The 229,140-nt window shown below is 62.0% G+C and carries 215 protein-coding genes and 1 other RNA gene (2 of these 216 only partly in view); 130 read left to right on the forward strand and 86 right to left on the reverse strand.

Annotation, left to right across the window (positions count from 1 at the left end):
• Positions 1-5: the final stretch of a chorismate synthase gene (aroC, locus tag AB7951_RS05085; protein WP_120293301.1), read on the forward strand. It extends 1,081 nt beyond the left edge of the window; 5 of the gene's 1,086 nt are visible here — the last part of the coding sequence; its start codon lies beyond the left edge, outside the window; its stop codon occupies positions 3-5.
• 51 nt (positions 6-56) lie between these two features.
• The gene (locus tag AB7951_RS05090) at positions 57-1,247 is read left to right on the forward strand and encodes an adenylate/guanylate cyclase domain-containing protein (protein WP_175368409.1); all 1,191 of its coding nucleotides are present in this window, start codon (positions 57-59) and stop codon (positions 1,245-1,247) included.
• Positions 1,248-1,249: 2 nt separating this feature from the next.
• Here AB7951_RS05090 and AB7951_RS05095 read toward each other — a convergent pair whose 3' ends face one another.
• The 3 genes from AB7951_RS05095 to AB7951_RS05105 all read right to left on the reverse strand — a co-directional run bounded on the left by AB7951_RS05095 (position 1,250) and on the right by AB7951_RS05105 (position 3,772).
• On the reverse strand, positions 1,250-2,005 hold the full coding sequence (locus AB7951_RS05095) for a hypothetical protein (protein ID WP_120291939.1): 756 nt from the start codon (positions 2,003-2,005) through the stop codon (positions 1,250-1,252).
• Between the two features lie 90 nt (positions 2,006-2,095).
• Positions 2,096-2,407, reverse strand: coding sequence for an ATP-dependent Clp protease adapter ClpS (gene clpS / locus AB7951_RS05100; protein WP_120291842.1), 312 nt, complete (start codon positions 2,405-2,407; stop codon positions 2,096-2,098).
• Positions 2,408-2,455: 48 nt separating this feature from the next.
• A complete protein-coding gene (locus tag AB7951_RS05105) occupies positions 2,456-3,772 on the reverse strand; it encodes an SEL1-like repeat protein (protein ID WP_120291840.1) in 1,317 nt (438 codons plus the stop codon).
• Between the two features lie 220 nt (positions 3,773-3,992).
• Between AB7951_RS05105 and AB7951_RS05110 the strand changes: the two genes are divergently transcribed.
• A complete protein-coding gene (locus AB7951_RS05110; protein WP_092145074.1) occupies positions 3,993-4,838 on the forward strand; it encodes a DUF1194 domain-containing protein in 846 nt (281 codons plus the stop codon).
• Between the two features lie 6 nt (positions 4,839-4,844).
• On the opposite strand, the gene AB7951_RS05115 is transcribed toward AB7951_RS05110, so the two are convergent.
• From AB7951_RS05115 to AB7951_RS05125, 3 genes are all read right to left on the reverse strand, one after another.
• Complete coding sequence (locus tag AB7951_RS05115) at positions 4,845-6,164, reverse strand: cobyrinate a,c-diamide synthase (protein WP_120291838.1); 1,320 nt, start codon at positions 6,162-6,164, stop codon at positions 4,845-4,847.
• A gap of 64 nt (positions 6,165-6,228) precedes the next feature.
• The gene (locus AB7951_RS05120; RefSeq protein WP_120291836.1) at positions 6,229-7,773 is read right to left on the reverse strand and encodes an acyl-CoA synthetase; all 1,545 of its coding nucleotides are present in this window, start codon (positions 7,771-7,773) and stop codon (positions 6,229-6,231) included.
• Positions 7,774-7,984: 211 nt separating this feature from the next.
• Positions 7,985-9,157, reverse strand: a complete 1,173-nt coding sequence (locus tag AB7951_RS05125) for an acetyl-CoA C-acetyltransferase (protein WP_120291834.1) — start codon at positions 9,155-9,157, stop codon at positions 7,985-7,987.
• Positions 9,158-9,297: 140 nt separating this feature from the next.
• On the opposite strand from AB7951_RS05125, the gene AB7951_RS05130 reads away from it, so the two are divergent.
• The 8 genes from AB7951_RS05130 (at position 9,298) to AB7951_RS05165 (ending at position 18,514) form a co-directional block, all read left to right on the forward strand.
• On the forward strand, positions 9,298-9,963 hold the full coding sequence (locus tag AB7951_RS05130) for a TetR family transcriptional regulator (RefSeq protein ID WP_120291832.1): 666 nt from the start codon (positions 9,298-9,300) through the stop codon (positions 9,961-9,963).
• A 228-nt stretch (positions 9,964-10,191) separates the two neighbouring features.
• On the forward strand, positions 10,192-10,950 hold the full coding sequence (locus AB7951_RS05135; RefSeq protein ID WP_093756859.1) for an SDR family NAD(P)-dependent oxidoreductase: 759 nt from the start codon (positions 10,192-10,194) through the stop codon (positions 10,948-10,950).
• A 203-nt stretch (positions 10,951-11,153) separates the two neighbouring features.
• Complete coding sequence (locus AB7951_RS05140) at positions 11,154-11,960, forward strand: enoyl-CoA hydratase-related protein (protein ID WP_120291830.1); 807 nt, start codon at positions 11,154-11,156, stop codon at positions 11,958-11,960.
• 78 nt (positions 11,961-12,038) lie between these two features.
• Positions 12,039-13,913: an AMP-binding protein gene (locus AB7951_RS05145; protein ID WP_120291828.1), complete on the forward strand. Its 1,875-nt coding sequence runs from the start codon at positions 12,039-12,041 to the stop codon at positions 13,911-13,913.
• A gap of 32 nt (positions 13,914-13,945) precedes the next feature.
• The gene (locus AB7951_RS05150; protein WP_120291826.1) at positions 13,946-15,073 is read left to right on the forward strand and encodes an acyl-CoA dehydrogenase family protein; all 1,128 of its coding nucleotides are present in this window, start codon (positions 13,946-13,948) and stop codon (positions 15,071-15,073) included.
• A gap of 12 nt (positions 15,074-15,085) precedes the next feature.
• Positions 15,086-16,330: an acyl-CoA dehydrogenase gene (locus AB7951_RS05155; RefSeq protein ID WP_120291824.1), complete on the forward strand. Its 1,245-nt coding sequence runs from the start codon at positions 15,086-15,088 to the stop codon at positions 16,328-16,330.
• Positions 16,331-16,450: 120 nt separating this feature from the next.
• On the forward strand, positions 16,451-17,692 hold the full coding sequence (locus AB7951_RS05160; protein WP_120291822.1) for an acyl-CoA dehydrogenase: 1,242 nt from the start codon (positions 16,451-16,453) through the stop codon (positions 17,690-17,692).
• A gap of 144 nt (positions 17,693-17,836) precedes the next feature.
• On the forward strand, positions 17,837-18,514 hold the full coding sequence (locus AB7951_RS05165) for a nitroreductase (protein WP_120291820.1): 678 nt from the start codon (positions 17,837-17,839) through the stop codon (positions 18,512-18,514).
• 223 nt (positions 18,515-18,737) lie between these two features.
• Here AB7951_RS05165 and AB7951_RS05170 read toward each other — a convergent pair whose 3' ends face one another.
• A complete protein-coding gene (locus AB7951_RS05170) occupies positions 18,738-19,544 on the reverse strand; it encodes an enoyl-CoA hydratase/isomerase family protein (RefSeq protein WP_120291937.1) in 807 nt (268 codons plus the stop codon).
• A gap of 200 nt (positions 19,545-19,744) precedes the next feature.
• Between AB7951_RS05170 and AB7951_RS05175 the strand changes: the two genes are divergently transcribed.
• From AB7951_RS05175 to AB7951_RS05190, 4 genes are all read left to right on the forward strand, one after another.
• A complete protein-coding gene (locus AB7951_RS05175) occupies positions 19,745-20,404 on the forward strand; it encodes a Crp/Fnr family transcriptional regulator (RefSeq protein WP_089265467.1) in 660 nt (219 codons plus the stop codon).
• Positions 20,405-20,419: 15 nt separating this feature from the next.
• Positions 20,420-21,265 (forward strand): DUF6537 domain-containing protein, encoded by an 846-nt coding sequence (locus AB7951_RS05180; RefSeq protein WP_120291818.1) that lies wholly within the window; start codon positions 20,420-20,422, stop codon positions 21,263-21,265.
• 170 nt (positions 21,266-21,435) lie between these two features.
• A complete protein-coding gene (locus AB7951_RS05185; RefSeq protein ID WP_120291935.1) occupies positions 21,436-21,840 on the forward strand; it encodes a DUF3307 domain-containing protein in 405 nt (134 codons plus the stop codon).
• A gap of 156 nt (positions 21,841-21,996) precedes the next feature.
• On the forward strand, positions 21,997-22,413 hold the full coding sequence (locus AB7951_RS05190) for a hypothetical protein (RefSeq protein ID WP_068735003.1): 417 nt from the start codon (positions 21,997-21,999) through the stop codon (positions 22,411-22,413).
• 11 nt (positions 22,414-22,424) lie between these two features.
• On the opposite strand, the gene AB7951_RS05195 is transcribed toward AB7951_RS05190, so the two are convergent.
• Entirely contained in the window at positions 22,425-22,754 is a 330-nt protein-coding gene (locus AB7951_RS05195) for a YkgJ family cysteine cluster protein (RefSeq protein ID WP_120291816.1), read from the reverse strand.
• A gap of 60 nt (positions 22,755-22,814) precedes the next feature.
• Positions 22,815-23,513, reverse strand: coding sequence for a helix-turn-helix transcriptional regulator (locus AB7951_RS05200; RefSeq protein WP_089265463.1), 699 nt, complete (start codon positions 23,511-23,513; stop codon positions 22,815-22,817).
• Positions 23,514-23,617: 104 nt separating this feature from the next.
• On the opposite strand from AB7951_RS05200, the gene AB7951_RS05205 reads away from it, so the two are divergent.
• Both AB7951_RS05205 and AB7951_RS05210 read left to right on the forward strand, forming a co-directional pair.
• Positions 23,618-23,821 (forward strand): hypothetical protein, encoded by a 204-nt coding sequence (locus AB7951_RS05205; RefSeq protein ID WP_120291814.1) that lies wholly within the window; start codon positions 23,618-23,620, stop codon positions 23,819-23,821.
• A gap of 58 nt (positions 23,822-23,879) precedes the next feature.
• Entirely contained in the window at positions 23,880-24,605 is a 726-nt protein-coding gene (locus AB7951_RS05210) for a glutathione S-transferase family protein (RefSeq protein ID WP_093756850.1), read from the forward strand.
• Positions 24,606-24,618: 13 nt separating this feature from the next.
• Here the strand turns inward: AB7951_RS05210 and AB7951_RS05215 are convergent, their stop codons facing one another.
• Positions 24,619-25,245 carry a pyridoxamine 5'-phosphate oxidase family protein gene (locus AB7951_RS05215; protein WP_120291812.1) on the reverse strand — a complete coding sequence of 209 codons (627 nt, stop codon included), beginning with the start codon at positions 25,243-25,245 and terminating at the stop codon, positions 24,619-24,621.
• 123 nt (positions 25,246-25,368) lie between these two features.
• Between AB7951_RS05215 and AB7951_RS05220 the strand changes: the two genes are divergently transcribed.
• Positions 25,369-26,268, forward strand: coding sequence for a LysR family transcriptional regulator (locus AB7951_RS05220; protein WP_120291810.1), 900 nt, complete (start codon positions 25,369-25,371; stop codon positions 26,266-26,268).
• 6 nt (positions 26,269-26,274) lie between these two features.
• Here the strand turns inward: AB7951_RS05220 and AB7951_RS05225 are convergent, their stop codons facing one another.
• Complete coding sequence (locus tag AB7951_RS05225; RefSeq protein WP_120291808.1) at positions 26,275-26,694, reverse strand: PaaI family thioesterase; 420 nt, start codon at positions 26,692-26,694, stop codon at positions 26,275-26,277.
• Positions 26,695-26,809: 115 nt separating this feature from the next.
• Positions 26,810-27,982, reverse strand: coding sequence for a 4-hydroxybenzoate 3-monooxygenase (gene pobA / locus AB7951_RS05230; protein ID WP_120291806.1), 1,173 nt, complete (start codon positions 27,980-27,982; stop codon positions 26,810-26,812).
• A gap of 206 nt (positions 27,983-28,188) precedes the next feature.
• Between pobA and AB7951_RS05235 the strand changes: the two genes are divergently transcribed.
• The 10 genes from AB7951_RS05235 to AB7951_RS05280 all read left to right on the forward strand — a co-directional run bounded on the left by AB7951_RS05235 (position 28,189) and on the right by AB7951_RS05280 (position 39,120).
• A complete protein-coding gene (locus AB7951_RS05235) occupies positions 28,189-29,211 on the forward strand; it encodes a TRAP transporter substrate-binding protein (protein ID WP_089265456.1) in 1,023 nt (340 codons plus the stop codon).
• A gap of 265 nt (positions 29,212-29,476) precedes the next feature.
• Positions 29,477-29,971, forward strand: coding sequence for a TRAP transporter small permease (locus AB7951_RS05240; protein ID WP_231081064.1), 495 nt, complete (start codon positions 29,477-29,479; stop codon positions 29,969-29,971).
• Positions 29,972-29,976: 5 nt separating this feature from the next.
• On the forward strand, positions 29,977-31,287 hold the full coding sequence (locus AB7951_RS05245) for a TRAP transporter large permease (RefSeq protein WP_089265454.1): 1,311 nt from the start codon (positions 29,977-29,979) through the stop codon (positions 31,285-31,287).
• 4 nt (positions 31,288-31,291) lie between these two features.
• On the forward strand, positions 31,292-31,756 hold the full coding sequence (locus AB7951_RS05250; protein ID WP_441255708.1) for a DUF3237 family protein: 465 nt from the start codon (positions 31,292-31,294) through the stop codon (positions 31,754-31,756).
• Positions 31,757-31,850: 94 nt separating this feature from the next.
• Positions 31,851-32,786, forward strand: coding sequence for a cyclase family protein (locus AB7951_RS05255; protein WP_120291802.1), 936 nt, complete (start codon positions 31,851-31,853; stop codon positions 32,784-32,786).
• A 164-nt stretch (positions 32,787-32,950) separates the two neighbouring features.
• On the forward strand, positions 32,951-33,742 hold the full coding sequence (locus AB7951_RS05260; RefSeq protein ID WP_120291800.1) for a crotonase/enoyl-CoA hydratase family protein: 792 nt from the start codon (positions 32,951-32,953) through the stop codon (positions 33,740-33,742).
• 65 nt (positions 33,743-33,807) lie between these two features.
• Entirely contained in the window at positions 33,808-35,691 is a 1,884-nt protein-coding gene (locus tag AB7951_RS05265; RefSeq protein WP_120291798.1) for a feruloyl-CoA synthase, read from the forward strand.
• Positions 35,692-35,739: 48 nt separating this feature from the next.
• Positions 35,740-36,501 (forward strand): SDR family NAD(P)-dependent oxidoreductase, encoded by a 762-nt coding sequence (locus tag AB7951_RS05270; protein ID WP_120291796.1) that lies wholly within the window; start codon positions 35,740-35,742, stop codon positions 36,499-36,501.
• A 129-nt stretch (positions 36,502-36,630) separates the two neighbouring features.
• Positions 36,631-37,779 carry an ABC transporter substrate-binding protein gene (locus AB7951_RS05275; RefSeq protein WP_120291794.1) on the forward strand — a complete coding sequence of 383 codons (1,149 nt, stop codon included), beginning with the start codon at positions 36,631-36,633 and terminating at the stop codon, positions 37,777-37,779.
• 192 nt (positions 37,780-37,971) lie between these two features.
• Entirely contained in the window at positions 37,972-39,120 is a 1,149-nt protein-coding gene (locus AB7951_RS05280) for an ABC transporter substrate-binding protein (protein WP_441255709.1), read from the forward strand.
• 65 nt (positions 39,121-39,185) lie between these two features.
• Here AB7951_RS05280 and AB7951_RS05285 read toward each other — a convergent pair whose 3' ends face one another.
• Genes AB7951_RS05285 through AB7951_RS05295 form a run of 3 tightly spaced genes read right to left on the reverse strand, consistent with a single transcriptional unit; the run spans position 39,186 to position 42,735 of the window.
• Positions 39,186-39,917, reverse strand: coding sequence for an ABC transporter ATP-binding protein (locus AB7951_RS05285; protein WP_120291790.1), 732 nt, complete (start codon positions 39,915-39,917; stop codon positions 39,186-39,188).
• Complete coding sequence (locus AB7951_RS05290; RefSeq protein WP_120291788.1) at positions 39,914-41,689, reverse strand: branched-chain amino acid ABC transporter ATP-binding protein/permease; 1,776 nt, start codon at positions 41,687-41,689, stop codon at positions 39,914-39,916. Before AB7951_RS05290 ends, AB7951_RS05285 begins: the two co-directional genes overlap by 4 nt.
• Before the next feature lie 5 nt (positions 41,690-41,694).
• Complete coding sequence (locus AB7951_RS05295) at positions 41,695-42,735, reverse strand: branched-chain amino acid ABC transporter permease (protein WP_199712108.1); 1,041 nt, start codon at positions 42,733-42,735, stop codon at positions 41,695-41,697.
• A gap of 185 nt (positions 42,736-42,920) precedes the next feature.
• Here AB7951_RS05295 and AB7951_RS05300 point away from each other — a divergent pair, with 185 nt between their 5' ends.
• Positions 42,921-43,427, forward strand: a complete 507-nt coding sequence (locus AB7951_RS05300) for a MarR family winged helix-turn-helix transcriptional regulator (protein WP_120291784.1) — start codon at positions 42,921-42,923, stop codon at positions 43,425-43,427.
• A 164-nt stretch (positions 43,428-43,591) separates the two neighbouring features.
• Here the strand turns inward: AB7951_RS05300 and AB7951_RS05305 are convergent, their stop codons facing one another.
• The 8 genes from AB7951_RS05305 to AB7951_RS05340 form a co-directional block, all read right to left on the reverse strand.
• Positions 43,592-44,872: a glycerate kinase type-2 family protein gene (locus AB7951_RS05305; RefSeq protein ID WP_120291782.1), complete on the reverse strand. Its 1,281-nt coding sequence runs from the start codon at positions 44,870-44,872 to the stop codon at positions 43,592-43,594.
• A 229-nt stretch (positions 44,873-45,101) separates the two neighbouring features.
• On the reverse strand, positions 45,102-46,343 hold the full coding sequence (locus AB7951_RS05310; protein WP_120291780.1) for an ABC transporter substrate-binding protein: 1,242 nt from the start codon (positions 46,341-46,343) through the stop codon (positions 45,102-45,104).
• Between the two features lie 182 nt (positions 46,344-46,525).
• The gene (locus AB7951_RS05315) at positions 46,526-47,767 is read right to left on the reverse strand and encodes an ABC transporter substrate-binding protein (RefSeq protein ID WP_441255710.1); all 1,242 of its coding nucleotides are present in this window, start codon (positions 47,765-47,767) and stop codon (positions 46,526-46,528) included.
• A gap of 176 nt (positions 47,768-47,943) precedes the next feature.
• Entirely contained in the window at positions 47,944-49,179 is a 1,236-nt protein-coding gene (locus tag AB7951_RS05320) for an ABC transporter substrate-binding protein (protein ID WP_120291776.1), read from the reverse strand.
• 156 nt (positions 49,180-49,335) lie between these two features.
• Positions 49,336-50,571 carry an ABC transporter substrate-binding protein gene (locus AB7951_RS05325; protein WP_120291773.1) on the reverse strand — a complete coding sequence of 412 codons (1,236 nt, stop codon included), beginning with the start codon at positions 50,569-50,571 and terminating at the stop codon, positions 49,336-49,338.
• Between the two features lie 159 nt (positions 50,572-50,730).
• On the reverse strand, positions 50,731-51,954 hold the full coding sequence (locus AB7951_RS05330; RefSeq protein ID WP_120291771.1) for an ABC transporter substrate-binding protein: 1,224 nt from the start codon (positions 51,952-51,954) through the stop codon (positions 50,731-50,733).
• Between the two features lie 231 nt (positions 51,955-52,185).
• Positions 52,186-52,734: a sigma-70 family RNA polymerase sigma factor gene (locus tag AB7951_RS05335; protein WP_068735058.1), complete on the reverse strand. Its 549-nt coding sequence runs from the start codon at positions 52,732-52,734 to the stop codon at positions 52,186-52,188.
• Positions 52,734-52,931, reverse strand: coding sequence for a NepR family anti-sigma factor (locus AB7951_RS05340; protein WP_120291769.1), 198 nt, complete (start codon positions 52,929-52,931; stop codon positions 52,734-52,736). Before AB7951_RS05340 ends, AB7951_RS05335 begins: the two co-directional genes overlap by 1 nt.
• Positions 52,932-53,168: 237 nt before the next feature.
• Between AB7951_RS05340 and AB7951_RS05345 the strand changes: the two genes are divergently transcribed.
• The 5 genes from AB7951_RS05345 (at position 53,169) to AB7951_RS05365 (ending at position 58,170) form a co-directional block, all read left to right on the forward strand.
• On the forward strand, positions 53,169-53,969 hold the full coding sequence (locus AB7951_RS05345) for a response regulator (protein WP_068735059.1): 801 nt from the start codon (positions 53,169-53,171) through the stop codon (positions 53,967-53,969).
• Positions 53,970-54,284: 315 nt separating this feature from the next.
• On the forward strand, positions 54,285-55,115 hold the full coding sequence (locus AB7951_RS05350) for an ABC transporter ATP-binding protein (protein WP_120291931.1): 831 nt from the start codon (positions 54,285-54,287) through the stop codon (positions 55,113-55,115).
• A 13-nt stretch (positions 55,116-55,128) separates the two neighbouring features.
• A complete protein-coding gene (locus AB7951_RS05355) occupies positions 55,129-56,031 on the forward strand; it encodes an ABC transporter permease (RefSeq protein ID WP_439062751.1) in 903 nt (300 codons plus the stop codon).
• Positions 56,028-57,158: an ABC transporter permease gene (locus AB7951_RS05360; RefSeq protein WP_439062746.1), complete on the forward strand. Its 1,131-nt coding sequence runs from the start codon at positions 56,028-56,030 to the stop codon at positions 57,156-57,158. The genes AB7951_RS05355 and AB7951_RS05360 overlap by 4 nt, the downstream gene beginning before the upstream one ends.
• Before the next feature lie 31 nt (positions 57,159-57,189).
• On the forward strand, positions 57,190-58,170 hold the full coding sequence (locus AB7951_RS05365) for an ABC transporter substrate-binding protein (protein ID WP_120291765.1): 981 nt from the start codon (positions 57,190-57,192) through the stop codon (positions 58,168-58,170).
• Positions 58,171-58,179: 9 nt separating this feature from the next.
• Here AB7951_RS05365 and AB7951_RS05370 read toward each other — a convergent pair whose 3' ends face one another.
• Positions 58,180-59,091: a LysR family transcriptional regulator gene (locus AB7951_RS05370; protein ID WP_120291763.1), complete on the reverse strand. Its 912-nt coding sequence runs from the start codon at positions 59,089-59,091 to the stop codon at positions 58,180-58,182.
• Positions 59,092-59,293: 202 nt separating this feature from the next.
• Between AB7951_RS05370 and AB7951_RS05375 the strand changes: the two genes are divergently transcribed.
• The 4 genes from AB7951_RS05375 (at position 59,294) to AB7951_RS05390 (ending at position 62,985) form a co-directional block, all read left to right on the forward strand.
• Positions 59,294-60,628: an acyclic terpene utilization AtuA family protein gene (locus AB7951_RS05375; protein WP_120291927.1), complete on the forward strand. Its 1,335-nt coding sequence runs from the start codon at positions 59,294-59,296 to the stop codon at positions 60,626-60,628.
• Between the two features lie 2 nt (positions 60,629-60,630).
• A complete protein-coding gene (locus AB7951_RS05380; protein WP_120291761.1) occupies positions 60,631-60,960 on the forward strand; it encodes an AtuA-related protein in 330 nt (109 codons plus the stop codon).
• Positions 60,961-61,022: 62 nt separating this feature from the next.
• Positions 61,023-62,249 carry an ABC transporter substrate-binding protein gene (locus AB7951_RS05385; protein ID WP_089265434.1) on the forward strand — a complete coding sequence of 409 codons (1,227 nt, stop codon included), beginning with the start codon at positions 61,023-61,025 and terminating at the stop codon, positions 62,247-62,249.
• A 376-nt stretch (positions 62,250-62,625) separates the two neighbouring features.
• Positions 62,626-62,985 carry a hypothetical protein gene (locus AB7951_RS05390; protein WP_147421711.1) on the forward strand — a complete coding sequence of 120 codons (360 nt, stop codon included), beginning with the start codon at positions 62,626-62,628 and terminating at the stop codon, positions 62,983-62,985.
• A gap of 21 nt (positions 62,986-63,006) precedes the next feature.
• Here the strand turns inward: AB7951_RS05390 and AB7951_RS05395 are convergent, their stop codons facing one another.
• The 3 genes from AB7951_RS05395 to AB7951_RS05405 all read right to left on the reverse strand — a co-directional run bounded on the left by AB7951_RS05395 (position 63,007) and on the right by AB7951_RS05405 (position 65,135).
• The gene (locus tag AB7951_RS05395; protein ID WP_120291755.1) at positions 63,007-63,486 is read right to left on the reverse strand and encodes a phage holin family protein; all 480 of its coding nucleotides are present in this window, start codon (positions 63,484-63,486) and stop codon (positions 63,007-63,009) included.
• A 92-nt stretch (positions 63,487-63,578) separates the two neighbouring features.
• Positions 63,579-63,950 (reverse strand): DUF883 family protein, encoded by a 372-nt coding sequence (locus tag AB7951_RS05400; protein ID WP_120291753.1) that lies wholly within the window; start codon positions 63,948-63,950, stop codon positions 63,579-63,581.
• A gap of 75 nt (positions 63,951-64,025) precedes the next feature.
• Positions 64,026-65,135: an AI-2E family transporter gene (locus AB7951_RS05405; RefSeq protein WP_120291925.1), complete on the reverse strand. Its 1,110-nt coding sequence runs from the start codon at positions 65,133-65,135 to the stop codon at positions 64,026-64,028.
• Positions 65,136-65,370: 235 nt separating this feature from the next.
• On the opposite strand from AB7951_RS05405, the gene AB7951_RS05410 reads away from it, so the two are divergent.
• Both AB7951_RS05410 and AB7951_RS05415 read left to right on the forward strand, forming a co-directional pair.
• Positions 65,371-66,162, forward strand: a complete 792-nt coding sequence (locus tag AB7951_RS05410) for a L,D-transpeptidase (RefSeq protein ID WP_120291751.1) — start codon at positions 65,371-65,373, stop codon at positions 66,160-66,162.
• A 39-nt stretch (positions 66,163-66,201) separates the two neighbouring features.
• The gene (locus tag AB7951_RS05415; RefSeq protein WP_120291749.1) at positions 66,202-66,834 is read left to right on the forward strand and encodes a DUF2865 domain-containing protein; all 633 of its coding nucleotides are present in this window, start codon (positions 66,202-66,204) and stop codon (positions 66,832-66,834) included.
• A gap of 24 nt (positions 66,835-66,858) precedes the next feature.
• Here the strand turns inward: AB7951_RS05415 and AB7951_RS05420 are convergent, their stop codons facing one another.
• Complete coding sequence (locus AB7951_RS05420) at positions 66,859-68,952, reverse strand: methyl-accepting chemotaxis protein (protein WP_120291747.1); 2,094 nt, start codon at positions 68,950-68,952, stop codon at positions 66,859-66,861.
• Between the two features lie 206 nt (positions 68,953-69,158).
• Positions 69,159-71,252, reverse strand: a complete 2,094-nt coding sequence (locus AB7951_RS05425; RefSeq protein WP_120291923.1) for a methyl-accepting chemotaxis protein — start codon at positions 71,250-71,252, stop codon at positions 69,159-69,161.
• Positions 71,253-71,624: 372 nt separating this feature from the next.
• Here AB7951_RS05425 and AB7951_RS05430 point away from each other — a divergent pair, with 372 nt between their 5' ends.
• Positions 71,625-71,780: a Thivi_2564 family membrane protein gene (locus AB7951_RS05430; protein WP_086937086.1), complete on the forward strand. Its 156-nt coding sequence runs from the start codon at positions 71,625-71,627 to the stop codon at positions 71,778-71,780.
• Positions 71,781-71,903: 123 nt separating this feature from the next.
• Here the strand turns inward: AB7951_RS05430 and AB7951_RS05435 are convergent, their stop codons facing one another.
• From AB7951_RS05435 to cysP, 4 genes are all read right to left on the reverse strand, one after another.
• Entirely contained in the window at positions 71,904-74,063 is a 2,160-nt protein-coding gene (locus AB7951_RS05435; protein WP_120291745.1) for a malate synthase G, read from the reverse strand.
• Between the two features lie 131 nt (positions 74,064-74,194).
• Complete coding sequence (gene cysW / locus AB7951_RS05440) at positions 74,195-75,082, reverse strand: sulfate ABC transporter permease subunit CysW (RefSeq protein WP_093756819.1); 888 nt, start codon at positions 75,080-75,082, stop codon at positions 74,195-74,197.
• Positions 75,082-75,909, reverse strand: a complete 828-nt coding sequence (gene cysT / locus AB7951_RS05445; RefSeq protein WP_120291743.1) for a sulfate ABC transporter permease subunit CysT — start codon at positions 75,907-75,909, stop codon at positions 75,082-75,084. Before cysT (AB7951_RS05445) ends, cysW (AB7951_RS05440) begins: the two co-directional genes overlap by 1 nt.
• A gap of 225 nt (positions 75,910-76,134) precedes the next feature.
• Complete coding sequence (cysP, locus tag AB7951_RS05450; RefSeq protein ID WP_068735095.1) at positions 76,135-77,136, reverse strand: thiosulfate ABC transporter substrate-binding protein CysP; 1,002 nt, start codon at positions 77,134-77,136, stop codon at positions 76,135-76,137.
• A 303-nt stretch (positions 77,137-77,439) separates the two neighbouring features.
• On the opposite strand from cysP, the gene cysG reads away from it, so the two are divergent.
• From cysG to AB7951_RS05505, 11 genes are all read left to right on the forward strand, one after another.
• Complete coding sequence (cysG, locus tag AB7951_RS05455; RefSeq protein WP_120291741.1) at positions 77,440-78,876, forward strand: siroheme synthase CysG; 1,437 nt, start codon at positions 77,440-77,442, stop codon at positions 78,874-78,876.
• Positions 78,873-79,187, forward strand: a complete 315-nt coding sequence (locus tag AB7951_RS05460) for a DUF2849 domain-containing protein (protein WP_089265421.1) — start codon at positions 78,873-78,875, stop codon at positions 79,185-79,187. The genes cysG and AB7951_RS05460 overlap by 4 nt, the downstream gene beginning before the upstream one ends.
• Before the next feature lie 12 nt (positions 79,188-79,199).
• The gene (locus tag AB7951_RS05465) at positions 79,200-80,855 is read left to right on the forward strand and encodes a nitrite/sulfite reductase (RefSeq protein WP_120291739.1); all 1,656 of its coding nucleotides are present in this window, start codon (positions 79,200-79,202) and stop codon (positions 80,853-80,855) included.
• On the forward strand, positions 80,842-81,354 hold the full coding sequence (locus AB7951_RS05470; protein WP_120291737.1) for a DUF934 domain-containing protein: 513 nt from the start codon (positions 80,842-80,844) through the stop codon (positions 81,352-81,354). The genes AB7951_RS05465 and AB7951_RS05470 overlap by 14 nt, the downstream gene beginning before the upstream one ends.
• Before the next feature lie 207 nt (positions 81,355-81,561).
• Entirely contained in the window at positions 81,562-82,551 is a 990-nt protein-coding gene (locus tag AB7951_RS05475; protein WP_089265721.1) for a sulfate ABC transporter substrate-binding protein, read from the forward strand.
• A 66-nt stretch (positions 82,552-82,617) separates the two neighbouring features.
• Positions 82,618-83,454, forward strand: coding sequence for a sulfate ABC transporter permease subunit CysT (cysT, locus tag AB7951_RS05480; RefSeq protein ID WP_089265418.1), 837 nt, complete (start codon positions 82,618-82,620; stop codon positions 83,452-83,454).
• Between the two features lie 6 nt (positions 83,455-83,460).
• Positions 83,461-84,354, forward strand: a complete 894-nt coding sequence (gene cysW / locus AB7951_RS05485; RefSeq protein ID WP_089265417.1) for a sulfate ABC transporter permease subunit CysW — start codon at positions 83,461-83,463, stop codon at positions 84,352-84,354.
• Entirely contained in the window at positions 84,344-85,384 is a 1,041-nt protein-coding gene (locus AB7951_RS05490) for a sulfate/molybdate ABC transporter ATP-binding protein (RefSeq protein ID WP_089265416.1), read from the forward strand. The genes cysW (AB7951_RS05485) and AB7951_RS05490 overlap by 11 nt, the downstream gene beginning before the upstream one ends.
• An 84-nt stretch (positions 85,385-85,468) precedes the next feature.
• On the forward strand, positions 85,469-85,978 hold the full coding sequence (locus AB7951_RS05495) for a CAP domain-containing protein (RefSeq protein ID WP_093756814.1): 510 nt from the start codon (positions 85,469-85,471) through the stop codon (positions 85,976-85,978).
• Positions 85,979-86,087: 109 nt separating this feature from the next.
• Positions 86,088-87,284 (forward strand): DUF3734 domain-containing protein, encoded by a 1,197-nt coding sequence (locus tag AB7951_RS05500; RefSeq protein WP_093756813.1) that lies wholly within the window; start codon positions 86,088-86,090, stop codon positions 87,282-87,284.
• Positions 87,284-88,072: a 3-hydroxybutyrate dehydrogenase gene (locus tag AB7951_RS05505; protein ID WP_093756812.1), complete on the forward strand. Its 789-nt coding sequence runs from the start codon at positions 87,284-87,286 to the stop codon at positions 88,070-88,072. The genes AB7951_RS05500 and AB7951_RS05505 overlap by 1 nt, the downstream gene beginning before the upstream one ends.
• A 41-nt stretch (positions 88,073-88,113) precedes the next feature.
• On the opposite strand, the gene AB7951_RS05510 is transcribed toward AB7951_RS05505, so the two are convergent.
• Together AB7951_RS05510 and AB7951_RS05515 are read right to left on the reverse strand one after the other, a co-directional pair.
• Positions 88,114-89,481 carry a flippase gene (locus tag AB7951_RS05510; RefSeq protein WP_120291733.1) on the reverse strand — a complete coding sequence of 456 codons (1,368 nt, stop codon included), beginning with the start codon at positions 89,479-89,481 and terminating at the stop codon, positions 88,114-88,116.
• A 123-nt stretch (positions 89,482-89,604) separates the two neighbouring features.
• Positions 89,605-90,432 carry a protein-disulfide reductase DsbD domain-containing protein gene (locus AB7951_RS05515; RefSeq protein ID WP_089265411.1) on the reverse strand — a complete coding sequence of 276 codons (828 nt, stop codon included), beginning with the start codon at positions 90,430-90,432 and terminating at the stop codon, positions 89,605-89,607.
• A 154-nt stretch (positions 90,433-90,586) separates the two neighbouring features.
• On the opposite strand from AB7951_RS05515, the gene AB7951_RS05520 reads away from it, so the two are divergent.
• Complete coding sequence (locus AB7951_RS05520; protein ID WP_068735119.1) at positions 90,587-91,225, forward strand: YqgE/AlgH family protein; 639 nt, start codon at positions 90,587-90,589, stop codon at positions 91,223-91,225.
• Between the two features lie 38 nt (positions 91,226-91,263).
• Here the strand turns inward: AB7951_RS05520 and AB7951_RS05525 are convergent, their stop codons facing one another.
• Together AB7951_RS05525 and AB7951_RS05530 are read right to left on the reverse strand one after the other, a co-directional pair.
• Positions 91,264-94,140 (reverse strand): EAL domain-containing protein, encoded by a 2,877-nt coding sequence (locus AB7951_RS05525; protein WP_170849563.1) that lies wholly within the window; start codon positions 94,138-94,140, stop codon positions 91,264-91,266.
• Positions 94,141-94,263: 123 nt separating this feature from the next.
• A complete protein-coding gene (locus AB7951_RS05530) occupies positions 94,264-95,259 on the reverse strand; it encodes a zinc-binding dehydrogenase (protein ID WP_441255711.1) in 996 nt (331 codons plus the stop codon).
• A gap of 109 nt (positions 95,260-95,368) precedes the next feature.
• Here AB7951_RS05530 and AB7951_RS05535 point away from each other — a divergent pair, with 109 nt between their 5' ends.
• The 4 genes from AB7951_RS05535 (at position 95,369) to AB7951_RS05550 (ending at position 98,977) form a co-directional block, all read left to right on the forward strand.
• On the forward strand, positions 95,369-95,560 hold the full coding sequence (locus AB7951_RS05535; RefSeq protein WP_116662608.1) for a DUF1192 domain-containing protein: 192 nt from the start codon (positions 95,369-95,371) through the stop codon (positions 95,558-95,560).
• A 573-nt stretch (positions 95,561-96,133) separates the two neighbouring features.
• The gene (gene rcdA, locus AB7951_RS05540; protein WP_068735127.1) at positions 96,134-96,646 is read left to right on the forward strand and encodes a protease adaptor protein RcdA; all 513 of its coding nucleotides are present in this window, start codon (positions 96,134-96,136) and stop codon (positions 96,644-96,646) included.
• Positions 96,647-96,733: 87 nt separating this feature from the next.
• Positions 96,734-97,819 carry an acyltransferase family protein gene (locus AB7951_RS05545; RefSeq protein WP_120291729.1) on the forward strand — a complete coding sequence of 362 codons (1,086 nt, stop codon included), beginning with the start codon at positions 96,734-96,736 and terminating at the stop codon, positions 97,817-97,819.
• A 324-nt stretch (positions 97,820-98,143) separates the two neighbouring features.
• A complete protein-coding gene (locus AB7951_RS05550; RefSeq protein WP_439062743.1) occupies positions 98,144-98,977 on the forward strand; it encodes a MipA/OmpV family protein in 834 nt (277 codons plus the stop codon).
• Between the two features lie 50 nt (positions 98,978-99,027).
• Here the strand turns inward: AB7951_RS05550 and AB7951_RS05555 are convergent, their stop codons facing one another.
• Positions 99,028-99,651, reverse strand: a complete 624-nt coding sequence (locus AB7951_RS05555) for a TetR/AcrR family transcriptional regulator (RefSeq protein ID WP_120291725.1) — start codon at positions 99,649-99,651, stop codon at positions 99,028-99,030.
• A gap of 178 nt (positions 99,652-99,829) precedes the next feature.
• Positions 99,830-100,060, reverse strand: a complete 231-nt coding sequence (rpmE, locus tag AB7951_RS05560) for a 50S ribosomal protein L31 (RefSeq protein ID WP_089265403.1) — start codon at positions 100,058-100,060, stop codon at positions 99,830-99,832.
• A 192-nt stretch (positions 100,061-100,252) separates the two neighbouring features.
• Between rpmE and AB7951_RS05565 the strand changes: the two genes are divergently transcribed.
• Positions 100,253-102,115 (forward strand): ABC transporter ATP-binding protein/permease, encoded by a 1,863-nt coding sequence (locus tag AB7951_RS05565; protein WP_439062742.1) that lies wholly within the window; start codon positions 100,253-100,255, stop codon positions 102,113-102,115.
• A gap of 21 nt (positions 102,116-102,136) precedes the next feature.
• Here the strand turns inward: AB7951_RS05565 and AB7951_RS05570 are convergent, their stop codons facing one another.
• Genes AB7951_RS05570 through AB7951_RS05580 form a run of 3 tightly spaced genes read right to left on the reverse strand, consistent with a single transcriptional unit; the run spans position 102,137 to position 104,633 of the window.
• Positions 102,137-102,583 (reverse strand): GNAT family N-acetyltransferase, encoded by a 447-nt coding sequence (locus AB7951_RS05570; RefSeq protein ID WP_120291721.1) that lies wholly within the window; start codon positions 102,581-102,583, stop codon positions 102,137-102,139.
• A 4-nt stretch (positions 102,584-102,587) separates the two neighbouring features.
• Positions 102,588-103,619, reverse strand: a complete 1,032-nt coding sequence (locus AB7951_RS05575; RefSeq protein WP_441255712.1) for a peptidoglycan -binding protein — start codon at positions 103,617-103,619, stop codon at positions 102,588-102,590.
• A 3-nt stretch (positions 103,620-103,622) separates the two neighbouring features.
• A complete protein-coding gene (locus tag AB7951_RS05580; protein WP_089265399.1) occupies positions 103,623-104,633 on the reverse strand; it encodes a flagellar motor protein MotA in 1,011 nt (336 codons plus the stop codon).
• 639 nt (positions 104,634-105,272) lie between these two features.
• Here AB7951_RS05580 and AB7951_RS05585 point away from each other — a divergent pair.
• Both AB7951_RS05585 and AB7951_RS05590 read left to right on the forward strand, forming a co-directional pair.
• Entirely contained in the window at positions 105,273-106,487 is a 1,215-nt protein-coding gene (locus AB7951_RS05585; RefSeq protein WP_089265398.1) for an efflux RND transporter periplasmic adaptor subunit, read from the forward strand.
• A gap of 10 nt (positions 106,488-106,497) precedes the next feature.
• Positions 106,498-109,656 (forward strand): multidrug efflux RND transporter permease subunit, encoded by a 3,159-nt coding sequence (locus tag AB7951_RS05590; protein WP_120291719.1) that lies wholly within the window; start codon positions 106,498-106,500, stop codon positions 109,654-109,656.
• Positions 109,657-109,722: 66 nt separating this feature from the next.
• Here AB7951_RS05590 and AB7951_RS05595 read toward each other — a convergent pair whose 3' ends face one another.
• From AB7951_RS05595 to tkt, 9 genes are all read right to left on the reverse strand, one after another.
• Entirely contained in the window at positions 109,723-110,514 is a 792-nt protein-coding gene (locus AB7951_RS05595) for an inositol monophosphatase family protein (protein WP_120291717.1), read from the reverse strand.
• A 102-nt stretch (positions 110,515-110,616) separates the two neighbouring features.
• Entirely contained in the window at positions 110,617-111,687 is a 1,071-nt protein-coding gene (locus tag AB7951_RS05600) for a tetratricopeptide repeat protein (protein ID WP_120291715.1), read from the reverse strand.
• A 7-nt stretch (positions 111,688-111,694) separates the two neighbouring features.
• On the reverse strand, positions 111,695-112,378 hold the full coding sequence (locus AB7951_RS05605; protein WP_120291713.1) for a thiamine phosphate synthase: 684 nt from the start codon (positions 112,376-112,378) through the stop codon (positions 111,695-111,697).
• A gap of 2 nt (positions 112,379-112,380) precedes the next feature.
• Complete coding sequence (locus AB7951_RS05610; RefSeq protein WP_120291711.1) at positions 112,381-113,406, reverse strand: class I fructose-bisphosphate aldolase; 1,026 nt, start codon at positions 113,404-113,406, stop codon at positions 112,381-112,383.
• Positions 113,407-113,572: 166 nt separating this feature from the next.
• Positions 113,573-114,640 carry a class II fructose-bisphosphate aldolase gene (fba, locus tag AB7951_RS05615; protein WP_093756799.1) on the reverse strand — a complete coding sequence of 356 codons (1,068 nt, stop codon included), beginning with the start codon at positions 114,638-114,640 and terminating at the stop codon, positions 113,573-113,575.
• Between the two features lie 180 nt (positions 114,641-114,820).
• Positions 114,821-115,054, reverse strand: a complete 234-nt coding sequence (locus tag AB7951_RS05620) for a hypothetical protein (RefSeq protein ID WP_120291709.1) — start codon at positions 115,052-115,054, stop codon at positions 114,821-114,823.
• A gap of 86 nt (positions 115,055-115,140) precedes the next feature.
• Positions 115,141-116,334, reverse strand: coding sequence for a phosphoglycerate kinase (locus AB7951_RS05625; RefSeq protein WP_120291707.1), 1,194 nt, complete (start codon positions 116,332-116,334; stop codon positions 115,141-115,143).
• A 117-nt stretch (positions 116,335-116,451) separates the two neighbouring features.
• On the reverse strand, positions 116,452-117,462 hold the full coding sequence (gene gap, locus AB7951_RS05630; protein ID WP_092144873.1) for a type I glyceraldehyde-3-phosphate dehydrogenase: 1,011 nt from the start codon (positions 117,460-117,462) through the stop codon (positions 116,452-116,454).
• A gap of 128 nt (positions 117,463-117,590) precedes the next feature.
• Complete coding sequence (gene tkt, locus AB7951_RS05635; RefSeq protein WP_120291705.1) at positions 117,591-119,576, reverse strand: transketolase; 1,986 nt, start codon at positions 119,574-119,576, stop codon at positions 117,591-117,593.
• A gap of 308 nt (positions 119,577-119,884) precedes the next feature.
• Between tkt and AB7951_RS05640 the strand changes: the two genes are divergently transcribed.
• The 5 genes from AB7951_RS05640 to AB7951_RS05660 all read left to right on the forward strand — a co-directional run bounded on the left by AB7951_RS05640 (position 119,885) and on the right by AB7951_RS05660 (position 122,369).
• Positions 119,885-120,214: a DUF4164 domain-containing protein gene (locus AB7951_RS05640; RefSeq protein ID WP_120291703.1), complete on the forward strand. Its 330-nt coding sequence runs from the start codon at positions 119,885-119,887 to the stop codon at positions 120,212-120,214.
• Positions 120,215-120,220: 6 nt separating this feature from the next.
• Entirely contained in the window at positions 120,221-120,604 is a 384-nt protein-coding gene (locus tag AB7951_RS05645) for a cell division protein ZapA (protein WP_120291701.1), read from the forward strand.
• 61 nt (positions 120,605-120,665) lie between these two features.
• Positions 120,666-120,825: non-coding RNA, 6S RNA (ssrS, locus tag AB7951_RS05650), on the forward strand.
• A gap of 130 nt (positions 120,826-120,955) precedes the next feature.
• Positions 120,956-121,543 (forward strand): 5-formyltetrahydrofolate cyclo-ligase, encoded by a 588-nt coding sequence (locus AB7951_RS05655; RefSeq protein ID WP_120291921.1) that lies wholly within the window; start codon positions 120,956-120,958, stop codon positions 121,541-121,543.
• Position 121,544: 1 nt separating this feature from the next.
• On the forward strand, positions 121,545-122,369 hold the full coding sequence (locus AB7951_RS05660; protein ID WP_120291699.1) for a TIGR00282 family metallophosphoesterase: 825 nt from the start codon (positions 121,545-121,547) through the stop codon (positions 122,367-122,369).
• Positions 122,370-122,375: 6 nt separating this feature from the next.
• On the opposite strand, the gene AB7951_RS05665 is transcribed toward AB7951_RS05660, so the two are convergent.
• The 5 genes from AB7951_RS05665 to AB7951_RS05685 all read right to left on the reverse strand — a co-directional run bounded on the left by AB7951_RS05665 (position 122,376) and on the right by AB7951_RS05685 (position 129,921).
• Positions 122,376-123,722 (reverse strand): c-type cytochrome, encoded by a 1,347-nt coding sequence (locus AB7951_RS05665; protein WP_120291697.1) that lies wholly within the window; start codon positions 123,720-123,722, stop codon positions 122,376-122,378.
• A complete protein-coding gene (locus AB7951_RS05670) occupies positions 123,719-125,923 on the reverse strand; it encodes a xanthine dehydrogenase family protein molybdopterin-binding subunit (RefSeq protein WP_439062740.1) in 2,205 nt (734 codons plus the stop codon). Before AB7951_RS05670 ends, AB7951_RS05665 begins: the two co-directional genes overlap by 4 nt.
• 9 nt (positions 125,924-125,932) lie before the next feature.
• Complete coding sequence (locus AB7951_RS05675; RefSeq protein WP_199712107.1) at positions 125,933-126,394, reverse strand: (2Fe-2S)-binding protein; 462 nt, start codon at positions 126,392-126,394, stop codon at positions 125,933-125,935.
• Positions 126,395-126,689: 295 nt separating this feature from the next.
• Positions 126,690-127,616 (reverse strand): polyphosphate kinase 2, encoded by a 927-nt coding sequence (gene ppk2, locus AB7951_RS05680; RefSeq protein WP_092144861.1) that lies wholly within the window; start codon positions 127,614-127,616, stop codon positions 126,690-126,692.
• A gap of 604 nt (positions 127,617-128,220) precedes the next feature.
• Complete coding sequence (locus AB7951_RS05685) at positions 128,221-129,921, reverse strand: methyl-accepting chemotaxis protein (RefSeq protein WP_439066958.1); 1,701 nt, start codon at positions 129,919-129,921, stop codon at positions 128,221-128,223.
• A 62-nt stretch (positions 129,922-129,983) separates the two neighbouring features.
• Between AB7951_RS05685 and AB7951_RS05690 the strand changes: the two genes are divergently transcribed.
• The 7 genes from AB7951_RS05690 to AB7951_RS05720 all read left to right on the forward strand — a co-directional run bounded on the left by AB7951_RS05690 (position 129,984) and on the right by AB7951_RS05720 (position 134,091).
• The gene (locus AB7951_RS05690; RefSeq protein WP_158596842.1) at positions 129,984-130,130 is read left to right on the forward strand and encodes a hypothetical protein; all 147 of its coding nucleotides are present in this window, start codon (positions 129,984-129,986) and stop codon (positions 130,128-130,130) included.
• 27 nt (positions 130,131-130,157) lie between these two features.
• Positions 130,158-130,904 (forward strand): YebC/PmpR family DNA-binding transcriptional regulator, encoded by a 747-nt coding sequence (locus tag AB7951_RS05695; RefSeq protein WP_089265380.1) that lies wholly within the window; start codon positions 130,158-130,160, stop codon positions 130,902-130,904.
• A gap of 85 nt (positions 130,905-130,989) precedes the next feature.
• Positions 130,990-131,517 (forward strand): crossover junction endodeoxyribonuclease RuvC, encoded by a 528-nt coding sequence (ruvC, locus tag AB7951_RS05700; protein ID WP_089265379.1) that lies wholly within the window; start codon positions 130,990-130,992, stop codon positions 131,515-131,517.
• Positions 131,514-132,131 (forward strand): Holliday junction branch migration protein RuvA, encoded by a 618-nt coding sequence (gene ruvA, locus AB7951_RS05705; RefSeq protein ID WP_089265378.1) that lies wholly within the window; start codon positions 131,514-131,516, stop codon positions 132,129-132,131. The genes ruvC and ruvA overlap by 4 nt, the downstream gene beginning before the upstream one ends.
• On the forward strand, positions 132,128-132,628 hold the full coding sequence (locus tag AB7951_RS05710; RefSeq protein ID WP_068735190.1) for a hypothetical protein: 501 nt from the start codon (positions 132,128-132,130) through the stop codon (positions 132,626-132,628). Before ruvA ends, AB7951_RS05710 begins: the two co-directional genes overlap by 4 nt.
• A complete protein-coding gene (gene ruvB / locus AB7951_RS05715; RefSeq protein WP_120291686.1) occupies positions 132,625-133,674 on the forward strand; it encodes a Holliday junction branch migration DNA helicase RuvB in 1,050 nt (349 codons plus the stop codon). The genes AB7951_RS05710 and ruvB overlap by 4 nt, the downstream gene beginning before the upstream one ends.
• A 6-nt stretch (positions 133,675-133,680) precedes the next feature.
• A complete protein-coding gene (locus tag AB7951_RS05720) occupies positions 133,681-134,091 on the forward strand; it encodes an NUDIX hydrolase (protein WP_120291684.1) in 411 nt (136 codons plus the stop codon).
• 121 nt (positions 134,092-134,212) lie between these two features.
• Here AB7951_RS05720 and rocD read toward each other — a convergent pair whose 3' ends face one another.
• Positions 134,213-135,430, reverse strand: coding sequence for an ornithine--oxo-acid transaminase (rocD, locus tag AB7951_RS05725; RefSeq protein WP_120291682.1), 1,218 nt, complete (start codon positions 135,428-135,430; stop codon positions 134,213-134,215).
• A gap of 137 nt (positions 135,431-135,567) precedes the next feature.
• Between rocD and AB7951_RS05730 the strand changes: the two genes are divergently transcribed.
• The 3 genes from AB7951_RS05730 to AB7951_RS05740 all read left to right on the forward strand — a co-directional run bounded on the left by AB7951_RS05730 (position 135,568) and on the right by AB7951_RS05740 (position 139,512).
• Positions 135,568-138,351, forward strand: coding sequence for a UPF0182 family protein (locus AB7951_RS05730; protein WP_120291680.1), 2,784 nt, complete (start codon positions 135,568-135,570; stop codon positions 138,349-138,351).
• A gap of 165 nt (positions 138,352-138,516) precedes the next feature.
• Positions 138,517-138,963, forward strand: coding sequence for a tol-pal system-associated acyl-CoA thioesterase (gene ybgC / locus AB7951_RS05735; RefSeq protein ID WP_120291678.1), 447 nt, complete (start codon positions 138,517-138,519; stop codon positions 138,961-138,963).
• A gap of 81 nt (positions 138,964-139,044) precedes the next feature.
• Positions 139,045-139,512, forward strand: a complete 468-nt coding sequence (locus AB7951_RS05740) for a nuclear transport factor 2 family protein (RefSeq protein ID WP_093756782.1) — start codon at positions 139,045-139,047, stop codon at positions 139,510-139,512.
• Here the strand turns inward: AB7951_RS05740 and phnF are convergent, their stop codons facing one another.
• Positions 139,513-140,247: a phosphonate metabolism transcriptional regulator PhnF gene (gene phnF / locus AB7951_RS05745; RefSeq protein WP_120291917.1), complete on the reverse strand. Its 735-nt coding sequence runs from the start codon at positions 140,245-140,247 to the stop codon at positions 139,513-139,515. It lies immediately after the preceding gene.
• A gap of 125 nt (positions 140,248-140,372) precedes the next feature.
• On the opposite strand from phnF, the gene phnG reads away from it, so the two are divergent.
• The 10 genes from phnG to AB7951_RS05795 all read left to right on the forward strand — a co-directional run bounded on the left by phnG (position 140,373) and on the right by AB7951_RS05795 (position 147,895).
• Complete coding sequence (gene phnG, locus AB7951_RS05750; protein ID WP_120291676.1) at positions 140,373-140,834, forward strand: phosphonate C-P lyase system protein PhnG; 462 nt, start codon at positions 140,373-140,375, stop codon at positions 140,832-140,834.
• A 2-nt stretch (positions 140,835-140,836) separates the two neighbouring features.
• A complete protein-coding gene (gene phnH / locus AB7951_RS05755) occupies positions 140,837-141,445 on the forward strand; it encodes a phosphonate C-P lyase system protein PhnH (RefSeq protein WP_120291674.1) in 609 nt (202 codons plus the stop codon).
• A 2-nt stretch (positions 141,446-141,447) separates the two neighbouring features.
• The gene (locus tag AB7951_RS05760) at positions 141,448-142,554 is read left to right on the forward strand and encodes a carbon-phosphorus lyase complex subunit PhnI (protein ID WP_441255713.1); all 1,107 of its coding nucleotides are present in this window, start codon (positions 141,448-141,450) and stop codon (positions 142,552-142,554) included.
• Positions 142,551-143,435, forward strand: a complete 885-nt coding sequence (locus AB7951_RS05765) for an alpha-D-ribose 1-methylphosphonate 5-phosphate C-P-lyase PhnJ (RefSeq protein WP_120291670.1) — start codon at positions 142,551-142,553, stop codon at positions 143,433-143,435. Before AB7951_RS05760 ends, AB7951_RS05765 begins: the two co-directional genes overlap by 4 nt.
• Entirely contained in the window at positions 143,428-144,252 is an 825-nt protein-coding gene (gene phnK / locus AB7951_RS05770) for a phosphonate C-P lyase system protein PhnK (RefSeq protein WP_120291668.1), read from the forward strand. Before AB7951_RS05765 ends, phnK begins: the two co-directional genes overlap by 8 nt.
• Positions 144,253-144,259: 7 nt before the next feature.
• Entirely contained in the window at positions 144,260-144,958 is a 699-nt protein-coding gene (gene phnL, locus AB7951_RS05775; RefSeq protein ID WP_120291666.1) for a phosphonate C-P lyase system protein PhnL, read from the forward strand.
• An 11-nt stretch (positions 144,959-144,969) separates the two neighbouring features.
• Positions 144,970-146,124, forward strand: coding sequence for an alpha-D-ribose 1-methylphosphonate 5-triphosphate diphosphatase (locus tag AB7951_RS05780; RefSeq protein WP_120291664.1), 1,155 nt, complete (start codon positions 144,970-144,972; stop codon positions 146,122-146,124).
• Positions 146,121-146,699 carry a phosphonate metabolism protein/1,5-bisphosphokinase (PRPP-forming) PhnN gene (phnN, locus tag AB7951_RS05785; RefSeq protein ID WP_120291662.1) on the forward strand — a complete coding sequence of 193 codons (579 nt, stop codon included), beginning with the start codon at positions 146,121-146,123 and terminating at the stop codon, positions 146,697-146,699. The genes AB7951_RS05780 and phnN overlap by 4 nt, the downstream gene beginning before the upstream one ends.
• Positions 146,700-146,722: 23 nt before the next feature.
• Complete coding sequence (locus AB7951_RS05790) at positions 146,723-147,343, forward strand: pyridoxamine 5'-phosphate oxidase family protein (protein WP_093756773.1); 621 nt, start codon at positions 146,723-146,725, stop codon at positions 147,341-147,343.
• Between the two features lie 252 nt (positions 147,344-147,595).
• Positions 147,596-147,895, forward strand: coding sequence for an HU family DNA-binding protein (locus AB7951_RS05795; protein WP_068735221.1), 300 nt, complete (start codon positions 147,596-147,598; stop codon positions 147,893-147,895).
• A 277-nt stretch (positions 147,896-148,172) separates the two neighbouring features.
• On the opposite strand, the gene AB7951_RS05800 is transcribed toward AB7951_RS05795, so the two are convergent.
• The 3 genes from AB7951_RS05800 to AB7951_RS05810 all read right to left on the reverse strand — a co-directional run bounded on the left by AB7951_RS05800 (position 148,173) and on the right by AB7951_RS05810 (position 150,687).
• A complete protein-coding gene (locus tag AB7951_RS05800; RefSeq protein ID WP_089265362.1) occupies positions 148,173-148,520 on the reverse strand; it encodes a 5-carboxymethyl-2-hydroxymuconate Delta-isomerase in 348 nt (115 codons plus the stop codon).
• Positions 148,521-148,664: 144 nt separating this feature from the next.
• On the reverse strand, positions 148,665-149,450 hold the full coding sequence (locus AB7951_RS05805; protein ID WP_120291660.1) for an IclR family transcriptional regulator domain-containing protein: 786 nt from the start codon (positions 149,448-149,450) through the stop codon (positions 148,665-148,667).
• Between the two features lie 16 nt (positions 149,451-149,466).
• Positions 149,467-150,687 (reverse strand): FAD-dependent oxidoreductase, encoded by a 1,221-nt coding sequence (locus AB7951_RS05810; protein ID WP_120291658.1) that lies wholly within the window; start codon positions 150,685-150,687, stop codon positions 149,467-149,469.
• A gap of 243 nt (positions 150,688-150,930) precedes the next feature.
• Between AB7951_RS05810 and AB7951_RS05815 the strand changes: the two genes are divergently transcribed.
• From AB7951_RS05815 to AB7951_RS05855, 9 genes are all read left to right on the forward strand, one after another.
• Positions 150,931-152,631: an amidohydrolase gene (locus tag AB7951_RS05815; protein WP_120291656.1), complete on the forward strand. Its 1,701-nt coding sequence runs from the start codon at positions 150,931-150,933 to the stop codon at positions 152,629-152,631.
• 36 nt (positions 152,632-152,667) lie between these two features.
• On the forward strand, positions 152,668-154,035 hold the full coding sequence (locus tag AB7951_RS05820; RefSeq protein WP_120291654.1) for an aromatic ring-hydroxylating dioxygenase subunit alpha: 1,368 nt from the start codon (positions 152,668-152,670) through the stop codon (positions 154,033-154,035).
• 31 nt (positions 154,036-154,066) lie between these two features.
• Positions 154,067-155,503 (forward strand): glutamine synthetase family protein, encoded by a 1,437-nt coding sequence (locus AB7951_RS05825; RefSeq protein ID WP_120291652.1) that lies wholly within the window; start codon positions 154,067-154,069, stop codon positions 155,501-155,503.
• Between the two features lie 108 nt (positions 155,504-155,611).
• On the forward strand, positions 155,612-156,787 hold the full coding sequence (locus tag AB7951_RS05830; RefSeq protein WP_120291650.1) for an ABC transporter substrate-binding protein: 1,176 nt from the start codon (positions 155,612-155,614) through the stop codon (positions 156,785-156,787).
• Between the two features lie 175 nt (positions 156,788-156,962).
• The gene (locus tag AB7951_RS05835; RefSeq protein ID WP_120291648.1) at positions 156,963-158,597 is read left to right on the forward strand and encodes an amidohydrolase; all 1,635 of its coding nucleotides are present in this window, start codon (positions 156,963-156,965) and stop codon (positions 158,595-158,597) included.
• Positions 158,598-158,605: 8 nt separating this feature from the next.
• Complete coding sequence (locus AB7951_RS05840; RefSeq protein WP_120291915.1) at positions 158,606-159,475, forward strand: branched-chain amino acid ABC transporter permease; 870 nt, start codon at positions 158,606-158,608, stop codon at positions 159,473-159,475.
• Complete coding sequence (locus AB7951_RS05845) at positions 159,472-160,473, forward strand: branched-chain amino acid ABC transporter permease (protein WP_120291646.1); 1,002 nt, start codon at positions 159,472-159,474, stop codon at positions 160,471-160,473. The genes AB7951_RS05840 and AB7951_RS05845 overlap by 4 nt, the downstream gene beginning before the upstream one ends.
• On the forward strand, positions 160,470-161,234 hold the full coding sequence (locus AB7951_RS05850) for an ABC transporter ATP-binding protein (RefSeq protein WP_439061833.1): 765 nt from the start codon (positions 160,470-160,472) through the stop codon (positions 161,232-161,234). The genes AB7951_RS05845 and AB7951_RS05850 overlap by 4 nt, the downstream gene beginning before the upstream one ends.
• Positions 161,215-161,928: an ABC transporter ATP-binding protein gene (locus AB7951_RS05855; protein WP_089265716.1), complete on the forward strand. Its 714-nt coding sequence runs from the start codon at positions 161,215-161,217 to the stop codon at positions 161,926-161,928. The genes AB7951_RS05850 and AB7951_RS05855 overlap by 20 nt, the downstream gene beginning before the upstream one ends.
• 28 nt (positions 161,929-161,956) lie before the next feature.
• Here the strand turns inward: AB7951_RS05855 and AB7951_RS05860 are convergent, their stop codons facing one another.
• Positions 161,957-162,130, reverse strand: coding sequence for a DUF1328 domain-containing protein (locus tag AB7951_RS05860; RefSeq protein WP_089265352.1), 174 nt, complete (start codon positions 162,128-162,130; stop codon positions 161,957-161,959).
• Between the two features lie 354 nt (positions 162,131-162,484).
• Here AB7951_RS05860 and AB7951_RS05865 point away from each other — a divergent pair, with 354 nt between their 5' ends.
• The 5 genes from AB7951_RS05865 to AB7951_RS05885 all read left to right on the forward strand — a co-directional run bounded on the left by AB7951_RS05865 (position 162,485) and on the right by AB7951_RS05885 (position 169,757).
• On the forward strand, positions 162,485-164,797 hold the full coding sequence (locus tag AB7951_RS05865) for a polysaccharide biosynthesis tyrosine autokinase (RefSeq protein ID WP_120291642.1): 2,313 nt from the start codon (positions 162,485-162,487) through the stop codon (positions 164,795-164,797).
• Positions 164,797-165,951, forward strand: coding sequence for a glycosyltransferase family 4 protein (locus tag AB7951_RS05870; RefSeq protein WP_199712106.1), 1,155 nt, complete (start codon positions 164,797-164,799; stop codon positions 165,949-165,951). The genes AB7951_RS05865 and AB7951_RS05870 overlap by 1 nt, the downstream gene beginning before the upstream one ends.
• Before the next feature lie 70 nt (positions 165,952-166,021).
• Positions 166,022-167,521, forward strand: coding sequence for a lipid II flippase MurJ (locus AB7951_RS05875; RefSeq protein ID WP_120291638.1), 1,500 nt, complete (start codon positions 166,022-166,024; stop codon positions 167,519-167,521).
• Positions 167,522-167,575: 54 nt separating this feature from the next.
• Positions 167,576-168,598 (forward strand): polysaccharide deacetylase family protein, encoded by a 1,023-nt coding sequence (locus tag AB7951_RS05880; RefSeq protein ID WP_120291636.1) that lies wholly within the window; start codon positions 167,576-167,578, stop codon positions 168,596-168,598.
• Positions 168,591-169,757 (forward strand): glycosyltransferase family 4 protein, encoded by a 1,167-nt coding sequence (locus AB7951_RS05885; protein ID WP_120291634.1) that lies wholly within the window; start codon positions 168,591-168,593, stop codon positions 169,755-169,757. The genes AB7951_RS05880 and AB7951_RS05885 overlap by 8 nt, the downstream gene beginning before the upstream one ends.
• Before the next feature lie 15 nt (positions 169,758-169,772).
• On the opposite strand, the gene AB7951_RS05890 is transcribed toward AB7951_RS05885, so the two are convergent.
• Both AB7951_RS05890 and AB7951_RS05895 read right to left on the reverse strand, forming a co-directional pair.
• Complete coding sequence (locus AB7951_RS05890; RefSeq protein WP_120291632.1) at positions 169,773-170,951, reverse strand: glycosyltransferase family 4 protein; 1,179 nt, start codon at positions 170,949-170,951, stop codon at positions 169,773-169,775.
• 452 nt (positions 170,952-171,403) lie between these two features.
• A complete protein-coding gene (locus AB7951_RS05895) occupies positions 171,404-172,327 on the reverse strand; it encodes a helix-turn-helix domain-containing protein (RefSeq protein WP_120291630.1) in 924 nt (307 codons plus the stop codon).
• A 149-nt stretch (positions 172,328-172,476) separates the two neighbouring features.
• On the opposite strand from AB7951_RS05895, the gene AB7951_RS05900 reads away from it, so the two are divergent.
• The 6 genes from AB7951_RS05900 to AB7951_RS05925 are packed head-to-tail and all read left to right on the forward strand — an operon-like array spanning position 172,477 to position 178,487.
• Positions 172,477-173,703: an amino acid ABC transporter substrate-binding protein gene (locus AB7951_RS05900; RefSeq protein ID WP_120291628.1), complete on the forward strand. Its 1,227-nt coding sequence runs from the start codon at positions 172,477-172,479 to the stop codon at positions 173,701-173,703.
• A 30-nt stretch (positions 173,704-173,733) separates the two neighbouring features.
• Positions 173,734-174,603, forward strand: coding sequence for a branched-chain amino acid ABC transporter permease (locus tag AB7951_RS05905; RefSeq protein WP_092144790.1), 870 nt, complete (start codon positions 173,734-173,736; stop codon positions 174,601-174,603).
• Positions 174,600-175,547, forward strand: a complete 948-nt coding sequence (locus AB7951_RS05910; RefSeq protein ID WP_120291626.1) for a branched-chain amino acid ABC transporter permease — start codon at positions 174,600-174,602, stop codon at positions 175,545-175,547. Before AB7951_RS05905 ends, AB7951_RS05910 begins: the two co-directional genes overlap by 4 nt.
• Complete coding sequence (locus AB7951_RS05915; protein ID WP_120291624.1) at positions 175,544-176,287, forward strand: ABC transporter ATP-binding protein; 744 nt, start codon at positions 175,544-175,546, stop codon at positions 176,285-176,287. The genes AB7951_RS05910 and AB7951_RS05915 overlap by 4 nt, the downstream gene beginning before the upstream one ends.
• Entirely contained in the window at positions 176,280-177,002 is a 723-nt protein-coding gene (locus AB7951_RS05920) for an ABC transporter ATP-binding protein (RefSeq protein ID WP_120291622.1), read from the forward strand. The genes AB7951_RS05915 and AB7951_RS05920 overlap by 8 nt, the downstream gene beginning before the upstream one ends.
• 33 nt (positions 177,003-177,035) lie before the next feature.
• Entirely contained in the window at positions 177,036-178,487 is a 1,452-nt protein-coding gene (locus AB7951_RS05925) for an aldehyde dehydrogenase (protein ID WP_120291620.1), read from the forward strand.
• 22 nt (positions 178,488-178,509) lie between these two features.
• Here the strand turns inward: AB7951_RS05925 and AB7951_RS05930 are convergent, their stop codons facing one another.
• Positions 178,510-179,316: an IclR family transcriptional regulator gene (locus AB7951_RS05930; protein ID WP_158596840.1), complete on the reverse strand. Its 807-nt coding sequence runs from the start codon at positions 179,314-179,316 to the stop codon at positions 178,510-178,512.
• Positions 179,317-179,457: 141 nt separating this feature from the next.
• Between AB7951_RS05930 and AB7951_RS05935 the strand changes: the two genes are divergently transcribed.
• The 7 genes from AB7951_RS05935 to AB7951_RS05965 are packed head-to-tail and all read left to right on the forward strand — an operon-like array spanning position 179,458 to position 186,839.
• Positions 179,458-180,336: an FAD binding domain-containing protein gene (locus tag AB7951_RS05935; RefSeq protein ID WP_120291616.1), complete on the forward strand. Its 879-nt coding sequence runs from the start codon at positions 179,458-179,460 to the stop codon at positions 180,334-180,336.
• Positions 180,333-180,830 carry a 2Fe-2S iron-sulfur cluster-binding protein gene (locus AB7951_RS05940; protein ID WP_441255714.1) on the forward strand — a complete coding sequence of 166 codons (498 nt, stop codon included), beginning with the start codon at positions 180,333-180,335 and terminating at the stop codon, positions 180,828-180,830. Before AB7951_RS05935 ends, AB7951_RS05940 begins: the two co-directional genes overlap by 4 nt.
• A complete protein-coding gene (locus AB7951_RS05945; protein WP_439061832.1) occupies positions 180,827-183,121 on the forward strand; it encodes a xanthine dehydrogenase family protein molybdopterin-binding subunit in 2,295 nt (764 codons plus the stop codon). Before AB7951_RS05940 ends, AB7951_RS05945 begins: the two co-directional genes overlap by 4 nt.
• A 9-nt stretch (positions 183,122-183,130) precedes the next feature.
• On the forward strand, positions 183,131-184,135 hold the full coding sequence (locus tag AB7951_RS05950) for an amidohydrolase family protein (protein WP_158596838.1): 1,005 nt from the start codon (positions 183,131-183,133) through the stop codon (positions 184,133-184,135).
• Positions 184,136-184,187: 52 nt separating this feature from the next.
• Positions 184,188-185,216 (forward strand): ABC transporter substrate-binding protein, encoded by a 1,029-nt coding sequence (locus AB7951_RS05955; RefSeq protein ID WP_120291610.1) that lies wholly within the window; start codon positions 184,188-184,190, stop codon positions 185,214-185,216.
• Positions 185,217-185,250: 34 nt separating this feature from the next.
• Complete coding sequence (locus AB7951_RS05960) at positions 185,251-186,069, forward strand: ABC transporter ATP-binding protein (RefSeq protein WP_120291911.1); 819 nt, start codon at positions 185,251-185,253, stop codon at positions 186,067-186,069.
• The gene (locus AB7951_RS05965; protein ID WP_120291608.1) at positions 186,066-186,839 is read left to right on the forward strand and encodes an ABC transporter permease; all 774 of its coding nucleotides are present in this window, start codon (positions 186,066-186,068) and stop codon (positions 186,837-186,839) included. Before AB7951_RS05960 ends, AB7951_RS05965 begins: the two co-directional genes overlap by 4 nt.
• A 93-nt stretch (positions 186,840-186,932) precedes the next feature.
• On the opposite strand, the gene AB7951_RS05970 is transcribed toward AB7951_RS05965, so the two are convergent.
• The 7 genes from AB7951_RS05970 to hemP all read right to left on the reverse strand — a co-directional run bounded on the left by AB7951_RS05970 (position 186,933) and on the right by hemP (position 193,355).
• Entirely contained in the window at positions 186,933-188,306 is a 1,374-nt protein-coding gene (locus AB7951_RS05970) for an FAD/NAD(P)-binding protein (protein WP_120291606.1), read from the reverse strand.
• Positions 188,307-188,342: 36 nt separating this feature from the next.
• Positions 188,343-189,632, reverse strand: coding sequence for an amidohydrolase family protein (locus AB7951_RS05975; protein WP_120291604.1), 1,290 nt, complete (start codon positions 189,630-189,632; stop codon positions 188,343-188,345).
• Positions 189,633-189,747: 115 nt separating this feature from the next.
• A complete protein-coding gene (locus AB7951_RS05980) occupies positions 189,748-190,113 on the reverse strand; it encodes a response regulator (protein ID WP_089265330.1) in 366 nt (121 codons plus the stop codon).
• Between the two features lie 144 nt (positions 190,114-190,257).
• A complete protein-coding gene (locus tag AB7951_RS05985) occupies positions 190,258-191,079 on the reverse strand; it encodes a heme ABC transporter ATP-binding protein (RefSeq protein WP_120291909.1) in 822 nt (273 codons plus the stop codon).
• A gap of 5 nt (positions 191,080-191,084) precedes the next feature.
• Positions 191,085-192,182, reverse strand: a complete 1,098-nt coding sequence (locus AB7951_RS05990; RefSeq protein ID WP_093756741.1) for a FecCD family ABC transporter permease — start codon at positions 192,180-192,182, stop codon at positions 191,085-191,087.
• A 1-nt stretch (position 192,183) separates the two neighbouring features.
• Positions 192,184-193,164 (reverse strand): ABC transporter substrate-binding protein, encoded by a 981-nt coding sequence (locus AB7951_RS05995; protein WP_441255715.1) that lies wholly within the window; start codon positions 193,162-193,164, stop codon positions 192,184-192,186.
• The gene (gene hemP / locus AB7951_RS06000) at positions 193,161-193,355 is read right to left on the reverse strand and encodes a hemin uptake protein HemP (protein WP_068735289.1); all 195 of its coding nucleotides are present in this window, start codon (positions 193,353-193,355) and stop codon (positions 193,161-193,163) included. The genes AB7951_RS05995 and hemP overlap by 4 nt, the downstream gene beginning before the upstream one ends.
• Before the next feature lie 255 nt (positions 193,356-193,610).
• Here hemP and AB7951_RS06005 point away from each other — a divergent pair, with 255 nt between their 5' ends.
• The 3 genes from AB7951_RS06005 to hutX all read left to right on the forward strand — a co-directional run bounded on the left by AB7951_RS06005 (position 193,611) and on the right by hutX (position 196,983).
• A complete protein-coding gene (locus AB7951_RS06005) occupies positions 193,611-195,992 on the forward strand; it encodes a TonB-dependent hemoglobin/transferrin/lactoferrin family receptor (protein ID WP_199712104.1) in 2,382 nt (793 codons plus the stop codon).
• 98 nt (positions 195,993-196,090) lie between these two features.
• On the forward strand, positions 196,091-196,429 hold the full coding sequence (locus tag AB7951_RS06010) for an antibiotic biosynthesis monooxygenase family protein (RefSeq protein WP_068735293.1): 339 nt from the start codon (positions 196,091-196,093) through the stop codon (positions 196,427-196,429).
• 47 nt (positions 196,430-196,476) lie between these two features.
• Positions 196,477-196,983, forward strand: coding sequence for a heme utilization cystosolic carrier protein HutX (gene hutX, locus AB7951_RS06015; RefSeq protein WP_120291600.1), 507 nt, complete (start codon positions 196,477-196,479; stop codon positions 196,981-196,983).
• A 5-nt stretch (positions 196,984-196,988) separates the two neighbouring features.
• Here the strand turns inward: hutX and AB7951_RS06020 are convergent, their stop codons facing one another.
• Entirely contained in the window at positions 196,989-197,894 is a 906-nt protein-coding gene (locus tag AB7951_RS06020; RefSeq protein ID WP_120291598.1) for a LysR family transcriptional regulator, read from the reverse strand.
• Between the two features lie 238 nt (positions 197,895-198,132).
• Here AB7951_RS06020 and AB7951_RS06025 point away from each other — a divergent pair, with 238 nt between their 5' ends.
• The 6 genes from AB7951_RS06025 to cnbZ all read left to right on the forward strand — a co-directional run bounded on the left by AB7951_RS06025 (position 198,133) and on the right by cnbZ (position 203,423).
• Entirely contained in the window at positions 198,133-199,269 is a 1,137-nt protein-coding gene (locus AB7951_RS06025) for an amino acid ABC transporter substrate-binding protein (RefSeq protein ID WP_246297833.1), read from the forward strand.
• Positions 199,270-199,349: 80 nt separating this feature from the next.
• Positions 199,350-200,216, forward strand: coding sequence for a branched-chain amino acid ABC transporter permease (locus tag AB7951_RS06030; RefSeq protein ID WP_089265322.1), 867 nt, complete (start codon positions 199,350-199,352; stop codon positions 200,214-200,216).
• Entirely contained in the window at positions 200,213-201,163 is a 951-nt protein-coding gene (locus AB7951_RS06035) for a branched-chain amino acid ABC transporter permease (protein ID WP_120291594.1), read from the forward strand. The genes AB7951_RS06030 and AB7951_RS06035 overlap by 4 nt, the downstream gene beginning before the upstream one ends.
• The gene (locus AB7951_RS06040; protein WP_120291592.1) at positions 201,156-201,917 is read left to right on the forward strand and encodes an ABC transporter ATP-binding protein; all 762 of its coding nucleotides are present in this window, start codon (positions 201,156-201,158) and stop codon (positions 201,915-201,917) included. Before AB7951_RS06035 ends, AB7951_RS06040 begins: the two co-directional genes overlap by 8 nt.
• A gap of 7 nt (positions 201,918-201,924) precedes the next feature.
• Positions 201,925-202,641 (forward strand): branched-chain amino acid ABC transporter ATP-binding protein, encoded by a 717-nt coding sequence (locus AB7951_RS06045; protein WP_120291905.1) that lies wholly within the window; start codon positions 201,925-201,927, stop codon positions 202,639-202,641.
• A gap of 26 nt (positions 202,642-202,667) precedes the next feature.
• On the forward strand, positions 202,668-203,423 hold the full coding sequence (cnbZ, locus tag AB7951_RS06050) for a 2-amino-5-chloromuconate deaminase CnbZ (RefSeq protein WP_120291590.1): 756 nt from the start codon (positions 202,668-202,670) through the stop codon (positions 203,421-203,423).
• A 5-nt stretch (positions 203,424-203,428) separates the two neighbouring features.
• Here cnbZ and AB7951_RS06055 read toward each other — a convergent pair whose 3' ends face one another.
• The 6 genes from AB7951_RS06055 to AB7951_RS06080 form a co-directional block, all read right to left on the reverse strand.
• The gene (locus AB7951_RS06055; RefSeq protein WP_120291588.1) at positions 203,429-205,642 is read right to left on the reverse strand and encodes a SulP family inorganic anion transporter; all 2,214 of its coding nucleotides are present in this window, start codon (positions 205,640-205,642) and stop codon (positions 203,429-203,431) included.
• A 130-nt stretch (positions 205,643-205,772) separates the two neighbouring features.
• Positions 205,773-207,194, reverse strand: coding sequence for a glycogen synthase GlgA (glgA, locus tag AB7951_RS06060; protein ID WP_120291586.1), 1,422 nt, complete (start codon positions 207,192-207,194; stop codon positions 205,773-205,775).
• Between the two features lie 198 nt (positions 207,195-207,392).
• Positions 207,393-208,784 carry an MFS transporter gene (locus AB7951_RS06065; RefSeq protein WP_120291584.1) on the reverse strand — a complete coding sequence of 464 codons (1,392 nt, stop codon included), beginning with the start codon at positions 208,782-208,784 and terminating at the stop codon, positions 207,393-207,395.
• Between the two features lie 183 nt (positions 208,785-208,967).
• A complete protein-coding gene (locus tag AB7951_RS06070; RefSeq protein ID WP_439061830.1) occupies positions 208,968-210,374 on the reverse strand; it encodes an MATE family efflux transporter in 1,407 nt (468 codons plus the stop codon).
• Positions 210,371-210,874: a helix-turn-helix transcriptional regulator gene (locus tag AB7951_RS06075; protein ID WP_120291582.1), complete on the reverse strand. Its 504-nt coding sequence runs from the start codon at positions 210,872-210,874 to the stop codon at positions 210,371-210,373. The genes AB7951_RS06070 and AB7951_RS06075 overlap by 4 nt, the downstream gene beginning before the upstream one ends.
• A gap of 199 nt (positions 210,875-211,073) precedes the next feature.
• The gene (locus tag AB7951_RS06080; protein WP_120291580.1) at positions 211,074-212,636 is read right to left on the reverse strand and encodes an AMP-binding protein; all 1,563 of its coding nucleotides are present in this window, start codon (positions 212,634-212,636) and stop codon (positions 211,074-211,076) included.
• Between the two features lie 188 nt (positions 212,637-212,824).
• Between AB7951_RS06080 and AB7951_RS06085 the strand changes: the two genes are divergently transcribed.
• The 3 genes from AB7951_RS06085 to AB7951_RS06095 are packed head-to-tail and all read left to right on the forward strand — an operon-like array spanning position 212,825 to position 214,836.
• Complete coding sequence (locus AB7951_RS06085) at positions 212,825-213,433, forward strand: LemA family protein (protein WP_089265314.1); 609 nt, start codon at positions 212,825-212,827, stop codon at positions 213,431-213,433.
• A gap of 24 nt (positions 213,434-213,457) precedes the next feature.
• Positions 213,458-214,339 carry a TPM domain-containing protein gene (locus tag AB7951_RS06090; RefSeq protein ID WP_120291578.1) on the forward strand — a complete coding sequence of 294 codons (882 nt, stop codon included), beginning with the start codon at positions 213,458-213,460 and terminating at the stop codon, positions 214,337-214,339.
• Positions 214,339-214,836 (forward strand): TPM domain-containing protein, encoded by a 498-nt coding sequence (locus AB7951_RS06095; protein ID WP_120291576.1) that lies wholly within the window; start codon positions 214,339-214,341, stop codon positions 214,834-214,836. The genes AB7951_RS06090 and AB7951_RS06095 overlap by 1 nt, the downstream gene beginning before the upstream one ends.
• Positions 214,837-214,958: 122 nt before the next feature.
• Here the strand turns inward: AB7951_RS06095 and AB7951_RS06100 are convergent, their stop codons facing one another.
• On the reverse strand, positions 214,959-215,570 hold the full coding sequence (locus AB7951_RS06100; protein ID WP_120291900.1) for a glutathione S-transferase family protein: 612 nt from the start codon (positions 215,568-215,570) through the stop codon (positions 214,959-214,961).
• Positions 215,571-215,744: 174 nt separating this feature from the next.
• Here AB7951_RS06100 and AB7951_RS06105 point away from each other — a divergent pair, with 174 nt between their 5' ends.
• From AB7951_RS06105 to AB7951_RS06115, 3 genes are all read left to right on the forward strand, one after another.
• Positions 215,745-216,713, forward strand: a complete 969-nt coding sequence (locus tag AB7951_RS06105) for a hypothetical protein (protein WP_147421709.1) — start codon at positions 215,745-215,747, stop codon at positions 216,711-216,713.
• A gap of 94 nt (positions 216,714-216,807) precedes the next feature.
• Positions 216,808-218,322: a hypothetical protein gene (locus AB7951_RS06110; protein ID WP_120291572.1), complete on the forward strand. Its 1,515-nt coding sequence runs from the start codon at positions 216,808-216,810 to the stop codon at positions 218,320-218,322.
• A gap of 12 nt (positions 218,323-218,334) precedes the next feature.
• Positions 218,335-218,493 carry a hypothetical protein gene (locus tag AB7951_RS06115; protein ID WP_199712103.1) on the forward strand — a complete coding sequence of 53 codons (159 nt, stop codon included), beginning with the start codon at positions 218,335-218,337 and terminating at the stop codon, positions 218,491-218,493.
• A 71-nt stretch (positions 218,494-218,564) separates the two neighbouring features.
• Here the strand turns inward: AB7951_RS06115 and AB7951_RS06120 are convergent, their stop codons facing one another.
• From AB7951_RS06120 to putA, 3 genes are all read right to left on the reverse strand, one after another.
• Positions 218,565-219,131, reverse strand: a complete 567-nt coding sequence (locus AB7951_RS06120) for a fasciclin domain-containing protein (RefSeq protein ID WP_120291570.1) — start codon at positions 219,129-219,131, stop codon at positions 218,565-218,567.
• A gap of 218 nt (positions 219,132-219,349) precedes the next feature.
• A complete protein-coding gene (locus AB7951_RS06125) occupies positions 219,350-220,555 on the reverse strand; it encodes a CoA transferase (RefSeq protein ID WP_120291568.1) in 1,206 nt (401 codons plus the stop codon).
• A 278-nt stretch (positions 220,556-220,833) separates the two neighbouring features.
• Complete coding sequence (gene putA / locus AB7951_RS06130; protein ID WP_120291566.1) at positions 220,834-223,836, reverse strand: bifunctional proline dehydrogenase/L-glutamate gamma-semialdehyde dehydrogenase PutA; 3,003 nt, start codon at positions 223,834-223,836, stop codon at positions 220,834-220,836.
• Between the two features lie 112 nt (positions 223,837-223,948).
• Here putA and AB7951_RS06135 point away from each other — a divergent pair, with 112 nt between their 5' ends.
• The gene (locus AB7951_RS06135) at positions 223,949-224,413 is read left to right on the forward strand and encodes an Lrp/AsnC ligand binding domain-containing protein (RefSeq protein WP_068734214.1); all 465 of its coding nucleotides are present in this window, start codon (positions 223,949-223,951) and stop codon (positions 224,411-224,413) included.
• Between the two features lie 140 nt (positions 224,414-224,553).
• Entirely contained in the window at positions 224,554-225,162 is a 609-nt protein-coding gene (locus AB7951_RS06140) for a hypothetical protein (RefSeq protein WP_439062678.1), read from the forward strand.
• Positions 225,163-225,442: 280 nt separating this feature from the next.
• On the opposite strand, the gene AB7951_RS06145 is transcribed toward AB7951_RS06140, so the two are convergent.
• The 3 genes from AB7951_RS06145 to AB7951_RS06155 form a co-directional block, all read right to left on the reverse strand.
• On the reverse strand, positions 225,443-225,643 hold the full coding sequence (locus AB7951_RS06145; protein ID WP_068734210.1) for a cold-shock protein: 201 nt from the start codon (positions 225,641-225,643) through the stop codon (positions 225,443-225,445).
• Positions 225,644-225,965: 322 nt separating this feature from the next.
• On the reverse strand, positions 225,966-226,211 hold the full coding sequence (locus AB7951_RS06150; RefSeq protein ID WP_068734241.1) for a hypothetical protein: 246 nt from the start codon (positions 226,209-226,211) through the stop codon (positions 225,966-225,968).
• A gap of 166 nt (positions 226,212-226,377) precedes the next feature.
• Positions 226,378-228,138, reverse strand: a complete 1,761-nt coding sequence (locus AB7951_RS06155) for an adenylate/guanylate cyclase domain-containing protein (RefSeq protein ID WP_120291564.1) — start codon at positions 228,136-228,138, stop codon at positions 226,378-226,380.
• A gap of 119 nt (positions 228,139-228,257) precedes the next feature.
• On the opposite strand from AB7951_RS06155, the gene AB7951_RS06160 reads away from it, so the two are divergent.
• Positions 228,258-229,140, forward strand: the 5' portion of a protein-coding gene (locus tag AB7951_RS06160) for a glycosyltransferase family 39 protein (protein WP_120291562.1). The gene runs 716 nt beyond the window's last position; 883 of the gene's 1,599 nt are visible here — the first part of the coding sequence; the start codon lies at positions 228,258-228,260; the stop codon falls past the right edge of the window.

The following is a 229,140-nucleotide window of genomic DNA, read 5'->3' on the forward strand; positions in this document are numbered from 1 at the left end:
GCTAGAGTAAGTGACTGACCGAAGCCCGCGTTCGCGCGAGTTTGAAAGTGCCAGCCGTGTTGCCCGACAAGCTCAGAGAGATCATCGACTGGCTCAGTGACGGTGCGCGATCCGCGCCGACGCCATCGCGCATGATGGCGGAATGTTGCGAACGGCTTGTCGCTGCGGGGCTGCCGCTATACCGCGTCGGCATCTTCATCCGCACCCTGCACCCGGAAATCTTCGGCAGAAATTTCATCTGGCGTCCGGAGACCGGGGTGGTCCTCAGCTCGGTTGATTTCGACATTCAGGAGGCGCCTGAATTCCTCAGCAGTCCGCTTGCGCTGGTCTTCCGTGAAGGTGTCGAGGTTCGCAGCCGACTTCATGAGCCATCAACCACACCCTTTCCTTTTTTCGACGATATGCGCGCCGAAGGCGTTACCGACTACATCGCGATCCCGCTCACCTTCGTCGACAACATGCTCCACGCATCAAGCTGGACCACGAAGCAGCCTGGCGGTTTTACGGACGAGCAGCTTGCTGCCTTGAAAACGGTGCTGCCGACATTGGCGCGGTTGATCGAGGTCATCGGCATACGACGAGTGACGGTGACACTGCTCGATACCTATGTGGGCAATCGCGCTGGCGGACGTATTCTCGGTGGTCAGATCCGACGGGGCCACACCGAGACCATGCGCGCAGCGATCTGGTTGTCGGATCTGCGCGGCTTTACGGCGCTGTCGGATCGATTGCCGCCGGAAAGCGTCGTCGAGATTCTCAACCTTTACTTCGATTGTCAGGTGCCTGCGATCCTCAAGCATGGCGGCGAAGTGCTCAAATTCATGGGCGATGGCCTGCTGGCCGTGTTTCCCATTGCTGAGGATGATACGGATCGTTCGATGGTTTGCGGTCATGCGCTGGAGGCCGCGCGTGAAGCCAGCGCTGCCGTTGAAGCGCTGCGCTGGTCGGATGCGGCAGGTGCCGAAGAGCGCTTTCGCTTCGGTCTGGCACTGCATGTCGGCAAGGTACTTTACGGCAATATCGGCGGCGGCAACCGGCTCGACTTCACCTGTATCGGCCCGGCGGTGAACCTCGCCGCACGTCTGGAGAAGATCGCGGGCAGGCTGCATCGTACAGTGGTCGCGTCGACCGCTTTTGCTGGTGCGACAGACGCCGACTGGGCCGATCTCGGTGAATTTCCCATCGCTGGCTTCGCCAAGGCCGAGCAGGTCTATGGATTGGGCGATGAAACCGCGGTCGCCGGCTGAGGTCAGTCGCCGCGCAGATGGGATTGCTTGAGGGCCGCGGTCAGGATCATCAGGGTCACCCAAAGCCGCAGCATCGCGAAGCTGAAGATAAAGACGAAGAAGATCAGGTTTCGGATGAAGGTGTTCGTCGTTGGCGCCTGCCCGTAGATCGCAATCGCGTTGCGAACGAGACCCTGGACAAAACCGAGGCCGAAATAGGCGGCGGTCAGGACCAGAAGGCCCACGCCGAGCCACGCGCGTCGCCTGGCGAATTCACGGCAAGCCGCGAAGAAACGAACCCTGTTGTCATGGCGTTCGACGCCGACGATCATCAGCAAGATCAGCGTGGCGATGGAGGCATTCCAGATCTTTCCGGCCGCTGTCGGCTGATCGAACGCCATGCCATCGATGCCGCCCATGAAGTTCAGGTCCAGCGGCGAGATTCCGAGCAATACAGAGATCATGCTTGCTACAAGCATCAGCGCGCCGATACGCGCCAGAATGCGCAGCGATAGTCGGAATTCATCCTCGAACGTCATCGCTCCGAGATGGGTCTCGCCGTCGGCAAGCTCGATCGACCGCCGTGCGGTCACCAGAAACGCGAGAAGAACGGCAACCGTGGCGACGAAGATGGCCGGCAAGGCGATAACGCCACCGCTGAACGCGATCACGCGCATTCCCGCTGCCAGCACGAGCCAAGGCAGGCATTCGATGAAGCGCAAAGGCCCGAACGACAATTCCGGCCGGGATACATATTGCTTGCGGAGTGCAATCGACATCTGGCGAGCTTGCCACATGCCGCCCAACCTCGGATTGAGCCGATCGTTAAATTTTTATCGTCTTGGTGGCCAAAGCAGAAGCGCCACGTCCTATTCTTCCGGCTCGGTCGTGAACAGAAGCGGATAGCCCTTGGCGCGGCCGGCGTCTGTCGCGCGGGTCGCCTTGGTCTCGGCGACGTCACGGGTGAATACGGCGACGACGCAGACGCCGCGTTGATGCGCCGTCATCATTACCTTGGCGGCTTGATCCTCGGACATGCGAAATTCCGCCTTCAACACCCGCACGACGAACTCCCGCGGCGTGAAGTCATCATTGACCAGGATAACCTTGTACAATTTCGGCCGCTCGACCTTCGGCTTGGTCTTAGTCTTGGTCTGCGGGGCGGTGACACTCTCGGGCATGCACACTCATCCGGACGATCGCGCTCTGTGGCGGCGACGCGACGATGATCACTCGGCCGGGCAATCCTTGAGGCGTTGCACGGCATCCTGATCGCCGCGCTGCACGGCCATTGGTTTCAGTTTACAGGCTCCGGGGACGTCGCGAAACTGCGGGTTCTGCGATAGTTTGAGATCGACCAATGCGGCAAGTGCGTCAGGCTCGCCAAGTTCCGCAGCCTGAATTGCCTCATACAGAACGATGTTGAGCGAAGAGATCTGAACCTGCGGATGGCCGGCCAGCAACCGCAGGGCCTTTAGCCGGGAGTCGTAATCCCAAACCCCGGCAGTGATCAGCAAGTCGATCCCCTTTGGCACGTCGCGTGGCACCAGCTTTCCATCGAGATAAAGCTCGCTGAGCAGGCCGCTCGCGCTCGCTTGATGGCGCTGGCTTTGCAAGATCGATAGCGCGCGCTTCGGATCGGCCGGGCCGCCTTCGCCATCGAGCAGCATCTGCGCCAGCTCGGTATCGCCTCCCAGATGATCGCGCGCAGCCTCTTCAAATAGTTTGCGGGCGCGCTCGGGATCGTTGGGATGGGTGGCTTCAGCCAGCGCCGCCTTGGCGCCAAACGAGCCGCCTTGGGCGAGACGTTCGAGTAAATCCCGGCCGGCGGTCTGCTCGCTGGGCTGCGGGGATCGCGCGAGAAGCCGGGCAAGCCTAATCTGCTGGTCCGCACGGGTGACGTTCTCCGGCAGCGGCAACCGAAGCGCGCGCTCGGTCCAGTATCGTTCGGCCGAGGGATCCCGCTTTACGATGCCGCCACGACCATAGAGGATGGCGAGCCTGTATACCGCTGACGGGTTGTCCAGTTCGGCTGCCTTGATCAGCGCGCGCTGTGCCTCGTCGCGCGCAATCAGTTGTGGGCGATCAAGATGATAGTCCCATGAATTGTGCGACTCATAGATTGCGTAATTTGCCTCGCTATCGTTCCGGGCTGCGGCCTCGCGCAACAGTGCGACCGCCTCGGCGCGCCGTTCATGCGGCAGCGATTGAGCGAAGGCCACCTTGTTGCGGACATCGTCCGGAGCTGCAGCGAATGCTTCGCTGCAGGCGGCCTGGCGCGTCCGGTAACGCAGCTTCTCTTGTTGCTCGGAGAGGTATTCGGTGGCGTTCCGCGAAAGACGGCGGCATTCGTCGGCTGCGTTTGCGCCGAACGGCCGAATAGGTTCGTCCTGTTCGGCAGCCCCTGTCTTGCGCTGTTCGGCGGGTGCTGAAACGAACAAAGCGATCGCTGCGCCGATGCAAGCGAGCAGTACGGCCCACACGATTGCGTGCCGCGCTGCGGGCTGGCGGCCACCGTTCATCGGCGCGTTCAAGGCGGCGCTCATCTCGGCCCATTCCGGTCGGCAATGGTGGATGTGGCGTTGGCGACATCCTGCGCTAGCTTTGTCGCGCGAGCGCGCAAACTGTTCAAATCCGGGGCAGGCGCCCGTTAGCTCTGCCGCAGCGGCATCGCCGCCATGACCGGATTGTGAACATGCCTGCAGGTTCCTGCTTTGCGGCTCGTCATTTGCATGTCACCATTCGATTCTCAACGGGAGGGCCGCTATGCGCTGGTGTGTCTCGATTGGAGCGGTACTCGTCGCGGGAGCGATGGCTGGCGGCGACGTCGCGAGCATGGCTGCGACAGGCCCGAAAGCGCAGTTTGCCCAGAGCAAGCAGGACCCCGTGGTCGATGTCGAACTGGTGCTGGCGGTCGACGTTTCCTATTCGATGGATATGGACGAGCTGGCGATCCAGCGCGAAGGCTATGCCCAGGCCATCGTTTCCAAGGAATTCCTTACCGCGCTCAAGAGTGGCCCGACAGGCAAGATTGCAGTCACTTATTTCGAATGGGCGGCATCGTCAGACCAGAAGCTGATTATTCCCTGGCGTGTTATCGACGGTCCTGAATCTGCCGACGCGGTGGCATCCGAAATCATGAAGACGCCGATCCGCCGGGCATCGCGGACCTCAATCTCGGGCGCGATCTATTATGCCATGCCGCTGTTCGATGAAAATGCGCTGCACGGCCTGCGCCGCGTCATCGATATTTCGGGCGATGGGCCGAACAACAATGGAGGACCGGTGACGGTCGCGCGCGACGAGGCAGTCGCGAAAGGCATCGTCATCAACGGCCTGCCGATCATGGCCAAGGAACTGTCCTATTCGACCATGGATATCGAAAATCTCGATCTCTATTACGAGGACTGCGTGATCGGCGGCGCGGGCTCCTTCGTGGTGCCGATCAAGGAGCGCGACAAGTTCAAGGAAGCGATCCGCACCAAACTGGTGTTAGAAGTCGCAGGATTGATGCCCGAGCCGCGCGCGATTCCTGTCGCCAACACGACGAAGGAGCCCCGCGTCAACTGCCTGATCGGCGAGAAGATCTGGCAGGATCGCTGGGGGCGTTAGTTCCCGTTAGCCATCGACCCGCGCAATCGCGTGGAAAAACGTGCCGGTGACATGGCCGCGCCGTCCGCCGCGTTCTGCCATGGGTTCGGCCTGCGCGTTGCGGAGATCGACCAGCGGGTCGTCGCTGCCCGGATCAATCAGTGACGCATAGTGAAATTCATGGCCGCGGATGAGCGATCCCTTTGGTCCGATCGGACTGTCGGATAGCAATCGCGCCTCGCGATAGCCGAGATGCAAGCGCCGCTTGTGGAAACTCGTCGTGTGGCTGAGCAGCCCCGTCATCTCATGCCGGTTGCCGTCGGCATCCTCCAGGCCTTCACCGAGCACCATATAGCCGCCGCACTCGCCATGGACCGAACGTGTCTGTGCGAAGCGCACCAGCCCGTCGCGGAATTTTTGCGCCGAGGCAAGCGTTGCCACGTGAAGTTCGGGATAGCCGCCTGGCAACCAGCATGCATCGCAATTATCCGGCGGAGCTTTATTGGCCAGCGGTGAGAAACGGACGACCTCCGCGCCGGCATTGCGCCAGCCGTCAATCAGGTGCGGATAGATGAAGGTGAAGGCAGCATCAGCGGCCAATGCAATGCGCTGACCCGGCGGCGGTAAGGCCGGCGCGGCATTGCGGGCCGGCTGTCCGTCGATCGGCGCAGCCAGCGCGATGATGGTATCGAGATTGAGGTGCTTCTCCGCCATGTCGGCGAGTACGTCCATCCGCGTGGCAAGGTCGCCATGTTCGCCAGCCTGGATCAGGCCGAGATGCCGTTCCGGCAGCGCCAGCGTCGCGTCGCGCGGGATGGCACCGACAACGGGAATGCCGAGGGGCGTGATGGCGTCCGTGATAAGGCGGCGGTGGCGATCGCTACCGACGCGGTTCAGGATCACGCCGGCGACGTGCACGTCAGGACGATGACTGGCAAAGCCGCGCACCATAGCGGCGGCGGATTGCGATTGCGCGGTCACGTCGAGCACCAGCAGCACCGGTAGATTGAAGCGCGCGGCGATACTGGCGCTGCTACCGTCGCGGTCGGCGACGCCGGGCACACCGTCGAACAGGCCCATAACGCCTTCGACCACCAGCAGATCGGCGGCTTCGGTGGTGCCAGCCATCAGCGCCTGCAGCAGCGAGGGCGGCATGGTCCAGCTATCGAGATTGATGCAGGGCGCGCCGGTGGCGATCGCATGAAAGGCAGGATCGATATAATCGGGCCCGGCCTTGGCCGCGCGCAGTACCATGCCGCGCCGCGCCAGTGCGGCGAGCAGGCCGAGCGTGACCGTGGTCTTGCCCGCGCCGGATCGCGCTGCGGAGACCAGCAGGCCGGCGGTCATGATGGATGAACTTGCGACATCGCGGCGGATTACCGCGGCGACTGCGATGCCGCAAGGGCGAGGTCTAGGCCGACGCCTTTTCGCTCTTCGGCCAGTACTTGTCCCGCAAATGGCGCTTCACCAGTTTGCCGGTCGGCGTGCGTGGCAGTTCGGCCTCGAAGTCGATGCTCTTGGGGCATTTGATCGGGGACAGATGCTTGCGGCAGTACAAGATCAATTCGGCCTCCAGCGCCTTGCCGGCGCGGCTCATGTCGTGCGGCTGCACCACGGCCTTGACCTCTTCGCCCATCTCCTCGTTCGGCACGCCGAACACCGCGACGTCGGCGATATCCGGATGGGTGATGAGGACGTCTTCGGTCTCCTGCGGGTAGATGTTTACACCGCCGGAAATGATCATGTAGGACTTGCGGTCGGTGAGGTATAGGAAGCCTTCGTCATCGAGATAGCCGACATCGCCGAGGGTGGACCAGCCGCGCGCGTTATAGGCGCGCTTCGTCTTCTCGGGATCGTTGTGATAGCTGAACTGCGGCGTGTCGGCGAAATACACCGTGCCGATTTCGCCGGTCGGCGCTTCTTGGTCTTCTTCATTGACGATCTTGACGCTACCGACCACAGCCTTGCCGACGGTGCCGCGATGCGACAGCCACTGCTGCGAGTTCGACACGGTGACGCCGTTGCCTTCGGAGCCGGCGTAATATTCGATCAGGATCGGTCCCCACCAGTCGATCATCCGTGCCTTGACGTCGACGGGGCAGGGGGCTGCGGCATGGATCGCGCCGTTCAATGAAGAGACGTCGTATTTCAAACGGACTTCATCAGGCAATTTCAGCATGCGGACAAACATGGTTGGCACAAGCTGCGACTGGGTGATCTTGTGCTTTTCGACAAGCTTGAGGAATTCCTCGGCGTCGAAATGCTCCATGATCACCGACGTGCCGCCGAGCGTGATCGCCATCATGTTAAAACGTAACGGAGCCGCGTGATACAGCGGCGCCGGTGACAGATAGATCGAGTCCGATGTCATGCCGCACATGTTCGCGCAGAGCAGCTTCAGGAACGGATTCGGCACGTCGATCGGATTGTTCTCCGAGGCGCGCTTGATGCCCTTGGGACGGCCCGTCGTGCCCGACGAATACAGCATGTCGTAGCCGGCAACCTCGTCGGCAATCGGCGTGGCGGGCTGAGCGGCGAGGGTGGTATTCCAGTCGCGGAAACCGGGGCGCGAACCGTCGACGATATAGAACATCGGCTCCACCGTGTTGGTGATCAGCGGTGCAACCACATCGGCGCATTTCTCGGAGGTGATGACGACGCGCGCGCCGCAGTCTTTCACGATATAGGCGATTTCGTCTTGCGTCAGGTAGCGGCTGATGGCCGTGTAATAGAGCCCGCTGCGCTGTGCGGCCCAGCAGATCTCCATGAAGTCGAGCCGGTTCTCCATCAGTAGCGCAACATGATCGCCGGCCTTGAGTCCCAGCGAGCGAAACAACTGCGCGCCGCGGTTGGAGCGTTCGTCGAGTTCGCGATAGGTGAGCGCCTGACCTGAACCGGCCATGCGGTAGGCAATCTTGTCGGGACTGGTCTTCGCGTGAATCGACGGATGCGTCATGGAGAATTCCTTGGTGTTTCCTCGAAGACCGGCGGATTTTTCCGCTCGTGGTGTGGTTTGGTAGGCTCTCTCAGTTGTCATCCCCGCGAAGGCGGGGATCCATAACCTCCTTCAGTTGAGATGGCACGCGGCGGCCTCCGCGTTCTTGCTATCTCGATCGAGAGTATGGGTCCCCGCCTTCGCGGGGACGACACCATTGTTGTCGGAGTGCTTACAACCGCTCCACGATCGTCACATTGGCCATGCCGCCGCCTTCGCACATGGTCTGCAGCCCGTAGCGCTTCTTGTTCTGCTGGAGCGCATGGACCAGCGTGGTCATCAGCTTGGTACCGGAGCCGCCGAGCGGATGGCCGAGCGCGATGGCGCCGCCATTGACGTTGAGGCGCTTCGGGTCGGCGCCGGTGGCCTTCAGCCAGGCCGTCGGAATCGAGGCGAAGGCTTCGTTGACTTCGAACAGGTCGATGTCGTCGATCTTCATTCCGGCCTTTTCGAGCGCGCGCTTGGTGGCGGGCAGGGGCGCTTCCAGCATGATCACGGGATCGCCGCCCATCATGGTCATGTGGTGGATGCGCGCCAGCGGCTTGATGCCGAGTTGCTTGAGGCCCTTCTCGTTGACAACCATCACGCCCGACGCACCATCGCAGATCTGGCTGGCGGATGCTGCGGTGAGCTTGCCGTTCTCGGCGATCAGCTTGACGCCCCTGATGCCGTCGAGCGTGGCGTCGAAGCGGATGCCCTCGTCGATGTGATGGGTGTCCGTGGTGCCATCGGCGCGGGTGATCTGCAGCGGGATGATTTCGTCCTTGAAGCGGCCGGCTTCGGTTGCTGCGATGGCGCGCTGATGGCTCTCGAAGGCGTATGTGTCGAGGTCATCCTTCGACAGTCCGTATTTCTCGGCGACCATTTCGGCGCCGGTGAACTGGCTAAACTGGATATTGGGATAGCGCGCTTCCATGCCGGGGCTCTTGTAGTGGCCCATGCCGGCCTTGGACGCGAGAATGCTTGGCGAGCCCATCGGCACGCGGGTCATGCTCTCGACGCCGGCGGCGATCACGATGTCCATGGAGCCAGCCATCACGGCCTGGGCGGCGAAATGCAATGCCTGCTGGGACGATCCGCACTGGCGGTCGATGGAGGTGCCCGGCACGCTTTCCGGCAGCTTGGAGGCCAGCACCGCGTTGCGCGCGACGTTCACAGCCTGCTCACCGCCCTGGCCAACGCAGCCCATGATGACATCTTCAACCGAGGCGGGATCGGCGCCGGTGCGCTCCACCAATGCGTTCAAGACCGAGGCGGCGAGATCGGCCGGATGCCAGCCGGCTAGACGCCCGCCTTTGCGGCCACCAGCGGTGCGTGCAGCGGCGACGATATAGGCCTCAGCCATGCGTGATCTCCCTTTTTGCCTTGTTTGGCGGCGTTTTTCGTGGCGTTGAATGCGCGGGATTTAAGTGTCCGCGGAGAGTTTAGTCAATCGGTCAATTAACTCTTGAGTGCGGCCGATTGTTCGTATTATCTGCGCTCCGAATGGCACCGACTTTGAACCCCAGCACCTCTGTGAAAACCGCCGCTGCCCGTAATCCGACGGCCGACAAGCTGTTGCTCGCGGCGAGCGAGCTGATGATTGCCAGCAACTCCATCGAGGTGTCGCTGAGCGAGATTGCGCAGCAGTCCGGGGTCAATGCGGCGCTGGTGAAATATCATTTCGGCAACAAGGACGGCCTGCTGCTGGCGCTGCTTGCGCGCGACGCCGCCACCGAGATGACCAATCTGGAATATCTGCTGGCGCAGCCGATCTCGGCCACCGCAAAACTGCGGCTGCACATCGCCGGCATCATCAAGGCCTATTACCAGTTTCCCTACATGAACCGGCTGATCCACTACTTGCTGCATGAGAGCAGCAACGAGGCAGCCGATGAAGTATCGAAGTTCTTCGTGGGGCCGCTGCTCGGCTTCCATCGCCGACTGCTGGCAGAAGGGCTCGACTCCGGCGAATTTCGCAAGGTCGATCCGGTGCTGTTCTACACCAGTTTGATCGGCGCCTGCGACAACCTGTTCTTCAGCCGTCATGCCATGTCGCGCGCCATTGGCGTCGGCCCGGTGACCGATGAAGTCTGCCGCGACTACGTCGCCCATATGGAAGCGATGCTGCTCGGCGGGATCCTCACAAACAAGAAGGCCGCCAAGGCCTGACATCACGAGCTCAGAAGAAACGGCCCAAGGAAAACTGCCAAGAAAATTCAAAAATGTCGGGAAACGCCCAAGGAACTAAATTCAAGAACCAACAATAAGAAACGCCCAAGGACCAGTTCCAAGAACAACAACCAAGAAAACGCCCAAGGACCACTTCTTCTTTTTCTTCTTCGTCGCGACTCAAGAATTCAAGAAACGATCAGAAACGCCCAAGGAAAGGCATTATCGATGCAGTTGAAAGACGTAGCCGTATTCATCACCGGCGGTGGCTCGGGCCTCGGTGCCGCGACCGCACGCGCGATGGCCGCCAAGGGCGCCAAGGTCGCCGTGTTCGACCGCGCGCAGGACAATGCCGAGAAGGTCGCTGCCGAAGTGAAGGGCGTTGCTACCGTCGGCGATGTCACCAGCGAGAGTGACGTGAAGGCGGCGCTCGCCAAGGCAGCGGCTGCGCATGGTACCGCGCGCGTACTGATGAACTGCGCCGGTATCGGCGGTTCGCAGCGCATCGTCGGCAAGCAGGGCGTCTATCCGCTTGAGAAGTTCACCAATGTCATCATGGTGAACTTGATCGGTACCTTCAACTGCCTGCGCCTGTTCGCCGAGCAGCTCGCCACCGCCGAACCGATCGGCGAGGAGCGCGGCGTCATCATCAACACCGCCAGCGTCGCGGCCTATGAAGGCCAGATCGGCCAGATCGCCTACTCCGCCTCGAAGGGGGGCGTTGTCGGCCTCACGCTGCCGGCTGCCCGCGATCTCGCCTCCAGCAAGATCCGCGTCAACACCATCGCGCCGGGCCTGTTCCTGACGCCGCTGCTGATGGGCCTCAACGAGGAAGCCCGCGCCAGCCTCGGCGCGCAGGTGCCGCATCCGGCCCGCCTCGGCGACGCCTCGGAATACGGCAACCTTGCGGTCCACATCGTCGAGAACCCGATGCTGAACGGCGAAACCATCCGCCTCGACGGTGCCATCCGTATGGCGCCGCGGTAGTACTTGTCTTCCCCTCTCCCCCAGCGCGGCGTAGCCGCGCGCCGGGGGAGAGGGTGCCTGAGCAAGCGAAGGCGGGAGAGGGCTCGTTGTGGCACCCCTCTCGTGAGTTTGTTTCTAACTCCTGCGCTGCCCTCTCCCGCAAGGGGAGAGGGCGCGGCAATGAGCGTCGGCAAGGCGCCAACGAGTGAAACGGGAGAGCGCGTGTGTCTAATCCACTGCTGATCGAACACGACGATGGCGTGGACCGGGTGACGCTTAATCGTCCGGACAGTCTCAACGCGCTCGATCCTGCTCTGATCGACGCACTAAACGACTATTTCGAAAGCCTGCAGCGCAATCGCAAGACACGCGTGGTCGTCCTCAAGGGTGCCGGCGCCAATTTCTGCGCCGGGCTCGATCTCAAACACGCAATGGCCGTGCGCTCCGGGCAGAATGCGCCGCGCACCGTCACCGAGTCGCTCGATTCCCAGCGCCGCATCGCGGATATCGTGATGCTGATGCGCCGCTGTCCGCAGCCGATCATCGCGCTGGTGCAGGGTGCTGCCGCCGGTGGCGGTTTCGCGCTGGCGCTCGCCGCAGATATCCGCATCGCCGCCAAGTCAGCGCGCATGAACTGCGCCTTCATCAAGCTCGGCCTCGGCGGCTGCGATATCGGCTCAAGCTATTTCCTGCCGCGTCTCGTCGGTGTCTCCGTCGCCTCTGAACTGATCCTCACCGGCCGCTTCATCCATGCCGATCGCGCGCTGGCTGTTGGGTTGGTGTCGGAAGTTGTCGACGACGGTCAACTCGAAGCCGCCGCTGCGCCCTATGTCGATGTGATGATGACCGCGTCGCCGGTAGGGCTGCGGCTGTCGAAGGAATGCATCAACATGTCCGTCGATGCCGGCTCGATCGAGGCCGTCATCGCCATGGAAGATCGCAATCAGGTGCTGTGCAGCCGCTCGGAAGATTTCGAGGAAGGCATTCGCGCATTCATCGAGAAACGAAAGCCGGTTTACGTCACACGTTGAAGCGTGATCTCACGCAACGAATACAAGGTCCGACAAACGAGACCATGGTTCGACAAGAACGGTTTTGGGAGAAACCACATGAACGCCCAGGCTGCCGCGGTGCTGACAAAGCCCGCCTTCCGCAAGATCCACTGGATGGAGCGCGACATCGATGTCGAGCGCCGGCCGGACGGCGTCATCGTCATGAAGTCGCTGATACCGTTGATGCCCTATGAGACGCATCTGCCGGCGTCTCTGGCGAAGTGGGCCAAGGAGCGTCCCGATCACACCTGGCTGGCCCAGCGCGCCGGCGATGACCGGCAATGGCGTCGGCTCAGCTATGGCGAGGCGAAGCGGACCGCCGATGCGCTGACCCAGGCGCTACTCGACATGAAGCTCGCGGCCGATGGACCGGTTGCGATCCTTTCGGGCAATTCCATCGAGCATGCACTAATGACCATGGCGGCGATGCAGGCGCGGCATCCGGCAGCGCCGGTGTCGCCGGCCTATTCGCTGATGAGCCAGGATCACGCCAAGCTCAAATATCTGTTCGACCTGATCAAGCCTGTCGCGGTCATGGTGCAGGACGGGCCGACCTTCCAGAAGGCGCTGGATGCGCTCGATCTCACCGACATCAAGATCATCCATGTGGCGCGCCCGCCGACGGGGATCGCCAGCACCGCCTATGCCGACATGGTCGCGACCATGGTTACGCCCACGGTCGACGCATCGCTCGCCCAGATCATGCCCGATACGGTAGGCAAGCTGCTGTTCACCTCGGGCTCCACCGGCATGCCCAAGGCGGTCATCAACACGCAGCGGATGATGACGGCGAATGCCGCGATGATGATGCAGACGCGCCCGCGCGATCCGAACGCGCAGCCGCCGGTCTATCTCGACTGGATGCCGTGGAATCACACCATGGGCGGCAACGCTTTGTTCAACCCGCTGCTGATCGATGGCGGCACGCTCTATATCGACGATGGCCGTCCAATGCCGGGCATGATCGACGAGACATTGCGGAATCTGCGCGAAATCTCGCCGACCTATTACGCCAATGTTCCCGCCGGCTATGCGGCCATCGCCAGCGCGATGGAGAAAGACGATGCGCTGGCGCGCTCGTTCTTCAAGAACCTGAATCTGATGGCCTATGGCGGCGCGCGTCTCCCTGACGATCTTTATGACCGCATGCAGGCGCTGGCCGTGCGCGCCACGGGCGAGCGCATCGTGTTCTACACCGGCTGGGGCTGCACCGAGACGTCGCCGACCTCGACCGGCACCTATTGGGACACCGAGCGCGTCGGCCTGATCGGTCTGCCGTTCCCCGGCGTCGAGCTGAAGATGGTGCCGGTGGATTCGAAATACGAATTGCGGCTGCGCGGCGTCAACGTAATGCCGGGCTACTATCGCCAGCCGGACCTCACCAAAGCGGCCTTCGACGAGGAAGGCTTCTACAAGATCGGCGACGCTGGCATTTTCGTCGACGACAATGACCCCGTGCAGGGCCTGATCTTCTCCGGCCGCGTGGTGGAGGACTTCAAGCTGACGACCGGCACCTTCGTGCATGTCGGCTCGTTGCGCACCGATGTGATCGCGGCGGCGACGCCGGTGGTGCAGGATGCGCTGATCACGGGACAGGATCGCCCCTATATCGGCGTGCTCGCCTGGCCCAACCTGCCGGCCTGCCGAATCATGATCGGCGAGCCCGAGGCGACATTTGCCGATGTGGTGAAACATCCCGCGGTGCTGGCCTGTTTGAAGAAGGGGCTGCAGGCACATAATGCGTCGTGCGAAGGCGCCAGCAGCCGGCGCATTGCGCGCGCGATGTTCATGGTCGAGCCGGCGTCCATCGACGGCAACGAACTCACCGACAAGGGCTACATCAACCAGCGCGCCGGCCTCGAACGCCGCGCGGTACTGGTCGCCCAGCTTTACGCCGAGCACCCCGGCGAAGACGTCATCATCCTCAACTAGACTTTCCATCGATCAGAACAGAGTACACCGCCATGAACTTCGATTTCTCCGACGACCAGAAGCAGCTCCGCGACGAGGCCCGGCGTTTTCTCACCGAGAAGTGCCCGCCGAAGGCTGTGCGCGCTGTGATCGACGGCAAGGCGCCCTATGATCGCGAGCTCTGGAAGGGCTTGGCTGACATGGGCTTCCTCGGCGTCGCCGTCCCGGAAGCCTTTGGCGGCTCGGGTGCCGGTCATCTCGAACTTTGCGTAATCGCCGAGGAAATGGGCCGTGCGCTGGCGCCGGTGCCGTTCTCGTCCACGGTTTATCTCGCCGCCGAAGCGCTGTTGCTCGCCGGCTCCGATGCGCAGAAGCAGAAGTGGCTACCGGCGATTGCACAGGGCAATGCCATCGGCACGCTGGCGCTGTTCGAAGGTTCCGGTAATCCGTCGCCAAAGGCGATCAAGCTCACCGCGGCTAACGGCGTGCTCAACGGCACCAAGAAGCCGGTGGCCGATGGTGCCATCGCTGACTTCGCGATCGTCGCCGCGCGCACTGGCTCGACCGGTCGCGACAGCGACATCGCGCTGTTTCTGGTCGATCTCACCAGCGAAGGCGTCGAGGCGAAGGCGCTGACCTCCATCGATCCGTCGCGCAACCAGGCCGAGATTACCTTCAAGAACGTCAAGGCCGAGCTGCTCGGCGTTGCCAACGAAGGCTGGAGCATTCTCTCGCAGGTGCTTGATCGTGCCGCCGTGCTGATCGGCTTCGAACAGGTCGGCGGTTCCGACCGTGCGCTGGAAATGGGCCGCGACTACGCGCTGGATCGTATCGCCTTCGGTCGCCAGATCGGTTCGTTCCAGGCCGTGAAACACATGCTCGCCGACATGTATGTCTCGGCGACGCTGGCGCGTTCGAATTGCTATTACGGCGCATGGGCGCTTTCGACCAACGCTTCCGAACTGCCGGAAGCCGCCGCTGCAGCACGCATCAGCGCGACGCAGGCGTTCCAGCACTGCTCCAAGAACAACATCCAGGTTCATGGCGGCATGGGCTTCACCTGGGAGTTCGACTGCCACCTCTACTACCGCCGCTCCAACGCGGTGGCGGTCGGGCTCGGCTCACTGTCTTACTGGGAAGACCAGTTGATCGAGCGCATGCGCCAGAAGAATGCGGCGTAAGGATCAATCGAGATGAATTTCGATGACACCCCGCAGGAGGCCGCGTTTCGCGCCGAGGCGAAAGCCTGGATCGCGGCCAATGCGCCGAAGCAATATGAAGACGAGCTGAAAAAGGCCGCGCTCGGCCGCATTCAGCTCAAGAGTGCGAATATTCTGGAAGTCGCGAAAGCCTGGCAGAAGAAGAAGGCCGATGCCGGCTGGGCCGTACCGCACTGGCCGAAGGACTATGGCGGTCGCGGCGCATCGCCCATCGAGCGGGTGATCTGGCAGCAGGAAGAGGGCGTGTTCGGCAAGCTCGGCGCGCTCTTCATCATCGGCCACGGCATGTGCGGCCCGACCATGATGGCCTATGCCGCCGAGGAGCATAAACGGCAGTATCTGCCGCCGCTGGCCTCTGGCGAGAAGATCTGGTGCCAGTTGTTCTCCGAACCCGCCGGCGGATCCGACGTCGCGGGTCTGCGCACCCGTGCGGAAAAGGACGGCGACGACTGGGTCATCAACGGCCAGAAGATCTGGACCTCCGGCGCGCATTACTCGGATTATGGCATCCTGATCACCCGCACCGACCCGACTGTGCCGAAGCACAAGGGCCTCACCATGTTCTTCCTGGACATGAAGAGCCCGGGCGTGGAGGTGAAGCCGATCAAGCAGGCCAACGGGCAGGCCGAGTTCAACGAGGTGTATTTCACCGACGTACGGATACCCGATGCGCAGCGCCTCGGCGCTGTGGGCGACGGCTGGAACGTGTCGCTGACCACGCTGATGAACGAGCGCATGGCGATCGGCGCCAATGTCGCCACCGGCTTCCCGGAACTGTTTGAGTTCTGCAGCAGCCTGATGCTCGACGACGGTCCTGCGATCGACAATCCCGCGGTGCGCTCCAGGCTCGCCAACTGGGCGGTGCGCGCCAGCGGCCTCCGCTACACCAGCTTCCGCGCCATCTCGGCGCTATCGCGCGGTGAACGTCCGGGTCCGGAAAACTCCATCGGTAAGCTCGTTGCCGGCGCCATGCTGCAGGATGTCGCGACCTATGCGCTCGATCTGCAGGGCGCGGCCGGCGTGCTCAACGGGCCGGAGGACGCGGAGGTCGCCGGCAAGTTCCAGGCGATGCTGCTGCGCTCGCCCGCCACGCGCGTCGAAGGCGGCACTGACGAGATCCTGCGCAACATCATCGCCGAGCGCGTGCTCGGATTGCCGGGCGACATCCGCGTCGACAAGGACGTGCCATTCAACAAGATCCCGACCAAGGGACGATAAGTCAGCCTGTAGGATGGGTAGAGCGCAGCGAAACCCATCAATGTCCGCGCAAGCCCATCGATGGGTTTGGCAAGGGCTCTACCCATCCTACGCTTTCTTTTCTCATTAAGGACGACTGCCATGAATTTCGATGACGCGCCGCAGGAAGCCGAATTCCGCGCCGTCGCGCGCAAGTGGATCGATGCCAACGCGCCCAAGGAGCTGGAGGCCGAGCTGACCAAGCCGTCGGCCAAGCGAGCCTCTGAGAAGCGCGACGCGATGCTCGATGTCGCCAAGGCGTGGCAGAAGAAGAAGGCCGATGCCGGCTGGGCCTGTCTGCATTGGCCGAAGGAATATGGCGGCCGCGGCTCGACGCCGATCGAGCGCGTGATCTGGCAACAGGAAGAGGGCGTCTATGACAAGCTCGCGCGGCCCTTCGCCATCGGGCAGGGCATGTGCGGCCCAACCGTGATGGCCTACGCTTCCGAAGACCAGAAGCGCAAATATCTGCCGCCACTGGCCTCCGGCGAGAAGGTCTGGTGTCAGCTGTTCTCCGAACCCGCCGGTGGCTCCGACGTCGCTGGCCTTCGCACCCGCGCGGAGAAGGATGGTGACGACTGGATCGTCAACGGCCAGAAGATCTGGACCTCCGGCGCGCATTACTCTGATTATGGCATCCTGATCACTCGCACCGACCCGAATGTGCCCAAGCACAAGGGTCTCACCATGTTCTTCCTGGACATGAAGAGCGAAGGCGTCGAGGTGAAGCCGATCAAGCAGGCCAATGGCATGCAGGAATTCAACGAGGTGTTCTTCACCGATGTGCGGATTCCGGATGCGCAGCGGCTCGGCGCCGTCGGTGACGGCTGGAACGTGTCGCTGACCACGCTGATGAACGAGCGCATGTCGATCGGCTCCCGCGTCGCCACGGGTTTCCCGGAATTGTTCGAGTTCTGCAGCAACCTGATGCTGGAAGACGGCCTCGCCATTGACGATCCCAATGTGCGCTCGAAACTCGCGAGCTGGGCGGTGAAGAATTCCGGTCTGAAATACACCAGCTATCGCTCGATCTCGGCGCTGTCGAAGGGCGAGCGACCGGGTCCGGAAAATTCCATCGGCAAGCTGGTCTCCGGCATGATGATGCAGGACATCGCGATGTTCGCCGCCGATCTGCAGGGCGCTTCCGGCGCGCTGGTCGGCGCCGATGCGGAAGCAGCCGGCGAATTCCAGGCGACGATCCTCGGCTCGCCATCGATGCGTATCGCCGGCGGCACCGACGAGATCCTGCGCAATATCATCGCCGAGCGCGTGCTGGGTCTGCCCGGTGATATCCGCGTCGACAAGGACGTGCCGTTCAACAAGGTCCCGACCAAGGGACGGTGATATCTCTGCCCTCATCCTGAGGAGCGTGCCACTTGGCACGCGTCTCGAAGGATGGCAACAAACTCAAGAGCCAAGCCAGCTCATGGTTCGAGACGGCGCCAATTGGCGCCTCCTCACCATGAGGGACCGAGCCAGGATGTTTCCATGACTGACGCCATCTCCACTCTCGAAACCCTTCTCGCCGGCCGCTACTCCTGCCGGGCCTACAAGACCGAGCAGGTGCCGCGCGCCATCATCGACCGCATTCTCAATGCCGCGCAGAAGACCGCGTCGTGGTGCAACAGCCAGCCGTGGCAGGTCACGATCACGTCGGGTGAAGCCACCAAGAAGTTTCGCGATGTGCTCTATCCTGTCGCGGCCGCGGGCACGCCGAATTCGGGCGACTTCCCGTTTCCGCGCGAATATCGCGGGGTCTATCTGGACCGCCGCCGCGAAAGCGGCTTCCAGCTCTACAATACGCTGGGCATCGCGCGCGGCGACAAGACGGCCTATGCCGAGCAGGCGCTGCAGAACTTCAACTTCTTCGGCGCGCCGCATGTGGCGATCATCACGTCGGATGAAGCGCTCGGCGTCTATGGCGCCGTGGACTGCGGCGGCTATGTAAACAATTTCATGCTGGCTGCGCAGGCGCTCGGCCTCGCGACCGTGCCGCAGGCGGCGTTGGCGTTTCACTCGGCCGTGGTGCGCCAGCATTTCGGCATGAGCGACGACCGCCGCGTCGTTTGCGGCATCTCGTTCGGCTATCCGGATCGCGAGCACAAGGTCAACAGCTACCGAACCAACCGCGCGCAGTTGGGCGACGTCGCGACGTTTGTGGAGTGATCCTAGCGGTCATTCCGGGGCGCGGGGGGGGGGGGGGGGGGGGGGGGGGGGGGGGGGGGGGGGGGGGGGGGGGGGGGCGGGGGGGGGGGGGGGGCGGGGGGGGGGGGGGGGGGGGGGGCCCCCCCCCCCCCCCCCGCCCCGGAATCTCGATATGCTCTATCACCGCAAGATTCCGGATTCGCGCGAGCAAGTGCTCGCTCGCCCCGCAATGACACGTAAATGACTAAAACCGCGGTGCCCGTTTCTCCGCGAACGCCTTCGTGCCTTCCTTGATCTCATCGCCCCGCATGCTGTCCCGCGCGCGCTGATCGGCGGCAGCCTCGTCCAGTTCACCGCGGGCGAATTCGTTGATCGCCTGCTTCATGCCGCGCATGGCGATCGGGGCGTTGCCGGCCAGAATCATGGCGAGCTTGTCGACTTCCTCGTCCAGCGCCTCGGTTGGCACCATGGCGGTGAGGTAGCCGATCCGCAGCAGTTCGCTGGCTTCCAGCTTCTGCGCCGTGAGAAACAATCGCTTGGCGTTGTCGACCCCGAGCCGGCTCACATAGCGTTTGATGCCGCCCTTGTAATAATGCAGCCCGAGCCGGGCGGCCGGCATGAACATCTCGCAGGTGTCGACGCCGATGCGGAAGTCGCAGGCCAGTGCCAGGTCGGTGGAGCCGCCATAGACGCCGCCATTGAGCCGGCAGATCGTCGGGAGCGCCAGGTCCTCCAGCCGGTTTGCCACGGACTCAAAGGCCGATCCGGACGAACCTTCGGCCACGGGCTTGGGCGCGCTGGCAGCCCGTTCGGAGATCGCATTGAGATCGAAGCCGGCGCTGAAAGCGCGGCCGGTGCCGGTGAGCACTAGCACCCGGACGGCGCGATTCGCCTCTACGCGATCGAACAGCTGTACCAAGATGTCCAGGTCGAGCTGGGACAGCCGGTTCAGCTTCTGGGGGCGGTTCAGGCGGATGGTGGCGCGGGGGCCGTCGATGGTCAGAATGGGGGGCGAGGACTGGTCAGATGCGGTTTCCGTCGTTTCCGACATGTTGTTCTCCTTTGGGATGCGAGCGACGGTGCCCGCACCGGCGGATCGCGTCAATCTGCGCACGACTCCGTGATTTTTGCGGGTCGCAACACGGGCTATTTTAACCAGATGGGCTATATTGCGGCTGCAAAGGCCCGGTCATTCGCGCTTCATAGTCGCGGAGGACGGTGCGGTCGTTCCTGGAAACCCGGTTTGCTCCCATGGATATGTCCTATCTCCATCACTTTGGCAGCGCCGCCGCCACGATCTTCGTGGTCGCGACCGCCACGATGCGGACGATGATTCCGCTGCGGGTGTTTGGCATCATGGCCAATGTCCTGCTAATCGCGATCTCGATCCCGACCCACAACTATCCGACCATGGCATTGCATGCGGTACTGCTGCCGCTCAACATCTACCGCCTGCGCCAGATGCTGCAATTGGTCCAGGATGTGAAAAAGTCGGTGAACTCGGACCTGTCGATGGAATGGCTGAAGCCGTTCATGACCAAGCGTCCCTGTAAGGCCGGTGAGGTGTTGTTTTACAAGGACGAGAAGGCCGAAGACATGTTCTACATCGTCAGTGGCCGTTATCGTCTCGTCGAATCCGGGATCGAATTGCCGGTCGGCGCCATTGTCGGTGAACTCGGCATGCTGTCGCCCTTGAACGAACGCACCCAGACGCTGGAATGTATCGAGCCCGGCATGGTGCTCAGCGTCAGCTACAGCCAGGTCGAAGAGCTCTACGTGCAGAATCCGGAATTCGGTTTCTTCTTCCTGCGTCTCGCCAGCGCGCGATTGTTCGAGAATATCGACAAGCTGGAAGCGCGTCTGATGAAGCAGGACGCGCCCGCATTGCCCATGGCGCCGCAGCACGCATAAGCATCAGGACGTCCCGTGGCAGGTTTCATCAACGTCATCCGCTCCACGCTCGCCGAGCTGGCGAACAGGAGCGAACCTGTAGCGCCGGTTTTGCCGGTGGGGCTGCCGGCTGCGGTGCGTCCTGTGGCGGAAGATGGCGTGGCCCTGTTGATCAACTATCAGAGCGCAGTCTACGCGCAGCTCTACAGCGACCGGCTGCGTCGCTTTGTCGGACGGCGCAACGTCAGCGACGAACTGTTTAGCGAGATTGCGCGGCTGCTCACGATGCGCATGAGCTATCACGATCCGATCCGCATCGCGCAGCTCAAGCTGCAGGAACCCGTGATGCCCGGCCGGCCGCCCGTCGTCGACAGGCGGCGTTTTCGCCTCGACGAGTTGGTGTCGGCATTGCCGGAGATCGTCGGCGATCCCCTGATGTGGGCGCTCGAGCGCATCTATTGTGCGCATCGCACGGTGCCGATCCGTTTCAGCAAGGCGAGCATCTGGGGCATCAAGCGCCTTGAGTTCGAATCCTGGCTGCGACGTTGGCGCCTGTTGTCGACGCGTTATGAAACCGAGCGCGTCTGGGTCGAACGCTGGCTGCACATGATTGATCGGGCACTGACCAAGCAGCCGGACGCGGCAATGGCCATCGTGCAGACGGCAACCATGATCGAAGGTTACGGCACGGGCTATCGGCAGGGCATGGCCGCCTGGCATCAGATCATCGACGGACTAGCCAAGCCGGCTTTCGATGGGACGCTGGTTATCACCGACCTGGCGGATGCGATCACGCGTGCCCGTGCGGTGCCGCGCGATCCGAAAGGTGACCAATTACGCAAGGCGATCGGCGAGCTCCGGGCGCATGCCGTTCTGAACTAGCGAGAAAGTGGAGCGTGCGCAGTGTTTTCCCGTCCAGGCTGGCTCTGCAGGAAGCGGTGGGTTTTCGGTTCCGCGGCGTGCATTCCCGGTTTCGGAGTGTCATAAATAGGGCGAGTGATCGGGCCGGCTAAGCGGGCCAGCCTGTCGTGACCGGTAAGAGGGACGTCAGCTTGTTGTTTCCTGCAATGTCGTCGTCGATTGCTCTGGGCGGGCTCGTCGGGTGGATGCTGATCCTCACCGTCAAGCACGTGATAGCTGATTTCCTGCTGCAGAATGCCTGGATGGCAATGGGTAAGGACCAGCGAACCGGATGGGCGCTGCCGCTGCTGGTTCATTGCGCGATCCATGGCGTCCTCACGACATTGTTTGTGGCCGTCTTGCAGCCGAAGCTCTGGTTCCTCGGACTGGTCGATTTCGCGATCCACATCACTATCGATCGCGCCAAAGGACTCTGCGTGTCGCATTTCGGCGTCACGCAGGGCCATCGCTGGTTCTGGTGGCTGATCGGCATCGATCAGGCGCTGCATCACCTGACCGACTTCTTCCTGGCCATCTTCATCGTCGCCAACAGCTGATGCGCGTTTGAACGCATCGAGTTCCAATGTGGCGGTAGCAGGGCACGGCTGCCACATTTCAAACTGTTACTCAAGAGTCGCACGCTGCCATTAAGGCTGTTGGTTAACCCTGCGTTAGGAAATTCAACCGCATCCTCATTAACGAGGAGAAACCCCATGCGGTCCAGCCGTCAAGCTTTTGAGAACGATTTTTGCCCCGTCGAGGAAGATCTGCTCGGTGCAATGTATCGTGCAAATGAAAATGGCCTGCCCCATCTCGTGGCCAGCGTTTCATCCGATGTCCGCGCGATGCTGGCTCTGTTCTGCTATCGCCGCAGTCATCTTCACGCTTTGGCAATTTCGATCGCATCGAGCTGCAGCGAGCGTGAGCTGATCGAATTCGGTGGCCGCGTTGGTTCCACGCTCTACGCGCTGTCACACGACACGGCCGTGGCGCGTCCTTCGGTGTCGGCCTATCACAACCGCAAGGCCATCACGCTGTCGACCAAGCCGCTCTCGACGCTGGCGCCGATGGATGATGATCTCGACGACGAGCTGGATGACAAGGAATTCGCTCACGCCGTCACGGCGTAAGCTGACATCAACTACTCTGCGGCTGCCAGAATTGGCAGCCCGTGCCGGTGCCGCGCCATGGCGCATTCGGGATCGCCAGGCATGCAGGTTCGGCACACGTCCGGTCTAACAGCGTAAATCCCACAGGCTGTGGCCTCTCCAACCTTACCGTTCAACGCGCTGCAGCGGTCTCCGTCGCAGCGCATTCCCGATTCGCGGTCGTTGACATATTTGGCCGGGATCAGATCGAGATCGGCATCGTCCTCGATGGTGAAACGCGGCCAGTTGCTGGAATACGAACAGCACGCACCACAGGCCTGGCACGGGCTGGCGTCGCTGATCGTGGTGGCATCGCTTGTCATGCCGCGGTTTATCCCGATCGGACCGGTTTCGCCAGCCGTGCAGATGCAGGCTCGGCTGTTTCAGGTATCCTGTGGCCGCTCCCAGCTCAGCGTCTTGCGCCATTTGCTGCGCAGCGTTTCGCGTCGCTCCGGATACTTCTCATCGAGAAAATGCGCCTCGATCGCGCGGTCGGTTCGAAAACTGCGGAAATCCTTGCGAAGCTCGCACCACGCCGCCAGCAGCCGCACGGCTTCCAGATAACCCACCGCGATCGGCCAGACGATGCGCTCGCTATCGCGACCGGCTTCGTCCCGGTAAAGCAGTCGGACCTTCTTGCCCGCATGAATATGCGCGCGCATCTGCACCATATCCATGCTGTCGGCGGTGCCGCGGAAATGCGGCCGTGCGCGGCTCGCGGGCTCCAACACGAAGGGGCGCAAGCGCTCCGGTACGGTGTCCGCGATCTTCGCGATGAGATCCTGTGCCGCCTTGGCCAATGCCGGATCGGCGTGCCCCATCACCCATTGTGCGCCGAGCACGGCGGCTTCGATCTCGTCGGGCGTCAGCATCAACGGCGGCATGTCGAAGCCGCGTTCGAGGATATAGCCCATGCCGGCTTCGCCGCGGATCGGGACGCGCTGTGCCATCAGCGTCGCGATGTCGCGATAGATCGTGCGCTTGGACGTTTCCAGTTCGGCGGCAATGGCATCCGCCGTCAACGGCTTCCGCGTGCGCCGGAGTACCTGGATGATCTGAAACAGGCGGTCTGCGCGTCTCATCGTCGTCTCTCTGTCCGTGTTGGTCCGCTGTCGATGCTGACAGCATGTTGGCAGCAGGGGGCAGTCATACAGGACCCAGGTTCAAACGAACGAAGGATTCTGCAATGACCGCTTTCGATAGCCTCGAGGCATTTTCGCATGATGACCGGCTCTGGCGCATCCGGGCATGGCTGCTGGAACGCGCCATTCTCGTCCTGTCGGGCGACCTCCGCTGGGCTCTGATCGGGCTCGGCTGGCGCATGGTCTCCACCGCGGCGGTCCAGGCGCGCGCTTGGGTCGCCGGCGTCACCCGGCGTGACGGCTGCTGACACCACGGTGGCAGCAGCGACTGCCTAGTCTCTTGTCCTTGCCACTTGGAGAAACCACATGATCGTCCTTCACGGCGCAGGTGCAGGCTTTGGCCTGCCGGAAATCAGCCCTTTCGTTACCAAGACGGAAGTCCAGCTCAAGATGGCCGGCTTGCCCTATGAGAAGCAACCGGCACGGCCGCAGGATTCGCCGAAAGGGCAAATGCCCTATATCGATGACGGCGCTGAGTGCATTGCCGACTCCACGTTTATCCGCGCCTATATCGAACGCAAATATGACGTCGATTTCGATAGGGGTCTCGATCTCGCCCAGCGCGCTCAGGCCTGGGCGATCGAGCGGATGATCGAGCATCACCTCTACTGGTCGCTGGTCGGCGTTCGCTGGGTCGATGCCGATAATTTCGCTAAGGGACCATCGCATTTCTTCGACGGCATTCCCGAAGCGCAGCGCGACGAGATTCGTGCATCCGCCCGCAAATCTGTCATTCAGAACCATCTGGCGAACGGCCTCGGCCGGCATCCTGCCGATGAGGCGCTACAACTCGCGGATCGTTCGCTGATGGCGCTATCGGTGCTGCTGGCCGGAAAGTCTCACTTGATGAGCAACCGCCCGGCCGGCGTCGATGCGACCGCATTCGGCGTTCTGGCCGGGATCATGTCGCCGTTGTTTCCGTCGCCCCTGCAGCGTCAGTTGCACCGCTACGGCAACCTCGTCACCTATGTGGATCGGATGATGGCAGAGTATTATCCCGAACACGTCTGGCAGTGCAGCGTCGCTGCCTGACGCTGGGTCGCCTTCAATGCGGCGACGCTGCCCCCTTCAGCGTCGCCAGTTCTGCTTCCAACTCCGCAATCCGCGCATCGCGCGCTGCCAGTACTGCTGCAACATCGGCGGCATCGAATTTCTGCGGGATATGCTGCGGGCAATTGGTGTCCCACGCGGCGATCGTGAACAGGATCACCTGTTCCGGCTTGGCACGATAACCTTGCGGCATTAGCGACGCCAGCAGCGCCGGATCGTCCTCGACCACCCGCGCGGTGCCCCAGAGCTTGACGCGTCGGCGATGTGCATAATCCATGATGAAGATGTTGGCCTTGGGATTCTCGGCGAGATTGCCCTGGGTGATGTATTGCCGATTGCCGCTATAGTCCGCAAAGGCCAGCGTCTGCTTGTCGAGGATCTTCACGAAGCCCTTCGGCCCGCCGCGATGTTGCATGTAAGGCTGACCGTCAGCGCTGGCGGTAGCCAGAAAGAAGCTGTTCGCCTCGGCGAGAAACGCTGCGAGATTGTCGTCGACCTCGGTGCGCCAGCCGCCGTTTTCCTCGACATGCGCATAGCCGGAACGCGACCCCTTGCGGGTCTGGATCGCCTTGACGGTCGGCGTGAAGGCAATGTCGCTGGAATAGGTGTGGATGTCTGACATGACTTACTCCCTGATTGGAGCTTGGGACGGGATGCGTTCCCGCCGCTCCAAGTTGGCTATTTCCTCGCACAAGAACAATCATCGGAATTGACACTTCATTATTGCTGGATATGAAATGGTTCGATGGATCGCATCGAAGCCATGACCGTCTTCGTCGCCGTGGCGGACCTGCAGGGGTTCGCGCCCGCGGCCCGCAAGCTCGGACTCTCCGCGTCGGCGGTCACCCGCATGGTGGCGGCGCTGGAGGAGCGCCTTGGCGCCCGCCTGCTGCAGCGGACCACGCGCTCGGTGATGCTGACGGATGTCGGCGCGCGCTATCTGCAACGAGCGCGCCAGATTCTCGCGGATATCGAGGAGGCCGAGGGCTCCGCGCAGGCCGAACGCGCTAGGCCGAGCGGGCGTCTGGTCGTCTCGGCGCCAGTCGGCTTCGGGCGGCTGCATGTGACGCCGCTGATCTCGGCCTATCTGCAGCGCTATCCCGATGTCTCGGGTGAATTGCGGCTGACCGATCGCATGGTCGGTCTGGTCGAGGACGGCATCGATGTCGCGGTGCGGATCGGCGATCTCGCCGATTCCAGCCTCGTGGCGCGCAACCTCGGCACCATGTCGCGCATCGTGGTGGCGTCGCCGGATTATCTGGCGCAGCGCGGCCAGCCGACGGTACCGGAGGATATCGCAAGGCACGACACGATCCAGTTCGGTTCGATCGCGTCAGCGCCGGAATGGCGCTTCGTGCGTGATGGTCGGGATGTTCGCATCACGCATACGCCGCGTTTCACCACCGATGTCGCCGATGCCGCCATCTGGCACGCCGAGCACGGTGGCGGCCTGACTCGCGTGCTGGCCTATCAGGCCGCGGAAGGGCTGGCGGCGGGACGGCTGAAGCGCGTGCTGACGAAGTTCGAGCCGCCGGTGGTGCCGATCCACATCGTCTATCCGACGTCGCGGTTGCTATCGGCTAAAGTGCGCGTCTTCATCGACCTCGCCGCCGAAACCTGCCAGTGGGATTTCAGCAAGCGATAGCTTTCGCTACACTTTTGGTGGGGCCACGCTGAACGTGCCATTCGCTCGGGCGCAAGGCTCGCCATCCGCTGATATCAGCGCCTGCGCAAAGCAGAGACGCTTGCCGGTCTTGATGACCTCGGTGTCGATCTGCAGCCATTGCCCGATCTGCGCGGAGCCGAGAAAATCGGCGGAGAGATTGACGGTGAGCAACCGTGTGCCGCCGCCGAGTACATGTCCGCAACTTAGGCCCATCGCATTGTCGGCCAGCGCCGTGATCAGCCCGCCATGCGCCATGCCGCGCGAATTGGTATGCGCTTCGGCGATGCGGAGACCGAGGATGACATTAGTCTCCGTCACCTTTGAATAGATCGGTTCCCACGGCGTGGTGAGGGGGCTCTTGCGATAGTGTGGCGCGAAGCCGTGGGGGATAGCGGTGTCGGTCATGGCGCATCCATCTGGATTGTTTGCGCCATAGGAGCGAAAGCACAAGCAAAGGACAGACCAACAAAGTTTTAAACGGCTTTATCCGGCCGTTTAAAACAACGCGGCGTCTACGATCCTAATACGGCAGTCCCACATAATTTTCCGCCAGCGACGCTGTCGCGACATCCGAATGTACGACATAATCCAGCTCGGCCTGCTGCAGCTTGGTGCCGAAGCCGTCATTGTCGGGGAAGCGATGCATCATCGAGGTCATCCACCACGAGAAACGCACCGCTTTCCACACGCGCTTCAGCGCGATGGCCGAATAGAAGTCGAGGCCGCTCGACGATTTCTCATCGTAGAATTCGCGTAGCGCCATCGACAGGTAATGGACGTCGGAGGCCGCGAGGTTGAGCCCCTTGGCGCCGGTCGGCGGCACGATGTGGGCGGCGTCGCCGGCCAAAAAGAGCCTTCCGAAGCGCATCGGTTCCGCGACAAAACTACGCAGCGGCGCGATACTCTTCTCCAGCGATGGGCCGGTGATGAGGCTTTCGGCGGCCTCCGTGTCGAGGCGACAGCGCAACTCGTCCCAGAACATGTCGTCGGTCCAGTTCTCGACTTTTTCGTCGAGGGAGCACTGGACGTAATATCGGCTGCGCGTCATCGAGCGCATCGAGCATAGCGCGAAGCCGCGTTCGTGATTGGTATAGATCAGCTCATGCGACACGGGCGGCGTATCCGAGAGCAGGCCGAGCCAGCCGAACGGATAGACGCGCTCGAAGGTTTGTACGGCGGAGGCCGGAACGCTCTGGCGCGAGACGCCGTGGAACCCATCACAGCCGGCAATGAAATCGCAGGCGATCTCGTGGCTTGCACCGTCCTTGACGTAGCGGACGCGGGGGCTTGTGCCGTCGAAATCATGCAGGCTGACATTGTCGGCATCATAGACCGTGGTCAGCCCGGCCTTGTCGCGGGCGTCCATCAGGTCGCGGGTGACTTCGGTCTGGCCGTAGACGGTAACGACCTTACCGCCGGATGCCTTCTTCAGGTCGAGGCGGTGGCGAATTCCGCCGAACAGAAGTTCGATCCCGTCATGGATCAGGCCTTCGTGATGCAGGCGCTCGGTAATCCCCAGCTTTTCCAAGAGGCCAACGGTGCCCTGTTCGAGCACGCCGGCGCGGATGCGGGCGAGGACATAGTCCCGATCCTTGCGCTCCAGAATAACGTTATCGATCCCATAGGCATGCAATAGTTGCCCTAGCAACATTCCAGCCGGACCAGCTCCAATGATGGCAACTTTTGTTCGCAACGCTTGCTCCCGCGGTTGATATAGGCTCTGTCGTCCGACTGAGTTGACAAGTCAAGCGGGGTCGCGACACTGGCTCCGCAACGCGTGCGATCACACCGCTTGCAACGATGATTATAACATATAACAATATTCGCAAAGGGCCATTCAAGGTCCGGTGAACAGGTTCGAGAGAACACGTCCAAACGGACGTAGAGGGAGAGACGTCGATGAAAAGGGCAATCTTTGCATTGCTGGCGGCTGGCTGTCTGACGACGGCAATGAGCCCGGCGCAGGCGCAAGACAAAACCGTCAATATGAAAGTATCGCTGTGGGTGCCGCCGGCGCATCCACTGGTGCCGGCCACGCAGGCCTGGGCGGCCGATATCGAGAAAGCCTCGGGCGGCAGCATCAAGATGTCGGTATTCCCTTCGGAACAGCTGGGCAAGGCGTTCGACCATTACGACATGGCGCGCGATGGTATCGCCGATATCACTTATGTGAATCCCGGCTATCAGCCCGGCCGTTTCCCCATCGTGGCCGCGGGCCAGCTGCCCTTCGTGTTCTCGGACGGCAAGAAGGGCACCCTCGCGCTCAACGAGTGGTATCAGAAATACGCCAAGACCGAGATGAAAGACACCAAGCTGTGCTTCGCTTTCATCCACGATCCCGGATCGATCCACGGCAAGAAGAAGATCGTCGTGCCGTCAGACCTCAACGGCGTGAAGGTCCGCCCGGCGCAGAGCACCATCGGCGAAATGGTCAAGTTGTTCGGCGGCACCAATGTGCAGGCCTCGGCGCCGGAATCGCGCGATGCGATCGAACGCGGCGTTGCCGACGAGATCGCGTTCCCGTGGGGCTCGATCTTCCTGTTCGGCATCGACAAGGTGGTGAAGTATCACATCGACGTGCCGCTCTATTCGACGGTGTTCACCTACAACATCAACCTCGCCAAGTATAATTCCATGTCCGCAGCGCAGAAGAAGATCATCGACGATCACTGCACACCGGAATGGGCCTCCAAGGTCACAGATCCCTGGGTCGACTTCGAAGCCAATGGCCGCACCAAGATGAAGGCGCTTCCGGATCACGAAGTCTACAAGCTGACGCCCGAGCAGCTCGCCGAGTGGAAGAAGGGCGTTCAACCGCTCAACGCCGCCTGGGCTGCGGCCGTGAAGAAGGCCGGCGGCGATGCCGATGCCATCGACGCCGACCTGAAGGCGATGCTGAAGAAGCACGACGCGGGGCTGTAGCTTTCCGCCGAGTCCGTTGATCGCACGGACCTCTCACCACGTCATGGCCGGGCTTGACCCGGCCATCCACTTTCCTTCGCCACCCAGAAGATGAATGCCCGGGTCATCTAGTGAAGTTCGCTTCGCGCTGCCCGGGCATGACGATCGAGAGGGCGGAGGCTGGCTTCTCCTCTTGAGCATTGTGACATCGACGATGACCGCCACGTCCGAAATCTCCCAATCCAGCGCCCTCGGCATTCCGCCGGATCCGCCCCGCAAGAACGTGATGGATCGCTTCATCGATTCCATCGAATGGATCGCCGCGTTCTTTGTCGGCATCGTCGCGCTGAACACTTTCATCGCGGTGTTTATGCGAAAATTCTTCGCGGTCACGATCCCCGATTATTACAATATCGGCCAGTTCATGCTTGGCGTGCTGATCTTCTGGGGCATCGCCGCGACGTCCTATCGCGGCTCGCACATCACCGTCGATCTGGTCTGGGCCAATGCCACGCCGAAATATCAGCGCTGGATCGACGTGTTCGCAACCTTGGTGCTGCTGTTCGTCGTGACCGTGCAGACCTACACGCTGTTCGACAAGGTGGTGGACACTTATTCGAGCCACATCGTCACCATGGATCTGCAACTGCCGGTCTGGCCGTTCTTCCTGTTGTCATGGATCGGCGATGTCTCGGCGGTGCTGTTGATCGCGATCCGCACTTATAGGCTGATCTTCCATCCGGAAGAGATGCATGAACCCGAAATCAAGACGGCAGAGTAAGTCGCATGGATCTCAGTAACGAAGCGGTTGCCGTTATCGGCTTTGTCAGCCTGTTCGTGTTGATGCTGTTGCGCGTGCCAGTGGGCATGGCGATGGGGCTCGTGGGCATCACGGGCTTCGGCTATCTCACTGGTTTTGCGCCAGCGCTGAAACTGGTCGGCCAGACTACCATGCGGACGGTGACGGATTATTCCTTTGGCGTGATCCCGATGTTCCTCCTGATGGGTGCCTTCGTCTCGGTGTCGGGTATCAGCCGTGAACTGTTTCGCGCGGCCAACACCTTTGTTGGCCACTGGAAGGGCGGCTTGGGCATCGCGACCATCGCCGCCTGCGGCGGCTTTGCCGCGATCTCCGGTTCGTCGGTGGCGACGGCCGCGACATTCTCCGCCGTTGCCTATCCGGAAATGCGGCGTTTCAATTATCCGCAGAGCTTCGCCACCGGCGTCATCGCCGTGGGCGGCACGCTCGGCGCAATGCTGCCGCCGTCCACGGTATTGGCGGTTTACGGCATTATTACCCAGCAAGACATCGGCAAGCTGTTCATCGCCGGCATCGTGCCGGGCCTGCTCGCTATCGTCATGCACATGATAACCATTGCGATCATCGGCGTGGTCAAGCCGGGCTTCTTGCCGGCTGGCCCGAAAGCCTCGTGGCGCGAGCGCGCCGCGGCGATCCGCGATGTCTGGTCGCCATTGTTGCTGTTCGTCTTCGTGATTGGCGGCCTTTATGGCGGCTTCTTCATCCCGACCGAAGCCGGCGCGGTCGGCGCGGTCGGCGCCTTCATCATCGGCGTGCTGCGCGGCAAGCTGAACAAGGACGGCATCCTGCAGTCATTGCTGCAAGCGACGCGGACCGCTGCCGCCGTGTTCACCGTGCTCATCGGCGCGCTGTGCTTTGGCTATTTTCTCACGATTACCCAGACCCCGCAGCACGTCACCGAGTTCCTCACCGGCCTCGGCATCGGCCCCTACGGCGTGCTGGCGCTGATCCTCCTGATGTATCTGGTGCTGGGCTGCCTGATGGATGCCATGGCCATGGTGATCCTCACCGTGCCGATCGTGTTTCCGGTGATCATGGCGCTTGGTTTCGATCCGATCTGGTTCGGCATCGTCATCGTCATGACCGTCGAGCTCGGCCTGATTCATCCGCCGGTCGGCATGAACGTCTTCGTCATCAAGAGTGTGATCAAGGACGTCAGCATGTCGACGATATTCAAAGGCGTGCTGCCATTCGTGGTTACCGACCTGATCCGTCTCGTGCTGCTGATCCTGTTCCCGCTGATTGCCACCTGGTTGCCGATGCGGATGATTGGATGACATCATGACGACACCGCAGCTTGCGACGAAGTATGTCTTCAGCCTGTCGATCAAGGTCGGCACGCCGATCGTGGCCGGCGATCTCGGATATGGCATCCGCCGGGTCATCCCGGTCCTTGGCGGCACTGTGCAGGGCGAGGGCATCAAGGGTACGATCTATTCGGGCGGCGCCGATTTTCAGATTATCCGTCCGGATGGCTTCACCGAGCTTGAGGCGAAATATGCGTTCGAACTCGATGACGGCGCCGTAGTCTATATCGAGAATATAGGCGTCCGCTTTGGCCCGAAGGAAGCGCTTGATCGTATCGCTCAGGGCGAGGCGGTCGATCCCGCGCTGATCTATTTCCGCTCGGTGCCGAAATTCGAGACAGGGCGTCCCAAGTATCGTTGGCTGATGCAGAACCTGTTCATCGGCGTCGGAGCACGGCATCCCGATCGTGTCGAGCTTGCGGTGCATCAGGTGCTGTGAGGCCTGAGCAGTCGGGCCGTGCTTACTTTCTCCCACTTCGTGTTGTTAACTACGGTTGACCGGCAAAAGCCGGCGTATATCGGGAGGATACAACATGCTGAAAGCTTGCGTCCTTGGGTGTTCGATTTCTGTATTAGCAGTCATTTTGCCTGCGCTGGCGCAGGACTGGACCAAATCGAAATGGGGGCCGAACGATGAGATCGGCGCCGCGAACTACATGAAGCCCGATCTGGTGAAGTCGGCCGCGCAGCTGGTGAAGACCGGCAAGACCTATGCACTCGGCATTCCGGTGGGCGCGGACACGCCGGCCTATCCGCCCCGCGGTTTCAAGATCACCGTGGTGCAGCCCGGTCAGGCCGGCAACCCCGGGCTCGGTCCCAATCACGCGACCTACAACGACGACATGCTCAACGGCTGGGTCGGCGTCGGCAGCCAGATGGACGGGCTCGGCCATCTCGGCGTCAATCACGTCTACTATAACGGCAACAAAATTGCAGACTTTGGTGATCCTACTGGCCTTAAGAAGCTCGGCATCGACAAGGTGCCGCCGCTCGTCACCCGTGGCGTGCTGCTGGACATGGCGGCCTACTACAAGACCGACGTGGTCAAGGAAGGCACTGCTTTCAATGTCAAGGAAATCGAGGAGGTCGCCAAGGCGCAGGGCGTTGAGATCAGGCAAGGCGACGTCGTGCTGTTCCACACGGGATGGCTCAGCCTGCTCGGCAAGGACGATAAACGCTACAATGCCGGCGAGCCCGGCCTTGGCGCCGAGGGCGCTAAGTATCTGACCGGCAAGGGTGTCGTCGCGGTCGGCGCCGATACCTGGGGCGTCGAGGTGCTGCCGTTCGAAACCGGCAATGTATTTGAAATCCACCAGATACTTCTGGCGATGAACGGGACTTACATCCTCGAAAACATGGATACGTCCGAACTGGCCAAGGACAAAGGCTACGAATTCCTGTTTGTGCTCGGTCAGCCCCGCTTCAAGGGCGGTGTGCAGAGCATGATCAACCCGGTGGCGATCCGCTAGCCCCGGTAATAGAGGCGATCCGGTCTATCAGGCGAGACCGGATCGCTGTCGCACCAGAATACCTGACTTTATGCGGGACGAGATCAGCCTATTGCACCGCAAGATTGACTCATGCGCTATTCGTTATAAGATATAATTATTCTAGCTAGGACCTAATCGCGCTCATGAACCAAGCCGTCGCCGCTACCGCTGCCATGCTCCAGATCGAAACCCAAGGCCGCGTGCTGATCGTGGGCCTGAACCGTCCTGCCAAGCGCAACGCGCTGAACGATGGACTGATCCTGGACATCGAGCGTTGCTTCGCGTCGCTGCCCGAGGAAATCGGTGCCGTCGTCGTCCACGGCATCGGCGGGCATTTTTCCGCGGGTCTCGATCTGTCCGAACTCACCGAGCGCGACGCGACAGCCGGCTTGATGCATTCGCGGATGTGGCACCGGGTGTTCGATATCATCCAGCATTGCCGCGTCCCAGTGATCGCCGCACTACAGGGCGCAGTGATCGGCGGTGGGCTTGAACTGGCTTGCTCCGCGCATATTCGCGTTGCCGATCCCTCGGCCTATTACGCGCTGCCGGAAGGCAGCCGCGGTATCTTCGTCGGTGGTGGCGGCTCGATGCGTCTGCCGCGCCTGATCGGTGTGCACCGGATGGCCGACATGATGCTCACCGGCCGCGTCTACAAGGCGGAGGAGGGCGTGGCGCTCGGCTTCGCGCAGTATCTGACGGAAGCCGGCGGCGCCTTGCCCAAGGCCATAGAGCTTGCCGAGCGTGTCGCGCAGAACGCACCGTTGACAAATTTTGCCGTGCTGCAGGCCTTGCCGCTGATCGCCGAAGCCAGTCCGCAAACAGGCCTGATGCTCGAAGCGCTGATGGCCTCGGTGGCGCAGAGCGATCAGGAGGCGAAAAATCGCATCAGGGATTTTCTGGAGCGCAAGGCCGGCAAGGTGAAGCCCGGCTAATCCTGCAAGACGACAACGAACAGAAATAAAAGCAACAATCGGGACGAATACACAGGGCGGAAACAATGTCTGCAAGTGCCGACAAAATCGATCAGACAAGGCGGGCGATAACCGCGCATCCGCTCCGGCCGATTTCCTATGGCGATCCCGCGGTCACCATCGAGCGCCACGACGACGGCACCATCTATCTGCGCCCGACCAATGCGATCGGCGACTATCCGGAACGCGTCACCGATTATCTGCATCACTGGGCCAGGGAAGCACCGGATCGCGTCTTCATGGCCGAGCGCGCCGAAGGCGGCGGCTGGCGCGAAGTCACTTATGCGCAGATGCTGGATGCGGCGCGCCATATCGCCTCGGCACTGCTGGCGCGTGGGCTGTCGGCCGACAAGCCCATTGTCATTCTCTCGGGCAATTCCGTCGATCACGCACTGATCGCCTTCGGCGCGCTCTATGCCGGCATTCCCTACGCTCCGGTGTCGCCCGCCTATTCGCTGGTGTCGAAGGATTACGGCAAGCTCGGCTATCTCATGAAGCTGCTGACGCCGGGGCTGGTCTTCGTCGATGACGCCAATGCGTTCACGAACGCCATTCACTTCAACGTACCGGCCGATACCGAAGTTGTCGTTTCCACCGGCGCTCTGCCGGACCGGCGCGTGACCAAACTCTCCGATCTGCTCGTGACGCCGGAGGCCGCCAATCTCGACGCTGCGAACGCAGCCATCGGTCCGGATACCATCGCGAAGTTTTTGCTGACCTCAGGCTCCACTGGCAATCCGAAGGCTGTGATCAACACCCAGCGTATGATGTGCGCCAACCAGATCATGCTGCGCGATACGCTGGCCTTCCTGAAGGACGAGCCGCCGGTGATCATCGACTGGCTGCCATGGAATCATACATTTGGCGGCAATCACAATATCGGGCTGACGCTGTTCAATGGCGGTTCGATGTATCTCGACGACGGCAAGCCGACGCCCGCGGGTATCGAACAGACAATTCGTAATCTCCGCGAGATCTCGCCGACGGTCTATTTCAACGTCCCCAAGGGCTATGAATCGCTGCTGCCCTATCTGCGCGAAGATGCAGAGCTGCGTGAAAAATTCTTTGCACGACTGCATGCGATGTTCTTTTCAGGGGCAGCGCTGTCCGCCTATGTCTGGGACAGCCTCGATGAATTGTCGGTGCAGACCACTGGTGCGCGCGTGCCCATGCTCACCGGCCTCGGTGCCACGGAAACCTCGCCGTTCTTCATGTGCGTCAATCCCGTCACCAGCCGCTCCGGCCATGTGGGTCTTCCCGTCCCGGGCAACGATGCCAAGCTGGTACCGAACAACGGCAAGATGGAAGTCCGCGCCAAAGGGCCGAACATCACGCCGGGCTATTGGCGCGAGCCGGAACTGACCGCGAAGGCGTTCGATGAGGAAGGTTACTATATCTTCGGCGATGCGCTGAAGGCCGTCGATCCCGATGATCTCTCTGCCGGCTTTGATTTCGACGGCCGCATCTCCGAGGATTTCAAGCTCGGCAGCGGCACTTGGGTCAGTGTTGGCCCGCTGCGCGCGCGCTTCGTCGGTACTTGTGCGCCGCTGGTGCGCGATGTGGTCATCGCCGGCATCAACCGCGACGAACTCGCAGCTCTCGTTATTCTCGATCTCGATGGCTGCCGTGTGATCAATCCCGATCTTCCTGCGGGCGACCTCGCTGCGGCAGCCAATGATCCGATCATCCGCAACGCGTTCCGTGAGGGCCTCGCACGTTTCATGGCTGGCGCGACGGGGTCCTCCACGCGGATTGCCAAGGCGGTGCTGCTCGACACACCGCTGTCGATCGATCGCGGCGAGGTCACGGACAAGGGCTCGGTGAATCAGCGCGCGGTGCTGGAGCATCGCGCCAAGCTGATCGACGATATCTATGGGAATCCGGAAGTCGCGAAAGTGATCGCGATCTAGTTGAAAGCCGCCAATGAACGGCAGAAAAATCAACACAGGAGGAACACCATGCAACTGAAGAACCAATCCGCTATCGTCACCGGTGGCGCTTCCGGTCTCGGCGCTGCGACCGCCCGCAGGCTCGCCGCGCAGGGCGCGAAAGTCGCGCTGCTCGATCTCAACACCGCCCTCGCCGAAACCGTTGCCAAGGAAATCGGCGGTGTTGCCATTTCCTGCGACGTGTCCGACGCCGCCTCCGCCGAAGCCGCGGTCGCCGCCGCCGCCAAGGCGCACGGTCCGGCGCGTGTGCTGGTGAACTGCGCCGGCATCGGCGTCGCCAAGCGCGTGATCGGCCGCGATGGTCCGATGGCGCTCGGCGATTTCGACAAGGTCATCCGCGTCAACCTGATTGGCTCGTTCAACATGATCCGCCTGGCAACGGACCCGATGTCCAAGCTGGAGCCGCTGGAGACCGGCGAGCGCGGCGTTGTGATCTCGACGGCCTCGGTGGCGGCCTATGACGGCCAGATCGGCCAGTCTGCCTATTCGGCCTCCAAAGGTGGCATCGTCGGCATGACGCTGCCCATTGCCCGCGAAATGGCCCAGTTTGGCATTCGGGTGCTGACCATCGCGCCGGGCCTGTTCATGACGCCGCTTTTGGCGGGCCTGCCGCAGGAGGCGCAGGACAGTCTTGCCGCAGCGATCCCGTTCCCACGCCGGCTCGGCCATGCCGACGAATTCGCGTCTCTCGCACTGCACATGATCGACAATCCGTATCTCAACGGCGAGGTGGTCCGGCTCGACGCCTCGCTGCGCATGGCGCCACGTTAAGCCTGCGGCAAAGCATCAATGCGCCAGCCCTTTACCGGTACGGGCGCACTGACCTAAAGAAGGGGCTGATCAACCAGCCGAACTTTGATTTAGCTGAGAACATAAAAAATAACCTGGAGGGAGAGACCCATGACCAAGCATCACTTGGCGATCGCGGCCGTTGCCGCATCGCTGGCACTCGCCGCACCGGCTTTTGCGCAGACGTCCGACATCACTATCGGCATCACCACGTCGACCACGGGCCCCGCGGCCGCGCTGGGCATTCCCGAACGCAACGCGCTGGAATTCGTGCCGAAGGAAATCGGCGGCGTCCCGCTCAAGATCATCGTGCTCGACGATGGCGGCGATCCGACCACCGCGACCACCAATGCCCGCCGTTTCATGACCGAATCCAAGGCCGACCTCATCATGGGCTCGGCGGTGACGCCAACCAGCATTGCGGTGTCCAATGTGGCCAACGAAGCCGGCATCCCGCATTTCGCGTTGTCGCCGCTGCCGATCACGCCGGAACGCGCCAAGTGGTCGGTGGCCATGCCGCAGCCCGTGCCGATCGTCGGCAAGGTGATGTACGACCACATGAAGTCCAAGGGCATCAAGACCATCGGCTATATTGGCTATTCCGATAGCTACGGCGATCTGTGGTTCAACGATCTCAAGACCCAGGCGGTGCCGATGGGCATCAACATCGCGGCGGAAGAGCGTTTTGCCCGTCCGGATACGTCGGTCACCGGTCAGGTGCTGAAACTGATCGCCGCCAATCCGGACGCGATCCTGGTCGGCGCCTCGGGCACCGCGGCAGCGCTTCCGCAGACCGAGTTGCGCGAGAAGGGCTACAAGGGCCTGATCTACCAGACCCACGGCGCCGCCTCGATGGACTTCATCCGCATCGCCGGCAAGGCCGCCGAGGGCGTGCTGATGGCCTCCGGCCCCGTGATGTATCCGGAAGGCCAGGCCGACACGGCGCTGACCAAGAAGCCCGGCATGGCGCTCAACACCGCCTATGAGGCCAAATATGGCCCGAACAGCCGCAGCCAGTTCGCGGGCCACTCCTATGACGCCTTCGAGGTGCTTAAGCGGGTAATCCCGACGGCGCTGAAGACCGCAAAGCCGGGCACCCCCGAGTTCCGCGAGGCGATCCGGCAGGCGCTGCTCACAGAGCGTGAGATTGCCGCCACCCAGGGCGTCTACAACTTCACGGAAAAGGATCGGTATGGTCTGGATGAGCGTTCGCGCATCTTGCTGACGGTGAAAGACGGCAAATACGTTCTCGCCCAGTAATGCAGATCTGACGGAGGGCAGTGGCGCGAAGCGTCTTTGCTTCGCCGGCATTTTTCGATAACAAGGCCGGCCCTCGCCAGAGGGTCGGCTTTTTGCTGTGCGCGAGCCTTCGCGCGGCCACAACCAGCGCCACGTCTGCCGGTATCGCTGCCGCTTTCGGCGCTCTCCGCTTCCACACGAGAAAGATAAGACATGTCTAAGCTTCATCTGGCGATCGCGGCTGTTGCCGTCTCGCTGGCGATTGCCACCCCGGCCGAAACCCAGACTGCCGACATCACCGTCGGCATCAGCATTTCCACCACGGGCCCTGCGGCGGCGCTGGGCGTGCCCGAGCGCAATGCACTTGAATTCGTGCCCAAGGACATCGGCGGCGTGCCGTTGAAGCTGATTGTGCTCGACGACGGCGGCGATCCGTCCATCGCCACCACCAACGCGCGCCGGTTCGTGTCGGAATCCAAGGCCGACATCATGGTCGGCTCGTCGATCGTGCCGTCCTCGGTCGCCATCTCGGCGGTCGCTAATGAAGCCGGCATTCCGCATTTCAGCCTGTCGCCGATGCCGTTTACGCCGGCGCGCATCAAGTGGTCGGTGGATATGCCGCAGCCGGTCGAGATCGTCGGCAAGGTCATGTACGACCACATGAAGGTCCACGGCGTGAAGACCATCGGCTATGTCGGCTACTCGGATTCCTATGGCGATCTGTGGTTCAACGACCTCAAGGCGCAGACATCAGCGATGGGCATGGCCATCGTCGATGACGAGCGTTTCGCGCGGCCGGATACGTCGATCACCGGCCAGGCGCTGAAGCTAATCGCCGCCAATCCCGATGCCATCCTGATCGGCGCCGCCGGCACCGGTGCCGGCATGCCGCAGTCCGAACTGCGCGATCGCGGCTACAAGGGCCTGATCTATCAGACCCACGGCGCCGCCTCATCAGACTTCATCCGCATCGCCGGAAAATCCGCCGAAAACGTGCTGATGGCTGCGGGTCCCGTGATGTATCCGGAAGGCCAGCCGGACTCCGCGCTGACCAAGAAGCCCGGCCTCGAACTCAATGCAGCCTACGAGGCCAAATACGGCGCCAACAGCCGCAGCCAGTTCGCCGGTCACGCCTATGACGTGTTCGAAGTGCTGAAGCGCGTCGTGCCCGTGGCGCTCAAGACCGTCAAGCCCGGTACCCCGGAATTCCGCGAAACCATCCGCCAGGCGCTGATGAGCGAGAAGGAAATCGCCGCGACACAGGGGGTTTACAACTACACCGAACAGGACCGCAACGGCGTCGACGACCGTTCGCGGATCCTGCTGACGGTGAAGGACGGGAAGTACGTTCCGGCGAAGTAAGCCAGCGCACCGCTCAAACGAAGGCCGGCTGTCGCGAGGCAGCCGGCTTTTTCATATGATCGAGATCAGATTGCGCTCGCGCCTTCGTGCTGAAAGCCAAGATAGCTCGCCACCACGCGTTGGTTGCTGGCGATGTCGCTGGCGGCGCCATCCAGGATGAACTCGCCAAGCTCCATCACATAAGCGCGGTCGGCGATCTTCAGTGCCGCCTGCGCATTCTGCTCGACCAGCAGCACCGAGACGCCGGCCGCTCTGAGTTCACTGACGATGCGGAAGATGTCGGCGACGATGATCGGGGCGAGGCCGAGGCTTGGTTCGTCGAGCATCAGGAGCTTCGGCGCGCCCATCAGTGCGCGGCCCATGGCTAGCATCTGCTGTTCGCCGCCCGACAATGTGCCGGCGAGCTGCTTGCGGCGTTCCTTGAGGCGCGGGAACAGGGTGTAAACGTGCTCGAAAGATCGCGCGGCAGTCGCCTTGTCGATACGGAAGGCGCCGAGCAGCAGGTTGTCTTCCACATTCATCGTGGCGAACAATTCGCGATGTTCGGGCACGAGGCTGAGGCCGGCAGCGACCCGGTCCTCGATGTCGATCTTGGAGACGTCTTGCCCTGCGAATGCCACGCCACCCTTCAGCGGCAGGATGCCCATCACCGCATTGAGCAGCGTGGTCTTGCCGGCGCCGTTGGCGCCAATGATCGTGACGATCTCGTCGGCGCGAACCGCGAGATTGACCGCACGCACGGCCTCGACCTTGCCATAGGCGACATGCGCATCAGAGACTTGTAGCAACGCGCTCATGCGACCGCTCCCAGATAGGCCTTGATGACGTCGGGATTGGTCTTGATGTCAGCCGGTGTGCCCTCGGCGATCTTGGTGCCGAAATCGAGCACTACGATGCGATTGGCGAGATTCATGACGAAGCCCATGTCGTGTTCGACCAACAGAACCGACATGCCGCCGTCGCGGAGCTGGCGCAGCAGCGTCGCGAGCTGCTGCTTCTCCATGTGGCGCAGGCCGGCCGCAGGCTCGTCCAGCAGCAGCAGCATCGGATCGACGCACAGTGCGCGGGCGATCTCGACGATGCGCTGCTGGCCGAGTGACAGGGATCCTGCGAGTTGGTTTATCTGGTCACCGAGGCCGACGCGTTCGATCTGCTTGGCAGCTTCCGCGAGCAGCTTCGCTTCGTCGGCGCGGTCAAGCCTCAGCATGCTGGCGATGGCGCCCGAACGTCCGCGCAGATGCGCGCCGAGGGCGACGTTTTCCAGCACGGTCATGTCCGGCACCAGCTTCACATGCTGGAAGGTACGGGCAATGCCGAGCTTGACGATCTCCTGCGGCGGCGCGCCGGACACACTCTTGCCGAGTACCGTGACCTTGCCGGCGGTCGCGGCCAGTACGCCAGTGATGAGGTTGAAGGTCGTACTCTTGCCGGCGCCGTTGGGGCCGATCAGGGCCACGATCTCGCGCGCCTGCACATTGAACGACACGTCGTTGACGGCGACGACGCCGCCGAACTGCTTGCGTGCCTTGTCGACCTGCAGCAATACGCCGGTGTCCGGACGGTGGTCGTTGCGAGCGGGCAGTGCATCGGCTGGCGTGGGGCGCTTGCGGCTGTCGCCAGACGGCAGCCACGCGGTCAGCCACGGCCACATGCCGGTCGGCGCGAGTTGCAGCAGCGCGACGAGCAGGATGCCGAACACGATGGTTTCGAGCTGGCCACCGCCACCGCCGAAGATCAGCGGCAGATAGCTCTGCAGGACTTCCTTGAGGATCACGACCACGGCCGCACCGAGCACACCGCCCCAGACATAGCCGGCGCCGCCGACCACCGCGATGAACAGATATTCGATACCGAGATGTGGTCCGAACGGCGTCGGATTCGCAGCGCGCTGGAAATGCGCATAGAGCCAGCCGGACAGGCCGGCGAGTACTGCTGCGTAGATGAAGACCAGGAGCTTCGCACGCGCCGTCTGCACGCCGAAGGCTTCGGCTGCGATATGGCCACGGCGCAGCGCGCGGATGGCGCGGCCGGTCCGCGAGTCCAGAAGGTTCATGGACAACAGCGCGCAGATGATGACCGCGATCCAGATCGGGAAATAGATCGAGCCGGGATCCAGCATCTTCCACGTGCCGATCGACAGTGGCGGGATGCCCGAAATGCCGTCGTTACGGCCGAGGAATTCCAGCTTGCTGAACAGATAGAACAGACTGATGCCCCAGGCGATGGTGCCGAGCGGAAGATAGTGGCCCGACAGACGCATGGTGATGATGCCGAGGAGTACCGCGGCGAGGCCTGAGACGATCAGCGACATCGGCAGCGTCAGCCACGGCGACATGCCATAGGCGGTGGTGAGATAGGCCGTCGTATAGGCGCCGAAACCGCAGAACGCCGCCTGGCCGAATGAGGTCAAGCCGCCGACGCCGGTGAGCAGCACGAGGCCCATGGCGACGAGCGCGGCGAGGCCGATATTGTCGAGCAGCACGATCCAGAATGGCGGCACGCCCGGCACGAAGGGGATCGCAGCCATCACCAGCGCGAAAACGAGAATGGGAAGGAGACGCTGTTGCATGGCGCTTAATCCTTCTCTTCTTCGACTTCAGGTGCGGCGAGCGAGCGCAGCACCAGAACCGGAAGGATCAGCGTGAAGACGATGACCTCTTTGTAGTTGCTCGCATAGAAGGACGAGAATGCCTCGACGCAGCCGACCAGGATCGCGGCCGCGGCGGTGAGCGGATAGCTGACGAGGCCGCCGATGATCGCGGCGACGAAGCCCTTCAGGCCGATCAGGAAGCCGGTGTCGTAATAGAGCGTGGTGATCGGGACGATCAGGATGCCCGAGATGGCGCCGATGACCGAGGCCAGCAGGAATGCGATCTGACCCGACAGTGAGGTGCGGATGCCGGCGAGGCGAGCACCGAGGCGGTTTACCGCCGTGGCGCGCAGCGCTTTGCCATAAAGCGTGTAGCCGAAGAACAGCCACAACCCGACGATCAGAGCGATGGTGATGCCATAGACGGCGATGCTCTGGCCGGTGAAGCGCAGCGCGCCGATGGTGATGGCGTCAGACGAGATCGCAGGGCCGCGCTGGCCTTCGGCGCCGAAGAAGACGAGGCCAAAACCCTGCAGCGCGAGGTGGCAGCCCACCGAGGCGATCAGCAGTACCAGAACCGATGTGTGGGCGATCGGCTGGAACGCGATGCGATAGAGATAAAGGCCGATGGCGGCGACGATCAGCAGCGACAGCGCGATGTTGAGGGCGATATTCCCCGGCCGTCCACCCAGCGCCCACATCACGCCCCAGATCGCCAGCGGGAACACGATATTGACCGCAATCGAGCGCAGCACGCGCTTGGTATGGAGCGCCTTGCGGAAGGTGAAGAGATCGAAGGCAAAGGCGACGATGCCCATGGCGACGGCGAGCTTAATGGTGCCCGGCATCTGGCCAGCCGAGAGGCTGGCATAGGTCAGCGCACCAAAGGTGATGAATTCGCCCTGGGGGATCAGGATGATGCGTGTAACCGCAAAGACCAGCACCAGGGCCAGCCCGAGCAGCGCATAGATCGCGCCATTGGTGATGCCGTCCTGCAAAAGGAACAGCAAAATCGTCGTATTCAAAGCCGCGCGCTCCCCCACACTGTCTGGCGCGCCGGATACCACAGGCGCGGGACGATCAACAATGGCGGTTGAAACCCGCCGTCTATTTGATATACTTCATAACGATTATTGAACATAATCTCAAGGCCTGTCGCACGTCGACCGGGTGTTTCATTCAAGCCGCCGGGTATCGCGGAAAGCGAGCGATGACTGTTTCAAAGATGACGTCTCAGGATCAAGCCAAGCAGGTCGCGCCCGTCGGGTTCGACGAGGAGGGCGGTGCGTTGCAGCTCGGCGAACTGTCCGAACTGCTAGGCTATTCGCTGAAACGTGCGCAGTTGAAGGTGTTTGAAGACTTCTTACGCTGCATGGCGCCGCTGCAGCTGACGCCGGCGCAGTTCTCGGTGCTGCTGCTGCTGGACAAGAACCCGGGCCGCAACCAGACCGAAATCGCCAATACGCTCGGCATTCTCCGTCCGAATTTCGTTTCGCTGCTTGACGCTCTGGAGAGCCGCGACTTGCTGACGCGGATGCGCTCGCCGAGCGATCGCCGCTCCCACGTGCTGATGCTCACCGACAAGGGGCGTGCCACGTTGGCCCGTGCCAAGAAGCTGGTGGCGACGCGGCATGAAGCGCGGCTGATCGAGGTGCTGGGGCCGGCCGAGCACAAGGCGCTGCTGGGCATGATGGCGAAGATTGCTCGGGACTTTTAGCCAAACACCCGTCATTCCGGGGCGGGACCGGCGCCGCAGGCGACGGGACCGAGCCCGGAACCTCGACATGTGACACTCATATCGGGATTCCCCGCCTCTCCAAGCGGAGTGGCTGAGGTTCACGCGAGCTGGCGCTCGCCCGCCCCCGGAATGACAGTGTGTGGTTAGTCCACTAAAATTACCCTGACATCATTGACATTGGTCAGCGTCGGCCCGGTCTGCAGCAGATCGCCTGTCGCGGTGAAGAACGTCGTTGCGTCGTTATTCGCCAGCGTTGCCTTCGCATCGAGCTTCTGCGCGCGCATGGCCTCGAACGTACGTGCATCGATGACCGCGCCGGCGGGATCGCTGGCGCTGCCGGCGCCGCCATCGGCGCCGTCGGTGTCACCGGCGAGCGCGACGATGCCGGTGGTATCCTTGAAAGCATCGACCAGCGCCAGCGCGTATTCCTGGTTCGGGCCGCCGCGGCCGTTGCCCGTGACGGTCACCGTGAGTTCGCCGCCGGAGAGGATCGCGAGCTTCTTGCCGTCGGCCTTGGCCTTAAGCGCCAGCTTCGCATGCTCGGCGGCAACCTCGCGCGCTTCGCCTTCGAGATCGGCGCCGAGATCGATGATCTCATAGCCGGCATCACTGGCCACCTTGATCGCGGCATCGAGTGACTCGCGCGGACGCGCGATCAGCTCAAAACGCGCACGTGCGAATGCGACGTCGTTCGGCTTCACGCTTTCATTGGCCTCATCGCTGAGCGCCGCCCGTACCGCGTCATCGATGGCGAGATTGAATTTCGCGATGATGGCACGGGCATCGGCCAGCGTTGTTGTATCCGGCACCGTCGGTCCCGATGCGATCACGGCGGGATCGTCATGCGGCACGTCGGAAATCGCCAGCGACACGATCTCGGCCTTCTGCCCAGCGCGGGCAAGGCGGCCGCCCTTGATGCGGGAGAGATGCTTGCGCACGGTGTTGATCTCGCCGATTACCGCACCGGAGCGAAGTAGCGCGCGGTTGAGTTGCTGTTTCTGCTGGAAGGTGATGTCCGCCACCGGCGCGGTCCAGTTGGCGGAGCCGCCGCCGGAGATCAAGACCAGCAGGAGGTCGTCGGCAGTGGCTTCCGCTGCGAGCTTGAGGCTGTCGTCGGCACCCTTGAGGCCCGCTTCATCGGGTACGGGATGGCCGGCCTCGACCACACGGATGCGCCGTGTCGGCACGCCATGGCCATGGCGCGTGGTGGCGATGCCGGTGAGGCGCGCGGGATCGAGCTTCAGCGTGTCGAGATAGTGCTTTTCCGCGGCGGCAGCCATGGCGGCGGCGCCCTTGCCGGCGGCGAGGCAGATGATGCGGCCTTTCGGCGGCGCCGGCAGATGGGCGCTGAGGATGACATCGGGGTGGGCCGCGGCAACTGCGGCATTGAAAATTGCGCGGAGCAGGGGGCGTTTATCGGTCATGTCCGGGGTTATGCCGCTCTACGGCAGGGACGGCAAGCGCTTCCCCTCGCCCCCGGACGCGGCGCAGCCGCGACTGGTGGGAGAGGGTGGATCGAACCGCGGAGCGGTTCGAGACGGGAGAGGGGGCTTCGCTTAAGAAGCAAGGAGCCCTCTCCCGCCTTCGCCTCGCTCAGGCATCCTCTCCCGCGGCGCGCAGCTTCGCTGCGCTGGGGGAGAGGGGAAGTAAGAGCTAACCGCCCTTGCCGCTTTCGCCGAGTTCACCGGTCAGCACATCGCCGAACAGTTTCCAGTTCTCGCCCTCGAACCGCATCAGCTGCATCTGCTCGATGGGCGAGAAGTCGGTGGGCGAGGTGTTGACCTTGACGCCAGGCAGCAGCGTCGACTGCTGGACATCCTTGAGGTTCGCCGCCTGCTTCATCACATTGGCGCGGGTGAGGTCGTCACCGCACTGCTTGAGCAGGATCGCCATGGTCTCGGCGATATTGTAGCCGGACATCAGCGACGAATCCGACGGGTTGCCGTCCGGGACGTATTTGGCGAGGAACTCACGATAGGCCTTGATGCCCGGATCGTCCTTCCACTGCGGGTCGGTGGCGTCCTTGGAGTAATGCGCGGAGAGCAGGCCCTGTGCATTCTCGAAGCCCGCCGGACGCAGCACCTGACCGATCGAGACGCTGACGCCCGGCACGATCATGGTCGGCTTCCAGCCTAGTTCAGCGATTTTCTTGATCGTCTGCGCGGCGAATTTCGGCGTGGCGAAGATAATGACCACATCGGGATTGAGCGACTTCATCTTGACGATGTGGGAATCCACGGTCGGCTCGGTGAGCTCATAGCTCTCCTCGATGACGATGGACGAGGCCTTGTCGCCAAGGCCGTCTTTGACGCCCTTCAGGTAGTCCTTTCCGAAGTCGTCATTCTGATAGAGCACGCCGATCTTGGCGCCGGCCTTTTCCTTCAGCAGGTACTTGGCGTAGATGCGGCCTTCGCTCTGGTAGCTGGGCAGCCAGCCCATGGTCCAGGGGAAGTTCTTCGGGTCGGCCCATTTGGTAGCGCCGGTGGCGAGGAACAGCTGCGGCACCCTCTTGGCGTTGAGATATTTCTGGATCGCCGTATTGGACGGCGTGCCGAGCGCCGAGAACATCAAGAGCACTTCGTCGGACTCGACGAGCTTGCGGGTCTGCTCGACAGCCTTCGGCGGCGAATAGGCATCGTCATAGCTGACGTAGTTGATCTTGCGGCCGTTGATGCCGCCCTGATCGTTGATCATCTTGAAATAGCCTGCCTGCGCCTTGCCCACCGCGCCATAGGCCGAAGCGGGGCCGCTGTAGGGCACGATATTGCCGAGCTTGATTTCGGTGTCGCTGGCGCCGGTGTCGTATTTCTTTTGGGCGAGGACGTGGGTCGAGGAAACGACGAGCAACACGGTGGCGGCCGAGAGCGACAACAGCCGCGCGGACGTGGCAGACATTTGAGTTCCTTCCCTTGCTTGCAAGGCGAGATTTTCTTGTTCTGCAGGCTCTTTTGCGCCTGCGAGATAGTCATACCGCGATTGCACAATGGCTCAAATGGAAAGCGACCAAAAACGCAATAAGGCCCGCGCCGTTTTTGACGCGGGCCTCACGTATTTTCCGTTATGTGGAATGAGGGCGATCAGCCGCCTACATCAGCGCTAATGACCTCGCCGAACAGCTCCCATTTATCGCCTTTGAAACGCATCAGCTGAAGCTGGCTGATCGGCGCAAAGTCGGTCGCAGATGTGTTGATCTTGATGCCGGGCAGCAGCACCTCGGTTCGGAAGTCCTTCAGGCTGGCCGCCTGCTTCATGACGTTTTCGCGGGTCAGGTTGTCACCGCACTTCTTGAGAACCTCAACCAGCGTCTGGGCGACCCCGTAACCGGTGACGATCAATCCATCGAGCTTGTTGCCTTCCGGAAAATCTTTGTCGAGGAAGGCGAGAAATTCCTTCATGCCGGGGTCGTTGTTCCACTGGGTGTCCGCGACGTCCTTCAGATACGCTGCGGAAATAATGTCCTGCGAGTTTTCGAAGCCGGCCGGCTTCATCACGCTGCCGATCGAGTTGGACACGTTGTTGAGGAAGTGCATCGGCTTCCAGCCGATCTCGGCGGCCTTCTTGATAGCCTGCGCCGCAAATTTCGGCGTCGTGATGTTGACGAATACGTCGGCGTTCAACGACTTCAGCTTGACGATGTGATTGTCGATGGTCGGCTCGGAGGTCTCGTAGCTCTCCTCCACTACGATCATCGAGGCGGCCTTTGCGCCAAGGCCGTCCTTCAGACCTTTGAGATAGTCCTTGCCATAGTCATCGTTCTGGTAAAGGACGGCAATCTTCGCGCCGGGCTTTTCCTTCAGAAGATATTTCGCATAGATCTGCGTCTCGCTCTGGTAGTTGGGCTGCCAGCCCATGGTCCAGGGGAAGTCCTTCGGGTCGTTCCACTTCGTGGCGCCGGTGGCCACGAACAGTTGCGGCACCTTCTTGCTGTTCATGTATTTCTGGATCGCCGAGTTCGGCGGTGTGCCGAGCGAGTTGAACACCAGCAGAACTTCGTCCGATTCCACCAGCTTGCGCGCCTGCTCGACGGTTTTTGGCGGCGAATAGGCATCGTCATAACTGATGAAGTTGATCTTGCGGCCGTTGACGCCGCCAGCAGCATTGATCTTCTTGAAGTAGGCTTCCTCGGTCTTGCCGATCGCGCCATAGGCGGAGGCGGGTCCGCTATAGGGCATGATGTTGCCGATCTTGATTTCGGTATCTGAGGCGCCGGTGTCATATTTTTTCTGGGCGAGCGCCCCGGTGGCGGACGCGGCGAGCAAAGCCCAGCCAACCAAATAGGCGGCTGAAAACGCGGCTAGGCGCAGACGAATTACGGGCATTTCTGATCTCCCTGATCAATTGTGATGTGTCACGTTTCTTGACAAGGAGCTCTGCGGCTCCTGAGAGCATTCAACACCCGCCTGCATTTCGCAGCAAGAAAAAGCCCCCGCGACGATGTCGCGGGGGCGGTATAATTCGTGTTCGCTGATGCAGCAGAACTGCTGCCGCAGCCGAGCTATTGCGTGACGGCGTCGGCGCTGAAGATCTCGCCGAAGCGCTCCCACTTGTCGCCCTTGAAGCGCTGCATCTGCAATTGCGAGATAGGCGCGAAATCGGTGGGCGAGGTATTGATGGTGATGCCCGGCAGCAGCGTGTCGGGGGTAAAGTCCTTCAGGCTGGCGGTCTGTTTCATGACATTCGCCCGAGTCAGGTCGTCGCCGCACATCTGCAGCACCTTGACCAGCGTCTGCGCAGCACCATAGCCATAGACCGTGCTCGAATCCGCCTTGTTGGCGTCCGGCATGTATTTGTCGAGGAACGCATTCCACTTCTTCATGCCGGGATCGTCCTTCCACTGCGAGTCGGTACCGTCCTTGGTGTAGGAGGCCGACAGCACGCCCTGCGCATTGTCGAAGCCGGCGGGTTGCATCACGGCTCCCACGGAGACGCTGACATTGGCGAGGATCTGCAACGGCTTCCAGCCAAGCTCGGCGGTCTTCTTGATAGTCTGTGCCGCGAATTTTGGCGTCGTGAAGATCATTAGCACGTCGGGGTTCGCAGCTTTCAGCTTCACTACATGAGTGTCAATGGTCGGCTCGGCGATCTCGTAGCTGTCCTCGATGGCGATCATCGATGCTGCCTTGTCGCCGAGGCCGTCCTTGAAGCCCTTCAGATAGTCCTTGCCGAAATCGTCGTTCTGGTAAAGCACGCCGATTTTCGCGTTCGGCTTCTCCTTCAGAAGATACTTCGCATAGATCTGCGCTTCGCTCTGATAGGAGGGCTGCCAGCCGATCGTCCACGGGAAGTTCTTCGGATCGTTCCACTTGGTGGCGCCGGTGGCAACGAAAAGCTGCGGCACTTTCTTGCCGTTCAGATATTTCTGGATCGCGGTGTTCGAGGGCGTACCCAGTGGATTGAACACCACCAGCACCTCGTCGGATTCGACCAGCCTTCGCACCTGCTCCACGGCTTTCGGCGGCGAATAGGCGTCGTCGTAACTGATGAAATTGATCTTGCGTCCGTTGATGCCGCCCTGTGCGTTGATCATATTGAAATAGGCGGTCTCGGTTTTGCCGATCGTTCCATAGGCAGATGCGGGGCCGCTGTAAGGAATGATGTTGCCGATCTTGATTTCAATATCGGTGGCGCCGGTGTCGTATTTCTTCTGCGCGAGCGCGCTGGACACACTGGCGGCCAGAAGCGCCATAGCAGCAGGCAGTGCTGCAAGGCGCATGGATCGTGCGAGCATCATGGATCTCCTTGATCATTTCTTCCCAAGTCTTTGTTGGAGTTCTGCGACTCCTGTTCGCATTGAATACCCCTGATGCGCCGGTCACAAGAATAAGCCCCTGCGACCAAATCGCAGGGGCTCCATTGTTTTGGTGGTGCAGTGCAAAGTGCTGCGGTACTAGTCCGGCGCAGTCGTGTCGGCATTGATCACCTCGCCGAACAGCTCCCACTTGTCGCCCTTGAAGCGCATCATCCGCAACTGCGCGATCGGCGCATAGTCGGTGGCCGAGGTGGAGATGGTGATGCCCGGCAGCAGCGTGTCTGGCGCGAAGTCCTTCAGGCTTGCCGCCTGCTTCATGACATTCTCGCGGGACAGGTTGTCGCCGCACATCTCCAGCACCTTCACCAGCGTCTGCGCGGCGCCATAACCGTAGACGAGGCTGTTGTCGGTGCGGTCGGCGCCCGGCATGTATTTGTCGATGAAAGCCGACCATTTCTTCATGCCCGGGTCGTCCTTCCACTGGGAGTCGGCGCCGTCCTTGCGGTAGTCGGCCGACAGCACGCCCTGCGCATTGTCGAAGCCGGCGGGCTGCATCACTGCTCCGACGGAAACGCTGACATTGGTCACGAGCTGTAGCGGCTTCCAGCCGAGTTCACCGATCTTCTTGATGCCCTGGGCTGCGAATTTCGGCGTCACGAAATGGACGACGACATCGGGATTGAGCGACTTCACTTTCACGATGTGGGAATCGATGGTCGGCTCGGAAATCTCATAGCTCTCTTCCGCGACCAGCATCGTGGCAGCCTTGGCACCCAGCGCTTCCTTGAACGCCTTCTGGTAGTCCTTGCCGAAATCGTCGTTCTGATAGATCACCGCGATCTTGGCGTCCGGCTTCTCCTTCATCAGATATTTTGCGTAGATTTGTGCTTCGACCGCGTAGCTCGGCTGCCAGCCCATCGTCCACGGGAAATGCTTCGGATCGTTCCACTTGCTGGCGCCGGTAGCGACGAAGAGTTGCGGCACCTTCTTGGCATTCATGTATTTCTGGAACGCGGTATTCGACGGCGTGCCGAGCGAATTGAAGATGAACAGTGCCTCGTCGCTTTCGACCAGCTTGCGGGCCTGCTCGACCGCCTTCGGCGGCGAATAGGCGTCATCGTAGGTTATGAAATTGATCTTGCGGCCGTTGATACCGCCCTGGTCGTTGACCATTTTGAAATAGGCGGTTTCAGTCTTGCCGATCAGTCCGTAGGACGAGGCAGGGCCGCTATACGGCATAATGTTGCCGATCGTGATTTCGGTGTCAGTGGCGCCGGTGTCGTATTTCTTCTGGGCCAGCGCGCTGCCGCTGGCCGCGACGCTGAGGGCCGCGGCAACCGATAAAGCCAGTGCGCGCGATCGGATCGAAGGCATTTCAGAACTCCCTGATTTTTATTCGTCTTGTTTTGCGGCCTTTGCGGCTCCAGCCGGATTGAACACCGTTCGCGTGTATGCGGCAACAAAAAGCCCCTCGCGATGACACCGCGAAGGGCTGCTTTATTGGGCAACGGATATGCCGTCCCCCGGTATAATTCAGCGGCTGATCTCGCCCGAGATCACAGGGCCAAATAACTCCCATTTGTCGCCCTTGAAGCGCATCATCTGCAACTGTTCGATCGGGTAGAAATCAGTCGCGGACGTGTTGAGCTTGACACCCGGCAGCATCGTGTCCGGCGCGAAGTCCTTCAGGGTGGCGGCCTGCTTCATCACATTGGCGCGGGTGAGATCGTCGCCTGCCTGCTTCAGCACCTGAACCATGGTCTGAGCTGCGCCGTAGCCATAGACCACGGAGATGTCGTTGCGGCGGGCGTCCGGCGCGTATTTTGCGAGGAAGGCGTAGAAACGTTGCATGCCGGGGTCATTGTCCCATTGCGGGTCGGAGCCGTCCTTGGCGTAATAAGCCGACAGGATGCCTTGGGCGATGTCCTGTCCGGCCGGCTTCAGCACGGAGCTGATCGATGCGCTGGCATAGCCCTGGATGTAGAGCGGCTTCCAGCCGAGTTCGGAGACCTTGCGGATACTCTGGACCGCCGACTTCGGTGTCGTGACGCTGATGAAGGTATCGGCGCCAGAGGCTTTCAGATTGATGATGTGGCTATCGATGGTCGGCTCGGTGACCTCATAGCTTTCGGCGGCGATCAACATGCCCCCAGCTTTGTCGCCGAGACCATCTTTCAGGCCCTTCAGCACGTCCTTGCCGAGGTCGTCGTTCTGATAGAGCACCGCGATCTTCGCGTCGGGCTTTTCGTTCAGCAGATATTTCGCATAGATGCGGCCCTCGCTCTCATAGGGCGGCTGCCACGCCATCGTCCACGGGAAAGCCTTGTGATTGCCGAAATAGGTTGCGCCGGCGGCGACGAACAGTTGCGGCACTTTCTTGATGTTGAGATATTTTTGGATCGCCGCATTGGACGGTGTGCCGAGTGGGTTAAACACCACGAGCACCTCGTCCGATTCCACCAGCTTGCGGGCCTGCTCGACGGCCTTGGCCGGATTGTAGGCATCGTCATAGCTGATGAAATTGATCTTGCGGCCGTTGATGCCGCCCTGATCGTTGATCATCCGGAAATAAGCGGCCTCGATGATGCCCGCGATGCCATAGGCCGAAGCCGGCCCGCTATAGGGCATGATGTTGCCGATCTTGATCTCGGTGTCGGATGCGCCGGGATCGTATCGCTTCTGCGCGAGGGCATGGCCGGCGCAGGCGATGCTCAGTGCGGCGGCAAGCGAGATTGTTCGTGGTCGAAAGGCAGGCATCCCGGGTTGGTCCTCGTACAGCAGTCGCGAGGCGTTAATGGCATGTGCATCAACAAAAATCCCCGGCGATGTGAGCGCGAGGGGCACTTTCTGTGTGGCGGAAAGATGGTGGCGGTTCCTTCGCCCCGATTGCGGAAGAAGTCGTTGCGCTGCTGATACACTCATACCAACTCGCACAAAAAAAAGCGGCCACCGAAGTGACCGCTTGTCTTGCCTCAATTGCGGATCGAACTAACCGCCCGATCCGCCGATCACTGCGCGGACGGTATCGTCCGGGCCGAAGTCTTCCGCGCCATCCACGTAGAGAAGAGCGCTGAGCTTCGAACGCGCGCGGTTGACGCGGCTCTTGATGGTGCCGACGGCGCAGCCGCAGATCGTGGCCGCGTCCTCATAGGAGAAGCCCGATGCGCCGACGAGAATAAGCGCTTCGCGCTGATCCTGCGGAAGCTTCTCAAGCGCCGCGCGAAACTCCTCAAATTCCAGATGGGCGTTTTGTGCCGGCTGGGTCTTCAGAGTCTTGGCATAGCTACCGTCCGCATCCTCAACTTCCCGTCGCCGCTTGCGATAGTCGGACCGGAACAGGTTGCGCAGAATGGTGAACAACCACGCAGGGAGATTCGAGCCGACCTGGAAGGAGTCGATATTGGCGAGAGCGCGCAACAGCGTTTCCTGAACGAGGTCATCGGCCCTGTCACCGTTGCCGGAGAGCGAGATCGCGAAGGCGCGCAGGCTAGGCACCGACGCCAGAATGTCGTCGCGGAGTGAGTCTGTGAGAGGCATTATTCCCCTCCTTCATTTTTGCCGGGATCGCCAACGATCTGGGCTTGAGCCTCAGCCCCGTCCAGCTTGCGGATCAGCTCCGCAAATCGGTCCGGCACGCCCTGTCGCACGACATCGTCGTACATAGCGCGCAACTGATGCCCGATCCGTGACTGGATTTCGGCGTTTAATCCGCCCTTTGGCTTCACATCTTTCATGACCCGTTCCACATTCCCCAGAAGACATGTCCCTGGAATTTGAGAAATTTTCTTGATTTTTGAAGCCTTTGCGGCGTCTGTCGGCGATCTAATGCGGAGCGTGGCCGAAAGTTCCGACCCGATGGAACTTTTGTCTGGCTGGGGCGTAAACAAGCACAACGAGGGAGCCGGATTGTATCCGAATACCCCTTCGACTTTGACGTAGAGTCGTCTTTGACCAGACAGGATGGAGTGGGGATGTCCCGATCACAGCTCGTAGCTGAACACTTGCCGCTGTTGCGGCGCTATGCCCGCGCCCTCACAGGTAACCAGGCCTCAGGCGATGCCTATGTAGGCGCCATGCTGGAAGCGTTGCTGCAGGACCAGTCGTTGCTCGACGAGCAACACGGAGCCCGTGCCGGCTTGTTTCGCCTGTTCACCCAGATTTGGAACTCTGTCGCCTTGAACGACAATCCGGACGTCGCGCCGCTGCAGGCCGCGTCCGAGAAGCGCATTTCCAACATCACCCCGCTGCCACGACAGGCCTTCCTGTTGCTGTCGCTCGAAGGCTTCTCGGAAGAGGAAGTCGCCTTCGTACTCGATGCTGATGTGGCGGAAGTGCGTACACTGGCCGATACGGCCGGCCGAGAAATGGCCGCTGAGATCGCCACCGACGTTCTCATCATCGAGGACGAGACCTTCATCGCGATGGATCTCGAAAGCCTCGTGAAGAATCTCGGTCATAACGTCATCGGCGTTGCACGCACTCATGCAGATGCGGTTGCGCTCGCAAAGAACAAGAAGCCCGGCCTGATCCTCGCCGATATCCAGCTCGCCGATGGCAGCTCGGGTCTCGATGCGGTGAACGAGTTGCTGCGTATCTTCGAAGTGCCGGTAGTCTTCATCACCGCCTATCCGGAGCGTTTCCTGACTGGCGAACGTCCGGAGCCGGCCTTCCTGATCTCGAAGCCGTTCCAGCCCGCGATGGTCTCGGCCGTCGCCAGCCAGGCGCTGTTCTTCCAGCGCAACTCAAAGAACAAGACAGCCAAGGCATCCTGATTTCAAGGCGCCCTAACTTCGGGCGTCCTGATCTCGCTGGTATTGATTGACATCGAAGCGGCTAGGCCATGTGCCCGGCCGCTTTCGTTTGGCCAGAAGCCATCCAGAGCGCGCCGGATGATACCTGCTCAATAAGTCCTCTTCGCTTGCGCAAACTATCAGCGGGCAGAAGGAGGGGGCTGACAGTATTGTGTTGATGCAGCGATCAATGCCGATATCATCCCTCGATAAGCGGCAAATTGCCACGTCCCGCAGGGCTCATAGGCTTTGACGGGCTGGCGGGGCTGCGTGACCCTTCTGGTCGAACCGGTGCGCATGAACTCAACTGCCGACGCTGAACCTCATATCTATCAATCCACAGTGACACGCCCCGTTGCGGTCGATGTCAGCAAGGTGTCGCTCACTTTCGATACGGCCGACGGCAAGGTCGAAGCGCTATCCAATGTCGATCTGCAAATCAGTGGCGGGGAGTTCGTCTCCTTCATCGGTCCCTCCGGCTGCGGCAAGACCACGCTGCTGCGTGTGATCGCGGATCTGCAGCAGCCAAGCTCTGGGAGCGTCACTGTCAATGGCATGAGCGCGGAGCAGGCGCGGCTCGGGCGCAATTACGGTTATGTATTTCAGGCGCCGGCGCTGTTTCCCTGGCGCAGCATCGAGGCCAATCTCAAGCTGCCGCTGGAGCTGATGGGCTTTTCGCCGACCGAACAAAAGCAGCGCGCCGCGCGCTACCTCGACCTCGTCAATCTCACCGGCTTCGAGCGGAAATTTCCCTGGCAGCTCTCCGGCGGCATGCAGCAGCGGGTTTCCATCGCACGGGCGCTGTCGTTCGATCCCGAATTGCTGCTGATGGACGAGCCGTTCGGAGCACTGGATGAGATCGTGCGCGATCATCTCAACGAACAGCTCCTGCAGCTCTGGGCCAAGACCCGCAAGACCGTGTTGTTCGTGACGCATTCGATTCCCGAAGCGGTGTTTCTTTCCACCAAGATCGTGGTGATGTCGCCGCGGCCGGGCCGTATCACTGATATCATCGACTGCAATTTCCGGCGCGACCGCACGCTGGAAATTCGCGAGACGCCGGAATTCATGGCGATCGCGCAGCGCGTGCGCACCGGGCTGCGCGCCGGACATTCCTATGACGAGTAGCACGGTGGATACGATGCCGGTCGCGCGTGCGGCATGGCGCACGCATCCGCTGGTCAAGGGTAGCGCGCCGGTGGTGACCATTGTCGCGGTGCTGATCGTCGTCTGGTACATCGGCGCCGTGCTGATGAACCTGTCGCTTGTGCGCGGCGGCTTCGAGCGCGAGGAAGCGCCTTACACGACGATGGAATTGCTGGAAGGCACCATGAGCGCGGAACGGCCGCTGCTGCCGGCGCCACATCAGGTGGTAGGTGCTTTCATCGACGGCGTGTTCGGCTATGCGCCGACGGCGCCGCGTAGCCTCGTCTATCATTCCATGGTGACGCTGTCGGCGACGCTGCTCGGCTTCGCGCTGGGCGCGCTGCTCGGCATCGTGCTGGCGCTCGCCATCGTGCACAGCCGCGTGCTGGAGCGCAGCCTGATGCCGTGGATCATCTGCTCGCAGATGGTGCCCATATTGGCGCTGGCGCCGATCTTCATTGTGGTGCTCGGTGCCATCGGCCTGCAGGGCCTGCTGCCGAAATCGATCATCTCGGCCTATCTGAGCTTCTTCCCCATCACCATCGGCATGGTGAAGGGCTTCACCTCGCCCGATCCGATGCAGATGGATCTGATGCGGACATGGTCGGCGACATCTAGGCAGGTGCTGTCGAAACTGCGCTGGCCCTCGGCGGTGCCCTATCTCTTTGCCAGCCTCAAGGTCGCCATCACCATCTCGCTGATCGGCGCCATCGTCGCTGAACTGCCGACCGGTGCCGAGGCCGGCATCGGCGCGCGCTTGCTGGCCGGCTCGTACTACGGCCAGACCATCCAGATCTGGTCGGCGCTGTTTGCCGCAGCCGTTTTGGCTTCTGGTTTGATCGCCATCGTCAGCTATGCCGAACGCAAGGTGGCGCAGCGGATGGGGGCGCGGGCATGAATCGTCGCCAGATCCGCCTGGGCTTCATCATGTCGGCGGTGTGCGTGCTGATCACGCTGATGCTGCCATTGCCGCTCTCGGGTGTGCCTGTCGCCGCGCTGATGGCGCGCCCGCTGACGTTTCTGCTGACCGGCGTCATCGTGCTTGTGTTCGCTTTCGCTGCCGGCTTCCGTGGCCTGCCTGCCATAGTGATCGGGCTTGTCGGGGCAGGCATCACTGCGGATATGACACTGATGCTGCTCCGCGATCCCTTGATCGCCGGCGATGCGGCATCAGGCTTCTGGATGGTCGTGATCGGCGTCTGGCTGGCATCTTGGATCTGCGTCGTCGCGCTGGCCGGGTTGAAGCCGCGCAACAGCGCCTTTCGCAAGGTCATCGATCTCGCCATTCCGCTGCTGTTCGGTGCGGCCGTGTTCTATCTCTGGGAAGTTGTGGTGCGCGGGGCGGGCGTGCCGCCGGTGCTGCTGCCGTCGCCGAGCGCAGCTGCTGCGAAGTTCATGGCATCACTGCCGATACTGGGCGCGGATTTCGTGCAGACCTTCATCCGCGGCGTGCTGATCGGCTACGCCATCGGCTGCTCCGCAGGATTGCTGGTCGCGATCCTCGCACATCGCTTCGAATTTCTCGGCCGCGGGCTGCTACCCTTGGGTAACTTCTTCTCGGCACTGCCGCTGGTTGGCGTCGCGCCCATCATGGTGATGTGGTTCGGCTTCGACTGGCCGTCGAAGGCCGCCGTGGTGGCGCTGGTGACATTTTTCCCGATGCTGGTAAATGCGCTGGCCGGCCTGCAAGCGGCCGGCGACATCGAACGTGACCTGATGCGCTCCTACGGCGCGAGCTATGCCCAGACTCTGATCAAGTTGTATCTTCCCGCTGCTCTACCTTTCATCTTCAATGCACTGAAGATCAATGCCACACTTGCCCTGATCGGGGCGATCGTCGCGGAATTCTTCGGCACGCCGACGCAAGGCATCGGCTTTCGTATTTCGACGGAAGCCGGGCGCATGGCGCTCGATATGGTGTGGGCGGAGATCGCGCTCGCCGCGATCGCGGGTATGGCGTTTTATGGACTTGTTGCGCTGGCCGAGCGCGCGACCACGTTTTGGCATCCATCCATGCGAGCCTAAATCGGCAGGTTCGCCAATTCCGGAGTTGGGCATGAAGAAGATCATGGCACTTGGCGCGGCGATGACCCTGTCGCTCGGCTCTGCGCAGGCAGCGGACAAGGTCACCGTCCAGTTGAAGTGGGTCGCGCAGGCCCAGTTCGCTGGCTACTTCGTCGCCAAGGAGAAGGGCTTCTACAAGGAGGCCGGGCTTGACGTGACCATCAAGCCGGGCGGTCCCGACGTCGCCCCGCCGCAGGTGATCGCCGGCGGCGGTGCCGATGTGGTGGTGGACTGGATGCCCTCGGCGCTGGCTTCGCGCGAGAAGGGCGTGCCGCTGGTCAATATCTCGCAGACCTTCAAGAAGTCCGGACTCGAACTCACCTGCCGCGCCGAGACCGGCATCAAGAAGCCGACCGATCTGAAGGGCAAGGTCACCGGCGTCTGGTATGGCGGCAACGAATATCCGTTCCTCTCCTGGATGTCGAAGCTGGGCTACAAGACCGATGGCTCGCCGGCGGGCGTCAAGATCATCAAGCAGGGCTTCAATGTCGATCCGCTGCTGCAGAAGCAGGCCGATTGCGTGTCGACCATGGCCTATAACGAATATTGGCAGGTGATCGACGGCGGCTACAAGCCGAGCCAGCTCACCGTGTTCAAATATGAGGACGAGGGCGTCGCCACGCTGGAGGATGGTCTCTGGGTGCTCGACAAGAACCTCAAGGATCCCGCCTTCGTCGCCAAGATGGCGAAATTTGTGAAGGCGTCGATGAAGGGCTGGGACTATGCCAAGGCCAATCCCGACGAAGCCGTGAAGATCATCCTGGCTGGCGACTCCACGGGCGCCAAGACTGCCAAAGACCAGAAGCGCATGATGACCGAGGTCAGCAAGTTGCTCGGCGATGCCAATGGCAAGCTCGACGTCAAGGACTATGATCGCACCGTTGCGACGCTGATGTCTGGCGGTTCGGATCCCGTGATTACCAAGAAGCCGGAAGGTGCCTACAGCTTCGCAGTCTATGACGCGATGAAGTAATCGCGGGTATCAGCGGCGCGCGAATAACGGCTGCGCGCCGATTGATTTGGCGAGGTGATCGCCAAAGGCTTCACTGATCGGCGGCAGCGTGCGGCCGGCTTTCTTGATGATGGTGATGGCCCGCGAGAAATCCGCGACGTCGATCTGCCGCGAGCGGAGGTCCGGCTCCGCGCCGATCTCGCGAGCGGAGCCGGGCAGGATGGTGATGCCCAGGCCGGCGCGGACCATGGCGATAGCCGTCATCATATAGGTCGCTTCGCAGGTCGGCTGCGCGATGTGTCCCGCGATCAGGAAGGCGCTGTCGACGACCGCGCGGACGCTGGTCGCGGGATCCATCAGCACCAGCGGATATTTCATCAGATCCTCGATGGTGACCTTGCGGATGCCGCCGATCGGGTGCTTCGCCGGAAACACCACATGCATGCGGTCGCGCACTTCGAGCAGCACGTCCACGTCGTGACCGGTGACGCTGCCGCCCATGATGCCGAGATCGACCTCTTCTGAGCGGACGAGGTCAAGGACGCGGTTGGCGATCACGTCCTTCAGGACGAAAGATGCGCCGGGCTGCAACTCGCGAAACGACTTGATGGCCTCGGGCAGGGCACCCGCGGCGACCGAGGGAAGCGCCGCGATCCGGACGACGCCCCGGCGCTTGGCCGCGATATCGCGAGTATCCACGACGACGGCATCGAGATCGCGGATCATGCGCTGAAACACCGGCAGCAGTTCGCGGCCGACCCGCGTCAGTTCGACGGAGCGGGTGTTGCGATCGAACAGTTTCACCTCGAGGGTTTCTTCGAGGCGCCTGATCTGAACCGTCAGCGTCGGCTGCGCCAGATGCAGCAACTCCGCGGCGCGGGTGAAGCTGCCGGCTTGGGCAACGACGACGAAAGACCGGATCTGCCGGAGATTCACATCCATAGATGATTTCTATCAATGGGATAGAATTAATTCAATTGAATAGAGGGAAGCTTCTGGCTTCAATGCGCCCAAAGCGACATGCGCGTGATCGCCTGCTCGGGCCTGTGGCGTGTCCGTCAAAAAGCGATCGGGAGATGGGCATGCGGCGATCGCGTTATTCGCGATGTGACTGCAGGCAAGTTTGATCCAGGGAGAACTGCTCGTGCGCACCATCAGGATCGGATCTGGTGCCGGCTATTCGGGTGACCGGATCGAACCGGCAATCGAACTCGCCGAAAGCGGCAACCTCGATTATCTCGTCTTCGAGTGCCTTGCCGAACGCACCATCGCGCTGGCCCAACAGGACCGCTTGAAGGATCCGCAGGGCGGCTTCGATCCGCTGCTCGCCGACCGCATGAAGGCGGTGCTCCCGATCTGTCGAAAGAATGGCGTCAAGATCGTCACCAATATGGGCGCGGCGAATCCCGTCGCGGCGGCGCAGGCGACGTGTGACATCGCCAAGGCGCTTGGTCTGACCGGATTGAAAGTCGCGGCAGTGACTGGCGACGATGTGCTGGACCAGGCGCGAAATTCCGACGTTGCGCTGGACGAAGGCGGTTCCGTCAAAGCTCTCGGTAACCGCGTGATCTCAGCTAATGCCTACACAGGCGCAGCCCCCATCGCCGAGGCGCTGGCCGGCGGTGCGGATGTCGTCATTACAGGGCGGGCGGCCGATCCGGCGCTGTTTCTCGGGCCGCTGGTGCATGAATTCGGCTGGGCGATGGAGGACTGGGATTTGCTCGGCAAGGGCACCATGGTCGGCCATCTCCTCGAATGCGCCGGCCAGATCACCGGCGGCTATTTCGCCGATCCCGGCGTCAAGGACGTGCAGGGTCTCGCGCGGCTTGGTTTCCCGATCGGCGAGGTGCGCGAAGACGGCGATCTCGTCGTCACCAAGGTCGCGGGGTCCGGCGGGCAGATCACGCGTGCGACGGTGGCGGAGCAGTTGCTCTACGAAATTCATGATCCGACCCGCTATTACCAGCCGGATGTGGTTGCCGATTTTTCGCAGGTGCGTGTCGAGGAGGTCGGACCGGATCGCATCCATGTCACAGGTGGAAGCGGAGCGCCGAAGACGGGCTTGCTGAAGACGTCTGTCGGCTATCTCGACAGCTATATCGGTGAGGGCGAGATCTCCTATGCTGGTGCCAATGCCGTGGCGCGGGGGCGTCTGGCGCTTGAGATTGTGCGCGAACGCCTCACGCTCACCGGCGTGAAGATGACGGAGAGCCGGTTCGACCTGATCGGCGTCAATGCGCTGCATGGTGACGCCCTGGCCGAAGGCCGTGATCCCTATGAAGTCCGCATCCGCGTCGCCGGGCGTACCGACTCGCTCGCAGAGGCCGTGAAGATCGGCAACGAGGTCGAAACGCTCTACACCAATGGACCCGCCGGCGGCGGCGGGGCCTGGAAATCGGCACGCGAAATCGTCGGCGTCGCTTCGGCTTTGCTGCCCGAAACTGTCGTGACGTCATCAGTCACATTCATGGAGGTCTGACCATGAAACTCCGTGAGATCGCGCATTCACGCAGCGGCGACAAGGGCGACACGTCCAATATTTCTGTCATCGCTTTCGATATGGGGGAATTCGCGTTTCTGGCCGAGCATGTGACCGCCGATCGCGTCGCGGACCATTTCGGCGACACCATCACCGGCACCGTCACGCGCTATGAATTGCCGGCGCTCGGCGCGCTGAACTTCGTGCTGACGGGCGCGCTCGGTGGCGGTGTTGTGCGATCGCTCGCGCTGGATACGCACGGGAAATCATTCAGCTCTGCGCTGCTTGAATTCGAGCTGCCGGCCAAAGGAGCGTCATCCGGCTCACCATGATCTTCGTCACAACAGGACGACGATACTTTCATACCAAAAAACTAAAAACGGGAGGACTATTGATGAAGCGACGTACATTCCTAGCTGGCCTCGGTGCAACCGGCGTCAGCGCTGCAGTTTTTTCTCCGGCGATCGTTCGTGCCGCTGCGGATACTCCACTGAAGTTTGGTGTGCTGTCCGACATGACGGGTCTGTTCGCTGACAATGGCGGGCAGGGCTCGGTAGCGGCAGCGCAGCTCGCGATCGAGGAATGCGGCGGCAAGGTGCTTGGCAAGGCGATAGAGCTGATCCAGGCCGACCATCTCAACAAGCCCGATGTCGGGGGCAATATTGCGCGCCAGTGGTATGATCAGGAAGGCGTCGACGTCATTCTCGACGTGCCGGTGTCGTCTGTTTGCATCGCCGTGCAGACCTTCGCCAAGGACCGCAACAAGATGTTTATCACGTCGGCGGGCGGTTCGGCGGATCTCAGTGGCAAGTTCTGTTCGCCGAACTTCATTCAGTGGACCTACAATACTTACGCGCTGGCCAATGTCGCCGGCAAGGCGATGCTTCAGCGCGGTGGGGACACATGGTTCTTCGTTGTGGCGGACTATGCCTTTGGTCAGGCGCTCGAGCGTGACGTGACGGAAGTTGCCGTGAAGGGCGGCGGCAAGGCGCTTGGCCGTGCGCCGCATCCGATCAACACGGCGGATTTCTCCTCGCAGCTTCTGACGGCCAAGTCGTCGGGCGCCAAGGTCATTGCCATCGCCAATGCCGGCAGCGACACGCAGAATGCCATCAAGCAGGCAGAAGAGTTTGGTTTGATGGGCGGTGATCAGAAGATGATTGCGCTCTTGATCGACGTGAATGACATCCGCAGCGTCGGATTGAAGAGCGCGCAAGGCCTGCTGGTGACGTCCGGCTTCTACTGGAACATGGACGACCGCACGCGTGCATTCTCCAAGCGCTACGCTGCCAAGATGGGCAAGCCGCCGAGCATGATGCAGGCCGGTGTCTATTCCTCGACGCTGAACTACATCAAGTCGGTGGAGGCCGCGAATACCAAGGATCCTGCCGCCGTGGTCAAGGATCTGCAGGGGCGTACCTTTGACGATGCCTTCCTACGCAACGGCAAGCTGCGTCCGGACAATCTGATGGTCCACGACATGTATCTTGCCGAGGTCAAGAAGCCTTCCGAGGTCACCGATAGCTATGACGTGTTCAGAATCCTCGCCACGGTGAAGGGCGAAGACGCGTTCTCGCCGCTCTCGGCGAGTGCATGCCCAATGGTGATGAGCAAGAAGTAAGCCGAGCAGATAACTCTATGAACCGAGCGTCGCGGGCAGGGAAATACCTCTGCCCGCGATTCTTTCGAAGGGTGAGATAGCCTTACCTATCCCTCAAAAGAATGCGGGGTGCAGCTGGCATCACCACAGCTCCACCCCGCGTCGCCGGTCAATTGGGGCAGGGGACGACCGGCTCCCGGGAAGACGCGCGAGGGTGAAAAGCGTTCCCGCGGGCGTCAAATTATTTAACACACGGTTAAGTGATCGCCGTTCTTGAACCTAGAGCCTTGACGCACGTTCCTACTATGAGCGCCACGCAACGACGCGGCGCAGGGCAGGCGAGGCTCACATGTCAAAGGTATCCAGCTTGGTCTTGGGAATGGTCGCCGGAGCGACCATGTTCGGCGCCATCCAGTATGCTTCCGGCAATGATCTGCGGGGCACGTTGACGGATTCAGACACGACTGCGTCCAGCGGCGTCAACCGGGCTCCCAAGGGCGACCGGGCATCACTAATTACCACACAGAATGAGCAGAGCCAGACTCTCTCGTTCCGCGTTCAGGGACTGTCGGATACGTCGGTCCTTCTGCGGATGGGCGTCGCGCCCGTGGTGGCTCCAACCAAAAATGAAGCCGTCAATATCCGGCCTCTTCCCATGAATGCCAAACCGCAGCGTGCGGCGGTGGGTTGCGAACCGCCTGTGAGTGTGCTCAGCGAGATGGCAAAGATGCTGCAGCCGGGTCGTTGCGTGACCTGATCTTCACGCTGACAATTTAAATCAATCGTCGGCGACCTCATCGGGGTCGCCGGTTTCATTCGTATCATCATCTGCCGCAGTGCTGCTGCGATTGGCCATATAGCCAAGTGCGACGCCGACCAGCGCTAGCAGCGGAATAACCTTCTTGAGGCCGAGCGTGCGCGCGATCTGAATGCCGGTCGCCACCAGCATCGGATCGATCAGCGGCGCATTCGCAGCAGCTCTGGCCGCTGCGCGCGCCGCGGCTGCTGCGCGCTCGCGGGCCTGCTTCTGCTTGGTCGCATAGATCTGTGCGAAGATCGCCGCGATGACCAAAAAGATGCCGGCGATGGTGAGGCAGGCCTCAACGACGCCGTAGCGCTGCATCACCGTGATGAAAGCCGCCGCACACAGGAAACACAGTGCCATAAAGCCGGCAACACCAGCCAGTGCCATGAGTGAAGTCATGCGCAGGCTGTTGCCCGTGCTGTTCTTCAGGTCGTCGATGATACTCTTCAGCATGAAAGCCCCCGAACCCGAACTCTAAAATACAAAGAAAACTGACGGCACCATTAGGCACCGCCAGTCATCACATCTCAATTCTGCGCATGTGCTCAGCGGCGCCAAGCCATCCCGATCAGCACGCCTAAGCCGAGCGCCAGGCCGACTGCAGCCAATGGGCGCTGGGTGATGCTGTCTTCCAGCGTTTCCTCCAGTGAATAGGCTGCGTCATGCGCAGCATCGTAGGCCGCGCTGCCGCGCTCCCGCATGTCGGACATCATGTCTTCGGCGTCCGCACGGGCTTGCTTGACGCCGCGGCGGGCTTGTTTAGTAGCTTGGCCGGTAAAGGCATTAAGCGCGTCGGTGATCTGGTCGGTCAGGGCTGCAACATCGTTTTTCACGGCGGTGAGATCCTTCTGAAGGCGGCTATAGGTTGCTTTGTCGGTCAGTTTCTTGAGTTCATCCAGGCCATCGATATCCGCCATGCGAAGCTCCCCTGATACTGAAAATCCAATGCAGAAACGCCCGGTTAGACCGTAGGTTCCATCAGTAGAGCTGGATTAATCCGGCGGCAACTGCGGCGAATTGATCGGCATCAAATGCTCTTTCAGGATCAGCCCGACGATCAGGATCGGCGCCGCCAGGAAGCCGCCCATCGGGCCCCAGAGCCAGGTCCAGAACGCCAGCCCGATGAACACCGCCAGCGCGTTGAGTTGCAATTTGCGTCCGATGATCGTGGGCGTGATGAAGTGGCCTTCCATGAAGGTGAGGCCGACGAACAGCAGCGGCGCGATCATGCCTGCGGCGATCGTCTCCGACGAAATGATGCCGACTGCGACCAGGATGACGAACATGGCGACGGGGCCGATGATCGGGAAGAAGTTGAGCGTGGCTGCCAGCGCGCCGAGGCCGGCCGGGTTGGGCATGCCGGTGGCCGCGCAGATCACGCCGGTGGCAATGCCGACTCCGAAATTGATCATGGTGACCATCAGCAGATATTCGCCAAGACTGGTCTCTATGGCATTGAGAATGCGCAGCGTCCGCAGCCGCCATTCGTGATCGGCGAAGTTCATCACCAGCGCGCGGCGCAGGTCTTTCCAGCTTGCGATGAACAGCACCAGCGTGGCGAAGAACAGCAGGAATTCGGTGAAGGTTGGCGACAGGAATTCGACGGTTGGCTGCACCCAGTCGATCTTGGGCAATTCGAACTTTGTTGTCGCAAGCGTTTCGGCGCTGCTGAACATGCTCTGTATCTGGTGCCAGAGCGCCAGCGGTCGGTCGAAGACATGCAGCTTGTTCTTGAGCAGCGAACCTAGTTCGGGGAGCCGCGTCGTCCATTCCATCAGCGGGGACGAAATAAGCCCCACGATGAAGGCGAGCCCGGCGCAGACCAAGATAACGATCAGGACTGCCGAGACGGATCGCGGAATGCGGCGCTTTTCGAGAAAGCTCGCTGCGGGCGACAACATGGTGCCAATGATGAAGGCTGTCACGATTGGCAGGAAGAATGCCTTGGCGACATAGAGCACCGTAATCACGGTGATCACCAGCATCGATACCAGCGTGAAAGCAACCACTTCGGCACGACGGAACACCGGCGGCTGCTCGATCTTGCTCTCGGGCACCGGCGTGCCTGCAGGCTTTTCGGGGAGAGCGCGGACTTCACTCATGAGCTGTCCCGACATGCCGCCATTTGGTCGCGCAGACCGCGTTCGCGCGTCAGATCGCTGACATGCGATCGGGCTTTACAACACGAGCATACCGCAAAAGTTCCGTCGCGATTTCGTGATGGTTCCTTGGTTGACAAATCATTCGGTGAACGCCCGCGGGGAGGGAACCGTGAGGCTTCGGCGCAGTTGGTTGCGGTCATCACGACGATGACGCGTCGCCAAACGGGGCAGTCACATGTCACAGGCATCATCTGGAAACCGCAAGCTGTCGCTGCGTCTCACAAGCGCGCTCGTTGTTGCAGCCACTCTGATCGTTGCTCCGCCGTTCATCTCCAGCGCATCGGCGCAGGTGATGAACTATGCACCGGCTGCGCAAAGCGCGTTTCCACCGGACGACGACGTGATGGCTGCACCGCGGGTGCGGGAAAATATGGATGCCGCTCTCCCCGAGCGCCTGCGCCGCGCTGAAGTCGGCTATATGACCCGCGAAGCGCCGGGCACAGTGATCATCGATACCGGCAATACCCAGCTTTATTATGTGCTCGGCAACAACCGCGCGATTCGCTACGGCGTCGGTGTTGGCCGCGAAGGATTCACCTGGTCCGGAACGCAGACTGTCACGCGCAAGGCGGAATGGCCGGATTGGCATCCGCCGCAGGAAATGATTGCGCGCCAGCCCTATCTGCCGCGCTTCATGGCTGGCGGCCCCGGCAACCCGCTCGGTGCCCGCGCGATGTATCTCGGCTCCAGCGCTTATCGCATCCATGGCACCAATGATCCGTCAACCATCGGCAAGTTCGTGTCGTCGGGTTGTATCCGCCTGACCAATGAAGATGTGCAGGACCTTTTCAGTCGCGTCAGCGTTGGGACCAGGGTTGTGGTGCTGCCGAAGTCCGTTGCCCCACACTATGAGGCGCGCACGGCTCCGGCACCGCGCAGCGTCACATCGATCTCGGTTCGCCCTGCCGGCGTGCAGCAGGCTCCGGGCCGTCAGGCGATGAACCTTTCCGCGTCGTCGCTCTACTGAGAGTCGATCATTCTGCTTTGATGCCGCGTTGGAGGCCCCATGACCCGATTTCCAGGACAACGGATGGCTCTCGGCGCGGTTACGGCGATTGTCATGCTCGGTGCCGCCCCAGCGCAGGCACAGGATTTCTTCTCGGCATTGTTCGGCGGGATGGCGCGTGGTCGTGGCCCGGATATCTCGCTCCCTTTCGTCAATGAAGGTCCGCCGGTGCAGGAGCAGCGCCCTCGCGCAGCAAGCGGCGGGCGTCAGGCTTTTTGCGTGCGCACGTGCGATGGGCGTTACTTCCCGATATCAGCGACCGACAGTCAGAGCCGCGCGGCGTCGTGCAATAATTTCTGTCCGGCGAGCGATACCAAGGTTGTTTATGGCAGCAGTATCGACACGGCGGCGACCGAGAGCGGCAAGCCCTATTCCGAGCTGCCGAATGCATTCAAGTATCGCACCGAACTGGTGGCCGGGTGCACCTGCAACGGTAAGGACCAGATCGGTTTGGCACCGGTGAAGCTCGAGAACGATCCAACACTGCGCAAAGGCGATATCGTCGCCGGTGCCGATGGGCTGATGGTCACTGGCCGCGGCGCTGACAAACGCGGTGCATCGCTGAACATGTCGCCGGTGTCGCCGTCGGTGCAGGCGAAATATGAGCGCATGCCGGTCGTGGCGCGGGAATAATCCGCGCCACGTGATCGATTGCGCTTAAGCCGCGCGGATCTTCCCGAGGAAGTCCGTTACCTGAGTACCGAGCTGGCGTGTCTGCGTCGCCAGGGTCTCTGATGCCACCTTCACATCCTGAGCGGCTGCACCGGCTGCGTCGGCGTCGGCACTGACTCCGCTGATATTGTCCGACACGTTGCGGGTGCCATCGGCCGCCTGCTGGGTGCTGCGGGTGATTTCCTGCGTCGCCGCGCCCTGTTCTTCGACCGCAGCCGCAATCGCGGTGGCGACTTCATTCACTTCGCCGATAATGCCGCCGATCGACTTGATGGCTTCGATGGCCTCATTGGCGACCTTCTGGATATCCGCGATCTGTTCGGAAATATCCTCGGTCGCCTTGGCCGTCTGGCTGGCCAGCGACTTCACTTCGGACGCAACGACCGCAAAGCCCCGTCCGGCATCGCCGGCGCGCGCAGCTTCGATGGTGGCATTGAGTGCTAGCAGGTTGGTCTGCGAGGCGATGTCGTTGATCAGCCCGACGACTTCGCCGATCCGGTTCGCTGTCTGGGCGAGGCCCTGAACGGTATTGTCGGTCTGCTGTGCCTGGCTGACGGCGCGGCTGGCGATGCCGGCCGCATGCGATGCTTGGCGGCTGATGTCGTTGATCGAGGCACTCAGCTCCTCCGCCGCAGCGGCAACGTTCTGCACATTCGCTGAGGCTTCGCCGGAGGCGCGCGCAGCATCTTGCACGCGGGCATTGGTCTGGCTGGACACAGTGGCCATGCCGTCAGATGTCGTATTCATTTGGTCAGAGGCGCTGCCAAGGGCGCCCAGCGTGTCGCGCATCTGGATCTCGAACATGCCGATATACTGCTCGACGGCCTGCTGGCGCTGGCTCGCATTGGCATTGCGATGGCGTTCCTGCGCCTCGATCTCGGCTTTTTCCATCGCCTGCTTTTTGAAGGTCTCCAGCGCACCGGCCAGCCCGCCGATTTCATCCTGGCGATCGGCATAGCCGGCATCGACGGTGAGATCGCCGCCCGCCACTTTCAGCATCGCGTCGCGGATGGTGAGCAGCGGCGTGGTGACACGGCGCGTGATAGTGACTATGGCGCCAACGACGAGCATGATGGCGGCCCCCAGTAGCACCAGTTGCAGGATCAATGAGCGTTGCGCAGCAGACCACTGCACAAGGCTGTGGTTCTTGGCCTCGTCCAGCGCGCGTTCGGCTACGACCACGGCTGTGCTCATCTTGTCGACGGTGAGCGGTGTCCAGGCCGTCGCCGGCATTTCGGGCTTCTCGCCGGTTGCGACAGCCTGAATCAGGCGGTCGCGCAGTGCCAAGTATTGAGGATCGAAATAGGATGCTTTCGCTGCGGCAAGGGCCGTGATGAGACCTTGCGGCAGTTCAGTTCCCGACGATGCGATGTCCAGCGCATTCCATCCAGTTTCGATGCCGCCCGTCAGCTTCACATAGCTTCGCTGCAGCTCCGGCGAGATCTTGTTGACCGCGAGCGCGTTCGACACAATGACGGAGGCGTCGCCCGATGTGTTGCGCATCAGCCAGGCCATCTGCTTGATCGACAGCAATTGATCGATCACCGGATCGTTGTGGGTTACGGCGGCGGTGAGGGCTGACGAGACTTTTTCAAGCATGGCCAGAACGGAATCGACATTGTCCTGGAATTCCTTGGCAAGGCCGGCGCGGCGCGAGGCCTTCGGCTTGCTCATCTGGTCCCAGGATTCTGTCTGCAGCGCGATCAAGGCCTGCATCAGCCGGTTAAACTCGGGCACCAGCGTTGCCTTGCCGGGGAAGTCGGCGGTGACCAGCAATTCTCCTGCTGCTTTCATTGCCGGCATTTCAGCGCCGCGGATACGGCGCAGATAGGCCTCGGTATCGGGCTGGATCACGACATCGGCGTTCAACGTGCGGAACGTCGTGGACCGGTCGGTGCGCAGATTGTGCATTGCCTTGAACACATGGCCGGATGCCTCGGCGATCGTCGACATGCGCCCCGCGACGTTGAGGCGCCCATATGATTCCCACGCGCTGAGAACGAGGAATGTGACGACACAGACCGCCATGATGGCGATCACGGACTTGAGCAATGCGGAAACGGTCAATCGATGAAGCACAATGAATCCCCCAAAAAATATTTTGGTATTTAAGGCTGCAATTGGTAAATATTCACGCTCATGCTCGTTCTGATAAATTCTTTTCTAATATCGCCACTTAAGGTAGAAGATTGTCGTGCCCGGCGCTGCTTCAACAAAAAAAGCCCCGACAATGCCGGGGCTTTTGATACTTGTCAGGGCTCGATGACGTGACTGATGAGGCCTGCCTAGGCAGCCCGGATCTTGCCGAGGAAGTCCGTCACCTGAGTGCCGAGCTGGCGCGTCTGCGTGGCTAGCGTTTCCGAGGCTACCTTCACATCCTGCGCGGCAGCGCCAGCGGCGTCCGCATCGGCGCTCACACCAGCGATGTTGTCCGACACATTGCGGGTGCCATCGGCGGCCTGCTGCGTACTTCGGGTGATCTCTTGTGTCGCGGCTCCCTGTTCTTCGACGGCTGCGGCGATGGCGGTTGCTACTTCATTGACTTCGCCGATGATGCCGCCGATCGACTTGATTGCCTCGATGGCCTCATTGGCGACCTTCTGGATATCTGCGATCTGCTCGGAAATATCGTCGGTTGCCTTGGCGGTCTGGCTGGCCAGTGACTTCACTTCCGACGCGACGACCGCAAAGCCGCGTCCGGCCTCGCCAGCGCGCGCGGCTTCGATAGTGGCGTTGAGCGCTAGCAGGTTGGTCTGCGAGGCGATATCGTTGATCAACCCGACCACCTCGCCGATCCGGTTGGCGGTCTTGGCGAGGCCTTGGACGGTGCCGTCGGTTTCCTGCGCCTGATTGACGGCGCGACTGGCGATTCCCGCGGCGTGCGCGGCCTGCCGGCTGATATCGTTGATCGACGAGCTCAGCTGTTCGGCGGCCGAGGCGACATTCTGCACGTTCAGGGAGGCTTCGCCCGAAGCTTTTGCGGCGACCTGCACGCGGGCATTGGTCTGGCTGGACACGACCGCCATGCCATCCGATGTGGTGTTCATCTGATCGGACGCGTTGCCGAGCGCGTTGAGCGCATCGCGCATCTGGACCTCGAAGGTCCCGATGTGCTGTTCGATGGCCTGCTGCCGCTGGGTCGCGTCGGCGTTGCGATTGCGCTCCTGCTGTTCGATCTGTGCTTTCTCCTTGGCCTGTTGCTTGAAGGTCTCCAGAGCGCCGGCGAGCGCGCCGATTTCGTCTTTCCGTTCGGAATAGCCGGCATCGACGACGAGATCGCCTGCGGCGACTTTCAGCATCGCATCGCGAATGGTGTGCAGCGGGGTGATGACGCGGCGGGTGACGGCAACCATGCTGCCGAATGCTATGCCGAGCGCGGCTGCGAGCAGCGCCAGTTGCAGGATCAACGCGTGCTGCGCGGCAGTCCACTGCGTCAAGGTGTGGCTTTTGGCTTCATTCAGCGCTCGTTCGGCGACTGTAACTGCACTGGCCATGCGATCAACGGTGATTGGAGTCCATTCGCTCGCGGTGATTTCGGGCTTTTCGCCGCTCACCAGCGCGTTCATGACGCGGTCACGAAGGGCCATATATTGCGGGTCGAAATAAGCCACCTTTGCAGCAGCCATGGTTGCAGCCAGGTTGGGCGGCAGCTGCATTCCAGACGCAGACAATTCCAGCGCATTCCAGGCGGCATCGATGCCGCCAACAAACTTGGTGTAGGCGAGCTTATTCTCAGGTGTAGCGCGCCCGACAGCAAGGCCGTTCGCGACGAGAAGGGATCCTTCGCCGGCGGTGTTGCGCAACAGCCAGGCTGCCTGTTTGATCGACAGTAATTGATCGATCATGGGATCGTTGTGGTTCACCGCAGCGGCGAGCTGGGCCGACACTTTCTCCAGTGTTTCAAGCAGCGCCTGCGTGGTCTCCATATACTCCTTGCCGAGGGCTGCGCGGCGCGACGCCTTCGGCTTGCTCATCGCGTCCCAGGACTCGGTTTGCAGAGCGGTCAGCTTGTTGACCAGCTGGACCAGCGTCGGGTGCAGCGTCTTTTGATCGGCGAATTCGATGGTGGCAATGAGGTCAGCCGCTGCTCGCATCGCCGGCATCTCGGAATCGCGAATGGAGCGGAGATATTTTTCTCCGTCCGGCTGAATGACTGTCTCGTTGTTCAGGTTCCGGTTCGTCGATGCACGGTCAGTGCGCAGATTATGCATCGCCTTGAAGGCATTCGCGGAGGCGTCCGCAATTACCGAGATGCGGCTGGCTGAACGTAGCCGCCCGTAGGAGCCCCAGGCTGTCGTTGCCAGAACGGCGACCACGCAGAGCGCCATGACCACGATGACAGATTGAAGCAATGCGGAAACGGTCAATCGATTGAACATCATGAATCCCCCAAATATTTGATTTAGTAAGGCTTCAAATGGTAAATATTTCCGATTGCACACGTATCATGAAATAGGTTTGAATGCGGCTACTTTAGGTGGTTGGTGCGTAAGCGTTCTTGCGGCACGGCGAAGGACGATGCCCGGCGATTGATCGGTTCTGCTTCTCCGCACGGGTTCGGCACTCCGCTGTGGCGCGGATTCTACGTGATCGTCGGTGACCTGAGAGCCAGCTTGCGTGCCTAGTTTGGCGAGGTTCTTTTGTTCCGGTCCGGGAACCCAATGCTCTCGCCCACGTTGGATCACTGTTGAGCAGCTGCGGCGATGGCCGGGGCTGCAATTCATTTCCATTGAGTCTGGGGGGATACGCACATGCTCGTCGGCGTCTTGATCACTTTTCTCGTCGTCATTCTCATTCTGTACTTGATCAATCTGTTGCCGATTGACGGCCGCGCGAAGCAGATTTGCCGCGTCGTCGTGATCATTCTCGGTGTGATCTCGTTGCTGAAGTACATCGCGGTTTTCTAGCGAGATGAACTAACAAAAAAGCCCCGGCGGTTTGCCGGGGCTTTTTTGCTTGCAGCCGATGCGATCGACATTCTCTCATTCGTCATGGCCGGGCTTGTCCCGGCCATGACGACAGAGAGTGTATCAAGCCAGCGCCTTCGCTTCGCGGCGGCGCGCCGTGAGGATGTATTCAGTATAGCCGTTCGGCTGTGTGCGTCCCTCGAAGATCAGGTCGCAGGCGGCCTTGAAGGCGACGCCGTCGAACGAGGGCGCCATATTCTGATACAGCGCGTCGCCCTTGTTCTGCTCGTCCACCACCACAGCCATGCGCTTCAGCGATTCCATCACCTGATCCCTGGTAATGACGCCCTGATGCAGCCAGTTGGCAAGGTGCTGGGCGGAGATGCGCAGCGTGGCCCGATCTTCCATCAGGCCGACGCCATGAATGTCCGGCACCTTGGAACAGCCGACGCCCTGGTCGATCCAGCGTACGACATAACCGAGGATACCCTGGCAGTTGTTGTCGATCTCCTGCTTCACATCATCCGGCGCCCAGTTCGACTGCGACACCGGAATGGTGAGGATGTCGGTGAGCTTGCCGCGCGGCCCGCCCTTGGCGAGATCCTTCTGGCGCGTGGCGACATCGATCTGATGATAGTGCAACGCGTGCAGCGTCGCGGCGGTGGGCGAGGGCACCCAGGCGGTGGTGGCGCCGGCCTGCGGATGGCCGAGCTTCTGCGTGAGCATGTCCGCCATCTTGTCGGGCGCGGCCCACATGCCCTTGCCGATCTGGGCATGGCCCGGCAGGCCATCGATCAGGCCGACATCCACGTTCCACTCTTCATAAGCCTTGATCCACGGCGTCGCCTTCATGTCGTTCTTGCGGATCATCGGACCCGCTTCCATCGACGTGTGGATCTCGTCGCCGGTGCGGTCGAGGAAGCCGGTGTTGATGAACATGATGCGCTTGGATGCATTCTGGATACAGGCCTTGAGGTTCACCGTGGTGCGGCGTTCCTCATCCATGATGCCGACCTTCATGGTGTTCTCGGGCAGCGACAGCAGCTTCTCGACGTGCGCAAAGATTTCGCAGGTCAGCGCCACTTCATCGGGGCCGTGCATCTTCGGCTTCACGATATAGACCGAGCCGGTGCGGCTGTTGCGGATCGGACCTTTGCTCTTGAGATCGTGGATCGCGATCAGGCCAGCAACAGCTGCGTCGAGCAGGCCTTCCGGGATTTCCTCGCCGGCGCTGTCGAGCACCGCATCCGTAAACATGTGATGGCCGACATTGCGCATCAGCATCAGGCTGCGGCCATGCAGGGTCAGGTTCTTGCCGTCGATCGTCTTGTAGACACGGTCTTCATTGAGTGCGCGCTTCAGCGTATTGCCGCCCTTTTCGAAATCGGCCGAGAGTGTGCCGTTCATCAGGCCGAGCGTGTTGCGATAGACCAGCACCTTGTCGTCGGCGTCGACGGTGGCGACGCTGTCTTCCATGTCGAGAATGGTCGAGACGGCCGACTCCATGATCATGTCGGCAACACCAGCGGAGTCGTCCTTGCCAATGGTGTTGGTTCGATCGATCTTCACTTCGATATGCAGGCCGTTATTGACCAGCAGGATCGAGGTCGGGGTGGCGAGCTCGCCGAGATAGCCAGCGAGCTGGGATTCGTTCTTCAGCGCGGTGAGGTTGCCGCTCTTGAGCTTGGCCGAGAGCTGCCCCGCAATGATGCTGTAGGCCGTGACATCGGTGTGGCTGCCGGTAGCGAGCGGCGCGGCCTGATCGAGGAAGGCTTTGGCCTTGGCGATGACTTTGTCGCCGCGTGCTTTGTTGTAGCCTTTGCCACCTTCAGACGGATCGTGCGGGATCGCATCGGTGCCGTAGAAGGCATCGTAGAGACTGCCCCAGCGCGCATTTGCGGCATTCAGCGCGTAGCGCGCATTGGTGAGCGGCACCACGAGCTGCGGGCCGCAGATCTGGCCGATCTCGATATCGACATTGGCAGTTTCGACCTGCTTGGTCGCAGGCTCCGGGAGGAGGTAGCCGATTTCCTTGAGGAACGCCGTATAGGCGTTCATGTCGAAGGCGCCCTTATTGGCCAGATGCCAGGCATCGATCTTGGCCTGCAGCGTATCGCGCACCTTGAGCAGTTCGCGGTTCTTCGGGCCCAGGTCCTTGATGAGAGCGGCGACGCCGGACCAGAACGCATCCGGCTGGATGCCGGTCCCGGGGGCGGCTTCCTTGGCGATGAAGTCGAACAGGACGGGGGCGATCTGCAGTCCGTGGGCGTCGATGCGTTTCATGGTGTCTTTCTCGCGAGAAGCGGCAATTCTGCTCTAATTTCAGGGAGTATAAGCATAAACGGCGCCAAACCGCGGCGCCCATGGGACCTTTTAACGCCAAACGCTACCCGGTGAGAAGTCCCCTAAAGGGATCAGTGGCCGGGCGGCCGGGCCGGGGCCTGCGCGTGATCTGGCGAGATCCGCTCCAGCGCCACCTTGATCACGATGGTGAGCAGTGCCACGGCCGTCAGCACCGTTGCCGCTGCGAAGGCGCCGGCGACATTGTAGTCCTGATACAGAAGTTCGATCTGCAACGGCAGCGTCGTGGTCTGGCCGCGGATGTTGCCGGAGACAACGGAGACGGCGCCAAATTCGCCCATCACGCGCGCATTGCACAGGATCGCGCCATAGAGCACCGCCCAGCGCACATTCGGCAGCGTGACCCGCATGAAGGTCGCAAAGCCGGAAGCGCCGAGTGTGACGGCGGCCTCTTCCTCATCGGTGCCCTGCACCTGCATGAGCGGGATCAACTCACGCGCCACGAAGGGCGCGGTCACGAACATGCTGGCGAGCACGATCGCCGGCAGTGCGAACATCACCTTGATGCCCATGGCTTCGATCAGGGGGCCGAACAGGCCCTGCGAGCCATAGACGAAGATATAGGCGACGCCGGCGACGATCGGCGAGATAGAATAGGGCAGTTCGATCAGCGAAATGAGGAGCGTGCGGCCTGGGAAGACGAACTTGGTCACCGTCCACGCCGCGGCGAGGCCGAACACGATGTTGATCGGCACAGCAATCAGCGCGGTGGTGACTGTCAACAGAATGGCATGCTGCGTGCCGGGCTCGGTGAGGCTGTTGAAAAACGTGCCGATGCCTTGCGACAGCGCTGAACTGAAGATCAAAGCCAGCGGTGCGATCAGGAACAGCAATGTGAGGATCGCGACGATGCCAAGTACCACGCGGCGCGTCACCGGGCCGGCACCGACGGGCGTCACCATCCATTCGGTATGGGCGCGTTCACTCGTCGGATGCGACATCACACATCTCCCCGGCCGAGATAACGCAGGTTCCAGGCCTGCACCGCGTTGGTGACAATCAGCATGGCGAAAGCCATCGCCAGCATTACCACGGCAATCGCGGCGGCAGCCTGGTAGTTGTATTCCTCGAGCCGAATATAGGTCAGCAGGGCAACGATCTCGGTCTTCATCGGCTGGTTGCCGGCGATGAAAATCACCGCGCCGAATTCGCCGAGGCTGCGTGCGAAGGACAGCGAGCAGCCGGCGAGGAACGCCGGAAAGATCGCCGGGAAGATTACGCGCCAGAGAATCTGCAGATCATTGGCGCCGAGCGAGCGGCCGGCTTCCTCGACATCGGAGCCGAGATCCTCGATCACCGGCTGCACTGTGCGCACCACAAAGGGAATGCTGGTAAAGGCCATCGCGATGGCGATGCCGAGCGGTGCGTAGGCGACCTGGATGCCAAGTGCATCGAGCGGTGCGCCGAACCAGCCTTTCTTGGAAAACAGCGCCGTCAGCGCGAGGCCGGCCACGGCGGTCGGCAGCGCGAAGGGCACGTCGACCAGCGCGTCGAGAATGCGCTTGCCGGGAAATTGATAGCGCGCCAGCACCCAGGCGAGCAGCAGGCCGTAGATGGCGTTGAATGCGGTGGCCGCCAGCGCCATCGTCACCGTGACGCGGATGGCCGACAGTGTGCGCGGTGACGACAGGATGTCCCACAATTGCGCAGGCCCGACGTCCGAGGCTTTCAGGATCAGCGCGCAGAGCGGCAACAGCACGATCGCTCCGAGATAGAGGAGCGTAATGCCGAGCGAGAGCCCGAAACCTGGAATGACGCTACGTCGCAAGGGAAGGTCCGTGTGTGAAGCCGTTGGGGCTTCTCTTAGACGATTTGCGCGGAAAGGGAATGCGGCGAGGTCGTCTAATGCAGGCGCCCGTCCTCTCCCATGTCATGGCCGGGCAAAGCGCGAAGCGCCGCTTCGCTAGATGTTCCCGGCCATCAACGTCTTTAGTCCATTTGCAGCCAAGACGTGGATGCCCGGGTCAAGCCCGGGCATGACGGAATTTGTGGTTCACTTCCCGCCGAACAGCGTGTCCAGCTTCGCGCCGGGATTGAGGTGTTCGGCATTCAGCTTGTCCCAACCGCCGAATTCGTCCTCGACGCGGTACAGCTTCACTTCCGGGAATTTGTCTTTGTATTTTGCCATCACGGTCTTGTCGGTGACGCGGTTATAGCCCTTGGCTTCGATGTCCTGGCCTTCCGGCGAATACAGGAATTCGAGATAGGCGGTCGCGAGGGCCTTCGTGCCGTGCTTGTCGGCATATTTGTCGACGACGGTCACCGGGAATTCGGCGAGCACGCTGGTCGGTGGTACCACCACTTCATACTTGTCCTTGCCCGCAAGGTCGCGGATCGACGAGGTCTCGGCCTCGAAGGTGATCAGCACATCGCCGGTGCCGCGCTCGACGAAGGTCGTGGTGGCGGCGCGGCCGCCGGTGTCGAACACCGGGACATTGGCGAACAGCTTCTTGATGAAGTCGTCAGCCTTGTCGGCACCATACTTGTTCTTCGCGAAGGCATAGGCGGCCAGATAGGTGTAGCGCGCATTGCCTGAGGTCTTCGGATTCGGGAAAATCACCTGCACGCCCGGCTTCACCAGATCGTCCCAATCCTTGATCCCCTTTGGATTTCCGGCGCGCACGAGGAAGGCCGGCAGCGAGTAATAAGGCGAGGAATTATTCGGCAGCCGCTTGGCCCAATCGGCCGGAATGAGCTTGCCGCGATCATACAGTACCTGCACGTCGGTGACCTGGTTGAAGGTCACCACATCGGCCTCGAGGCCTTCGAGGATCGAGCGCGCCTGGCGCGACGAGCCGTTGTGCGACTGGTTGATGGTGACGTCCTGGCCGGTTTTGGCCTTCCACTGCTTGGCGAAAGCAACGTTGATCTCGGCATAGAGCTCGCGCGAGATGTCGTAGGAGACATTGAGCAGCGTGTTCGGCGTCTGCGCCTGGGCGGGTGCAGTCGCGAGAATGCCGAGTCCGGCGGCGAGAGCGATAATGAAACGGTTCACGTGTAGTCCCCTGTGAGTGAGAGCGATCGGATGTCCGGGAACGGCGGCTGCGGCGTTTTGCCCGGCAAACGGTCCGGAATTTGCTGCGCAACGGGGGGCGGGCACGGGTGCGATTTCGCGCAACTCCTGCATCGGCCGACCGTTATTGAGAAGAAGCATCTACGACGCTTGGTGTTTGAGGACAAAAATTCTATAGTTAGAACGCCTCGAAGAAGATAAAATCTTCTCTTTGCGCCTCGTTATCGAGAGATATATAGAATATAATTCCAGTCAACCCCCGAATTTCGGGGCAGCGGAGTATGTATGCGGTTTCTGCCTGTCTTCCTCGATTTGCAGACCGGGCCGATCATTCTTGTCGGCCAGGGCGAACTCGTGCGCGCCAAGCTGAGGCTGCTGCTGGCGGCCGGTGCGCGGATTCGCTGGTACGCAACGGACGGCAATCGTGACACGTCCGGGCTCGATACCGATGGCGTGGCGCGCATTGAACATGTCGAGGGCGATCCGGTGACCGCCGATTTTTCGGGGATCACCGCGGTGCTCTGCGCCGGCGCCGGTGAACTCGGCCATGCGGTGGCTGCGCGCGCCAAAGCGAGCGGCGTGCCCGTCAATGTGATGGATGAGCTCGCGCACTCCACTTTCATCTTTCCGGCCATCGTCGATCGCGGCGATGTGGTCGTCGCCGTCGGAACCGGCGGTGCGTCGCCGGTGGTGGCGCGGCGTGTGCGCGAAAAGATCGAGGCGATGCTGCCTGCGCGGATCGGCGATCTCGCCGGCTTCATCGGGCGCTGGCGCAAACCGATCAACGACAAGATCGCGGAGGCTCCGTTACGTCGCAGGTTCTGGGAGCGCATCGTCGATGGTCCGATCGGCGCGCTGGTGCTGGCGGGGCGCGGTACCGAGGCCGAGAAGGCGCTGACGGAAATCGCCGATCTCTCGATCTATGCGGGTGCAGCGCAGGCCGGCGTTGTCGAAGGTCGCGTCACGCTGGTGGGAGCAGGGCCGGGCGATCCGGATCTCCTGACCATCAAGGCGTTGCGCGCGCTGCAGGACGCCGACGTTGTATTTTACGACGAACTGGTGTCCCCCGAAGTGCTCGACCGCATCCGCCGGGATGCATCGCGCATTCCCGTGGGGCGCCGGGTCGGCAAGCCCGGTATCGGTCAGGATGCGATCCACAAATTGCTGATCGAAGCCGCGAAAGCTGGGCAACGCGCCGTGCGCTTGAAGGGCGGTGATCCCTTCATTTTCGGGCGCGGTGGCGAGGAGATCGAAGCGCTGCGCGAAGCGGGTGTTGCTTACTCCGTTATTCCCGGCATCACCGCAGGTCTTGGCGCTGCGGCTATGTTCGAGGCGCCGCTGACCTATCGCCGCGAAGCGCTGCGCATCACCTTCCTGACGGCGCACAAGGAAAAGGACGCCGACAAGGTCGACTGGTCGACGCTCACCGACGAGAAGATGACCGTCGTTGTTTATATGGGTATGACCGCTGCCCCCACGATCCGCGCTGGATTGCTCGCTGCCGGGCGCTCGCCACAAACGCCGGTTGGCGTGTTTGCGCGCGTGACGCGTCCGGACGCGCAAGCGGCGGTGGGTGTGCTCGACGATCTCCCGGCGCTGGTCGACCAGATCGATGGCGGTCCGGCGGTTCTCATCATTGGCGATGTCGTGGCGCATTCCGCGCCGTGGCGGGCCGCTCAGATCAACAAGCTCGTTTCAGATTTATTGGTGGCTGCCGAATGACCTCTCCGCTGCAACAGAAAATCAAGATCACCGGCCCGTCGGTGGTGACTGCCAACCGTACCTGGGACGGCGTGGTGATTTATCGCGATGCCCATAAAGGCTGGACCACCGACCTCGCAGAGGCTGCCATCGTGCGCACTGCCGATGATGCGCGTGCGCTGCTTGCTGAATCCACAGCCGATGACGTTGGCGCCATCGGTCCCTATATCGCGCCGGTCGCCGTGAACGACAACGGCACCGTCGAGCCCGGCAATCTCCGTGAACAGATTCGCCGCAAGGGCGTCACCATTGACCTTCCGGCTTCGGCTTAAGGCACCTGAATTATGTATGCTTATGATGAAATCGATCGCACGCTGATCAACGAGCGTGTCTCGGAATTCCGCGATCAGGTGAAGCGCCGCCTCGCAGGTGAACTCACCGAAGACGAGTTCAAGATGCTGCGGTTGATGAACGGCGTTTATCTTCAGCTTCACGCCTATATGTTCCGCGTCGCCATTCCCTATGGCACGCTGTCATCGCCGCAACTGCGCAAGATGGCGCATGTGGCGCGACGCTATGACCGCGGCTATGGCCACTTCACCACACGGCAGAACATCCAGTTCAATTGGATCAAGCTCGCCGATCTGCCGGATGCGCTGGAAGATCTCGCTTCGGTCGGCATCCATGCGATGCAGACATCGGGCAATTGCACGCGCAATGTCACCACCGATCAATGGGCAGGTGTCGCGCCGGGCGAGGTCGAGGATCCACGCATCTGGGCGGAATTGCTGCGGCAGTATTCGACCATGCATCCGGAATTCTCGTTCCTGCCACGCAAGTTCAAGATTGCGATCACTGCGTCGGCCCATGATCGCGCGGCGATCAAGGTGCATGACATCGGTCTGCGAATTCACAAGAACGAGGCCGGCGAAACTGGCTTCGAAGTGCTGGTCGGCGGTGGCCTCGGTCGCACGCCATTCATCGGCAAGGTGATCAAGCCGTTCGTGCACGGCCGCGACATTCTGAGCTACGTCGAGTCCATCCTGCGCGTCTACAACCAGTATGGCCGCCGCGACAATATCTACAAGGCGCGCATCAAGATTCTGGTTCATGAGCTGGGCATCGAGAAATTCGCCGCCGAAGTTGAGGATGAGTGGCTGGCGACGCGCGAGAGTGCGCTGACGCTGGACAACGAGGTTGTCGAGGATATCCGCTCGCGCTTCAGCTATCCGCACTATCAGAAGCTCTCCGACACGCCGGACGAGTTGGCGGCCGCGTCGGCCGATCCGCATTTTGCGCGCTGGCTCAAGAACTCGGTCGCGCCGCATCAGCGGACCGGCTACGCCATCGTGACATTGTCGTTGAAGCCGGTGGGCGGCCCGCCCGGCGATGCCACGGCCGACCAGATGGATGCGGTTGCCGATCTTGCCGACAAATACTCGTTCGGCGAAATCCGCGTGGGCCATGAGCAAAATCTAGCGCTGCCGAGCGTGGCCAGGCGTGATCTGCCCGCACTGTGGCGGCAGCTCGACAAGCTCGGCCTCGCCACACCGAACGTCAATCTGGTCACCGACATCATCGCATGCCCTGGCCTGGACTACTGCTCGCTGGCTAATACGCGTTCGATCCCGATCGCGCAGGAACTAACGCGGCGTTTCGCCAATAACGATCTTGCGGAGCTGATCGGTCGGCTGCATATCAACATCTCCGGCTGCATCAATGCCTGCGGCCATCACCATGTCGGCCATATCGGTATTCTCGGCGTCGAGAAGAACGGCGAGGAATTCTTCCAGATCACAATCGGTGGCCGTGCCGACGAGCATGCCGTGGTCGGCACCCTGATCGGACCGGCGGTGCCTTTTGCCGAGGTAGCCGACGTCATCGAGGATATCGTCGAAGCCTATTTGGCACTGCGTGCCCGGCCGGACGAATTGTTTGTCCAGACTGTCGAACGCCTCGGCGTCGAGCCGTTCAAGGAGCGCGTTTATGCCACTCGTTAAGCAAGGCAAGATCGTTGCCGACGGCTATATTCACGTGGCCGACGATGCGGAGATTCCGGTCGACGGAGCGGCGTTGGTTCCGGCTGCGCGTTTTCTCGCCGATCCGGAGGCGCTGCTGAAGCGCAGCAGCCCGACCGGTGTGATCTGGCCGAATAACCGCGATCCGGAAGAGCTGGTGCCTTATCTCGACAGGCTCGCGGTGGTCGCGCTGGTCTTCCCGTCGTTCCGCGACGGCCGAGCCTACAGCCAGGCGCGCCTGCTGCGTGAACGCTACAAATACAAGGGCGAATTAAGGGCAACCGGCCAAGTGTTACGCGATCAGTTCGTCATCATGCTGCGCGCCGGTTTTGATTCATTCGAAGTGAAGAAGGATGCCGATGCGGAAGCGTTCGCGGCTACGGTGAAACGCTACACGGTGTTCTATCAGCCGACCGGCGATGGTCGCATCACGGCGCTGCATCAGCGCATGCAGTTGCGTCACGCGGAGAACGCGCGCTAATTCGCCGCATGTCGACGGCTTTCGCAGCGTTGGTTGATGACAAATGACCAGCGCGCGATACGGTCTCCATACGAAGGCATATTCATAGCACATTGCTGCCGTCATGCCGCCAACATTGGAATCTGGTTTCGTTGACTTAGCGGTGCTTCTTCAAGATTTTGCCCCCACCTCATGACGATCGTGTTGTGAGGTTGGATGGAGATCAAAATGGTCCGTCGTATTCTTCCCGTCATTGCGGGTCTCTTAATTGCAACATCGGCGCACGCGGCAGACATTTCGCTGCTCAACGTGTCGTATGACCCGACGCGCGAGCTGTATGTCGATTTCAACAAATCGTTCGCTGCTGCGTATCAGAAGGAAACCGGCAAGAGCGTCGAGATCAAGCAGTCGCATGGCGGCTCGGGGGCGCAGGCGCGCTCTGTGATCGATGGTCTGCAAGCCGATGTGGTCACCCTCGCGCTCGCCTACGACATCGACGCAATCGCCAATAAGGGCCTGCTGGCGAAGGACTGGCAGAAGCGCCTGGCGCAGAATTCATCACCCTATACGTCGACCATCGTGTTCCTGGTGCGCAAGGGTAACCCCAAGGCCATCAAGGACTGGGACGATCTGATCAAGAGCGGCGTCAGCGTCATCACGCCGAATCCGAAGACTTCTGGCGGTGCGCGCTGGAACTATCTCGGCGCCTGGGGCTATGCTCTGAAGAAATATGGATCGCAGGACAAGGCAAAGGAATTCGTCGGTAACATCTTCAAGAACGTTCCGGTTCTCGATACCGGCGCGCGTGGCTCGACCATCACCTTCGTCCAGCGCGGCGTCGGCGATGTCTTGCTGGCCTGGGAAAACGAGGCGTATCTGGCAATCCAGGAATTCGGCAAGGACAAGTTCGAGATCGTCGCGCCGTCGCTTTCAATTCTCGCCGAGCCGCCGGTCGCCGTCGTTGATACCGTCACTGATAAAAAGGGTACTAAAGCCGCTGCCGAGGCCTATCTAAAATACTGGTACACCAAGGAGGGTCAGGAGATCGCCGCGCGCAATTTCTATCGTCCGCGTGATGCAGATATTGCCAAAAAGTACGAGGCTTCCTTCGCCAAGGTTGATCTGTTTACGATCGACGACGTGTTCGGAGGTTGGACCAAGGCGCAGAGCGAGCACTTTACCGACGGCGGCGTGTTCGACAAGATCTACAAGAACTGATCGTTCGCAGCGAAACATCCAGACCGGTATGCCGGTCTGGGGCTTTTACCAAAGCAAGGGGACATTGTGAGCGCGGCACCTAAACGAAGTTCGTTGCCGGGGTTCGGCCTGAGCATGGGCCTGACCCTGACATGGCTGTCGCTTTTGATTCTGATCCCGTTGGCCGGGTTGTTCGTCAAGACAGCCGATCTCAGTCTCTCGCAGTTCATCGATACCGTCACCAGCAACCGCACCCTACACGCGCTCAGGATTTCGTTCGGATTGGCCTTCGCGGCTGCGCTGGTCAATCTGGTCGCTGGCCTGATTATCGTCTGGGCCCTGGTGCGTTACCGGTTTCCCGGTCGCCGGCTGTTTGATGCCATCGTCGATATCCCGTTCGCCCTGCCCACTGCAGTGGCAGGCATCGCGCTGACGACGTTGTTTGCGCAGAACGGATGGCTCGGCGCGCCGCTGGCGTCGCTCGGCATCAAGGTGGCGTTTACGCCGCTCGGAATTTTCCTGGCGATGGTCTTCATTGGCATTCCGTTCGTGGTGCGGACGGTGCAGCCGGTGCTGATCGACCTCGATGTCGAGATCGAAGAGGCCGCGGCCTGTCTCGGTGCCTCCCGCTGGCAAACCATCACCCGCGTCATCATTCCCAGCCTCACGCCGGCCATTCTCACCGGCTTCGCGCTGGCGTTCGCCCGCGCCGTTGGCGAATATGGCTCCGTGATCTTCATCGCCGGCAACCTTCCAAATGTGTCGGAGATTGCGCCGCTCTTGATCGTCATCCGGCTGTCGGAATTCCGCTACGCCGATGCGACAGCGATCGCGGTGGTCATGCTGGTCTTCTCATTCCTGATCATCTTCGTGCTCAATCGGCTGCAGCGCTGGGCGCAGACACGCGCGCTGGCCGTGAGTTGACCTGACATGACCATTACAATTATCAATTCGCCAGTCACCGTGGAGCGCGCCCAGTCCGTGGCACGACAGGACCTGCATACTGAGCCATGGCTCGTGCGCGGCATCATTATCGGTGTCGCAGTGATGTTCCTGACAGTGTTCGTGGTCCTGCCGCTGATTTTGGTGTTCTCGGAGGCATTGTCCAAGGGCGTTGGGTTCTATCTGTCGGCCTTGGCAGATTCCGAGGCGCTCTCGGCCATCTGGCTGACGCTGATCACTGCAGTGATCTCGGTCAGCCTCAATCTGGTATTCGGCGTTGCCGCCGCTTGGGCGGTGGCCAAATTCGAATTCAGGGGCAAGACCTTGCTGGTCACCCTGATCGATCTGCCGTTCTCGGTCAGCCCCGTTATCTCCGGTCTGGTATTTGTGCTGCTGTTTGGTGCGCAGGGTTTCTTTGGGCCATGGCTGATGTCGCATGGCATCAACATTCTGTTTGCCGTGCCGGCGATCGTGTTGGCGACCACCTTCGTCACCTTCCCGTTCGTCGCCCGGGAGCTGATACCGCTAATGCAGGAACAGGGGTCGCAGGAGGAAGAGGCTGCGATATCGCTCGGAGCGAGCGGTTGGCGTACCTTCATTGTGGTGACGCTCCCCAACATCAAATGGGGCCTGCTCTACGGCGTACTGTTGTGTAACGCACGGGCGATGGGTGAGTTTGGCGCAGTTTCGGTGGTGTCGGGCCACATTCGCGGCGAGACCAACACCATGCCACTGCTGGTGGAAATCCTGTATAATGAATATCAACTGGTGGCGTCGTTCGCGATCGCGTCATTGCTGGCTCTGCTGGCGCTCTTGACGCTGATCGCAAAGACCATCCTCGAAGGCCAGATTGAAGAAGGACAGCTGCCCCGTGACGATTGAAGTTCGGAATATCGTAAAGCAGTACGGTGCCTTCAAGGCGCTGGATAATGTCGACCTCAGGGTTGCTGATGGCGAGCTGCTCGCGCTGCTCGGACCGTCCGGTTCCGGCAAGACGTCGTTACTGCGAATTATCGCAGGGCTCGATTGGCCGGATTCCGGAGAAGTCTCATTCGATGGTGAAAACGCGCTGGCCCGCGGCGCTGGCGAGCGCCACGTCGGTTTCGTGTTTCAGCACTATGCGTTGTTCCGCCATATGAGCGTGTTCGAGAATGTGGCCTTCGGCCTGCGCGTGCAGCCGCGCGCCGTGCGCAAGAGCGAAGCGCAGATCCGCGCGCGCGTGAAGGAGCTTCTCGATCTCGTGCAGCTCGACTGGCTCGCCAATCGCTATCCCAGCCAGCTCTCCGGCGGCCAGCGGCAGCGTATTGCGCTGGCGCGTGCGCTCGCCATCGAGCCGCGCATTCTGCTGCTCGACGAGCCGTTCGGTGCGCTCGATGCCAAGGTCCGCAAGGAGTTGCGGCAATGGCTGCGCACGTTGCACGAGGAAATCCACGTCACCTCGATCTTCGTCACGCATGACCAGGAGGAGGCGCTCGAAGTCGCCAATCGCGTCGTGGTGATGGACAAGGGCAAGATCGAACAGATCGGCACGCCTGGCGACGTTTACGATAACCCGGCGACGGCTTTCGTGCACTCATTCATAGGTGAATCGATCGTGCTCCCGGTCGATGTAAGCGACGGCCAGGTGAAGCTCGGCCATCGCCCGCTCAACATCGATGCGGGCAGCGCAAGCGGACCGTCGAAATTGTTTGTTCGTCGTCACGACATGCAGATCGGTCCGCTCGGCGAGGGAGCCCTCGAAGGCACCGTGCGCCGCGTCCGCACCTTCGGCCCGATCCAGCGCGCCGACATCGCGTTGTCTGGCGATGATACGCTGGTGGAGATCGATGCCCCGCGCGACCGTCCGCTCACCACGGGCGATGCGATCAGCCTGCAGCCGCGGCGCTACCGGATCTTTGCCGGGCAGGAGTGACTGGCGCTTTCTAAAAATCCCCTGCGTTCACCTTTCAGCCACGGTTGGTGTGCAACAACGGCCCCTTGATTTGGGGGATTGCCGATGAAGCGGGTGGCTCTGGCCAGTCTGGGATTTCTGTTGCTGGCAGGGTGTGCGGGGACCGTCGATACCGTGCCGGACCAGCCCACCATGTATCTCAGCATGGCCAATGGTGGCGCCAAGCTCGATCCGGTGGCCGCAGCCTCGATGATCTCACTGTACCGGCAGAACAATGGCCTCGGCCCGGTTGTGGTCGATCCCGCATTAATGGCGTTGGCTGAAGACCAGTCCACCGCCATGGCCAAACGAAACAAGCTCGATCACGATGTGAAGGCACCGCTGGCCAAGCGTCTGAATGCCGGCGGTTATCCGGCGAGCTTGGCCGTCGAGAACGTCTCGGCGGGCTACCATACCATGGCGGAAGCCTTCTCGGGCTGGCGGGACTCGCCACCGCATCGGGCTAATATGCTGAAGTCCGGTGTCACAAAACTGGGCATTGCGGCGATCTATGCTCCCAACACCAAATACAAGGTGTTCTGGACCATGATCCTGGCGTCGACGGATTCCAAATAAGCCATTCAGGATAGCTGAAGCGTGATGGTGCTCCGCACCATCTGTGATTGACGCCGCCGCAAGGGGGCGCCACGGTACGGTTCCCGCCATCGACAGGATCGAGTGGTCCATGGATATGTCCGATCAGCCTCAATCCAGCGCTGCCAGCAAACCCGCCGAAGCCAAGCGCGTTCTGGTGCTGCAAGGGGGCGGCGCGCTTGGCTCCTATCAGGCCGGCGCCTATGAGGCGCTGTGTCATCATGATTTCGAGCCGGAATGGGTGGCTGGCATCTCCATCGGTGCCATCAATGCGGCGATCATCGCGGGCAATGAGCGCGACAAGCGGATCGGCAAGCTCAAGGAATTCTGGGAGATGGCGGCATCGCCGGTCCCTTGGAGCCCGATGCTGACGGATGACCGCGCGCGCTCTTATTTCTACGAGGCAGGCGCCGCTGTCATTGCTACATTCGGCGTGCCAGGTTTTTTCGTGCCGCGGATTCCGCCAGCACCACTGTGGCCGCCCGGCAGTCCGCAGTCGCAGAGCTTTTACGACACCGCGCCGCTGAAGGCGACGCTGGAACGGCTGGTCGACTTTGATCGTCTCAACGATTGCAAGACCCGGCTGAGCGTCGGCGCTGTGAGCGTGACCACCGGCAACTTCACTTATTTCGACAACACGCTCTTCAAGAAAGATCGCAAAAGGATCGAGCCCGAGCACATCATGGCCTCCGGCGCGTTGCCGCCGGGGTTTCCATCGATCGTGATCGATGGCGAGCATTTCTGGGATGGCGGCATCGCCTCAAACACGCCGCTGGATTTTGTGCTGGACGATGTAACCAGCGATCTGCTGATCTTCCAGGTCGATCTGTTCAGTGCGCGCGGGCCATTGCCGCAATCGATCCTGGAAGCGCAGGAGCGTGAAAAGGACATTCGATATTCCAGCCGCACCCGCATGAACACCGACAAGAACAAGAAGATTCACAACATCCGCAAGGCGCTGCGTGATCTGATTGGTAAATTGCCGGCAGAACTGAAGCAGGATCCCGGAGTGGCGCTGTTGTCGGAAGCCGCGAAGGAAAATACCGTCACGGTGGTGCATCTGATCTATACGAGCAAGAATTACGAGTCGTCGTCGAAGGACTACAATTTCTCGCGCATCGGGATGGTGGAGCACTGGGGTGCCGGCGAGCGCGACGTATTCCTCTCGATGCGCCACAAGGACTGGTTCGAGCGGCCGCAATCCGATGAATCGATGGTGACCCATGCGCTCACCGCCGACGATTACAATGACCTCCCGCAGCATTTGACGTCCAACAGGAGCAAGTAATGGCTAATCTCACAGGCAAGACCGCCGTCGTCACCGGTTCGACCAGCGGCATCGGCCTCGCTTATGCGCGCGCTTTCGCAAGCGCTGGCGCCAATATCGTCATCAACGGCATGGGTGCGCCTGCTGACATCGAGAAGGAACGCGCGGCGATCGAGAGCGATTTCAAAGTCAAGGCGATCCATTCGCCGGCGGACATGACCAAGCCGGCCGAAATTGCCGAAATGGTCGCGCTCGGCGAGAAGACCTATGGATCGGTCGATATTCTCGTCAACAATGCGGGTATCCAGTTTGTGTCTCCGATCGAGGAATTCCCGATCGAGAAGTGGGATGCGATCATCGCCATCAATCTCTCTTCGGCCTTCCATGGCATCCGCGCCGCCGTACCCGGCATGAAGAAGCGCGGCTGGGGTCGCATCATCAACACCGCCTCAGCGCATTCGCTGGTCGCCTCGCCATTCAAGTCGGCTTATGTCTCTGCCAAGCACGGCATCGCCGGCCTTACCAAAACCGTGGCGCTGGAAGTGGCCACTCACAAAATCACCTGTAATTGCATTTCGCCTGGCTATGTCTGGACGCCGCTGGTGGAAAAGCAGATTCCCGACACCATGAAGGCGCGCGGACTGACCAAAGAGCAGGTCATCAACGACGTCCTGCTCGAAGCGCAGCCGACCAAGGAATTCGTGACCTCCGAACAGGTTGCGGCATTGGCGCTGTTTCTGTGCGGCGACGATGCGGCGCAGATCACCGGCACCAATCTGTCGATCGATGGCGGTTGGACGGCGGAATAAGTTTGCTTCCTGACCTCCTCCTGCTTTGCAGGGGGAGGTTGCTAGGCGCCTTGCTTTCCGAAGGCGAGCACGTGCAGTCCAAGCCGCTGTCGCACGATCCAGAACAGCAGGATCGTCTCGAATGTAAGCGCGATCGACGTTGCCGCGGCGGCGCCATGGCCGCCGAATTTCGGCACCAACACGAGACACAGCACCAGGTTCATCACGAAAGCCGACGCGTAGGCCACGGCGCAAATATGTTGGTGACCGAGCATGTTGAGCAGGCGCTCCACCGGGCCGATGGCAGCGCGGACCACGAGGCCGATGGCTGCGATGAACATGATATCGTAACCGCCCGTGAATTGCGGACCGAAAAGCCATAGCAGCGGCTTGCCCAGAGCGAGCAGGACCAGCGTCGCCGCGAGCGACGGCCAGAACGTCCATTTGATCGCGTGGGTGACATAAGCGGCGAGGCGGTCCTTGTCGCCGGCCGCGTGATATTCGGTAAAGCGATGCGCCGTTGTCGCCGACATCGCGTAATGAATGAACGACACCAGCGCCAGGGTCTTCACCACAGCGAAGTACACGCCGACCTCGTCGGATGAGACGAACTGCTGCAGCACCAGCACGTCGGTGTAGGACAGCAGCAGATAGAAGCTCTCGACCAGCAGGATCGGCAACGACACTGCGAGCCAGCCGCGATAGTCATAGGCCTTCGGGCCGGGCTCGATATGGGTGTGAAGCCGGCGATTGAGTACGATCATCTGGCCGATCATCGCAACCCAGACGGCTGCGACGCTGGCCAGCATTGCGATGGTCGCACCCAGCTTAAAGCCCAGTGCGAAGGCGCCGGCGGTGAAGCCGATGATGAGCGCCTGGCGGATGATGAATTGCGGCATCAGGCCGAGGCGCATCCAGTCATGGGAGCGCGCGATGCCATCCTGCGTGTTGGCGACGACGAAGGCCGGCAGTGTCAGGCAGCCGAGATAGAGCGGCACCACCGTGTCGGCGTCGATCCACGGCGAGATGAGCTTGACGAGGCCAGCGAGCAGCAGCGAGACCATCACCGAGACGATACCGGTCATCCAGCGGCTGCCGGAGAGGAAGCCGCGCAGCCGCGCGTGGTCGCCGCTGGCGCGATACTCCGGGATGATCTTCTGGGCTGAAGCGGCGATGCCGAAATCCATCATCGAGCCGAGCAGCAGTACCCATGTCCAGACATAGACATAGATGCCGTAATCCGACGTGCCCATCCAGCGCGCCAGCAGGATCTGGGAGAAGTAAGCGAGGCCGGCCGAGATCACGCGGATGAGGAAGATGGTGCCGGCGAGGCGGCGCGTCAGCGAGGCTTCGCCTGTGCCGGTGAACAGCGCGCGCAGCCTGGCCTTGAAGCCGGCGGGCTCGCTTGCGGGTGCGGAGTCTGCGTCCATCGCGGCCACGACAAGGTCCTCAGCCGCAGGCGTGCGGCAGCGGTCTGGCGTAGCAAGCAGTCGTTAACATCCGGTTGGACGGAGATATACAGGTTGCGCGCAACAGGTCACGCGCCAGCGGTATCAGGGCAGGTTGACGTTGAATTCATAGGCGCGGTCGCTGCCGACCAGCGTCAGTTTCAGGGCCGCGCCATCGGTCGTGGCGCCGGGCGGCACGCCGTCGAGTTCGAAGCTGAAGCGCTTCACGCCCGGCGGGCTCTTGGCCTCGAGTTTGGGGATTGGCAGCGCCCATTCCGGCGTCGGGCCCTCGACGAACAGGTTGGGTTCGCTGCCTTCGGGCGCCACGACGTCAACGAACACATTCTTGCCCTCGCGCTTGAGGTCGCGCACCGTCAGCGGACTGGTGTCGCCCATGGTTGCCGGCTTAGGCACGGTATCGAGCGCCGCGGTCAGCGCGCCGTCTTCAGTGCTGGCCACGCTGGTAAAAGCGAGTTCGGCATTGGCGTCGACCGGGATGCAGAGCTTGTCGCAGACCGCGTAATTGATCGCCGCACGGAGAATCACCGGCTTGCCGGGGTCCTTGGCGATCACCCGCATCGGCAGCACCACCTGTTTCACATAGCCCAGCGATAGGCCACCGGCCCCATCCTCGAATTTTTTCGGCGCCGGCCACAGGATGGTGACGGTATCCAGGTTCTCCGATTTGGAGAAATCGAAGCGGGGCGGTACCCCCGAATCACCGGGATTCCGCCAATAGGTGTGCCAGCCGGGCTGCAGCTGGATCGCTATACCCCCCAGCATCACAGGACCGCTACGCGAGCCTGCCACAAGCCTGATCTGCGAATGACTGTCTATCTGCCAAGGTGAGGTGTCCTCCGCCTGCGCGCTGCAGGTGAGGAGCAGGCCCGCGGCGCAGACAGCGACAATGTGGTGCGGAACAGATGCGGTCATCGGGCGTCCTTACAGGGTGGGCCTGTCATAAAGCCAAACCTGTCTTAAGCTATTGAACTGCTTGTGATCCGGTTTTCGTATGCGTTGCGGAAGGCTGATTGACAGAACCCAGACCCAATATCAGGATAGGCAACGAAATGAGAGCGGTTTGCTGATGGAACCCACTCGCAAGCGCCCCCGGAAAAGCCGCGCGAAATCCAGCGCCGGCGACACTGGCAACTACCTCGACGGGCAGTTGCTGATCGCCATGCCTGTGATGGAAGACGAGCGCTTCGCCCGTTCGGTGATTTACGTCTGCGCGCATTCGTCGGAAGGTGCCATGGGCATCATCGTCAATCGGCCTGCGGGGAGCATCGATTTTCCCGAATTGCTGGTTCAACTGGACATCATTGAAAAGTCCGACAGCATCAAGCTCCCGGAAAGCGCCGAAAGCATGAAAGTGCTGAAGGGCGGTCCGGTCGAGACCGGCCGAGGTTTCGTGCTGCATTCCAGCGATTTCTTCATCAAGGACGCGACATTGCCGATCGACGATGGCGTCTGCCTCACCGCGACCGTGGATATCCTGCGTGCCATCGCCAATGGCGGTGGGCCCAAGCACGCGATTCTCGCGCTGGGCTATGCCGGCTGGGCGCCGGGCCAGCTGGAAGACGAAATCCAGGGCAACGGCTGGCTGCACTGCGCAGCTGATGAGGATCTTATCTTCGGCGGTGATGTTGAGGAGAAGTATCTTCGCGCGCTGCAGAAGATCGGGATCGCCCCGGGGATGTTGTCGGCCGAGGCCGGCCACGCGTGAGCGTCCGCTAGACTTCCAGCTATCAGCGACGGCCCTACTCAGCTCGCCGCTTCGAGCCGCTCTTCCGTCAGCATGCGCATCGCCGCATCCGCATCCATCGGCTCGCCAAAGGCAAAGCCCTGGGCGTATTCGCAGCCGAGCTGATACATCTCCACCGCATCCGAATCTGTCTCGACGCCTTCAGCGACGACGTCCATGCCGAGATCGTGGGCCATCGCGATGATGGATTTGAGGATCACCGGGCGGGTGCCGCGCGAGGTGGTGCGAACGAAGGACTGGTCGATTTTCAGCGTGTCGAACGGGAAGCGCTGCAGATAGGATAGCGACGAGTGGCCAGTGCCGAAATCGTCGAGCGAAAGACCCGTACCGAGTTCGCGGATCCGGTGCAGCATCTGCGCTGCATGTTCCGGATTTTCCATCACCAGCGATTCCGTGAGTTCGAGCTTCAGCGTGCCACGCGCGACTGACGAGCGTGACAGCACGGTGCGGATGTCATGCAGGAGGTCGTGGCGCAGCAGTTGCCGCGAGGAGACGTTGACGCTGGCGAAGATCGGTTCGCGCGAGCGCATCGCGCGCTGCCAGATCGCGAGCTGGCGTGCAGTCTGATCCATCACGAACATGCCGAGATCGATGATCAGGCCGATCTCCTCGGCGATCGCAATGAATTCCGACGGCGACATCCGGCCGAGCTTCGGATGATCCCAACGGGCCAGCGCTTCGAAGCCGGCGATGGAGCGATCTTCCAGCCGCACGATGGGCTGATACAGGATGGTGATTTCCTGGCGCTCGATGGCGCGGCGCAGTTCGGATTCGAGCGTCAGGCGATCCGTTTTGCGGGCGCGCATTGCCGGTTTGTAGACGTCGATACGGTCGCCACCGATCCGCTTCGAATGATACATCGCGAGCTCGGCGTCCTTGATGAGCTCGTCGGTCAACGGTACCGCGGGATCAGAGAGCGCTAGGCCGATCGAGGCCGTGAGGAAGATCTCGCGATCGTTGAAGGCAATCGGGGCGCGGATGGTCTTGCGGATGGTCTCGGCGAAGGCGGTGATCTTGGCCGCGTCTTGTTCGGACATCAGGATCAGGCCGAACTGATCGCCGGCGAGGCGGGCCAGCGTGTCCTGCGGCTTGAGGATGCGGGTGAGGCGGCGGGCCAGCGTCAGAAGGATCGAGTCGCCGACGGCGATGCCAACGGAATCGTTGACCTGTTTGAAGCGATCGAGATCGATCACCATGATGGTCGGCCGCATGGTCGGCACAGTCTTGGAGAAATTCGCGACGGCGTTGAGGCGGTCAATGAACAGCTTGCGGTTCGGCAGACCGGTGAGATTGTCGTGCACCGAGTCGTGCAGCATGCGTTCTTCGGCATTCTTCATCTCGGTGACGTCGGTGAGGGTGCCGACCACGCGTGACACTTCGCCGTCGGAGCCGACCACCGGACGCGCCTTCAGCGCAAACCACATGAAGTGACCGTCGGGGGTGCGCAGGCGAAAGTCCTGCACGAGGCGGCCGCGACGCTGGTCGAGCACGCTGTCCAGCGCCGCCCGGAAGCGATCCTGATCGAGCGGGTGGAGCACTTCGAGCCAGCTTGCCGCGGGGCCTTCCAGCGTGCCGCGTTTGAGGCCGAGCAGTGCTTCGGTCTCGGGCGAGGTGAACACTTTGTCGGCGGAGACGTCCCAGTCCCAGATCAGGTCGCCGGAGCCGGTCAGCGCCAGCGCGCGGCGCTCGACGTCCGACACGATGCCATTGGTGGCGCCGCCGCCCGCGAAGGCGTGCTGCATAACCGTGAAGCCGATCAGCATCACGATCAGCACGAGCCCGCCGAGCAGCGCCGGGCCGACGATGTCATTGGTGACACTGCCGGCGACGGTCATGCCCGCGGCAACAACCCAGACCACAAGCAGGAACCAGGTCGGGATCAGCAACACCGCGCGGTCGAAGCCATGGGTGGAGAGATAGACGATCAGCGCAAAGCCGGCGAAGGCGATGAGCACCAGCGAGATGCGCGCGATACCTGAGGCGACGGCAGGATCGAACAGCGCCAGACCTACGAGAGAGCCAAGGAAAGCCAGCCAGCCTAGCGTGATGTGCGAGTAGCGGACATGCCATCGACTGAGATTGAGATAAGCAAACAGGAACACCAGCAGCGTCGCCGCCAGGATCGCTTCCCCCGAGGCGCGCCAGACGCGCTCGGCGCCTTGGGACATGTCGAGCACCTTGCCCCAGAAGCCGAAGTCGACACCGATATAGACCAGCACAGCCCAGGCCAGCGCCGCGGCGGCCGGGAACATGATGCTGCCCTTCACGACGAACAGGATCGTCAGCACCAGCGCCAAGAGGCCCGAGATGCCGATGACGATGCCTTGGTACAGCGTGAAGGAGTTGACCTTGTCCTTGTAGGCTTCCGGCTCCCACAGATAGAGCTGCGGCAGCTTGTTGGTGCGCAGTTCGGCGACGAAGGTGATGACAGCGCCGGGGTCGAGGGTGACGCGGAAGATATCGGCGGTGGCGCTATCCTGACGTTCCGGGCGATCCCCGGTTGACGGCGTGATCGTCGCAATGCGCGAGAGGCCAAGATCGGGCCACAAGAGGCCGGACGACACGATGCGATAATGTGGCGCGACGATCAGACGATCGAGCTGATCGTCGGTGTTGTTGGCGAGCGCGAACACCACCCAGTTCTGACCGGCTTCGCGGCCACGCACCTCGATGCGGCGAACGATGCCGTCGGTGCCGGGCGCGGTGGAGACCTGGATGCGGTCGGTGTCGCTATGCTGATATTCGAGGATGCCGGTGAGATCGATTGCGGGCGCATCACCGCGGACGCTGACAGCGTCAACAGCCTGTGCCGGTGCTGCGGCAACAACAATCATTAGGCCGAGCGCGAGCGGCGCGAGCCACCTGATCAAACGCAATGTCATTCTCCGCGATCAACAAAACATCGACCCTGCGTCACGCAGAAGCAGGGCCATTTCCCGACGCGCGATAAATGACATGAAAGCGAGATAAATCAAAGGGTTTCCGGCTGTTCTCCAGCCCTAAACGACCAACACAATTTTGCCAATATGTGCGCTGGTTTCCATGCGTTTGTGTGCGTCTGCAGCCTTTTCCAGCGGGAAAGTGCTGTCCATCAGGGGCTTAACCTTGCCGGCCTTGAGCAGCGGCAGGACATTGGCCTCGATCGCCCTGACCATGGCGGCCTTGTCCGCATTGGTGCGGGGCCGCAGGGTCGAGCCGGTATAGTGCAGCCGCTTCACCATGATCTTGGCGGCGTTGATGGTGGCTTTCGGGCCGTTCAGCACCGCAATCTGCACGATGCGGCCATCGACGGCGGCGGCATCGAAGTTTTGCTCCACATAGTCCGCGCCCACCATATCGAGGATCAGCTCGACGCCGGTCTTGGTGATTTCCTTGACGCGTTCGACGAAGTCCTCGGTCTTGTAGTTGATGGCGTGATCGGCGCCGAGCTTGAGGCAGGCATCGACCTTGTCTTGGGAGCCGACGGTGACGATCACCTTGGAACCTAGCGCCTTGGCGAGCTGGATCGCCATGGTGCCGATGCCGGAAGAGCCGCCATGGATCAGCACGGTCTCGCCGGGCTGCAATCCGCCACGCTCAAACACGTTATGCCAGACGGTCATCAGGGTTTCGGCGGTGGCGCCGGCCTCGGTCATCGAGAAGCCTTCGGGGACCGTCATCGCCTGCGCATCCTGTGCGATGCAATATTGCGCGTAGCCGCCGCCGGCGACCAGCGACATCACCTTGTCACCGAGCTTGTGTTTGGTGGCGCCTTCGCCGAGGGCGACGACTTCACCGGAGATTTCGAGGCCGGGCAGATCGCTGGCGCCAGGCGGCGGCGGATAGGCGCCGGAGCGTTGCGCGACGTCCGGACGGTTCACACCGGCGGCAGCGACCTTGACCAGGATTTCGCCGGGACCGGGCTTCGGAACGGGGCGCGTCTCGGGAATCAGCACCTCGGGGCCACCCGGTTTGCTGATACCAACGACGGTCATTTGCGTGGGCAGCTTTTCCATGATTTGTCCTTGCGGCGTACGGGATGTCGGTTGGCCATCTGATTAAACAGCCGGATCAATGCTGGCAACATCCGGTGCATATTCGAATTTGAGACGGGGAGGGCCCCAAATGGCGATCGACGACGACGACAAACCGAAGAAGAAGGTCAGCCACGAGATCGGGCAGGACCTCTCGCTGCTATCGGTCGAGGAACTCGCCGAGCGGATCGCGCTGCTCAATGGCGAGATCGCGCGGCTGCAATCGAGCATGACCTTGAAGCGCGCGACGCGCGATGCGGCGGATCGCTTTTTCAAATCGTGACGGGTTATTGAACGGCGCTCTCCCGGCTCTCTGCCGTCATTACGAGGTGAAGGAAAGCTGTCCTGCAGCTTTCCTCTTAGCGAAGCAACGCGGCAATCGAGAAGCCATACGCGAAGAAAACTGGATTGCTTCGCTCCGCTCGCAATGACGGACGAGAGGCCTGTACAATACCGCCGACGCTTCCTCAGTCGCGATCCCGACATTGTCTCATTCCGATACAGTTTGCGAGGCGTCGCATGGCAAACGGATCGTGAAGAAAGCCCGCGTATTTACGCGCAATTAAGCTTTCTCGCATATTACTTAAATTGTCCTTGTTTGGACACCGAGTGGCTCCTGTCCACTCTGTTTGACGCCTCCCTGTTATCAACTTTAAAGCCGCCGGAAACGGCGGCTCTTTTTTTGGTACTCATGTCTTCTTTTGGGGCGTCCGCGATCGTTAAATCGCGTTGGAAACCATAAATACTTCTTTAATTTTACGCCGCTGGACTCTCACGCACGCACGCGTAATGATTTGTTCATCATAAGCCCGCCGTTCAGAGCTGGCTGCGAAACCATTTGCGTGAGGCGTTAACTATGTCGGATCGTTTGCACAGCGAACCCGCTCTCGTTCAGTTTAGCGAGCGGCTGACCAATTCTGCTGCCTTCGGCGCCTTGTTTCGCGAGGGGATGGATCTGGTCGAAGAGACCGCGGCCTATCTCGACGGCGTCGGCCGTAGTGAGGCGAAGGCGCTGGATCGCTCCGTCAGCCTGACTTACGCCACCGAAAGCATGCGCCTCACCACCCGCCTCATGCAGCTTGCCTCATGGCTATTGCTGCACCGTGCGGTGAAGGAAGGTGAGATGACGCTGACCCAGGCCAATCGTGAAAAGACCAAGGTCAAGCTCAGCGCCGCTGATCCGAGCCCGGAAGAAATGCTGCTCAAGCTGCCCGAGCAGTTGCAGATCCTGATCGCGCGTTCGATGGTGCTGCAGACCAAGGTTCGTCGCCTCGACGTCTCGATCCACGCCGCAACCACCACGCATGCCCCGATCGGCAATCCGCTGGTGCCGCAGCTCAATCGCCTGAAGGCCGCATTCGAGCGCTGATCGCGCGTCCCTCGCATTCCCTGAACGCTGTTCCTCGCTCGCGGCTCATGCGCTAAACATGAGCCGGTTGAAGCGGGGGCATTGGCGATGGCAGACGATATCAGGGCATTGACCGGCGTGCGCGGCGTCGCCGCCGCTGTCATCGTCGTGTATCATTTCGGTGACGTGCAGCTCGCAACCGGCGGCACCGGCTCGTTCTTCCGCATTCCCTACGGCTATTTGCTCGTCGACCTGTTCTTCATGCTGTCAGGCTATGTGATGGCGCTGACCTATCGCGACGCGTTCCTGCATCTTACCGGCAAGGCGTTTGCGCATTTCATGCTGAAGCGGGTCGCGCGGCTATACCCGGCCTATTTCATTATCGGATTGTTCTATGTGGCCAAGATCGCGGCTGGTCTGTCCGGTGAGAAGCTGGAGATGTATTCAGCCTGGGACTGGACCGGCAACCTGCTGATGATGACCGGCTGGGGTCTCTATATTTTCCCGATCATCGGCGTGGCCTGGGCGGCGAGCGCCGAGATGGGCTCCTATCTGCTGCTGCCGATCCTGATGGCCTCTACCCAGCGCTGGAGCAAATGGATCGCGGGATTTGCGGTGATAGCGGCGCTGCTCGGCATCTATGCGGTGAGCGTCAGTGGCCGCGGGTCGGGCGGGCCGCTCGATGTAGTCAACGGCAATTCGCTTTATCCGCTGCTGCGCGCGGTGGCGGGTTTCACGCTGGGCCTTGCGATCTTCCGCTTTGGTGGCGTCGTCGATCGCCTGTCGGCAACCGTGCAGGATGGTCTGGTCGTCGCGCTTCCGCTCGCCATCATCGCCGTCGGTTTGGCCGATGCGAGCGATCGCTTGATGTATCTGCTGTACATCCCGCTGGTCGCGGTGCTCTCGCGTGATGGCCGAATGGCGCAACTGCTGTTCGGCAACGCGCTGGTCTACCGGCTCGGCATCATCTCGTACTCGATCTATCTGATCCATCCGCTGTTCGTCAGTTTCGCTATCAGGACCTGGCGGCATTTAGGCCAGACTGAGGTTGTCTATATCGCTGCATCGCTGGTCTGTTTCGCCATCATCTGGGCGCTGGCGGAAGTGAGCTATCGCTTCGTCGAAATGCCCGGCCGCAACTGGATCACGCAGCGATTCATCCCGCGGAGAAGCGACGCGCCGGTGAAGGCGTAGGCATCGGGGCTATCAAGTCGGTAGTGCGGCGCGATGCCGCAGACGGCGGCGATCCATTCTTTCAGATATTACTGCCACGCTGCCCGGAAATGTGAGCGATGACGCCGCAGGCATAGCGTCATTTATCGCAAAGCCTTGCCTGAATAGGGTTTCTCGCCAGAGAGCTACACTTCTGATGCCGAGCCAATGCGAGTTTGGAGGAGGCGTCGCGCCAGCTATCTTCGCATTGTTGCGGTGACTCCATGTCGCACGGGAGCAATCGCAACGATGTGGCATTGAAGCGCGGCCACACCGAAATTCCGCGCCGATCCAAGTAGGAATCTGATGTCTTTGTCTCCTCGTCTGTTCGGTCTCATTGGTGTGTTGGCTTGTCCGGCGGTTGCGGTTGCGGCTGATCCCGTGGTGATGCTGCCATCGGTGCCCTTCGTGCCCTCGGCCTCCGGTGGCTGGACCGTGACCGTCGGGATAGGCGGCGAGATGCAGCCATCTTACGAAGGCGCCGGGAGTTCTGAACTTGCGCCAAAGCCGATCATCTCGATTCGCCGTGCCGGCACGCCGGCCCGTTTCAAGAGCATGCGCGACAATGCAAGCTTCGCCCTGATCGACGTGGGCGGCTTTCGCGCCGGTCCCGTCGGCAACTATAAAGCAGCGCGCAAGGCCGCCGATCACCGCGAGCTGCGCGGTCTGAGGGACGTCGATTTCGCGGTCGAACTCGGTGGTTTCGCCGAATACTACGCCTTCGACTGGCTGCGCCTACGCTCCGAACTGCGCCGCGGTCTCGGTGGCCACGAAGGCATCGTCGCGGATTTCTCGGCTGACGTGATTGTGCCGATCAACGAGCGGATGACCTTTGCTGCCGGCCCACGCTACCGGGTGACGGATGCGAAATATGCGGAGACTTACTTCAGCGTCAACAATATCGAGGCGCTTGCGTCAGGTTTGCCGGTTTACGACGCCAAGGGCGGTTCGAGTTCGGTCGGTGCCGGTGCGCAGCTGCGCTACAAGCTCGATCCGCAATGGGAAGTACGCGGCTATGTGGAATACGACAAGCTGCTTGGTAGCATCGCTGACAGTCCGCTGGTGAAATTCCGGGGATCCACCAATCAGGTGACCTACGGCGTCGGTGTGGCCTATTCGTTCGACGTCGGCGTGCGATAGCACGTGCGATTGCACAGCGTGGCCAATACGGCGCACGCTAGCTCACGCTTCTAGCGCTCCCCGATCAGATAGTACGACAACATCGTATCCAGCTCCTGTTCCAGCTCGCCATTGGCGAAGGCATCCGGACGGAATGCGATCGCCGCATCGAGTGCCGAGCCGACCATTCTCGGAATGAAGAAACTTCCGGCTTCGCGATTGAAGCCAGGGCGTAGCTCGTCGGCATGGTTGTCAAACATGCCACGCAAGAGGCCTTGCCGCTGCGGAAAGCGGTCGAATGGCCACTGAACAGGGGGACGGCCGGAGGCGGTCTCCATCAAGACTCTCAGCAGCGGCAGGACGCGTGCGTGCTGGCTGATTGCTGTGTTCAGGCCGGAACGGACGAACCCGCGCAGATCCAACCCTTCGAATTCTGAAATGGTCTGCCAGATATTTTCGGACATTTGGGCTTCCGTCCGGCCATGGAGGGCCCCGAACAGCGCGTCCCGGTTTGGAAAATATTGATAGAGCGATCCGATGCTGACGCCGGCGCGTTCGGCGATTCTGTTGGTGGTGGCGCGTTCGTAGCCTTCGTCCACCAGCACGAGGGCAGCGGCGTCCAGGAGGATGCCCACGGTCGCAACGGAGCGCGCCTGACGCGGCTTCTTGCGGTGGTGCCCGGTATTGGTCGGCATGGTCTCGTTGCGCCCCCGCGCAAGATGATGTGGCGCGCCTTATAGGGAGGGCAACGGAGGCGGTTTTAAGGTACCGCCATGGCCATGTCGGCCAGCAACGAAAAACGCCCCTGCTGGCTGCAGAGGCGTTTTGAAAGGCAATCGGATAAGCCTGAAAGGCCGATCTTCCTTGTGAAGATCAATCTTCCTTCTTGAGGAAGCCCGAGAACTTCTTCTGGAAGCGCGACACGCGGCCACCGCGGTCGAGAAGCTGGGTGGTGCCACCGGTCCAGGCTGGGTGCGACCTCGGATCGATGTCGAGGTTCAGCTTGTCGCCTTCCTTGCCCCAGGTGGAACGGGTCTGATACTCTGTACCATCGGTCATAACGACCGTAATGTTATGATAATCCGGGTGAATTTCGGCTTTCATGACGGTTCCTTCGGCGCGCCGGCGCCTGAATCTCTGTGATTTCGATGGCGGATTTGGCCGCTCTATATCGCAGGAACGTGCGGGAGACAAGGACTCCCGTCGTGGATCATTGCCTCTGCAATTGACCTAGGTCATTTGCCTCGGGGCCCGCTCCGGCCTATCTCAGGGCAACGACAAGAACGGTTATAAATCATGAGTGCAGTCGAACGGCTTGAGATCCCCCGCGCGGCCAAGCCGACGCTTCCGCAGCCCGATCCGGTGCTTCCGGAGCCGTCGCTGGCGGATACCGTTGTGGAGCCCCAGGTACCACCCAGCCGAGCCAAATTGCGGCCGCTCCTGGCGTTGGCGCCCTATGTGGCGCGGTATCGCGGCCGGGCGCTGCTGGCGCTGGTGTCGTTGACCGTTGCGGCTGTGACCACCCTCGTCGTGCCTGTGGCGGCACGGCGGATGATCGACTTCGGCTTCAGCCCCGAAGGCATCGCGATGATCAACAACTATTTCAGCGTCATGATCGCTGTGGTGGTCGTGCTCGCGCTGGCCAGCGCGGCCCGTTACTACCTCGTCATGACTATCGGCGAGCGCATCGTCGCCGATCTGCGCCGCGACGTGTTCCAGCATCTCACCGCGCTGTCGCCGTCGTTCTTCGATACGTCACGCTCCGGCGAACTGGTGTCGCGGCTCACGGCCGATACTACGCAGATCAAGTCTGCGGTCGGCGCGTCCGTATCCATCGCGTTGCGCAACCTTGTGCTGTTTCTCGGCGCGGCAGCCATGATGGTCGTTTCTAGCCCCAAGCTCTCCGGCTTCGTGCTCGCGGCGATCCCGCTGATCGTGATCCCGCTGGTGGCCTTCGGGCGTTGGGTGCGGCGTCTGTCGCGCAACGCGCAGGATACGCTGGCGGAAGCCTCGGCCTATGCCGGCGAACTCGTCGGTTCGATCCGTACGGTGCAGGCCTATACCAATGAGCAGTTGGCGAATGCGCGCTTCGGCAAGGAGGTCGAGCAGGCCTATGACGCCGCACGTGGCTCGACCCGTGCGCGCGCTGTGCTGACCGCGGTCATCATCTTCATCGTGTTCTCCAGTGTCGTGGGCATTCTCTGGGTCGGCTCGCACGATGTTCTGACAGGCTCGTTGACGCCCGGCCGTCTCGGACAGTTCGTGCTCTATGCGGCCTTCGCGGCCTCCAGCCTCGGCCAGCTCAGCGAAGTCTGGGGCGAGATTTCGGCGGCGTCAGGCGCCGCCGAGCGCCTGTTCGAAATCCTCAACGTCAAATCCGCCGTGGTGGCCCCGGCATCGCCGCGGCCATTGCCGCAGCCCGCACGCGGCGACGTCGTGTTCGACAATGTCTCCTTTGCCTATCCGACCCGGCCGGACATCCTGTCGTCCGCTGGCGTGTCGCTGTCGGTGAAGGCTGGCGAAAAGGTCGCCATTGTCGGCCCGTCCGGCGCCGGCAAGAGCACGCTGTTTCATCTGCTGCTGCGCTTCTACGATCCCAAGGGCGGCGCCATCTCGGTCGATGGCGTGCCAATCCGTGATGCCGATCCGCGCGAGCTCCGCAAGCGTATCGCACTGGTGCCGCAAGACTCCGTCGTGTTCGCTACAACCGCCCGCGAGAACATCCGCTTCGGTCGTCCCGATGCGACGGATGCCGAAGTCGAGCATGCCGCATCGCTGGCGCATGCCACCGAATTCATTCGCCGCCTGCCTGATGGATTTGAGGCGCAGTTGGGCGAACGGGGCGTCACGCTCTCGGGCGGCCAGCGTCAGCGCATCGCCATCGCACGCGCGATCCTGCGCGACGCACCGCTGCTGCTGCTCGATGAAGCAACGTCCGCACTCGATGCCGAATCCGAGACGCTGGTGCAGACCGCACTGGAAGAGCTGATGAAGCACCGCACCACGCTGGTGATCGCCCATCGGCTCGCCACCGTGCTGTCCTGCGATCGCATCCTCGTCATGGATCATGGCCGCATCGTCGAGCAGGGCACGCACGCCTCACTCGTCGCGGCGAACGGGCTTTATGCACGATTGGCGCGGCTGCAGTTCGGGGTGTGAGTGGCGACGATGGGAGGCTTGCTACGGCTTCCATTCCATCAGGTCGACGGCACGGCCTGACGTGTTCACCTCGTCGCCCGTTTTGACGAAGCCGTTGCGTGCATAGAATTTGATAGCGCGGGCATTATCGGCATTGACCTTGAGCGTCACGCCGGTGGGTGATAGTCGTTTGGTTTCATCGACCAGCGCGCGGCTGACATCTGATCCCCATTGAGCGGGGCTGACCACCAACTGGTCGAGATAACCCGTGCCGTCGATGGTGACGAAGCCGACCAGTGCGCCGTCCTGCTCCGCAACTACGATCTGCGCTACGGGTACCAGTTCGGTGCGCCATCGGTTGCGCCACCAGTTTACGCGGGCGTCGAAATTGATCGAGGGATAGGCCTGTCGCCATGTCTCCAGCCACAAGGTGATGGACGCGTCTTCATCGCTCTCGCGATAGGGGCGCAACTCGAATGGCTCAGGCATGCCGTCAGCGCTCGGTGAGCTTGAGTTCGATGCGACGGTTGCGCTTGTAGGCTTCCTCAGTCTGCGCCGTATCCAGCGGCTGGTTTTCGGCGAAGCCGGCGGCGACGAGACGCTGTGCGGGCGCGCCGAGCGAGATCAGATATTGCACGACCGAGATCGCACGCGCCGACGACAGTTCCCAGTTCGACTTGAACAGCGGGCTGTTGAGGATCGGCCGCGAGTCGGTGTGGCCGTCGACGCGCATCACCCAGGCGATTTCGGCCGGGATTTGCTTGTCGAGCTCAATCAGAGCGCTTGCGACCTTGTCCAGTTCGGCGCGGCCTTCGGGAAGCAAAGCCGCTTGGCCGACATCGAAGAATACTTCCGACTGGAACACGAAGCGATCGCCGACAACGCGAATGTCAGGGCGGTTGCCGAGAATGGCGCGCAGGCGTCCGAAGAATTCGGAACGATAGCGCGACAGCTCCTGAACGCGCTGCGCGAGCGCGACGTTGAGGCGCTGGCCAAGATCGACGATGCGGCCCTGCGATTCCTTGTCGCGTTTCTCGGACGCCTCCAGCGCTTCTTCGAGTGCTGCGAGCTGGCGGCGCAGCGCGGAGATCTGCTGGTTCAGCACCTCGACCTGCGCCAGCGCGCGGGCCGAAAGCTGCTTCTCGGAATCAAGCGCCTTGTTGAGCTCGGTGTTGCGGCCTGCGGCATCGGAGCCCGCACCGGCGAGGCCGTCATACAGGCCCTTGATCCGGTCGCGCTCCGATTCCGCGGCGGACAGCCCGGCGCGCATCTGAGATAGCTGCTCGTCGAGATTGAGCTTGCCGAGCTTCTCCAGCGACAGCAGGTCGTTCAGCTGAGCCAGTTTGGCGGTGAGCTGCTCCAGCGCCTTGTCCTTGCCGGTGACTTCCTGCGACAGATAGAATTGCACGACGAGGAAGATCGACAGCAGGAAGACGATCGCGAGTACCAGCGTCGACAGCGCGTCGACGAAGCCCGGCCAGTAGTTGAATTCGGAAGAGCCGCGGCGATTGCGTGCCAATGCCATGGATCAGTTCTTCTCAGGTTGGCGAGCGATGTGTTCCAGCAGCTTCTTGATCTCGCGGCTCTGCTCGCCCTGGCCATCGGCCCATTCGCGGATCATCTCCTGCTCGCTGCGCATATGCGCCACAAGGCTCTGGATCGCATCGGCGAGATTGGCCATGGCGGTCGTGGTGCCACGGTTGTTGTTGCCGTCCTCGATGGAGCGACGCAGGCGCTCGATGGCATCCTGCAACTCGGCCGGGGTGCCGGATGAGGTAACGGGGGCTGTCTCGCCGGAATATTCCTTCACGGTGGAGGCGAGCCAGTCTTCCAGATCCGTATAGAACCGGTTCTGGGCCTGGCTGGATTGCAGGTCGAGGAAGCCGAGGATCAGCGAGCCGGCGAGGCCGAACAGCGATGACGAGAACGAGATGCCCATGCCGGCGAGCGGCGCGGCGAGGCCTTCCTTCAGCGTGTCGAACAGCGAGCCGGCATCGCCGCCGACCTTGAGGCCTTCGATCACCTTGCCGACGGAGCCAACGGTCTCGATCAGGCCCCAGAAGGTGCCGAGCAGCCCGAGAAATACGAGGAGGCCGGTCATATAGCGCGAGATGTCGCGGGATTCGTCGAGGCGCGTCGCGATCGAATCGAGCAGATGCCGCATGGTCTGCTGCGAGATGGTCATACGGCCGGTACGCTCGCCGCCGAGGATCGCAGCCATCGGCGCCAGCAGGGTCGGGCGTCGGTCCAGCGCGAGGCCAGGATCGGAAATCCGAAAGCTGTTGACCCACGAGACTTCCGGATAGAGCCGGATGACCTGCCGGAACGACAGGATAATGCCGATCGCCAATACCGCGCCGATCAGCGCGTTGAGCCCGGGATTGGCAAAGAAAGCGAGAACGATCTGCTTGTAGAGCACGGTCATGATCAGACCGCAGAGCACCAGAAACACCAGCATTCGGACCAGAAAGATCCGCGGCGATGAGAGCTTGGTCAGTTCGATTTCCATCGCGGAGCGGGAGGAGGAGCCAGGCGCCATGTGCTGATCATCTGCATGCGAGGAAAGGTTCGACGCGCAATATGGCACAGCCCAGCGACAAAAAAAGATCGGATACCGCCGGAATCAGCGATGTCACCGGGAACTTCCAGTTGAGACCCGGCGCGATCTGCCGCGTATTTAGAAAAGACCTTTTTGTTGAGCCGTTTGTGGAGAGGGAGTGGCGCTGGAGCGGCGCATTACGCGCGCACGGCGAATGACCGGCTCGACAATTTCGATTCTCACCGCGACGAGATCGAACCCATCCTGCGTCCGGTCTGTGGACGCTACACCGCATATGGATGTGGCGCAGACGCTGGTTCTTTCTGCGACCCAGGCTTGTTTGTCTATGCGGATGGAAGCAAATGGGGGCGTGAGCCACTATCGAATGACCGCCGTTAACTAAACGTGTGCTGGTTCCATCCGATTCACGTTCGCGTGAGCCTCGAAAGCCTTTGTGAGTTCAATACGATAGGCCGTGTGGCAATGCGCCGCCTCGATATGTATTGCGCCGCAGCACCGCGGTTTTTATTCTAAGCTATCAAAGAAGTTCGATAAATCCGGCTACGCGCATGAAGACCACAGAGGTCCGGCGTATCCGTTGATGCATGTTCGAATTCGCAACTTGGGATATCAAAGTAAATGACGATGTTGAACGCACGCTCTGCAGGCTTCGCGCTTCTGCTGGCGGGACTCGCGCCCGTGCTCGCAGGATGCAACGAACCCAAGGACGCGGTGGCGTCAGCGCCGCCGCAGGTGAGCGAGCCTGAAGTCAGCATCATTTCCGTCACGCAACAGCGACGCGCGCTGGTTCGCGAATTGCCCGGACGTATCGCGCCGACGCGCGTTGCCGATGTGCGCTCGCGTGTGTCGGGCATTATCATCGAGCGCGCGTTTCATCAGGGCACCGAGGTGAAGGCGGGTGACACGTTGTATCGCATCGATCCGAAGCCATTCGAGGTGGAATTGCAGTCCGCAAAGGCTTCGCTTCACAAGGCGGAAGCTGCCTATGACCTAGCGTCGATGCAGGCCAAGCGCGTGTCGGGTCTTGCACTGCAGAAAGCAGTCTCCGAAGCGGAAGCCGAGAAAGCAGTCGGTGCGCAACGTCAGGCTGAAGCCGAGATTGCATCCAAGAAAGCCGACGTCGCGCGTGCGCGCCTCAATCTGGACTATGCAACCATCCGCGCGCCGATCGACGGCATTGTCGGAGCCGCTCTGGTGACCGAAGGTGCGCTGCTTGCGCAGAACGACAATACGAATCTCGCCACCATTCAGCAGCTCGATCCAATCTATGCCGATTTCACGCAGTCGGTGTCCGAATTGAATAACTTGCGCCGCTCTTTCGAGACCGGCGATCTCGAGCGGATCGCGCCTGGCGCGGCCAAGGTGAGACTGATGCTTGACGACGGCACGCTCTATTCGCTGCCGGGCAAGCTGCTGTTCTCCGAAGCCAAGGTCGACACCTTCACGGGTCAGGTAACGCTGCGCGGCGAGTTTCCGAACCCGAAGCGTGAGCTGTTACCGGGCATGTATGTCCGCGTGCAGATCGAGCAGGGCATCGACACCGACGCCATTGCCGTTCCACAGCAGGCAGTGCAGCGCAATGGCGGCGGCGGCGCCGAAGTTTTCGTCGTCAAGGATGACGGTCATGTTGCGGTCCAGATGGTACGAACGGGTGCCGTGCAGGACGGTCAGTGGTTCGTGACCGAAGGCCTGAAGGGCGGCGAGCGCGTCGTGGTCGAGGGCTTCCAGAAATTTGCTGCAGGCGACAAGGTCAAGGCGACCGCCTGGACTGATGCGAATGCCACTGCGGGTCTGCCGCCCGAGGGGCAGAAAACCACTCAAGCGCGTCCCTGAGTAAATCGACATGGCTAGTTTTTTCATCGACAGGCCGATTTTTGCCTGGGTCGTCGCGCTTTTCATTTGTCTTTTCGGTGCCATCGCGATTCCGCAGCTGCCGATTGCGCAGTATCCGATCATCGCGCCGCCATCGATTTCGATCTCGACGAGCTATCCGGGCGCGTCGCCAGAGAATCTCTACAACAGCGTGACGCGGCTGATTGAAGAGGAGCTCAACGGCGCTGCGGGCATCCTGAACTTCGAATCGACGAGCGATTCGCTGGGTGCCGTCGAAATCATCGCGAACTTTCAGCCCGGCACCGATACCAGCCAGGCGTCGGTCGAGGTGCAGAACCGCCTGAAGCGCGTGGAAGCGCGTCTGCCGCGTGCCGTGATCCAGCAGGGCATCCTGGTCGAGGAAGCCTCTGCCGCGGTGCTGAACATCATCACGCTGCGCTCCACCGATAACAGCCTCGATGAAGTCGGTCTCGGCGACTTCATGATCCGTAACATCCTCGGTGAAATTCGTCGTATCCCCGGCGTCGGCCGTGCCTCGTTGTATTCCACCGAGCGCTCGCTGCGCGTCTGGGTCGATCCCGCCAAGCTGGTTGGCTACAATCTGACCTCCGACGACGTCAACAAGGCCATCACCGCACAGAACGCCCAGGTTGCCTCCGGCAGCGTCGGTGCCGAGCCGTCGACAGCGACCACCAAGACGTCGTCACTGGTGCTCGTCAAAGGCCAGCTCTCCACGCCGGAAGAATTCGGCGCCATTGTGCTACGCGCCAATTCCGATGGCTCGACCGTGCGGCTGCGCGACGTCGCCCGGATCGAGATCGGCGGCCTCAGCTACCAGTTCACCACGCGCCTGAACGGCCAGCCGACGGCCGGCCTGTCGGTGCTGATGTCCCCGAAGGGCAACGCGCTGGCGACAGCCTCCGCGATCGAAGCCAAGATGAAGGAGCTGTCGAACTTCTTTCCTGCAAACATTGCCTATGACATTCCGTACAACGTCACGCCGGTGGTCAAAGCATCGATCATGAAGGTGGTGATGACGCTGATCGAGGCGGTTGTCCTCGTCTTCATCGTGATGTTCATCTTCCTGCAGAATTTCCGCTACACGCTGATCCCGACCATCGTCGTGCCCATCGCGCTGCTCGGCACCTGCACGATGCTGTTGTTGGCCGGCTATTCGATCAACATGCTGACCATGTTCGGCATGGTGCTGGCTGTCGGCATCCTGGTCGACGATGCCATCGTCGTGGTCGAGAACGTCGAGCGCATCATGAGCGAGGAGGGGCTTCCGCCGAAGGAAGCCACCAAGAAGGCGATGGGCCAGATCTCCGGCGCCATCATCGGTGTCACGCTGGTGATGATCGGCGTGTTCGTGCCGATGGCGTTCTTCCCCGGCTCGGTGGGCATCATCTACCGCCAGTTCTCGGTCACCATGGTCGCCTCGATCGCGTTCTCCGCGCTGCTGGCGCTGTCGCTGACCCCGGCGCTTTGCGCAACCTTCCTGAAGCCGATCAAGGAAGGACACGGCCATGCCAAGAAGGGCGTGTTCGGCTGGTTCAATCGCAAGCTCGACGCCACCCGCGATGGCTATTCAAGGACAGTGGGCTGGTCGATCCAGCGCACCGGACGCTTGCTGATCGTCTATGTCGCGTTGCTGATGGGACTGACCTGGGGCTTCATGCGGATGCCCGGCGGCTTTCTGCCGATCGACGATCAGGGCTTCATCACCACTGATGTGCAGACGCCATCAGACTCCTCGTTCGCCCGCACTGAAAGTGCCATCGAAAAGGTTGAGGAATATCTGAAGAAGCGTTCCGGTATCGAGAGCGTTGTGTTCCTCACCGGCTTCAGCTTCCTCGGGCAGGGCATGAACACCGCGCAGGCCTTTATCACCCTGAAGGACTGGGCTGAACGCCCGCCCGGCGATTCCGCCGCGGCGCTTGTCAACGATATCAATCGGGAATTGTCGTCGATCCGCGACGCCAAGATCTCCGCTTTGCAGCCGCCTCCGATCGATAACCTCGGCAACTCTTCAGGCTTCAGCTTCCGCCTTCAGGACCGCGGCCAGAAGGGGTTCGTCGCGCTTAATGCTGCATCCGACAAGCTGATTGCAGACGCCAATGCCAGCCCTGTGCTGCAGAAGGTATTTGTAGAAGGCCTTCCGCCGGCGCCATTGGTCAATCTGATGATCGACCGTGAAAAGGCCGGCGCCTTCGGCGTCACCTTCGAGGACATCAACAGCACGATCTCGACCAATCTCGGCTCGAACTACATCAACGACTTTCCCAACCGGGGCCGCATGCAGCGCGTCGTAGTGCAGTCCGAGGCCGCCAACCGGATGAACGCGGCCGACATCCTGAACTACAATGTCAAGAACAGCCGCGGGCAGCTGGTGCCGTTCTCGTCCTTTGCCACTGTGGAATGGGCGAAGGGTCCGACCCAGATCGCCGGCTTCAACTTCTATCCGGCGGTGCGAATCTCCGGCGAGGCACGGCCCGGTTTCACCTCAGGCGACGCCATCAAGGAGATGGAGCGTCTGGCTGGCCTGTTACCGCGCGGTTTCGGCTTCGAGTGGACCGGCCAGTCGCTGCAGGAGAAGCTATCGGGCTCGCAGGCGCCGTTCCTGCTCGCGCTGTCGGCGCTGGTGGTGTTCCTGGTGCTGGCAGCGCTTTACGAGAGCTGGACGATCCCTGTCGCCGTGCTGATGACGGTGCCGCTCGGCATCGTCGGCGCCGTGCTGGCGGCGAATTTGCGCGGCCTGCCGAACGACGTGTATTTCACGGTGGGTCTGATTACGATCATCGGTCTCGCGGCCAAGAATGCGATTCTGATTATCGAATTTGCCAAGGACCTGCGCGCGCAGGGCAAGTCACTGGTGGATGCCACGATGGAAGCCTGCTTCCTGCGCTTCCGCCCGATTGTGATGACCGGTCTCGCCTTTATCTGCGGCGTGTTGCCAATGGTCGTTGCATCGGGCGCCGGCGGTGCCAGCCAGCAGGCGCTTGGTACGTCGGTGACCGGCGGCATGATCGCGGTGGTGATCCTGGCGCTGCTGATGGTGCCGGTGTTCTTCGTGTCGGTGCAGCGGCTGTTCTCGCCGGACAAGGCGCCGAAGACGGAAGAGGCAAAGCAGGACGGGCCGACCGCATCGCCGTCCGTGTCGCACAGCTAAGGTAATCAAACAAAAAGCCCGGATGGCGCAACGCCATCCGGGCTTTTTCTATTCGAGCGATCAATCTTACTTTGTCAGCGGCCGCAGGATCCTCGTCAGAGCGTCGTGGACGAACTCGTTGCCGGCAACGACGTTGCCGGTCGTCAGCACATCACCGCCATTGATATCGCCGACAGTGCCGCCGGCTTCCTTGATCAGGATCAGGCCCGCAGCGACGTCCCAAGGCTGCAGGTTGCGCTCCCAATAGCCATCGAGGCGACCGGCTGCCACGAAAGCCAGATCGAGCGAGGCCGCGCCGAAGCGGCGCAGGCCCGCGACCTTTGGCTGCAACGCGGCCATTTCGTTGCGTGACAATTCGAAGTCGCCGCGGCCGATATGCGGCAGGCCGCAGGCGATGACGCATTCGTTGAGCTGCTTGCGGCCGGCGACGCGCAGGCGGGTGTCGTTGAGGAACGCGCCCGAGCCCTTCTCGGCCATATAGAGCTCGTCATTTGCCGGATTGTAGATCAGGCCGGCAATCACCTGACCTTCGCGCGCCAGACCGATCGAGACTGCGAATTGCGGGATGCCGTGCAGGAAGTTGGTGGTGCCATCGAGCGGATCGACGATCCAGGTATGGCTCTTGTCAGTACCCTCGCGGTTGCCGCCTTCCTCGCCGAGGAAGCCATAGCCCGGGCGGGCCTTGTTGAGGTCCGTATAGAGCATCTCCTCGGCCCGCTTGTCGGCGAGGCTGACGAAATTGGCGGGTCCCTTCATCGAGACCTGCAGGTTCTCGATCTCGCCGAGGTCGCGCTTCAGGCTGCGGCCGGCGCGGCGCGCGGCTTTCACCATCACGTTCATAAGGGCTGAATTGATCATGCGTTCGTCTCACGACGACCTGACGGCAGGTCTGATTGGGGGTTGCTGGGGCGATGGGTGCCCTGCGGGCGGCATCCCGTCAAGGCAAGATCGCTTCAGGGGTCATTTCTGGGTCGTGCCCAGCCACTTCTTGGCGGCTTCCTGGGCCTTGGTCTTTTCCTCGGGGGTAGCCTGGGCCAGAAGCTCGTCGAGCATCAGGTCCCCCTTTCCGGCGGTTTTGGCGACGATGTGCCATTTCAGACCTTCCAGCCGGTCATCTGTATTGGTGCGGAGCGCCAGTACCCGGGCGAGGCGGTTCTGGGCGATCGGGCTGTTCTGTTTGGAGGCCTTACGAAGCAGGGCAATGGCCGCAGCCTCGTTCTTGGGGGTTCCCGTGCCGTTATAAAGCGCAATGGCATATTCGACCTCGGCGTCGACATTGTCGGCCAGGGATGCCGCCTGGAGCAGGCGGACCGCCTTGTCGATGCTTTTCTCGACGCCGGTGCCTTCCTTGTAGAACGTCGCCAGCGCGTATTGCGCTTCGGGGTTACCTGCATCGGCGGCAACGCGGAGCAGTTCGGCCGAGCGCTTGACGTCCTGTGGCAGCGTCTGCCCATCGAGATAGAGCAACGCCAGATTATAGGCGGCCTTGGGATTGCCGAGTTTGGCGGAGGACGCCAGCAGCTTCACGGCCTCATCGCGTTTGCCGACATTGCCGCGATCCGACAGTCGCAGCATCGCCAGCGCGAACATGGCCTCGCGGTCGCCGCGCTCCGACGCGCGCTGATACCATTCTGCAGCTTTCGCATAGTCGCGTTTGACGCCCAATGCATTGGCATAGAGTTCACCAAGCATGGTCATCGCCTTCGGGTCGTTGTTCTCCTGCGCGCGCTTGCTGGCGAGGTCGAAAGCGGTCTTGTACTGACCGCGCTGATAGGCGCCATAGACCAGATCGGCATTGGGGTCGGTTGGTGTAGCTTCTGCAGGCTGCGCGGGCTTTTCAGCAGGCGGCGTAGGAGCTTTCTTCGCTGCTGTCGGCGCTTTCGCCGGTGCCGGCGCCTTTTTTGGCGCTGCCTTGCTTGCAGCCGGTGGCGGCGTTTGCACCCCCGGCGGTGTCAGCGAAATCTGCGCGGTCGCGCTGGCTGCCCAGGTCAGGCAGCCGGCAATTACAGTGAGGGAACGCAGAATTTTCATTCCGGCGTTATTCCTGTTCGACCTTGGACTGCCCCGAGACGAGCGTCGCGTATCCCTGCTGGATTGCCTTCTCTGCGTCCATCAAGGCTGCAGCAGCGCCGCGCGCGTCGTTCCAGATGACGTCGCCGACCAGCACGAAGTCAGCGCCGGCAGCTGCGAATTCCCTGGCCTCATCGAGCGTTGTGGCAAAGCCTACGCAAGGCGGTTCGAACAATTCGGCCCACCACTGAAGGCGCTCGACAATGGCGTCAGCCGATGGGCGCTGGCCGTTCGGGTCGGGTTCGCCGAACAACACGTAATCGGCGCCGGCCTCGCCCGCTGCCATCGCATTATGGCGCGTCGACAATCCGCCGCAGCCTGCAATGCGATCAGGCTTCAGCGTGGGGAGTGCATCCTGCAGGGGAGCGAGACCGGGCAGATGCGCGCCATCGGCGCCGCCGCGTGCGACGAGCTCGACATTGCCTTCGACCAGCATCGCGGCGCCGTTGGTCTGGATGACAGGCGCCAGCGCCTTGATGCGCGTGATCATGGTGCGCTGGTCGGTCGTCGCCAGTCGCACCAGGACGGCAGCGACATCTGCTTTCTCAAGAAGAGCAGGCAGGTTCGCGGCCAGCGCTGATGGATCCTCGACGACGGGAGTCGCGAGATAGAGGCGCGGCATCGGCGGCGGCGGGACGGGTTTGGAAGCCAAGATTATAGCGCCTTCTGTTCTTGATCAGTCGTCCACTCGCCCTTGCTGGCGAGTGAATTCATGTGTGCACGATGGGTGAAGGCCTGCTGACCGGCGGGCACATTGTTGGCTTTGCCGGACCATGCCTTTTGCGGCGCTGCCTGAAGCGCGCGGCCATAGGAGAATGTCAGTGGCCAGGGCAGGCCGCCGATCCTGTTCATGGCGTCGAGATGCGCGGTTGCATCCTCATCCGATTGGCCGCCGGAGAGGAATGCGATGCCGGGCACCGATGCGGGCACGCAGTTCTTCAGCATGCGCACGGTCTTCTCAGCCACTTCAGCCACACCAGCCTGCGTCTTCGACTTCTTGCCAGAGACCGCCATGTTCGGCTTCAGGATCATGCCTTCCAGCGCGACCCGTTGGACCCGCAATTCCTGGAACGTCTTGTTGAGTACGCGCTGTGTCACCTCGACGCAGCGGTCGATGTCGTGATCGCCGTCCATCAGCACTTCAGGCTCGACGATCGGGACGATCTGTGCGGCCTGGCATAGCGCGGCATAGCGGGCGAGCGCGTGCGCGTTGACGGAGATTGCGGTCATCGAGGGAATCCCGGCACCGATATCGATCACCGCGCGCCACTTTGCGAAGCGCGCGCCGCGCGCGTAATATTTGGCAAGACGCTCGGCGAGCTTGTCGAGGCCTGCTGTGACGAGTTCACCGGGACAGTTCGGCAAGGCCTGCGTGCCCTCATCGACCTTGATGCCGGGAATGGCGCCGGCTTCCTCGATAAGCCGCACCAGCGGCGTGCCATCCTTGGCGTTTTGCCAGATGGTCTCGTCGTAGAGGATCACGCCGGAAATGTAGCTGCTCATCGCCTCGCGCGAGCGAAACAGCATTTCACGATAATCGCGGCGGCTGTCCTCGGTCGACTCGACGCTGATCGCATCGAAGCGCTTCTTGATCGTGCCTGACGATTCATCTGCGGCAAGCAAGCCCTTGCCCGGCGCGGTCATGGCGCGGGCGATTTTGTTGAGTTCGGCGAGATTCATGGGCATGTCCTGAGCGGGCTAGTCCTGCAGGTCAATCTAGACCGTTCTCGGGCAAAATCCGAGCATCTGGCCGGCCAATGAGCCCGTCCGCATCCGATTCCGGCAAAAATTCAGCCTGCCATAGGCTGTATGGCAGGCTGAATGGCAGTCAATTGACAGTTTGGGCTCAGGCGATCTTCGCGTTCAGCTCGCCCGATGCATAGCGCTTGGCCATTTCGGCTGTGGTCAGCACCTTTTTGATCTTGCTGGCCTGGCCGGCGGTATTGAATTCCTGCAGGCGCTGCTTGCAGAGCTTGACCATCGCTTCCATCGCCGGCTTCAGATATTTGCGCGGGTCGAATTCGCTGGGGTTCTCGCTCAGCACCTTGCGGATCTGGCCGGTCATGGCCATCCGGTTGTCGGTGTCGATGTTGATCTTGCGGACGCCGTGCTTGATGCCGCGCTGGATTTCCGACACCGGGACGCCCCAGGTCGGCTTCATCTGGCCGCCGAACTTGTTGATGATGTCCTGCAGGTCCTGCGGGACCGAGGACGAGCCGTGCATCACCAGATGGGTGTTCGGCAGCTTGCGGTGGATTTCCTCGATCACGTTCATGGCGAGAATGTCGCCGTCTGGCTTGCGGGTGAACTTGTAGGCGCCGTGCGAAGTGCCCATGGCAATCGCCAGCGCGTCGACCTGCGTCTCCTTCACGAACTTCACGGCCTCGTCGGGATTGGTCAGCAACTGGTCATGGCTGAGCTGGCCCTCGGCGCCGTGGCCGTCTTCGGCTTCGCCCATGCCGCTCTCCAGCGAGCCGAGCACGCCGAGCTCGCCTTCCACCGAGATGCCGCCAAGATGCGCCATGTCGGTCACAGTCTTGGTCACGCCGACATTGTAGTCCCAGTCCGCCGCCGTCTTGCCGTCCGCTTTCAGCGAACCATCCATCATCACCGAGGTGAATCCGGCCTGGATTGCGGTCATGCAGGTTGCAGCTTCGTTGCCGTGATCGAGATGCACGCAGACGGGAATGTGCGGATAGATTTCGGTGACTGCGTCCATCATGTGCTTGAGCATGATGTCGTTGGCATAGGAGCGGGCGCCGCGGGAGGCCTGGATGATCACGGGCGCATCGACGGAGTTGGCCGCGTCCATGATGGCCAGGGCCTGCTCCATATTGTTGATGTTGAAGGCCGGCACTCCGTAATCGTGTTCTGCCGCGTGATCGAGCAGTTGACGCAACGTAATACGGGCCATGCAGGAAGCTCCTTGTAAATTGGGACAGGCGCAAACGCCGCGCCGAGGGATATATGGCTCTTAGCGCGAGGAGACGGCGAATCCAAGACGCCATCAGTCGCGCATACAGCCGACGTTAATCGCCACGATGGCCCAGCGTTCCAGCTAATGGAATTCCCAACGCGTTAGTATTTCCGAACGTCAGTGCTCGCTGGCGTCTAGCAAAGCGATCTGCTGCTCTACGGCTGCAAGCCGCTCTTCGAAATCACCGGCTGCTGAACGCATCATGACCAGCATCGCAGCGCCATCACGGCGTTGTTTGCGCACTAACGTCTCGACGCGCTCCAGACGGCTATCGACTTGCTCGAAACGTTTATCGGCCGCCCCGCGAAACGCAGCAACATCACCCTGAATTTTCTTCAGGATCTCGAACATTGCTGTTTGCACATTCTCGCTCAGAGAAAGAACATACCATAAACATTGCGGCGCCCACAAGTCTTGCGGGCAAAAATTTACCGCTGCTACTTCTTCAACACTTCCACACCCGGCAGCGGCTTGCCTTCCATCCATTCGAGGAAAGCGCCGCCGGCGGTCGAGATGTAGGAGAAGTCATCGGCGACGCCGGCGTGATTGAGCGCGGCCACCGTGTCGCCGCCGCCGGCTACTGAAATCAGCTTCTTCGCCTTGGTGCGCGCCGCTGCGTGTTTGGCCCCAGAGACTGTGCCGCGATCGAACGGCGTCATTTCAAACGCGCCGACCGGGCCATTCCAGACCAGCGTGGCGGCATCGTCGATCGCTGCGTTGATGCGTTCGATCGACTGCGGACCGACATCGAGGATCATGCCCTCATCTGGGATCGCATCGAGGCCGTAGGCGTGAGACGGTGTGTTGGCGGCGAAGTGGAATGCGACGATGGCGTCCACCGGCAGGATGATGGCGCAGCCGGAGGCTTCGGCCTTGTCGATGATCCGCAGCGCGGTGGCGGCGAGATCTTTCTCGCACAGCGACTTGCCGACCTTGACACCCTGCGCATGCAGGAAGGTGTTGGCCATGCCGCCGCCGATCACGAGCGCATCGACCTTGGTGACGAGGTTTTCGAGGAGGTCGATCTTCGAGGACACCTTGGCGCCGCCGACGATGGCGATCACCGGCTTGGTCGGCGCGTCCAGCGCCTTGCCGAGGGCGTCCAACTCGGCCTGCATGGTGCGGCCGGCATAGGCGGGTAACTTGTGGCCGAGGCCTTCGGTGGAGGCGTGGGCGCGATGTGCAGCCGAGAATGCATCGTTGACCCAGATATCGCCAAGCTTGGCGAGTTCGGCGACGAAAGCCGGATCGTTCTTCTCCTCAGCGGAATGGAAGCGCGTGTTCTCAAGGCAGAGAATGTCGCCGTCCTTCATGGCGCCAACGGCCTTGGCTGCGACGTCGCCAACGCAGTCGTCGGCAAAGGCAACCGGCTTCTTGATCACATCGGCAAGTGCCGCAGCCACGGGCTTCAGCGAGTTCTTGTCGTCGCGGCCCTTGGGGCGGCCGAAATGCGCGAGCAGGATTACTTTGCCGCCCTTGTCGGACATTTCGGTGATGGTCGGCGCGATACGTTCGAGACGCGTTGCGTCGGTAACCTTGCCACCATCCATGGGCACGTTGAGATCGACGCGCACGAGAACGCGTTTGCCCTTCACATCGACGTCGTCGAGGGTGCGGAAAGAATTGGTCATGATGTTGTGTCCCAAACGCAGGTCAGCGCACAGCGGCGCGCCGCGAAGCGGGGACCGCTACATTCGTTGGCTCCCGGACGCGGCGTCTTATGCTGCGCCCGGGATAACGCTCTTGCCTTAGAGCAGCTTGCCCATCGCGACGGCGGTATCGGCCATGCGGTTGGAGAAGCCCCACTCGTTGTCGTACCAGGAGAGCACGCGCACCAGCGTGCCGTTCTGCACCTTGGTCTGGTCGAAGGCGAAGGTCGACGAATGCGGATCGTGATTGAAGTCGATCGACACGTTCGGGTGCGAAGTGGTGCCGAGCACGCCCTTCAGCTCGCCGGCCGCAGCCTTCTTGATCGCTTCGTTGATCTCTTCCTTGGTGGTGCTCCTCTTGGCGATGATCTTGAGATCGACCACCGAGACGTTCGGGGTCGGCACGCGGATCGAAACGCCATCGAGCTTGCCGGCCAGTTCGGGCATCACAAGGCCGATGGCCTTCGCGGCGCCGGTCGAGGTCGGAATCATCGACATCGCAGCGGCGCGGCCGCGATAGAGATCGCTATGCAGCGTGTCCAGCGTCGGCTGGTCGCCGGTGTAAGCGTGGATCGTAGTCATGAAGCCGGTTTCGATACCGACGGTCTCGTTCAGCACCTTGGCGACAGGCGCCAGGCAGTTGGTGGTGCACGAACCGTTGGAAACGACCAGATGCTCCTTGGTCAGGGTCTTGTGGTTGACGCCGTAGACGATCGTGGCATCAGCACCATCGGACGGAGCCGAAACCAGCACGCGCTTGGCGCCTGCGGTCAGATGCGACGTCGCCTTCGCCTTGGCGCTGAAGATGCCGGTGCATTCGAGCGCGATATCGATGCCGAGATCCTTCCACGGCAGCGTGTTCGGATCGCGCACCGCAGTGACTTTGATCTTGTTGCCGTTGCCAAGCTGGATGCTGTCGCCGTCGACGGTGACGTCGCCGGGGAAGCGGCCATGCACGCTGTCGAAGCGCAACAGGTGGGCGTTGGTTTCAACCGGACCCAGATCGTTGATGGCGACGACTTCGATGTCGGTGCGCTTGGACTCGTAGATCGCCCGCAGGACGTTGCGGCCGATGCGGCCAAAACCGTTGATCGAAACCCGGACTGCCATTCAACTTCTCCCTTTTATTAGGCTCAAACCTCGCGTGAGGGCCTTCATATAGTGACGTGTGACGGGCGTTTCATGCCCTGAATGGAACGCTGGTGCAATGTGTCAAATTTACCAGCGTTCCGATAGAGTTAAGCCGCGTTGTGCTTGCTGGTTGCAGCCTCGACCACGGCCTCGGCCGTGATGCCGAACAGCTTGTAAAGCTCCTTGGCCGGCGCGCTCGAGCCGAAGCCCTTCATGCCGATGAAGGTGCCATCGTGTCCGATCACGGCATCCCAGCCGAACCGGACCGCGGCTTCGACGGCGATCTTGATCGGCGCGTCGCCGATGATGGCCTTCTGGCGCTCTTCAGGCTGCTCCAGCAGCAGTTCGAGCGAGGGGACCGATACGACCCGGGTCGCGATGCCCTTGTCGGCCAGTTGCTTCTGCGCTGCGACGGCGATCTCGACTTCCGAACCCGAGGCGAAGATCGACACGGCGGCTTTGCCCTTGGCCGCGATCAACTCATAGCCGCCAGCGGCGCAGAGATTGTCGTCGTGATGCGTGGTGCGCACCGGCGTCAGGTTCTGGCGCGACAGGGCCAGCATGGTTGGGCCGTTGGTCTTCTCCATGGCGAGCTGCCAGCATTCGGCAGTCTCGACCGTGTCCGCGGGGCGGAATACGCGCATGTTCGGCATCGCGCGCATCGCGGCCAGATGCTCCACCGGCTGGTGGGTCGGGCCGTCTTCGCCGAGACCGATCGAGTCATGGGTCATGATGTAGATGACCGGGATCTGCGCCAGCGCCGAGATGCGCATCGCCGGTCGCGCATAGTCGGTGAAGCACATGAAGGTCGCGCCGGCCGGGATGAAGCCGCCATGCAGCGCGATGCCGTTCATGGCTGCGGCCATGCCCATTTCGCGAATGCCGTAGTGGATGTAGCGACCCTTGAATTCGCCGGGCTTCACTTCGATGGCGCCCTTGGTGCGTGTGTTGTTCGATGGCGTGAGATCGGCCGAACCGATGACCATTTCCGGCACGACCTGCACCAGCGCTTCGAGCGCGAGTTCGCTCGCCTTGCGGGTCGCGACGGTCTGCGGCTCGGCGATCAGCTTCTTCTTCAGCGTGAGGATCGCGTCCGCCATGGCTGTCGGTCGAACGTGATCGTTGCGGCGGGTGAACTCGCTGCGCTTGTCGTCCGGAAGGGCATCGAAACGCTTCTGCCAGTCCGCATGCGCCGATGCGCCCTGCTTGCCGACGTTGCGCCAGGCCTGCAGGATATCATCGGGCACCTCGAACGGGCCGTAATTCCAGTCCAGTGCCTTCTTGGCGCCTGCAAGTTCTTCCGCGCCGAGCGGTTCGCCGTGGGCCTTCGAGGTACCAGCGCGGGTCGGTGCGCCAAAGCCAATCTTGGTCTTGCAGGCGATCATCGACGGACGGTCGGAGGCCTGCGCCTGCTTGATCGCTGCGGCGATGGCGGCCTGGTCGTGGCCATCGACATGCACGGCATTCCAGCCATGGGCCTTGAAGCGTGCGACCTGATCGACGCTGTCGGCAAGCGACAGCGGACCGTCGATGGAAATGCCGTTGTCGTCATAGAGGAAGATCAGCTTCGACAGCTTGAGATGACCGGCCATGGCCAGAGCTTCGTGGCTGACACCTTCCATCAGGTCACCATCGGAGCACAGCACGTAAGTGTAGTGATCGACGATATCGCCATATTCGGCGGCGAGCATGCGCTCGGCGAGCGCGAAGCCAACGGAGGTGGCGATGCCCTGACCGAGCGGACCCGTGGTGGTCTCGACGCCTGAGGTGTGGAAATTCTCGGGATGACCCGGCGTTTTGGAATGCAGCTGGCGGAAGTTCTTCAGCTGGTCGAGCGTCATCTCCTTGTTGCCCGTCAGATAGAGCAGGGCATAGAGGAGCATCGAGCCGTGGCCGGCCGAGAGGATGAAGCGATCGCGATCCGGCCACTTCGGATCGGCTGCGTCAAATTTAAGGAACTGTGTGAACAGCACGGTGGCGACGTCGGCGGCGCCCATCGGCAGCCCAGGGTGACCGGATTTGGCCTTTTCCACGCCGTCCATGGCGAGGGCACGAATCGCGTTGGCCATTTTCGAGTGATCAACCTGCGCCATGTCGGTTTCCGTTTAAATTGAAGGGAATGGAATATTCTGCGTCCGCAAGAGGGGCGGTCTGCAGCGAGATGTTGGGATCGCTTAGGAGAAACTGGTGGATAGCATCTGGGTTCCTGGGAGTCCAAGGTCTCCCGGACAGTTCTGGTCTGTGGATATCTACCGGCGGTTTTTGTCGGCTTTGCGGTGCATAGCTTTTAAGCTTTGTTGCGTCCGGCTCGCTTGCAACCTAAGTTTCAGGGCCTAAAGGCTTGCGGAGCCGTGGTTTTTGAGCTCCGGTCGCATCACACCCAAGGTCCGCGTAACCCAGTATGATCGAACGCCCCGCCCATCTCACAGCCTCCGATCCCGCCAATGGCGCTGCGGCCGAGATCGACGCTGCCACGCGGCGGTTGATGGCGGCGCTGGATGCTCTGGAAAGTGCGGTCGAGCGCCGTCGTGAGGCGGATCGCGACGAGGATGAGCTGGCCACCCGCATTCAGGCGCTTGGTGCCGACCGGTCCCGGCTGGCGGATGAGCTTGATGGCACGCTGGTGAAATCGCGCCGGCTGGAGCGTGCTAACCGCGAGATCGCCGACAAGCTCGACACCGCCATTGGCACCATCCGTGCGGTGCTGGCGACTGATAATGCGCATGAGTAAAGCGAGATGAGCCACGTCAACGTTACAATCAATGGCCGGCAATATCGCATGGCCTGCGAGGAGGGGCAGGAGAGCCGCCTGCTGCGGCTGGCGGAAAGTCTTGAATCCCGCGTCGAAAACCTGCGTGGCAAATTCGGTGAGATCGGCGATGCGCGGTTGACGGTGATGGCGGCGCTGACCATTGCCGACGAACTGGTCGATGCCAATCAGCAGATCCGTGCCCTGCAGGAAGAACTCGCCGCATTGCGCGATGTGCGCGTTGTCGCCGCGGATCGCGCACGGGCGACGCAGACGGCGGTTGCCGCGGCCCTGAATGCTGCGGCAGAGCGGATCGAGAAGACCACCCAGGTGCTCAACCGCACCATCGGCGGCGGTGTTGCTATTGGATAACGCAGGCTTTGATGCCAAGCGGGCACTGGCGCATCCGTCTCATAACCCCTACATTGCTCAGGCGAGGCTGCGTCGCGCGTCAGGAGCCATATATCCCCGGGGCCTTATCGATCCTTCAGGGAACTGTCCCTGACCAGGTCCGTGGACCTGGTCACATGGTGCCCACCTACTTTCGTAGGTGCTCCGGGATCGAGTGCTTCAACGGCCATCGTGGCTTCGCACTTTCACTTTCTTGATGGGGGAGGCCCTTTGCGTGGCGTTTGCCGTGCAATCTTGGCCTCGCTCGCCAAAGATGATCGCGAAGACCGGTCCTGCGCTTCCGCAGGCTTTGCGGACAGCATATCGTACGGCATGTCCGACACGCCGCCCACTCCGACAAAGATTGAGCTCCGCATCGCCGCGCTGGCACGCCGCACGGCGCTGAGCGAGGCCGAACGGTCGGCAGCCGCGCAAGCCATCGCAGCGCGTGGGCTGCCTTTCCCTGTCAGGGCCGGTAGCATCGTCGCCGGCTATTCTCCCATCCGCAGCGAGATCGATCCGATCCCTCTGATGCAGCATCTCGCCGCCCAGGGTGCGCGACTGGCGCTGCCGGTGATCATCGCCCGTGATGAGCCCCTGATGTTCCGGCTCTGGAGCCCAAGCGATGCGCTGGTGCGCGGTTCACTGGGCATTCCGGAACCAGCACCGGAAGCGCCACCACTGATTCCCGATATCCTGCTGGTACCACTCGCGGCATTCGACCACGCCGGCCACCGCATTGGCTATGGCGCGGGGCATTACGATCGCACCTTCGCGCAACTGCACGCCATCAAGCCATTTATCGCCGTGGGCGTGGCCTTCGACACCCAGGAAATCGAGGCCATTCCCATGCAACCACACGACGTGGCGCTGGATTATGTGCTAACCGAAACCCGGACGATCGATTTTCGGAGCATCTGACTTGCGTATTCTCTTCATCGGCGACGTGGTCGGCAAAACCGGCCGCGTGGTGATCCTCGAAAAACTGCCGGGCCTGATCCGCGATTGGAAGCTCGATCTTGTCATCATCAATGGCGAGAACGCTGCCGGTGGCTTCGGTATCACCGAGACGATCTATAATGATCTTATCGACGCCGGCGCCGATGCTGTGACCCTCGGCAATCACGCCTGGAATCAGAAAGAGGCGCTGGTGTTCATCGAACGCGCGCCGCGTCTGATCCGTCCATTGAACTTCCCGCGCCACACCCCGGGCCGTGGTGCTGCGCTGATCGACACCAAGAACGGTGCGCGTGCGCTGGTGATCAATGCCATGGGCCGCGTCTTCATGGAGCCGCTCAACGATCCGTTCAGCGCTGTCGGCAAGGAGATCGATGCCTGTCCGCTGGTGGAAGCCGCGGACGCCATCGTGGTGGATTTCCATGGCGAAGCCTCGAGCGAAAAGCAGGGCATGGGTTACTTCTGCGATGGCCGCGTGAGCCTCGTCGTCGGCACGCATACTCATGTGCCGACCGCCGATCATCAAATCCTGTCCGGCGGCACAGCTTACATGACCGATGCCGGCATGACCGGCGACTATGATTCCGTGATCGGCATGCAGAAGGAAGAGCCTGTCAGGCGCTTCACGACCGGCATTCCCTCCGGCCGTTTCGAGCCCGCCTTCGGCCCGGCGACCTTGTCGGGCGTTGCGGTCGAAACCGATGACAAGACCGGACTCGCCTCGCGCATCGCGCCGGTGCGGCTCGGTGGCCGGCTGTCGCAGGCCGTGCCCGAGTTCTGGCTGAACTAGTTCGGTCTACTGCTCCGTCTGCTTGCGCAGATCCGCGACATCGCTTGCCGTGATCTGCGATCCCTTGCGGCCGAAGCGCGCGGTCACGTAATTCGCGACAGCCGCGATCTCCGTATCTGAATGGCTCTTGCCGAAAGCTGGCATCGAGAGTGCGCCTTGCGGCGTATGCCGCTTGGTGCCGGAGATCACGATCTGTGCGACGTTCGTCGCGCCGGGATCGTTAACGGCCCACGCGCCAGTCAGCGTGGCCATGGGCGAGAGTGCGCTCTCGCCTGTCCAGCCATGGCAGCTCACGCAGGCGCCCTGGAAGACCGTCTTGCCAAGCGCGTTCGCTGTCATGCCGTCCCTGTGCGAGGGCGGTGCGGGTGGCGCGAGTTTCGCGGGCAGATCAGGCGAGGGCAGCGCCGGCACTGTGCGCAGGAATGCGACCATCGCCTTGATATCCGTCGGCGCCATCTTGCTGAAACTGTGGTCCACCGCTTCGCCCATCGGCCCCGAAGCGGTGCCGTGACCTTTGGCATGTCCGATCGACAGATAGGAAACGACATCGTCGTCGCTCCAGCTGCCAAGGCCTGTCGTCTTGTCCGAGGTGATATTGAAGGCCCGCCATCCGGCGGTTAGGGCGCCAGCAAATTTCTTGCGGTTGTCGAGCGCGAAGCCGAGATTGCGCGGCGTGTGGCATTCGCCGCAATGCGCCAGCGCCTCGACGAGATAGGCGCCCCTGTTCCATTCCGGGCTTTGCGACGTATCGGGCTCGAAGCGCGTATCCGGATTGAACAATGCTGACCAGAATGTCATCGCCCAGCGCTGATTGAACGGAAAGGCCAGCGTATTCTCAGGCGGTGCCGCGCGCACCGGTGCGAGGCTGAACAGATAGGCCTTGACCGCGAGCGTGTCCGCGTCGGTCATGTAAGTGTAGGACGTATAGGGCATCGCCGGATAGAGCCGGGCGCCGTCGTGGCGCTTGCCGCTTCGAACGGCGTCGAGAAACTGCTGATCGGTGTAGCTGCCGATGCCTGTCTCTTTGTCCGGCGTGATGTTGGTCGAATACAGCGTGCCGAACGGCAGTTTGAATGCGAAGCCGCCGGCATATTCCTTTCCGCCGGGTGCAGTGTGGCAGACCATGCAATCCGCCGCACGCGCGAGATATTCACCGCGCTCGATCGGGCTGGCGTTGGTCATGTTGGCGGGAACGCCGGTCGGATTGGCGCCCGTGTAGTCCGCCAGCGCCACTTTCGGCCCACCAGAGAACGACATCGGTCCGGGACCGCGCACATAGAGCGCGGCGCCGGCTGCAGCCACAACACCGATCACAATGACGCTGCCGAGAATGCGACGTGCGGCGGGCGTCATGACTTCTTCCTTTCGGCGATCGCATCGCGGTCGATTGGCATCCTCCGCAGCGCAACGCCAGTCGCGGCATAGATCGCATTGCGCAGCGCCGGCGGGCCACCGATCACGCCGCACTCGCCTATGCCGCCGGGTGCTTCGCCGCTCTTGATGAGGTGGACATTGATTTTCGGCATCTGGTCGATCCGAAGCATGCGGTAGTCATGGAAATTGGACTGCTGCACGCGTCCCTTCTCGATGGTGATATCGCCATAGAGCGCGGCGGTGAGGCCGAACACGATGCCGCCTTCGATCTGCGCCACGATGGTGTCAGGATTGACAGCGATGCCGGTGTCGACCGCCACGTTGACCTGCCGCAGACGAATTTCTCCCTGTGAATCGATCTCCGCTTCGACCACGGTCGCGATCGAGGTATCGAAGGTGGGCTGGATGCTCACGCCGCGTCCGACGCGCGCTGGCAGTGGCTGACCCCAGTTGGCCTTCTCTGCCGCGAGATTGAGGGCCGCCAGCATCCGTGGTGCCTTGCCGAGCAATTCACGCCGGAACACGACGGGATCCTTGCCGGCCTTGCGAGCGAGCTCATCCATGAAGCTCTCGATCGCGAACACGTTATTGTTCGGGCCGACGCCGCGCCAGAAACCGGTTGGCACCGCCGGCGGTTCGACACGGACATATTCACACTGGAAATGCGGGAAGTCGTAGGGCTGGTCCGCAGCACTATCGATGGCGTCGATGTCGATGCCCTTCTGGAACGCAGGCGGCAGCCAACGCGCGATCACGGCCGAGCCTGCGATCTTGTACTTGAAGCCGACCACTTTGCCGTTCGACAGTGTCGCCGAAATGTTGTCGCGATAGACTGGGCGATAAATGTCGTGCTGGATGTCCTCTTCGCGGGTCCACACAACCTTGACCGGTCCATTGACTTGTTTGGCGATGCGCACCGCCGTCACCACCATGTCAGGCTCAAGCCTGCGGCCAAAGCCACCGCCGATCATGTGCTGGTTGACCGTCACCTTGTCGATCGGCAAGCCCGCGGCCTTGGCAGCCTCGGATTGCACCCGCGACATGATCTGCGTGCCCGTCCAGACCTCGCAGGAATCTCCCTTGAAGTGCACCGTGCAATTCAAGGGCTCCATGGTCGCGTGCGCAAGGAACGGCATCTCGTAGGACGCGTCGATCCGTTCGCCGGTGGCGAGACCCTTGGCGATGTCGCCGACGGATTTGGCGATTACGCCGTCCGTCTCGCTGGCCGTGCGCAAATGCGCCCAGATGTCCTTCGAACTGATCTTGGCGTTGGGCCCTTCGTCCCAGGTGATATCGAGCGCTTCGAGCCCGGACCTGGCGGCCCACATGTGATCGCCGACCACGGCCACGAGGTCGTCGAGCACCACGATCTGCCGCACGCCCGGAATCTTCTTCGCCGCGCGGTCATCGACCTTGGCGAGTTTGCCGCCGAACACCGGGCATTGTGCTAGCGTCGCGAATGTCATGCCCGGCACCATCGCGTCGATACCGTAGATCGTCTTGCCGTTGACCTTGTCCGGCGTGTCGAAGCGCTTCAGCGGCTTGCCGATCACCGAGAAGTCTTTCGGGTCCTTGAGCGCGACCTCTTTCGGCGGCGTGAGCTTGCCGGCGGCGTCGCACAACTCGCCATAGGACAGTTTGCGCCCGCTGGCCGCATGCATCACTTGCCCATTCGACGCCGTGCAGCTCGCAGGTTCGACCTGCCACTGTTCGGCTGCGGCTTGCACCAGCATCGCACGCGCGGTTGCACCGGCATTGCGCAGCGGTTTCCAGAATGCGCGCACCGAAGTCGATCCGCCGGTCGCCTGGATGATGAAAATTGGATTGCCGTAGAGCTTGTCGCTGGGCGGCGCATGTTCCAGCGTGATCTGCGCATAATCCGCGTCGAGCTCTTCGGCGAGGATCATGGCGATGGCCGTATAGATGCCTTGCCCCATCTCGACTTGCGGCATCACCAGTGTCGTCTTGCCGGTAGTGTCGATGCGGATGAACGCGTTGGGGGCGAATTTGCCCTCCGTTGTATCGGGGAGCTGCGTCGGCTCATTGGCCGCGCGGACCGGAAGCTGGAAGGCGAACATAAAGCCGCCGGCAAAGGCGCCAGCGAGCAGATTGCGCCGTGACAGGCCAGAAGGCTTGTTTGCAGGACTGGCCGCAACAAGCATGTTGTCTGCAAGTTTCATGGCCGACTCCTAGGTTTGCCGTTCGGAGGCAGCATGCTTGATGGCTTCACGCACCCGGACATAGGTGCCGCAGCGACAGATATTTCCGGCCATGGCAGCATCGATGTCAGAATCGTCGGGGGTCGGCGTAGAAGCGAGGAGCGCGGCCGCCGACATGATCTGCCCGGACTGGCAGTAACCGCATTGAATGACTTCGAGATCGAGCCAGGCCTTCTGCACCTTGGCGCCGACCGGTGTGGTGCCGACGCCTTCGATTGTGGTGATGGCGCGTCCGCTCACCGCACTGACCGGCAGCAGACAGGAGCGCACGGCCTTGCCGTCGACATGCACGGTGCATGCCCCGCATAGCGCAACGCCGCAGCCGAATTTTGTGCCGGTCATGCCGAGAATATCGCGCAGCACCCAGAGCAGGGGCATGTCGTCTGGTGCGTCGAAGGACTTCTGCTCGCCGTTGATATTGAGATTTGCCACAGTGAGACCCCCGTTTGCTCGACTCGATGATGCAATGGCGAATGGTTCGTCATCGACCAACGACGGTACTATAGGCGTACGGTCATCATTTCAAAAGCAGCAATAAGATGCAGCAGGACTATACATTGGTTTGTATGTCGCGCGAGCGTGTCTGTCGGATAAATCGCGGTAAAATCTGCACGACGTCATCCGACGCCCTCTTCGTGGGCGTCGGATGACTTTTATTCAAAAGAATATTGCGGTTGCGTTAGGCTCGGCCTGCCCGAAAACGTTACGCGATCTGCCGACTGTGGGGCTAGTACCGCTCCGGCACATACATTTCGGCTGGCACCGGCGTGCGGTGATAGTCGGGATTGCGTACGCGTGCAGGCAGGACCACAGGCGGATGCTCGACCTCCTGATAGGGAAGCTGTTCGAGCAGATGCGCGATGCAGTTCAGGCGGGCCTTCTTCTTGTCGACGGCCTGCACCACATGCCACGGGGCTTCCGGAATATGCGTATGCTCGAGCATCGCTTCCTTTGCCTTGGTGTATTGCTCCCAGCGGGTGCGCGCCTCGACATCCATCGGGCTGAGCTTCCACTGCTTGAGCGGATCGGCGATGCGCATCGAGAAGCGCAGGTGCTGCGCTTCATCGGTGATCGAGAACCAGTATTTGACCAGGATGATGCCCGAGCGCACCAGCATGCGTTCGAATTCCGGCACCGAGCGGAAGAATTCCTCCACGTCATCCTCGGTGCAGAAACCCATCACGCGCTCGACGCCGGCGCGGTTGTACCAGCTACGATCGAACAGCACGATCTCGCCGCCGGCGGGGAGGTGCGAGACGTAACGCTGGAAGTACCATTGGGTGCGTTCGCGCTCATTCGGCGCGGGGAGTGCGGCAACGCGGCAGACGCGTGGATTGAGCCGCTGGGTGATCCGCTTGATGACGCCACCCTTGCCAGCGGAATCGCGACCCTCGAAGATCACCACGACCTTGAGCTTGTTCTGCTGCACCCAGCTCTGCAACTTCACCAATTCGCCCTGCAGGCGGAACAGTTCCTTGAAATAGAGGCGTCGCTCGATGGTCTCCGCCGGGCTGTGGTCGGACATTTCGTTGGTCAGCGCGTCGAGACGATCGTCATCGATCTCGAGCTCGAGTTCTTCGTCGAAGCCGTCCAGCATCTCTGCACGAATGCGGTCGTGGATTGCTTGCGCGTCGTCGAGGGAATGTTCGGTCATGGCAGCTCCGCTTGTATCGAATGGGTTCACGGTTATGGACCGATGCAAATGTCAGCGGTGTGACACTGCCCCCCAGGCCCGGGGCGAATGGGCAAATGGCTCCAATGGGTCTCGCCGCCGCTGTCCATGCAGGACGGGGTACCGCAAGCCGAAATTCAACTACGCGTGATTGGCGCTACCTTGAGAGCCAAGCGTGCGCATCTGAGGTCGCGGGGCTCGTTGACCAAGGAAAAATGTGATGAATAAATTCATTCTGTTGGGCGCCGTTTTACTGATCGCCGGCACTGCGAGCTGGACCGCGCAGGCCAAAGACGGGCATAGCGCTGCCAGCAAGCATCGACGGATCATGTCCTCTCACGCGCGGTATGAGGGAAGCGCCCCCGTAACGGTCTATCGCGGATTTGGTGCCGGCCCCGGTTCATATGGATACAGCGCGCCATATGGATATGGCGGCGGTTCATACGGCGGAGATGACAATGCGGAAGGCCGAACGAGCGGCGGCTAGGAGGGCTTGGCAGTTTTGGCTGCTAACCCACTCGCAGACGGAATATGCGGCGCTGCGCCAGGTCTCAGGTGGCAGCGCAGCGCCGTTTACAAACCCAAATCATAATTTGTACGCCGTGCGGAAGCCGCCCCAATGGCGTCCCTGTATGCGCACAGGCACGTCTATCTCGCGCATCATCACGGTCTGACCGTTGCCCATGTCGCGGGCATAACTCTGGATCAGGTAGGAACGTGTATTGCGACCGGCGGCCAATCCAGCCGGATCGTTGAAGATGCGGCGGTTGCGGCAGTTGGCCGTATTCCAGGCGACATCACCCGGGCGCTGCGGCTTGGAATAGATGCTGTTATGTACCGGTAGATAGCCGTTGCGGTCGATCATGGCGCAGAACGCCATGCGGCTGTCCTTGGCGAGAAATGCATCCTGGAATTCTGGGAGTGCGCGGTCGGCCCAGCCGAGAATCTTTGTCCGGTACTGCACCGGACTGGAGCCAGGGATCTCGACGTAGTTGTCGTCGAACATGTCGTCGATGCTGATAGCGCCGGATGCAATACCGTCGGCAAAGATTTTGTTGAGCACGGCGCCGGCGTCGATGGCGCGGGTGACGAATTCGGTGTTCTCGTCATGGATCGCCCATAGTCGGTCTTCGATCCGGCTGATGAGAGCCCCGTCGGGCGCGACGAACAGTGTCTGTGCGCCGGCGGGAGAATGTTCGGCAATGCGCAGGCGGCAGGGGCCGACCTCGCTGAGTTCAGCAGCAACGATGTCGTGCAACGGAAGCCGGTTCGCGTCTGGTCCGCCGATGAGGATGCCGTCCATCGAGATTTCATAGACCGGCGCGCTGATCTGGCCGCCGCGCGCCTGAAGATCGACGTTGAGGTGACATGGCAGCTTTTCGCGTCGGCGCTCGTCTTCGCGCTCGCTCTGTTTCAGCAGTACCGCGCAGCGCGACTTCAGCCGTGAGGCAAACATCGTGACGGCCTGGCCGGCCTGCGCGACATGCTCGCCATGGGCAGCCGCTTCCTTTGCAGCGCTATCGATTTCCGCGGCACTGTTGCCGACCGAGACGATGAATTGCGAGGCGGTGGTGGCGTTGTGCGACATCTCGCTGGTCGTTGCGTTCTGCTCGGCGACCGCGCCGTTGACATTGGCAAAAACCGGGCGGATCGCGTCGATGGCGGTGGAGATGCGATGCACCGCATCGACCGAACTCGCTGCGTCGCGCTGCAGGGTGTCGATCTTCTTCCTGATCTCTTCGGTGGCGTTCTGAGTCTGCACTGCCAGCGCCTTGACCTCGGTGGCGACGACCGAGAAACCGCGGCCTGCAGCGCCGGCGCGTGCCGCCTCGATGGTCGCGTTCAGCGCGAGCATCGTTGTCTGCCGGGCAATCTGCGCGATCAACTCCAACACATTGCTGATTGCAGCGGAGGAGTCGCGCAGGCGGTCCACATTGGCGCTGGCTTCATGGGCGGCGGCGCCGGCCTCGTCCGCGAGCCGGCTGGCATCGCGCACCTGGGTGCCGATGCCCTCGGCCGAATGGGTGAATTTGTCGGCGGCCTGCGCAAAGGTTGTGGCGGTGGATTGCGCGGCGCTGCTGCGGTCGGCCAGCACGTCGGTGCGGGCGCGGATGGCGGAGAGGGTGGCGGCGGTCGATTCGGCGCCGCCGGCGACGGATGTCGCGGCACGCTCGAGCTGGCGGATAAGCGCGCCCAGCTCGAGTTCCAGCAACTCAAGGATGTCCCGAGCGGTATCTGGTTCAGGATGCTGCGGTGCCACAGAAGGTGCTGTGTTTTCAGCAATCATCACCACTTCAGCCGCTTCCGGCCGCCGCTTGCGGAACAGTCCAAACGCCATCGGTGACCCCAATGAATACAATCTATGCGGGTAACCTTGCACCTCGGCGTGAAGTGATGGTTAAGGTCGGTCGCGGTATTGCGAAGATCTGCCGGATTCGGCTGCAAATTTTTGATTTTGCCGATTTCGCGGCCTATAACCCCGCGCCGCAGCCCTAACTACCCTGACGCTTCAAGAGAGACCGCATGGCCGGACATTCCCAATTCAAGAACATCATGCATCGCAAGGGCCGGCAGGATGCCCAGAAGTCCAAGCTGTTCAGCAAGTTGGCGCGCGAAATCACCGTCGCTGCCAAGATGGGGACGCCCGACCCGTCGATGAATGCCCGGCTGCGCTCCGCCGTGATAGCCGCCCGGCAGGAGAACATGCCGCGCGACAACATCGAGCGCGCCATCAAGAAGGCGATCGGTAGCGACGGCGAGAACTACGATGAAATCCGCTACGAGGGCTACGGCCCCGGCGGCGTCGCCGTCATCGTCGAGGCGCTGACCGACAACCGCAATCGCGCCGCCTCCGACATCCGTTCCTACTTCACCAAATCCGGCGGCAATTTGGGCGAAACCGGCTCAGTTTCCTTCATGTTCGACCATGTCGGCGTGATCGAATATGACGCCGACAAGGCCTCGGCCGATGACATGCTCGAAGCCGCCATCGAGGCTGGCGCCGACGACGTCGTGTCGGGCGAGGGCGGCCATGAGGTCTATGCCTCGCAGGAAACCTTTCGCGAAGTTGCCAAGGGACTGGAAGCCAAATTCGGCGAAGCCCGCAAGGCGGCGGTGATCTGGAAGCCGCAGAACACGCTCTCGGTCGATGACGAGACCGGCGAAAAGCTGATCAAGCTGATGGACCTGTTGAACGAGCATGACGACGTGCAGAACGTCTATGCCAACTTCGAGGTGTCCGACGCGCTGATGGCCAAGATGGGCGGCTGAGCAGGGGCTCAGCTTCCCTCTCTTTCCTTTGGGACGGCTTCGCGTTTCTATTTCGTTCCCTGCCCTCCGGCGTTATCCCTGTGGGATGACAAACCCTCCGATTCGCCCTCCTGTCCGTATCATCGGCATCGATCCGGGCCTGCGCCGCACCGGCTGGGGCGTGATCGAGATCGACGGCAACCGGCTGACCTATATCGGCTGCGGTTCGGTGGAACCGCCGGACAATCTGCCGTTGGCAAGCCGGCTGCTCGGCATTCATGAAGGTCTCGCCAAAATCCTCGGCGACTTCCAACCGGCCGAAGCTGCGGTGGAGCAGACCTTCGTCAACAAGGACGGCGTCGCGACGCTGAAGCTCGGCCAGGCGCGCGGCATCGCCATGATGACGCCGGCGATGTTCGGCATTGCCGTCGCCGAATACGCGCCCAATCAGGTGAAGAAGACCGTGGTCGGCGCGGGCCACGCCGACAAGAACCAGATCCAGGTGATGCTGAAGATCCTGCTGCCGAAGGCTGAGCCGAAATCCGCCGATGCGGCCGACGCGCTGGCCATCGCCATCACCCATGCGCATCACCGTCAGAGCACGGCACTGCGCCTCAAGGTCGTCGGCGCGTGATCGGCAAGCTCAAAGGCCTGATCGACAGCTATGGCGAGGACTATGTGATCCTCGACGTACAGGGCGTGGGTTATCAGGTGCATTGTTCCGCTCGCACGCTGCAGGCACTGCCGCAGGCGGGCGAAGCTGCGGTGCTCGCCATCGAAACCTATGTCCGCGAAGACCAGATCAAGCTGTTCGGATTCCGCAGCGATATGGAGCGCGAATGGTTTCGCCTGCTGCAGACCGTGCAGGGCGTTGGTGCCAAGGTCGCGCTCGCCGTGCTCAGCACGCTGCCGCCGGCCGACCTCGCCAACGCTATCGCGCTGCGCGACAAGACGGCCGTGGCGCGCACGCCGGGCGTCGGTCCTAAAGTGGCCGAGCGCATCGTCAGCGAATTGAAGGACAAGGCGCCGGCCTTTGCGTCCGTCGATCCGGTGGTCGCGCAACTCGCCGGTGCGATGGACGACAACCGCGCACCAGGCGCCGTCAGGGATGCGATCTCCGCGCTGGTCAATCTCGGCTATGGCCAGCCACAGGCGGCGGCCGCCGTCGCAGCCGCGTCGCGCAGCGCAGGCGAGGGTGCGGAAACGGCGCAACTCATCAAGCTCGGGCTGAAGGAATTGGCGAAGTGAGCCTGGCCAGAATCGCCCGTGTGATCGGCATTGTCGCGATCTTCGGTATTGTCGGTTCGCTATCCGTGGCTGCGCTCGTATCGTTGCTCGTCGTCGGTCTGGGTGCGTCGATCCTGCAATTGATCTTCTCTGTCGCCGATCTCGATGGTTTCAGATCGCTTGTCTCGATTGCACTGTGGCTGCTGGCATTCGTTGCTGCATTGGCGGCGCTGCTGCCGTCGCTCGGTGCCGGCGTCGTCTTCGCGCTGTCGGCCGTCTATGCCGGACAAAACGCGATCTGGATGGCGTGGCTTGCTGCGGCCGTCGGCATTGCCGGCTTCATCGGGTTTGGAATGTTCGTTCAGCCCTCGGAATCGTCGGCGGTGATTTTGCCCGGCGTTCGATCACTCACGCAGGCGCTGTCGCTGTCCGCATTGCTCGCGGGCATTGCCGTGATTCCAGCCAGCCTGTGCTGGTGGTTCGCGCGGCCGTTGCACCGTGGTAACGTCGCATCATGAATACGCCACCCGATCGCATGATTACACCTGAGCGCCGTTCCGACGATGTCGGTGACACCACGCTGCGCCCGCAGTCGCTGTCCGACTTCGTCGGCCAGGCGCAGGCGCGCGCCAATCTGCAAATCTTTATCGATGCCGCCCGCAAGCGCGGCGAGGCGCTGGATCACACATTGTTTGTGGGGCCGCCCGGCCTCGGTAAGACCACGCTGGCGCAGATCGTGGCGCGCGAGCTCGGCGTCGGATTTCGCGCGACATCCGGTCCCGTCATCGCCAAGGCCGGCGATCTCGCGGCATTGCTGACCAATCTCGAAGAGCGCGATGTGCTGTTCATCGACGAGATCCACCGTCTCAGCCCTGCAGTAGAGGAAGTGCTCTATCCCGCGATGGAGGACTTCCAGCTCGATCTCATCATCGGCGAAGGCCCTGCGGCACGCTCGGTGAAAATCGAACTATCGAAATTCACGCTGGTCGGCGCGACCACCCGTGCGGGTCTGCTGACGAATCCGCTGCGTGATCGTTTCGGCATTCCGCTGCGGCTGAATTTCTACACGATCGACGAGCTCGAAAAGATCGTCACGCGCGGCGCCCGCGTGCTGGACATCGGCATGACCCCTGAAGGCTCTAACGAGATTGCGCGCCGCGCCCGCGGCACGCCGCGCATCGCCGGGCGTCTGTTGCGCCGTGTGCGTGACTTTGCCTCCGCTGCGGATGCGTCAGCGATTGACCGCAAAATCGCCGACCACGCGCTGTCCGCACTGGAAGTCGACAGTGCGGGTCTCGATGCCATGGATCGCCGCTATCTCACCACCATCGCCATGAACTATGCTGGTGGCCCCGTTGGTGTCGAGACCATGGCGGCCGCGCTGTCCGAGCCGCGTGATGCCATCGAGGACATCATCGAGCCCTATCTGATCCAGTGCGGCTATCTGCAGCGCACCCCGCGTGGGCGTCTGCTCACCTCGCATGCGTTCAAGCATCTCGGACTGAGTGAACCGAAACGGGACGAGAGCCAGATCGGATTGTTCGGTTCGGGCGACGAGGAGTAGTTCGCAATGACTGACAAGATCATCGGCGTCGTCGCTGCGCTGATCCGCGATGACGCAGGGCGCATGCTGGTGGTGCGCAAGCGCGGCACCGAGGCCTTCATGCAGCCGGGCGGCAAACGCGATGCCGGCGAGAACGATCTGGCCGCGCTGGAGCGCGAGATCAGCGAGGAGCTCGGCTGCCGGATGGTGCCGGGTTCTGCGCAAGCGCTCGGACAATTCAACAGCGTCGCCGCGAATGAGCCGGGATGGCGGGTGCAGGCAAGCGTCTATGCGGTCAAAGTGGATGGCGCGATCGAGCCCCAGGCCGAGATCGCCGAAGCGATTTGGATCAATCCAACTGCGCCTGAGGCTATTATCCTGGCGCCATTGACGCGTGATCATGTGCTGCCACTCGCAGCTCACGGCTTTTCGTTATGACGGGTGCTACGACCTTCCATCTCGGCGACGCCATCGCCGACGGCCTGCATCGCATGCAGGCAAATCTTTCGTTTGGCTTCGGTAATTCTCAGATAGCAGGCTTGCCCAATATTGGCGGCCGTTAGGCCTGAACCGTCGATGCGGCGATCTCGTCCAGTACTTCGGTCAATCGGTCTACGGCCCAATCCACCTGTGACTCGTTGATAATCAAGGGCGGCGCAAAGCGTATCGTGTTCCGGTGAGTATCTTTGGTCAGCACTCCTGCCTGAAGCAAGCGGCTGATCACCGTACCGGCACTAGCCATGTTGCGGTGTAACTCGACCCCCGCAAACAAGCCGCGACCGCGTACCTCGCGAATGATCGGATTTTTGATCGCAGAGAGCCGATCGAGGAGATGCGCGCCGACAGTCGCGGCACGTTCAATCAATCGCTCGTCGGTCAGTGTGTCGAGGGCGGCCAATCCAACCGCTGATGCAATCGGGTTGCCTCCGAACGTGCTGCCGTGGTCACCCGGAGTGAAAACTTGCATGACCTCGCGACGGGCGAGGAAAAGCGAAACCGGCAACATCCCGCCACCGAGCGCCTTGCCGAGCATCAGACCGTCGGGTGTTACCCCTTCATGCTGACACGCGAGCAGACGTCCGGTGCGTCCCAGACCGCTCTGGATCTCGTCGCACAGCAGCAGCACGTTGTTCGCCTTGCAAATGCGCGCGACCTCAGCGAGATATCCAGGGGGCGGCACATTGATCCCGCCTTCGCCTTGAATTGGTTCGACCAAAAAGGCTGCGGTGTCAGAGGTAATGGCCGCGGCGAGCGCCGGCGCATCGCCGAACGGCACGCATGTGAAGCCAGGCGGGAACGGCCCGAAGCCGTCGCGATATTGGGCTTGCGAAGAAAAGCCGACGATCGAGATGGTGCGGCCGTGGAAATTTCCTTCTGCGACAATGATTTCGGCCCGGTCAGTCGGCACTCCCTTGACCCTGTAGGCCCATTTACGTGCCGCCTTGAGCGCCGTCTCGACGGCTTCCGCGCCGCTGTTCATCGGCAACGCGGCGTCCATGCCGGTAAGTGCACAGGCCTTGGCGAGGAAAGGCCCCAGCCGATCGCTGAAATAAGCGCGCGAGATCGTGTCCAGGCGCTGTGCCTGTTCTGTCAGCGCCTTGACGAGGCGCGGATGGCAATGGCCGAAGCTTGCCGCCGAATACGCTCCCATCATGTCGATGTAGCGTCTGCCAGCCTCGTCCCACACGTAGACTCCAGCCCCGCGGACGATCGTGACCGGCAATGGTGTATAGTTTCCTGCACCAAAACGGGCTTCAAGACCGGCGAAATCGGTCATGACAAGCGCTCTCCCGATTGGGCGCGCCTAAGGCGATGCGCGCCTCAGTTCTGATGTAGGAAGGCCGACGCAGAAAAAACAGGTGCGAAGGCTCACGACAGGCACCGCCACCTCTCCCGTTCTGCTATAATCCGCTCATGACGATCGGGATTACCGGGCCCGAACGGAAGACGCCAGGGCGAAACGCCGTGGTCGGGGTGATTGTGACTGCCATCTTCTCCGGAATTTGCCTGATCCTTCTCGCGATTGTCGGCGACTTCCTGGTCGACTGGATGTGGTTCTCCGCGGTCGGCTATTCGCAGGTTTTCTGGACATCGATCGGCGCGAAAGCCGCAGTCTTTTCTGTCGTCTTCGCGGCAACTGCCGTCATTGCGTGGGCGAACGCCCGGCTGGCACTTTTTCTTGTCCGACGGCGGCGAGGCCGGCTTCCCGTCGACTTCGACTGGAAGCTCGCGGCCACCGCGGTGCCGCCCGATCCGTTCGAATTCATACGCGATCGGTTGCCATGGCGCCTTGCCATCGCTGGCGGCGCCGGATTCCTCGCTCTGCTTGTTGCATGGGAGGAGATCGGCAACTGGAGCATCATTCTCCAGTTACTCTATCAGGTGCCATATGGCGCGAATGATCCGCTGTATGACAAGGATGTTGGATTCTATCTGTTTTCTCTGCCCGCCTATATCGGCATCAAGAATTGGGCATTGCTAACGCTGTTCATGAGCGCATTTCTCGCCGCAGTGATCTATTGGCTGCATGGTCAGATCGAATACCAGGCCCAGCGGTGGTCGATATCACCAACAGCGGTTGCTCACGGCTCGGCGCTGCTCGGCTTGCTCTTTGCGGTGAAGGCATGGTCCTACGGACTCGACCGTTATTTGCTGCTCTACGGAGACAATGGCGTAGTGGTTGGCGCGAGCTACACCGATGTCCACGTTCAGCTACCCGTTCTCTGGTTGCTGATCGGGCTTTCGATCGTCGCGGCATGCGCCGCGTGGGCGAACCTGTGGGCGCGTACCTACTGGCTCCCCACTGCCGCGATGTTGCTCGTCTTCGGGGGCGCCTTCCTGCTGTCCGGCGTGATCCCGACGCTGTTTCAGCGGTTCTACGTGAAACCGAACGAACTGGAACTGGAGCGGCCCTACATCGAGCGCAGCATCCGTCTGACCAGGGAAGCCTATAATCTCGACAAGATCGCCGCCAAGCCCTTTCCTGCCGAACAGGACCTTACCTTCGCGACACTCGAAGCCAACAAGGCGACCATCGAGAACATCAGATTGTGGGACGGGCAGCCGCTAGCCGATACCTACGCCCAGCTGCAGGAGATACGCACCTATTACAAATTAAGTGACCTGGATGTCGACCGCTACTGGCTTCGCGGCACCTACCAGAGCGTGATGCTGTCGGCACGCGAGCTCAGATCCTCACTGCTACCGCCGAACGCCCAGACGTGGGTCAACCTCCACCTGCTGTTCACCCACGGCAATGGAGCGGTGATGAGCCCGGTAATGCACAAGAGCGCTGAAGGGCTTCCGCTGCTTTACCTGCGGGATATTCCTCCCGTTGCGGACGGCGGTCCCGAGATCCGCGAACCGCGCATTTATTATGGACAAGAGGAGAGCCACTACGTTGTCGTCAGGACGACCACGCCGGAATTCGACTATCCGAAGGGGAGTGAAAACGCATACACGGTCTACGACGGTGCCGGTGGCGTACCGCTGACGGGTATGGTGCGAAAAATCATCTTCGCTCACCACTTCAACGACATGAACTTGCTGCTCTCCAGCTACATCACCGACGACAGCCGGATCATGATTCGGCGCAATATCGGGGAACGGCTACGCACGATCGCCCCGTTCCTCAGCCTCGACCACGATCCCTATCTGGTCATCAGCGAGGGGCGGATGTTCTGGATCCAGGACGCCTATACAACCAGTAACTATTTCCCCTCTGCGCAGCCTGCGCCCGGCCGCAATCTGAATTACATCCGCAATTCCGTGAAGGCCGTCATCGACGCCTATAACGGCAGTGTCGACTTTTATCTGATGGACCAGGCGGACCCGATCGTAGCCACCTACCAGCGAATCTTTTCGGGGCTATTCAAGCCGTTTGCGGCAATGCCGTCCGACCTGCAAAAGCACATTCGCTATCCCGAGGACCTCTTCCTGATTCAGGCGCAGCTTTACCAGACCTATCACATGGCATCTGCCGACGTTTTCTATAACCGGGAGGATCTTTGGCAGTTTCCGCGCCAGCCGGCCGGCGACGGCGTCGCGCCGATGGTCCCTTACTACATTGTGATGCGGCTGCCCGGCGAAACCCAGGCCGAGTTCTTTATCATGATCCCGATGGTGCCAAGCCGACGCGACAACATGATCGCATGGCTGGCAGCGCGCTGCGACGCTCCTGACTATGGAAAATTGATCGTCTACGAATTTCCCAAGGAGAAGCTCGTCTACGGACCGTTCCAGATCGAGGCGCGCATTCATCAGAACACGGAGATCTCCCAGCAAATATCGTTGTGGAACCAGATGGGTTCACGGGTCATCCGCGGAAACCTTCTGGTGATCCCGATCGAGAATTCGATCCTGTACGTGTCGCCGCTGTACCTGCGCGCGGTCCACGGACACTTGCCGGAGCTCAAGCGCGTGATCGCCGCCTACGGCGAGCATGTCGTCATGAAAGAGACGCTTGCCGAGGCCTTGTCCGCGCTCTTCATCGAAACTAACGCGTCGCCGACATCGCTGAGTGCCGCAACGGAAATGCCACGTGCGAGCCCTGCGGAAAACAGGGCGCAGGAGGCGCTTGATCGCTATAACGAGGCAATGAAGCTGTTGAGGTCTGGGGATTGGGCAGGCTTCGGCACGCAGATCGACGCGATGCGCGGTCTTTTGGAAAAAATGAGCCGGGAATCGGCCGGACACTGACCAACGCCGGCTGATTGCCATTCGACAAAGAGATGCGCGTCCCCGCAACCAAGATTCCAGATGCATCCTAAGCAAGGTTCAAGCCCAGAGCGATTGGCACTTGCTGGGGAAGGTGCCTCTGTGCAAGACGGTTACTCTTCGAAGTGTGATAAGAGGAATCTCCCTATGACAGCCTCTTTTGATGGCGAAATTCGCGACGGTCGTCATCATATGCGGGTTCGCGTTTATTTCGAAGATACTGACGCCGGCCAGATTGTTTATCACGCAAACTTTCTGCGTTTCATGGAACGCGGCAGAACGAATTACTTGCGTTTGCTCGGAACGAGTCAACAAGAGCTGCTGAAAGAAGCGCGAGAGGATGCGCCCGGCTTTGCCTTCGTTGTTCGTTCGATGAAAATTGATTTTCTAAAACCGGCAGTCCTGGACGATCTGCTTGAGGTCGTCACGGTTCCACAAGAGGTGAGGGGCGCTTCGATCCTGCTCGGGCAGGAAGTGCGCCGCGGCGATGAGTTGCTGCTTGAGGCCAAGGTCAAGGTGGCCTTCGTGTCCGGCGGCCGCGCCAAGCCGATTCCGAAAGCGCTGCGGATTGCCATGAAGGCCGATCAGATTTAGTTATCGCCCCATAGGTGAAACGGCATCGACTCCGCATGCGGCAAGGCTACAATCCTGGCATATCGCAAAGCCGAGGGTCCCATGTCGCGTCCACCGTTTCCGCCCTTCACCCGAGAGACCGCCGCCCAGAAGGCCCGCATGGCCGAGGACGCCTGGAATTCACGCGATCCGGTGAAAGTGTCGCTCGCCTATACCGAGGACTCGACCTGGCGCAATCGTGGCGAGTTCTTTCAGGGGCGCCCGGCGATCGTCGAATTCCTCACCCGTAAATGGGCAAAGGAGCACGAATATCGGCTGATCAAGGATTTGTGGGCGTTCGACGGCAATCACATTGCCGTGCGCTTTCAATATGAATGGCATAACGACGCCGGCAACTGGCATCGCTCCTATGGCAATGAGCAATGGGAGTTTGACGAGGCCGGCCTGATGCGCCGCCGCGAGGCGAGCATCAACGATGTGGCCATCGCCGAGAAGGATCGCCGTTTCCTGTGGCCGGCGCCGGGGCCGCGTCCGGCCGATGTGCCGGGTCTCGGCACCGACCCGTTCTAACTAAAGCGAACCGCTATCGACCACGAATTCGACGCGCTCGGCGACGAAGCGCGAATGCGTAGCGCTGAGCGGCGTGCCGTCGGCATCCACATCGATGGAATCGACAATCAAGATCGGACGCCCGAGTGCGACACCAAGCCGTGTCGCATCGGTCGCGTCGATGATCCCCGCGGTGACCTTCGTCGAGGCGCGGCGATAGTCCTTGATGCCGTAATGCGCCAGGGCCTTAGTCATCGAGCGCACGCGCTCATAGACCTTGCCGAAATCGGGAAAGCGTTCGGCCGACAGCCAGTTGGTGCCGACGCAGATCGGCGTCTTGTCCGCCAACCGCAAGGCTTCAATGCGGATCAGCGGAGCGCCGGCTTTGAGGCCAAGCTGCCTGGCGAGATCGCGTGTTGCCACATCGTCCCAGGCTCCGATCAATTGCGCTTGTGGCTCGCGCCCGCCGGCACCGGCAATTTCCGAGAAGCGCGTGCGTGATCGCAGGGGATATGCAAGCTTTGGCGATTCCACATAGGTGCCGCTGCCGCGCTCGGCGCGCACCATGCCGCGTTCGGCCAGGGTCGCGAGGGCGCGGCGCACGGTGTGGCGATTGACGCGGTAGATGTCAGCCAGTTCAGTCTCGCCGGGCAGCTTTTCGCCAGCACCATAGCGGCCATCTGCAATGCCGCGCTCGATGCCGTCGGCCACATGCCGCCAAAGTGCCACGCCTGTTGGCTTGTCCTGAATGGTCACAAAATCGGTCCCGGAATGATGTCGACCACGCATTAGCGAAAAATCGTGCCGCTGTCACGAAACGGTCATTGCCTCCGCCTATAAAGTTGTCTAGTAAATCATACAACTTGTTGAACGACGGTGACATGACTTCATCCTCCCTGAACCACCAGCAGGCCCGGCGCCGTGAGGCGATGGGGGTGCTTGGGCACTGCGCCACGGCGGATATCGCCGGATATCTCGATGCAGTGGCTGTTCCCGCCCATGAACAACTGCGTCAGCCGGAAAACGGCCTGGTGATGCTGCGCGGCCGGATCGGCGGCGATGGCGCGCCATTCAATCTCGGCGAGGCGACGGTGTCGCGTGCCGCTGTACGGCTTGCTAGCGGCGAGGTTGGCTTCGGCTACACGCTGGGCCGGGATGGTGCGAAGGCGCACCTGATCGCGCTCTGCGATGCACTCATCCAGACCAGTGAATTTTCAGATGCTGTCGAGACCAAGGTGCTCACGCCGCTGCGCGCGCGCGTCGTCGCCGATAGCAAGCGCAAGGCCGCAGAGACGGCGGCAACCAAAGTCGATTTCTACACGCTCGTGCGCGGGGAGGGCTGATCATGACGACAGTTGCGGAAATGCCGGCCGGTTTCGCGGACAAGGTGCTTGCAGCGCAATCGACCTTCCGTTCGGTGATGGATGCGATGGCGCGTCCGGGTACCGTGCAGCGCATTCAGGCTGTTTCGGGCGTGCCCGCGCCAATGATGCGCGGCGCGGCGGCCATTGCCTTGACGCTGTTTGATCAAGACACGCCGGTGTGGCTCGATGCCAAGCTGGCGGCGACCATGGATGTCGCCAAGTGGATCAAGTTTCACACCAGCGCGCCGGTCATCGCCGATCCCGCCGTGTGTGCCTTCGCCGTGGTGGCTGATGCTGCCGCGCTACCGTCCTTCGAGCACTTCGCCTTCGGCACCGGCGAATATCCGGATCGCTCCACCACCATCATCCTGCAGGTTGCGAGCCTGACTGAAGGCCCGGCCTATGAATTGTGCGGTCCCGGGATCGACGGCGCCATCATCCTGCGCGCCGCGATCGGCGTGCCGGATCTGCTGGATCGTCTTGCGCTGAATGCCTCGCTGTTTCCCCGCGGCATCGATCTCGTGCTGGTCTCCGGCGAATCCATCGTCGCGCTGCCCCGCACCACGCGCCTTGTCGCGAAGGAGGGCTGAGCATGTATGTCGCCGTCAAGGGTGGCGAACGCGCCATCGAGAATGCGCATCGTCTGCTGGCCCATGAGCGCCGGGGTGATCGCGCTGTGCCGGAAGTGTCGCTGGCGCAGATCTCCAATCAGCTCGGCCTCGCCGTCGATCGCGTGATGACCGAAGGCTCGCTCTATGACCGCGAGCTCGCGGCGCTGGCCATCAAGCAGGCACGCGGCGACATGATCGAGGCGATCTTCCTGCTGCGCGCCTTCCGCGCGACGCTGCCGCGGTTCGGTTCGAGTGAACCCGTCGATACGTCGCAGATGCAGGTGCGTCGCCGCGTCTCCTCGACCTTCAAGGACATGCCGGGCGGCCAGGTGCTCGGCCCGACCTTCGACTATACGCATCGTCTGCTCGATCCGGTGCTGACCGGCGAATCCTCGCCCGAGCAGCCGGCCATGACCGATGCAGAGCCGGGTGTGATGCCGCGCGTCACCGATATTCTTGGCCGCGACGGCCTGATTGAAACGTCGCTCATCGAAGATCCCGAGAAGCCGGTCGGCGATCTCACGCGCGATGCGCTGAGCTTCCCGGCAGACCGCGATCTGCGGCTGCAGAATCTCGCGCGGGCCGATGAAGGCTTTCTTCTGTCGCTTGGTTACTCGTCGCAGCGCGGTTACGGCCGTAACCATCCTTTTGCCGGTGAAATCCGCCTCGGCGAGGTCGAGGTTGAATTCATGGCCGAGGATGTTGGCTTCGCGGTGCCGCTGGGATCGATCACGCTGACCGAATGCCAGATGGTCAATCAGTTCAAGGGCTCGGATACCGAGGCGCCTTGCTTTACCCGCGGTTACGGTCTCGCCTTCGGCCAGAGTGAACGCAAGGTGATGTCGATGGCACTGGTTGATCGCACGCTGCGTGCACGCGAACTCGGCGAGGACATCAAGGCGCCGGCGCAGGACGAGGAATTCGTCATGTCGCATTCCGACAATGTGCAGGCGACCGGCTTCGTCGAGCATCTGAAGCTGCCGCATTATGTCGACTTCCAGTCCGAGCTCGGCTTGCTCCGCAAGCTGCGCAAGGAATTCGCCGACGCCAACGATACGCCCGTCGCTCTTCAGGAGGCCGCGGAATGAACGCGCCGACATATAACTTCGCCTATCTGGACGAGCAGACCAAGCGAATGATCCGCCGCGCCATTCTCAAGGCGATCGCGATCCCCGGCTATCAGGTGCCGTTCGCCAGCAGGGAAATGCCGATGCCCTATGGCTGGGGCACCGGCGGCGTGCAGGTCACGGCGGCGATTCTCGGCCCCGTCGACAAGCTCAAGGTGATCGACCAGGGCTCTGACGACACCACCAACGCGATCTCGATCCGTAAATTCTTCGAGAAAACTGCCGGCGTTGCCGTGACCACGAGCACGGGCGATGCGACTGTGATCCAGACACGGCATCGCATTCCCGAAGCGACGCTGCAGGCGCATCAGGTGCTGGTCTATCAGGTGCCGATCCCCGAGCCGCTGCGCTTCCTCGAGCCACGCGAGACAGAGACGCGGCGTATGCATGCGCTCGCCGAATACGGCTTGATGCATGTAAAGCTGTATGAAGACATCGCGCGCTTCGGCCATATCGCCACGTCCTATGCCTATCCGGTGAAGGTCAATGCGCGTTACGTGATGGACCCGTCGCCGACGCCGAAATTCGACAATCCGAAGATGGACAATTGCGCGGCGCTGCAGCTGTTCGGTGCGGGCCGCGAGAAGCGGATCTATGCGATCCCGCCTTACACATCGGTGGTGTCGCTGGATTTCGAGGATCATCCATTCGAGCCCTACAAGCACAAGGCCTGCTGCGCTTTGTGCAACGCCGAGGATAGCTATCTCGACGAGATCGTTACCGACGACAAGGGCAGCCGGATGTTCGTCTGCTCTGACACCGATTATTGCGAAACGCGGCAATCACAGGGGCATCGCGGCAGCGAGAATGCTGCGCCCTATGCGGAGAACGCAAATGCTTGATGTGACAGCGAATTCAACTCAACGCGCCGCGCCTGTGCCTGCCAGTGACGAGCCGTTGCTCGTTGCGGCAAACCTGGGAAAATCTTATGGCCGTCTTGCGGCATGCCGCGACGTGTCCTTCGAACTCTATTCCGGCGAGGTGCTGGCTATCGTCGGCGAGTCCGGGTCAGGCAAATCGACACTGCTGCAGATTCTCTCCGCCCAGTTAGCGCCGACCACCGGCAGCGTCTCCTACCGGATGCGCGACGGCGTGACCCGCGATCTCGCGGCGATGGGCGAAGCCGAGCGCCGCTTCCTGTTTCGCACCGACTGGGGTTTTGTCCATCAGGATCCGGCGATGGGGCTGCGCATGGCGGTTTCCGCCGGCGCCAATGTCGGTGAGCGACTGATGGCCGTCGGCCAGAACCACTATGGCAAGATTCGCGACACCGCGACCTCGTGGCTCGAGCGCGTCGAAATTTCCGCTGATCGTATCGACGATGCGCCGCGGACCTATTCCGGCGGCATGCGGCAGCGGCTGCAGATCGCGCGCAACCTCGTTACCGAACCGCGTCTCGTCTTCATGGACGAACCGACTGGTGGCCTCGACGTCTCGGTGCAGGCGCGTTTGCTGGACATGATGCGCACGCTGGTCTCCGAGCTTGGTCTGTCGGCCATCGTCGTGACGCATGATCTCGCAGTGGCGCGGTTGCTGTCACATCGCGTGATGGTGATGCAGGGTGGTCGCGTGATCGAGACGGGGCTCACCGATCAGGTGCTTGACGATCCCCGCGAGCCCTATACGCAACTGCTCGTTTCCTCGATCCTGCCGGCGTGAGGTCAACATGATTCCGATGATCGATATCCGCAACGCCGAAAAGACCTTCGTGATGCACCTGCAGGACGGCATTCGCCTGCCGGTGGTGCGCAACGTCTCGTTCCATGTGGCACCCGGCGAATGCGTCGTGCTGTCCGGTCCGTCGGGGGCCGGCAAGTCGTCGATCCTGAAGATGATCTTCGGCAACTATCGCTGCGACGGCGGCACCATCGGAGTGCGCCACAACGGTGATGTCATCGATATCGCCACCGCCGAGCCGCGCGAGATCCTGGGTGTGCGCCGCGACACCATCGGCTATGTCAGCCAGTTCCTGCGCGCGGTGCCGCGTGTGGCCGCGATCGATGTCGTGGCCGAGCCGCTGCTCGCTGCCGGCGTAACGCGTGAGGAGGCGCGTGCGCGTGCGGGGGCGTTGCTTAAACGTCTCAACATTCCCGAGCGGCTGTGGAAGCTGCCGCCCTCGACCTTTTCCGGCGGTGAGCAGCAACGCGTGAATATCGCGCGTGGCTTTATCTCCGATCTGCCGATCCTGTTGCTGGACGAACCGACCGCGTCGCTCGATGCCGCCAACCGAGCCGTGGTCGTTGAACTGGTCGCCGAGAAGAAACGTGCCGGCGTCGCCATGGTTGCCATTGTGCATGACGACGAAGTGCGGCACTTGATCGCCGACCGGCTGGTGGACGTCGCATCCTTCGCCGCTGCTGCCTGAGAAAGAGAACCATGACCGCATCATCGACCGAAACCGTCATCGGCAACGCCAGGATCGTTCTTGCCGACCGCGTGATCGACAAGGGCTGGATTGCCTTCGCTGGTGGACGCATCGCCGAATTCGGCGAGGGTGATGCGCCACGCGGTAGCGACGATGTGCGCGGCGACCTGATCATGCCGGGTCTAGTCGAACTGCATACCGATCATCTCGAAGCGCATTTCATGCCGCGGCCGAAGGTGTTCTGGGATCCCATCGCTGCCGTCGTCTCCTATGACGGTCAACTTGCCACGTCCGGCATCACCACGGTGCTCGACTCGGTGCGGGTCGGCTGCGAGGACTCAAGCCAGGGCATCGACAGCTACGCCGGCCTGCTGGTGGATTCGATTGCCTCTGCCGGCGAAGCCAGTCTCCTGCGGGTCGATCACTTCCTGCACCTGCGCTGTGAGATTCCGATGCCAACCGTGGTCGAGGAAGCGAAGGCGCTCTTGGCGAAGCCGAACGTTCGGCTGATGTCGCTGATGGACCACACGCCCGGCCAGCGCCAGTTCCGCGACGAGGAGAAGCTGCGTACCTATTATCGCGGCAAGGGCGGCAAGTCCGATGCCGAGCTCGATGTGATGTTCGCGCAACGCCTGGCTTGCCAGCAGCAATATGCGGCAGGCAATATGCGGGCGATCGTGGCGCTGGCTCACGAGCGCAATATTCCGCTGGCGAGCCATGACGACACCACGGAAGACAACGTGACCGAAGCCGTTGGAGACAAGGTCTCGGTGGCCGAATTCCCGACGACGCTGGAGGCGGCCCAAGGCCTGCACAAGGCTGGCATCGGCATCCTGATGGGAGCGCCGAATGTCGTCCGCAACGGCTCGCATTCCGGCAATATCGCGGCGATCGATCTCGCCCGCGAAGGCATGCTGGATATTCTGTCGTCGGACTATGTGCCGTCGAGCCTTCTGATGGGAGCCCTGCAGCTCTCGAGCAAGGTATCCTCGATAGATCTGGCAAGCGCGATCCGCACCGTGACCAAGCGGCCCGCGGAAGCCGTTGGGCTCATGGACCGCGGCGAGATTGCGGTCGGCAAGCGCGCCGACGTGATCCGCGTCCATGTGGCGCATGAGGTACCGGTGGTGCGCAATGTCTGGCGCGAAGGACATCGGGTGGCATGACCGACACCGCGGCGATATCCGAAGCGCAAGCAGGCCGGATCGGCCCCGGCCGGTTGGTGCTGGTGGTCGGCCCGTCGGGTGCCGGCAAGGATACGCTGATCGGTCTGGCGCAGGCCGCCTGCGCGGATGACGACAATGTGGTGTTCACGCGCCGCGTGGTGACGCGCGAGGCGTCGGAATTCGAGAATAATGCGCAGGTCACGCCGGAGGCGTTCCGTCAGGCACAGGCCAGCGGCGCCTTCGCCGTCCACTGGGAAGCGCATGGTCTTTCTTATGCACTTCCGCGCTCGATCGATGATGCGCTTCGCGCCGGCCGCAATGTCGTTGCCAATATCTCACGGACGGTGATCCCGGCGCTACGTGCCGCTTATGAAGATGTCGTCGTAGTGTCGATCACGGCGCCGCCGGAAGTGCTTGCGGCGCGACTTGCGGCGCGGGGACGCTCAAGCGATGGGCCGATCGGCGATCGGCTCAAGCGCAGCGTCGAGACATCAGGTGCGGACGTCACGATCAACAATATTGGTGTCGCGGAAGATCATGCGGATGACCTGATACGGGTCATCAGGGGTCAATAGATACGGCGGAGGGCAGTGCGGCCATGTCGGTGATCGAAACCATCGAGCAGCTCGAAGAGATCTACGGCCGTTTCGATGACATCGGCGAAGCATCCACCGCCAAGGTCGCGGACTGTGTAACGGCGCAATATCGCCGGCTGATCGAGGTCTCGCCCTTCGCCGCTCTGGCGACCACTGGCCCGGAGGGGCTGGATTGCTCACCACGCGGCGACAAACCGGGCTTCGTCCGGATCCATGACGAGCGCACCTTGATGATGCCGGACCGCCGCGGCAACAATCGCGTGGACTCTCTGCGCAACATCGTGCGCGATCCCAAGATCGCGCTGCTGTTCCTGATCCCCGGTGCCGGCACCACGCTCCGCATCAACGGGACGGCGCATCTCTCAACGGACCCGGACCTGCTGGCGTCCTTCGCCGTGGAGGAGAAGGCGCCCCGTACGGTGATCGTGATGACGGTCGGGGAGATTTATTTCCAATGCGCCCGCGCCATCGTGCGGTCCGATCTCTGGAACCCTGACAAACGCGTCGACCCGAAGACTCTGCCGACGCCCGGCGAGATCCTGGCGGAGATGAGCGAGCGCCGGGTCGGCGGTCCGGAATACGATCGGCAATGGCCGGAAAGGGCGCGCCAGACCATGTGGTGAGGGGGCGAATCTGGGGGTGATTTTTGCAGTGCGTTTCTGTCGCCTGCCGCGACTCCGTAGGCCCCTTAATCTAAGTATTTTGCGCTTGCGAGGGTCCTGAAACCCTGCCGTACAAGTCGAATCGGGGTTTGATGGTCAAAAAACATCATTTTTCCCGGCAAAATCTGTGAAAATTTCATTGAGCACGGGTTTTTTCCCGTAATTCCTCATAGTGTCTGTCTCACCGAATCACGGCAAACCAAAAGGTGCAAAATGGCAGACCAAATGACGAAGTCGCAGCTCATCGAGAAAATCGCTGAGACCACTGAGCTCTCGAAGAAGGACGTCAAGGGCGTTATCGAGACCATGGCGACCCTCGGCTATAAAGAGCTGAAGAAGAGCGGCGTGTTCCTCGTTCCCGGCTTCGCCAAGTTCGTCGTCATCAAGAAGCCCGCCACCAAGGCACGCAAGGGCACCAATCCCTTCACCGGCGAAGCAATGACCTTCAAGGCCAAGCCGGCCCGCAAGATCGTGCGCGCCCGCCCGGTTAAGGCTGCGAAGGACGCGGTCTAAGCGGACCCCCGGCGCGGTCGCCCATGAGGTGACCGCAGCCGACCAGAATTGAGGACGGCGCGGTATTCCCTGGGGATGCCGCGCCGTTTTCGTTTTGGGGGAGTGCCTTACCTCTCCCCGCTTGCGGGGAGAGGTCGACTGCAACGCGCGAAGCGCGTGGAAGTCGGGTGAGGGGGCTCTCCATTCGCTCCGCGCCTGCGGAGGCTCCCCCTCATCCGTCGTCGCTTCGCGACGCCACCTTCTCCCCGCAGGCGGGGAGAAGGCAGTTAGCGCGGCTCTAATCGTTCACGCGCTTCTTGTAGGCGACCGCGTCCATATCCCTGATATCGACGCTGAGGCTTTTGGTATGCGGCAGCAGCAAAACCATTGCCGCGCGCAACGCCTCGCTCACGGCGACTTTCTGCTCGGGTGTGCGGCCCTCCAGCATGGAGACCGACAGGTGGCAAAAGCCTTCGGCCCGGCCGGCCATCAGGTGATGCGCATACGGGATCGCGCGCACCTTGATGTCGGCGGCCTTCATTACCCCGGTGGCGGCGCCGGCATTGTGCAACGCCTGCATCAGGCTGGCGATGTCGAGCGCGTCGCCATGGCCGTCGGTGGAATGTTCGATGACGATATGGGGCATGAGACGACAATTCCTGGTGCGTGTTTCAATCTCGGACCTCATGGTGAGGAGGCGCCACTTGGCGCCGTCTCGAACCATGAGTGTAGGGCTCCTCATCCTTCGAGACGCGGCCAAGTGGCCGCTCCTCAGGATGAGGGGACAGCGTTAAAGAAGCAGCGGCTTCACCGAATCCGCGGCATCGCGCAGCAGCGGCAGGAAGCGATCGATCATTTCCCCGGTCGAGACCCGGTCGACATGGGCGCCCATATTGATGGCCGCGACGATGGCGCCATCGTAGCGCCGCACGGGTACGGAGATCGAGCGGAAGCCCGGTTCGGCCTCGCGGTCGACCAGCGAATAGCCTTTCTCGCGGTCGGTGATGATGGTGGCCTTCAGCAGTTCCTTGTCGGTCACCGTGAAGGGAGTCATTGCCACGAGGTCCATGGCATGCAGCGTTGCGGTGAGGTCGTCGTTGGAATACTTGCCCAACATGGCGCGGCCCACCGACGAGCAGAAGGCGGGCAGCCGATAGCCGAGATCGATGCCGGCAGAGAACACGCGCGCCGGGCTGGCGCGCGCGACGAAGATCACCTCGTGGCCCTCGAGCACGGCGAGTGAAGAAATCTCCTGCGCGTCGCTGGAAATGCTATCGAGCACGGGTTGCAGGATGGTGACGACCTGATTGGACGTCATGTAAGAACCAGCCAGCGCCAGGACGCGCGGCGACAGCGCGAACAGCTTGCCGTCGCTGGTCACATAGCCTTTGCGTTCCAGCGTAAACAGGATGCGGCGCGCAGTGGCACGCGGCAGCTCGGCGGCCTTGGCGACGTCGCTCAGCGTCATCGGGCGCGAATGCGCGCCGAACAGTTCGAACACCCGCAACCCCCGATCGAGGCTCTCGATGAAGTCGGTATTGCCGCGTTCGTCGTCGGGGCGCTTGATCTTGGGCATGAGCCGTGGGTCCGCCCTATTTGCCTGCTTCGAATTTTTTCAGATCAAATGACAGATCGGCGGCCTGTTCTGGTGTTGGCGAAAGTGACGCGGTGATCAGGCGGCGTGCGATCATCTGGTCGCCGGGCCGGTTGATACTGTCGACGGCGGTGAGCTTGCCGTCGCGATAATAAAACACCGAGAACTTGCCATCATCCATCGACCCGCGGATCACCGCGCTGTCGGTCGGCGCAGAGAGGCCGACGATCTGCAGCTTGGCGTCATATTGATCCGACCAGAAACGCGGCACTGCGTCATAGGCTTCGGGTCTGCCGGCGATCATCGCGCCCACAGCCTTGCCCTGATCGGTGGCGTTCTGCACGGCCTCCAGCCGCACGCGGCGGCCGGCGAAGCCGTTGTGGTGATTGCTGACGTCACCGGCGGCATAGATGTTTGGCGCGCTGGTCAGGCCATGTTCGTCGACATCGATGCCATTGGTGCAGGTGATATCCGCCTGCGCGGCCAGCTCGTCATTGGCGATGCCGCCAATGCCGGCGACGATCAGGTCGGCGCGCACCCGCAGGCCGCTGGAGCAGACGACCTCATGCACGGCGCTGTTGCCTTCGATGGCAATGACGGATTCGTTGAAGCGGATGTCGAGGCCATGGGAGCGATGGCTATCCAGAAGGAATTGCGAGATCAGCGGCGATACCGCGCGCTCCAGCAGGCGCGACTGCGCCTCGATCAGCGTCACCTTCTTGCCGGTCTTGGCAGCAGTCGATGCCACTTCGAGGCCGATGAAGCCGCCGCCGACGATGACGACGTCGTTGGCTGCTTCGAGCCGCGGCTTGAGATGCAGCGCGTCATCGAGGGTGCGCAGATAGACGATGCCGTCGCGCTCATGGCCGGGCACGCTGAGGCGCCGCGCGCGTGAGCCGGTGGCGATGACGAGCTGATCGAAAGGCAGGCTGTCGCCGCCGTCCAGTGCGATCCGGCCGGCTGCACGATCGAGCCCGATGGCGCGATGGCCCAACACCAGTTCGATACCCTGGGTCTTGAAATAGTCCTCGCCGCGGAGGAAAAGACTGTTGTGCGCCACATCGCCGGACAGGAATGCCTTCGACAATGGTGGGCGCTGATACGGCAGATGGATTTCATCGGCGACGATGCGGATCGGCGCCTGATAGCCCTTCTCGCGCGCGCTGATGCCGGCCTGGACGCCCGCGTAAGAGGCGCCGATGATCACGAGGCCGCTCACGAGCGCGCTCCCTGGGTCCGATCCACACGCAAATTCAAAGTCTTCGACATCATCAGCTCCTGAATTGCGTCCGTATATTGAACAAGTGTTCGTTCTGCGCAAGGTGATGCTTTAGGCGTGAATTGCTGCATATGCTCAGTGACGCGGCAAATCCTGCTGCAAAATTCTGCTTGCCTGGAATTAGTCTAACGATAATATTCGCACATTCGTTCGTCTATTGAACATTGTTGATGGAGCGGCGAGATGCATCTGGGTGCGAAATGTCTGATTGCAGGAGCCATTGCAATTAGCGCCTCCGTCTTGCCGGCGGTGGCGCAGCAATCTGACCCGAACGCGCCCCAGGTCGTCCTGACGGGCGGCAAGATCCTCACCCTCGACGGCCAATCGACGATCGCGCAAGCGCTGGCCATCCGCGACGGCAAGATCCTCGCGGTCGGCAGTGACGCCGCGATCAAGCCGCTGGCCGGTCCGCAGACCCGGGTCATCGATCTCGCCGGCAAGTCGGTTGTCCCCGGCCTGATCGACACCCACGCGCATTTCAAGGCGGCCGGGCTCGGCGACTATGTGGTCAATCTCGGCGGCGCCAAGGACGTGGCCGGCGCGCTCGATCTCATTCGGGCGTTCGTTGCGAAGAAGCAGCCCGGCGCGTGGATCACGACCGGCGGCTGGCATCCGCCGTCGCAGCTGGCGGAAAAGCGCTACCTGACCCGCCAGGAACTCGATAGCGTGTCCCCCAACAATCCGGTCTATCTGCGGACCGTCGGTCATTTTTCGATGGCCAATTCGCTGGCGTTGCAGAAGGCGGGCATCAGCAAGAGCACGCCGGATCCAGCCGGCGGCGCGTTCGAGCGGGACGCGAGCGGCGACATCAATGGCGTGCTCGTCGAGACGGCGATCCCGCTGGTCGAGAACATCGTGCCGCCCTACACCGAAGACGAGGAGTTGCGGCAATATCGTCTCGCCGAGGCCGCGCTCAACCGCCTCGGTATCACCAGCGTCGTCGAGGGCGCGACAAGCGCGCGCGACACGCAGATCCTGCAAAAGCTCGCTCTGGCCGGCGATGCGACAGTGCGGGTCGGAACGATGTTTCGACCGGAGCCGCCCGCGGACTCCGCCGGTTGGGACGCCATCATGAGCGGCAACGGCGCCACGTCGGGCTTCGGCGACGATTGGCTGAAGCTCGGCGGCATCAAGATTTTCTACGACGGCGGCATGACCCTGAAGACGGCCATGATGCGCGAGGCCTATCCGGACTCGCATGACGATTATCATGGGATCGCGCAGGTCACGCCCGAGCGGCTGAAGCAGCTGGTGTCGATCGCCAACCTTCGCGGCTGGCGGGTCGGCGTTCATGTCGTCGGCGACCTCGGCGTCGATCAGGTGCTGGATGCGTTCGAAGCCGCCGACAAGGAAAAGTCGATCAAGGATCGCCGCTTCGTTTTGATCCATGCCAGCCTGATCCGCCCCGAACAGATGGAGCGGGCACGCCGCGTCGGGGCGCGGATCGATTTCCAGAACGCCTTCATGTGGGACAAGGCGGCGACGGTCGCGCGTTTCCTCGGCAGGCCGACCGCGGATCGTGCGGTCCCGACGCGCACTTTGATCGAGAAAATGGGACTGGAGAATCTCGGCGCCGGCACCGATTTCCCGGTCAATCCGCTGAACCCGTTCCTCACGATGTATATCATGGTGACGCGGAAGGACCCGGCTGGCCAGGTCTACGGCGCATCCGAAGCGATCGGGCGCGAACAGGCGCTTCGCCTCTATACTAGCGCGGCATCGCGCTACATGTTTGAGGAAACGCGGAAGGGGACGCTGGAGGCCGGCAAGCTGGCCGACCTCGTGGTGCTCTCCGCCGACTTCATGACGGTGCCGGACGACCAGATCAAGGACATCACCGCCGATATGACGATGGTCGGCGGCAAGATTGTATTTCAGCGATAAGCGGCGCATCGCCAGAGTTATAAAGGACATTTTGCCATGATGAGCCAAGAGCAGAACGATCTGATCACTCGCATCGGGCCCAAGGCGCCGGCGGGCAAGCTGATGCGCCAGTACTGGCAGCCGGCGGCACTGGTCGATGAGCTCGAAGGGGATCGTCCGATCCGTCCGGTCAAATTGCTCGGCGAAGATTTTGTCCTGTTCCGCGACGAGCAGGGCCGCTACGGCCTTTTGGATCGCGACTGCCCGCATCGCGGCGCAGATCTGGCGTTCGGCCGTCTCGAAGGCGGCGGCGTGCGCTGCGCGTTTCACGGCTGGCTGTTCGACGTCGAGGGCAAGTGCCTGGAGACGCCGGCCGAGCCGAAGACCTCCAAGCTCTGCGCCGGCATCAAGCAGCGGGCTTATCCCGTGGTCGAGAAGGGCGGCATTCTCTGGGCTTATCTGGGCGAGGGCGAGCCGCCGGCATTCCCCGAGCTCGACTGCTTCGCCGCACCCGGCCAATATACCTTCGCCTTCAAGGGCCTGTTCGAATGCAACTGGCTGCAGGCGCTGGAAGTCGGCATCGATCCCGCCCATGCGTCGTTCCTGCATCGCTTCTTCGAGGACGAAGACGTCAAGGCTTCCTACGGCAAGCAGTTCCGCGGTGCGTCCGCCGGCACCGAACTGCCGATGACCAAGATCCTGCGCGAATATGATCGCCCGATCATAAACGTCGAATCGACCGAATACGGCCTGCGCCTGATTGCGCTGCGCGAGCTCGACGAGGAGCGTACCCATGTGCGCGTCACCAACCAGCTCTTCCCGCATGGCTTCGTCATCCCCATGAGCACGGAAATGACGATCACCCAGTGGCATGTGCCGGTGGATGACGAGAACTGCTATTGGTATGCGATCTTCACCAGCTACACGACGCCGGTCGACAAGAAGAAGATGACCGACCAGCGGCTCGAACTTTACGAGCTGCCGAACTACACCTCGCGCAAGAACAAGACCAACGACTACGGCTTCAATCCGCACGAGCAGAAGCACGAGACCTATACCGGCATGGGCGCCGACATCAACGTTCACGACCAGTGGGCGGTAGAGTCGATGGGCAAGATCCAGGATCGTACCCGTGAGCATCTTGGCTCCAGCGACAAGGCGATCATCGCCTATCGCAAGCTGCTGCGTGCGGAGATCGAGAAGGTTGCCGGTGGCCAGAGGCCGATGATGTCTCTCGATGCGGACACCGCACGCAGCATTCAGGGCCCGGGCACCATGGATGGCATCGGGCCGACCAAGGGCTGGGAAACCTACTGGATGGAAGTCGACGTCGCCCGTCGTCGCGGTGCGCCATGGATGGCAGCCGCTCCGGCCGATCAGACCGAGCCGGGGTCCAATGTCATCCACCTGCCGGCGGCAGAGTGAAGATCGATCAGAACAGCCGCGGGAGAGTGCGTTGAGTTTCGTTGAACGTCACGGTTTGTGGTCCGCGGAGCAAAAGGAAGCAGCCGTCCGGCTGCGCAGCATGGTCGAAGAGCACAAGCTCGAAGTGATCCGGCTGTCGTTTCCGGATCAGCACGGCATCCTGCGCGGCAAGACGCTGATCGCCAGCGAGGCATTGCGCTGTCTCGAAAGCGGCTGCTCGATCACCACGACCATGTTCGCCAAGGACACATCGCACAAGACGGTATTTCCGGTGTTCACCGCCGGTGGCGGTTTCGGCATTCCTGAAATGCAGGGCGCGGCCGACGTGTTGATGATCCCGGATCCGACCACGTTCCGGATCCTGCCATGGGCGCCGGAAACCGGCTGGGTGCTGTGCGACGTGCATTTCGCCGATGGCCGCCCGGTGCCGTTCGCGACGCGCAATCTCTACAAGAAGGTGCTCGGCGATCTCGGCAGCCGTGGTTACGATTTCGTCGCCGGTCTTGAAGTCGAATTTCATATCTTCAACGTCGAGAACAACCGCATGAAGCCGGAGGATGCCGGCCAGCCCGGCAATCCGCCGGAGGTCAGTCTTCTCTCGCACGGCTACAACTATCTCACCGAGCAGCGCTACGACCAGATGGAGCCGGTGCTCGAAATCATCCGGCGTGATGTGATCGCGCTTGGTCTCCCATTACGTTCGGTGGAGGTCGAATACGGCCCGAGCCAATGCGAATTCACTTTCGCGCCGACGGTGGGCCTGACGCCGGCCGACAGCATGGTGCTGTTTCGCAGCGCCGTGAAGCAGATCGCCCATCGCCACGGCTACCACGCCACGTTTATGTGCCGGCCGAAGATTCCGAACGTCGTGTCGTCTGGCTGGCATTTGCATCAGTCGATCGTATCGCGTGCAACCGGCGCAAACGCGTTCATGCCGACCGAGGGCACGCAGCCGCTGTCATCGTTCGGGCAGGGCTATCTCGCAGGGCTTCTTACGCATGCGCGCGCGGCAACCGTGTTCACGACACCGACCATCAACGGCTACAAGCGCTATCGCTCCTATTCGCTGGCGCCGGATCGGGCGATCTGGGGCCGCGACAATCGCGGCGCGATGCTCCGTGTGCTCGGCGGTGCCGGTGATTCCGCGACGCGTATCGAGAATCGCGTCGGCGAACCCGCCGCCAATCCATATCTCTATATGTCGTCGCAGATCCTCTCGGGTCTCGACGGCGTCGATCGCAAGCTCGATCCAGGGCCATCAGCCGATACGCCTTACGAGACCAATGCCGATCTGCTGCCAAAGTCGCTGCGCGAGGCAACCTTCGCGCTCAAGGAAGATCCTTTCTTCCGCGAGAAGATGGGCGCGACGATGGTTGACTATTATACGCATATCAAGAATGCCGAGATCGATCGCTTCCAGGCGGAAGTCTCCGACTGGGAGCAGCGCGAATATTTCGAGATGTTCTGACGCGTCATTTCGGCGCGCTCACGCCGGATCAAACGGGCCATCTCGGCACGTTTATTGAATACAGATTTGCCGAATCGTTTTCTTAACTTTCCAACGGGGACAATCGCAATGAACAGACGCAGCCAATCCATTCTTGCACTGGCCATTCTCGGCCTGATGACCGGCACGGCCTCCGCCGACACCATCAAGGTCGGCGTGATCGGCACCATGTCGGGCCCTTACGCGCTGTTTGGCAAGAACTTCAAGATGGGCATCGACGCCTGGGTCGCCGAGCATGGCACCAAAGCAGGCAAGCATGATGTCGAATTCATCTATCGCGATGAAGAGAGCCCGAATCCCGCCAAGTCAAAGGCGCTGGCGCAGGAGCTGCTGGTCAAGGACAAGGTGCAATACCTCGCTGGCGTCTATTTCACGCCGAACGCGATGGCCATCGCGCCGCTGCTGGAAGAATCCAAGACGCCGCTGATCGTGATGAATGCGGCGACCTCGTCGATCGTCGAGAAGAGCCCCTATATCGTCCGTACCTCCTTCACGATGTGGCAGAATACCGTGCCTGCCGCGAAAATTGCGTTGAAGAACGGCGCCAAGAAGGTGGCCATCGCGGTCAGCGATTACGGTCCGGGTGTCGATGCTGAAGCGGCATTCAAGAAGACGTTCGAAGGTGAGGGCGGCGCAGTGGTCGAAGCGGTTCGCATTCCGCTCGCCACCACCGACTTCAGCCCGATCATGCAGCGCATCAAGGATTCCGGCGCGGACACCATCTTCACCTTCCTGCCATCCGGCCCGCCGACGCTGGGTTTCGTCAAGGCCTATATCGACAACGGGTTGAAGGCAGGCGGCGTCAAGCTGATGTCGACTGGTGACGTCGTCACCGAGCCGGATCTGCCGAATATCGGCGATGCCGGCATCGGTATCCTCTCGACCTATCACTATTCGGTGTCGCACGACTCCAAAGAAAACGCGGCCTTCCTTGCCACCATCAAGAAGGGCGGCGGCAACCTCGACGAAGTCACCATGACGTCGGTCGCGGCCTATGACGGCGCGCGCCTGATCTACAAGATGATCGAGGCCACCGACGGCAAGCGCGATGCCGCCAAGGCGGTCGATGCCGTCAAGGACATGAAGTGGGTCAGCCCACGCGGTCCGGTGTCGATCGATCCCACCACGCGTCATATTCGCCAGAACGTCTATCTGCGCAGTGTGGAGAAGGTGGACGGCAAGCTGATCAACAAGGAGAGCCAGACCTTCGCCGATCAGCCGGACTGGGCACTGAGCGCGAAGTGACGGCAGAGCCGTCATTCCGGGGCGCGAGCGCCACTTGGCGATCGCGAACCCGGAATCTGGCGATGTTTATCACCACACCGGGATTCCGGGTCTGTCCTTCCGGCGGCTTTGCCGCCTACAAGACATCCCGGAATGACAGCCTCTTGATCGATCATCGCCGAAGATTTCCAACTTGATGACCAAGTCCGCTCCATCGCTTCTGCTCACCAACGCCCGCATCTATCGTTCTGCCTGGGATGAAGCCCCCGCGGACAGCATCGTCGTCAGCGATGGCAAGGTGGTCTGGATTGGTGCAGCGGATGTTGCGCCATCCGCCGACGAGACGATCGATCTCGCGGGCGCCACCGTCATTCCCGGCCTCACCGACGCGCATATTCATCTGTTCGCCATCGCCCATGCCCGACTGCAGGTGCCGGTGACGCCGCGCGATGCGCCCACCATATCCGATGTGCTTGATGTGCTGATTGTGCGTGCGCGCGCCATTCCCTGTGATAAATGGGTCTACGGCGCGGGTCTCGATGAGAATGGACTGGCCGAGCATCGGCTGCCGACACGGGCCGAGATCGACGTCGTCATTCCTGATCACCCGGTGCTGATCCGCCGCTTCTGCGGTCATGTCGCCATCGTCAACAGTGCCGCGCTGCGACTGCTGGGCATCGACGATGCTGCCGCCGACCCGGAAGGCGGTACGTTCGGGCGCTCCGAGGATGGTCGACTGGACGGCAGCGCCAAAGAAAGCGCAGCCGAACTGATATTCCGTGCTGCGCCGCCGATGGATCGCAATGAGCTCACCGCGGCTCTGCGCGCGACAATTGCCGATAGCGCCAGGTTAGGTCTTGTTGCTGCCGTAGAAGCCGCGGTCGGATTCACCGTCGGCTTCGATGATGAATTCGCGATCTGGAACGAGATCCGCGCAAATGGCGATGTGCTGCCAATGCGGCTCGGCTTCATGAATCAGCTCGATCCGGCTGAAGCGGCGGCGCGTTGGCTGGCGCCGACGCACGACGCCGACTGGCAGTCCATGACGCTGAAATATTTCGCCGATGGCATCGTCGGCGCGCGAACTTCGGCGGTGAGCGAGGATTTCTTCGATACGCCATCCCGCGGCATGTTCATGCGCGATGAAACCGAACTGCAGCGCGTGATCGCCGAGGCCCATGCGGACGGCTGGCAGGTCGCCGTTCATTGTACCGGCGATCGCGGAATCGACTGCATCATCGAAGCCTATGAGAAGGCGCAGGCAGCGTATCCCCGCGCCGATGCCCGGCATCGCATCGAACATTACTTCGTGCCACCCGCCGGTGGACTGGCACGGATGAAGGCATTGGGCGCGCTCGTCGTCACCCAGCCAAGTTTTCTCACCCGGATGCGGCGCTCGATTGCCGGCGCCTTCGGTCCGCGCGCCGATCGTTGCTATCCCGGCCGCTCCGTGATCGGCGCGGGTGTCACTTACATCGCAAGCTCAGATGCGCCGACCGGGTCGTGGTCTCCGTGGGATGGCATCGCCGATGCGGTGAGCCGCGCCTCGGACAGCGGTGTGCCGATCGGGCAGGGGGAAGCCATCAGCGTCCGCGAAGCCATTCACAGCTATACGGTCGGTGGCGCTATCGCAATGAGGCAGGAAGACTGGCGCGGCACGCTGATGCCGGGCATGGCGGCCGATCTGATCGCCCTTGATCGCGATCCCTTCGCCGCCGAGTGCCTCCCTCTGAAAGAGACGAAGGTGTTACTCACCATGGTGCGCGGCGCCGTCGTCCATGACGCCATGCCGCAGTTTCCGGAATGGCGCTCGGGCGCTGCTTCGGCATAGGATCAATCATGCGTACCGTCTTCAGCATCATGACCGACGCCGTCGCCTACGGGATGGTGCTGTTCATCATTTCCATCGGCCTGTCCATCATGATGGGGCTGATGCGCGTCGTGAACCTCGCCCATGGCGCTTTCGCCATGATTGGCGGCTATCTGGCCTCCTATGCGATCCGCGACCTGCATGTGCATTACAGCGTCGCGATCCTGATGGCAGTGGTAGGCACTATCATCGTTTCGATCCCGTTCGAGATTTTGTTGTACCGTCGGATCTACCGGAAGTCCGATCCGCTGATTCAGGTGCTGATGACCATCGGCATCACGTTCTTCATCATCGGCATCGTCAATTTCATCTTCGGCCCGTCGCTGAAATCGATTCCGCTGCCACAGACCCTCAGTGGTCCGCTCGATATCGGTTTCCGCATGCTGCCGACCCATCGCATCTTTGTCATCGCCTGCGGCGTGGTTACGGCGCTGGCGCTGTGGCTGCTGATCGAGAAGACGGAGTTCGGAATCAAGCTACGCGCCTCGGTCGATCATAGTGGTATGGCGGACGCCTTGGGCATCCGCACCGAAATCATCTATGCAGTGACCTTCGCGCTGGCGATCGGGCTCGGCGCATTCGGTGGCGTGGTCGGCGCGGAGATCCTGCCGATCGAACCGTTCTATGCACTGCGCTATATGGTGACGTTCCTCGTCGTCGTCTCCGTCGGCGGCGCAGGCTCGATCCTTGGTGCTCTGTCGGCGTCGCTCCTGCTCGGCCTCGCCGACACCACCGGCAAATATCTCGCGCCGGAGTTCGGCGATTTCTTCTTCTATCTGTCGGTGATCGTCGTCGTGTTCCTGTTTCCGCATGGCCTATTTGGCAGGTCGCACGCATGAGCGAGATCGTCGCGACCCAGGTTCCGCACAAGCGCAGCATTCCCTTCGGTCAGGAGGCGGCAGGTGCGCTGAGTATCATCGTGCTCGGTGCCATCGGCTACTTTCTGTATCCGGACGATTTGGCGTTCCTGACGCGGCTGATCGGCATCGCATTCCTGGTGCTGTCGCTCGATCTGGTCACAGGTTATTGCGGCGTCGCCACCCTCGGCCATGCCGCGCAATTCGGCGTCGGCGCCTATGCCGCCGGCATTGCTTGCGTGCGTGGCATCGCCGATCCCATTGCGTTGCTGGCGATCGGTGTATTCGCGGGAACGGTCATGGGGCTGATCTCCGGTGCGCTGATCACGCGGTTTCGCGGGCTCCCACAACTGGTGCTGTCGATTGCCGTGGGGCAATTGGTCGCCGCACTTGCCAACAAGCTGTCGTGGCTGACCGGCGGCAGCGACGGCCTGTCAGGCATCACACCGGGCAAGGTGTTCGGCATCTTCAATTTCGACATGTACAGCCGCACGGCATTTTTGTTCTCGCTGGGCGTGCTGGTCATTGTCTTCGTGCTGCTGCAGCGTTTCGTGCGCTCGCCGTTCGGTCTGATGTGCCGCGGCATCAAGGATGACGATCTGCGCGCCAAGATGATCGGCGTCTCGATCTATCCGCGCCTTGTCGTGATGTATGGCGTCGCTGGTGCCGTTGCCGGGATCGGTGGAGCGCTGACGGCGATCAGCACCGGCGTCGTCGGTCTCGATAGCGTCAGCTTCGAACGATCGGCCGAAGTTCTGGTGATGCTGGTGCTTGGCGGTGCCGGGCATCTGTGGGGCGCGCTGGCGGGGACGATCATCTTCATGATCTTCGAGCACATCGTGGCCGCCGCCAATCCGTTCCACTGGATGACGCTGGTCGGCCTGCTGCTGATCCTGATTGTGGTGTTCGCGCCGCGCGGGCTGATCGAACCGGTGCTGTCGCTGGCCTCCCGCTTCAAGCGCAACGGAGAGGCGGCATGACCAATCTCCTCGAAGCCCGCGGCGTGTCGTGCTCGTTCGGCGGTCTGCATGTGACGCGCGACGTCAGTTTCAAATTGACTGCCGGCGACCGCGTCGCGCTGATCGGCCCGAACGGCGCAGGCAAGACCACGCTGGTCAATTTGATCACCGGCGACATCGCGCCGAGTGAAGGCCAGTTCTTCATGGGCGGTGACGAGATCACCGGTCTCAGCATTCCGGATCGCGTGCGTCGCGGTCTGGTGCGCACGTTCCAGACCACGCGGCTGTTTGCCAATCTCACCGTCGCCGACAATGTTGCGCTGGCGATCATGCAGCGCAAGCGCATCACGCGGCGGTTTTTCTCGAGCTCGACGGAGCTGCCGGAGGTGCGTGCCGAGTGGAGTGAGATCCTTAGCCATCTAGGTCTCGACAGGCTGGCCTATCGCAAGGTGGTCGAGCTCGCTTACGGACAGCAGCGCCTGATCGAGCTGGCCATCGGCCTCGCGCTGCATCCGAAGGTGCTCCTGCTCGACGAGCCCGCCGCCGGCGTGCCGCATGACGAGGCGCCCAAAATCCTTGAGGCGATCAATCGGCTGCCACCTGATATCGCCGTGTTGATGATCGAGCACGACGTGGATCTGGTGTTCAAGTTTGCCACGCGCGTACTGGTGCTGGCGGCCGGGCGGTTGATCTTCGAGGGATCGCCCGATGAGGTCACCGCCGATCACGAAGTGCGCCGCGCGTATTTGGGGAGCTATGCCGATGCCCGCCGCGCCACTTGATATCCAGAACCTGAGCGCCGGCTACGGCCCGACGCGGATCATCGAGGGCATTTCGTTCTCGGTGAAAGCAGGTGATCGTCTCGCCGTGCTCGGCCGCAACGGTATGGGCAAGACTACACTGCTGGCGACGCTGATGGGCCTGACGACGCGTCACGGCGGCGAGATCAGGATCGGCGACCAGGACGTCACGGCCAAGCGGACCTCGGCGCGCGCCGATCTTGGTATCGGCTATGTGCCGCAGACCCGCGACATTTTCGCCTCGCTGACGGTGGAGGAGAATCTGCGCACCGGGCTGAAGGGGCGGCCGGCGTCGGCGCTCGATGAAGCCTATGCGATGTTTCCGCGGCTACGCGAACGCCGCGGCAATTACGGCAAGCAGCTGTCAGGCGGTGAGCAGCAGATGCTGTCGATGGCCCGGACACTGCTGGGCAAGCCGTCGATCCTGTTGCTGGACGAGCCGCTGGAAGGCCTCGCGCCCGTGATCTGCGACGAGTTGATGGCATTGTTGGCGAAGCTGGCCGCCACCAGTGAAGTCACCATCATTCTGGTCGAGCAGCAGATCGAGCGCGCGCTGGATTTCGCGAGCAGCGTCATGGTGATGGAGCGTGGCCGCACCAGCTGGAGCGGGGCGCCGGATGTGCTGACCGCCGACCGCGCGCTGGTCGATCGGCTGGTCGGTGTCGGCATTCACTAGATTCCGGAATGGCGCGCCGGCTGGCGCGTCAAGCCCGAAAGATCGTGATCCCCAATACCAGCAGCACGATGCAGATCACGAGGAAGATATAAAAAAGTACGCGTGCGACATCCGCCGTGGCGGCGGAAATGCCGGTAAAGCCGAACAGGCCGGCGGCGACGGAAATCAGGAAGAAGATCAGCGCCCATTTCAGAAGGCTCATCGGGGAACTCCGGTTGCAGCAGTTCCGGAACGCCCCGCTGCGAGATTTGGTTCCGGCTCGCAACCAAAGCTGCCATACGTACCTAGCTCGCTAATGCGGCACCGGCCCGGGGAGATGCGTAACAGCCTACTAATTGGGCAACGCAAAGGTATTGATTAGCATTTTAAACCCGCCCTTAACCAAAACATCCCTAATGAATGGATAGTAGACCTGCTCCCCGCAGTGGATTTGTGGTTCGGGGGACAAAGGGTTCAGTATGCGTGTCGCGGTCGGTCATGGGTGGTTGCGCTGGGTGAGCACCGTTACGGCGCAGGGATGTGCGGTGCCAGCGCCCCGTAGTAAAGTCTGACGCGCATGTTCACCAAACGCGCCATCGTTACGAATACGGAAGCCGCCGATGGCGCGGCGGGAGACAGCCCGCTGCTCAGGGTTTGGCGCAATCGTAGCCTGTTCGGCGCGGTGTTTCTCGGCGTGATGATCCTGACAGTCATTGCGCTGGTTGTGCTGCCCGTGCGCTATCTCGCCACAGGTTCGGTGATCGTCGCCGAGCAGGAGCCCAGCAACAGCAACGCCTCGGCCGCCTGGGCGCAGAAGATCGGCGATCCCGCCGACGTCGAGAGCCAGCTCTTGATCGCGCGCTCGCCGCGGGTGATGCGGCTCGCCATGCAGCAGCCGGGCGTCACGGAAGCCGCGATTGAAGAGTGTCAGAGCAGGAGCAGCAGCTCCACCTGCGAAAAGATGAAGACCGATACGGCGGCGCTGATCGACTATGTGTCGGGAAATTTCGCGATCGGTGCTGTCGGACGTTCGCGCGTCATCAATATCTCCTACACTTCGTCGATCCCCGAAGTCGCGCAGAAGATGGCGAATGCGCTGACCAATGCGTTTCTCGACGAGCAGCGGACATCGGGGGCTAGCAGCCGCGAGGTTGCCGCGTCCTATCTTTGGAAGGAAGCCAAGCAGCTGGATGCAGAGTTGCGGGATGCCGATGCCAAGATCCAGGCATTTCGCCGCAACAAAGGCCTGATGCGCGGATCGCTGGCGCCGATCAGCTCGGAGCGGCTGAGCAGCATCAGCCAGCAGCTGTCGACCGCCGAGACCGCGCGTGCCGACGCGCTCGCGCGCCTGCAGGAAATCAAGACCAATCAGGCGCGCGCTGCCGACTCGCCGTCTGTGCTGTCGAACCGTTCGATCGCCGATCTCAAGCAGCAGCTCACGGTCGTCACCGCCCAGCTCGCCAGCCAGGCCAATGTGCTGGGGCCGCGGCATCCGTCGCTGCGTGCGCTGGAGCAGGAGCAGTCCGCGATCAAGGAGCGCATGGCCACGGAAGTGGCCAGCATTGCCGCCAGCGCGCAGAAGGCGTTCGACGCCAATGATGCCCTCGTGAACGCGCTTAAAAAGCAGATGGATGCCGTGAAGGCTGAAGTCGGCTCGGCGACATCGGACGAAGCCTCGATCGAGAGCATGGTGCGCAGCACCGAGATCAAGCGCCAGCAATATGCCGATCTCTACAAGCGCGCCAGCGAACTCGAAACCGAGCGGCGCGTGCTGATTGGCAATACACGACTGGTCAGCCTTGCCGAACTGCCGACCAAGCCGTTTTTCCCGAAGAAAATTCCGTTCCTGGCCGCTGGCGGCACGCTCGGCCTGCTGCTCGCATTCGTCGCAGCTTTCTTCGGCGATCGCGTCAATCTTGCGGGTCTGTCCCGGCTGCGGACGGCAACTATTCGCCCGGTGCGTGCAGCCGCGCCTGCCGCCGCTGCGTCTGCCGCCGTAGCTGCACCTGTCGCAGTCGCTGCGCCGGTCGCTCCGGCCCCTGTTCAGGCGACTGCCCCCGTGACGCCGCGTCCCGGACCGCCACTGCCGACGTCGTCATCGGAATTGGCCGTCGTCACCGGCGCGCCCGTTCTGGCACGATTGCCGACCGTCAAGCGCGATCCATCGGAATCGCCGATCGGTGCGATCCTCACGGCGCAGTCCGGCGCCTCGCTGTCGCGTGCGCTGCCGCTCGCGCTGCAGGATCCGCACTATCAGGATGCACTCCGCGATCTGGCGACGGGCCTGCTCGCGTCGAACGACGCCAGGACACGCCGCAAGATTCTGGTCGCGTCGCCGACGACGGCCGAGGGCAAAACGTTTCTGACCCTGACCCTGGCGCAATATCTCGCAACGGCGGGCCGCAGCGTGCTGGTGATCGAATGCGATTTCGGCGCGCCGAAGTTCGAAACAGCCTTGGGCTTGCGCAGCAGCATGGGGCTGCAGGGAATTCTGCGCGGCGACATCACGCCGCGCGAAGCGGTGGTCCGCGCCGCGACTCCCAATCTCGACGTCATTCCTGCCGGGCCGTTCTCGGCATCCGCCGAATTGCTGATGCGTAAACCGCTCGGCGATCTCCTGCTCTGGAGCCAGATCTACGACGTCGTCTTGATCGACGCGCCGTCGCCGGGCATCCAGACCGATCTGGGCGTGCTGGCCAGGCAGGTCGACGGCGTACTGCTCTGCATGCGTTCCGGCCGCTCGTCGATCGGGCAGGCAGTGGCGACATCCAGCGCGATCCGTGTCGCGGGCGGCAGCGTCTTCGGCATAGCCGTCACGATGATGCCGGACGCCAATACGCCGAGCGGCACAGACCGGGTTTCGAATAATGCCTATGCCGGAGCGACGTGATGCCCGCTCCCAGCGTTCTGTTCGTCTGCCATACGGGCTCGATCTCCGGCGCTGAACTCGTTCTGATCGATCTCGTTCAGCCATGGGCGGGCGAGGCGGCCTTCCTGTTCGAGGATGGCCCGCTGCATCAGGCGCTTGCAGCCAAGGGCCTGAAGGTGCGTGTGTCGCGCTGGGGCGAGGGGCTCTCGGATGTCAGGCGCGACAGCTCAATCCTGAAAGCCTTTCCGCTGATTGGTCGGCTCGGGGCCATCATTGCCGAATTGACGCGCGAGGCGCGCCGTCATGACGTCATCTATGCGAATTCGCAGAAGGCCTTTGTGTTATCGGCCGTCGCCGCCACGCTGGCGCGGCGTCCGCTGATCTGGCACCTGCACGATATCATCAGCAGTGAGCATTTCGGCGCCACGCAGCGCCGCGTGCAGGTGGCGCTGGCGAATTATTGTACGGCAAAAGTGGTCGTTCCTTCGCAAGCTGCTGCAGATGCCTTCATTGCGCAAGGTGGCCGCAAGGAGCTGGTCGCGATCGTGCCCAACGGTCTTGATGTGCCGCCGGACGCCAGCACGCCGCTTGAGATCAGGCGCGAGTTGAAATTGCCTGAAGGACCGCTCGTCGGCGTCTTCAGCCGCCTCGCGGCCTGGAAGGGCCAGCATATCGTGTTGCAGGCTCTGGTAAAGACGCCGGGCGTCAGCTGTATTATTGCAGGGGCTGCGCTGTTTGGCGAAGAGCCTTATGCCGAGAAGCTCAACCGGATGGTGGCGGATCTCGGTCTTGGCGATCGCGTGCATTTCCTTGGCCAGCGCAGCGACGTGCCGAGGCTGATGCGCGCTGTCGATGCGATGATCCATCCGTCGATCGATCCCGAACCCTTCGGTCGCACGCTTGTCGAAGCCATGCTCGCGGATGTGCCTGTAATTGCCACGGATGCCGGTGCGGCGTCTGATATTCTCGAAGCCGGCAAGGCCGGGACGCTGGTGCCGCCCGGGGATGCCGAGGCGCTGGCCGCCGCTATTACCAAGGTCATGTCGCGCCCGCCTGAACTGGCGAGCCAGTTACACTATGCCGAAGCGCGGGCGCGCTCGCATTACAGCGTCGATCAGATGCTGCAGACCGTTTCAAACCTGATCGGGCGAGCGGCCGCGGGAGCGCCCGTGTGACCGCGCATCGCTGCTCAGTTTGCAATTTGAGTTCCTGGACGGCCCCTGATCGGGCCGTAGCGGCGCGCTTATGAGCGGCGCCCGGCACTCGACGCGGAAGTTTACGGCAATTCTCATCAGCGGTGCGCTGACCAGCAAGCTGCTGGGTTTCGGCCGCGAGATCCTGATGGCGCAAGTGCTTGGCGCTTCGCTGGTCGCGGACGGTTTTCGTGGTGCGATCACGGCGGTAATGCTGCCGTTGGCCTTTCTGCAGAACGAAACCGTCCCCGCCGTAATGATCCCAATGCACCGGGATGCGCTGAAGGACGGCAACGGACCTCAACGCCTTGGCGCCATGACGGTGGCGATCACCGGCATCGCCATGATCCTGATGGTTGGGTTACAGGCGCTCGGCGAGCGGGCTGTGGACGCGCTGGTCGGCGGCTTTTCGGCGGAGGGGCGTAGCCTCACTCTCGACTTCATTCGCATCATGGCGCTGGGCATGCCGGCCTCGGCGATGATCAACGTGCTGGCCGCCGGGGAAATCGCGCTCGGTCGGACGCGTCTGACGAATATCCGCGCCAGCATCCTGAACGTCGCCGTGCTGATGGGCATCGCACTGGTCGCTGTGTCGGGCAACTTCCATACGCTGGCCTGGTCGTTCTCGATTGCCTTCAACGCGCTCGGCGCCTGGGGGCTCTACACGATGTGGCGCGAGGGCGTGCTCAGCTTCAAGGGCCTGTCGCTGTCATCGGTGCTGGCGTCAGGCCGCGAATTCTTTCGTCGGCTGCGACCGCTGCTCGCGCTACCGGTCGCCGAACAGGCCAATGTCTGGATCGAACGCCTGCTGGCATCGCGGGTCGGGACCGGTGCGGTGGCCTCGCTGGACTATGCACGCACGCTGACCGAAAGCGCGCTGCTGCTGATCAGTCAGCCAGTCGGGCTGGCGGTGTTGTCCAGCCACCCGCCGAAGGACGTCGGCGCGCAGATCGAAGGGATCGCTCGGCCTATTCTCGCACTCGCGGTGCCGGCATCGGTCTTTCTCGCCATGTTCGCGCCGGAGATCGTGCGGCTGGTTTTTCTGCGCGGCGCCTTCAACGAGCAGGCGCTGTTCCTGACCAGTCAGGCCTTGCGCGGCATCGCACTTGGCCTATGGGCTGCGACGCTTGGCTGGATCCTGATCCGCATCCTCAATGGCGCAGGCCGGAATTTTGCGGCCGCTGCCATCATCGTCACTGCCTATCTGGTTAATATCGTAGTTAACCTTCTCACCTCATACCTGCCCACGGCGCATGAATGGGGCACCTTGTTGCTTGGACTGGGTGAAGCCGCCCGTGGTATCGTTCTTCTGGCTGGCGTCATGATCGTCCTGGGGTCCCGGCGCAAGCTGCTCTACCTGATGTTTCTCGCGTGTTTCCCGGCAGCGCTGATGGCACTCTTCAGCTGGCAAATTCATGAGGTTCTGACGGGCCCGTGGCAGCGGCTTTTCGCTGGTGGTTTTGCTTATCTGGTCTGCCTTGCGCTGTCTGTCGCGATGCTGATGCCGGGCGTTTACATTGCGGCATTTGCGCGCGTCCGGGGGCGCTTGTGATTTTGATATGTGTTTTTGTATTAGAGAGTGCCTTGATCGTCTGAGGACTTTTCGATGAAGCACCTGTTATCCAGCGCCGCCCGACGCATGGCGTCTTCCGAAGCGCTGGTTCGCCCGATCAGCATGGCTGCCGATATGTTCATGGGCACGCGTGGTTGCCTAATGACCTTTCATCGCGGCGCCTCCGCTCGGGCCTGGGAAAAACTGCCGAACCGCGATTTCTATCTCGATACGAATTTTCTCGATCAGTTCCTGTCGCATCTGAAGCAACGCGGCTGGGATGTCGTGACGATGGAAGAAGCGATCCAGCGCTCGAAGGCCAGAAAGTCCAACGATCGCTTCGTCAACTTCTCTGTCGATGATTGCTATCGCGATACCTATGAGGAGATCGTGCCGCTGTTTCGCCGTCACAACGTGCCGGTGACGTTATTTGTCACGACGGGCATTCCTGACGGCACGCTTCCGCTATGGGCCGCAGGTCTGGAAGATACATTGCTCAACAACGACCGGGTCATTCTCGAAGATGGTGCGATCGACGTGCCGACGTCTGACGCCAAGCGTGCGGCGTTCCATCGTGTTGCAGAGCGTTGGGACGGTCCGCAGGCTGCGGCTTCTTACAAGAAGTTTTGCGAGCTCAATGGTGTCGACATCGACGTGATGCACTGGAAGCATGCGATCACCTGGGAGATGCTCGAAGAGTTGCGCGACGATCCGTTGGTGGAGATCGGCGGCCACACCGTGACGCATGCCCGTATTTCGTCGTTGTCGCCGGATGGGGCACGCTTCGAACTCAAGGGTAGCCGTGACCGGTTGGTCGAGCGCCTTGGCATTCCCGCCAGGCATTTCGCATTTCCCTATGGACGTTCGGGCGATTGCGGTCCGCGCGATTTCGCGATCGCGCGCGATGCCGGTTATGCGAGTGCAGCGACAACGCGCAAGGGCCTCGTGCGCAACGGCCAGGATGCCTACAACCTGCCACGCTGCACGATCAACGGCGCGGATCGCAGTCTCGCGACCATGGAGCTCCATCTGTCTGGCCTGACGGGTGTGGCCGCGAGGATGACGGGGCGTGTCTAGCAGTCGTCGCCTCAAGGTCCTCTCGATTGCACATTCCGCCGTCAGCCGCGATGCGGGGCGTCTGCGATACTATCCACTCGTCGGGCGCGATGACGTCGATATGCATCTCGTCGTTCCGGCTACGTGGTATCAGTTCGGCCGTACGATTATTGCGGATCCATCCGACGATCCCGGAATGACCGTGCATGTGATGCCGATCCGCTTGCCGCGCGCCGGCCCGATGAGCTGGTATCTGCATTTTTATCCGGGCTTGCGGCGTCTCATCCGTGAGGTCGATCCCGATGTGATCCATCTCTGGGAAGAGCCGTGGAGCGTCGTTGCGATGCAGGCGCGCATCCTCAAGGGCCGCGCCGCGATGGTCCTGGAAGTCGATCAGAACATCCTGAAGCGCTTGCCGCCGCCATTCGAGTTCATCCGCAAGGACGTGCTGCGGAATACGGATCATATCCTCTCGCGCAGTCCGGAGGCGACAGCAGTCGTCCGTGCGCGGGGCTATACCGGCCCAGCGTCGCCGATCGGCTATGGCGTCGATCTCGCGACCTTCAATCAGACCGGCGCGCGCCAGGCGCCGATTGCGCCCGGGCAGGGACTACGCATCGGCTATGTCGGGCGTCTCGTCGAGGAGAAGGGTCTCGACGACGCGCTCGACGCGATGAAACGCGCCACGGCGGATGTGACATTGGCGATCATGGGCGAAGGTCCGCATGAGCCTGCGTTGAAACTGCGCGTCAACGAACTGGGACTGACCGACCGCGTCACATTCCGGGGCTGGGGCAAACCGGCCGATGTCGCGTCATTCCTGAGCGGTCTCGATGCAATGATCCTGCTGACGCGCACCACCAACGCCGTGCGTGAGCAGTTCGGCCGGGTGATCGTCGAGTCGCAGGCTTGCGGCGTGCCGGTGATCGGTTCGACGGGCGGCGCTATTCCCGATGTTGTCGGCAAGGGCGGCTGGACTATTCCCGAACGGGATCCCGATGCACTGGCGACACTGCTGGATCGGCTTGCTGCCCACCCGCAGCAGTTGCTGGACCGCGGCGCGGCCGCGCGCGACAACGTGCTGACGCGTTTTACTTACGAGGTGGTGGCGAATGCGCTGGTGTCGGCCTGCCAGCAGGCCGCCGATGCAAAGCGGGGGGCTGATCGGCCGCGCCCTTGAAGCAGGCGCTTGCGATCAGGCGCCGACCGCCATAGCGGCCGGTGCAAATTCGTTCTTCGACGCCTGCACCTGCTCCAGCAGCTCGATGTAGCGCGAACCGACATAATCCCAGCCGTAATTCAGCGCCGTGGCATGTGCACCTTCGCACAGCCGCGCCAGCGCTGCCGGATCGGAGAAGGCCATCGCGATCTTCTCGGCGATATCTGCGCCGTCCATCTTGATCTGATAACCGTTCACGCCGTCTACAAGGTAATCCTCGATGCCGCCAACCGGCGTTGCAAAAACCGGCGTCGAGCAGGCCATGGCTTCCATGCAGACCAGCGAGAAAGTTTCATAGGCAGTCGGCAGTACAAAGGCGTCGGCCGCAGCGTAGAGGGCCGGCATATCGGTACGCGATCCCGCGAAGACCAGCCGATCGGCGGAGGTTGTCGCCAGTTTGCGATAGGGCGCGGGATTATCCGAGCCCACCACAAGCATCCAGACATCGGGGCCCAGGCGTTCGAGCGCGCCGATGGCATGTGCCAGACCCTTGCGGCGGAATTCATGGCCGGCGAACAGAAGCAGCTTTGCGTCCACCGGGATGCCGAATTCCTGACGGATCCTGAGACCGGCCGCGGTGTCGCGGGCGAAGCGATTGAGGTCGATGCCGTTGGGGATCACGCGGATGCGCGACGCGGGCACCTTGTAGATCTGTTGCAGTTCGGTTGCGACGCGCGGCGAGACCGCGACATACATGCGATAGCGCAGGCCGCCGATCATCCAGCGATCACGCAGGGCCACCCACAGATGCATGGGATTCAGCATCCATGACCAGGAGCCGGCGTTGCGCTTTTCGGCGAGGCTCTGCGCGTTGACCGCGTGCACGACCAACACGTCGCCCGTCAGGCTGTCGCCGTGGCTGATGATGACGGCCTTGGGATGATGATAGGCGGCGCGCGTCGCCAGTAATGTGAAGGTGGGAACGACAAAAGCGCGACCAAGATAGCGCAGGATGCCGCGCGTCTTGATGTGCGAAAGCCAGGCGCCGACGCGCTCGATGCGCGTACCTGGCGTTGCCTTGTCGCCGACGGCGCTGGCGAGAACTGTGTTGGCGATTTTGGCGCGACTGAATGCGCATGCGAGTTCGCTGGCCACGCTTTCAACGCCGCCGACCGAACTCAACTCCTGGACGATCTGGACGATCTCGATGGTCATGGGCCGACACTATGAAAACGGGTGAACGCCAATACCGTAGGTGCGCTGATAAGTCGCAATTTCATCAATATCCTGCTTTCGCAGGCTTTTGTCACCAGCACAACGTCTAAGATTTTGCCTTCGCGATAAGGCATATCAGCGGAAACACTCGGACACAGTCGAGCAAATGCAGCCCTGCCGCGCCAAGTAGTATTCCGCTCCACCTGGAGTCGGTAATTGGCGCCGTCGCATGCGTCTTATGGGTGCAATCCTACGTCGACGACGATCTCGTAGGCACTTTTCACCAGCGCTTCGGGCCTAATGGTGAACGGCGTCCTGAAGTGACATCTGAAACAGAGCGCGGAAATGGATATTGTGACCCCGATTCAATATCGAGTCATGCTTAACGCGCGCTGTTTCAAATTGATCACGCAGGTTTCAAAGAGATACAGCACTGATCGAGCGTGGGACAGTTACGGCCAGGCCGCATAGGACGGGCCGTGCTGACTTGGATCAAGCCGCGCGCGACGCCGATAGGCGCCTGGCGACGCATTCTGATACTTGCGGAAGAAGCGATTGAAATACCCGGGATCGCGGAAGCCGAGGCCATAGCCGATCTGCTCGACCGGCAGATCGAGCTGCCGCAACCGCATGCAGGCTTCGTGAATCAGGCGCTGATGCACGATGGCGCGCGGGCTGTAGCCCTTCTCGCGCTTGCAATGTGCGTGCAGCTTGTCGTCAGTGACGCCAAGTGCAGCCGCATAGCGTGCGATGGGCCAGCCGTCGCGATAATGCAGTTCGACCATCTGCAGGAAATTGCCGACGAGGCGCGGGCCGTCGCCGCGCTGTGCAGCATCGTCGGGGGCTTCCTCCGAAATCACCGAGCGCCAGATGTGGAGGCACAGCAACAACACATGCGTCGATGTCATCGTCGCGCTGCCGCGGCCCGGCGTATTCAACTCACGCACCAGCGTGCTGCAGGATTCCGTGATGGCCGCAAAAGTCGTCGCGAGTTGCGTGCCTTCGCGCAGGACCAGCCGGTCGATGGTTCGCCGCAGATGCAGCGCCTCGGCACTGCCGGCGACGGTGCGGGTGAGGACATCGTCCGACACTGAAATCAGATAGCCTTGTGCGCCGGCTTCGACTTCCAACGTGCCTTCGTGATCGCCGGGAAGCCACAACAGGCCGGGGGACTGAATGGCAACCGTGGTGCCGCGCATCGTGGCGGTGCCGCGCCGGGTTTCGATCACCAGCAGGTGCGAGCGCCTGGCAACCGACTGCCGGATGATCCAGCTGCGCGGCGCCAGTCCGGGTGCGAATCTTTCCGCATGCAGTGCCGGAAGCGGCTTCTCCGCGAAGCCGGTGGGACCCGAAACGATGTGCGCGGTCTCAAGCACTGGGACAATCCGTCGCGTGAAATAGCTCGCCTACACGGATCAATACAATCTTTCCCCGGATGCGTCCAATTCCCAGCCCCAAACGCTGGACTAGTCTCCGGCCATCGAACGCCACAAGGCGTCGGTGAAAAGAATTCGGGGAGGATAACATGGTGTCAGCAGTCAAGCGCCTTGCGGCGGGACTACTCGCAGTGGCCGGTGCGGCGTTCGTCGGGTGGGACGGTGCAGCCGAGGCCCAGACGTCGGTCAAGATCGGTTATGCCATCTCGCGCACCGGCCCCGCCGCCGGCGGCGCCGCGGTAACGACGATTCCCAACTACGAGCTGTGGGTGAAGGAAGTGAACGCCGCCGGCGGGCTCAAGCTCGGCGACAAGCGCGTCCCAATCGAGGTCGTCCAGTATGACGACCGGTCGAGCGCCGAGGAAGCCGCCAAGGCGCTGGAGCGGCTGATCACCCAGGACAAGGTCGATTTTATCCTGCCGCCCTGGGGTACCGGCCTGAATCTCGCGGTCGGACCGATCCTGAACAAGGCCGGCTATCCGCACATTGCATCGACGGCCGTGACCGACCGTGCGCCCGAACTGGCCAAGCGCTGGCCCAACAGTTTCTGGTTGCTCGGCACCAGCGCCGATGCTGCCAAGACGCTGGTTGAGCTGCTGGTGAAGCTGCGCACCGAAGGCAAGATCGGCGACACCGTGGCGATGGCCAGCATCGCCGACGGCTTCGGCATCGATCTCTCTGGTGCCGCCAGACCAGCTCTTACAGCCGCCAAGTTCAAACTTGCCTATGACAAGACCTACCCGGTCGGCACCCAGGATCTCAGCCCGATCATCAATGAGGTGAAGGCGCTGAACCCCGACGTGTTCATCGCCTTCAGTTATCCGCCGGACACGATCGCGATCACTGAACAGTCACGCATCTCCGGTTTCAATCCGAAGATCTTCTACACCGGTGTCGGCACTGCATTCCCGCTGTTCAAGCAGAAATTCGGCGCCAACGCGGAAGGCGTGATGGGCATCGGCGGCTGGAATGGCGACAGCCCGGCCATCAAGGACTATCTGGCGCGGCACAAGGCGTCGGCGGCGAATGGCGCGGAGCCGGATCGCTGGGCCAGTGCGGTCACCTACGCCGGGTTGCAGATGCTGCAGCAGGCGATCGAGCGGGTTGGCAAGGTCGATCGCGCTGCGGTCATCAAGGATCTGCAGAGCGGCACCTTCGACACCGTGATCGGCAAGGTGAAGCTCGAGAACAACATGCCGACCAAATACTGGTGGGTCGGGCAGTGGCAGGACGGCGAGTTCTATGGCGTCGGCCCGTCGGGTAACGAAGGCGCGCGTGCGCCGGTCGTGCCGAAGCCGGCATGGAAGGCGCAGTGATCGCGTCCCTCCCGTATCTGGTCTGACAGAATGACAAACGCGGTTCTCACCGGCCTCGTGCTGGGTGGCATGTACGCGCTGATCGCCATGGGGCTCACCCTGCAATATGGCGTGGCGCGGATCATGAACCTGTCCTATGGCGAGTTCCTGATCGGCGCGGCCTTTGCGTCCTACTGGCTGTTTACCGGCTGGGCGCTCAATCCGCTCGCAGGACTGGCATTTGTCATTCCGGTCAGTTTCGGCATCAGCTATCTCTTGTACCGCGTGTTGCTCACGCCGCTGGTGCGCCGCGCGCGCACCCGCGACGCCCTTGAGGTCGACAGCATTCTCGCCACCTTCGGCATGATGTTCATCGTGCAGGGCATCATGCTGACCATGTTCGGTGGTGCTTACTTCAGCTATTCGTTCCTCGCCATTCCTGTGAAGATCGTCGGCGAGGTGCTGGCACTCAATCGCCTGATTGCATTCGGGCTTGCGGTCGTGGTCGGCCTTGCGCTCTATCTGACGCTGACCCGCACACGGATCGGGACGTCCATCCGCGCCGTAGCCGTCGATCCCATCGCAGCGCAGCTTGTTGCCATCGATGTCACCAGGACATCGGCGCTGGCCTTTGCGCTCGGCGGCGCGCTGGTGGCGTCTGCCGGCGTGCTGATCAGCATGTTCCTGACCTTCAGCGCCACTTCCGGCGTGGTGTTCACCATGAAGGCGCTGATCGTGGTCGTGATGGGCGGCGTCGGCAATTTGCTGGGCTGTCTCGTCGCCGGACTGGCGCTAGGATTGAGCGAAGCGCTGGTGGCGACCTTCATCGATCCCGGCCTGACGCTTGCGGTGAATTTCGCGCTGTTCCTCGGTGTGCTGCTGGTGAAGCCGGCCGGCATTTTCGGGAGGGCGCAGCGATGAGCCGTACCCAAATGACGACTGGCGCGATCTGCCTCGCAGCCGTGGTTGCGCTCGCATTCGTCCCGATGATTGTCGATGCCTATCACCTCGCGCTCGCGATCAGTCTCCTGCAATTCACGGTGCTGGCGACGGCTTGGGGCATGTTCTCCGGCCCGACGCGCTATGTGTCGCTGGCGACCACAGCCTTCTTCGGCGTTGGTGCATACACGGTCGCTGTTCTCGGCGAACAATTGCCGTGGTCGCTGGTGCTGCTGATTGCGGCCGTGATCGGCGCGGTCATGGCCGTCATTGTCGGCTTGTCGACGCTGCGGCTGAGCGGCGTGCATTTCGTCATCTTCACCTTCGGTCTCGCCGAACTCGTGCGCCAGATCGTGGTCTGGTACGAGGTCAACAAGACCCGCGTGCTCGGGCGTTACGTCTTTGTCGATATCACCCAGAACGACATCTACTGGCAGCTGCTGGCGCTTGCCGTCATCGTGTTCGGCTCCGGCTGGCTGATCGCCCGCTCGCGCTTCGGCTTCGCACTGCGCATCATCGGCGAAGACGAGACTGTAGCACGGCATTGCGGCATCAATGTCACCATCGCCAAGGTTGCGCTGTTCACCATCACGGCCACCTTCATGACGCTGGTCGGTGCGATCATGGCGCCGCGCTTCACCTATATCGAGCCGTCGATCGCCTTCAACGCGACCATTTCGTTCGAAGTGGTGATCATGGCACTGCTCGGCGGCGCGCATCGGTTATGGGGCCCAGCGCTCGGCGCCATTCCGCTGACGCTGTTGTTCGACTTTCTGTCCGCGCGCTTTCCCAGCACATCGACCCTGATCATGGGCGTGGTGTTCCTGCTGATCGTCTATGCGCTGCCGTCGGGTGTCGTCGGCCTCTGGGAGAAGCTCAAAGCCTGGCGACCCTCAGCCTCGAACGTGCGGGGAGCACAGGCATGACCGCCAGTGCAATGCCGGTGCTTCGCATCGAAGGCCTGACCCGCGCCTTTGGCGGTCTCGTCGCCGTCAACGGAATCGACCTGACGGTGCATGCCGGCGAGATCGTCGGGCTGCTCGGTCCCAACGGCTCCGGCAAGACCACGGCGCTCAACCTGATCTCCGGCGTGCTGTCGCCGAATACGGGCGTGATCGCTTTTGCTGGCCATGACATCGCGGGATGGCCGACCCATCGCATCGCGCGACTCGGTTTGGCGCGTACGTTCCAACTGGTGCGCGTGCTCGACGGCATGACCTGCGGGGAGAATGTGGAGGCCGGGCTGGCCTTTCATCATGCGCCGCTTGCACGCGACGCGATGGCTGCGGCTGCGGCCGGCCTGCTCGCGCGGGTCGGTCTCGCCGGATTTGGCGGACGGCCCGCATCGGAGCTCACTTATATCGACCGCAAGCGGCTTGAACTGGCACGCGCGCTGGCGCTGCAGCCGCGCCTGCTGCTGCTCGACGAATGGCTCGCCGGTCTGAACCCGTCCGAATTGCTGATCGGGATCGAGCTGATCCGATCGCTCAAACAGGAGGGGCTGTCGATCCTGCTGGTCGAGCATGTGATGGATGCGATCCGTTCGCTCTGCGATCGTTGCGTGGTCATGAGCAGTGGCCGCAAGATTGCAGAAGGGCCTGTAGCTGCTGTGCTGAGCGACCCCGCGGTGATCGAAGCCTATCTGGGAGTGCCGGCGGATGCTTGAGGTCTCCAATATCAGCGTCACCTATGGCCAGCATCACGCGCTGAGCGATGCGGCGCTCCATGTCGAGCGCGGCGAGATCATTGTCATTCTCGGCGCCAATGGCGCGGGCAAGTCATCGTTGCTCAAAGCCATCGCCGGCTTGCTGCCGTCACCAGCCAAGATCGTCAAACTCGCCGGTCGTGATCTGTCCCGTCTGCCGCCTCATGAGATCGTGGAAGCCGGGCTTGCGCTGGTGCCGGAAGGTCGCGGCGTGTTCGGCGAATTGACAGTGGCCGAAAACCTGTTGCTCGGCGCCAACCCGAAGCGTGCGCGGGCGGTCGAGGCAGCGCAGCGTGCCAAGGTGATGACGCTGTTTCCGCGGCTTGGCGAACGCTTGGCGCAGACCGTGCGCACCATGAGCGGTGGCGAGCAGCAGATGGTAGCAATCGGTCGTGCGCTGATGTCGAACCCCGACATTCTTCTGCTCGACGAACCGTCGCTCGGTCTGTCGCCGTTGCTGGTGCGGGAATTGTTCGCCGCCTTGCGTAAGGTGCGCGAGACCGGCGTCGGCCTGTTGCTGGTCGAACAGAACGCACGCGAGAGTCTGGCTATCGCCGATCGCGGCTATCTGATCGAGAACGGCAAGATCACCGGCAGCGGCACCGCCGCAGCCCTGCAATCCGACGACGCCGTGCGCCGCGCCTATCTCGGCGGGCTCGCCAGCGGCGCGGCTTGAAATTCAAAGAAACATCCAACGGAGGACATCATCATGAACCAGATCAATCTGCTGCTCGAGAACCAGGACGTGCAGGCCATCGACGGCGCGACATTCGATCGTCTCAATCCGATGACCGGCGATATCGCCTCGCGCGCCGCGGCAGCCCAAATCGCCGATGCCAAGCGCGCTGCCGATGCTGCCGCCGCTGCTTTCCCTGCGTGGTCGGCGACCGGCCCGGGCGCACGCCGCGCCGTCCTGCTGAAGGCGGCCGATATCCTTGCCAGCAAGGCGCCTGATTTCATTGCCTTGATGGCGACGGAAACCGGCGCGACTGCCGGCTGGGCCGGCTTCAACGTTCATCTCGCCTCCAACATGCTGCGCGAAGCGGCATCGATGACGACGCAGATTTCCGGCGAGGTCATTCCATCGGACAAGCCCGGCTGCATCTCGATGGCGATCCGCCAGCCCGCGGGCGTCGTGCTCAGCATCGCGCCGTGGAATGCGCCGGTCATTCTGGGCGTGCGGGCTGTGGCGCTGCCGCTGGCCTGCGGCAATACGGTAATCCTGAAGGCATCGGAAATCTGCCCGGGCACACATCGGTTGATCGGCGAGTGTCTGCGCGAGGCCGGTCTGCCGCCTGGCGTACTTAATGTGATCACCAACGCGCCGGAAGATGCGCCCGCGCTGATCGATGCACTGATCTCGCATCCCGCCGTGCGCCGGATCAACTTTACCGGTTCGACCCGCGTCGGCCGCATCATCGCAGAGACCGCCGCCAAATATCTCAAGCCAGTGCTGCTTGAACTCGGCGGCAAGGCGCCGCTGGTGGTGCTCGACGATGCTGATCTCGATGCAGCAGTGGCGGCCGCGGCCTTTGGAGCGTTCATGAACCAGGGGCAGATCTGCATGTCCACCGAGCGGCTTGTTGTCGATCAGAAGATCGCCGACACCTTCGTGGCTAAGCTCGCGGCCAAGGCGGGTAGCCTAGTCGCGGGCGATCCGCGCAAGGGCGATACACCGCTCGGTTCACTGATCGGCAAGGATGCTGCGGATCGCATGCAGGCGCTGATCAAGGACGCCGTGGGCAAGGGTGCCCGTGTTGTGGCGGGTGGCAGCGTCGATGGCACGCTGATGTCGGCTACAGTACTCGATCACGTTACCTCGACGATGCGGATCTACAATGAGGAGTCATTCGGGCCGATCGTGAGTGTCGTGCGCGTCGATGGCGTGGACGAAGCCGTGCGCGTTGCCAACGATACCGAATACGGACTATCGGCGGCGGTGTTCGGCCGCGATATCGCCCGGGCGCTGGAAGTCGCCAAGCGGATCGAGTCCGGCATTTGCCACATTAACGGCGCGACCGTGCATGACGAAGCGCAGATGCCGTTCGGCGGGGTGAAGGCGTCGGGCTACGGTCGGTTCGGCGGCAAGGCCGGCATTGCCGAATTCACCGAACTGCGATGGATCACCATCGAGACCGGCCCGCAGCACTATCCGATCTGATCGTGTCCGTTACACGCGGCCGTCAGAAGCTGACGGCAGCGTAGGCCCTGCTGATATCTGCGGCTGCGTGCTGCAGATGCTCGCGCAACCTGATCTGACTGGCTTTCGGCGTGCGGAATGCCGGCGTCACGAAAGAGATTGCGGCGATCACGCCACCGGAATCGCGGACGGGAACGGAGACGGCATAAACATGCGGTGTGATTTCCGCGCGCGACTCCGACCATCCCTGCTCGCGGATCACGGCGAGCTCGCGCACCAGCAGCCTGCGATGTGGTGCGAAGCCGGGATCGCGCCGAACGGCGTCGTCGAGGATTGTCTCGCATTCAGCTTCGGGCATATGCGCGAGCAGCATCTTCGGGCCTGCACCGCGGTGCAGCGGCAAGGCCGTTCCGACCTCGAAGGTCAGGCGAATGCGTGATGACGATTCTGCGCGCTCGATACATACGGCGCGATCGGCCGAGCGGCGCAGCAAGATGATGGTTTCTCCGACTTCCTGAGAGACGCGCTTCATGAAGGGGCGCGCAATGGAAGCGAGATCGGTACCGGCGCGGGCCGCCTGCGCAAGGCCGATCACGCGCGGCGCGAGCACGAACGAGCCGCGGCCGTCTTCGTCGATGAGGTCGGCTTCGCGCAAGATGCCAATGTACCGATAGGTCGACGACAGTGGCACCCCGATCTGTTCAGACAGGCTTTCTGCGGAATGCCTCGGACGATCGGTGGAGAAGGCCAGCAAGGCGCGAAGTATCTTTCGCGAACTGCCATCTGCAGCAGCAGGACGGTCCGTCTGGTCGACGCGTTTCGACGCAGTTGCGGCTCTCTTGATGGCCAACGGAACCTCCATTCGGTAATGCTTGCCAATGGAAACGGCAGCATGTGGATATCATTTGCGCACCAACAAACATTGCCGTGCGCGTGCCTTCTTATAAGATAAGATAGTGTTCTCAGCAATTGAGAAGTAGCAAATCAGCCCATGAAGCTTCCGCCGCTGGACTATATTTGCCCTGCCACGCTGCCCGAGGCGATTGCCGCGCTCGCGGCTCATGGTGGCAATGCCAGGGTGATCGCGGGTGGGCAGAGCCTGATGCCGATGCTTGCTTTCCGGCTGGCGGCGCCAAGCGTGCTGGTCGATATCGGACGGCTGCCAGATCTCAAAAGTATCAGTATTTCCGCTGAGGGCATCGACATTGGGGCCCTCGTGACCTGGCGCGACATCGAGCGCGATGCGCAGCTCGCAAAGGCGCATCCGCTACTGGCGGCGGCCATCGCCCATGTCGCGCATTACCAGATCCGTAACCGCGGCACCGTCGGTGGCAGCATGGCCCATGCCGATCCGGCCGCCGAAATGCCGGGTATTGCGATAACCTGTGACGCGATGCTGACGATCGTCGGGCCGACCGGGACCCGCATCGTGAGCGCAGACGAGTTCATCACCGGCGGTCTCAGTACGGTTCTGGAGGCCGACGAAATCTTGACCAGCATACGTCTCCCGGTCTGGAAGAAGGCGCGGCGCTGGGCCTTCGAGGAATTCGCCCGCCGCCGCGGAGATTTTGCGCTGGCGGGTGTTGCCGCATTCTACGACATCGACGCGCAGGGCCTGGCGTATAATGCGCATATCGGGGTGATCGGCGTTGCCGATCGTCCGATGCGGCTGCCCGGTGTCGAGGCGATCATCGATGGCCGCCGGATCGATGCCGACGTGATTTTGCAGGCCGCGGCTGTCGCACGGGATGCGGTCGATCCCGCCGATGATATCCACGCGGAAGCCGCTTATCGGCGTGATCTTCTGGGCGTGTTGCTGGAGCGGGCGCTGGCGCGTGCGGCCGATATTGTCTTGCCGGAGGCTGCATGACGTCGGCCCGTCCCGTCCATTTCACCGTCAACGGTGCCGCGGCGACCGTTACGGTCGAGCTGCGGACCACGCTGGCGGATGCGCTGCGCAACGAGCTGCACCTGACCGGCACGCATCTGGGCTGCGAGCATGGGGTCTGCGGTGCCTGCACGGTCATCGTCGATGGTGCCGCGGTGCGCGGCTGCCTGGTGCTGGCGGCGCAGGCAGAAGGACGCGAGATAACCACCGTCGAGGGTCTTGGCAGCGCCGCACATCTCAGTGCGTTGCAGCTTGCGTTCCGCAAGCATCACGCTTTGCAGTGCGGCTTCTGCACTGCCGGTATTCTCACGACGGCGCATGCGTTGCTGACCGATGAGTCGCATGCGGACGAGGATCGCATCCGCGAGGTGATTTCCGGAAACCTATGTCGCTGCACCGGTTATCTGCCGATCATCGCAGCGATCATGGAAGCCCGTATTGCCTATCGCGACGTGCAATGCGAGGCGGCGCAATGAGCGATGTCGCCAAACTCCTGGTCGGCAGCGCGGTCGAGCGCATGGAGGATGCGCGCTTCCTGTCGGGATCCGGCTATTTCGCTGACGATCTTGCCGTTGAGGGGATGCTGCATGCGGCGATCCTGCGCAGCCCTATCGCCCATGCGCGGATTGTCGCCATAGATGCATCGGCGGCACTAGTGATGCCGGGCATTCACGCCGTGATCACGGCTCGCGACATCAAGGGCGATATTCCCGTCATTCCGCTTCGCCTGGCGCCGCTGCCCGAATTCGAGCCATTCCGCCAGCCTGTCATCGCAAGCGACAAGGTGCGCTATGTCGGCGAGCCCGTCGCTGTCGTTGTCGCCGACAGCCGCGCACTGGCCGAGGACGCGCTGGAGACGATCAGCATCGAGTTTGAAGCGCTGTCCGCAGTCACTGAGCGCGGCGCAAGTGAAACCCCGCTGTTCGACTTCGCCGAAGATAACGTTGCGCTGCGCTACGATGCCGGGTTTGGCGATGCCGATGCGGCCTTTGCGTCGGCGGACTATGTGCGCACCGAGCGCTTCAGCGTGCAGCGCCATACGGCGCTGCCCATGGAGACGCGGGGCCTCCTCGCAGAATGGAATTCATCGGCCGGTCGGCTCGTCGTCACAGGCGCGACAAAGGTTACGTTCTATAACCGCCGCGCGCTGGCGCAGATGCTGGGCCTTCGCGAGGATGATATCGATCTGATCGAGATCGATGTCGGCGGCGGCTTCGGCGTGCGCGGCGAATTCTATCCCGAGGATTTCCTGATCCCCTTCGCTGCCCGCAAACTGGCACGCCCGGTCAAATGGATCGAGGATCGCCGCGAGCATCTGATGGCGATCAATCACTCACGCGATATCGCGTGCGAATTGTCGCTCGCCTGCCGCAGCGATGGAATGATACTGGGTTTGCGCGGCCGGGTATTCGCCGATATGGGCGCCTATATCCGCACCAATGGCGGCGTGGTCCCGGCCAAGGCGGCGCAATTTCTGCCCGGCCCCTATCGCATCCCCCATGTCAGCGTGTCGGTCGAAGCTTTCATGACCAGCAAGACGCCGGTCGGTACCTATCGCGGGCCGGGCCGCTTCGAGGCGAATTTCTTTCGCGAGCGGCTGATCGACATGGTCGCGACCGATCTCGGCATCGACGTCGCCGAATTCCGGCGCAAGAACCTGATCACCGAACAGGAATTGCCTTATCCGATCGATGGGCTCGTGCCCTATGAAGGGCCGACATCCTACGACACCGGCGACTATGTCGAGGTGTTCGAGCGCGCCTTGAAGGAGATCGGCTGGCACGAGAAACGTCACCTGCAGGGTAAACTGGTCGATGGCGTACGTCATGGCATCGGGCTCGGCTGTTTCGTCGAAAGCGGCGGTGCCGGCCCGAAGGAAAACGCAGCGCTCACCCTTGAGAAGGACGGCTCGCTGACGGTGGCCGTTGGCTCATCGGTGCTAGGGCAGGGATTGGAGACGGTGCTCGGCCAGATCGCGTCGGATACGCTGTCGATCCCGTTCGATCGCATCCGTGTGCTGCATGGCTCGACCACGCTGCTCGATGAGGGCTTTGGCACCTATCATTCGCGTGCGGTGGTGATGGGCGGTTCGGCCGTGCTCGATGCCGCCACCCGGCTGCGCGAGAAGATCCTGCAGCAGGCGTCCAATCACCTGGGCAGGCCGAACAGCGAGTTGAAGATCATCAATGCGAACGTCGTCGCCGATAACGGCGCGTCAGTGTCGTTTGCGGCGCTCGCAGCCGGTAGCGAATTGCAGGCTGACGGCACGTTCGCCAACGATGTGCGCACCTACAGCTATGGCACCCATGCGGCGCATGTCACGGTCGATCCGCGCACGGGCGCGGTGAAAGTTCTCGATTACATCGCAGTCGAAGATGTTGGTCGTGCTATCAATCCGGCCATTGTGCATGGACAGGCGATCGGGGCCATCGTGCAGGGACTGGGTGGCGTTTTCCTCGATCATCTGATCTATGACGATCAGGGACAGCTCTTGAACGCCTCTCTGGCGGATTATCTGGTGCCGACCGCGAGCGACTTTCCGGTGCTGCGCGCGGTGACGCTGGAGCTGCGGCCGTCGCCGAGCAACCCGCTGGGTGCCAAGGGCGCGGGCGAGGGCGGTATCGTTGCTGTGGCCGCAGCGACGGCCAATGCGGTGGCGGCAGCGCTGGCGCCGCTCAATGTCGAGATTCATCACCTGCCGCTGACGCCGCCGCGTCTGTGGCGCCTCATCAAGGACGCGCGCGAGCGCGCGAGCAACGCTGCATAGGGACCGATTGTGCCGATCGATATCCACGCCCATTATGTGCCGCCGCAGCTGCTGTCCGCGATCGATGGCCGCGGCGCCTATTGCGGCGTGAGGCTGCTGCCAGCCGGGAATGGCAAGCCGCCGGCCCTCGGCTTCGATTATGGTTTCAGGGTTCGGCCGTTCTTCCCGCAACTGGTCGAGCCGGTTGAACAACGCCGTGCCAGCCTCGACCGCCAGGGTCTCGACCGGCAGCTCGTCGCCACATGGCCTGATATCTACGGCTACGGTCTGGCGAAAGATGCCTGCGCGCATTGGCACCGCATGCTCAACGATACGCTGGGCGAGTGGTGCCATACGAACAATGACCGCTTTTCCTTTGTCGCATCGGTGCCTTTAGCCGACGCCGCCGATGCCGCGGCTGAACTCGATCGCGCCGTTGGCCTTGGCGCTGTTGCGGTCATGGTCCCGGCCAATGTTGAAGGCGTCAATATCGGCGAGAAGCCGCTCGATCTGTTCTGGGCCAAGGCGGAAGCCTTGGGGCTGCCGGTCATCCTGCATCCCGTGCTGGTGGATGCCGCGCCGCGCGCCGCAAAATTCGCCCTGACGCAGATCGCCCAATACACATTCGATACCACGCTCGGCATCGGCTCGATCATCTTCTCGGGTGTGCTCGATCGCTTCCCGGCGCTCTCGATCGTCCTCAGCCATGGCGGCGGCACATTCCCTTATCTGCTGGGTCGCTTCGATGTGATGCATGCGCGGATGGATCGCGCGGGACAGGGCGATGTCGCGCAATGCGACCCGTCGGTCTACGCCTCGCGCATCGGCTATGACAGCATCGTTCATGCGCCGAAAGCGTTACGTTTCCTCGCCGACACCGTGGGCATCGAGCGCGTGGCGCTCGGCACCGATGCGTCGTTCCCGCCGGCGGATCGCGATCCGCTCGCCAGCGTCAACGCTGCGGGCTTTTCCGCTGCCGATATCGAACTGATTACTGAAACCAATCCGAGGCGTCTGTTTCCACGTTTGCCCTGAGCTGCGGTGCGTTCTGCCGTATCATCTTCATGCGAAATAAAGAGGACCGATCATGCTGAAACGTCTGCTTGTTGCCGCTGGTGTTGCGATGTCGATGCTGGGTCTTGCGAACGCCCAGGAGATGAAGACGGTCAAGGTGGGGACGACCAATCTGTCGTCGGATATCGGTCTGTTCCTCGCCGAGAAGCGCGGCTACTTCAAGGAAGAGGGTGTCAAGGTTGAACTGATCCCGTTCGACTCTGGCGCCAAGATGGTGGCCCCGCTCGGCGCAGGCGATCTCGACGCATCGGCAGGCGCGGCCTCCGCCGGGCTCTATAATGCTGTCAATCGCGGTCTCAAGCTGAAGATGGTGGCGGACAAGGGCACCAATATCGCCGGTTACAGCTACAAGGCGCTGATGGTGCGCAAGGATCTGATCGAGTCAGGTGCGTTCAAGTCGCTTGCGGATCTCAAGGGCAAGAAGGTCGCGATCATCGCCAATGGCGCGGCCGATGAGTCGGTCATCAATCAGGCGCTGAAAAAGGCCGGTTTGAAGGACGAGGATATCGAAAAGGTCTTCCTTCCGTTCCCGCAGCATCTCACCGCCTTCGCCAACAAGGCGATCGACGCGGCGATTTCGGCGGAGCCGGGCGTGACGGCGATGGTGCGCAACAATGTCGCTGTGCGCTTCACCGGCCTCGATGATTTCTATCCGGTGCAGCAGACAGCCATGCTGCTGATCAATGGCAAGTTTGCCGAAGACCGCAAAACAGTGACGGCGTTCCTCAAGGCCTATCTGCGCGGCGTGCGCGCCTATGCTGCGACGCTGAAGGACGGCAAGATCGCGGGTCCCGGCGCCGAGGACATGATCAAGGACATTGCCGAGATGACGGGCATCAAGGACACGGCGCTGCTGCATCAGATCGTGCCGGTGTTCATCGATCCCGACGGCCAGATCAACCTTCCCAGCGTCGAAACCGATCTCGCTTATTTCAAGTCGCGCGGGCTGGTCACCAGCGACATCGAGGCAGCCAAGGTCGTCGACATGTCCTATGTCGATGCACTGAAGCCAGTCCTGGGGCCGTTCGCACGGCCCAAGTGAAACGGTGAAGAGAAGTGTGGCGATGACGGTGCAGATGTCGACAGCAGCAATCGGGGATAGCGGGCCGGTGCCCGCGCCGAAGATCAGCCTGCGCGACGTCACCAAGCGGCACGATACGCAACTGGCGCTGGACCGGATCACGCTCGATATCCCGGCCAGCACCTTCTTCGTGGTGGTCGGTCCAAGCGGCTGCGGCAAGACGACGTTGCTGCGCATGCTTGCCGGACTGGATGCGCCATCGGAAGGCCGGATCGACATTGCCAATCCCGAGCCCGGCCATCCGCAGAATTCCATGGTATTCCAGGGGGACTCGTTGTTTCCCTGGATGACCGTATGGGACAACGCCGCCTATGGCCTGACGATGCGCAATGTTCCGAAGGCGCGCATCGACGATGTGGTCGGGCATTATTTGAACAAGACCGGCATGTATGGCGCGCGGACGCTCTATCCGCATCAGCTCTCCGGCGGCATGCGCCAGCGCGTCTCCATCGCGCGCGCCTTTGCCAACGATCCCGACATTCTCTTGATGGACGAGCCGTTCTCGGCGCTCGACGAGCAGAACAAGACATTGCTGCACGAAGAGCTGTTGCGGATCTGGGAAGAGACCCGCAAGACCGTGGTCTTCATCACCCACAGTGTCGATGAAGCCGTGACGCTGGGCGACCGCATCATGGTGATGACGGCTGGCCCCGGCCGCCTCAAGACCATCGTGCCAGTGGATCTGCCGCGGCCGCGCAATGTCGTCGAACTCCGGCACACGCCGGCCTATGGCGAGCTGGTCTATGATATCTGGGCGCAGCTGCGTGAAGAGGTCGATCGCGCGCGCAGCCGCGAGCCGGGGAGCAAGGCATGAGTTCGGTTCGCACCCGTTCACTGTGGAGCGACCGCGCCATCAGCATCCTGTCGCCGCTGGTGCTGCTCGGCCTGTGGGAGATCTGCGCCCGCACGGGCATCGTGGATGTCAGGTTCTTTCCGGCGCCCTCTAACATCATTGGGCATCTGTTCGAACTCGCTTCCTCCGGCGCGCTGTGGCGTCATGTGGGAGCCAGCCTCTATCGCCTCGCTGCCGGTTTTATCGTCGGCTGCGTGCCGGCCATCGTGATCGGGCTTGCCATCGGGCTCTATCGCCCCGTGCGGGCCGCCTTCGATCCGCTGATCTCGGCGACCTATCCAATTCCGAAGAGCTCCTTGTTGCCGCTGATCCTGCTGATTTTCGGTCTCGGTGAAAGCTCGAAGATCGCCATGGTCGCGATCGGCGTGTTCTATCCGGTGGTGATCAATACAGCAGCGGGCGTGCGCCAGATCGCGCCGATCTTCCTCGATGTCGGCCGCAATTTCGGCGCCAGCCGCTTCAACATGTTTCGCACCGTGGCGCTGCCCGGCGCATTGCCGCTGATCATGACCGGCATCAAGCTCGGCGCCGGCATGGGTCTGGTGCTGATCGCCATCGCCGAGATGGTCGGCGCCAAGCAGGGGCTCGGTTACATGATCTGGAATGCGTGGGAGCTGTTCGACGTCCAGACCATGTATGTCGGCCTGTTTGTCATTGCGATCATCGGCTTCGTGATGAATGCCGGCTTCGACGCGCTGGAGCGCGCCATCGTGCCGTGGCGGAAGGGCTGAGCCGGTAGGATGGGTAGAGCGAAAGGCGCGAAGCGCCGGAGTGAAACCCATCGACTGCGCGTGAGTGATGGGTTTCGCTGCGCTCTACCCATCCTACGACGCGGTTGACGGCGAATTCTCCAGCGCATCTTTAATCGCCAGCAACTGTCGCCGAATGTTGGATGCCGCAGTCACTTCCCAGAACGCGCCGCGTGTCGCCGGGCCGATGGCATAGAAGCCGGGCTGAACATGACCGGCACTGTCGCGCAGTTCGCAGGTTGGGGCGACATCGAGGCCGAGGCCGTTGAAGCCGGTCCGCGCTTGCCCGGTTGCGAGCAGCGACTTGATGAGCGGATCGCCCAGGCGATCATAGTGCTCTTCCGGGCCGGTACAGTTCAGAATCCAGTTGGTGGCGAGGTTGATCGTCTCGCCGTGTCCGCGCTTGCGGATGGTCACGTCATGTCCCGACGGTGTCGCAACTGCACTGGTGATGCGACCCGCGATCACATCGAGCTGCTTGTCTCGTTGCAACTGCTCCAGCAGTTCGGCGACGTCGGGCGCCAGCCGATGCCGGTGCACCATCCAGATCGCACGGAGGTGTCGTGCAAAGCGGGCACGTTCGGTTTCGGAGGCGTTCCTGTAGAGTTCACCGATCGACAGTCGAAACGTATCGACCATCGTCTGCCATGGAACGCCCGCGGCCACCTTGCGGCGGGTGTCCCTGAGCAATGCCGCCAGAAGGCCGCGCGCGGTGGGCACCGGGAATGAGTTCATCGGATCGGGATCGGTCTGTGCCGGCACGTCGATTAGTGGCAGCAACCCGCGCCGCGAGACCATCGTGATGGGCGCGCGCATGCCGCGATGAACGAGATCGATCACCATATCGACGGCGGTGGCGCCAGTGCCGATGACCAGCACGCGATCGTCCTTGCCGACCGGATCGAGCGCGCCCGGCGCCCAGACATTGGTGATCGAGCGCGGCGATGCCTCGATGCCGGGAAATGGCGACGGCGGCTGGTTGCCAAGACAGAGGAACACCAGATCGGCGTCGATGGTCGCGCCCGATGCTGTCGCAACGCGATAGCCATCGCCCTGCCGCGTCACACTCAGAGCCACATCCTGCCGCGGCGTCACGCGTCCGCTGCCCGTCAATTCGTTGAACTTCGTCGAGATGTAGTCGCCATAGACCCGGCGGGGCACGAAAGAGGTTGAATAGTCCGGCCAGTTGGCCTGGCCCGTCTCCGTCAACCATTCGACGAAGCCGTTATCTTCGGCGCCGAGTCCGCCCATCTTTGAGGCTGGGACGTTGATGCGGTGCCACTTGGCTTTCGCGGAATAGGCAAGCCCGCGCCCGAAGGCGCCATCGCGATCCAGCACGGTGATCGGCCCGATCTGCGGCAGTCTGGCCAGAATGATGCCGGCGAATGCGCCGGCCACGCCGCCGCCGATAACGGCAACGCGCAGAGAATGGGGAGAGGCTGATGTCATGCTGCCGGACGATGTGAGGAAAGGATGTCGAATATATCAGCTCGGCGGTGCGTAAGCGGCCGGATCGACCGATGCCGGGCGGCCGTCGAGTGCGAGTCGGCCGATCCGCGCGGGCGTTTCGGCGATCACCTTGCCGCGGCGCACGACCGCGAGCCGTGTCGCCTTCAGCCGGATTGCCTCGATAGGGTCGCATGCCTGTAGCAGTACGAGGTCGCCGTTGCAGCCGACATCGAGGCCGTAACCTTCGAGGCCCATGATGGCAGCGGGATTTGTCGTGACGGTGTCGAAGCAAAAGCGCATCGCATCGCGGCTGGTCATCTGCCCGACATGCAGGCCCATATGCGCGACTTCGAGCATGTCCGCCGAGCCGAGCGAATACCATGGATCCATGCAGCAATCCTGGCCGAAGGCGACGGTGATGCCATGGGGCCGCATCTCCGGCACGCGGGTCTGGCCGCGGCGCTTGGGGTAGCTGTCGTGGCGGCCCTGCAGCACGATATTGATCAGCGGATTCGCGATCGCGGCAACGCCGGCTTCGGCGATCAGCGGCAGCAGCTTCGAGACATAGTAGTTGTCCATCGAATGCATCGAGGTCAGATGCGAGCCGGCGACGCGACCCTGCAATCCCAGACGCTGGGTCTCGTAAGCCAGCGTCTCGATATGCCGCGAGAGCGGATCGTCGCTCTCGTCGCAATGCATGTCAACGCGCAGTCCGCGCGCGGCGGCGATCTCGCAGAGCGCCTTCACCGATGCGGCGCCATCGGCCATGGTGCGCTCGAAATGCGGAATGCCGCCGACAATGCTGACGCCCTTGTCGAGGGCACGGGCGAGATTTTGAGCAGCCGTCGGCGAGCGGAAATAGCCGTCCTGCGGGAACGCGACCAGTTCGAGGTCGAGATAGGGCGCGACCTGCTTCTTGACGTCGAGCAGCGCATCGACAGCGAGCAGCCGGTCGTCGCAGATATCCACATGGGTACGCACCGCGAGCAGGCCCTGTGCCACCGCGAGGTCGCAATAGCGCAGCGCGCGTTCGACCAGGGCCTCATAGGTCAGCAGCGGCTTCAATTCGCCCCACAGCGCAATGCCCTCGAGCAGGGTGCCGGACACATTCAGCCGCGGCAGGCCGAGCGATAGCGTCGCATCCATGTGAAAGTGGATGTCGACGAATGGCGGCGAGACCAGATGCCCGGCGGCATCGATCGCACGTCCGGCCTCTCCCGCCAGATTGGGCTGAACCGCGACGATGCGGCCCCCTTCTATGGCGATATCCTGGCCCGTGCGGCCGTCGGGAAGCGTGGCGTTGCGAATGAGGAGGTCGAACGGCATGAAACCCTTGCTGCTGCAGGTGTGATCGCCGAATTATCGGCGTTGCGCTGCAGCAATGCAAGACGGTCCCACGCGGGCGGCATCCGCCGGTCCGCGCGGACCGATTTGACCTGTATCAGTGAAACGATTGTTGTGCGGCGCGGAGCAGATCGATCGGGCTCCATGGCTTGGCCATGAACAGTGTGCCGTCGGGCAGCCGACGCACGCGAGGCGCACCTGAGGTCACGATCACATGCATATCGGGGTATCGTTGTTTGGCGAGATAAGCGAGCTCGATGCCGTCCATCATGCCCGCGAGTTCCACGTCCGTGAAGACCATCGCAACATTGTCACCGGATTCCTCCAGCACCAGCACGGCGGCCTCCGCGCTTTCGCATTCGATGACGTTCATCTCGCTCTCTTCGAGCAGCAGGCTGACCAGTGTGCGTTGTGCTTCGTCGTTCTCGACCACCAGCGCTGTCGACCTGTGTGCATAACCCATGGGGGAGCCTCCGTGGTTTGGTTGCGACAGGAGGGCAATGCGTGAGTTCATCAGGGGTTCAGATAAAAGTGAGTTCCCGTGAGCAACAATGTTACTCACGCAAATTACATGCCTGCGCAGGATGATGTGCCGGCAGAACTGCAGTTAACCCGCTACGGAAGTTGAGTTTGCAATCTGTTGCATCATCTGCGGCAGCAGATAGGGCGCGCCATCGTCCGTTCGTGCAACGACGACGTCGATATCGAACACGCGGCGGATCACATCGCTCGTGATCGTTTCCGCAGGCGTTCCTTCCGCTGCAACGGCGCCGTTGCGCATTACGATGATGCGATCCGCAAACCGAACCGCGAGATTGAGATCGTGCAGCACTGCGATCACGGCCGTGCCGTTGCGCGCACGCTGCCGCGAAATTTCGACGAGTTCGATCTGATGGCGCAGATCGAGCGATGATGTGGGCTCGTCGAGCAGCAGGATGCCGGCGCCATGCGCCGCCTCACCGCAGGCGAGCTGTACGAGGATGCGCGCGAAATGCGCGCGCTGTTGCTCGCCGCCGGAAAGCGTCGGCAATTCGCGATGACGGAAGTCGCCAAGGCCCACTTCATCGATGGCGGCATCGACGAGCGCTTGCGCAGAAGCCAGCGGCAGGTTGCCCCGACCCATCTGCACGACTTCCTCGACCGTGAATGGAAAGCTCACACTGACATGTTGCGACAGCATCGCACGCCGCATCGCCAGTTCGGCGGGCGACCAGGCGTGGAGGTCGCGGCCTTTCAGCGTGATGGCGCCGCGCGACGCACGCAGATCGGCGGATAGCAGCCGCAGCAGCGTCGACTTGCCGGCGCCGTTGGGACCGACGATGGCAACCATCTCGCCGCTGGTGATGGCGAGATCGACGTGATTGAGGAGCGTGGCCTGGCCAATGGTCAGCGACAGGCCGGATGCTGTGAGGATGGGCGCGTCGGCCATCGGCGTCACAGCCCCACCAGCCCGCGCTGGCGCAGCAGGATCAGCAGGAAGATCGGCGCGCCCACGGCGGCGGTCAGGATACCGATGGGCATCTCGGCCGGCGCCACGATGGTGCGGGCGAGCGTGTCGGCGCCGACCAGCAGGCTCGCGCCGAGACCGACGGATGCCGGCAGCAACAACCGATGACCCGGTCCAATCATCAGCCGTAGCAGGTGTGGCACGACGATGCCGACGAAGCCGATCACGCCGCAGACAGACACCGCCGCGCCGGTCATGACCGACACCAGCACAATGCAGATGCGCTTGAGGCGCTCGACATCGACGCCGGAATGGAAGGCCTCGGACTCACCGAGGATCAGCACGTCGAGGCCGCGGCTGGTGAACAGCATCCCGATCAGGCCCAGCGCCAGCATAGGTGCAATCGTTGCCGCCTTGCTCCAGGTGGCGCCGCTGAGCGAGCCGAGCAGCCAAAACGTGATGTCGCGCAATTGCCGGTCGTCGGCGATGAACACCAGAAGGCCGATGCCCGCATTGGCGATCGCGGCGATGGCAATGCCGGCGAGCAGGAACAGCGCGATGGAGGTGCGCCCGCTGCGGCTGGAAATCCGGTACAGAATGATGGTCGTCAGCAGCGAGCCGATGAAGGCGGCCAGCGGCAGCAGGAAGGGCTGCAGAAAAAGCACATAATGCGCAAAGCGGCTGTCACTGATGACGATGGCGCCGGCTGCTGCAAATGCGCCGCCGCTGGAGACGCCCACCAGCGCCGGATCGGCGAGGGGATTGCGAAACAGGCCCTGCATGATCGCGCCGGCGGCGCCCAGCATGCCGCCGATCATGGCGGCGATGGCAATGCGCGGAATCCGGATCGACCACAGGATCAGCTGATCGCGCGCGGCAAATTGATTGCCGGGATCGGCGGCCGCGAGGCCAAGTGCTGCGGGCAGGCGGGACAGTGGGATGCCGGCGGCACCCACGGTGGCGGCAAGCAGCACCGTCAGCAGCAGTGCCGCGAGCAGGCCGCACAGCACGATAACGGTGGCAGGGCGACGCACCCGACCGGTCGTTCTGACAAACGCAGTCAGCTTGGCGTCGGCAGCGCTCATCTTATTGGCGGCAGTTGACGGCGAGCGAGACGGGCTTGAACGTTGCAGCCTCGGACGACAGCGCCGGGTCGAGCTTGACGGCGAGGTCGCGTGCGGCGGCGGCCGTGCGCGGACCGAAGCCGAGCAGATAGAGGCCATCCATGGCGACCAGGCTCCTGGTCTTCGCGGCCGGCGTCAGTGCGAATGCCGGGCTGGCAAACACGGTGTCGGCCTGCAGCGTGTCCTTGCCGCGCTCCATCGAGAGCACGGTATCCGGTTTGGCTGCGGCGATCGCTTCATCGCTCATGATCTTGCAGCCGTCGAAGCTGTCCGCGACATTGATGCCGCCGGCCAGCTTGATGATTTCATTGGCTGCCGTCTTCTGGCCTGCGACCATGGTGCGGCCATCGAGGAAGGACATCACGAACATCACCCGTGGCGGGGTCTTCACCTTGGCGCGCAATTCACGCAGCGCGGCAAGATCGCCGGCCACGGCATTGGCAAGACATTCGCCGCGTGCCTCGACGCCCGCGACCTTGGCGACCAGCCGGATCTTCTCCACCATGCCGGCTTCGGTGAACGTATCCGGCACCATGATGAGCGGAATCTTGGCGGCGTCGATGACGTCGATGGTCTCCTTTGGGCCGGAGCCCGCAATCGCCAGTACCAGTTGCGGATTCAGCCCCAATACGCCTTCCGCAGAGAGCTGGCGCATGTAACCGACATTGGGTTTGTCGGCCATGGCCTTCGGTGGATAGAGGCTGGTCGTATCGACGGCGACGATGCGGTCGTCAGCGCCGAGCGCATAAAGGATTTCGGTCACCGCGCCGCCGATTGAGACGATGCGGGTCGGATGGCCGATAGTGACGTCGCGTCCGCGTGCGTCGCGCACAACGGCGTCTTCCGCCGCGGCCGCGGCTGACAGTGCCAGCGTGCCGGCAAGCGCGACACATTGCAGTGCATGCGCGATGCGATGACGTCGAACGGGGAGACCGGCGGTCATTTGGTGAGGATCAGCTTGTTCTGGAACGTCAGGCGCAGGCGATAGGTCTCGTCGCCATGCGTAATCAGCAACTCACGCTGATCCGCGAACAGTTCCTTGCTGTCCATCCGGTCGCCATTTATGACCACATTGCGTCCGGCTGAGGATTTGGCGTGAGCGGCAGCGCTGCCGTCGTGAGAACCCGTATCCATAGCGCCGATCTATCCCATCCGTAAAAGTCTCTGTCATCGTTATAGGTTTTGTCGCACCTCATCGCCAAGCACTGCAGTCTATAATCAGTATAAACAGGGCGGGGATTGCTTGACCCCCCCGTTAATGAACCGTAATCGAAAATGGCAACTTGGTGGCAGGGGTCCCCGAGTCGCATTCGAGAGCCAGCAAGCTCACTGCCTCGTGCAGCGCCAGCCAGCCACGATCCGTTGAAATTTGTGTTTGGGGATTAGGCTATGGCTCTTGGGGGCATGACTACGCGCGCCTTGTTGTTGGGTGTGTCGATCGTATCAATGGGGGCGTTGGTCTCCGAGACCGCCTTGGCACAGGCCGCCGCGCAGGCAGGCGACGTGCAGCCGCAAAAGCCGAAACCCGCCAAGAAGAAGCGTGCAGCCGCCAAGCCGGCGGCCGTGCCGGCGCAGGTCGCTAACGCCAATGCGCAGGCCAGCCGCACCGGGCAGTCACTCGATGAAATCACGGTGACGGCTTCGAAGACCCAGGAGCGCGCCATCGATGCGCTGGCCCCGGTCAGCGTCGTAACGCAGGAGCAGATCCAGCTGCAGCAGCCGAGCCGGCTGAGCCAGCTTTTCTACAATGTCCCCGGTGTCTGGATGCAGGATCGTGGCGATGATCCGTCCACGGCGATCAATATTCGCGGCTTGCAGGACTTCGGCCGTGTCGCCGTTGTGGTCGATGGTGCGCGCCAGAACTATCAGCGCTCCGGTCACAATGCGAATGGCTCGTTCTTCCTTGAGCCCGAACTGATCGGCGGCATCGATATCACCCGCGGCCCGACTGCCAATATCTACGGCTCCGGTGCCATCGGCGGCGTCGCCTCGTTCCGCACCAAAGACATCAATGACGTCCTGCGACCTGGCGAGCGCTGGGGCGTGGATATGAGCGGCTCCTACGGCTCCAACAATGCCCGTGGCATGGGTTCGGTATTTGGCGGCGTGCGCGTCGACCCGTCCGTCGACGTGTTTGGCGGCGCGGTTTACCGGACGCAGGGTAACTACAAGGACGGCGACGGCACCGAGATTGGCAATACGGGAAATGATATTGCCGCCGGCTTGATGAAGCTGACGGTCCGTCCTGCTGATGGTCACGAGATCAAGTTCGGCGGTATCTTCCAGGACTATCAGTACAGCATCGGTCAGATGAACCGTGGCGGGACCACCACGGCGGCGCCGGCTGCGGCCATCGCCGGTTCGTCGGTCTATGGATCTACGGCGAAGACCTATACCGGTACGGTGACCTGGAAGTACTCCAAGCCGGATGACATGTTGTTCGACTGGAACGCCACGCTGTACGGCAATCGCACCGACAACGATCAGGTCAAGACCTACAATAATCGCATCACCGCGGGTTCAGGCACCTGTACGCTCGCTAACCCTGGCAACAATATCTCTGGCTGCGTCGGTGATCGCCGGGGTTACCTGCTGGATACGATCGGCGTGGACGTCAACAACACCTCGCGTTTCGATGTCGGCGGATGGCGTAATGCCGTCACCTACGGTTTCGATGTCTTCAACGACAAGGTCTCGACCTTCGATTCCCGAGGCAACTCCAATATCACCACACCGAGCGGCGACCGGACGGTGGGCGGCGGCTTCATTCAGCTGAAGAACAACTACTCGACTTGGCTCGAAGTCATTAGCGCGTTGCGTTACGATCACTACGAACTGAATTCGTCGGGCACAGGGGTTGCCGGAACAACTTCGTCGAGCGGCGATCGCCTTTCGCCGAAGATCACCGTCGGCGTTACGCCGGTTGCTGGTTTCACGCCTTATGTGAGCTACGCCGAGGGCTATCGCGCGCCGTCGATCACAGAGACGCTGATCGCGGGTGGTCATGCCACCGGTGGCGGTCCGACGCTGTTCAACTGTCCCGATGGCACCTCAGGTCTGTTCTGCTTCCGACCGAACCCGAACCTGCGTGCTGAAGTCGGCAAGAACAAGGAAGTCGGAGTCAATCTGAAGTACAACGGCATCTTCACGGCGGGCGATAGCTTCCGTGCCAAGTTCAACTTCTTCCGCAACGATGTCGACGACTATATCGATCTGGTTGCGTCGACCCCGGTCGCTTCGCCGCTGACCTTCATGGGCTTCCCGATTCCGGGCCTGTTCAGCCAGTTCTACCAGTACCAGAATATCGCCTCGGCAAAGATCGAGGGCTTCGAAGCCGAGACATCGTATGATGCAGGCGACTGGTTCCTGGGTGTCGGCGCCACGCTTCAGCGCGGCAAGAACACCCAGACCAATGTTGGTCTGGCGACGATCCAGCCGCGCAAGGTCACGACCACCGGCGGTGTCCGCTTGCTGGATCGCAAGCTGGTCATCTCGGCTCAGTGGGCCTCGGTCGGTGCCAACACGGATATCCCAGTCGGCTATGTACCATCGACCGCCTACGATCTGGTCAATCTGTACGTGGCCTATCAGCCCACGCCAGATATCACCCTCAACTTCGGCGTCGACAACATCTTGAATCAGTACTATCGCCCCTACGCCATTCCAGGCGCGGGTGCCGATGGCACCACTCAGAACGACGTTCTCTGGACTGCGCCTGGTCCGGGCATCGTTTACAAGGGTGGCATCAAGGTGCATTTCGGCGGCGCATAATCGCCATCTGCATCCACCAGCCTCAAAGGAATCGCGCTCATGTCCGGGCGCGATTTCGGTTATGATAGGTTCTCGACGTCACGAAAGGAAAGACATCCATGTTCATCGCCATGAACCGCTTTCAGGTCAAAACCGGATCCGAAGCCGCTTTCGAGAATATCTGGGCGACCCGCGAATCCTATCTCTCGGAATTGCCGGGCTTCATCGAGTTCAGCCTGCTGAAAGGTCCGGTGGCCGAGGATCACACGCTGTATTCGTCGCATACGGTCTGGGCCAGCAAGGCGGACTTCGAGGGCTGGACCAAGTCCGAGCAGTTCCGCAAGGCGCATGCCCGCGCGGACAACAAGTCGGAAGGCGCCAGCCTCTATCTCGGTCATCCGAAGTTCGAAGGCTTCGAAGTGATCCAGTCCGAGCGCCGCAAGAGCGCTGCGGCCTGATTGCAGGCACTGCGTCTCACATCAACGATCGATCACGGAGCCATCTCATGCTGAATACGGATCTCGCCGCGCTGAAGACCTATATGGCGGAGAATCCAGGCGCCGTGATCGAGACCGTTGCGCGCGAGCGGGGCGTCACGGCGCGTGCGGTGCTGGAAGCGCTGCCCGAGGGGATGGTGACCATCGGCGGCGGCGCTGATGCGTTCGTCACGGCGATGACGGATATCGCCGAATGGGGCGAGGTGACGCTGATCGTGCATACCGAGGACGGTATCTTCGAAACCACGGCGCCGCTGTCGCCGGGTGCCATCGGTCATGGCTACTACAATCTGACACAGCCGAAAGGGCTGCATGGCCATCTGCGTCATGAGCGCTGCGGCGGTGTGGCTTTCGTCGAGCGCCCCTTCATGGGCAAGTCGTCGGCCTTCGTCGCATTTCTCAATGTCGATGGCGGCGTGATGTTCAAGGTCTTCGTTGGTCGCGACGAGACCCGCGCGCTGAAGCAGGATCAGCTTGAGCGTTTCCGCGCGCTGGCTGGAAAGCTCGCTGCTTAAGGCGTCTACCCTTCTTCACTGTCCTTCATCTGCGCCACCAGCATCTCGGCGACCAGTCGCGTTGAGGGCGATGCCATGCGTGCAGCCGACTGCACCAGCGTCACCTGTGTTGACTCAAGCCTGCGGTCGCGCGGCTGGATCGCGACCAGTGTGCCGGCATTGACGGCCGCCGTCGCCGAGACCATCGGCAGGAACGTCGCAAGATCGGTGCGGGCAGCCACGGTCTGGGTGAAGGCCAGCGAGTTGGTCTCGCTGCACATTTCCAGCCGCACACTGGCCTGTGCGCAGGACTTGTCGAGTTCCTGCCGAATGCCGAACGATGGATCCGGAAGGATCACGCGCAACCCTGCAAGATCCTTCATCGCGTATGAGTTCTGGCCGGCTAGCGGATGCCTAGGCGCGACGATCAGGCAGACCGGTTGTCGCATGCGCCCGAGTTCGATCAGATCGCGTCGTGGCGCACGACCGAAGATCAGGCCGAGATCGACCTCGTTCTGGCTGACCATCTCGACTACATCGCGAGCGCCCACGGCGGTGACAGATAGCGCGATCCCCGGATATTGCTGCGACAGGTCGACGAAAGAGTTGGGCAGGAAGCTCGACAGCATGCCTTCGACGGTGGCGATCTTCACCTGGCCGCGGCGCAGCGATGCGAATTCCTCGACCTGGCTGCGCAGCCCGTCGAGCTGGCTGCGGTTTTCGACTGCATAGCGATAGAGCACGTGGCCGGCATCGGTCAGGTTCATGCCGCGCGCGCCGCGCTCGAACAGCTTGACCGCAAGCTCCTCCTCCAGCCCCTGCACCTGCCGGCTGAGGGCGGAGGGGGCGATGCGGAGCGCTGCGGCGGCCTGTTTGATCGAGCCGGACTCGGTAACCACGCGAAAATAGCGAATGGCGGTGGATTCGATCATGCTCAGTCCCTCGCGGCTGGCTGCCCAGCGCGATGGCAGGACCTGACTAGCGTTCTGATTTTCAGACCTCTCACATCGAAATTCAATGCTTTTATTCGAAATCTAAATTTGACAGAGTTTGATCAGGTCACGGTCCCGTCATCGATGGAGAATTTGGATGTTTCATCCCCGGCTTGCTGTCTCGGCTTTTTCCGCATCCCTCCTGCTGGCTGCGGCCGGTTTGGGAGCGACCTCCTCAATGGCTTCGGCGCAGGATGTGATCCGCTTCGGCGCGCCGCTGCCGATCACCGGGCCGCTGGCGCCGGAAGCCGTGAAGCAGCAGCAGGGCTATGACCTCTGGGCCGAACAGGCCAACAAGGCCGGCGGCATCGATGTCGGCGGCAAGAAGTACAAGGTCGAGATCGTCTATTCGGACTATCAGTCCAACACGCCGCGCTCGGTGCAGACCACCGAACAGATGATCACCCAGGACAAGGTGAACTTCATGTTCGGCCCGTTCGGCTCGGGCGCCGCCAAGGCCGCCAGCACGATCGCCGAGAAATACAAGGTGCCCATGCTGGCCGCGACGGCGTCGTCGTCCCAGGTCTACGACCAGAACTACAAATATCTGTTCGGCACCTTCACGCCCAACGATACGCTGACTACGCCGTTGACGCAGCTCGTCAAGGCCAAGGCTGCCGACGTCAAGAAGGTCGCGATTCTTGCACGTAACGATCTGTTTCCGCTGGCCATCGCGCAGGAAATGGAGAAGTCCGCCAAGGCCAACGGTCTCGAAGTCGTTTACTTCGAGAAATACGCCATCAACACGCTCGACCACTCCGCGACCCTGTCGCAGATCAAGTCGCTGAATCCGCAATGGGTGTTCGTCACCGGCTACACCAACGACCTCTTGCTGATCCGCAAGCAGATGGTCGATCAGCAGATGAAGGCCAATGTCGTGACCATGATCGCCGGTCCGGCCTATCAGGAATTCATCGAATCCGCCGGGCAGAGCGCCGAGAACATCTCCAGCGCCTCGTGGTGGCATCCGGCCGAACAGTACAACGGCAAGGATATCTTCGGTACGACGGCCAACTTTGTGAAGCTGTTCAAGGACAAGTACAAGCTCGAGCCCGACTACGCCCATGCCTCGGCTGCGGTCTGCGGCGCGCTGTTCCAGATGGCCATCGAGAAGGCCGGTTCGCTGGATCGCGACAAGGTGCGTGACGAGCTCGCCAAGATGGACGTCGTCACCTTCTGGGGTCCTGTGAAGTTTGGCGCCAACGGCCAGATCAACTCGCTGGAGCCGCCGGTCTTCCAGATCCAGGCCGGCAAGCCCGTGGTGCTGTTCCCCGATGCGATCAAGCAGGGCGACTTCAAGCTTGGCGTGAACTGAGCATGATCCCAAAAAGTGGATACCGGTTTTCGGACAAGATCATGCTCAAGCAAGTCTGCTAAGACCGGCGGGGAATCCACATGCTGGCCATCCAGGTCCTGATCAATGCACTCGTGCTCGGGTGTCTCTATGCCTGTATCGCGATCGGTTTCTCGCTGGTCTGGGGCGTGCTCAACGTCATCAACCTGATCCACGGCTCGTTCATCGTGCTCGGCGCCTATCTGGCGTGGGGCGCCTATAATTCGCTCGGGCTGTCGCCCTGGTATGCGCTGCTGATCGCCGCGCCGGCCTTTTTCGTGTTCGGCTATCTGCTGCAGCGGCTGCTGCTCAACCGCGTCATCACCGCGCCGGTGCTGGTGACGCTGACGCTGACCTTCGGGCTTGATCTGATCCTGAACAACGCGATGATCTATTACTTCAAGGCCGATTACCGGAAGTTGATCCTCAATCCGCCCACGGGATCGATCTCGATCTTCGACGTCGTCGTTCCCGTCGACCGTCTGATCGCAACCGCCTCAGCGCTGGCGCTGACCTTCCTGCTCTATCTGCTGCTACGTCGCTCGAAAGTCGGCCGTGCAATCGTCGCGGTCCGGCTCGACCGCGATGCCGCCGTGCTGATGGGTGTCGACGTCAAATCGATCTACGCCATCGCCTTCGGTCTCGGTGCGGCGCTCGCCGGCTGCGCCGGTGTGCTGATGGCGCTGATCTTCCCGATCTCGCCGCTGACCTCATCAGCCTATCTGGGCAAGGCCTTCGTGGTCTGTGTCCTCGGCGGACTCGGCAGCGTGTCAGGTGCACTCGCAGGCGGTTTGTTGCTGGCGCTCGTTGAAGGCGTCGGCTCGGTCTATCTCGGCCCGGCCCATGCGGTGACGTTGTCTTTCGTCCTGCTCATCATTTTCCTTGTCGTCAGGCCGCAGGGCTTGCTCGGCCGAAAGGGTTTTGAATGACCCGGACCAATATCGCGCTTCTCGTCCTCATTGCCTGCGTAGCATCGCTGCCGCTGTTCGGCGATGCCTATGCGCTACGTCTCGGCACCATGGCCTGCATGTATGCGATCTTCGCGCTGTCATGGAATATCGTCGGTGGCTTCGCCGGCTATCCGTCCTTCGCGACGGCGGCCTTCTTCGGGCTCGGTGCCTACACCACCGGCATTCTCATGAACAAGGGCGTGCCGCTCACCGTGTCGCTGCTTGGTTCGCTTGTGCTGTGTCTGGTGCTGGCTGCGGCGCTCGGCGCCGTGCTGCTCAGGCTGCGTGGCCATTACTTCGCCATCGCCAGCCTCTCGCTGGTCGAAGTGTTCCGCGAACTCGTCAACAATGCCACCGACCTCACCGGCGGCGGCATGGGCCTGAATATCCCGCTGGTGTCCGGCTCCAGCGTGCTGTCCGACGCGACGTTCTTCTTTTACGCCATGTGGGGATTGCTGCTGATCACCGCGCTCGTCGTCATCGCGGTGTCGATGTCGAAGCTCGGTTTCGGCCTCAACTGCATCCGGCAGAACGAGACGGCCTCGAACATGGTCGGTCTCAATTCCACGCTCTACAAGGCCATCGCCTTCGGCCTGTCTGCGTGTTTCGTCGGCGCCGCCGGCGGGCTCTATGCGGCCTGGGTGCACTATATCGATCCGTCCGACGTGTTCGACATTCTCTATTCGGTGAAGCCGATCGTGATGGCGCTGATGGGCGGGCTCGGATCGCCGCTTGGCGTGGTCTGCGGCGCCTTCGTCTATCTCGGCCTCGAGGAAGTGGTCTGGCGCAATTACATCCAGATCCATTCGGGCGTGCTGGGCGTCCTCATCATCCTGCTGCTGCTGTTCCTGCCGCATGGGTTGGTCTCGCTCCATGCCGGCAAGATCTGGCGCGGGCTGTTCGGACGAAAGGCAAAGCATGTCTGAGATCCGTCACGAAATCCTGCATCTGAGCAACGTCTCGCGAAACTTCAGCGGGCTGAAGGCGCTGAGCGACGTTTCGCTGTCGGTGAACAGGGGTGAGGTGGTCGGCTTGATCGGCCCGAATGGCGCCGGCAAGACCACGCTGGTCAACACCATCTGCGGCGTCACCCCGGCAAGCTCGGGCGTCGTCACCTTCGACGGCCGCGACATCACGCGGATCAAGACCTATCAGTCCGCGCGGCTCGGCCTGTCGCGCACCTTCCAGATCGTACAGCCCTTTGCGGAATTTTCGGCGCTCGACAATGTCGCCGCCGCCGCGCTGTTCTCGCAGCCGGGCGAGGGCCTGAAATCGGCGCGCGAGGCCGCCCGCGCGCATCTCGCTTTTGTGGGTCTCGACGCGCAGGCCGATCAATCAGCGGCGACGCTGACGCTTGCCATGCGCAAGCGGCTGGAACTGGCCAAGGCGCTGGCGATGAAGCCGAAGCTCTTGTTCCTCGACGAGGTCAATGCCGGCCTCAACAGCGCCGAGGTCGAGCGCGCCACGAAGCTGATCCATCAGCTTGCTGCCGATGGCATCACCATCGTGATGATCGAACATCTTATGAAGGTCGTGCTCAATGTGTGCACCCGTATCGCGGTGCTGCATAACGGCAAGCTGATCGCCGACGGCGCGCCGCGCGACATCATCAAGGATCCTGCCGTCGTCGATGCCTATCTTGGCCAGCAATATGCACAACGGAACGCTGCCCGTGGCTGATCATCCGATGCTCGAACTCAATCAGGTCTGCGCCGGCTACGGCGAAATTCAGGTGCTGTGGGGCATCGACATGGCGGTGCGCTCCGGCGAAATCACCGCGCTGATCGGCTCCAACGGTGCCGGCAAGACCACGCTAATGCGTGCTCTGTCCGGGCTGATCCCGTTGGTCTCCGGCAAATATGTCTCCGAAGGCGTCGATCTCTCCAAGGCAACGGCTGCGCAGATGCTGGCGCATGGCATTGTGCACGTGCCGGAAGGCCGCCGCCTGTTTGGCGCCATGAGCATCGAGGACAATCTCCTGATGGGCGCCTATTCGCGCAGCGTTGGCCGTACCGAGCTCAATCGCGATCTCGATCGCGTTTACACGACCTTTCCGAAGCTGCGTGAGCGCCGCAACCAGGCGGCGGCGACATTGTCCGGCGGCGAACAGCAGATGTGCGCCATCGGCCGCGGGCTGATGAGCGCGCCGCGCCTCTTGATGATCGACGAACTCTCGCTCGGCCTGTCGCCATTGCTGGTGGAGCAACTGGTCGCGGCGCTGCGCCAGTTGAACTCCGAAGGCATGTCGATCCTGCTGGTGGAGCAGGACGTCACCACGGCGCTCGATCTCTGCCATCACGCCTACATCATGGATATGGGCCGCATCGTGCGCACCGGGCAGGGCGCCGAATTGCTGGCCGATCCAATCATCCGCGACGCCTATCTCGGCGTCCTCGAAGACTGACTTTGATTTCATCCAAAGAGGCAAACATGATCGAGACCGTCGAAGCCCCCAATAGCGGCTACCGTTACATGCCGGGCGTGTTCCAGTATTCCTGCGGCGTCGGCGCGCTGCCCGGCTTCGCGCTGGAGCGCGTGCGCTTCTCGAAAGTCGTTCCGCTGAAGGAAGGCTTCGCCAGGGTTGCCGAGATCATCAAGGCCGCCGGCCGGCCGCTGACCGCCTTTGCGGCCTGCGAATTGCGCTCGCCGGCGCCGTTCACGGAGCAGGGGTTCATCGACTTCAACGAGATCTACATCAAGACCCTCGAAGACTGGGGCATCATGAAGGATCGCGTGAATCCCATCGCGCGCAGCAATGTGTGTCCGAAGATCGATCCGCCGTCGGAGCCCGGCTTCCACGCTTTCTCTTTCACGACCGTCGCGCCGAATGCGCCGGCATCCTTCGTCATCGCCGGCAGCGGCGAGGCCGCGGAAGGCAAGGGCGACTATCGCGACAACACCGTGCGTCTCGGCGACATCAGCCCGTCGGGCATGCTGGAAAAAGCCAAGTTCGTGCTCGACGAGATGGAGCGCCGCATGAGCGCATTCTCCGGCACCTGGGACCAGACCACCGGCGCGCAGCTCTACACCGTGCGCGACGTCTATGCGCTCTTGGAAAGCGAACTCGGTCGTCGTGGCGTGTTCCGCAACGGCCTGACCTGGCACTTCAACCGTCCGCCGGTCGTCGATCTCGAATACGAGATGGATTGCCGCCGCGTGCATGTGGAGCGCGTGGTCGAGGTTTAACCGCCTCAATGATGACTGATGCGCAGATCTTGTGAGGTCTGTCGCAGTCGCCGGGTGAGTTCGCGCGCCAGGTTGCCCAGAAGCCTGGTGGCGAGCACCGGATTTTTCTTCAGGATCAGGTCGAAGCCGTCGCGCGGGAATTCGTAACAGATCACCGCGTCGTCGGCGACGATGGTCGCCGAGCGTGGTACCGATTCCACCAGCGCCATTTCTCCGACCGTCGTGCCGCGGCCAAGTCCGGCGATGCGGCGTCGCTCGTGATGTCCGTCGGTACGCAGCAGCACGCTGACGCTGCCTTTCAGGATCAGCCACATGCGGTCGCCGGCGTCGCCCTCGCGGCAGATCGTATCGCCGCACGCGAATTCGCGTCTGGTCATCACTGTGGTCAGTTCGGCCATCTCGTTCGCCGATACACCATCGAGAAAGTCGATCTGCTCGAGCGTGAGTTCATCCGCTTGCCCCTGCCTCGTAGCTGAGCGGTCGAGCATGGTCTGCTCCATCCACTCCAGTGCGGAATCGAGATCCTGCGTCATGGACGGCGATGCGGGATCGTGCCCGATCCCGTTGCCGATGATGGCGGCATGGATGGGCCGGACGTTGCAGTAGATCAGTCGCCGTTTCTTTTCAGTTGCCTTCTGGCGCAGGGTTCGCAATGCGTTGATGCCGGAGATGTCGAGGTCGGAGATGGCGCCCATGTCGAGCAGGATCATGTCCGTGCTGTTGAACAAGTCCTTGACGCGGAGCGAGAGGTCGTCGGCATTGCCGAAGAACAGCGCGCCTTCGAGCTGCAGGATGGCGCGCTGCTGCCCGGTCTGCTGCAGGATCGCGAGATCGTCGGCCGAGCGAATGCGCTTGGAGAACAGCGTGTCGCCGAGATGGGCGCGGCGTACCAGTGGCCGGCTCATATTGATGACGAAGATGATGCAGGACAGGATGATGCCGACGATCACTCCGGAAACGACCGAGCTGAACACGGTCACGGCCATCACCGCGAGCACCACGATCAGGTTGTAGACCGCGTGCCGGCGAACCTGCGGCTCGATGCTGTATCGGATATCGGCCAGCAGTTGCAGGTTCCAGCGATCGAACAGCACGATGCCGATCACCAGAAGCAGGCCGGCGAACACCGCGCGCGGCACCTGTGCGAGCACCGAGGACAGCGCGAATGTGATGGCCAACAGGCTGAGAGCCACGAAAATGCTGGTCCAGCGCGTGCGGCCGCCCATGCGATAGCCGAGCAGGATCACCGATGGAATCGCAGATCCTCCAATGCCGCCGCCGAGTGCTGCTGCCGCATTAGCGATGCCTTGTGCGGCGAGGTCGCGCACCGGATGGATATGCGTGTCGTCGAGCTGCTGTGCCACGCGAAACGCCAGCATGGTCTCCACCGTGCCGATGATCGCCAGCACCAGCGACACCAGCACGACATGCGGAAGCACGGCGGTCAGTTCCGGCGTGATGGAGCCGTCGAACACTGCGCCGAGCGGCATGGCGGGCGGGAAGCTGACATGGATCTCACCGATGGTCGGCCCGAGATCGAGACCGGTCGGGATGCTGATCAGATAGTAGAGCGCGGTGCCGGCGACGAAGCCTGCAAGCGATCCCGGTATTTTCCGCAGCCAGTCCGGCAGCCGCAGCCAGGCTGCTATGGCCGGATAGTTCAGAACAAAGAGCGCCAGGGCCACGACGTAAACCAGCATCGCGGGCTTGTTCGGCCACAGCGTCTGCGCGGCAAAGAACGGCTTGAACTGGGAAATCACGATCAGCATCCCGACGCCATTGAGCAGGCCCGTGAGTACCGGGTGCGGCGCGAATTTGATGGCGCGCGTCAGGCCGAGCAGTCCGAACAGGACCTGCCACAGCCCGGCCAGAAACAAACACAGCATGATCGCGGTCACGATCATCGCAGGCTGGCTCGCAAGCGTGGCGTCATTGACCAGCGTCGTAGTCAGGCCGGCCTGCACCAGGGCCATGCTGACGCGGCTCGTCGTCACGATATAGGACGAGGTGGCGACCACGGCCGCGACCAGGCCGACGATGGCGCCGCCATACAGGCCGGCTGCAGCGCCGGCTGCGACATAGTCGGGGCCGAGCGGCGCAAACACCAGCAGTCCGCAAGCAAGGCAGAGCGGCAGGCAGACGAGGCTTGAGATCAGACCGGCGCTGATTTCCGATCGCCAGTCGACGAGCGGCTCGGCGGGAGGCGAAGCTTTGAGCACGGGCTAGCTTTCATCACAGGGGGTACCGGCCACGCCTTCATGGATGATAGTTGTTGCCAGCTTTTGCCATTATTGTGAAACGGAACTGATCCGCAAGCCAAGATCGGGGTTCACCCGCCGATTTCCCGCGCTACACGCCGGCGACGATCGTCTTGCGATACAGCGCGCTGTAGCTGGCGGCAGAAATATTCCAGCTGAACGATTTCGACATGGCGCTGCGACGCATCGAGTTCAGGCGATCCTTGGAGCCATAGGTCGCGAAGGCGCGCAGGATGCCGCCCAGAAATGACTCGGTGGAGGGCTGCGTGAACAGGAAGCCGGTCTCGCCATCGACGATGGTTTCGGCGAGGCCGCCGGTCTGGTGGCCGATCGGCAGCGAGCCGAAGCGCTGCGCATACATCTGGCTGAGGCCGCAGGGTTCGAAGCGCGACGGCATCAGCGTGAAGTCGCTGCCGGCGAAGATACGCCGTGCCTCGCGGTCGTTGAAGCCGATGGCGACGCCGATCGCATCCGGACGGCGGCGATGCGCGTCCATCAGCGCATTCTCCAGTTCGGTCTCGCCGCGGCCGGTCACGACGATCTGTCCGCCGGCGGACACGATGGCGTCGGCCGCCGACAATACGAGGTCGACGCCCTTCTGATGCACGAGGCGGGCGACCAAACCAAAAATGGGCCCGCGGGAGAGTGCGAGCCCAAATTGTTGGCGTACCCCGTCGGCATTGGCGCGTTTGGCTTCCCAGTCGCCCGCGCCGAACGGTCTCATGAGCTCCGCGCAGACGCGCGGATCCCAGCTTTCGTCGATGCCGTTGAGAATGCCTGTCAGACGCGACTCGTTGGAGCGCTTGGTCAGCAGGCCTTCCAACCCGCAGCCGAGTTCCGGCGTGGTGATCTCGCGTGCGTAGGTCTCGCTGACCGTCGTCAGATGCGACGAGTAGATCAGCCCGCCCTTGAGGAAGGACAGCTTGTCATAGAATTCCAGCCCGTCGATATGGAACGACTCCGCCGGTGCACCGATCCGGCGCAGCGAAGACTTCGGAAACAGGCCCTGATAAGCGAGATTGTGGATCGTCAGGATGGTCGGGATCTTCACCCCGCTCCAGGCGAGATAGGCCGGCACCAAGGCCGCCTGCCAGTCATTGGCGTGAACCAGATCGGCCGACCAGTTTTTGTCGAGCTGGCCGGCGGCGAGCAGTGCCGCTGCGGACGCGAAGCGTGCAAAGCGGATGTCGTTGTCCGGCCAGTCCCGGCCGCAGGCATCGCCATAGGGATTGCCGGGGCGATCGTAGAGCTGCGGGCAGAGCAGGATATAGATCGGCAGCCCGTCTTTGGTCGCGGCGAGGCCGACCGAGCAGGCGGGCATTTCCGCCAGCGCCGGGCATTCGCCGACGATCTCGATATCAGGAAACTGCGTGACGACGTCGCGGTAGCCGGGAAGGATGATGCGAACGTCGGTCCAGATGCGCAGGGCTCTAGGGAGAGCGGCGGACACGGCTGCAAGGCCGCCCACCCGGATGAAGTCGTCAATCTCTGGAGTGACGAACAGTACCCTCAAGAAATGCCCTCGTGCCCGCCGCGGCTACAAGGATACGAAACTGGTCCAGCGTCTTTGGGTACTTACGGAACCGAAGGGCAATGGAACTCAGTTTTGTTACTTGCGCTGCAAAATATCTGTCTCTGCACTGCAGTATATCACATCACTTAATACGGCATTGCAAAAGAGAAATGTGAGTTCGCTAAATTATCTCTGAAATCAGTGACTGGGTGACGACGGGACGATCAGCCGCAGGAAGCTCATGACGCAGCCGAGCGCGGCAAAGCCGGCACCGAGCGCCAGCGCCCAGGTCGCGCCGCCATGGCCGAACAGGCCGAAGCAGAAGGCGGCGAGCGCCGCGCCCATGCTCTGGCCGGTGAGCCGGGCAGTGGCCACGATACCGCTGGCGCCGCCGCTGCGGCCGGCGGGGGCGCTCGACATGATCGCCTTCATGTTCGGGGCCTGGAAGAAGCCGAAGCCGGCGCCGCAGATCACCATCCGCCAGACGATATTGGCGACGCTCGGGTCGGGCGGCAGGGTGGCCAGCAGCACCATGCCGATGCCGAGCAGAGCCATGCCGATACCGCCGAGAAGCCCGGCAGGATAGTGGTCCGACAACCGGCCGGCGATCGGCGCCATGATGCCGACGACCAGCGGCCAGGGCGTCAGGAAGAAGCCGGTCTCGACTGCCGAACGATGCAGAACTTCTTCGAAATAGAACGGCAGTGACACAAAGGCGAGGCCCTGGACGGAGAAGGAGCAAACCGCCGTGGCCGCCGACAGCGCGAACAATGGGCGGCGAAACAGGTCGATCGGCAGCATCGGTGCAGGGTGATCGGCCTGCCGGCGGAGCAGCAGCCAGCCGAACAACAGGCCGGCAACCAGTTCTGCGACGACAATGGACGGTGCCGTGTGATGGGCGGCGCTGTCGATGCCGAGGATCAGCAGGCCGAGGCAGAGCGAGGTCAGCAGGGCACCGAGAAAATCGAAACGATGGGTGGCGCGCGTGGTCTTCGGCAGCGTCTTTAGGCTGATGACAATGGCGGCGAGGCCGAAGGGGAGGTTGATCGCGAACAGCCAGGGCCAGGTTGCAACCGACAGGATGCCCGAGGCGATGGTGGGGCCGAGGGTGAAGGCCGTCGCAACGACGAGGGCGTTATGACCGAGCCCGCGGCCGAAATGGCTTGGGGGATAAACCACGCGGACCAGCGCGGCATTGACGCTCATGGCGCCGGCGGCGCCGAGGCCCTGCAGCACCCGCGCGAACAGTAAAGTGTCCAGCGACCACGCGAATGCGCAGGCGACCGACGCGATCGTGAACAGGATCAGCCCCCCGAGATAGATGCGCTGATGGCCGACGATCTCGCCCAGGGCGCCGAACGGCAGCAGCGTGGCGACCATGGCGATCTGGTAGACATTGACCACCCAGATGACATCCGCTGGCGTGGCATGCAGGTCGGCGGCGATGGAGGGCAGCGCGATATTGGCGATGGCGGTATCGAGCGAGGCCATGGCAAGGGCGGTAAAGATCGCAAGCCGCGCCCAACGCTGCTGGCTCGGCGTCAGCCCTTCCGTCGGCTGGGGAGCCTGTGCCGCGATACCGTCTGCCATAGCTGGGGATTCCTGGGTGCGGCCGAACTGACCGCCGATCCGCGCTATCTAGGATAGTTCGCTGTGCCCCTACAGGCGTGCAACTGCATGAGGCATATGCACATCTTTATTCCCAGCGGAAAATCCGCTTTCGGCTGATCACATCGCTGTCAGGCGATCACATCGCTGGCGATTGCATCGCCGTCAGGCCGGCTTGGTCTTGAACCAGGTCCCGGACGCCACCGCCGTGACGATGATGGTGCCGTAGACGACTAGGGCGAAGGTCAGGCAGGCAAACAGCCAGGTCAGCGATCCCGTCAGCCGCAGCGCCAGCCAGCCGCCGCCGATGGAGATCAAGAGGCGCAGCACGCCGGCCAGCAGGGGATAGAGCATCTTGCCGGCGCCTTGCGAGGCAAAATACAGCGACAGGCCGAGGCCAAAGAAGCCATAGGCGGGGCCGACGATGCGCAGATAGGCGCTGCCGGTTTCGATCATCTGTGGGTCCGACCCGAACAGGCCGAGCCACGCGGCCGGCCAAATCGCGGCCGCCAGGCCGACGGTTTCGGTGATCACGAACACCATGCCGCCGCCGATCAGCGCTGCCCGCAGCGCGCGCTGCTCCTGTCCGGCGCCGATATTGGTGCCGACCAGGGCGACCAGCGGTCCGCCAAACCCGAAGGCCAGCGGCACCATCAGATATTCCAGCCGGACGCCGGTGCCGAAGCCCGCCACGGCGTCGCCGCCGGCGAAGCCGCCGACCAGTGCGGTGGTCAGCAGCACCGTGAAACTCGTCTGCAGCGAAATCACCGCGGCGATGGCGCCGACGCGCAGGATGTCGGCCGAGAGATCCCAGCGCAGCCGGGCCAGCTTGAAATGGACGATGCAGCGGCCCGAGAGAATGTAGCCGGCGAGCACGGCGCCCACGGTGAAGGTGGACAGCACCACGGCCCAGCCGCCGCCGGCAATGCCGAGGGCCGGAATAGGTCCCCAGCCGAAGATCAGCAGCGGCGACAGCGGGATCAGCAGCACCACGCCGATACAGATCGACAGCGACGGCACCAGCATATTGCCGGTGCCGCGGATGATGCTGGCAAAGCCGTTCATCAGCCAAACTAAAACGCTGCCGCCGAACACCACGTTGGAATACTGCATGGCCGCGTCCAGCGCGCCGCCGCTGACGCCCATCGCCGTGTAAATCGCACGGCCCCAGATCAGGAAGATTGCCGAGCCGATCAGACCGAGCAGGATATTGATGAGCGTGGCATGCATCACCAGCGCCTCGGCATCGTCGGTGCGCCTTGCGCCGAGCGCACGCGCGATCGCCGAGGAAATGCCGCCGCCCATGGCACCGGCCGACAGCATCTGCATCATCATGAAGCCGGGAAACACCACCGCCATGCCGGTCAGCGCATCAGAGCCGAGATGCGACACCCACCAGGTCTCGATCAGGCCGGTGGAAGCCTGCGCCAGCATCACCAGCAGATTGGGCCAGGCGAGCTTGACCAGCGTGGAGGCGATTGGCGCCTGCAGCAGCATGCGCGTCCGCGGGTTCATCTCGTGGACAGGCGCGGCGGTGGCGGCGACGATGGCCTGCGGCGTTTCCAGTTTCATAATGTTCCGTCCTTCTGCGGGCGCGGTTTGCTGAGCCGCCGTTGCACGCGTGCGCTGGCGGCAGGGCCGGGCGCATTGGCGTGGGTGGCTTCGGTGATTGGTTTGCCGGTACGGCGGTCGACCAGGATGGGATCGGCGGTCTCGCCGGTCTCCTTGTCGATCAGAACAACGCTTTCACCCTCAGGCGCGAAGTGCCGGTTGCCCCAGCTTTGCAGCGACCACAGCACGGAGCGGAAATCCCGGCCGCGCGGGGTCACGATATATTCGTAGCGCGGCGGCTTTTCGCAATATTGCCGCTTCACCAGCAGCCCGGCCTCGACCAGCACCCCGAGGCGCCGGGTCAGCATGTTCGGCGCGATGTTGAGGTTCTTCTGGAACTGGTCGAACCGCGTCATGCCGTAGATGGCATCGCGCATGATCAGAATGCTCCACCACTCGCCGACGCGCTCAAGGCTGCGGGCAACCGGGCATTCCAGTTTTTCGAAACTCTTGCGCTCCATGGGGGGAAGATAGGGGAGTAACTATCATCATGCAAGTTACATGGTGGTGACCCTCCACTGTCATTCCGGGGCGCAGGTCAGCGGCGAAGCCGCTGGCAGGAGAACCCGGAATCCCGAAGTGTTCAGCCATGTCGAGATTCCGGGTTCGCGTGCGCAAGATGCACACGCGCCCCGGAATGACGGCGTTAGTGCTAAGTCCTTACCCCACCATCCGTTCGCGCCCGACCCAGAAGCTTGCGCGCAGCGCCTTCTTGTCGATCTTGCCGACGCCGGTCATCGGCAGCTCCGTCACGAACTTGATGTGCTTCGGCGCATGGGCCGAGCCCTTGCGGGTCTTGACCAGATTGATCAGCTCATCCGCATCCGGCTTCGCACCGCCACGCGCGACCACGATGGCGGTGACAGCCTCGCCCCATTTGTCGTCGGGCACGCCGACCACAGCGCACATGGCCACATCGGCATGGGTGGTCAACACATCCTCGATCTCGCGCGGGAAGATGTTGAAGCCGCCGGAGACGATCATGTCCTTCTTGCGGTCGAGGATGAACATGTAGCCGCGCTCGTCGGCGCGGGCGATGTCACCGGTGTGCAGCCAGCCGTTCTTGAGCGTTTCGGCCGTCTGCTCCGGCCGCTTCCAGTATTCCTTCATCACATGCGGCGCACGCACGCAGATTTCGCCCGCCTCGCCGGGGGAGACTTCCTGGTCGTCATCGTCGAGAATACGCACATCGCAGACGGCGATCGGAAAACCGCAGGACAAAAACAGTTCGGGCTTCTTCGGATCATGATCCGTCTTGCGCAGCACCGACACCGGATAGCATTCGGTCTGCCCGTAGAGCTGCGAGAACACCGGGCCGATGCGTTCGATGCCTTCCACCAGCCGGCTCGGCGACATCGGCGATGCGCCGTAAAGCACCAGATCGAGCGAGGATAGATCGGTCTTTGACAGCGTCGGGTTGTCGAGCAACACATAGATCATGGTCGGCACGAACAGCGTGAAATTGATCCGCTCGCGTTCGATGGTCTTGAGCACCGCTTCGGGATCAAAACCTTTCAGCATATGCACCGTGCCGCCGCGCATCAGCGTCGGCAGCACCTTGGTGCCGGCGACATGGCTGATGGGCGCCACAGTGAGATAGCTCGGCGTGTCCGGGATCTCGAAGTCGGACAGAATGGCGCTGGCAAAACCCGACACTTCGCGATGGCGGCGCAGCGCGCCCTTGGATTTTCCTGTGGTGCCGCCGGTGTAGTTCAGCACGGCGATGTCATCGACCTGTGCAAAGTCCCGCGCGGTGGCGCTGCCGCCTGAGCCGACGACTTTCAGCAGATCGATGCCGTAATCTGCACGGCCCAGCGTGAACACGTGCTGCAGGCTTTGCGCGCGCGATGCTAGTTCGCCGCCGCGCTGCAGGAAATTGTCGGCGTCAATGATCAGGATCGTCGCCTCGGCGTCCTCGATCTGGTCGATCTGGTCCTGCATCGAGCCTAGCGGATGCAGCCAGGAAATGGCGAAGCGCGACAGTTGTGCCGCCACCCCGGCGCACCAGGTGTCGGCGCGATTGGCTGTGAGCAGCGCCACTTTCGTGCCGGGCTGTGCGCCGAGGTTCATGAACACATTCTGCAGCCGCGCGATCAGGTCCGTAGTGCCGCGATAGGTGATCGAGCCGCCGGGCCAACTGAAAGCGATGCGATCCGGATAGCGCGCCAGCGCCCGCAAGGTCTGCGCGCCAACGGTCGGAAACGTGTTCAGCACGTCCGTCATGGAAACCTCCCCAAATGTCCTCGGCTTCTGTGGGCCGATGGTTGCGGCAAGGCTAACAACGAATGCCGGGCATGCAAACATAAACCCGTATGGGCATTGCAGCATTCGCGATGAACTTGTGGCGGCTTTCGTCGTTTGCCTGTGCTAGAAGCGGTCGAGCCATTTGAGCCGCGTCACAGGAGAATTTCATGCGCAAGTTTTTGACCGTGCTGGCAGCACTGGCGACCCTCAGCCTGACCAATTGCGGTTACAACGCGATCCAGACCAATGATGAGCAGGTCAAGTCGGCCTGGTCGGAGGTGGTCAACCAGTATCAGCGCCGCGCGGACCTCGTGCCGAATCTCGTGAATTCCGTGAAGGGCTTCGCGCAGCAGGAGAAGGACGTTCTTCTGGGCGTCACAAATGCACGCGCCAAGGTCGGCTCGGTGCAGGCGACGCCTGATGTGGTCAACGATCCCGCCGCGCTGCAGAAATTCCAGGCCGCGCAAGGCGAACTCTCCAGCGCGCTGTCGCGCTTGCTCGTGGTCACCGAGAACTATCCGCAGCTCAAGTCGGACGCGCTGTTCAAGGATCTGATGTCGCAGCTCGAAGGCACCGAGAACCGCATCACCGTGGCGCGCAACCGCTACATCAAGTCGGTGCAGGATTATAACGTCGGCGTGCGCACCTTCCCGAACAATCTGACGGCCATGATGTTCGGCTATAAGGAGAAGGCGAATTTCTCGGTCGCCAATGAGAGCGAAATCTCGACCGCGCCCAAGGTCGACTTCAACCCGACGCCGGCGCCCGCGAAATAGGCGGGTGCCGATCAGGCCGATCCGATGAAGGTGATCAAAGCCTGCCTGCTGGCATTGCTGCTGTGCTGGAGCGCCGTTGCTCTGGCCGATGTGGCCGTGCCGGCTCTGACGGGGCGCGTGGTCGATCAGACCGCGACGCTGAGCCAGGGCGAACAGGCATCGCTCGACAGCACGCTGCGTGATTTCGAGTCGCGCAAGGGCAGCCAGATCGTGGTGCTGATCGTGCCCACCACGGCGCCGGAAGCCATTGAGCAATACTCCATCCGCGTTGCCGAAGCCTGGAAGATCGGCCGCAAGAAAGTCGATGACGGCGCGATCCTGCTGGTCGCCAAGGACGATCGCAAGCTCCGCATCGAAGTCGGCTACGGCCTTGAAGGCGCACTGACTGACGTGACCACGAAACGGATCATGGACGAGATCATCACGCCACGCTTCAAGACCGGCGATTTCGCGGGTGGCATCACAGCCGGCGTCAATCAGATCATCAAGGTGGTCGATGGCGAGCCGCTGCCGGCGCCAGATGAATGGAAGGGCAATTCGAATGCCCTCGATCAGATCATGGAATATGCGCCGTTCCTGCTGTTCGGAGTTCTGATCTTCGGCAGTATCCTGCGCAATATCTTCGGCCGGCTGTTCGGCTCATTGGCCACCGGCGGGCTCGTCACGACAGTGGTCTGGCTTGTCGCGGGCAGCCTGCTGTTCGGCGGCATTCTCGGTGCGGTCGCGTTTTTCTTTACGCTGATCAGCGAGGCCCTCATGTCGGGTGGCGGAGGCGGTGGACGTCGCGGCGGTGGCTATATTGGGGGCGGCGGTGGTTCCTGGTCATCAGGGAGTTCATCGAGCAGCGGCGGCTTCAGTGGAGGCGGTGGCAGTTTCGGTGGCGGCGGCGCTTCGGGGAGTTGGTGATGAGCCTGAAACGCATCGGCAACCATCTGCTCGGCAATCGCTCGCGGGTCCGCAAGGCGTTCCCGCCGCAATCGCTGGCGGCGATCGAACAGGCCATCAAGGCCTCCGAAGCCAGCCATGCCGGACAGATCCGCTTCGTGGTCGAGGGCGCGCTCGACGGCGCGCCGCTGTTCCGCAATCAATCCGCGCGCGAACGCGCCATCGATGTGTTCGCGCAACTGCGCGTCTGGGACACCGCGCATAACAACGGCGTGCTGATCTATCTGCTGCTCGCCGATCGCGACGTCGAGATCGTGGTCGATCGCGGCATCGATGCCCGCGTCGGCAAACCCGGCTGGGAAGCGATCTGCCAGATGATGGAGGCGGAGTTTCGCGCCGGGCATTTCGAGCAAGGCGTGATCAAGGGGATCGACGCGGTGACGCAGCATCTGGTAACGCATTTCCCGCGCGATGCCGGCTCGGTGAATGAGCTGCCCGATGCGCCGGTAGTGCTGTAGCGCTACGCCCTCTCAGCCGTCATTGCGAGCGTAGCGAAGCAATCCGGTCTTCGCTTGTGACCTTCTGGATTGCCGCGTCGCTTCGCTCCTCGCAATGACGTGGAGAGGCCATTGACCTCCGCTCACGCCTTCACACTCTCCCGCGCGCCGACGCGCTCGAACCACGCCGCGACCTTCGCATTTTCGCGATCCCACGGCTGCTTCACCTTGTCGGCGAAATCGAGCCAGCAGAACAACACGATGTCGGCCATCGTGAAGCGTTCGCCGCAGATGAAGGTCTTGCCGGCCATCTGTCCGTCGAGCCAGCGCAGCCGGTCGATGGCAATTGTCTTCAGGCCCGGCGCGCCTTCGGGTACGCAGACGATGCGCGTCTCGAAGCGCTTCAATCCCTCCGAAAAGCGATAGCCGTTGGCGATGTGCTGGCAGATGTTGAGATCGACGCGCTGCCGCCACATTCGCGCTTCGGCGCGCTGTTCGGGCGTGGTGCCGATCAGCGGCGGCGTTGGATGGGTCTCCTCGACATATTCGCAGATCGCGACCGTTTCGGACACATAGGCGCCGTCGTCGAGTTCGAGCGTCGGCATCTGGCCATGCGGATTGCGCGCCAGATGCGCGGGCTCGCGGTTCTCGCCACCAGCAAGATCGACGGTCTGGACGGGGAGGCTGATGCCCTTCTCGGCCAAGAACATGCGCACCACGCGCGGATTCGGTCCGATGGAATCGTAGAGCTTCATGGCATTTCCCCGATTGTTCTGTTTGCTGGTGTTGTGCGGGCGGGGCGCGTGCGCGTCAAGCAACGGTTCCCATCGCCGGACAAGAGGTGAAATTTTCGTAAGCACGGCACCCGGTAAGGATTTGGCAAGCAATGAAAGTTACCAAAGTGTTCATCTATTCCGGAGAATTTGATCGTGAGCGAGCACAAGGCCGATTCCACCCCAGACGTCAGCGGCGATCACGTCGATACCGGCGCGGCGGCGGCGGCCGGTTCCCACGATGCTGACATTCACGTGGATTCGCCGAAGCTCGCACCGGAGCAGGGCGACGATCGCAGCGGTGCTGACCGTCCCGCCCAGATGCCAAAGAGGGAAGCGCCGAAGCTCGGTGCGCCAGGCCGGATCACCATCATGGCTCCCTCCCGCGACAGCGGCCCGGGTGACGGCGCATCCCGCGAGAGTGCATCGCGCGAGCACTCCTGGGAAGACTTCGTCAATTCAGAGCCGAAGATCGAGTCGGCAGAGAAGGCTGGCCGCAGCCGGATGATGGCCATTGCCGCGATGATCGCGCTGGGCATCACCGTCGGCGCAGTCGGCGGTTCGGTCGCGATGTCTGGCCTCGGCAAGCTGTTTGCCGCCGACGACACCAAGTCGACCAACCAGGCGCTGGAAGAACATATCGCCCGTCTCGACGGCGAACTCTCGGCGCTCAAGGCCGAGGTCGACCGCAATGCCAAGCAGTCCATTGCGGCGCGCGCGAAGTCTGCCGAGCGTCTCGACAAGCTCGAGAAGGGCCAGGCTGAACCGGCCGCGAAACTCGCCAAGCTGAGCGAGGCCGTCGAAAAGCTGCGCACCACGCCGCAGCCTGCTGCTGCGCCGGCCCCTGCACCGGTTGCCTCGGTACCGGCCAAGGAAGTCACCGGTTCGATCAGCGCCCCGGTGCCGACCCCGGCACCGAAGCCCGAAGTTGCGCGCCTGCCCATGGTCGAAGGCTGGCGCATTATCGACATCGCTGGCGGCGGCGCCACCATCGAGGGCCGTGCCGGAATCTTCGAAGTCTATGCCGGCGATCCGGTTCCCGGACTCGGCCGCATCGACGCGATCCGCAAACAGGACGGCCGCTGGACGGTGGTCACCTCCAAGGGCCTGATCGTCGCCCGCTGATCCACCCTTCTAGCGACGAATGCGTTCAGGCCGCTGCTGGTGCAGCGGCCTTTCTTTTGGGCTAGCCTCCTGACGTGACGTCTGGGATAGCGCCGTGCGACTTCGCTTGAGCTTCATTGCCGTGCTGCTCGGCCTCGTGGCTCCCGTCGCGCGGGCGGATGAGGGCAATGGTCTCGCGGTCACCGATCCCGGTGTGTTGCGGGCACTGGAAACGCACAACACCCACGGTCTCGGCCTCGCGCAGCTGCTCGATCCCGCGCGGACAACGCCGATCTCCAACGATGCCCTGTTCGCTCTGCCTGCGATGACGCTGGTCCGCGCCGCGCTGGACGATGCCTTTGCGCGCTATCTCGCCGATCACCGCACACACCAGCCGGGCGTGAGCATCGGCGTCGGCCCCGGCCATGACGTGCAACTGTTCGACCAGGCGATGCTGACATCGCCCGATGCGCGCTTCGTGCTCGCCGGAATCGTCAATCGTATGGACCGGGCCTATGTCACTCCGGATACCTGCGGTGAGATCAGGCTGATCTATCGCCTCACGCGCACGGCCGCTGGCATAACGCCGCCGCGCCTGCCGATGACGCTCAATCTTGTGCTTCGTGCGAAGGACCCGAACGATGCGTCGGTGACATGCGCGGATCTCGCCGGGCGCTGGCTCGACTCTGCGTCATTCACCGAGACTGGCGCTGCACGCGCGGATCGTCTGCTGAAACCGGATGGTCCGCTTGCGACAATCACAGCCGCGCATATCGATCGCGTCGAGACCAATCTGCAGATTGCGCATCGACCGAAGTCCGAGACGCAGGAATTCCGCACCGACTATTTGCAGAAGGTGTTTCGCTTCGATGCCACCGTGAAGCAGTTTTGCGAGGCACCCATGGAGAACCAGATCGACCGTGACCGGTTGCTGGCTGATGCGGCGCTCGGTCGCGCGTTTCGCGACTGGCTGCTTGCGCCCGCCAATCTCCTTGCTTTCGATCGCGGTACAGTTTTGATCCCCGAGAAATTCCTTGCGACCACGTCGCTGTCGTCGACACCAGCCGGCTTTGCACCGTCGGCGCTACAGCCGGAGTTCGGGCTGATGGCAGCGGATGGTAAGGGGAGGGGTGTGTTCAGCGAGCGTGACGTCGTCGCCGCGCTGGAGCGGGCGGTGGCGCAGGGCGGCGCGCTCCAGAACATCCGCTCGCCCGCTGGCTTTGTGCGCCGGCTGAACGACATTACCTGCGGTGGCTGTCACCAGATCCGCGGCATCGGCGGCTTCCATTTTCCTGGTGCGAATACGCTGGCAGAGCAATCGCAGGGAACGGTTCCGGCATCGCCGCATTTCATCGGTGACCAGCCCCGCCGTCGCGATATCGTCATGGCGATGCGCAATGGAAAGGCGCCGGATTTTTCGCGCGGCTTTTCGGATCGCCCGCAGATGCGTGGTAACAATGAACTCGCGGGATCGCCTCTCCTCGATGGCTGGGGCGCGACATGTTATCGACCGAAGCAGAAGGGCGTCGCGGACAAGAGTTTTGCGTCCTGGACCTGTGCCGAGGGTCTCGTATGTCAGCAGGTCGGCGCAGATGCGTCGTCTGCGATCGGCATGTGTTTCGTGAAATGAAATGAGGACGCGATGAACGAGGCCGACAAAGAGATCAAGGAACGCGACATCGCGATCGCCGAGAACGAAAGCAAACAGCAGACGACAAGCAGCATCCGCGTCAGCGTCTGGGCTATCGGTGTGGCGGTTCTGCTCGGGCTCGGCTTCTTCGGCTGGCTGCTGGCGCGCTAGTCGAAAAATATGCCTCTCCCTACGGATAGGGAGAGGCGAGATGCGTCAATTCGGACTGTGCGTTGGAACGATCAGCCCGGCATCAGCACAGTATTGACGACGTGGATCACGCCGTTCGACTGGTTGACGTTCGGGATCGTCACGGTGGAGGCGCCACCCTTGGCATCGACGATCATGACCTTGCCGCCCGAACGCTTGACGGTGAGCTGTTCGCCTTCGACGGTGGTCAGCTTCTTGCCATCGGTGAGGTCGGCCGCCGAGAGCCGTCCGGGCACCACGTGATAGGTGAGGATCTTGGTGAGGGTCATCTTGTTCTCGGGCTGCACCAGCGTATTGACCGTGCCCTTCGGCAATTTGCCGAATGCGGCATTGGTCGGCGCGAAGACGGTAAACGGGCCGGGGCTGGCCAACGTATCGACGAGGCCGGCAGCCTTCACGGCGGCGACCAGCGTGGTGTGATCCTTCGAATTCACGGCGTTCTCGACGATGTTCTTCGACGGATACATCGCGGCGCCGCCCACCATGACGGTATTCTCACCCTTCATCATCTTGGCAGCAGCCGGCTCAAGGAAGCTCGCCGAAATCATCAGCGTGCTGAAAGCGGCAAATGACAGTAGTGCAATGCGCTTCTTGGACATGGTCGTCTCCCGGTTGATAGTGGCGTCGCCGGCGGGGAATCCGCAGACGTCGTGATCTCGTTGCCGCGCGACATGGCGAGTGCCTGTTGCGCTAACGAGACCAGCTACGCGTTTTAGGGGAGGCGGTTTCAGGTCGGCCTGTGACCACTTCGTGATCACAGGCCGCATCGCAATTTGAAACTCTTTCGCGCGGGCTGCGTAACCCGCGCCGTGCGCGACTATGCTACCGCGCCGGAAGCTCGCAATCGTGCGATATCGGCATCATTGAAGCCCGCAGCGCGCAGGATCTCGTCGCTGTGCTGGCCGATGGACGGCGGCAGATGCGGCTTGCGTTTGGTCTCGCCGCCAATCCAGATAGGGCTGTTGATGGTGAGGATGTCGGTTCCCTCGAACGGGATCAGCACGTCATTGTCCTTCATCTGCTGATCGTTCGGAATATCGTCGAGGATGCCGACGAAGCCGAACACGAGGCCGTTGCCGTCAAGTCGCTGGCGCCAGTCGGCGAGGTCGCGGGTCGCGAACACCTCGTCGAGGATCTTGATCAGTTCGACCGAGCGCGCATGGCGATCGGGTTTGGTTGCGAAGCGCGGATCGTCGCGCAGGTCCTCGCGGCCGAGGCATTTGGTGAAAGCCGGCCACTGCCGCTCCTCGGCGAGCAGCGACAGCATGATCCAGCGACCGTCGCGGCACCTGTAGTGGTTGGTGACGGCATTGAGTGCTTCCTCGCGCGAGCGGCGTTTCTCGAATTTGGCGCCGACAAGTTTGGCCTGCGCCAGTACGCTCGATGACCACACACCATTGGCCATCAGGTTGGATTTCACCTGGCAGCCCTTGCCGGTCTTCTCGCGCTTGTAAAGTGCGGTGACGATGGCGCCATAGAGCGCCATGGCGCAGGGGTGATCGCCCATGCCGGCGATCGAACGCGCCGGCGTGGTGTCCTCATCGGCGCGAACGAGGTCCATCATACCGGAGCGTGCCCACCAAGCGGTGGAGTCGAAGCCGGGCTTGTCGGCTTCCGCGCCCTTGTCGCCATAGCCGGTGAAGCAGGCATAGATCAGCCGCTCGTTCAGCGGTGTGATATCCTCATAGGCGATCTTCAGGCGCTTGCGCACCGGCGGCGGGAAATTGGTGATGAAGACATCTGCCTCGGCGATCAATTTGTAGAGCACCGCCTGGCCTTCCGGCTTCGCCAGATCGAGCGCGAGACTCTTCTTGTTCCGGCTCTCCATCATCCACGCATAGTTGTGCTCGCTCTTGGGATAACCGGGCAGGTTGGGCAGGTTGCGATAGGGGTCGCCGGCACCGGGCGGTTCGATCTTGATGACGTCGGCGCCGAAGTCGGACAGCACTGTGGCTGCGGCGGGCGCGGCGATGAAACTCGCGCAGTCCAGCACCTTCAGCCCTTTGAACAGACCGTCTTCCATGCGTCACTCCCGTCGCTTTTGTTCTGCGTGTTGTTCTTGCCGTCTGCCGGAATTTAATTCCATCTGGAATCCGGTGGCGCATTTGACCCATCTTCGATGGGTGATGCAACGGGCTCAGCTAACCCTCCCCTGGAGGGGGAGGGTCGCTGCGTGCATAGCGCGCAGCGGGGTGGGGTGAAGCAGCAAGCTCCGTCGTTGTGGCTTCACCCCACCCCGTCTCGCAACACGCGTCGCGTGCTGCTCACCGACCCTCCCCCTCCAGGGGAGGGTAAGAAGGATCAGTTTTGATCTGTCATCAATGCTGCATTGCCACCTGCGGCAGCCGTGTTGATCGTGACCGTCTGCTCGGTCGCGAAGCGGGCGAGGTAATGCGGGCCACCGGCTTTCGGGCCGGTGCCGGACAGGCCGAAGCCGCCGAAGGGTTGCACGCCCACCACAGCGCCGATCATGTTGCGGTTCACATAGACATTGCCGACCGGCAGGCGCGCAATTACGCGCTCAACCATATCGTCGATCCGCGAATGCACGCCGAGCGTGAGCCCGTAGCCGGTGTCGGCAATGTCCTGCAACACCTGGTCGAAGTCGGCAGCGCGGTAGCGCACCACATGCAGGATTGGACCGAACACTTCCTCGGTGAGCCCACGTGCGTTCGCGAGTTCGAAGATATGCGGCGCGACGAAGTTGCCTGCACGTGCTGTGCCCGCGAGATGCACGCGTGCTTCGGCCGTCATGCGCGCAATATGCGCATCGAGCTTTTGCTTTGCCTCGGTGTCGATCACCGGGCCGATATGGGTGGCGGCATCACGGGGATCGCCCAGCTTGAGTTCCCGGGCCGCGCCCACGATCATCTCGATCATGCGGTCGGCGACATCGTCCTGCACCAATAGCAGCCGCAACGCGGAGCAGCGCTGCCCGGCCGACCGGAACGCCGACATCACCACATCGTCGGCGACCTGTTCCGGCAGCGCGGTGGCATCGACGATCATCGCATTGATGCCGCCGGTCTCGGCGATCAGTGGCACGATCGGGCCATCCTTGGCGGCGATGGTGCGGTTGATGGATCGGGCCACCTCGGTCGAGCCGGTGAACACCACACCGGCGATGGCGGGATGCGCGACGAGCGCCGCCCCGATGCGGCCGTCGCCCAGGATCAGATGTAATGCTGACGTGGGCACACCCGCTTCATGAAGCAGGCATACGGCCCGTGCCGCGATGCGTGGCGTTTGTTCGGCCGGCTTGGCGACAACCGTGTTGCCCGCCATCAGCGCGGCGCTGACCTGGCCGAGAAAAATCGCCAGCGGAAAATTCCACGGCGAGATGGCGACGAAGACGCCACGGCCGCGCAGGCTCAACACGTTGCTCTCGCCGGTGGGCCCGGGCATCACCTCGCCCTCGCCGAATTGCTTGCGGCCCTGCGCGGCGTAGTAACGGCAGAAGTCGATGGCTTCGCGGACCTCCGACAGCGCATCATCAAGCGTCTTGCCGCCTTCCTGTTGCAGCAATGCGATGAAGGACGCGCGGCGCTGTTCCAGACGATCGGCGGCGTTGTCGAGGATCGCCGCGCGTTCATGTGCTGGGGTGTGGCTCCATGACGCAAAGCCTGCGCGCGCTGCCGTCACCGCGGCATTTGCCTGCTCGGCATTGGCATCAACGACCTCGTCCATGTCTGGCTTGCTGGCCGCAATCTCGGCCAGCAATTCATCCAATGGGGCGCGTTCGCCAAATTCGATGCCGTGTGAATTGGTCCGCTCGGGTCGATAGAGATCGGCCGGCAAAGGGATCTTCGGATGGTGCGCACCATTCGAAGAGCCGATGATCGCGGCAGGCCGCTTAAGCAGCGTCGCGACCGGCACGGCGTCATCTGCGGCGATCGCCACGAAGGACGAGTTCGCGCCATTCTCCAGCAGCCGTCGCACCAGATAGGCCAGCAGATCGCGATGGCTGCCGACCGGCGCATAGGTGCGCCAGCGGATCGCGGGATGATCCTTGCCGAGTTGCTCATAGAGCGCGTCGCCCATGCCGTGCAGGCGCTGGAATTCGTAGCCGCTGCTGGTGCCGGCCAGTTCCAGAATGGCCGCGACCGTCAGCGCGTTGTGCGTGGCGAACTGCGGAAAGATGCGCGGCCGCAAAGCCAGCAGCTTCTGTGCGCAGGAAATGTAGTTCAGGTCGGTCATCGCCTTGCGCGTGAACACCGGATAGCCAGCGAGGCCGCGTTCCTGCGCGCGCTTGATCTCGGTGTCCCAATAGGCGCCTTTCACGAGGCGCACCATCATCTTGCGATCGTGACGGCGCGCCAGCGCGTCGATGTGATCGATCACCGCTTCGGCGCGCTTCTGATAGGCCTGGATTGCAAGCCCGAAGCCATCCCAACCTGTCAGCGAGGGATCGGCAAAGGCCGCATCGATCACATCGAGCGAGAGTTCGAGCCGGTCGGCTTCTTCGGCGTCGACGGTGAAATTGAGGTCATAACTCTTCGCTTGCTGCGCCAGCGCGATCAGGCGCGGCACCAGTTCGCGCATCACGCGCTGATGGCTCACCGCCTCATAGCGCGGATGCAATGCCGAGAGTTTGACCGAGATACCCGGCCGGTCGGGCAGCGGGTTGTTGCCGGCGGCGTGGCCGATGGCCGAGATGGCCGAGGCATAGGAGTCGAAATAGCGCTGCGCGTCGTCCTTGGTGCGCGCGCCTTCGCCGAGCATGTCGAAGGAATAGCGCGCCGGACGCTCGGACGGTGCACGCGCGCGGGCCAGCGCTGCATCGATGGTTTCGCCGAGCACGAAGTGGCTGCCCATCAGCCGCATCGCCTGCCGCGTCGCCGTGCGCACTGCGGGCAGGCCGATCCGCTTCGCCAGCCGGCCCAGCGTTCCCGTTGGCGTCTCGCCGGGCTGGATCGCCCGCTGCGAGATGCCGAGCGCCCAGGCCGAGGCGTTGACCAGGAAGGCGCTGGATCTGGTCTCGTGATGGATGAAATCACCCTGGCCGAGCTTGTCCTCGATGAAGGCGTCGGCGGTGCGCGCGTCCGGCACCCGCAGCAGCGCCTCGGCCAGCACCATCAGCGCAAGGCCCTCTTTGGTGGAGAGCGCATATTCCCGCAGCATGTCCTCGACACCGCCGAAGCGGTCGTCCTTGGTGCGGATCGCGTCGATCAGGCGCGTGGCCGTTGCGTCGATCCGCGCGTCCTGGGCAGGCGTCATGGCTGCGTCGGCCAGAAGCCGGGCCGCTATGGTCCCATCATCCGGTGCATAGGGAGCGGTGAAGGGAGGCATGGAATCGGGCGACATAGGCGTTCCCTCGGATATCCTACAACCCTAATCCCGGTCTGCCCGTAGTTCGATAGGAAATATCGCAATTTTACCTTATATAATTCGGAAATGATCGTGCTATACACCCGATATGAGCGACATCGACAAGATTGACCGGAAAATCCTCGCCGTTCTGCAGGCTGACGGCCGAATCGCCAATGTCGAGCTGGCCGAGAAGGTCGGCCTGTCCCCGACCTCGATCGGCGAGCGGCTGAAGCGGCTGCAGCGCGACGGCTATATCGAGGGCTATGGCGCGCGGCTGAATCCGCAGATGCTCGGCCTTGGCCTCCTCGTGTTTGTAGAAGTTCTGCTCGACAAGACCACGCCCGATGTGTTCGAGCGCTTCGCCCGCGCGGTGCGGCTCGCGCCGGAAGTGCTGGAGTGCCACATGGTGGCCGGCGGTTTCGATTATCTGGTGAAGGCGCGCGTCGCCGACATGAGCGCCTATCGCCGTTTTCTCGGCGAAAGCCTGCTGGCACTTCCCGGCGTGCGCGAGAGCCGCACCTATGCCGTCATGGAAGAAGTGAAGCGCGACGCACCGCTGCCGGTGGGATAGCGAGCCGGGATAACGCCGCCGTTGTCTTGCCGTTGTCTTGGCAGCGTGGAGACCCTGCGTTAGGTTTCCGCGCGTTTCTCTCGGAGCAAATCATGCGGGCAGGCTACTTCAATCTTCGTGTCGCCGATTTTCGTATTCTGATGGCGGCAGGTGTCATCGCGCTGACCGGCCTGTTCTCGATGTCGCATGCGCGCGCGATCGAAATGTCCCGCGAGGTCAGCGATCTCTACACGTCGGTGTCGATCTACCCGCCATCCGCCGGTTCCATGACCATCTGCTATGGCTTCGTCTGCCGGCGTCGCCACGCCTTCGATTTCACGCCTGCCGACAGGGCTGCGCTCACCAAGCTTCTCGCCGCGGGCAAGGGGTCGGCCGTGGCGGAACGCGCCGCGGTGCAGAAGGCGGTGGTGTGGTGGGACCGCCGCGTCGGCCCGGTGCTCGGCACCGACAAGCGGATCGCCAATGCGGATTTCCGTTATTTCGACGACAAGCATAATTTCGATTGCTGGGACACGACGCGCAATGTCACCAGCCTGCTGTTGATCATCCAGGACTGGGGTTTGCTGAAGCATCACACGGTGGGCAATCCGCGCTATCGCGGCAATGCGCTGGTGCTGCAGACGCCGCACAATACCGCCGTGCTGCTGGACCGCGCGACAGGCACCGAATGGGCCGTCGACATGTGGACGCGCGGCTATGCACAGCTGCCGGACGTCAAGCCGGCCGATCAGTGGGTCAAGGAAAACTGAAGCAGGGAATGGAGGGCCGTCGCGTCGCTGAGGCGTGCGTCACGTCAACTGGCGGCTCTAAGGAGCGGACCTCGAAAGATCTCAGCTCGGGTTTTTGGAGTTAGGCTAGAGCGCACACCGCGGATCGAATTAGCGCAATCCTGCGTGAAACTGATTGCGTTGCAGGAGAGGTGCCCCTTTGGAGGAAACCGCTCGTGCCGAATGCGCTCTACATTGTTGAGGCGTGATCTGGAAAACTTCGGGGAAGCAGCCGGATCACACTGGTATCAAACCAGATGTATCAGACCTTGAGGTTCTCAGCCGAGGTCTTGCCGCGGTTGGCAACTTCCTCGAATTCAACGGTCTGTCCTTCGTTCAGTGTCGAAAGGCCAGCCTTCTCAACTGCCGAAATATGAACGAACACGTCCTTGCCGCCATTCGCCGGCTGGATGAATCCATAACCCTTCGTCGGGTTGAACCACTTCACAGTGCCTTTAGTCATCACGTCGTCTCCGCGGGATCAAAATCGATAACGAACTGCCGGTCCCCGCAAACCGGCATATCCGACATGCGCACGTTACCCGCGGATTGCCAAGCTTGATAGCTCAAACGGCGTGCAGAAATCGTCCAAACCGACCGTTATCTGTCCAATTTGCCGGGATTCGTCGCTATTCAGGATGTTTCCGACGCGGCGGAAGGTCGCAAAAGCAGAGTGCCAGGATCAGCCGCGATACGACCATGCGTTGTTATCTGCACGCGAGTGATATCGCTGCAATGCAAAACCCCGGCCGAGGTGGCCGGGGTTCGCAGCCCTCATGCGAGGATTAGTAGCAGACGTTAACCGTGCGCCAGCGCAGGCCGTAGGGCGTCATCACGCGGCGGCTCACATAGCATCCACCGCCGCCACCGACATAGCCGACGCCGAAAGTGGGGCCGTAGAAGCCGCCGCCATGGAAGTGGTGGTGATGGCCATGCCAGCCCCAGCCATGGGCCGATGCGGTGGACGGCGTGAGCGCCATCGCGCCGAGGGAAGCTGCTGCAACGAATGCGAGTGCGAGTTTGCGAAACATGGTCATTCTCCTTCAGTGATGCGCGAAGCGCTGGTTGCGGGATCTGTCTGTTCGATCCATCGCAAATTCGTCGCATCGATTTCGGAGCGGGTTCGAAGAAATTCTGTAGGAATTTTCTGAATGCTTGTTCAGGCAAGCAAAGCGTGTGCGCCCTGCAGGAACAGTGTTAAAGCGCGGAAACCATGTCGCTGGTAACGAGAGACGAAAGCAACTTCGCATCTGTGATCGTGCGTACATTCATCGGCGCGGCGCGACCGCGGATCGCGACGTCCTGTTGTGGCAGCGCGTCACCCGCGAGGCCTGCAGTGGTGCTTACTTCCTCGGAGATGATGACTTCGCAAGCGAGGCTCTTGGTCATGTCCTGCAGGCGCGCGGCGACATTGACCGCATCGCCGAGTGCGGTGAACACCATGTGATCGCGATAGCCGATATCGCCGACGATGACTTCGCCGCCGTGAATGCCGATGCCGAAACGCAGCGGCTGCGGCAGGTCATGGGCGAGGGCGCGATTGAGTTCGTCGATATTTTCGGCAATGAGCCGTGCAGCCTGCAGGGCCTGACGACACGCGGTCTGCGGATCGCAGGCGAGGCCGAACAGCGCCAGCTCGCCGTCGCCGATGAACTGATTGGGCTTGCCGCCGCTTGCGATCACAGCTCGCGAGACGGCGTCGAGAAAGCGGTTGACGATGAACACCGTGTCGTAAGGCAGCCGCTTCTCGGCGAGCATGGTGGAGCCGCGCATGTCGACGAACATGCAGACGAGATAACGCTCCTGGCCGATCCGCGCCGGCTGCGATGCGTGCGCATTCGCGCTGGTCACTTGCGGGGCGAACAGTTGAACGAAGGCCACATCAGTTGTCGGCCGCAACTGGCAGGCCAGCCGGACCGCGGGATCTGCAGCGCCGCCGATCCTGCTCAGCACGAAGGCTTCGCGCGCGGAAGGTGCCGGCAATGTCTCGACACCGCTGGTGACGCGAATGCGGCAGGTCGAACAGCGCGCGCGTCCGCCGCAGACGCTGGCATGCGGCACGCGATGACGTAGGCTCGCTTCCAGCACGCTGAGGCCGAGAGGGACGCGCAGCTTGCGACCGTCGCTATAGGACAGATTGATCATCCCGGCGCGGCGTTCGACGACCATGCGGATGGCCCGGGCCGCGAGCACGATACCAAGCAGCGCGAGATAGCCGATCAGGAGATCGTCGGTGATGTCGCCCAGTGTCTGCTGCTGTGGAGCGGTGCCCATCCGGTCCGGGCCGAAATTCTCGGCTTGCCATTGCGGCGATGCGAGCTTGGCCTCGACCTCACGCTTGCCCTGGAAGATGCCAAGCAGCGCCAGTGTCGGGATCAGCACGGCAGCCGACAGAAGATAGGGCGCGAGGCTCTTGAAATGGGCTTTCAGCCGCAGCCAGAAATACAATCCGATACAACCGTGTAGCCAGGAGACGACCACCACGAGATACATCGACCACGTCTTCGCGGGCGAGGTGATCCAGCCATAGAACACCTGAGGATAGCTGCGATTGATGTCGTACAGGTTTTCTCCCAGGCGGACGGCGACCACATGGCCGACGATGAGTGCCGGAATGCTGAGCCCGAGGACCAGTTGCAGCGGCTCGACGGCTCGCCAGCGGAATTGCCGGCGTTCGAACAGCGCCCAGATGCCGAGCACGCCATGGATCGTCACCGCCGAATAGAAGGTCACCGCGACCGGAAAGAACTGCCAGAAGCCGGCATGGATGACGACGCCGGTCTGCAACGCGTCGAGCGAGATATTGCCAAGCGCGTGATTCAGAAAATGGCTGAGCAGATAGGTGAACAGCACCAGTCCGCAGACCAGCCTGACCTGGCGCAGCCCGATGCCGCGCCACCACGCGGTGGCGGGGGTGGCCCCGGGCGGCCTGCCGACTGTCTTGAACGTCGCGTCCATGGCGAAATCCTACGGCGAGACGCGCTCCGATGCCATCCGGAGCGGCCTCCGGACAGACCTTATCCAGCAGTAAAGTCAACAAGTTGACAGCATGGCGAAGTCCGCCGAAAAGCTCGGCGATGACGTCTTTTCCCGACCCTTACCTCGATCGGAATGTCTCCCGCCGCGCCTTTTGGGTGATCGGTGCATTGCTGGTCGCGCTGACAGCGATGCGGCTGGTCTATGCCGGGCTGTTCGATCTACGCACTGACGAGGCCTATTACTGGACCTGGTCGAAGGAAAACGTGCTGTCGTTCCTCGACCATCCGCCGATGATCTCATGGTTCATCCGTGCGGGCACGCTGATCTTCGGCGACACGAATTTCGGCGCGCGTTTCGCCGGTATCGTGGCGATGGCGGTGACGCAATTGCTGCTCGCCGACATCGTCCGCCGCGTCACGCAGGATCTGCGCGCGGTGCTGCTGGCGGTGCTGATGTCGGAAGCGGCGCTGTATTACGGATTGCTGATGGCCAAGGTCGCGCCGGACGTGGCGCTGATTCCGTTCGCCATGGCGATGCTGTGGTCGCTGGTGCGGCTGGCCGAAAGCCACGACGGACGCTGGTGGCTCGCGGCCGGTGTCTTCGGCGGTCTCGCGCTGCTGTCGAAACTCACGGTGGTGATGTTCGTGCCGGGCATTCTCGCTTTCATGCTGGTGCCGGAATGGCGCGGGCGCTGGCTGCGCAGCCCGTATCCTTGGCTGGCCGTACTGATCGCACTGGTGATCTCGTCGCCGGTCCTGATCTGGAATGCCGGCCACGACTGGGCATCGTTCAGGTTCCAGTTCATCCGCGCCACCACGAACAACGAAGTGTCGCTGCGCACGCTCGGTGATTTTCTCGGCCTACAGTTCGGTCAGGTCGGCTTCATCCTGATGCCGGTCATTCTCTCCGCGGTTGTCGTCACGGCATGGCGTGGCTATCGCCGCCGTGAACCGGTCGCGATCCTGCTCGCCACCTGCGTAT

Source organism: Tardiphaga sp. 285_C5_N1_2, from assembly GCF_052076065.1.
Taxonomy (GTDB): domain Bacteria; phylum Pseudomonadota; class Alphaproteobacteria; order Rhizobiales; family Xanthobacteraceae; genus Tardiphaga; species Tardiphaga robiniae.

Bases quoted from the DNA above. Each gene is read 5' to 3' on its own strand.
- AB7951_RS05095 (WP_120291939.1), bottom strand. From the start codon at position 2,005: ATGTCGATTGCACTCCGCAAGCAATATGTATCCCGGCCGGAATTGTCG.
- clpS (WP_120291842.1), bottom strand. From the start codon at position 2,407: ATGCCCGAGAGTGTCACCGCCCCGCAGACCAAGACTAAGACCAAGCCG.
- AB7951_RS05105 (WP_120291840.1), bottom strand. From the start codon at position 3,772: ATGAGCGCCGCCTTGAACGCGCCGATGAACGGTGGCCGCCAGCCCGCA.
- AB7951_RS05110 (WP_092145074.1), top strand. From the start codon at position 3,993: ATGCGCTGGTGTGTCTCGATTGGAGCGGTACTCGTCGCGGGAGCGATG.
- AB7951_RS05115 (WP_120291838.1), bottom strand. From the start codon at position 6,164: ATGACCGCCGGCCTGCTGGTCTCCGCAGCGCGATCCGGCGCGGGCAAG.
- AB7951_RS05120 (WP_120291836.1), bottom strand. From the start codon at position 7,773: ATGACGCATCCGTCGATTCACGCGAAGACCAGTCCCGACAAGATTGCC.
- AB7951_RS05125 (WP_120291834.1), bottom strand. From the start codon at position 9,157: ATGGCTGAGGCCTATATCGTCGCCGCTGCACGCACCGCTGGTGGCCGC.
- AB7951_RS05130 (WP_120291832.1), top strand. From the start codon at position 9,298: ATGGCACCGACTTTGAACCCCAGCACCTCTGTGAAAACCGCCGCTGCC.
- AB7951_RS05135 (WP_093756859.1), top strand. From the start codon at position 10,192: ATGCAGTTGAAAGACGTAGCCGTATTCATCACCGGCGGTGGCTCGGGC.
- AB7951_RS05145 (WP_120291828.1), top strand. From the start codon at position 12,039: ATGAACGCCCAGGCTGCCGCGGTGCTGACAAAGCCCGCCTTCCGCAAG.
- AB7951_RS05150 (WP_120291826.1), top strand. From the start codon at position 13,946: ATGAACTTCGATTTCTCCGACGACCAGAAGCAGCTCCGCGACGAGGCC.
- AB7951_RS05155 (WP_120291824.1), top strand. From the start codon at position 15,086: ATGAATTTCGATGACACCCCGCAGGAGGCCGCGTTTCGCGCCGAGGCG.
- AB7951_RS05160 (WP_120291822.1), top strand. From the start codon at position 16,451: ATGAATTTCGATGACGCGCCGCAGGAAGCCGAATTCCGCGCCGTCGCG.
- AB7951_RS05165 (WP_120291820.1), top strand. From the start codon at position 17,837: ATGACTGACGCCATCTCCACTCTCGAAACCCTTCTCGCCGGCCGCTAC.
- AB7951_RS05170 (WP_120291937.1), bottom strand. From the start codon at position 19,544: ATGTCGGAAACGACGGAAACCGCATCTGACCAGTCCTCGCCCCCCATT.
- AB7951_RS05175 (WP_089265467.1), top strand. From the start codon at position 19,745: ATGGATATGTCCTATCTCCATCACTTTGGCAGCGCCGCCGCCACGATC.
- AB7951_RS05190 (WP_068735003.1), top strand. From the start codon at position 21,997: ATGCGGTCCAGCCGTCAAGCTTTTGAGAACGATTTTTGCCCCGTCGAG.
- AB7951_RS05195 (WP_120291816.1), bottom strand. From the start codon at position 22,754: ATGACAAGCGATGCCACCACGATCAGCGACGCCAGCCCGTGCCAGGCC.
- AB7951_RS05200 (WP_089265463.1), bottom strand. From the start codon at position 23,513: ATGAGACGCGCAGACCGCCTGTTTCAGATCATCCAGGTACTCCGGCGC.
- AB7951_RS05205 (WP_120291814.1), top strand. From the start codon at position 23,618: ATGACCGCTTTCGATAGCCTCGAGGCATTTTCGCATGATGACCGGCTC.
- AB7951_RS05210 (WP_093756850.1), top strand. From the start codon at position 23,880: ATGATCGTCCTTCACGGCGCAGGTGCAGGCTTTGGCCTGCCGGAAATC.
- AB7951_RS05215 (WP_120291812.1), bottom strand. From the start codon at position 25,245: ATGTCAGACATCCACACCTATTCCAGCGACATTGCCTTCACGCCGACC.
- AB7951_RS05220 (WP_120291810.1), top strand. From the start codon at position 25,369: ATGGATCGCATCGAAGCCATGACCGTCTTCGTCGCCGTGGCGGACCTG.
- AB7951_RS05225 (WP_120291808.1), bottom strand. From the start codon at position 26,694: ATGACCGACACCGCTATCCCCCACGGCTTCGCGCCACACTATCGCAAG.
- AB7951_RS05235 (WP_089265456.1), top strand. From the start codon at position 28,189: ATGAAAAGGGCAATCTTTGCATTGCTGGCGGCTGGCTGTCTGACGACG.
- AB7951_RS05240 (WP_231081064.1), top strand. From the start codon at position 29,477: ATGGATCGCTTCATCGATTCCATCGAATGGATCGCCGCGTTCTTTGTC.
- AB7951_RS05245 (WP_089265454.1), top strand. From the start codon at position 29,977: ATGGATCTCAGTAACGAAGCGGTTGCCGTTATCGGCTTTGTCAGCCTG.
- AB7951_RS05250 (WP_441255708.1), top strand. From the start codon at position 31,292: ATGACGACACCGCAGCTTGCGACGAAGTATGTCTTCAGCCTGTCGATC.
- AB7951_RS05255 (WP_120291802.1), top strand. From the start codon at position 31,851: ATGCTGAAAGCTTGCGTCCTTGGGTGTTCGATTTCTGTATTAGCAGTC.
- AB7951_RS05260 (WP_120291800.1), top strand. From the start codon at position 32,951: ATGAACCAAGCCGTCGCCGCTACCGCTGCCATGCTCCAGATCGAAACC.
- AB7951_RS05265 (WP_120291798.1), top strand. From the start codon at position 33,808: ATGTCTGCAAGTGCCGACAAAATCGATCAGACAAGGCGGGCGATAACC.
- AB7951_RS05270 (WP_120291796.1), top strand. From the start codon at position 35,740: ATGCAACTGAAGAACCAATCCGCTATCGTCACCGGTGGCGCTTCCGGT.
- AB7951_RS05275 (WP_120291794.1), top strand. From the start codon at position 36,631: ATGACCAAGCATCACTTGGCGATCGCGGCCGTTGCCGCATCGCTGGCA.
- AB7951_RS05280 (WP_441255709.1), top strand. From the start codon at position 37,972: ATGTCTAAGCTTCATCTGGCGATCGCGGCTGTTGCCGTCTCGCTGGCG.
- AB7951_RS05285 (WP_120291790.1), bottom strand. From the start codon at position 39,917: ATGAGCGCGTTGCTACAAGTCTCTGATGCGCATGTCGCCTATGGCAAG.
- AB7951_RS05290 (WP_120291788.1), bottom strand. From the start codon at position 41,689: ATGCAACAGCGTCTCCTTCCCATTCTCGTTTTCGCGCTGGTGATGGCT.
- AB7951_RS05300 (WP_120291784.1), top strand. From the start codon at position 42,921: ATGACTGTTTCAAAGATGACGTCTCAGGATCAAGCCAAGCAGGTCGCG.
- AB7951_RS05305 (WP_120291782.1), bottom strand. From the start codon at position 44,872: ATGACCGATAAACGCCCCCTGCTCCGCGCAATTTTCAATGCCGCAGTT.
- AB7951_RS05310 (WP_120291780.1), bottom strand. From the start codon at position 46,343: ATGTCTGCCACGTCCGCGCGGCTGTTGTCGCTCTCGGCCGCCACCGTG.
- AB7951_RS05315 (WP_441255710.1), bottom strand. From the start codon at position 47,767: ATGCCCGTAATTCGTCTGCGCCTAGCCGCGTTTTCAGCCGCCTATTTG.
- AB7951_RS05320 (WP_120291776.1), bottom strand. From the start codon at position 49,179: ATGATGCTCGCACGATCCATGCGCCTTGCAGCACTGCCTGCTGCTATG.
- AB7951_RS05325 (WP_120291773.1), bottom strand. From the start codon at position 50,571: ATGCCTTCGATCCGATCGCGCGCACTGGCTTTATCGGTTGCCGCGGCC.
- AB7951_RS05330 (WP_120291771.1), bottom strand. From the start codon at position 51,954: ATGCCTGCCTTTCGACCACGAACAATCTCGCTTGCCGCCGCACTGAGC.
- AB7951_RS05335 (WP_068735058.1), bottom strand. From the start codon at position 52,734: ATGCCTCTCACAGACTCACTCCGCGACGACATTCTGGCGTCGGTGCCT.
- AB7951_RS05340 (WP_120291769.1), bottom strand. From the start codon at position 52,931: ATGAAAGATGTGAAGCCAAAGGGCGGATTAAACGCCGAAATCCAGTCA.
- AB7951_RS05345 (WP_068735059.1), top strand. From the start codon at position 53,169: ATGTCCCGATCACAGCTCGTAGCTGAACACTTGCCGCTGTTGCGGCGC.
- AB7951_RS05350 (WP_120291931.1), top strand. From the start codon at position 54,285: ATGAACTCAACTGCCGACGCTGAACCTCATATCTATCAATCCACAGTG.
- AB7951_RS05355 (WP_439062751.1), top strand. From the start codon at position 55,129: ATGCCGGTCGCGCGTGCGGCATGGCGCACGCATCCGCTGGTCAAGGGT.
- AB7951_RS05360 (WP_439062746.1), top strand. From the start codon at position 56,028: ATGAATCGTCGCCAGATCCGCCTGGGCTTCATCATGTCGGCGGTGTGC.
- AB7951_RS05365 (WP_120291765.1), top strand. From the start codon at position 57,190: ATGAAGAAGATCATGGCACTTGGCGCGGCGATGACCCTGTCGCTCGGC.
- AB7951_RS05370 (WP_120291763.1), bottom strand. From the start codon at position 59,091: ATGGATGTGAATCTCCGGCAGATCCGGTCTTTCGTCGTCGTTGCCCAA.
- AB7951_RS05380 (WP_120291761.1), top strand. From the start codon at position 60,631: ATGAAACTCCGTGAGATCGCGCATTCACGCAGCGGCGACAAGGGCGAC.
- AB7951_RS05385 (WP_089265434.1), top strand. From the start codon at position 61,023: ATGAAGCGACGTACATTCCTAGCTGGCCTCGGTGCAACCGGCGTCAGC.
- AB7951_RS05390 (WP_147421711.1), top strand. From the start codon at position 62,626: ATGTTCGGCGCCATCCAGTATGCTTCCGGCAATGATCTGCGGGGCACG.
- AB7951_RS05395 (WP_120291755.1), bottom strand. From the start codon at position 63,486: ATGCTGAAGAGTATCATCGACGACCTGAAGAACAGCACGGGCAACAGC.
- AB7951_RS05400 (WP_120291753.1), bottom strand. From the start codon at position 63,950: ATGGCGGATATCGATGGCCTGGATGAACTCAAGAAACTGACCGACAAA.
- AB7951_RS05405 (WP_120291925.1), bottom strand. From the start codon at position 65,135: ATGAGTGAAGTCCGCGCTCTCCCCGAAAAGCCTGCAGGCACGCCGGTG.
- AB7951_RS05410 (WP_120291751.1), top strand. From the start codon at position 65,371: ATGTCACAGGCATCATCTGGAAACCGCAAGCTGTCGCTGCGTCTCACA.
- AB7951_RS05415 (WP_120291749.1), top strand. From the start codon at position 66,202: ATGACCCGATTTCCAGGACAACGGATGGCTCTCGGCGCGGTTACGGCG.
- AB7951_RS05425 (WP_120291923.1), bottom strand. From the start codon at position 71,252: ATGTTCAATCGATTGACCGTTTCCGCATTGCTTCAATCTGTCATCGTG.
- AB7951_RS05430 (WP_086937086.1), top strand. From the start codon at position 71,625: ATGCTCGTCGGCGTCTTGATCACTTTTCTCGTCGTCATTCTCATTCTG.
- AB7951_RS05435 (WP_120291745.1), bottom strand. From the start codon at position 74,063: ATGAAACGCATCGACGCCCACGGACTGCAGATCGCCCCCGTCCTGTTC.
- cysW (WP_093756819.1), bottom strand. From the start codon at position 75,082: ATGTCGCATCCGACGAGTGAACGCGCCCATACCGAATGGATGGTGACG.
- cysG (WP_120291741.1), top strand. From the start codon at position 77,440: ATGCGGTTTCTGCCTGTCTTCCTCGATTTGCAGACCGGGCCGATCATT.
- AB7951_RS05460 (WP_089265421.1), top strand. From the start codon at position 78,873: ATGACCTCTCCGCTGCAACAGAAAATCAAGATCACCGGCCCGTCGGTG.
- AB7951_RS05465 (WP_120291739.1), top strand. From the start codon at position 79,200: ATGTATGCTTATGATGAAATCGATCGCACGCTGATCAACGAGCGTGTC.
- AB7951_RS05470 (WP_120291737.1), top strand. From the start codon at position 80,842: ATGCCACTCGTTAAGCAAGGCAAGATCGTTGCCGACGGCTATATTCAC.
- AB7951_RS05475 (WP_089265721.1), top strand. From the start codon at position 81,562: ATGGTCCGTCGTATTCTTCCCGTCATTGCGGGTCTCTTAATTGCAACA.
- cysW (WP_089265417.1), top strand. From the start codon at position 83,461: ATGACCATTACAATTATCAATTCGCCAGTCACCGTGGAGCGCGCCCAG.
- AB7951_RS05495 (WP_093756814.1), top strand. From the start codon at position 85,469: ATGAAGCGGGTGGCTCTGGCCAGTCTGGGATTTCTGTTGCTGGCAGGG.
- AB7951_RS05500 (WP_093756813.1), top strand. From the start codon at position 86,088: ATGGATATGTCCGATCAGCCTCAATCCAGCGCTGCCAGCAAACCCGCC.
- AB7951_RS05505 (WP_093756812.1), top strand. From the start codon at position 87,284: ATGGCTAATCTCACAGGCAAGACCGCCGTCGTCACCGGTTCGACCAGC.
- AB7951_RS05510 (WP_120291733.1), bottom strand. From the start codon at position 89,481: ATGGACGCAGACTCCGCACCCGCAAGCGAGCCCGCCGGCTTCAAGGCC.
- AB7951_RS05515 (WP_089265411.1), bottom strand. From the start codon at position 90,432: ATGACCGCATCTGTTCCGCACCACATTGTCGCTGTCTGCGCCGCGGGC.
- AB7951_RS05520 (WP_068735119.1), top strand. From the start codon at position 90,587: ATGGAACCCACTCGCAAGCGCCCCCGGAAAAGCCGCGCGAAATCCAGC.
- AB7951_RS05530 (WP_441255711.1), bottom strand. From the start codon at position 95,259: ATGGAAAAGCTGCCCACGCAAATGACCGTCGTTGGTATCAGCAAACCG.
- AB7951_RS05535 (WP_116662608.1), top strand. From the start codon at position 95,369: ATGGCGATCGACGACGACGACAAACCGAAGAAGAAGGTCAGCCACGAG.
- rcdA (WP_068735127.1), top strand. From the start codon at position 96,134: ATGTCGGATCGTTTGCACAGCGAACCCGCTCTCGTTCAGTTTAGCGAG.
- AB7951_RS05545 (WP_120291729.1), top strand. From the start codon at position 96,734: ATGGCAGACGATATCAGGGCATTGACCGGCGTGCGCGGCGTCGCCGCC.
- AB7951_RS05550 (WP_439062743.1), top strand. From the start codon at position 98,144: ATGTCTTTGTCTCCTCGTCTGTTCGGTCTCATTGGTGTGTTGGCTTGT.
- AB7951_RS05555 (WP_120291725.1), bottom strand. From the start codon at position 99,651: ATGCCGACCAATACCGGGCACCACCGCAAGAAGCCGCGTCAGGCGCGC.
- rpmE (WP_089265403.1), bottom strand. From the start codon at position 100,060: ATGAAAGCCGAAATTCACCCGGATTATCATAACATTACGGTCGTTATG.
- AB7951_RS05565 (WP_439062742.1), top strand. From the start codon at position 100,253: ATGAGTGCAGTCGAACGGCTTGAGATCCCCCGCGCGGCCAAGCCGACG.
- AB7951_RS05570 (WP_120291721.1), bottom strand. From the start codon at position 102,583: ATGCCTGAGCCATTCGAGTTGCGCCCCTATCGCGAGAGCGATGAAGAC.
- AB7951_RS05575 (WP_441255712.1), bottom strand. From the start codon at position 103,619: ATGGCATTGGCACGCAATCGCCGCGGCTCTTCCGAATTCAACTACTGG.
- AB7951_RS05580 (WP_089265399.1), bottom strand. From the start codon at position 104,633: ATGGCGCCTGGCTCCTCCTCCCGCTCCGCGATGGAAATCGAACTGACC.
- AB7951_RS05585 (WP_089265398.1), top strand. From the start codon at position 105,273: ATGACGATGTTGAACGCACGCTCTGCAGGCTTCGCGCTTCTGCTGGCG.
- AB7951_RS05590 (WP_120291719.1), top strand. From the start codon at position 106,498: ATGGCTAGTTTTTTCATCGACAGGCCGATTTTTGCCTGGGTCGTCGCG.
- AB7951_RS05595 (WP_120291717.1), bottom strand. From the start codon at position 110,514: ATGATCAATTCAGCCCTTATGAACGTGATGGTGAAAGCCGCGCGCCGC.
- AB7951_RS05600 (WP_120291715.1), bottom strand. From the start codon at position 111,687: ATGAAAATTCTGCGTTCCCTCACTGTAATTGCCGGCTGCCTGACCTGG.
- AB7951_RS05610 (WP_120291711.1), bottom strand. From the start codon at position 113,406: ATGAATCTCGCCGAACTCAACAAAATCGCCCGCGCCATGACCGCGCCG.
- fba (WP_093756799.1), bottom strand. From the start codon at position 114,640: ATGGCCCGTATTACGTTGCGTCAACTGCTCGATCACGCGGCAGAACAC.
- AB7951_RS05620 (WP_120291709.1), bottom strand. From the start codon at position 115,054: ATGTTCGAGATCCTGAAGAAAATTCAGGGTGATGTTGCTGCGTTTCGC.
- AB7951_RS05625 (WP_120291707.1), bottom strand. From the start codon at position 116,334: ATGACCAATTCTTTCCGCACCCTCGACGACGTCGATGTGAAGGGCAAA.
- gap (WP_092144873.1), bottom strand. From the start codon at position 117,462: ATGGCAGTCCGGGTTTCGATCAACGGTTTTGGCCGCATCGGCCGCAAC.
- tkt (WP_120291705.1), bottom strand. From the start codon at position 119,576: ATGGCGCAGGTTGATCACTCGAAAATGGCCAACGCGATTCGTGCCCTC.
- AB7951_RS05640 (WP_120291703.1), top strand. From the start codon at position 119,885: ATGATCGAACGCCCCGCCCATCTCACAGCCTCCGATCCCGCCAATGGC.
- AB7951_RS05645 (WP_120291701.1), top strand. From the start codon at position 120,221: ATGAGCCACGTCAACGTTACAATCAATGGCCGGCAATATCGCATGGCC.
- AB7951_RS05655 (WP_120291921.1), top strand. From the start codon at position 120,956: ATGTCCGACACGCCGCCCACTCCGACAAAGATTGAGCTCCGCATCGCC.
- AB7951_RS05665 (WP_120291697.1), bottom strand. From the start codon at position 123,722: ATGACGCCCGCCGCACGTCGCATTCTCGGCAGCGTCATTGTGATCGGT.
- AB7951_RS05670 (WP_439062740.1), bottom strand. From the start codon at position 125,923: ATGAAACTTGCAGACAACATGCTTGTTGCGGCCAGTCCTGCAAACAAG.
- ppk2 (WP_092144861.1), bottom strand. From the start codon at position 127,616: ATGACCGAACATTCCCTCGACGACGCGCAAGCAATCCACGACCGCATT.
- AB7951_RS05685 (WP_439066958.1), bottom strand. From the start codon at position 129,921: ATGATTGCTGAAAACACAGCACCTTCTGTGGCACCGCAGCATCCTGAA.
- AB7951_RS05690 (WP_158596842.1), top strand. From the start codon at position 129,984: ATGAATACAATCTATGCGGGTAACCTTGCACCTCGGCGTGAAGTGATG.
- AB7951_RS05695 (WP_089265380.1), top strand. From the start codon at position 130,158: ATGGCCGGACATTCCCAATTCAAGAACATCATGCATCGCAAGGGCCGG.
- ruvC (WP_089265379.1), top strand. From the start codon at position 130,990: ATGACAAACCCTCCGATTCGCCCTCCTGTCCGTATCATCGGCATCGAT.
- ruvB (WP_120291686.1), top strand. From the start codon at position 132,625: ATGAATACGCCACCCGATCGCATGATTACACCTGAGCGCCGTTCCGAC.
- AB7951_RS05720 (WP_120291684.1), top strand. From the start codon at position 133,681: ATGACTGACAAGATCATCGGCGTCGTCGCTGCGCTGATCCGCGATGAC.
- rocD (WP_120291682.1), bottom strand. From the start codon at position 135,430: ATGACCGATTTCGCCGGTCTTGAAGCCCGTTTTGGTGCAGGAAACTAT.
- AB7951_RS05730 (WP_120291680.1), top strand. From the start codon at position 135,568: ATGACGATCGGGATTACCGGGCCCGAACGGAAGACGCCAGGGCGAAAC.
- ybgC (WP_120291678.1), top strand. From the start codon at position 138,517: ATGACAGCCTCTTTTGATGGCGAAATTCGCGACGGTCGTCATCATATG.
- AB7951_RS05740 (WP_093756782.1), top strand. From the start codon at position 139,045: ATGTCGCGTCCACCGTTTCCGCCCTTCACCCGAGAGACCGCCGCCCAG.
- phnG (WP_120291676.1), top strand. From the start codon at position 140,373: ATGACTTCATCCTCCCTGAACCACCAGCAGGCCCGGCGCCGTGAGGCG.
- phnH (WP_120291674.1), top strand. From the start codon at position 140,837: ATGACGACAGTTGCGGAAATGCCGGCCGGTTTCGCGGACAAGGTGCTT.
- AB7951_RS05760 (WP_441255713.1), top strand. From the start codon at position 141,448: ATGTATGTCGCCGTCAAGGGTGGCGAACGCGCCATCGAGAATGCGCAT.
- AB7951_RS05765 (WP_120291670.1), top strand. From the start codon at position 142,551: ATGAACGCGCCGACATATAACTTCGCCTATCTGGACGAGCAGACCAAG.
- phnK (WP_120291668.1), top strand. From the start codon at position 143,428: ATGCTTGATGTGACAGCGAATTCAACTCAACGCGCCGCGCCTGTGCCT.
- phnL (WP_120291666.1), top strand. From the start codon at position 144,260: ATGATTCCGATGATCGATATCCGCAACGCCGAAAAGACCTTCGTGATG.
- AB7951_RS05780 (WP_120291664.1), top strand. From the start codon at position 144,970: ATGACCGCATCATCGACCGAAACCGTCATCGGCAACGCCAGGATCGTT.
- phnN (WP_120291662.1), top strand. From the start codon at position 146,121: ATGACCGACACCGCGGCGATATCCGAAGCGCAAGCAGGCCGGATCGGC.
- AB7951_RS05790 (WP_093756773.1), top strand. From the start codon at position 146,723: ATGTCGGTGATCGAAACCATCGAGCAGCTCGAAGAGATCTACGGCCGT.
- AB7951_RS05795 (WP_068735221.1), top strand. From the start codon at position 147,596: ATGGCAGACCAAATGACGAAGTCGCAGCTCATCGAGAAAATCGCTGAG.
- AB7951_RS05800 (WP_089265362.1), bottom strand. From the start codon at position 148,520: ATGCCCCATATCGTCATCGAACATTCCACCGACGGCCATGGCGACGCG.
- AB7951_RS05805 (WP_120291660.1), bottom strand. From the start codon at position 149,450: ATGCCCAAGATCAAGCGCCCCGACGACGAACGCGGCAATACCGACTTC.
- AB7951_RS05815 (WP_120291656.1), top strand. From the start codon at position 150,931: ATGCATCTGGGTGCGAAATGTCTGATTGCAGGAGCCATTGCAATTAGC.
- AB7951_RS05820 (WP_120291654.1), top strand. From the start codon at position 152,668: ATGATGAGCCAAGAGCAGAACGATCTGATCACTCGCATCGGGCCCAAG.
- AB7951_RS05830 (WP_120291650.1), top strand. From the start codon at position 155,612: ATGAACAGACGCAGCCAATCCATTCTTGCACTGGCCATTCTCGGCCTG.
- AB7951_RS05835 (WP_120291648.1), top strand. From the start codon at position 156,963: ATGACCAAGTCCGCTCCATCGCTTCTGCTCACCAACGCCCGCATCTAT.
- AB7951_RS05840 (WP_120291915.1), top strand. From the start codon at position 158,606: ATGCGTACCGTCTTCAGCATCATGACCGACGCCGTCGCCTACGGGATG.
- AB7951_RS05845 (WP_120291646.1), top strand. From the start codon at position 159,472: ATGAGCGAGATCGTCGCGACCCAGGTTCCGCACAAGCGCAGCATTCCC.
- AB7951_RS05850 (WP_439061833.1), top strand. From the start codon at position 160,470: ATGACCAATCTCCTCGAAGCCCGCGGCGTGTCGTGCTCGTTCGGCGGT.
- AB7951_RS05855 (WP_089265716.1), top strand. From the start codon at position 161,215: ATGCCCGCCGCGCCACTTGATATCCAGAACCTGAGCGCCGGCTACGGC.
- AB7951_RS05860 (WP_089265352.1), bottom strand. From the start codon at position 162,130: ATGAGCCTTCTGAAATGGGCGCTGATCTTCTTCCTGATTTCCGTCGCC.
- AB7951_RS05865 (WP_120291642.1), top strand. From the start codon at position 162,485: ATGTTCACCAAACGCGCCATCGTTACGAATACGGAAGCCGCCGATGGC.
- AB7951_RS05870 (WP_199712106.1), top strand. From the start codon at position 164,797: ATGCCCGCTCCCAGCGTTCTGTTCGTCTGCCATACGGGCTCGATCTCC.
- AB7951_RS05875 (WP_120291638.1), top strand. From the start codon at position 166,022: ATGAGCGGCGCCCGGCACTCGACGCGGAAGTTTACGGCAATTCTCATC.
- AB7951_RS05880 (WP_120291636.1), top strand. From the start codon at position 167,576: ATGAAGCACCTGTTATCCAGCGCCGCCCGACGCATGGCGTCTTCCGAA.
- AB7951_RS05890 (WP_120291632.1), bottom strand. From the start codon at position 170,951: ATGACCATCGAGATCGTCCAGATCGTCCAGGAGTTGAGTTCGGTCGGC.
- AB7951_RS05900 (WP_120291628.1), top strand. From the start codon at position 172,477: ATGGTGTCAGCAGTCAAGCGCCTTGCGGCGGGACTACTCGCAGTGGCC.
- AB7951_RS05905 (WP_092144790.1), top strand. From the start codon at position 173,734: ATGACAAACGCGGTTCTCACCGGCCTCGTGCTGGGTGGCATGTACGCG.
- AB7951_RS05910 (WP_120291626.1), top strand. From the start codon at position 174,600: ATGAGCCGTACCCAAATGACGACTGGCGCGATCTGCCTCGCAGCCGTG.
- AB7951_RS05915 (WP_120291624.1), top strand. From the start codon at position 175,544: ATGACCGCCAGTGCAATGCCGGTGCTTCGCATCGAAGGCCTGACCCGC.
- AB7951_RS05920 (WP_120291622.1), top strand. From the start codon at position 176,280: ATGCTTGAGGTCTCCAATATCAGCGTCACCTATGGCCAGCATCACGCG.
- AB7951_RS05925 (WP_120291620.1), top strand. From the start codon at position 177,036: ATGAACCAGATCAATCTGCTGCTCGAGAACCAGGACGTGCAGGCCATC.
- AB7951_RS05935 (WP_120291616.1), top strand. From the start codon at position 179,458: ATGAAGCTTCCGCCGCTGGACTATATTTGCCCTGCCACGCTGCCCGAG.
- AB7951_RS05940 (WP_441255714.1), top strand. From the start codon at position 180,333: ATGACGTCGGCCCGTCCCGTCCATTTCACCGTCAACGGTGCCGCGGCG.
- AB7951_RS05945 (WP_439061832.1), top strand. From the start codon at position 180,827: ATGAGCGATGTCGCCAAACTCCTGGTCGGCAGCGCGGTCGAGCGCATG.
- AB7951_RS05955 (WP_120291610.1), top strand. From the start codon at position 184,188: ATGCTGAAACGTCTGCTTGTTGCCGCTGGTGTTGCGATGTCGATGCTG.
- AB7951_RS05960 (WP_120291911.1), top strand. From the start codon at position 185,251: ATGTCGACAGCAGCAATCGGGGATAGCGGGCCGGTGCCCGCGCCGAAG.
- AB7951_RS05965 (WP_120291608.1), top strand. From the start codon at position 186,066: ATGAGTTCGGTTCGCACCCGTTCACTGTGGAGCGACCGCGCCATCAGC.
- AB7951_RS05970 (WP_120291606.1), bottom strand. From the start codon at position 188,306: ATGACATCAGCCTCTCCCCATTCTCTGCGCGTTGCCGTTATCGGCGGC.
- AB7951_RS05975 (WP_120291604.1), bottom strand. From the start codon at position 189,632: ATGCCGTTCGACCTCCTCATTCGCAACGCCACGCTTCCCGACGGCCGC.
- AB7951_RS05980 (WP_089265330.1), bottom strand. From the start codon at position 190,113: ATGGGTTATGCACACAGGTCGACAGCGCTGGTGGTCGAGAACGACGAA.
- AB7951_RS05985 (WP_120291909.1), bottom strand. From the start codon at position 191,079: ATGGCCGACGCGCCCATCCTCACAGCATCCGGCCTGTCGCTGACCATT.
- AB7951_RS05990 (WP_093756741.1), bottom strand. From the start codon at position 192,182: ATGAGCGCTGCCGACGCCAAGCTGACTGCGTTTGTCAGAACGACCGGT.
- AB7951_RS05995 (WP_441255715.1), bottom strand. From the start codon at position 193,164: ATGACCGCCGGTCTCCCCGTTCGACGTCATCGCATCGCGCATGCACTG.
- hemP (WP_068735289.1), bottom strand. From the start codon at position 193,355: ATGGATACGGGTTCTCACGACGGCAGCGCTGCCGCTCACGCCAAATCC.
- AB7951_RS06005 (WP_199712104.1), top strand. From the start codon at position 193,611: ATGGCTCTTGGGGGCATGACTACGCGCGCCTTGTTGTTGGGTGTGTCG.
- AB7951_RS06010 (WP_068735293.1), top strand. From the start codon at position 196,091: ATGTTCATCGCCATGAACCGCTTTCAGGTCAAAACCGGATCCGAAGCC.
- hutX (WP_120291600.1), top strand. From the start codon at position 196,477: ATGCTGAATACGGATCTCGCCGCGCTGAAGACCTATATGGCGGAGAAT.
- AB7951_RS06020 (WP_120291598.1), bottom strand. From the start codon at position 197,894: ATGATCGAATCCACCGCCATTCGCTATTTTCGCGTGGTTACCGAGTCC.
- AB7951_RS06025 (WP_246297833.1), top strand. From the start codon at position 198,133: ATGGCTTCGGCGCAGGATGTGATCCGCTTCGGCGCGCCGCTGCCGATC.
- AB7951_RS06030 (WP_089265322.1), top strand. From the start codon at position 199,350: ATGCTGGCCATCCAGGTCCTGATCAATGCACTCGTGCTCGGGTGTCTC.
- AB7951_RS06035 (WP_120291594.1), top strand. From the start codon at position 200,213: ATGACCCGGACCAATATCGCGCTTCTCGTCCTCATTGCCTGCGTAGCA.
- AB7951_RS06040 (WP_120291592.1), top strand. From the start codon at position 201,156: ATGTCTGAGATCCGTCACGAAATCCTGCATCTGAGCAACGTCTCGCGA.
- AB7951_RS06045 (WP_120291905.1), top strand. From the start codon at position 201,925: ATGCTCGAACTCAATCAGGTCTGCGCCGGCTACGGCGAAATTCAGGTG.
- cnbZ (WP_120291590.1), top strand. From the start codon at position 202,668: ATGATCGAGACCGTCGAAGCCCCCAATAGCGGCTACCGTTACATGCCG.
- AB7951_RS06065 (WP_120291584.1), bottom strand. From the start codon at position 208,784: ATGGCAGACGGTATCGCGGCACAGGCTCCCCAGCCGACGGAAGGGCTG.
- AB7951_RS06070 (WP_439061830.1), bottom strand. From the start codon at position 210,374: ATGAAACTGGAAACGCCGCAGGCCATCGTCGCCGCCACCGCCGCGCCT.
- AB7951_RS06075 (WP_120291582.1), bottom strand. From the start codon at position 210,874: ATGGAGCGCAAGAGTTTCGAAAAACTGGAATGCCCGGTTGCCCGCAGC.
- AB7951_RS06080 (WP_120291580.1), bottom strand. From the start codon at position 212,636: ATGACGGACGTGCTGAACACGTTTCCGACCGTTGGCGCGCAGACCTTG.
- AB7951_RS06085 (WP_089265314.1), top strand. From the start codon at position 212,825: ATGCGCAAGTTTTTGACCGTGCTGGCAGCACTGGCGACCCTCAGCCTG.
- AB7951_RS06090 (WP_120291578.1), top strand. From the start codon at position 213,458: ATGAAGGTGATCAAAGCCTGCCTGCTGGCATTGCTGCTGTGCTGGAGC.
- AB7951_RS06095 (WP_120291576.1), top strand. From the start codon at position 214,339: ATGAGCCTGAAACGCATCGGCAACCATCTGCTCGGCAATCGCTCGCGG.
- AB7951_RS06100 (WP_120291900.1), bottom strand. From the start codon at position 215,570: ATGAAGCTCTACGATTCCATCGGACCGAATCCGCGCGTGGTGCGCATG.
- AB7951_RS06115 (WP_199712103.1), top strand. From the start codon at position 218,335: ATGAACGAGGCCGACAAAGAGATCAAGGAACGCGACATCGCGATCGCC.
- AB7951_RS06120 (WP_120291570.1), bottom strand. From the start codon at position 219,131: ATGTCCAAGAAGCGCATTGCACTACTGTCATTTGCCGCTTTCAGCACG.
- AB7951_RS06125 (WP_120291568.1), bottom strand. From the start codon at position 220,555: ATGGAAGACGGTCTGTTCAAAGGGCTGAAGGTGCTGGACTGCGCGAGT.
- putA (WP_120291566.1), bottom strand. From the start codon at position 223,836: ATGTCGCCCGATTCCATGCCTCCCTTCACCGCTCCCTATGCACCGGAT.
- AB7951_RS06135 (WP_068734214.1), top strand. From the start codon at position 223,949: ATGAGCGACATCGACAAGATTGACCGGAAAATCCTCGCCGTTCTGCAG.
- AB7951_RS06140 (WP_439062678.1), top strand. From the start codon at position 224,554: ATGGCGGCAGGTGTCATCGCGCTGACCGGCCTGTTCTCGATGTCGCAT.
- AB7951_RS06145 (WP_068734210.1), bottom strand. From the start codon at position 225,643: ATGACTAAAGGCACTGTGAAGTGGTTCAACCCGACGAAGGGTTATGGA.
- AB7951_RS06150 (WP_068734241.1), bottom strand. From the start codon at position 226,211: ATGTTTCGCAAACTCGCACTCGCATTCGTTGCAGCAGCTTCCCTCGGC.
- AB7951_RS06155 (WP_120291564.1), bottom strand. From the start codon at position 228,138: ATGGACGCGACGTTCAAGACAGTCGGCAGGCCGCCCGGGGCCACCCCC.